Here is a 225,357-nt window from a genome sequence, read left to right as displayed (position 1 = left end):
TCGGGATCCGAATATGCCGGGGTCCCGGGGATGGGGATGTCGACGTGCGGTACTGGGACGTCGATGCCGAACGGCAGGTCGATGTGGTCGGGTGTCGAGATGGTCGGCCGGTGCCGGTCCTCGGCCAGGAGTCCGTCGGTCGCGAGGCGTTCGCTGTGCCCGCTGGCGATGTCGGTCATCGCCCGCAACGACTCACTGCCCATGTCGTAGTACTTCGAGTGATCGTGAATGCTCCAGCCGGTTTCCCCGGCCACCTCGGCCCGGAACCGCGTGGCGCCGAACCCGTCTGCCGATGGATCGGTCCCCAGACCGGCGACCGGCCCCAGCGGATTACCGAGTTGCGCGTTCAGCCATTGCGCCGCGCCCGGACCGCCCATCCCAAGTCGGGCGACGGGATCGGTCGATGCCGCCCCGACATACACCTGGCCACCGTTGACGTGGAAGTCCGCGGCACTATGCGCCAAATCTGTTCCAGGACAACCGATCAACACGACATCATTGACTTTCATACCGCTGCCCGCGCACGCATCGGCAACCGTGGTGGACCCGTACGAGTGACCCATCACCGTGACGTGGGACGCACCCTGATGCGTCGCAGCCAGCCCGTTGACGTCGGCGGCCAGTAAGTCGCCACCCTGCCTGGCCAGGGTCGGGTTCGCGATGCGCGGATCGGTGAAGCTGTCGGGCGCGTCGTAGCCCATCCACATCATCACCGCGGTGGAGCGGTTCGGGTCGGCCAGCCTCGCCTGGTCGTACACGTGAATCGCATCGTCGTGGCCGTCGGCCAGCCAGCCGTCGTGGACGCTGCTGCCGGTGCCGGGCACGATCACCGTCGTATTGTCCGCGGTGTCGGGGTTCCCGAGGCAGATGGCCGCCCGCCCCTGGCCGCCATCCGCCTCCGGTTGATAAGCCCACAGCATGACGGGACGTTCCCGCTTCGAGTCGGTGCCGGACCCGCGCTGGTGCGCGAGACCTTCGCTGGTGCGCCGGGCGTTGTAGAACCGCGTGGCGTCGGTTTGCGTCAGCCCGTACCGGGCGGGGTCCTTGAGGACGTCGTCCTCTGACACGTGATTGCGGCCCGCGACGTCGCGGACCCGGTTCAGGTCGTCGTTCATCACCTGCTGATTGACGGCGTCCCGGGCACTGGCCGGGACACCGTTGAGGTTGCCCAATTCCGGCGGATGCCGGGCGATCAGCTGCTGTTGCTGCTCCGGCGTCAGTGCGTTCCACCACTTGTTGACGTCCTCGGGGTTGGTCCCCGGCGGCGGAATCTGGATGTCCTGCCCGCCGATGTTGACCGGCGCCGAGGGCTTCTGGCCCTGTACTGCCTGGTCGATCGCCGTGGCGGTGAGCGTGTCGGTGGTCTCGAAGGCCTTCAGTTGCTCCTGAATGGATTCGGTGAAGAACTCGGCCGCTTTCTTGAGGGGTCCCAAGTCGCCGACCAGCCACTGCTGTGGGGTGACCACGCCGTCGTCGCGGACCGAGAACCCCAGCATGAGGGCCGTGTCGACGAATTCGAGCAGGGTGCTGCGCAGCGAGGTGAGCTGATTACCGCCGTCGGTGAGCGCCTTGGCCAGCTTGTCCAGCCGGGCCCGGTAAGCCTCCTGCTCATCGATCAGCTGCTGTGCCTTGGCGATTGCGGCGTCGCTCGCCTGCCCCTGCCAGTTCGCTTTCAAATTGGCCAGCTGGCCGCGCTCGACGCCGATCACGATCTCCAGCGCGGCCGACGTGGTCCGTACGTCATCGGCGGCGTCGAGCATCGTCCCAGGCTTCGCCGCGCGCACGCGCGACACCGTCACCGTCACCCCTGCCGCACCCCCTCGGCGATCGCTCCTTCGATCGTCGCACAGCGTGGCGGTACCAACCGACACAAACCTAGACACTCCGCGAATCCCGCCGCTCCGCTCGTCCCGGCGACATAACCTGTCGCCATGGCATCAGCGCAGCGCGTACCGACCGTCGTCGTTCTCGGTGGCGGGTCCTGGGGCACCACGGTGGCCTCGATCTGTGCGCGCCGGGGCCCGACGCTGCAGTGGGTACGGTCCGCGGAAACCGCGGCCGACATCAATGAAAAGCATTGCAACAGCCGCTATCTGGGTGACGGCGTGGCACTGCCCGAATCGCTGCGGGCGACCACCGACTTCTCCGAAGCAGCCAACAGCGCCGACGTCATCGTGATGGGTGTGCCGTCGCACGGCTTCCGCAACGTGCTGGGCGAGCTGGCCAAGGAACTGCGGCCGTGGGTCCCGGTGGTGTCGTTGGTCAAGGGCCTCGAGCAGGGCACCAACATGCGCATGAGCCAGATCGTCGACGAGGTGCTGCCGGGGCACCCGGCAGGAATCCTGGCCGGGCCCAACATCGCCCGCGAGGTCGCCGAGGGATACGCCGCCGCCGCGGTGCTCGCGATGCCGGACCAGCATCTCGCCGCCAATCTCGCAGGCCTGTTCCGCACCAGGCGGTTTCGCACCTACACCACCGACGACGTGATCGGTGTCGAGATGGCCGGGGCGCTCAAGAACGTGTACGCGATCTCCGTCGGCATGGGCTACTCATTGGGCATCGGCGAGAACACCCGCGCGATGGTGATGGCGCGCGCAGTGGCCGAGATGTCCAAGCTCGGCGTGGCGATGGGCGGCAACCGTGACACCTTCGCGGGCCTGGCCGGCATGGGCGACCTGATCGTCACCTGTACCAGCCAGCGCAGCCGCAACCGGCACGTCGGCGAGCAGCTGGGCCAGGGCAAGCCCATCGACGAGATCATCGCCTCGATGAACCAGGTCGCCGAAGGCGTCAAGGCCGCCAGCGTGATCATGGAATTCGCCGAGACGCACGGGCTGAGCATGCCGATCGCGCGTGAGGTGGACCGGGTGATCAACCACGGCTGCACGGTCGAGGACGCCTACGCCGGCCTCATGCTCGAGAAACCCGGGCACGAGGTCCACGGCGCAGGGTTCTGACCTCGGGATCAGTTGAAGTAGGGGTTGCGGTCTTTCGGCCTGTCCAGCAACGGATTCGACTCGTTGACGATGAAGCTGCCGGCCGGGCTGACCACGAAACCGGACTGGTCGAAGCTGTTGACGCACGCCGTCATGGTGCCGTCGGTGCCGCACGTGATGTTGCGGTAGGTGATCCGCGAGCCGGCCGGCAGGGTCTGGACCGCCCCGGGCATCTCGCCGACGTACTTCGGCCCGTTCAGGGTGTTGAACGCCGGCGCGCCCACCTGCTGACCGACGACGACGTTGGTGCCTTCGGGAGCGCCCGGCATCGGGCCGCTACAGCCGTACTCGCCTTCGTTGCGGCGCATGATGCACGTCAGACCGCCGGGGGCCTGGAACATGTAGAACGTCCCGTCCTTGCTGGCGTAGGTCGACGGGGTGACGGGCTTGAATCCGTTGAGGTTCGGCGCGGCGGGTCCCGGCGGCGGGGGCACCGGCTCCGGTGGCGGAGCCGCCGCGGCAACACCCGGCACCAACGAGATCGCCCCAGCGGCCACCGCCGCACCGATCAGGATTCTGCTGAACACCTGCTCAGAGTAGAACCCAATGACCACGCCTCGCAGCGTCAGCCGCAAATCACTTGCAGCCGAGGTCGACGTAGACCGTGGTGCTCTGCCCGCGCAGCTTGCCCTCCTGGCTCGACAGCTCACGCCCGTGCCGGACGGCGGTGACGGTGCAATCCTCGATGGATCCGCTGCCGACCCGCGACTCGATCACCCGGAAGCCCTCGGTCTGCAGCCGATGGATCGTCTGCGTCGCGGATTCCCCGGGCGCCGGCGGCACCACGGGCCGCGCCGTGGCCGGTGCGGCCGCCGCGACCAGCAGGGCCAGGACGATTCCGGTCCCGGCCGAGATCTTGGTGGAACTCTTCATGGTTTTCCCTTTCCGCATCCAGCGCCGACAGCGCTGGATCAATAACTTCGACGGTAGTCGCGGAAATGGGCGAGAAACGCATTCTCAGGCCGAACCCATACGGATATCCGCATGAATCATGCCGAATTCAGGCGAAATTCAAACAGTCGACTCGGATACGTGCGGATTGTGCGACTCGCTCACCGTCACGTACTCCCCGACTTCCCGGTCCATCGGCAGCCGCACCCGGAAAATCGTTCCCGCAGTGTTCGATTCGACCTTCACGCGGCCGCCGTGCGCTCTGACGATCGTCGACACGATCGCCAGGCCGAGCCCCGTGCTGCCGAGCACGCGAGAACGCGATTTGTCGGCGACCACAAATCTGTCGAACAAATTCGGCAACAATTCTTCCGGAATTCCCGGGCCGTCATCGGCGACGGTCAATTCCACATATCCGGGACCCGGTGTCAGGCTGGTCGTGACCGATACTCCGGCGGGCGTGTGGACGCGTGCGTTGGCCAGCAGATTGCCGATCACCTGATGCAACCGGGCCGGGTCGCCGCGGACCCACACCGGCACGTCGGGCAGGCGCGAGCGCCAGCGGTGCGCGGGCGACGACACCGCGGCGTCGTTGACGGCATTGATCACCAGGTCGCACAGCTCGACGTCGTCGGTCTCGAGATCCTGATGCTCCTCGAGCCGCGAGATCAGCAGCAGGTCCTCCACCAGACCGGACATCCGCTGCGCCTCTGCCTCGATGCGGGCCAGCGCGTATTCGGTGGTCTCGGGCAGTGCGGCGCTGTCCTGACGGGTCAGTTCGGCGTACCCGCGGATGGCGGCCAGCGGTGTCCGCAACTCGTGGCTGGCGTCGGTGAGGAATTGCCGCGTCCGGCGGTGCGACGCGGCGAGTTCGGCGAGCGCACTGTCGACGTTGTCCAGCAGTTTGTTGAGCGTGTCCCCCACGATGCCGACCTCGGTGCGCGGGTCGGTGTCCTCCGGCCGGACCCGTTCGGTGATGCGGTGGTCCTCGCTGCCGAACTGCCGGGTCGCCACCTTCGCCGCCGTCGAGGCCACGCGGCTCAGCGGCCGCAGCGCATAGTTCACCACCGCGATGGTGCCGACCGCGGTCAGCGCGATGGCCAGCAGTGTCATGACCGCGACCGCGACGGTCTTGCGCGCCACCACACTGTTGGCGTCCTCCATGGACACGCCCGAGACCAGCACGTCACCGCCGCCGGCGTCCTGTCCGGCCATGCGGTACCAGCCGAGTCGCGGCAGCTTCACCGTCCGCGGCCCGAGGTTGGTCCACTGCTGCCCGCTGACGGCCTTGACGACGTCGGGCTGGACGGGCTTCGGTTCGCCGTCGGGGAACACCGCCGACTGCACGACGACGCCCTTGTGCAGCACCGCGATGAGGTTTCCGGGCGCCTGGCCACCGAAGGCCGTCAGGCCGTCTTCGCCGGCGTCGATCGGGTGGGCCGGGTCGCCGCGTTTGATCTCCAAGCGGTCGTAGGAATGACCGAGGGCGTCGAGCGAGCGCTCGAGTTCGGCGTCGCTCATCGCCGAGACGTAGCTGTGCAGGCTGTACACCGACAGCACCCCGACCGCCAGCAGCACCACGGTGACCAGCGACGTGACGCCGAAGACGAGGCGTCGGCGCAGGGTGCGCGGACGCCACCAGGGCGCCCGAACCGGCGTACGGGCGAGTACTCGAGTCGGCACCCGGGTCACACGCGTCACCTCGGGCAGGTTAGTCCTCCGTGCCGGCAGGGCGCAGCATGTAGCCCACGCCGCGCACTGTGTGGATCATCGGTTCACGATCGGTGTCGATCTTCTTGCGCAGATACGAGATGTAGAGGTCGACGATGCTCGACTTGCCACCGAATCCGTAGTTCCACACCCGGTCGAGGATCTCCGCACGGGCGATGGCCCGGCGCGGGTTCCGCATCAGGTACCGGAGCAGTTCGAACTCGGTGACGGTCAACGCGATCGGCTCGCCGGCCCGGGTCACCTCCCGGCTGGCGCCGTTGAGGACCATGTCGCCGACCTTGAGCACCTCGTCGGACTCCGGCGCGAGCTGACTGGACCGGCGCAGCAGTCCACGCAGCCGGGCCACCAGCTCTTCGAGGCTGAACGGCTTGGTCATGTAGTCGTCGGCGCCGGCGGTCAGCCCCGTGACGCGGTCCATCACGGAGTCGCGCGCGGTGAGGAAGAGCGTCGGGGTGTAGCCCTCGGCCGCACGGACCCGCTGCAGCAACTGCAGGCCGTCGGTGTCGGGCAGCATGATGTCCAGCACGACGAGATCCGGTTCCATCTCGCCGAACTTGGTCACCGCGTCGCGGCCGTTGTGCGCAACCTCGACGACCCAGCCCTCGTAGTGCAGCGCCATCTTGACCAGGTTGGTCAGCGCCGGCTCGTCGTCGACCAGCAACACCCGGATGGGGGATCCGTCGGCACGTTCCATGCGCGGCAGCTGGCCGAGCACGGCGGCCCGGGGGTGACCCTCTCGTGGTGGTACCGACATCGTTGTCATTCTTCCATTGTGTTGAGAACACAGAAAATTGTCACTGCGTTCATACCGAGTTCAAATATTAGTCCCTGGATATGACTCACGTCACTTACCTGAGCCGATGTGATGCGCGAGAATCGTTGCAATACAGTGATCTTGACTGGTCGGACCCCCAATCACGAGCATACCGACCGGATCGATTCAAGCCGGTATCCCAGGTCGCCCAATCGATCAACCCTCTGGCCCACGGAGAAGATTTGCGTTCTCTATGGGAACTCTTCCTCGCCTTGCGACCCTGTCTGGCGATAAATACTCTCACACTTAGCAATTGACGTCGCTTATCGTCGGCGACCGTCGAACAGTTCTGAAACATGTTGTCTCGCAACATGTTTAATCGACAATGGTGTCGGCGGGTGTGCGGACCGAAACTCGCGCAGCGCATCTGCACATGTGTCCGTCGGACAACAATCGGAGAACGGAAACCTAGGCATGCTAGAAACCGCCCCGCCGGCAAAGGGTCTACGCGCCATACTGCGCTACGACCTGCCTGCGTCACTTGTCGTATTCCTGGTGGCACTCCCACTGTCGCTCGGCATCGCCGTCGCGTCCAACGCGCCCATCCTGGCCGGCATCATCGCCGCCATCGTCGGCGGCATCGTCGCCGGCGCGCTCGGCGGCTCGCCGCTGCAGGTGAGCGGACCGGCCGCCGGCCTGACCGTCGTCGTCGCCGGATTGATCGCCCAATTCGGCTGGGGCGTGACGTGCGCCATCACCGTCGGCGCCGGCATCCTCCAGATTCTGTTCGGCCTCAGCCGCGTGGCCCGGGCCGCGCTGGCCATCTCGCCGGTCGTCGTCCACGCCATGCTCGCGGGCATCGGCATCACCATCGCGCTGCAGCAGCTGCACGTGCTGCTGGGCGGCAAGTCCAACAGCAGCGCGTGGGAGAACATCCACGAGCTGCCGGCGCAGCTGATGAACGTCCACGGCCCCGGCTTCGTGCTCGGCATGCTGGTCATCGTCACGCTCGTGGCGTGGCGCTGGGTGCCGGCACCCGTCAACCGGATCCCCGGTCCGCTGGTCGCCATCGTCGGTGTGACGGCGCTGTCCGTTCTGCTGCCGTTCGACGTCAAGCGCATTCAGATCAACGGCTCGCTGCTGGACTCGCTGTCTTTGCCGACCCTGCCCGACGGACAGTGGGCCGCCGTCTTCGCGGGCGTCCTGACCGTCGCCCTCATCGCCAGCGTCGAGAGCCTGCTGTCGGCCGTCTCGGTCGACCGCATGCACAACGGCCCGCGCACCAACTTCGACCGTGAGCTGATCGGCCAGGGCGCGGCCAACACCATCTCCGGCGCCATCGGCGGCCTGCCCGTCACCGGCGTCATCGTGCGCAGCTCGACCAACGTCGCCGCGGGCGCCAAGACCCGGGCTTCGGCCATCCTGCACGGGTTCTGGATCCTGCTGTTCGCGGTGCCGTTCGCCGGCCTGGCCCAGCTGATCCCGACGTCGGCGCTCGCCGGCCTGCTGATCGTCATCGGCTGCCAGTTGGTCAAGAAGGTGCACATCGAAACCGCCCGGCGCACAGGCGATATCGCGGTTTACGCCATCACGGTGCTCGGCGTCGTCTTCCTCAACCTGCTCGAGGGTGTGCTGATCGGCCTCGCCCTGGCGGTCGCCCTGACGGTGTGGCGCGTCATCCGGGCCAAGATCGTCACAGAGCACGTCGCCGGCAACGACTGGCGCATCGTGATCGAGGGCTCGGTCAGCTTCCTGTCGCTGCCGCGCCTGACCTCGGCTCTGGCTTCGGTGCCGACCGGTTCCGACGTCACCGTCGAGCTGTCGGTGGACTTCATCGACCACGCCGCCCACGAGACCATCGACGAGTGGAAGCGCCAGCACATCGCCGGCGGTGGCTCCGTCGAGATTCACGAGCACGGCACCGCCGAGCTGCACAGCGCGGCGGCCGGTCCGCCGACCCGCACGTTCACGCCGTTCGACAAGCGCTCGGGTGTCGTCCCGTGGAAGTCGCAGCCGCAGACCTCTTCTGTGATGGAGGGCCTGGAGACCTACCACCGCCGCACCGCACCCGTGCTGCGCCCGCACATGGAAGACCTGGCCCACACCGAGAAGCCGGAGACGCTGTTCATCACCTGCGTCGACTCGCGGGTCGTGCCCAACGTCATCACCAGCAGTGGCCCCGGTGACCTGCTGACGGTCCGCAACGTCGGCAACCTGATCCCGGAGGGACGCGCCGACGCCTCGGTCGAGGCGGCCATCGCCTTCGCCGTCGAGGTCCTGGAGGTCTCGTCGATCGTGGTGTGCGGCCACTCCAGCTGCGGCGCCATGACCGCGCTGCTGGGCGGCGATCAGGGTCACGACGAGCACCTGCACACCTGGCTGGAGCACGGCGATGCGACGTTGCGCGCCTTCGACGAGGGCCGGCACCCCGTGGCCGTCGCCGCGGCCGAGGAAGGGTTCGGCGTCGTCGACCAGCTGTCGATGGTCAACGTCGCACTTCAGGCGCAGACCCTCGCCGCCCACCCGCTGGTCCGGGCCCGGCACCGCGCCGGCGACCTCGAGGTGATCGGGTTGTTCTATGACATCGGCACCGCGGCCGCCCTCCGGGTGACGCCGGTCAGCGTGGACCGTCTGGTCGAGGTTGCCGAGTAGTACCTGATTGATCCTGTGCCCAGGGCCGTACCCCGCGAGAGCGGCAGGCCCTGGGCGCAGTGTCATTTCCGGGTCCTCGTCAGCTCAGCCGCAGCAGCATCCGCCGGCCGCCTCCGCGGCGGACGGCAACTCGACGTTCGGCAGTTCGCCGTCGGGCCGCCAGTCGAACGGGAAGTGCTTGCTGGAGACGCCGAGGTACTCGTGGGAGAAGTCGAAGCCGACGGCGTCGGCCTTCTTGACCACGCCCCACGTCGCCACCTGGCCCGGGCCGACTTCCGCGCCCGGAGCGTTGACGGTCGTCACGCGACGGTTCGGATCGGCCGTCGGCCCCGTCAGCGCGTCGACGCGGACGTCGACCTTGCCCGGAATCTCCGCCCGCCAGTAGGCGAGGTCGTCGGCCGCGGCGAAGTTGATCGGCGCGTACTCGATGCCCCGCAGCTCGCTGATCAGACTGCCAAACTCCCCCGGCCAGCCGCCCTCGTCGCCGCGGAAGATCCGCTCCAGAGCCGCGCGCTGATCGGCGTCGGCCTTCTCGTCGATGTAGAACATCAGCTTCATGGTGGCGTCCGGGTCGCCGATCCACATGTTGCCGGCGAACTCACCCAGGGCCACCACCCCGAGACCGCTGAGATCGGTTGTGCCGTAATGCCCTTCGTGCACCTGCCAGACGAGAGTGAACAGGCAGTCGCCGTGCGTGGGCTCCTGCGCGAAGCTGCACGGGCAGGGCAGTTTGCAGCTGCACACATCGAACCACTCGCCGCGTAGATGCCAATCGGTCTTCGGAGTTGCCGCCACCGTCATCGCTGAATCCCTTCTCGTTTGCATACCCCCTGGGGGTACCTGACGTGGACGACGTTACGCAGCGCGGCGAGCGTGCGTCAAGTACCCCCAGGGGGTATGTTTCTATGAGTTTGGCGAGCCTGACCGGGCAGTGCTGCATCCACCCTGAAGCCAGGGCGAAAAAGTGCGAGAGACGACGACCCTCAACGCAGGGTCAATAGGGAATCAGCCGCGGGTGCCGTTGACCCTGCAACCAGGGCCCAAAAGTCCGAGTAACCAAGACCCTCAACGCAGGGTCAACGCAGAAGCGCGGGCAACTCCGCGGAACTACCGCCCCGCCATACGCTCCAGGCGCGCGATGCGGTCCTCGATGGGTGGGTGCGTCGAGAACAGCTTGCCGATCTTCTCGCCGGCCCGGAACGGGTTGGCGATCATCAGGTGGGCCTGGTCGGCCAGCTGCGGCTCGGGCGGCAGCGGGGCCTGTTGCACGCCGGCGCTGATCTTGCGCAGCGCGCTCGCCAGCGCCAGCGGGTCACCCGTCAGCTCGGCGCCCGACTGGTCGGCCTGGTACTCGCGTGAGCGCGACACCGCCAGCCGGATGATGGTCGCGGCCAGCGGGCCGACGATCGAAAGCACGAGCAGGACAAAGGGATTGGGCCGGTCGTCGCGGTCGCCGCCGCCGAACATGCCGATGAAGTAAGCGACGTTGACCAGTGCGGTCACCACCGACGCCATGGCGCCCGCGACGCACGAGATCAGGATGTCGCGGTTGTAGACGTGCGACAGCTCATGCCCCAGCACGGCGCGTAGCTCGCGCTCGGTGAGGATGTTCAGGATGCCCGTCGTGCAGCAGACCGCGGCATTGCGGGGATTGCGCCCCGTGGCGAACGCGTTGGGGGCGTCGGTGTCGCTGATGTACAGCTGCGGCATCGGCTGGCGCGCGGTGGTGGCGAGCTCGCGGACGATGCGGTACATCGCGGGCGCCTGCATCTCGCTGACCGGCTGTGCGTGCATGGCCCGCAGCGCCATCTTGGCGCTGTTGAAGTAGACGTAGGCGTTCATGCCGATGGCGAACAGCACCGCCAGGTACATGATGTTCTTGCCGAACAGCGACCCGATCAGCACGATGAGCGTCGAGAAGCCCGCCAGCAGCGCGAACGTCTTCGCGGTGTTCGCGTGCGGATTCCACGTCATCGGCTACCTCCTCCAGCGCAGTCAAACTCACTGAATTGAACGCTCGGCAACTGGTGCCTGGTTCCAGGGTGTCCCGGTGGGAGGTCAGCCGTGGCGGTCAGCGGTGTACTCGACCAGGTTGAGCAGCGCCAACCGGCCGGGCAGATCCGGCAGGTTGTCCAACTCGGCGCGAGCGTCCGCGGCGAAGCGCTGAACGGTGCGCTTGGCCTCGACCATGCCCTGCGACGCGCGCAGCAGCGCCAGCGCCTCGGCGAGGTCGGCGTCGTTGTCGATGGGCTTGGCCAGCAACACCCGCAGCCGGTCGGCGTCGGGTCCGGTCTCCTGCAGCGCGTACAGCACCGGCAGGGTGTGTACGCCTTCGCGCAGATCGGTTCCCGGCACCTTGCCCGATTCGTCGGGATCGCTGTCGATGTCGATGATGTCGTCGGAGATCTGGAAGATGGTGCCGACGATGCCGCCGAGCCGGCTCAGCCGCTCGATCTGCTCCTCATCGGAGCCGGAGAACGTCGCACCGAACCGGCCGGACGCCTCGATCAGGCATGACGTCTTCTCGTACACGACCTTCAGGTAGTGCTCGACGGGGTCGGCGCCTTCGAGGGCGCCACGGGTCTCGCGCATCTGGCCGGTCACCAGCTGGGCGAAGGTGTCGGCGATGACGCGCACCGCGTCGGGCCCCAGCCGGGACACCAGCCGCGAGGCGGTGGCGAACAGGTAGTCGCCGGCCAGGATCGCGATGTTGTTGCCCCAGCGGGCGTTGGCGCTGTCCGCGCCGCGCCGCACCTGCGCCTCGTCCATGACGTCGTCGTGGTAGAGCGTCGCCAGGTGCACCAGCTCGATGACGGCGCCGGCGATCGCGACGTCGTTGTTGTCGGGGTCCGGCCCCAGCGACGCCGACAACACGGTGAACAGCGGACGGAACCGCTTGCCACCGGCCTGGAACAGGTGCTGGACCGCTTCGGCCATCAGCTCGTCGGCTTTGCCCAGCTCGGTCGACATCAGGTCTTCGATGCGCGCGACCGCGTCACGAACCTGCGCGGCGAAGGCGGCGTCACCAAAGTCCACGCCCGCGACCACTGTCGCTGGTGTCTTCATGGGTCCAACATACTGGGCGGCATGGTCGTGCACGCAGATGTGGTCGTGGTCGGAGCCGGGCCGGCAGGTTCCGCCGCTGCCGCCTGGGCAGCGCGCCGGGGCCGCGACGTCCTGGTGATCGACTCGGCGCAGTTTCCCCGGGACAAGGCCTGCGGCGACGGGCTGACGCCGCGGGCCATTGCCGAACTGCGTGAGCTGGGACTCGGCGATTGGCTCGACGGCCACGTCAGCCACCACGGGCTGCGGCTGGCCGGCTTCGGCGCGCAGCGCGAGGTGCGCTGGCCGGGGCCGTCGTTCCCGGCCACCAGCAGCGCGGTTCCCCGCGCCGAGCTCGACGACCGGATTCGTCAGGTCGCCGCCGACTCCGGGGCGAAGATGCTGCTGGGCGTCAAGGCCGTCGCCGTCTCCCACGATGCGGCCGGCCGGGTGACCACGTTGCAGCTCGACGACGGACAAGAGGTGAGCTGCACCGAACTCGTCGTGGCCGACGGCGCCCGCTCGACGCTGGGCCGTGTCCTGGGCCGGCAATGGCACCAGGAGACGGTGTACGGCGTCGCGATCCGCGCCTACATCGCGACGCCGCGGCACGCCGAGCCGTGGATCACGTCGCACCTGGAGCTGCGCTCCCCCGCGGGGGAGGTGCTGCCGGGCTACGGCTGGATCTTCCCGCTGGGCAACGGCGACGTGAACATCGGCGTGGGTGCGCTGGCCACCGAGAAACGTCCGGCCGACGCCGCGCTGCGCCCGCTACTGGCCCACTACACCAACCTGCGCCGCGACGAGTGGGGCTTCGAAGGTCAGCCGCGGCTGGCCAAGTCGGCGCTGCTGCCGATGGGCGGCGCCGTGTCCGGGGTCGCGGGACCGAACTGGATGCTGGTCGGTGATGCGGCGGCATGCGTCAACCCGCTCAACGGCGAGGGCATCGACTACGGCCTGGAGACCGGCCGGCTCGCTGCCGACCTACTCGGCTCGGGTGACCTGAGCGCGGCCTGGCCCGCACTGCTGCAGCAGCACTACGCCGCCGGGTTCTCGGTGGCCCGCCGCTTGGCCATCCTGTTGACGATCCCGAAGTTCCTGCCGCTGACGGGGCCCGTCGCGATGCGGTCGCAGTACCTGATGACGGTCGCGGTGCGGGCCATGGGCAACCTGGTGACCGAGGAGGACACCGACATGGTCGCCCGCCTCTGGCGCCGCGCCGGACGCGGTTCGCGCCGGTTGGATCAGCGCAAGCCGTTCAGCTGACCGACCGCGCGAACCCGACGATGTCGCGCACCGTTGCGGCGAAGACGTCGGGCATGGCACCGGCGAGCAGGATGTCCCCGGCATGGCAGGTGCCCGCGACGATCCGGCCGACGGCGCTGACGCCGGCCGCGGCCAGCCTGCGGTAGTAGATCAGGCCCTCGTCGCGCAGCGGGTCGAGCTCGTTGACCGAAATGACGTGCGGCGGAAGGCCTTCCAGCTCCAGATCGGTGGCCTCGGCGGCCCAGCAGGTGCCATCCTGCGCGTGCTGCTGGTCCGGGTCATAGATCGAGCCCAGCAGGGCGAGCTGCAGGCGGCTGATGAAGTACTGGTCGTTCTCCCGCAGTGACGGCAGCTCGTCGCAGTCCTCCAGCCACCGGTTCGAGATGTACGGGCACTGGGCGTAGACGCCGGCGATCTCACCGATCCAGCCTTCCCGCTTGGCTTTCAGCGCGACCGTCAGCGTCAGGTTGCCGCCGCCGGACTCCCCCGACACGATGACGTGACTGATCCCCAGCTCGGCTTTGTTCGCCGCCGCCCACCGAACGCCCGCGGCGCAGTCGTCGAGGCCGGCCGGGAACGGGTGCGGACCGAGCGCGCCGCCGGAGTTGCGGAACTCGACGCCGACGACGACAAGGCCTGCGGCGGCGAGGTTTTCGCGCAGCCGGACGTACTGGATGTCCGCGGCGCTGCAGATCGCCATGCCGCCGCCGTGCAGGTGCACCAGGCCCGGCAGCGGGCCGTCGGCGTCGGTGGGCCGGCTGATGAACAGCGTGATCTCGTTGCCGTCGGCGCCGGTGATGGTGGTCGTCGTAGTCGTGACACCCTCGGCGGGCGGGGCCTGCTCCCCGAACATCTTGAGAACCGCCCCGGTCCCCTGCTCGGCGAAGTTGGAGAACTCGATGCGCTGCGCCAGCGGAGCGTCGACGGTCAGGGGCGCTTCCGGCAGTCGGCCGTCCATGCCGAACGCGGCGAGCGCCTTGACCATGCGCGGGTCGGCACGGGGATCGGTGCCGATGGTGCGGTCAGGGTCAGCGAGGCGTCCGTAAGGCATGGCCCCATCTTGGTGCCGAATGCGAACTTGGTCGCGACTTTCCGAAAAGTCGCGACCAAGTTCACCGTGGGCGGAAAGCTACCGGTATTCGCAGAGGTACGCGGTCTCGACCTCGACCCGGACGCCGAACTTGCTGTCGGCCGGCACGGTGAATTGCGTTCCGGCGGCGAAGGTTTCCCACTCCTCGCTGCCGGGCAATTTGACGGTCAGGGCGCCGGACACCACGTGCATGATCTCGAGGCTCGAGGTGCCGAATTCGTATTCGCCGACGGCCATGACGCCGACGGTCGCGGGGCCCTCGGCGGGCGCGAACGCGATCGATGCGACCTTGCCATCGAAGTACTCATTGACCTTGAACAACACATCTCCTCGAACTCAGGTGAGGGGCCAGAATATCCGGCGCCTGTGCCGGCGTTGACTGCGAACCTACGCACATAGGCACTCGACCTTTTGCGACGTCAGTTCGCAGTCAACGCTGAAGGCGCCGATCCCGGGCTACTGCACCACGTACTTGTGGACTCCGAGGATGGCGTTCTCGTCGGCCGGTTCGGTGGTGCACTCGTGCAGCGCCGCCCGCACGGCGTCGGTGTCCATGCCGGTACCGATGCACACCAGTTGGGTGCCGCTGCCGCGGCGCTTCTGCAGCCGCAGGGAGCCGCCCACCAGCTGCAGCAGGTACCGGTGTCCCGCACCGAAGTCGACGAAACCCTTTGCCCGGTACAGGCCTTCGGGCCGGTCACGCAGCAGCGCCAGCAACCGGCGGGGATTCAGCACGTCGCCGGTGGTGTATTCGACGGACTGGTAGACGGGATGGTCGTGGTCGTGCTCGTCGTACAGCAGCTCGTCGAACGACAGCTGTGCCTGCGGGGCGCGCTCGGGGATGTCGATGAGCAGCGTCGGGTCGATCCGCGCGAAATCGGTGGGCTGCACCGGAACCCGCGGATTCTGCGCGCGAATCCGGGCCAGCACGTCATCGATGTCGGTGGCCTCGGAGGCCCGGTTCAGCACCACGAGGTCGGCGACCGGAAGGCCGTGCCCGAACTCCGGCTCGGTCGCGCTGACCACCAGGATCAGGCCGGCGTAATGGAAGTCGTCGGAGTCGGCCGTCATGATGGTCCGCGCCACCGCGGGCGGCTCGGCGACGCCGCTGGCCTCCACCACGATCAGGTCCAGGGCCGGGCGGACGGCGGCCAGCTTGCCCAGCATCTCGGCGACCTCACCGTCCTCGGCGACGCAGCAGATGCACCCGTTGGACAGTGACGCCATGGCGTCGACCTGACCGGCGACCAGCATCGCGTCGATGTTGACGGACCCGAAGTCGTTGACCAGCACGCCGATTCGCGCGCCGCGGCCGTTACGCAGCAGGTGGTTCAGCAGTGTGGTCTTGCCCGCGCCGAGGAAACCGGCGACCGCGAGGACGGGAATACTCACGGCTTGACGGCGGCGTGCAGCGCGACGATCCCTCCGGTCAGGTTGCGCCAGCGCACCTGCGACCAGCCGGCCGCCTCGATCTTGCGGGCCAGGTCGTCCTGGTCGGGCCAGGCCCGGATGGACTCGGCAAGGTAGACGTACGCCTCGGGGTTGGACGACACCGCGGTGGCCATCGTCGGGAGCGCCTTCATCAGGTACTCCTTGTAGGCCGTCGCGAAGAGCCGGTTGGTCGGCGTGGAGAACTCGCACACCACCAGGCGGCCGCCGGGCCGGGTCACCCGGGCCATCTCGCGCAGGCCGGCGCTGAAGTCGACGACGTTGCGCAGCCCGAAGCTGATGGTGACCGCGTCGAAGACGCCGTCGTCGAACGGCAGTCTGGTGGCGTCACCGGCCACCTTCGGGACCTTCCGGTCCGCCCCCGCCGCGAGCATGCCGACCGAGAAATCACAGGCCACACACCAGGCGCCCGACGTCGCGAGCTCGACGGTCGACACCGCGGTGCCGGCAGCCAAATCCAGGACCTTGTCACCTGGGCCGATACGCAGCGCCGCCCGCGTCTGCCGCCGCCAGAACCGGTCCTGCCCCAGGGACAGCACGGTGTTGGTGATGTCATAGCGACGGGCGACGCCGTCGAACATCGACGCAACCTCGTGCGGATCCTTCTCCAATGACGCGCGACTCACGGATATGACGCTACCGGCTGCTCCAGCGCCCCGCGTCTGCGGCGGGGCGGGAATGGAACGGGCACTTCGGGAGCTGTAAGCCGCATGGGGACAAAAGTCTGGTTCATCACGGGTACCTCGCGCGGTTTCGGGCGCGAGTGGACGGCTGCGGCGCTCGAGCGCGGTGACAAGGTGGCCGCAACGGCACGGGACGTGTCGACGCTCGACGACCTGGTGGCCAAGTACGGCGAGGCGCTGCTGCCCATCACGCTCGACGTCACCGACCGCGACGCCGACTTCGCCGCGGTGAAGACAGCGCACGAGCACTTCGGCCGGTTGGACGTCGTCGTCAACAACGCGGGTTACGGCCAGTTCGGCTTCATCGAGGAGCTGTCGGAGGCCGAGGCGCGGGATCAGATCGAAACCAACGTCTTCGGCGCGCTGTGGATCACACAGGCCGCACTGCCGTACCTGCGTGCGCAGGGCAGCGGGCACATCATCCAGGTGTCCTCGATCGGCGGCATCAGCGCGTTCGCCGGCCTCGGCGCCTACCACGCGTCGAAGTGGGCGCTCGAGGGCTTCTCGCAGTCGCTGGCGGCCGAGGTGGAACGGTTCGGGATTCACGTCACGCTCATCGAGCCCGGGGGATTCTCGACGGATTGGAGCGGCGCGTCGGCCAAGCGGACCACCGAGCTCGAGGCGTACGACGGGCTGCGGGCGGACGTCGCCCGCTGGCGCAGCGAGCGCAACGCGGTGCCGGGCAACCCGGAGGCGTCAGCAGCCGCGGTGCTCAAGATCGTCGATGCCGAGAAGCCGCCGCTGCGAGTCTTTTTCGGTAGTGCTCCGCTGCAGATCGCCAAGACCGACTACGAAAACCGGTTGCGCACTTGGGAAGAGTGGCAGCCGGTGGCCGAGCTGGCGCAGGGCTGACCGAAGGAACTTCATGGCGGGACTGAAATTCGTCCGACGGGACGACGGATTGACCTATGAGTTCGCCGAAGACGGCGAGGCGCACGGGTTTCCGTCGTACAAGCGGGTCGACCTGGACATCTGGTGCCGGCGACTGCCGCACTTCGGGTGGGTGGTGTGCACGGAGCTGGGCGCGGTGTCGAGCCGCCCGTTCGACCACGCGGGGTTCGGCTACCTGCCACCCGAGGGTACGTGGGTGAGCCGCAAGGACGACCGGTCCTACGTGTACGACCTCGTCCACGTGAGCTGAACTCCCGCCGAGCGTGCATGTCTGCGCACGGCACGCCGGTCGACACGTGCAGATTCGTCACTCTCGGTGGCCACGAGCGCGACATTCATACACACCGAATACGGCGTGTCGCAAGCAAACACGCACGCTCGCGGGGAATCAGGCAGCGTCAGGCAGCGAGGGCGCGACGCTCGCCGAGGACGGCGGCGTAGTGGCCGAGCAGTTCGTCGCACACGGCGGGCCAGGTGCGGCCGAGCACGCTGCGGCGGGCGGCGAGCGAGTAGCGGGACCGCTCGGCCAGCAGGTGGTCGACCGCGGCCGGCAGCGACCCCTCGAAATCCGCCACCGGCAAGAGCAATCCGGTGTGCATGGGTGTCACCAGATCACGCGGGCCACCCGCATCCGGCGCGATGACCGGCAGACCTGACGCCATGGCCTCCTGCACCGCCTGACAGAACGTCTCGTGCTCCCCCGGGTGCACGAACACGTCCATGCTGGCGTATGCCGTGGCCAGTTCCCGCCCGTACAGCGCGCCGGTGAAAACCGCTGTCGGCAGCAGCTTTTCGAGCTTGGGTTGATCGATACCCTCGCCGACGACCACGAGCTGCAGATCGTCGCGGCCGGCCAGCGCGGCCAGCCGTTCGACGTGCTTCTCCGGCGCCAGCCGGCCGACGAAACCCACCACCGGCTTGCCCTCGGGCGACCACTGCGCCCGCAGCGCGGCACTGCGCGCCGACGGTGCGAAACCGGTGACGTCGACGCCGCGGCCCCACTTGTACACGCGCGGAATCCGATGGGTGACAAGGTCTTCCATCGTCGCGCTGGACGGCGCGAGGGTCCGGTCGGCGCGCGAGTGCAGGTGCCGGTTCCAGGCCCACGCGGTCTTCGTCATCATGCCGACGCCGTAGCTCTGCGCGAAACCGGCGATATCGGTCTGGAACACCGCGACGGTCGGGATGTCGAGGAAGCGCGCGGCGTGCAGGCCGCCGTAGCCCAGCAGCGCCGGCGACGCCAGGTGCACGACGTCGGGCCGAAAGTCGCGCAGTACCCGCACCATTCGCGGCCGCGGCACACCCAGCGGCAACGACGTCACCTTCGGGAACATGCGGGACGGGATGCGATGCACGGGCACATCGCCGTGAAAAGTGTCTGCGGGCTTTTCGCCCCGCGGTGTGTCCGGCGCGATCACCAGCGCCTCGTGGCCGTTCCGGTGGAGGTGCTCCAGCACCCGGAGCACCGAATTGGTGACGCCGTTGACATTCGGGAGAAAGGACTCCGCCACGATCGCAACTCGCACACCTGCAGGCTGGCAGCGCAGCCTGACCGTCAGGTGACCGTCAGGGGTACGCGACGCGAAGACACGCACAACTCGGGTACCACCGGTATCGTCTGTCGCACCGGGGTGAGAAAGGGGCCGGCATGCGTCTACCTCGGCTGATCCTCGCTTCGGCCACCGCGCTGGTCCTCCTCGCCGGGTCAACCGGCTGCGGCCGTACCGTCACCGGATCGGCACTCCGGGACCCGGATCTGCCGGGCGTCGCGCTCACCGCGGACGGCTTCGGCATCATCGCCGGCCGCCCCGACGCCCCGGCGCAGATCGAGGTGTACACCGAGCCGCAGTGCACCCACTGCGCCCACCTGCAGGACACCGACGGTCCGGAGCTGAAGAGCCTGATCGCCCTCGGCCTGCTGACCGTCACCTACCGCCCGGTGACGTTCCTGGACACCGAGTACGGCTATTCGGCCAAGGTGGCCAACGCGATGTTCCTGGCCGCCGCGCACGGCACGTCGGCGCCCGCGCTGCAGGCGTACGTCGCGACGCTGTGGGGCCACCAGAATCCGGGAGGGTCGGCGCCATCGGACGGTCAGCTCGCGGGCTGGGCCGCCGATGCCGGCGTCAGCGCCGAGGCCGTGGCCACCATCCAGTTCGGTGAACACGCCGTCGACACCGACGAAATGACGATCACCAACGAGACCCGGCTGCAGGAAATCCGCGACGGCGACGCCGGCACCCCGACGGTGTACGACCTCACCGGCAACACCGTGGTGGACATCCAGGAAGACGGGTGGCTGGCCAAGCTGACCGCCGGCCGGCAGACCTAACCCAGCCGGCGCTGCACGAGCGTCACGATCCAGAGCAGCGCACCGGCGACCAACCAGCCCACCACGGCGATCGACCCGGCCGGGATGACGGCCAGCGACGCGTTGCGGTTCTGCACCCGGACCAGGTCCGGGTTGCTGCGGTCGTACTCGACGTAGATGCGCATCCCGGTCTCCAGCTCGGACGGGTACAGCACCCCCAGCTCGGGCCGGTAGGTGACGCGGTCGGGCGTCACGAACTCGATGGTGGAGCGTCGCGGACCCGCCGAGAGCACCTCCGCGGCCGCCGTGCCCATGTTGTGCTCGATCTGCTGGTCGTTGCGCCACGCGCCGAGCACCAGCAGCACCGACTGCAGGGTCACCAGGCAGCCCATGATCACGATCCCGATCCGGATCCGGCGGATGACGCGCTGCGACCGGGTCTCCTTGCCGTCACCGAAGACCCGCAGAATCAGGTTGTCCCACAACGTGTTCAACCTGCAGCGCAGGGGTTCGGGGATCACGGCGCGGCCTTGATCGCCGCCCGTATCGATGCGTGCAGCGCCCGCAGGGTGGACCGGTCGGCCTTGACCTCCAGCACGCGCATCCCCTCGAACGGTTCGCGCAGCGCGGTGGCCAGCCCGTCGGCCTCCACCTGCCGGCACTCGACGTGGTACGCCCGGCACAGGGCCGCGACGTCGACGTCGTGCGGGGTGCCGAAGATGCGCGACGACACGTCGGAGAAGCGGGGATCGCCCTGCTCCAGCAGCTCGAAGATGCCGCCGCCGTTGTCGTTGGAGACCACGATGGTCAGCGCCTTGGGCATCGGCTCGGTGGGGCCGATCAGCAGGCCCGAGCTGTCGTGGACGAAGGTCAGGTCACCGATGAGCGCGACGGTCCGGCCCGACGTGTGGGCGAGCGCGGCGCCGATCGCCGTCGACACCGTGCCGTCGATGCCGGCGACGCCGCGGTTGGACCGCACCGAGATGCCGTGCGAATTCAGCCCGACGAGCGCGGCGTCACGCACCGGGTTGGAGGCGCCGAGCACCAGCTGGTCGCCGGACTGCAGCCCGTCGGCGACGGCGGCCGCGACGTGCAGGCCCGTGGTCAGTTCGTAGGCCGCCAGCTGGTCCCGCACCGCGTGCTCGGCGCGGGTGTTGGCCTCGGCACACTTCGCGAGCCAGGCCGGATCGGGAGTGCCCGACGTGATGGCCCGCGTGCCGGTGGCCTGCGAATTGCCGGACACGTCGGGCCAGCGCGGGCCGGTGGTCAGGGCATAGACGGGCACCGACGGGTCGGCCAGCAGCGCCGACACCGGCCGGTGCAGTGTGGGCCGGCCCAGCATGATCACCTGCTGCGGCCGGACCAGTGACAACGCCAGCGGATGCAGTGGGTTGTCGGCCGGCGGCGCGGTCGGTTCGGCGACGGTCGGCAGGTGCGCGAGGTTCTCGTGCCGGCCCGCGCCGTGGCCGGCGATGACGACGGTGTCGGGCGTCAGGTCGATCTCGAGGGGCTGGTCGAACGTGACGGGCGGGGTGTAGGTCCACGGCTTGCCGTCAGGGCGGCCTTCCGGCGCGTAGGGGCCATCTTCGGCGGTGTCCGGGACCAGCGGCTCCCGCAGCGGGATGTCGAACTGCACGGGTCCGGCATTGGCGGTGCGAGAACCCTTGGCCGCCACCAGGACCCGGCATGTGGCCGACCGCCACTGGGCATTGGAGGCGGCGACGTCGGCCGTCGGCTCGGCCAGGCCCAGGCTGATGGTGGCCCGCACCTGGTTGCCGAAATAGCCGAGCTGCTCCATGGTCTGGTTGGCGCCGGTGCCCAGCAGTTCGTACGGCCGGTTGGCACTCAGCACGATCAGCGGCACGCGGGCGTAGTTGGCCTCGATCACCGCCGGACCGAGGTTGGCCACCGCGGTGCCCGACGTCATCGCGATGCAGACCGGCGAGCCGGCCGAGACCGCCAGGCCGACGGCCAGGTAGCCGGCGGTGCGCTCGTCGATGCGGACATGCAGCCGCAAGCGGCCGGCCCGGTCGGCGTCGGCCAGCGCGAACGCCAGCGGGGCGTTACGTGAGCCGGGGCACAGCACCACGTCACGGACGCCGCCGCGGATCAGTTCATCGACGACGACCCGCGCCTGAATCGTCGACGGGTTCATTGCTACAGCGTGTCACACCGGATTGGCAGCGAAGAATTCCAGCATCGCGGCGTTCACCGCGTCGGGGCGCTCGATGAAGCCGAGGTGCCCGGCGTCGGGGATTTCCAGGTAGCGGCCCAGCGGGATCGCGTCGGCCACTTCCTTGGACAGGTGCGGCGGCAGCACGACGTCGTCGGCGAACCCGATCACCTGCACCGGCACCGCGATCTGGCGGTAGGCCGGTAGCCGGTTGGTCTCCGGCGCGACGGCCAGCTGGGCCCGCAGCCCCGGGGTGGGCTTGGTCGGCCACATGGTGAACATTTCGATCCAGTCCTGGACGGCACGGTCGTCGTTCAAGGTCTTGGGTGAAAAGTTCTCCAGCAGACGGTTTTTCGCGTCGACCTCGGGCGGCAACTCGATACCGGCGGCCAGCAGCGCCCGCTCGGCCTCGCGGAAGAACGTGCGGGCCCGGTCCTCCCGGCCGCGCGTGGCCATGAGCACCGCCGAGGACACCAGCTCGGGCCGGGCGACCATGAGTTCCTGGGCGATGAACGACCCCATCGACACGCCGACGACGCGCACCGGGCCGCCGACGACCTTGTTGATCAGCGATGCGGTGTCCGCGACCGCCTGGTCGGTGGAGAAGCCGATGGCGTTCTCGGTGGCGCCGATGCCGCGGTTGTCGAACGTGATGCAGCGGAAGCCGGCCCGCTGGAACGCCGGTACCTGATGCAGGTGCCAGGTGCGGCCTGCGCCGCCCCGTCCCGCGATGAACAGCACCGGCTCGCCGGATCCGCCACGGTCGTCGTATGCCAGATTCACCCGGCCGAGGTTACTGGACCCGGGATTTGTGCACGATTTTCCGCGGTGGGCGCGGAAAATCGTGCACAAATCCCTGAGGTCAACGGCGGGAACGGACCTTCTTTACGGCCTGGTCCCACAGCAGTGCCGTGGTGTGCTTGAGTGCCGTCGGCTTGAGGAGCTCACGGGACATCAGGGCCGTCGCACTGGCCTTGGTGGCCGCCGAGGCCTTCGACATGTGCCCGGAGTCGAACGGGGGCTGCGGGTCGTATTCCATGGACAGCTGAATGGCCTTGGCCTTGTCCTCGCCGCCGATCTGCGCGGCCAGCCACAGGCCGAGGTCGATGCCGGCCGAGACACCCGCGCAGGTGACGATGCGGTCGGCCGACTGCACGATGCGCTCGTCGGTGACGGGTTCGACGCCGAACGTGCGCAGCAGCTGCACGGCCGCCCAGTGCGACGTCGCGCGCTTGCCCTTCAACAGTCCGGACGCGCCCAGGATCACCGAACCCGAGCACACCGACGCCGTCCACGTGGTGGTCTCGTGGGCCCGCCGCAGCCAGTCCAGCAGCTTCTCGTCGCGGGCGTGCTCCAGGGTGCTGAAGCCGCCCGGGATCAGGATGATGTCGGGCGTCGGCGTCTCGTCGAACGAGTGGGTGGCGCCCACCAACAGCACGCCGGAGTCGGCGACGATCGGGCCCGGCTCGTGCCAGACGAACCGGACCTCGGTGTCCGGCAGCCAGCGCAACGACTCATAGGGCCCGATGAAGTCGAGGGCAGTGAAACCCGGGTACAGGACGATGGCAACTTGCATGATCTCTCCCTACGCGAACGTCTTGCGGTATTGGTCTGGTGAAACCCCAACGCGCCGAACGAAACTGCGGCGCAGCGTCTCGGCGCTGCCGAAGCCGCAGCGGGCGGCGATGGCGGTGACGGTGTCGTCGGTCTCGGTGAGTTGCCGGCGAGCCGCATCGGTGCGGACCCGCTCGACGTAGGCCGCCGGCGGCTCCCCCACCTCGGCCGTGAAGGTGCGGGTGAAGTGCCGCGGGCTCATCGCGGCGGCGCGCGCCAGCTCCGGAACACTGTGTGCCCCGCCGGGTTCGGCCTCGATGAGCTCCTGTACGTCGCGAATCGGTTCGCGCTTGGCGCGCGGCATCCAGACCGGCGGCGCGAACTGCGTCTGCCCGCCGGGCCGGCGCAGGTACAAGACCAGCCAGCGGGCGACGTTCTGGGCGACGTCGGTGCCGTAGTCGTCTTCGACGAGCGCCAGGGCCAGATCGATGCCCGCGGTGACGCCCGCCGCCGTCCACACCTGCTCCGAGCTGCGGATGAAAATCGGATCGGCATCGACTGCGATGCAAGGGAATTCACTGGCAAGCTTGTCGGCCGAGGCCCAGTGCGTGGTGGCCGGGCAACCGTCGAGCAGGCCGGCCTCCGCGGCCAGGAACGCGCCGTTGCAGACGCTGACGATGCGGCGCGCGTGCGGTGCGGCGGCGCGAATCCAGTCGATGACGGCGGGGTCGGCCCGGGCCTCGTCGACACCCATACCGCCGGGCAGCACGATGGTGTCGATCGGTTCGTTCGGGTCGGGTGGCGGCTTGGTGACGAACTCGAGCCCGGTCAAGGTGGTGACGGGACCGCCGTCGGCCGCGGCCAGGACCGGCGCGTAGCCCTCGTCGCTCCGTCCCATCGCGGCCAGTTGCAGCGTCGCGCCCGTGAACACCTCGAACGGGCCGACGACGTCGAGGGCCTGCACCCCGCGAAAGCCGAGCAGCACCACAGATCGCGTCACGCCTCTATCGTGCGACGCCCAGCCCCATGGCGTCTACGCCATGGGGCCCACAAATTAGGACATGTCGGTCAGTGCCCGCGGCCGAGCAGGCCGCCGACGAACCGCTGCAGTGGGCCGCGCGCCGCGCTGTCCACCACGGGCGCCTCGGCGCGCGGCGCGGCGCCGTAGCCCACTGCCGCCACGGCCTCGCACAGTTCGGCCGGGTTGACGTCACCGTCGGTCTCGACGGTGGCGGTCTTGGCGGCGAAACTGACCGACGCGTGCACCCCGTCGATCTTGTTGAGCGCCTTCTGCACACGGCGGGCACACATCACGCACGACATTCCGGTGATGTCGAGATAGCTCACGCCCACGCTCGGTGCCTCGTGCCGGGGTTCGGTCACATCCGTCAATGTCATTTCCTCACAATCTGATCAGCGCCGAAGACACCGCGAAGCGGCTCAGGCGCACTGGTGCATTCCGCGACAGCCGTGAAATCGACGCCGACAGTGGGATATTCGGCCAGATAGTCGGCATACGTGCGGCCCCGCAAGCTGGCGCCCAACCCGAGCCACCCATCGAGTACCGCCCACCGCTGCGGATTCCGGGCGGCCCACACGCTGCGATCCAACCGGCCCCTCCACTCCGCGAGCTCGATGGCCTCGAATCCGAGGCTGCTGAGAAACGCCGTGTAGGGCACCTTTTCGCCGCGCAGGACCGCCATGCCACGGCCCAGCGCGATCGCGGGTGACAGCCCGGGAAGCAGGCCGAGAATGCTCTGTGCGGCGGCCACCCCGGTGGTGACCTCTTCGGTGACCGGCACCACCGGGCACACCCCCAACGCGGTGCACGCATCGACCATCGCGACCAGGATGTCCGACGACCGCGCGCGCTGGTGGGCGTCGCCCAGCACCCGGGGCAGCCGCACCACCGAGAAGTCCAGGCCACCCGCGGCGCGGGACACGACGATCTCCGCCAAAGACTTCGACGCGGCGTAGGGGTACGGCGCGTGGCGGGGGTCGGTGACGCGGGGCGCCGCCACGTCGGCGTTCACCACGAAGGTCGACAGCTGCACCAGCCCGGCCCCGCGCCGCGCACACGCATCCGCGACCGACGCCAGCGCCGAAACGTTGGCCGCCCGGAGCCGGCGGTAGGGCACCAACACATTCGTGTTACCGATGCAGTTCACGACGGTGCGGGCGCCGTCGAGAAGGTCGCCCAGCTCCGCGGCGGTGGGGTCGGCAGGTATCCGCACGATGTCCACGCCGTCGGCCGAGTGCAGGCCGGACCACGGGTCATGTTCGGGCAGTGGTGATCTGGCGGCGAACACGACGTCGGGACAGTCGAGGCCGGCATGCTTGCGGTCGAGGATCGCCTGCGCGAAGCCGGTGCCCAGAATGCCCGAGGCACCCAGGATCACGACGGTCTGCGCACTGCGCCCGCGGGTGGCCCGTGCAAAGACCGGTCCCGGCTGCCCCACCGCCGCCAGGTCGGCGGCGATGTGGGCCGCAGTCTCCTCGTCCATCCAGCTGTCGACGTCGGGCCGGCGGTCGACGATGCCGGCGGCGGAGTCCGCACCGATCAGATCGAGAATGGACAGCTGCCACTCGAGGAACCGTCGCGTCTCCGGCAGGATCCGAATCAGGTCCAGTGAACCGATGCCCTCGTCCAACAGCGAGGCGCTGGGCCCGATGGGACGTTCCAGCAGCCGGCTCCACAGTTCGGCAAGCGCGACGGCCCGCGGATCCTGATCGGCGTCGTCGCACGGAGCCTCCATGTCCGCAGCCAGTTTCGCGCGGTCGACTTTTCCGTTGGGCTGTCGTGGGATGCCCGGGACGCCGAAGACGGAGAACGCCGGTGCACCCTGGTCTCTCGCCAGGCGCCGAATCCTGGCGCGGGCAGCCGGATCGTCGTTCCCGGTGCGGGTCTGTGGGGTTTGGAACCAGATACCCAGGCCATCGCCCGCCACTTCCACTGCCGCGTCGGATATCTCGGGTACCGACGACAACCGGCGCAGCAGTTCGGCGATGTCGAACCGCTTGCCGGCGATCTTGACCACGGCGTCCCGTCGTCCGGCCAGCATGGGGTAGCCCGCGGCGTCTGTCGTCACCCGGTCGCCGGTGGCGAAGGCCCGATACCGGGAGCCATCGGGCGCCTGGACCGTGCCGAAGCTCGTGCCGTCCAGCCCGAGGTAACCGGCCGACACCAGCTCCCCGACGACGACCACTTCCCCGAATCCGACGAACACCGAGCCCGGCACCAGCGGGCGGCCCAGCCTGGCCGTGGTCCGCGCCGGTTCACCCGCACCGATCGGCAGCTGCGTGACGACCACCGTCGTCTCGGTCGGGCCGTACGTCGAGACCAGGGAAATGCGCTCGGCGGCAAGCACATCCCACCACTTGTCGACCGCGGCGGGACGGACGGCCTCGCCGCCGATGATCACCTGGCGCAGCGCCGAGCCGCCCAGCGCTGCCAGTGCCGCGTCGTCCTCGCACAACAGATGCCAGACCGCGGTGGGCAGGTCGAGCACGGTGGCGAGGTGCGCCGCGACATCGCGCGTCAGCGCGGGCAGGTCACCGGCGCGCATCGCGACCGACCGGACGACCCGCGCGCCACACGACAGCGCGCCGAACACCTCCTCCACGCTGATGTCCGACGTCAGCGGAGCGCACTGCAGGATGGTGTCGGCCGGCCCCCAGCCGTAGGCATCCCGCACCGCGGCGCAGAAGATAGCCAGCGAACCATGCGTCACCGGAACAAGTTTGGGTTGCCCTGTCGAGCCCGACGTGGGCATCACATACGCGAGCCGGGAGCCCAGGCCCTGGTCGCGCATGACCTGGCCGATGCGGTCGTCCACGAGTTGTCCTGTCGTGCCGTCCACCTCGGCAACCGGTGTGGTGAGGTCGACGGCGTGCGCACGGGTGCCGCAATGCTCGGCAATGACGCTGACCCGCGACTCCACCTCGCCGGGTGTCGCGCAGACGCTGTAACCGCAGCCCGCCAGGTGGCACGCGATCAGCAGCTCCACCGCGCGCTGGGAATCGTCGTCGACGAAGACCAGCACATCGCCGGGATCGACACCGCGGCGGATGATCTCGGCGATCCACTGGTCGACGCCCGGGCTGCGGCACTGGCCGGGATCGGCGTCCAGGAACCAGGCGCGCGCACCGGCGAGTGGCGGCGCGGGTACGCCGGAGCCCGCTTCGAGACGGCCATCGGCGTCGAGCGCCGACCAGTCACCGACGGTCAACGCCATCGGCCGGTCCCAGTGCGCGTCCATCGATCGCAGTGCCGCGACGATGCGGCCGGCGACGGCGACAGGTTCAGGGTGATCGTGCCGGGTCCAGATGGCGAAGTCGATGGTGCGCCGCGCCTCGTCGTGGACGCAGGAGACCGTGATCCCTTCCACCGGGCCGATATCGGTGACCACCGGGGGTTCGGACAGGTACGGGCCGAGCTCCGGGGCGGACCGGCCGCGCATGTAGTTGATCGTCAGCGCGTCGACGGGTGCGCCGCTGGTGATCGCGAGATGCATGCGGCGGTACCGCTCTTCCCGAAACCACCGGCGCCGCAGCGCTTTGACATAGCCGCGGTCGATCGCGGTGACGACGTCCCGGACCGCGGCGAAGGGTGCGAACCGAACCGGGTGGGCGACCGAATTCACCAGACAGGTGGCGACATTCAGCTCCGGCGCACCGAAGCGGTTGTCCACCGGGTGCACCAGGAGGGCCTCGGTGCTCTGGCGCAGGCTCGCGCGTACCGCCGCCGCGGCGGCCGCGACCAGGATGTTCAGCGGCACCTGCCGGGCCTCGGCGAGCGCCACGATCTCGTCATAGGCCCGGTCGGCGACTCGGCACGATTCCCGCAGCACGCCGCGGCCTGCGGTACCGAGGCCCGCTTCGACAGTGCCCGGCGCGGAACCGCCGCGCAGTGCGTCTTCGGTCAGTTCGCGGCGCACCGCGGCAACGTGGCGTTCGGTCGCTTCCGCCACTTTCGCGCGTTCGCTGCGGTGTGCTGCGGCGAGTGCCGCCAAACCTGCTGTGGTGCTGGGCTTCTGGCCGGCGTCACCGAGATGCCGGGCCAGGTCGGCTTCGATGATTGCGGTCGCAGCGCCGTCGAGCAGGATGTGGTGGGTCTGCGCGTCCATGCCCACCACCTGGCCGTCGACGTCGGTGTGCACGACGTAACGCACCAGCGGGGTTTCGAGAATGCCGTCCGCCCATGCCTTTTCCAACGTCTCGCCGACGGGGTCGGTCTGCGCTCGCACACTGACGACGTCCGCAACCTGGAGGCGGGCAACAAGAGCCGGGTAGCCGTCGCCGGCTGCCGGCGGCTCCAGGACACACAGCTGAATGGGGTTGTCCCGCACCGTCGCTTCCAGCGCGGACAGGAACCTCGCCGGCGCCAGCGGCCGGAATCGGTAGCGCTTGCCGATCAGATACAGCGCGGGATCGGGGTCCTGCAGCACCCCGTGGTAGATGTTCTGCTGAGAGATGCTCAGCGGAATCCGTCCGTGGTCAGACGCCGCCACGGATGCCCGCCAATTCCCGGACCCAGCCTTCGATCGTCAGCTCCTGCGCCAGCCGCTTCAGCAGGTCCGATTCCCGGTCCACCCCAAGGCGTTTCATGAGCAGGACGAACCGCACCGAGTCCAGCCCGAGTTCGCGCAGATCGGTGGCGTCGCCGTCGAACAGGTCGGATTCGTCGATGTAGAGCACGTCGGCGACGGCGGCCAGGACGCGTTCGCGGAGCCCGTCAGCCATGGACCGCCGCTGCCAGTGCGGCGCGAATGACCTTGCCGGACTGCGTCCTGGGTATCTCGGTCACCAGCGTGATGGTCGACGGCCTGGCCATCGATTCCGACTCCGCCCGATAGCGCACCGCGATGGCCCGCTTGAGCTTGCGGGCCTGACCTTCGTCGAGTTCGCCCGACGGGATCACCGCCAGACCGATCAGGGCACCGAATTCGGTATCGGGGATCTCGAAGCAGGCCGCCGCACCGACGCCGGGGACGCTCTCGGCGATGCGGTCCACCTCGTCGGGTGCGACGTTGACGCCGCCGGAGATGATCATCTCCGATGACCGGCCCTTGATGTAGAAGTACCCGTCCACACCGCGCTCGAAGATGTCGCCGGTGTTCACCCAGCCGTCGACCAGGATGTCAGCGGTGCGCTCGGGATTGTTCCAGTACCCCAGCATGTTTGCCGGTGATTTGATCCACAGGGTGCCCGACTCGGCGCCGTCGCCGTCTAGCCGGACCTCGACTCCCGGGTACGGCCGCCCCACGGCGCCCGCCTCGATCCGGGCGATCGATCCCTCCGATGTCGGCAGACACAGGGCGGTACAACCGGTTTCGCTCAGGCCGAAGACCTGGGCCGTGTGAACGCCTGCCGCTTCGACGAACTGCACATCGGCCGCGATGGCACGCGATCCGCCGTAGCCGATCATGCGCAGTGGCGGCAGCGCCGCCCCGGCCCTGACCTCCGACACCAGTCGCGTCAGCAGGGTGGGCACCAGACAGGTCGAGGCGATCTGGTTGACGTTGAGAATCTCGGCCAGCGAGGCGGAATTCTCACCGCCGGTGACACATTCACTGCCGTGCATCAGGCAGTTCAGGATCCACCACAGTCCGCCGATGTGGCTGGCGGGCAGCGGCGAGTAGGTGGCTTCGCCGGCAACCCAGCTGATCCAGGTCAGGTTCTCGCGCGCCAGGATGTCGGCGACGGCGAAGAACGTTCGGTTGGCCAGCAGCACGGCTTTCGGTTCACCAGTGGTCCCGCTGGTGAAGATCATCGCCAGCGGATCATCGGCGCCCAGTTCCGGCGGTGCGACGGCGGGCGCGGCGTCGCCGTGCCCGGCGACCTCGTTGGCGTCGACGGCGATCACCGGGATGGCGCTCAGCGTGTTTGGCAGCGCCGCCGGGTCGGCTCCCGGGGTCAGCAGCACCGCACCGGGGCCGGTGATCTCACCGAAGCGTGCGACCGTCGCGGCCGGGACAGCACGGTCCACCAGCACGGCGACGGCACCGAGCTGCGCGCAGGCCAGCACCGCGACATAGGTCTCGGGACCGTTGTCGGACATCACGAATACCCGGTGGCCGCGAGAAACCCCGCGCTCCCGCAGCTCGCCCGCCAGCCGGTTCACCACGGCGGGGAGTTGGCCGTAGGTGACGGCGCTCGTCCCGTCGCAGCGCCGCAACGCGATGGCCTGCGGGTGCTGCCGCGCCTGCGCGAGCACCCGTCCCAGTACGGTGCTCACGGGATGTTGAGGACCGCGAGTTCGAACTCGCCGAATGCCGATCCGCCGTGGTCATCGTGGAACTCGATGGCGCACGGGACTTTCAGATACCGCCAGGTCCGCTCGACGACCTCGATGCCTTCGCACGTCAGCCGCGCGGAGAACTTGCGCGCATCGATCTGCCGCTTGTAGCGCGACGCCGTCGACCGGATCAGCATGCTGGACAACTGGTTCTCGAAATAGTCGTCGAGCGACCACCCCCGGAACCCGTCGATCTCGCCGTGGCGGACGGCCGGCGCGAACGCGGAGTAGGCGAGCTGGTTGAAGCACAGCACCAGTTCGACGGCGTTGAAATGCCCGGTGCTCCGGATGTAGACCGACTCCGGGATGCTGAAGTTCCCCGTCGCGAACATCGAGTCGCCGGTGGCCCGGTACGTCGCGTCGGTGAGATACCGGCAGCCCTTGTAGGAATAGGGCTCCAGGACTCTGGCCAGCAGCTCCTCCGGAATCTGCTCGGTATCAACCCATTCGGCGACGGGCGCGGTCAACTCGGTGGCGCTCATGCCGCGAACCCCGGCGTCGCCAGGCCGTCGAGCATCGTCAGCCGATACGTCGTCAGCGTCCCTGTCGCGGTGCCGTGCTTCGCCCGGTGGATCAGGGCCCTGTTGTCCCACAGGATGATGTCGCCGACCTCGTAGTGCTGCGTATGGATGAACGGGGACGCGAAGTCGGCGTCGAGCTGGCCGGTGGCGGCGAGCAGTTCCTGCAGCACCGAGGGGTCCAGTACCTCGCCGTCGGCGTCTTCGATCTTGCTGGTGCCGGTGGAGCAGATGTAGAGGATTTCCTGGCCGGTGTGCGGGTGCCGGATCACCGTGGGCCACTTGATCGGTGGCGTGGCGCGGTTGATCTCGTCCCACACCTCACCGATCGGCTTGTAGACGTCGCTGGGCCGAATCTTGATGTGGCGCCGCGGATCATGCGTGCTGAACGTCCCGCGTACCGGCTCTTGCTGCGCCGGCGGCAGGGAATCCCACACCTTGTTGAGATCGATGAAGTACGTGCCGCGGTCGGCGCCCGGCACCGTCAGCGGCATCACCATGGAGAACGCGAACGGCTCCGGCATGAACATGTAATCGATGTGCCAGAACGCACCCGTGCGCGGCACGCCCTGCCCCTCCTCCGTGGAAGAGACGAAGATCTCCGGGTGCTCGTTGTGGTGGTACACGGGCTCGTAGTACGTGACGATCTCACCGAGAATGCGGCCGAGCTCGATGAACTGCGCGGGCGAAGGTTTGACGCCCTTGAGGACGACAAGCTTGTTCTCGTAGACGATTTCGCGGAGCTCGTCGGTGGAGATGTTGCTCAGATTGTCCGGATCGATTCCGACGACCTGGGCTCCGAGCCCGTGTCCCTGCACATTGAGCGTCATCGACGCTGCCTCCCCAAGTTTGCTGCACCGCATCGCGGGGATGTCGAAATCCGTTGCTCCGCAATGCAGAAAGTCGTTCAGTTGTTGTCTTCAATTGATGTAGTCGTCGGAGCATCGAGAAAAGTTCCGCGCCGCTTCACAATTCGCGTCAGCGCTGCGGAGACCCGTCCGCCGCGCCGGAAGCCCAGGTGCCCGGAAGCAGGGGCGCCGGCGGGTTCGCATCGGCCGGCATCCGCTCCACCATCCCGCTGGGTGCGGTGCTCGCTGTGGTCACCACACCGGTGAACCCGACCGGCCCGGCACCGTGCGCATTGGCGGAGATGACGGCCGCACTCGGCGAATTGCCGCCGGCACCAGGCAGATCGGCTTTCAGCTCGGGAAGCTCATCGCGATAGCCACGTGCCCCGCGCCGGCTTCGACGCACTCGTTTGGCCCGGTCACGGGCGCCGGCCACGGCCCGGGCGGCCGCTGCCGCGCCGACGGTGTCGGTGGTGATATCGGGCGATTCGCTGCCGGGCTCCGGTCCCGGGCCCGACCCGGCGCGCGCCAGCCCGGGCACGGCGTAGACCAGGTTGGACACCGGGGCGGCACCGCCGGCCCCGGCGGTCGTCGACGCCGGCGTGGACGGCCCGGAAGCCTGCGGCACACCGACCTGGATGCCGGGGACAACCGGGACGGCCTCAGCGCGTGGTGCAGCGGCCGCAGGCTGCCCGACAGCAGCCTCGGCAGGCACCGGTGTCATGTCCATCGCCGGTGGCAGTGGCGATTTCACCAGCGCCAGCGCCGCGAGCGCACTGAGTGCCGGCGCGAAGAACGGGGTCAGCAGCAGTCCATAGGAGGCGTAGTACGGGTACCAGAGCATGTCGTAGAGCGTCAACGCCACCAGAGCCAACACCGCGGACGTGGCGGGGTTGAAGCCCAGCTGCTCGAAGAAGCGTGTGAAGTTCTCGAGCATCTGGTCGATCTGACCGGGCGTACCCAGTTGCGAGAGGAATTGCCAGAGGTCGCGCAGCGGCTGGCTCGGCGCGGCGGACAGGTTCGACATCGGCTGCCGGGCTTCACCACCGGGCGCGACGATGGACGGCGCCGGCTGTGTGGGCGGGACCGCGGCCGTGGCCGATTCACTCACCGCCTGGTAGACGATCATGGTGTCGGCCGCCTGCACCCACATGCGCGCGTAGTCGGCTTCGTTGAGCGCGATGGGAATCGTGTTGATACCGAAGAAGTTCGTCGCCACCAGGGCGGCATTGGTCACATGGTTGGCAGCCAGTTCGACCAGTGTCGGCATGGTCGCGACAGCGGTGCCGTAGGCAGCGGCCACGGTCTCGTGCTGCGCCGCCGCGGCGGCCGAGGCCAGTGCGGACTCCTCCAACCAGGCCAGGTAGGGCACGTGCGCTGCGACGTACTGGACGGCGCTCGGCCCCTCCCAACTACTCCCCTGCACGTCGGTCAAGATGGCCGACAGCTCGGCGGCCGCCTGCCCGTACGCCACGCTCAGCTGTTGCCACTGCGCGGCGGCAGCCAGCAGCGAGCCTGGCCCCGGCCCGGCTGCCAGGAGCGCCGAATGCACTTCCGGCGGTAGCGCCAGCCAAATCGGTGCGGTCACTGTCAGCTAGTCGGGCGGAGCGTCGAGAAAGTTCCCGGCCACCGAAAACTCCTATGCCGCAGCCGGATATCGCCACACGACGGAAATGCCGTTCCTGGGGCCGGTGCCACCGACGTGATCGGCAGACGTACGGTGGGCCCATGTCAGTCCTCGACGCCCGCCATCTCGACGGGGTATCCGAAACCGCGCTCCTCACCTTGCACCAGCGCGCCACCGAGGCCGCCCGGCCCGACGGCATCATCGACGACCCGATGGCGATCACGCTGCGGGACAGCCTCGATTACGACTACCAGGATTTCGGCCGTACCCATCAGGCCACCGCCCTGCGGGCCCTGGTGTTCGACGCGGCCACCCGCGATTATCTGACCGTCCACCCGCGCGCGACCGTCGTGGCGCTGGCAGAGGGTCTGCAGACCAGCTTCTGGCGCGTGGACAACAGCGAGATGACCTGGCTGTCAGTGGATTTGGCACCGATCATCGCGCTCCGGCAGCAGCTGCTCCCGACGTCCGGCCGGCTGGGGTATCGCGCGCAGTCCGCGCTCGACCACTCGTGGATGGACGCCGTCGACGCTGCCGACGGCGTGCTGATCACCGCCGAAGGCCTCTTCCAGTATCTGACCGAGGACGTCGTCTTCGCTCTCATCGCCGCCTGCGCCGACCGTTTTCCCCACGGGCAGTTGGTCTTTGACAGCGTGCCGCGGTTCCTGAGCGCCTATTCGCAGCGCCGCGGCTTCCGGCTCAGCGCGGACTACACCGTGCCCCCGATGCCGTTCTGGTTCACCGCCGACCAGTACCCGCGGTTGCAGGCCATCCCCGGCGTCCGTGCGGTGCGTGAACTGCGCTATCCGGCCGGCCGCGGCAAGCTCGTGCCGTGGGTCACCCGGCAGTCCTACCGCCGGCCGGCGTTGGCGCGCTTCCGCGCACCGGTGACGCTCGTCGAATTCAGTTGACGGACAACGTCCCCAGCAGCGGATAGCACGCGCGGACACGCTCGATCCACCAGTCCCGGCGCGCCGGGTCGGCCGCCAGGGCCGTCAGCCGGGCCGGGTCCGGCGCCACCGGGCCGACGGGCAGGAACCCGTCGGCCGGCGGTGCCACGTCCGCGACATCGTGCACGAACAAACCGCCGGTGCCCAGGCCGCAGGCGTGGTGCAGCGTCGGCAGGCAGCCGGCCGCGAGGAGCCCGCGCGTCATCCCGACCGCGGAATCCAGCGCACTCGACACCACGATCGGGATGTCGATCTGTGCGGCCACGTCCAACAACCGAGCCACCCCGCCCAGCGGCGCGACCTTGACCACCGCGACGTCGGCCGCGCGCTCGCGGACGACACGCAGCGGGTCCGACGCCTTGCGGATGGACTCGTCGGCCGCCACCGGCACGTCGACCAGCCGCCGCAGTTCGGCCAGTTCCGGCACCGTCGCGCACGGCTGCTCCAGGTATTCGAGCGGACCAGAGGCGGTCAGGGCCCGCGCCGCGGCCGTCGCTTCCGCGACGGTCCAGCCCCCGTTGGCATCGACCCGAACCACCGGCACCAGGGCCCGGACGGCCTCGACGCGGGCCACGTCGTCGGCCAGCGTCTGGCCCGGCTCGGCCACCTTGACCTTGGCGGTGCGGGCCCCCGGGAACCGGGCCAGGACCTCGGGCACCCGCGCCGCCTCGACGGCGGGCACCGTGGCGTTGACGGGGATGCGGTCGCGCACCGGCGCGGGCGACGGCCGGTACGCCGCCTCGATGCCGGACGCCAGCCAGTGCGCGGCTTCAGGCGGCTGATACTCGACGAACGCGCCGAATTCACCCCAGCCGCACGGTCCTTCGATCAGTGCGACTTCACGAACGTCGATGCCGCGGAACCGGACCCGCATTGGCAGCGAGACGACGTACAGGCGCTCGAGCAGTTCGTCGAGCGCAGGCAGAGCGGGTGGCACTCCTCTATCGTGCCTCACACGGTGGCGCGGTCCCGACCCTCCCAGTACGGCTTGCGAAGCTCCTTCTTGAGGATCTTGCCCGTGGGGTTGCGCGGCATGTCGTCGACGAAGTCGACGGTCTTCGGGCACTTGTAGGCGGCGAGGCGCTCGCGGGCGAACGCGATGAGGTCGGCGTCGGAGACCTCCCCCTCAAGCGTCACAACGGCTTTCACCGATTCGCCCCACTTCTCGTCGGGCACGCCGATGATCGCGACCTCGGACACCGCCGGGTGTTCGGCGAGCACCCGCTCCACCTCGATGGAGTAGATGTTCTCGCCGCCGGAGATGATCATGTCCTTGAGCCGGTCCTCGACGAAGATGTAACCGTCGGCGTCGACGCGGCCGATGTCCCCGGTGCGGAACCAACCGTCGGGCGTGATGGCCTCGGCCGTGGCGTCGGGCCGGTTCAGGTATTCCTTCATCAACGTCGGTGTGCGGAACCACAATTCACCCTGCTCGCCGGCCGGTGCGTCTTCGAGGGTTTCCGGGTTGACCACCCGCACCTCGGCCTCGGGAATCAGCACGCCGGCGCTGACCAGCCGCTCCTCGTTGTCGGCGCGGTGGTCCTCGGGCATCAGCCGGCTGACGACGCCGCAGACCTCCGTCAGGCCGTACACCTGGATGAACTCGGTGTCGGGCCACGCCGCCAGAGCCTGGCGCAGCAGCGGCAGCGGCATCGGGGACGCCCCGTAGGCGTAGGTCTTCAACGCGCTGAACAGCTTCACCGCATCCGGGCCGGACTCGAGCACCTTGGCCAGCACGGCCGGCACCAGGAAGGTGCGGTTCGCCCCGTTCAGGATGCCGCCGGCGAGCGACGCCCCATCGGCGTCGCGCGTCATGTAGCTCGGGACCCCGTTGTGCAGCCCGTACTGCATGTACGACGAGCCGCCGACGTGGAACAGCGGCATCGCCACGAGGTTCTTGTCGTCCGGCGTGCTCTCCCAGCTCTCGAAGGCGTTGATGGTGTGGGCGATCATGTTGGCCTGCGTGAGCGCGACGCCCTTCGGCCGGCCCGTCGTGCCCGAGGAATACATGATGATGGCCACGTCGTCGGGCTGGACGTCGGGCGCGCGGTCCACCGGCGTAGCGCCGGCCAGCAGCGCCTCGTACTCGTCGCCGTCTCCGCCCTCGGGCGTCACGCTGACGATGTGCTCGACGGCCGTCAGCTTGTCGGCGATGGCGTCAACCGCCGGCCGCAGCTCGGCGCCGACGATGAGAACCTTTGCGCCACAGTCGTTCAGCACGAAATCCAGCTCGTCGGCGGCCAGCCGGAAGTTGATGATCGCGTTGGCGGCCCCCAGCGACGCCGCGGCCAGCGTCAGCTCGACGCATGCGGGGTGGTTCTTGTCCAGGAACGCCACGACGTCGCCGCGTTTGACGCCCCAGGCCGCCAGCGCACCGGCCAGCCGGCGGACCCGGTCGTTCCACTGCGACCACGTCCAGGTCCGGCCCAGATAGGTGATCGCTTCTTCGTCTGGCTTGGTCGCGGCCCAATGGGCAACACGTTCGTCGAGGAATCGGGGTGCCGACAGTTCAGTCATGTCCTGAGCCTGCCACGTCTGCCGCGCGCTCAGTCGGCTTTGGCGTGAACCTGTTGTCCTGCCAGGTAAGTCGCGAGCACCTCCAGGTCGGCGACGTCTTCCGGCGGCACCGTCCGCGGATCGGCGGACAGCACCACCAGATCTGCGTACTTGCCGACTTCCAGCGAACCGATGACATCGTCGGAGAACAGCTGCCAGGCCGCGTCGATGGTCTGCGCCCGGATCGCCTGGTCGACGGTGAGCCGTTCCTGCGGCGCCAGCACGCGTCCGCTGGGGGCGACCCGGGTGGCCGCGACGCTGATGTTGCGCAGCGGCTCCTCGGGCGTCACGGGCGGGTCGTTGTGCAGCGAGATCCGCATGCCGGTCGCGACCGCCGACCCGGCCGGCATCCACACGTCGCCCTTTTCCGGGCCGAACAGCCCGTCGACGATGACGTCGCCCCAGTAATGGATCTGGTCGACGAACACGCTGCACGTGACGCCGAGATCGTGCGCCCGCTGCAGCTGCGCCGGCGTGATGGCGCCGACGTGCTCGAGCCGCAGCCGGTGGTCGTCGCGCGGCCAGCGCTGCAGCGCTTCCTCATAGACGTCCAGGATGGTGTCGACGCCGTGGTCGCCGTGCACGTGACAGGCCATCTGCCAGCCCTGCGGGAAGAAGGTGTGGACGATCTCGGCGAGTTGCTCGCGGGTGTAGTTGGCGTGGCCGCACGACCCCGGCACCACACCGATGGTGCGGGTGGCCTCGGTGTCCAGATACGGGAAGGTGAGGTCGATGTTGCCGACCCACGGGGACCCGTCGACCCAGATCTTGATGCCGGCCTGCCGGACCATGTCGTCGCCGTTGTCGGGCGACGCATCGGTGTGCAGCGCCGCGGTGGACATCTCGTAGGTGCGCAGCCGCACCGTGAGCTTGTCGCGCATCTGGTCCAGGACCGGCCGGAACATCGGGTCGAACGCCATCTCCGAACACGTCGTCAAACCGGCCTGGTTCAGCCGCGCGCATTCGGCGAGCAGCAGCGCCGGATAGTCGCTGGGCGTCAGCACTCCGGTCACCAGCGGGAACACCGCGCCCGTCTCGATGGCGGTGCCGTCGAGCTCGCCGTCGGCGTCGCGGCCGTACTTGGCGCCGTGCGGGTCCGGGGTGTCGCGGGTCAGGCCGGCGGCCCGCGCTGCGGCCGAGTTGAAGTACGCCTTGTGTCCCGAGTTGTGCACGATCACCAGCGGGGTGTCGGGCGCCGCTTCGTTCAGCCAGGCCTGCGTCAGCTCGGGCAGCCCCTTTTGCAGCAGCGGGTCCCAGCCGTTCAGGTAGGCACCGTCGGCGCCGCGGGCGGCGACCTCGGCGTGGATCGCGGCGACGACGTCCGCGGCATCGGGCATCGTGACGGGCCGGATGTCGACCATGCGGCCGCCCAGGACCACGGCCTCCATCAGGGGGTGGCCGTGCGCCTCGACGAAACCGGGCAGCACGCAGCCGTCGACTTCACGTACCTGGGTGTCGGCGCCGATCCACGGCTGCACGTCGGCACGCGTTCCGACGGCGACGATCCGGCCGTCGGTTACGGCGAGCGCCTCGGCGGTGGGCCTGTCGGGGTCGACGGTCAGGATGTTTCCGACGATGACGAGGTCCGCAGCGCTGGCCATGAGGTGGATGCTAGACCGCAGGGCTTGACCTACGGACTAGAACACGTTCTAGTCTTAGGTCATGAGTGACGAGCTGCTGCGCCATCCCCTGCATTCCGGGCACTTGACCGTTGGCGCCCTCAAGCGCAACAAAGACAAGCCGGTCCTGTTTCTCGGCGATACCACGCTGACCGGCGGCCAGCTCGCCGACCGCATCAGCCAGTACATTCAGGCCTTCGAGGCGCTCGGTGCCGGCTCCGGCGCCAGCAGCGGCCTGCTGTCGCTGAACCGGCCCGAGGTGCTGATGATCATCGGCGCCAGCCAGACGCAGGGTTACCGTCGCACGGCACTACACCCTCTCGGCTCGCTCGACGATCACGCGTACGTCCTGACCGATGCCGGCGTCACGACGCTGATCATCGACCCCACCGAGGCTTTCGTGGAGCGGGCCATCGGCCTGCTGGAGAAGGTGCCCTCGCTCAAGCAGATCCTGACGATCGGCCCGGTGCCGGACGCGCTGATCGGTTCGGCGATCGACCTGGCCGCCGAAGCCGCGAAGTACGAGCCGCAGCCGCTGCAGGCCGCCGACCTGGCGCCCGATCACGTCGGCGGGCTCACCTACACCGGTGGCACCACCGGCAAGCCCAAGGGCGTCATCGGCACGACGCAGTCCATCAGCACCATGACGACCATTCAGCTGGCCGAATGGGAATGGCCCGAGCACCCGCGGTTCCTGATGTGCACGCCGCTGTCGCACGCCGGCGCCGCGTTCTTCACGCCGACCATCGTCAAGGGCGGCGAGCTGATCGTGCTCAAGAAGTTCGACCCCGCCGAGGTGCTGCGGGTCATCGAGGAGCAGAAGATCACCGCGACCATGCTGGTGCCGTCGATGATCTACGCCCTGATGGACCACCCCGACTCGCATACGCGCGATCTGTCGTCGCTCGAGACCGTCTACTACGGCGCCTCGGCCATGAACCCGGTGCGCCTGGCCGAGGCGATCCGCCGGTTCGGCCCGATCTTCGCGCAGTACTACGGCCAGTCCGAGGCGCCGATGGTCATCACCTACCTGGCCAAGGGCGAGCACGACGAGAAGCGGCTGACGTCCTGCGGGCGGCCGACGCTGTTCGCGCGCACCGCGCTGCTCGGCGACGACGGCCGGCCCGTCAAGCAGGGCGAGGTCGGCGAGATCTGCGTGTCCGGCCCGCTGCTGTCGGGCGGCTACTGGAACTTGCCCGAGGCCACCGCCGACACGTTCAAGGACGGCTGGATGCACACCGGCGACCTGGCCCGCGAGGACGAGGACGGCTTCTGGTTCATCGTCGACCGCACCAAGGACATGATCGTCACCGGCGGCTTCAACGTGTTCCCCCGCGAGGTGGAAGACGTTGTCGCCGAACATCCTTCGATCGCGCAGGTGTGTGTGGTCGGCACCCCCGACGAGAAGTGGGGCGAGGCCGTCACGGCCGTCGTGGTGCTGCGCCCGGACGCCGACCGCTCCGAGGAGGCCATCGCGAAGATGACGGCCGAGATTCAGGCGGCGGTCAAGGAACGCAAGGGCTCGGTGCAGTCGCCGAAGCAGGTCGTCATCGCCGACGCCGTGCCGGTGACAGCACTCGGCAAGCCCGACAAGAAGGCCGTCCGGGCGCAGTTCTGGGCCGGCTCGGAGCGCTCCGTGGGCTGAGGCCTTTCCGCGAGCAGACGCAAAACTGTCGTTTTCGGCCTGAAAACGACAGTTTTACGTCTGCTCGCGAGTGGATCGCAACCCGGCGAGCAGGCGGTCGAAGAGCACGGCTGCCGCGGCGGCCGCGCCGTCCGGGTCGGCTGCCACGATGCGGTCGAGCAACCGGTGATGGTCTTCGAACTCGGTCTCGACGGGCGTCTCGTTCATGACCGACACGCTCGCGGTGATGACCTCGATGAGACCGAGGTAGAGGTCGATCAACATCGCGTTGCCCGATGCCCGCACGACGGCGCAGTGGAATTCGGTGTCGGCGTGGACGAATTCGTCGTGATGCCCGGCGCGCTGTTCGTCGTCGCGGCCGTCCAGGAGCCGGCGCAGGGTGACGATGTCGTCGTCGGTCCGGTTGGTCGCGGCCAGGCGGGCGCCTTCCACTTCCAGCCCGCGGCGTACCTGCAGCACGTCGCGCAGCTCGTCACTGCACAGCCGGCGCAGCGCACCGGACACCTCGCTGGTGGCACGGACGTACGTGCCGTCGCCCTGCCGCACCTCGAACAGCCCGGCGTGCGCCAGTGCCCGCACGGCCTCGCGCACGGTGTTGCGACCGACCCCGAGGGCTTCGACGAGATCGGTCTCGTTGGGGATGCGGTGCCCGACGGGCCATTCCCCGTCTGTGACCGAGTCCCGGAGCTGTTCGATGACCTGCTCGACCAAGCCGGCCCGGCGGGCTGTGTTCAGCGCCACGCAATCATCCTTTCAACCAATCATAGGATGTATGGCATCCTAGCAGGATGAGTGCTGCCGTGAGCGGAACCCCACACGCCCGTTACGAAGATGAATTGGCACTCGAGCTCGACGGCGCCATCGAGATCACCGACATCCCGGCGAGCCCGAACACGCGCCTCGCCAGCGGCATCCTGCTGGCCCTCGCCGTCGTCGTCACCGCGCTGAACCTGCGGCCGTCGGTCACCAGCGTCGCTCCCCTGCTCGGCGAGATGCGCACCGCTCTCGGGGTGTCATCGGTCTGGGCCGGCATCCTGACCACCCTGCCCGTGCTGTGCTTCTCGGCCGCCGGCGCCACCGCGCCATTGCTGTCCAAACGACTCGGCCTGGGCCGGACCGTCACGCTCGCACTGCTGGCGCTGGCCGTCGGGCTGATCGTGCGGCCGTACGGCGACGGCGGCCTCATGCTCGGCGCCACCCTGCTCGCCTCGTCGGGCATCGCGCTGGCGAACGTGCTGATCCCGGTGGTCATCAAGAGCTCGTTCCCCGCCCGCGTCGGCCTGATGACAGGCATCTACACCAGCGCGCTGCAGGCCGGCGGCGCGTTCGGTGCCGCGGTCACCCCGGCCGTCGAACAGAGCGTCGGCGGCTGGCGTCCGTCACTGGCCATCTGGGCCGCCCTCGCGCTGGCCGCGCTGCTCCTCTGGGTCCCCGCGGCCCGGCGCCACCGCACCGACTGGGCCGCCACCGCGGCCCAGGCCACCAAGCGCCGCTCGCTGTTGCGCAACCCGCTCGCGTGGACCGTGACGGTCTACATGGGCAGCCAGTCGTTCCTGGCCTACGTCATGATGGGTTGGCTCCCACAGATTTTCATCGACAACGGCATGGACAAGACCAGTGCCGGCGTGATGTCCGGGGTGATGTCCCTGATCGGCGTCCCGATCGCGCTGCTGATCTCGCCGCTGGCCGCCCGCACGACACACCAGAGCCTGTGGAACGTCGGCCTCGGTGTGCTGGGCGTGTCCGGCACCATCGGCCTGCTGATCGCGCCGATGGCGGCGCCGGTGCTGTGGAGCACGATGATCGGCATCGGGTTGAGCGCGTTCTCGCTGGCGCTGACCATCATCGCGCTGCGCGCCCGCAACGCCGAGGACACCGCACAGCTCTCGGGCATGGCGCAGGGCTTCGGCTACCTGTTCGCCAGCACCGGCCCGTTCCTGTTCGGGCTGCTGCACGACGTGTCCGGCGACTGGCACGTGCCGTTCGTGTTGTTCTTCACCGTCTACGCGGTGCAGTTGACGGCCGGCTGGTTCGCCGGACGCAACCGCTACGTCTAGTACTGCGGCGGATAACCCGGGTAGCCGACAGGAGCGGCGGGCGCCGCCTGCCCGCTCTTCCACCGGCACCACTGCTGCGTCGAATTCAGCGCGGCCAGCACGCCGGTGGCGAGCGCGAACACGATCGGCACCGCGGCGGACATCACCGACAGGCCTGCCATGCTCTGCATGCCCTCGTAGCTGCCGCCGAGCGTGCTGTCGAGCCGCTTGAGGATGGTGAGCGAGGCGAACAGCCCGATCACGTTCGCCAGCACCACGGCGGTGCAGCCGCCGATGACGACCCAGCGGCCCACCCCGCGCCCGAGCACCAGCAACACGCCACCGACGAGAAGGGCGATCGCCACGACCGTCTGCACGACGGCCATGCCGCTGCTCAGACCCATCAGGCTGGATTTGGTGTCACTCGCGTACGAACTGGTCAGCGCGCCGATCGTGGCGACCGCGTACCAGCTGGAGAACGCCTGGAATGCCGTCGACAGGGCGCCGAGAATGCTGAGCACCGCGGCGATGATCGCCGTCACGCCCGACGGTCCCGCCGGCCCGGGCGGTGTGGGCACGCCGTAACCCGGGGGCTGGGGGTACTGCGGCTGGGGGTACTGCGGATAGGGCACGTTCGGCGGCATACCGGGTGCGCCGTACGGGTTGGGCCCATACGGTTGACCCGGTGGTTGACCGGGTCCGAACTGCCCAGGCCCGAATTGCCCGGGGGGCCACTGATTCGACATCGAAACCCCACTTTCAGCTGGGCGAACATAGCACGCCAGCGCGGTTTCGGCGCCTCGTCTAGCCTCGGGTCATGGCCTCGGACAGCGACGCGAATCTCAAGCCACCCTGGTGGCTCAAGCCCATGAACAAGGTGATGATGGCGGTCATGCGCGTGGTCCCGATCAAGGGCCCCGTGGTGCTGACCGTGCCCGGCCGCAAGTCCGGTGAACCGCGGTCGACGCCCATCACCCCGTTCGAGGTCGACGGCCACCGCTACGTGGTGGGCGGGTTCCCGAATGCCGACTGGGTGCGCAACGCGCGCGCCGCGGCCACTGCCACCGTCACGCAGGGGCGTCATCGCGAAGAGGTCCGGCTGTTCGAGGTACCCGCCGACGAGGCCCGGCCGCTGTTGCGGCAGTTCCCGATCCTGGTGCCGACGGGCGTCGGCTTCATGAAGAACGCGGGCCTGGTGACCGGGCCCAACCCCGACGAATTCGAAGCACTCGCAGGCCGCTGCGCGGTGTTCCGGTTCGACCCCGTCTAGACACCGACGAGCGTGGGGGCTGACGAGAAATCCGGTCCGGATTTCCGCGTCAACCCCCACGCTCGGTAGTCGGCTAGATGTGCGGCGCGTTCTTGATCGGGGCGTCCTGCTGACCGACGGTCTGACACCACGCCAGTGCCGACGCGCGCGTCCCCGACACCTCGAGGGACGACGGATCGGCGCCCTTGCGGTCCTTGATCATCTTGTTGACCGCTTCGTTCTGCGTCTTCTCGTCGGCGCCGACGAAGTCCTTGCACTTGGTATCGCCGCCCTGCACGGCCGGCGAGCATCCGACCAGCATCAGTCCGGCAATGACACTCGACACCACCACGCCTGCTGACCGCTTCATCAAGGTCCTCCTGTATTCGGGCCGCGAACGGCCGCTGATTGTGTCCGATCTAGTACCCCTGGGTGGCGCGGACCAAACACCGTCGGCTCTAAGGTCGAGGCGTGAACGCAGACAATCCGTTTGACCCGCAGCTCTGGCAGCCGGTGACCGAACTCGGTGAACTCACCGACATCACCTACCACCGGCACGTGCTGGACGGTAAGCCGCAGCCGACGGTCCGGATCGCCTTCGACCGGCCCGACGTGCGCAATGCCTTCCGGCCGCACACCGTCGACGAGCTCTACCGCGCCCTCGACCATGCCCGGATGAGCCCCGACGTCGGCGTCATCCTGCTCACCGGCAACGGACCGTCGTCCAAGGACGGCGGCTGGGCCTTCTGCTCCGGCGGCGATCAGCGCATCCGCGGCCGCAGCGGCTACCAGTACGCGTCCGGCGAGACCGCCGAGTCCGTCGACCCGGCCCGCGCCGGGCGGCTGCACATCCTCGAGGTGCAGCGGCTCATCCGGTTCATGCCCAAGCCCGTGATCTGCCTCGTCAACGGCTGGGCGGCCGGCGGCGGCCACAGCCTGCACGTCGTCTGCGACCTGACCCTGGCCAGCCGCGAACACGCGCGGTTCAAGCAGACCGACGCCGACGTCGGCAGCTTCGACGGCGGCTATGGCTCCGCGTACCTGGCGCGGCAGACCGGGCAGAAGTTCGCCCGCGAAATCTTCTTCCTGGGCCGCGCCTACGACGCCGAGACCATGCACAAGATGGGCGCCGTCAACGAGGTCGTGGACCACAAGGACCTGGAAACCGTTGCGCTGCAATGGGCGGCCGAGATCAACGGCAAGTCACCACAGGCCATCCGGATGCTGAAGTTCGCATTCAACCTGCTCGACGACGGCCTGGTGGGTCAGCAGATCTTCGCCGGCGAGGCCACCCGTCTGGCCTACATGACCGACGAAGCCGTCGAGGGCCGGGACGCGTTCCTGCAGAAGCGCGACCCGGACTGGAGCGAGTTCCCCCGCTACTTCTGAGGTTCGGCGGGGCCCTGGTCCGTCATCTGGACGACAGCCCGCTGTGTGCTTTCCCATGAGTGCGCTGTGTATCCGCTTAGGCGCGCGCCGATGGTGGAGACCTCGCGTCACACTTGGCACGTGGACGTCGGGACGCGAGCGCGAATCGGCCAGTGGGCGCTGGGGGCCGAGGGTTTCGCGCTGGGCGTCTTCGGCGGCACCGGCCTGGCGTGGTCCATGGCGAACCCGCATTTCGGCGCCGCCGGGGCGCCCCTGATGTGGCTGCGGGTCACGCCGCTGCACTGCGCGCTGCTGCTCGTGGTCGGCGTGGTGACCGTCTTCGCCGCGTTCGGCCGCGGCGCGGCGCGGTTCAACCGCGTCGCCGCCGTCGGCTGGTTCATCGTGACGGCGGTGTGCGTGGCGGCAACGTCGAGTCACAGCCCGGGACCTCTGGGTTTCGACTCGCGTGACACCGTCCTGTACGCGATCCTCACCGGCTACAACGTGACCCTTGCGGCGTGGTTCGCCTTCCCCCACCGGACCACGCCCGCAGGGCAGCCACCCCGCCGTTTCCACCGGCGTCACTCAGACGCGATCGGATCCCGCTGATCCCTGTTAGCCTCCCTCCGGTGAGCGAGCCGAGTTACTCCGACGCCGAACGCGCAGCCGTCTACCGCGTCATGTCCGAGCGTCGGGACATGCGGCACTTCACGCCGAATTCCACGGTGCCCGAAGAGGTTCTGCGCCGCATCCTGGAGGCCGCGCACATGGCGCCGAGTGTCGGGCTGATGCAGCCCTGGCGCTTCCTGCGCATCACCGACCCGGCCGTCCGGACGGCGATCAAGAAGCTCGTCGACGCCGAGCGCATCCAGACGGGCGAGGCCCTCGGGCCGCGCGAGGCGGAGTTCCTGGCGCTGAAGGTCGAAGGCATCGGCGACTGCGCCGAGCTGTTCGTCGTGGCCCTCGGCGACGATCGCGAGCGTCACATCTTCGGCCGCCGGACCATGCCCCACATGGACCTGGCGTCGGTGTCGTGCGCCATCCAGAACATGTGGCTGGCCGCCCGCGCGGAAGGCCTTGGGCTGGGCTGGGTTTCGCTGTTCGACCCGGCCGAGCTGGCCGCCCTCCTCGGCATGCCCGAGGGCGCCGAACCGATCGCGGTGCTGTGTGTCGGCCCGGTACCGGAGTTCCCGGACCGCCCCGAACTCGAGATCGTCGGCTGGACGACGGCGCGCCCGCTCGACGAACTCGTGTACACCAACGTCTGGCCTGTCACCGGAGCGAGCTGACGCCGCGGCCCTAAGCTCAGGGGGTGAGCAAGAGTCCCCTACGGCGCGTCTCCGAGAGCCTGCTGCTCGCCGGCATGCGACCGCCCCTGATCGAACGGTTGTCGGGCCACGGCGAGGTCGACCTGGCCGGAAAACGCATCGTGCTGACGGGAGCGTCGTCGGGCATCGGCGAGGCGGCCGCCGCCAAGTTCGCGCACCTCGGAGCGACGGTCGTCATCGTCGCCCGCCGGGCCGAACTGCTGGACAAGGTGGCCGCCCGGATCACCCACAGCGGCGGTGACGCCATCGCGCGGCCGTGCGACCTGTCCGACATGGACGCCATCGACAAGCTGGTGGCGGACGTGGAAGCCGAGCTGGGCGGCGTCGACATCCTGATCAACAACGCCGGCCGGTCCATCCGCCGGCCGCTGGCCGAGTCCCTGGACCGCTGGCACGACCTCGAACGCACCATGACGCTGAACTACTACTCGCCGCTGCGCCTGGTGCGCGGCTTCGCCCCCGGGATGCTCGAGCGCGGCGACGGGCACATCATCAACGTGTCGACGTGGGGTGTGATGAACGAGTCGTCGCCGCTGTTCTCCGTGTACAACGCCTCCAAGTCGGCACTGACCGCGGTGAGCCGGGTCATCGAAACCGAGTGGGGCGCAAGCGGAGTGCACTCCTCGACACTGTTCTATCCGCTGGTGAAGACGCCGATGATCGCGCCGACCCGCGCCTTCGACGGCATGCCCGGCCTGTCGGCCGACGAAGCCGCCGACTGGATGGTCACCGCGGCCGAGACCCGCCCGGTGCGCATCGCGCCCCGGATCGCGGTGACGTCGCACGCGCTCAACAGTTTTGTGCCCGGCCTGGTCGACCAGCTGATGAAACGCCGACGCGCGCAGTCGATCGGGTGACGCGATGGAGATCCTCGCCAGCCGCATCCTGATCCGGCCCGTCGACTACGCGAAGTCGGTGGCGTTCTACCGCGACGCCATCGGCCTGGCCATCGCCCGCGAATACGGGGCCGGCACAGTGTTTTACGCCGGGCAGTCGCTCATCGAACTCGCCGGCCACGGCCGTGACGACGACGGCCCGACGGTTCCGTTCCCGGGCGCGCTGTGGCTACAGGTGCGCGACGTCTACCAGACCCAGGCCGAGCTCGAGGCCCGTGGGGTGGCGATTTCCCGTGCCGCGCGGCAGGAACCGTGGGGCCTGCACGAACTGCACGTCACCGATCCTGATCAGGTCACCTTGATCTTCGTCCAGGTGCCCGACACCCACCCACTACGACGCGACACCCGGAGTTAGCACTCCGGGTGTCGCGGGTGGTGAGTTCTGCGGCGCGTCAGCGAGCCGGCGTCGCCAGCGGCCAGCCGACCGAGGCCAGTCGCGCCGACACCTGGTGGATGTCGTCGGGGCTGGGCTCCTGGTTGGTGACGGCAGCGATGGCGGCGTGAATCTCGGCCTCGGTGACGGGGCTCTCGCCGTCGTTGGTGCGCAGGATGGACCGCGCCGCCTCGACGACCTCGTCCTCCGTGAGCGAACGCTTCAGCAGCGCCAGCACCGGGTAGTAGTCCTTCGGCGGCACACCGTCGGGGTATCCCGCCCGCAGCCACTTCAGGACATTTTCGAACAATCCATTGGATTCAGTCATTGTCCGTCAGCTCACTTCTTCAGAAAGGGGAACAGGTCGACGCCGGTGTGGTGGATGATCGTGGACCGGGTGATCCACAGGATCGCGAGCAGGACGACGGCTCCGACCAGCACGAACAGCGCCAGACCCAGGTACTTGAGGATCGGGTTGGGGGCCGTGACCGTCCCATCGGAGTGCTCGCCGCCGGCCCCGTTGGAGTAGGCGACGAGGCCACCCGCGAACACCGCGGGGAGTCCGGCACCGAGGATCAAACCCACGACGAGGACCTTGAGGATGGCTTCCACGTAATGCATCAGTGATTCCTTCTGGTTCGGTTCGCGGGGAATCAGACGCCGGCGGATTCGGGCGACTTGGCGGCAGCCTCACGGACGTCGGCGGGCACCACGGAGTTGGTGGACGCGTCCCATTCAGCGTTGACGTTGTTGTGGTCGACCTTCTGCTGCTGCGCACGCCAGTACATGAAGCCCGACAGCGCGACCAGGATGACGAAGATCGTGCCGTCGCCGACCAGCGCGGAACCGGTGGCGGACTTCAGGCCGTAGGACAGCCAGTACGACAGGGCACCGACCAGCGCCGCGGCCGGCAGCGTGATCAGCCAGGCCATGGCCATGCGTCCGGCGACGGCCCAGCGGACCGAAGCGCCGGGCTTGCCGACGCCACTGCCCAGGATCGAGCCCGTGGCGACGTGAGTGGTCGAGAGCGCCATGCCGGCGGCGCTGGAGCTCAGGATGATCGCGGCCGAGGACGCCTCGGCGGCCAGGCCCTGCGGGGACTCGATCTCGACGAGGCCCTTGCCCAGGGTGCGGATGACGCGCCAGCCGCCGATGTAGGTGCCCAGGCCGATGGCCAGGGCGCACGAGGCGATGATCCAGAACGGCAGGCCGTCCTTCTTCACGTCGCCGGTCAGGTGGCCGGTGGTGATGAGGGCCAGGGCGATGACGCCCATGGTCTTCTGCGCGTCGTTGGTGCCGTGGGACAGCGCGACCAGCGATGCGGTGGCGATCTGGCCCCAGCGGAAGCCTTCCTCACGGCGCTTCTTGATGACGTTGCGCGTGATCCGGTACACCAGCCAGGTGCCCACGGCGGCCACGAGGCCCGCGATGAACGGGGCCGCGACGGCCGGGATCAGCACCTTCTGGATGACACCGCTCCAGTTGATGCCCGCGGTGCCGAGCGCGGCCAGGCCGGCACCGATCAGTCCGCCGAAGAGCGCGTGCGACGAGCTGGAAGGGATGCCGAACAGCCAGGTGAGGAGGTTCCACAGGATGCCGCCGATGAGGCCGGCGAAGATGATGGTGAGTCCGGTCGACGCGTCGATGGACTTCAGTAGGTGCCCGGACTTACTGTCCTGAATCTTCAGCACCGAAGTGGTGACGGTGACGGCGACCTCGACTGACAGGAACGCGCCGACCAAGTTCAGGACGCCGGCCAGCAGCACGGCGGTCTTGGGCTTCAGCGCGCCTGTGGCGATCGAGGTCGCCATGGCATTACCGGTATCGTGAAATCCATTCGTGAAGTCAAATGCCAGTGCTGTTGCGATCAACAGCACCAGGATGACCAACTCTGCGCTCATGGCGCTCATTCTGGTGTAACGGCGCCGTTTTTGACCAGTTACAGAAGTCCTCAATCCGGACCGCGACCTGGGTGTTTGCCCGACCCGAAGAGGTGTTCATGGAGTGTTCACCTGTTAGCTTCGTCTAATTAGTCTGGCAAAGTGCTGTCGGCGATGCCGAGGGTTACGGTGGCGATATGCCCACGTCACAGGCTGGGCATAGGATTCGGTGCGCAATTTCGGGGCACACAGCGCACAGCTGGGCCGCCCCTCCCCGAGATCAGGAGGTGACGCCATGAACTCGTTTCTCACCAAGATCGTGGCGTGGCTGCAAGCCGGGTATCCCGACGGCATCCCCGCCACCGACCGGGTGCCGCTGTTGGCGCTGCTGTCCCGGCGCCTGACCAACGACGAGGTCAAGTCCGTCGCCCGCGGGCTGATGAATCGTGGTGAATTCGATGACATCGACATCGGCGTACTCATCACGCGGATCACCGACGAACTCCCCCGCGCCGAGGATGTGGAGCGGGTGCGGGCGCGGCTGGCCGCCAAGGGCTGGCCGCTCGACGATCCCCGCGACCCGATCGACGGCGAGCCCGGCGACGGAGGCGTGGCATAGCTGTTCTGCATCCGGTCGCCGTCGGATCCGGCGGCGCGGCCCTCGCCCTGATCCCGACGTTGGCGCAGGCCCTGGACGGCCGCGGCGCACTCCTGCCGGTGCCGGCCGACGATGACCGCCAGGCCGCGCTGCTGACGGAGACGCTGCGCGCCGGCGAAGCCGTCGACGACGACGTGGCCCTGGTGGTCTCGACGTCGGGTTCCACCGGAATCCCCAAGGGCGCCTTGCTTTCCGCCGCGGCATTGCACGCCAGCGCCGACGCCACGCATGACCGGCTCGGCGGGCCCGGCCGGTGGCTGCTGGCACTGCCCGCCTACCACGTCGCCGGAGTGCAGGTTCTGGTGCGGAGCCTGCGGGCCGGCACCACGCCCGTCGCGCTGGACCCGGGTTTCGACGTCAGTGAACTGCCTTCTGCGGTAAGGGCTTTGGGTTCGGGACGGCGCTACACGTCACTGGTCTCGGTGCAGCTGGCCAAGATCCTGGCCGATCCCGCCGCGACCGCGGCGCTCGCCGAACTGGACGCCGTCCTGATCGGCGGCGGCCCCATGCCGCCGGGACTCGGCGAAAAGGCCGCGGCCGCAGGCATTTCCGTGGTCCGCACCTACGGGATGAGCGAGACCTGCGGCGGCTGCGTCTACGACGGACGACCGCTGAGCGGCGTCCGGCTGCGCATCGACGACACCGGCCGAATTTCGTTGGGCGGCCCCACGCTGGCGTCGGGTTACCGAAATCCCGTCGACCCGTCGCCGTTCGTGGCGGGCTGGTTCGTCACCGATGACATTGGCGCCGTGGATGATTCGGGCGTGCTGCGGGTACTGGGCCGCATCGACGACGCCATCGCCACCGGCGGTCTCAAGGTGCTGCCCGCGCTCGTCGAGTCGGCCCTGGCGGGCCATCCGGCCATCGCCGAATGCGCCGTGTTCGGCGTGCCCGACGAACGGCTGGGCCAACGGGTGGCCGTGGCCGTCGTGCTTCACCCGGGCGCGGCCACACCCACCGTGGCTGACCTGCGGGAATACGTCAGCGCCACACTGGCCGCCACCGCCGCCCCACGTGAGGTGCACGTGGTCGCCGAACTCCCCCGCCGCGGGATCGGCAAGCTCGACCGGCGGGCCCTGACGCTGCAGTACCAGAAAAACGCCTGATCGGCCCGTGATGCCGGTCACAGCACCGGCGCTTGATTCGGTGACGGGCCCGGCTCTCTGGGACCCTGGAACGCGGACCGGAAGAGTTGGAGTTTCCATGCCTGCCCACAGACAGCCTGACAACCATCCTGCGGTGACCGCCCTGACCTGGTCGGGAGGCATGCTGGCCTGGGCCGTGGCCGCCGCCGTCGCCACCCCGTCCACCGGTCTGCCACTGGCCGTCGTGCTGCCCGTGACCCTGATTTTCGGTGCGCTGGTGGTCGTGGCCATCCGCAGCACCGTCGCCAGCGCCCGCGGCACCGCCGGCCGGGCGGCCCTGGCCGTCGCGATCGGCCTGCTGGTCGGTGAACTGGCCGCGATGACGCTGTTCAGCAATGCCATCACCCAGCGTCTGGACGCCGAGGCCGCGGCCCGCGCCGCGACCACGCCGGCCGTGGCCACCGCGCAGGGCCAGTTGGATGCGCTGCGCGCGAGCCGCGGTGCGCTCGACGCCGCCGTCGACTCCGCCCGGCAGCGTCGTGACGATGCTCAGGTCGTGGCCCGCTGCGAATACCACCCGACGCCGTCGTGCGCCCAGCAGCCCGTCACCGGTGTGCCCGGTGACGGCCAGATCACCCAGAACACGCAGGACATCCTCGAGCACGATCAGCGCGAGCTCGATGCCGCACTGGCGGCCCGGGGCGAGCAGGCCCCGACCCTCGACGCGCGGATCGCCGGTGCCGAGCACGCGGTCACGGCCGCGCGCGACGCGGCCGGCGCCGGCGCGGACCGTGGTTTCGGCGCGCGCTGGGTCGCGATGAACGGCTACACCATCGACACGCCCGCCGCGCTGGTGGCGCGCATCGCCGTGGTCGGCGTCTGCGTCCTGCTGTACCTGCTGCCGATGCTGCTGCACGCCCGGCAGGACCGCACCCTGCGCGAGCGCCACGACGAGTCCCGGCTCCGGGCCGAGCTGCGTGCCGAGACCGCCATCGCGGTCAAGCAGGCCGAGGTGCGGGCCGAAGCCGAGATTCTGAAGGCCGAACACCAGCTGGCCGCCATGAAGCTCGCGCTCGAGACCGACGCCGAGATCAACCGCGAATATCACCGCCAGCGCGTCGCCGAAGCCCTCACCGGCGAGCCGGCGCAGCCCGCGCTCGCGGCCCCCACCGCCGAGGTGCTGCGGCCCGATTCGCCGCCGCAGCCCATGTACTCCGACTGGGACGAACTCATGGCGTTCCCGGACCCGCAGCGGCGTTCGTTGAGCGCCGCACCAGCGCCGGAGCCCGAACCGGCCGACGCACCGGCCGAACCGACCGCCACGGCCGAACTCGTCCCGATCGGCGACCAGCCGGCCGAGAACCTGCCGGTGCAGGCGACCAGCCAGCCCGCGGGCGGCCTGACACTGCCGCAATTGCCCGACCTCACCAAAGTTGCGGCTCGCCTGCTGCGTCCGCTGGTGGCGCCCGTCGCGCCCGTGGTGGACCGCGTCATCGACACGTCGGTGCAGCAGCTGCGCTCGGCGCAGAAGGTCATCGAGGAGTTCGAGGAGATCACGTTCACGCTGCGCCGGACGTCGCGGACGACGGTGACCGAGAACGAGCACGAGCAGTCGTCGGGCCCGCGCGCCGCGGACCACGGCCAGGCGCTCGGCGCGGGCCAGGGCATCCACCCGCGCGTCGAACCCCAGTGGGCCGCACCGCAGATGAACGCGACGTTCGCACCGACGACGCCGCTGCGGGGCGCCGACCCGTACACCGCACTCGACGGCACCGACACCACGATCATCGACGCCGCCGACGAACGCCGTCAGCTCAAGGAAGGCCGCCGCGCCATCGAGCCGTAACCCGGGGATTTGTGCACGATTTTCGGCGCGAGGCGCGGAAAATCGTGCACAAATCCCTAGGGCAGCGAGCGGTTCAGGCGCTCGGTGGCGGCCAGGTAGTCCTCGATGAACTCGCGGACGACCTCGCGGGCGGGCTTGACCTTGTTCATCAGGCCGACGCCCTGGCCGACGAAGTAGGTCGCCAACTGCTGGGCGCCCTGATGTCCCTGGGCGGCCAGGCGGTCGATGCGCCGGATCACCGGCTCGCTCAGCATGTTCTGCAGCGGCAGCGGAAGTGGCTTGCGGCCACCGTCGTTCGGCGCCCAGGCATCCGTCCAGTCCGAAACCAGTTGGCGTGCGGGCTTTCCGGTGCGCCCCGCCGACCGCACGGTGTCGCGTGACGTGGCGGCCAGCATCTTCTGCTTGGTGGCCGGCGCGGTCTCGGCCTCCTCGGTGGTCAGCCACACCGAACCGGTCCAGGCCCCGGCGGCGCCCAGCGCGACCGCCGCGGCCATCTGCCGGCCGGTGACGATGCCGCCCGCCGCCAGCACGGGGACCGAATCATCAATCGCCTCAATCACTTCCGGCACCACGACGAGTGTGGACACCTCGCCACAGTGTCCGCCGGCCTCGGTGCCCTGCGCGACGATGATGTCGACGCCAGCCGCGACCTGCTTGACGGCGTGCTCCTTGGCGCCGACCAGCGCGGCCACCGGAATCCCCCGCTCGCGGCCCGCCTCGATCATGTAATCCGGCGGCACCCCAAGCGCATTGGCGATCAGCTTGATGGGGTGGCTCAACGCCACGTCGAGCAAGTCGTGCCCGGTGTTGCCGGACAACACCGACCCGCCGGTACGGACTCGTTCCTCCGGCTCGATGCCATGGTCGATGAGCAGCTGGCTGACGAATTCCCGGTATTCCGAAGGGATTCGGTCTGCCAACTGGCCGTCGGAGAGGTTCTCGCCCTTGCCCTCGAATTTCGCCGGCACGATGATGTCCGCGCCGTAGGGCCGGCCGCCGACGTGATCATCGATCCAGGCGAGTTCCCGGTCGAGCTGCTCGGGGGTGTACGCCGTCGCGCCCAGCACGCCGAAGCCGCCAGCGTTGGTGACGGCGGCGACCACGTCACGGCAATGGCTGAAGGCGAAGAGCGGGAAGTCGATGCCGAGCTGTTCGCAGATGCGGGAAGTCACTCCGTCAGTTTTGCCACCCCGACTTGACGGGTGTCAAGAGCCGCCCCGGTCAGGGCAGTTCAAACGGCAGCTTCACCCCGGTGTGGGCCAGGCAGTGGGTACACGTTCGTTCGGCCGGGACGGTCGCCAGGGCCTGCTGCACCAGCGCCTTGAACATCGGGGTGTTGCGCTCGAACTCCGCGAAGACGTCGACGGTGGTGACACCGGCGCCGGCCTCGATGCCCGCGTCCAGGTCGGTCACCAAAGCGATTGCCGCATAACACATCTCGAGTTCACGGGCCAGCACGGCCTCGGGGTAGCCGGTCATGTTCACCAACGTGAACCCCTGGGCCGCGAACCACTGGCTCTCGGCGCGGGTGGAAAACCGGGGCCCCTGGATGACCACCATGGTGCCGCCGTCGATGACGCCCGGCTGCTCGGCGGCCACGGCGCGCAGCGTCGGACAGTACGGATCGGCGAAGCCGACGTGGATGCCGCCGGCGTCGAAGTACGTGTCCTCGCGGCTGCGGGTGCGGTCCACCAGCTGGTCGGGCACGACCACGGCGCCGGGGCCGAGGTCCGCGGTCAGGCTGCCGACGGCGCACGGGGCGAAAATCCGCCGCACCCCGAGCTTGCGCAGCGCCCACATGTTGGCGCGGTACGGCACCGTGTGCGGCGAGTACTCATGCTTGAGCCCGTGCCGTGGCAGGAACGCCACCTCGTGCCCGCCGACGGCCCCGATGGTGACCGGCGCGCTCGGCGTGCCGTAGGGCGTGTCGACGGTGACGGTGCGCGCGTCGTCCCCGAAGAACGTGTAGAAACCGCTACCGCCGATGACTCCCAGCATCCGTTATTCGGCGTCGGTCTTGGGGGTATCCACGGTCTCCGGCGTCACGGCCGTGACGGGCGTCGGCGCGGGCGCCGCCACGTCGTCGTCCTCGATATCCTCGGCCTCGTCCTGTTCCAGCTGCGCGCGGGCCCGCCGGGCGCCGTCGCGGATCTCGAATGCGTCGGTGGCCAGGGCGCCGATGGAGCTCGCCACGTCCTTGACGGCGGTGACGACGATGTTCATGACCTCGCCGACGGTGCCTGCGACGGCTTCGACGGATTCCTGCACGACATCTTTGCGAATCTCGTTCTTGCTGAGCCGATCCTTCATGCCGATAAGTGTAGGGGCGTGGGACGATTGCGCGCGTGGCCAGTCTTTCGCAGTGGATAGAGGGCGCCCGACCGCGGACCCTCCCGAATGCCGTCGCTCCCGTGCTGGCAGGTACCGGTGCCGCCGCCTGGGTCGGCGGTGAGGTGTGGTGGAAAGCGGCTCTGGCCCTTGTGGTTTCGATTTCGCTGATCATCGGGGTCAACTACGCCAACGACTACTCCGACGGCATCCGCGGCACCGATGACGACCGGTCCGGGCCGGTCCGCCTGGTCGGGGCCAGGTTGGCCTCCCCGCAGGCGGTGCTGGCGGCGGCCGTGATCAGCCTCTCCATCGGCGCCGGGGCCGGCCTGGCGCTGGCCCTGGTCAGTCAGCCGTGGCTGATCGCCGTCGGCGCGGCGTGCATCGCCGGCGCCTGGCTGTACACCGGCGGCACCAACCCGTACGGCTATCGCGGGCTCGGCGAGGTCGCGGTGTTCGTGTTCTTCGGGCTGGTCGCCGTGCTCGGCACGCAGTACACGCAGGCGCTGCGGGTCGACTGGGTGGGACTCGTGCTCGCCATCGCGGTCGGGTCCTTGTCGTCGGCGGTGTTGGTGGCCAACAACCTTCGCGACATTCCCACCGATCAGGTGTCGGGCAAGATCACGCTCGCGGTGCGGCTCGGCGACGCCCGCACCCGCCAGCTGTTCCAGGTGCTGACGCTGCTGCCGTTCGTGCTGACCGCGGTCCTGACGCTCGCGACCCCGTGGTGCCTGGTCGGCTTCGCGGCGGCACCGCTGGCGGTCCGCGCGGCCAAGCCGGTGCGCTCAGGTCTCGGCGGTCGCGAGCTGATCCCCGTGCTCAAGGACACCGGGCTGACGATGCTGGTGTGGGCCGCCCTGATCACCGCGGTGCTGGTGGCGGTCAAGCCCTAGCCCGAGCGGCGTCAGTCGCCGGCGGAATCCTCGCCGTGCAACCGGGCCTGCAGCTGCTCGCGCTCGGCGCGGCGACGCTCGTCGACGGCGGCGATCCCGGCGGTGGCCCGGCGGCGCAGCGGAGCGAACAGCCAGATGCCCAGCGGCATGCCGAGAACCAGCGCGAACAGCAGCGCCACCATGGCCGGGAAATCACGGATACCCAGCAACGCGACGACGCCGAAGATGGCACCGGCAATCACCGCTACCAGCAGCAGACGGGCGAGCGCGTAGAGAAAGACGTCGAGCAGCAAACGTGGCATGGACGGGGTGGCGGGCGCATCAGACACCGCACGAGTTTACCGACGGACGCGTATATTCGAATAAAGGAGGTTTTACGTGCAGTTCCTGCTCCTGATCACGCTGCTGGCGCTGTTGGCCTACGTGGGCTGGCGCGCCACTCGCGCCACGGCCGCGCGGCCGACCACGCGCGTCATCGGCCCGGATGACGATCCGGAATTCCTGCGCCGGCTCGGTTCGTAGCGACTCTCTACAGCGACAGCGGAAATCCGTCGGCGACGGCCACGGCCAATTCCAGCAACGCATCCCTGGTGTCCGGCCGAAGCCGGTCCAGACTGACCTCGGCACCCTCCTCCAGGTGCGGGTCGAACGGCACCACCTGCACCGCCCGGCACCGGCGGCCGAAGTGGTCGACCACCTTGCGCAGATCGACCTTGCCGGACCGCGGACGCACGGCGTTTACCACCGCGACGGCGTTGCGCACCAGTTCCTGATGACCGTGGGCGTCGAGCCAGTCGAGCGTCGCCGCGGCACTGCGGGCGCCGTCGACCGAGCCTGAGCTGATCACGACGAGCACGTCGGCGTGCGCGAGCACCGCACCCATGGCCGAATGCAGCATGCCGGTGCCACAGTCCGTCAGCACCAGCCGGTAGTACGGCTCCAGTACCGCCAGCGTGCGGGCGTAATCCTCGGAGCTGAACGCCTCCGACACCGCCGGGTCGCTCTCCGAGGCCAGCACCTCGAGCTGGCTCTCACCGCGCGAGGTGTAGTTGCGGACATCGCTGTAGCTGGAGATGCCCTCGGCATCGCGCAGAAGATGACGGACCGTCGCCGGCGTCTCCAGCGGCACCTTCTGACTGAGGGTGCCGCGGTCCGGGTTGGCATCCACCGCGATGACGCGGTCGCCGCGGATCGACGCGAACGTCGCCCCCAGCGTCGCGGTGATGGTCGTCTTCCCGACGCCGCCCTTGAGGGACAGCACCGCGATCCGGTAGCAGTCCCGCAGCGGTCGGTTGATCTGTGCGGTCAACCGGTTGCGGTGCAGGGTCTTGGGGCTGTCGCCGGGATTGAGCAGGGTTCCGGTCGCGTAGTACAGCGCCTTGCGCCAGCCGGTCGACGGTGCGCGGCTCGGGCGGCTCAGCAGCGCGACCGTGGCGGGGTCCAGGCTCCGCGGCTTCGCGGGTGTCGGCGCCAGGACAGGTGTCACCGCATGTGCGATGACGATGCGGGCCTCCGGCGCCGCGGTGGGCGTGGCGGCAGCGACGGGATCGGCCGGGTCCTTGAACCGGCCCTGGGCGCGGAATGAAGGCACGATCAGCCCCGACATCTGATGGCTCAGCCGACGCCGGCGTACGAATGCAGGCCGACGGTCACCAGGTTGATGAAGAACAGGTTGAACACCATCGCGACGAAGCCGACGACGTTGATCCACGCGGCCTTCTTGTCGCGCCAGCCCGCGGTGGATCGGGCGTGCAGGTAGGCGGCGTAGACGACCCAGGCGACGAACGACACCGTCTCCTTGGGGTCCCAGCCCCAGTAGCGGCCCCAGGCCTCCTCGGCCCAGATGGCCCCGAAGATGACGCCGAACCCGAAGATCGGGAACGCGAAGATGGTGGTGCGGTAGGCGATGCGGTCCAGGGTCTGGGCATCCGGCAGGCGCTGGATCATCCGGCCGAACCCGTTGTCCTGATGCGCCAGCGGCGACATCTTGAGCAGGAACAGGATGCTGGCGACGCCCGCGACCAAGAAGACGCCGGAGCCGAGGCTGACGACCGAGACGTGGATGGGCAACCAGTACGACTGCAGCGCGGGCATCACCGGCGCGGCGTTGGTGTACAGGTACTTGACCGACACCGCCAGCAGGATCAGCTCGGGCACCAGGACGAAGACCCACAGCGCCCGGTACTGCGGCTTGCGCAGCACGATCGACGCTGCGACCAGCCCACAGAAGCTGGTCAGGTTGATGAACTCGTACATGTTGCCCCACGGCACGCGCATGGTGGCCAGACCGCGCAACACGATGCAGACGAACAACATGGCAATGCCGACGTACACCAGCGCGAGCCCGACACGGCCGATGCGCTCGTCAACCGAGCGGGTGGGTGCGTCGACGATGACGCCTGGGGTGGTGCTGTTCGCGCCCACGCCCGCACCGACCAGCTCTCGGGTCTCTACCTTCCGGCCACGGCTCGACGCCAGCTCGACGGCCAGCAAGACGAAAGCCAGGCACAGCACCGTCCAGGAACTGAAGAATGCCCAGTCCGAGTACCGGGCCAGGTCGATGTCGATGTGCTCTGTGTTCATCGCTTGTCCTCAATCAACCGCTCTGTGAGCTTTTCGAACTCGTCGCCCCACCCCGAGTTGTCCGTGCGGGCCAGGCCGCCGAGCTCGACGTTGACGGTACCCGGCCCGGCCGACACGATCCGAATCCAAACCCGGCGGCGGCGCACCATCAACGACACCAGCAGCCCGGCCATCATGGTCAGCGCGAACACGAGCACCCACACCTGCGCCGGGTCGTGCGACACCTGCACGTTGATGAACGGCACCGCGCCGTCGAACTTGATGACAGTGCCGTCGTCCAGCTTGGTCTGCTCGCCGGCCTTGAGGTTGACGCGCGCCTGCTTGGTGAGCCGCTTCTGGTCGATCAGCCGGGGGTCGAGCGAGAACAGCGACTGCGGGCGGCCGCTGTCGAGCCCGGTGTCGCCGCGGTAGATGTCGATGGCCACCGCGGGCGCGTTCATCGCCGGGAAGCTCGAGGACAGCAGCTTGCCGTCGAGTTCGGCGGTCGGGGCGAACAGGCCCTGGATGGCGATCTGGTGCTTGCGCCGCTCGCGGTCGTCGGGATAACTGCCGCCCGGCGGGTCGATGCGCGCGACGCCCGACGACAGCAGCGTCAGCGCGTTCTCGGGCTTCCACTGCACCGTCGACGTGCGGGTCTGCCCGTTGGGGAACGTCACGGTGAACGTCGGCGCGTAGCCGTGGCCCTGCAGGTAGATGCGCTCGCCACCGATCCGCAGCGGGTGGTTGACCTCTAGCCGGTACGGCCGCCAGGTGCCGCTGACCAGGTCGGCGCCGTCCTGGTAGTCGATGTTCGCCGCGAATGCCGTGGCCTGCCCGCTCGGCAGGTACCGGGCGTCGAAGTCGTGGACCCGCAGGCAGCTGGGGTGCAGTGAGGTGCCGTCGACGACGTTGCCGGCGCGGAACGAGTCGAACGCGGCCGGGGAGGCCGAGCAGAAGCCGGGCCCGCCGTCGGCGATGACGATGACGTTGCCCTCGTAGCCGAACATCTTGCCGAACGCGATGGCCACCAGGAGGCCCAGCAGCGAGAAGTGGAAGACGATGTTGCCGAACTCGCGCAGGTAGCCCTTCTCGGCCGAGATTTCGCGAGTGCCGTCATCGAGGGTGCGGGTGGTCTGGCGCCAGCCCTTGAGCCGCCCCGCCATCCGGTCGGCGACGGCGTCCGGCTCACCCGGGACGGAGGCCTGCGCGTGCTTGGGCAGCCGCGCCAGGTTCCGCGGCGCCGGCACCGGGACGGCGCGCAGGCTGCGGATGTGCTCGATCATGCGGGGCGTCAGGCAGCCCACGAGCGAGACGAACAGCAGCACGTAGATCGAGGTGAACCAGAAGCTCGAGAACACCGAGAAGGCCTGCACCTTGTCGAGCCACGGCCCGATCGTCGGATGCTGCGCCAGGTATTCGTCGACCTTGCCGGCGTTGAGCGAACGCTGCGGCAGCAGCGCACCCGGGATGGCGCCGAGCGCCAGCAGGAACAACAGCACCAGGGCAGTGCCCATCGACGTCAGCGTCCGCCAGGTGTTGCGGAACAGTGCGACCACCCGGGAGAGCGGGCCGGGGCGGCGGGTCTCGCCGCCCGACACGGCGTCGGGCGCGGAAACGTCGGTCATATCGGGAGCCTCACGTTGCTGACGAAGGCGTCGCGCACCCACGACGTGAAGTCGTTCCACACGCCGGTGACCAGTGCGGTGCCGACGACGATCAGCAGCAGACCGCCGAAGATCTGGATGGCGCGGGTGTGCCGGCGCAGCCAGCCCAGGCCCTGCACCGCGCGGGCCGACCCGAATGCCAACAGCACGAACGGAATTCCGAGGCCCAGGCAGTACGCGATCACCAGCGCGACACCGCGGGCGACGCTGGCGCCGTCACTGGCCGAGGCCACCGCGATGACGCCCGTGAGCGTCGGGCCCAGGCACGGCGTCCAGCCCAGCCCGAACACCGCACCCAGCAAGGGCGCGCCGACGACCGTCGACACCTGGCGCGGCGTGAACCGCACCTGGCGCTGCAGGGCCGGGACCAGCCCGATGAACACCAAGCCCATCAGAACCGTGACGACACCGCCGATGCGTTGCAGCAGAAGCTGATTGGCGATCAGGGTCGTGGTCAGGCCGAGTACGGCGACCGCGCCCATGAGGAACACCGCCGTGAAGCCCGCGACGAACAGCGCCGCCGCACCGGCCACGCGCCAGCGCGCGGTGCGCACCTTGGTTGCTCCCCCTTGGTCATCGACACCGACCACGGCAGCGAGATAGGACAGATAGCCGGGCACCAGCGGCACCACGCACGGCGAGGCGAACGACACCAGCCCGGCCAGCACACTCACGCCGAGGGCCACCAACAGCGGTCCCGCCGCGGCGGTTTGGGCGAAGCCGGTCATGCCTTGCCCTCTTTGGCCAGCCGCTCGACGACGGGCTTGAGATCCTCGGCCAGCAGTTCCCGCAGGAACACCGCGGCCACCCGGTGCTGGCGGTCCAGCACCAGCGTCGACGGGATGACGGTCGTCGGGTACTTGCCGCCGAACGCGATCATGGTGCGCATCGCCGGGTCGTAGATGGACGGGAAGGTCACCTTGTGGTCGACGACGAAGTCGACGGCGGCCTGCCGGTTGTTGTCCCGGACGTCGATGCCGAGGAACCCGACGCCCTGCGCCTTGGTCTGCTCGTACACCTTCTCCAGCTCGGCGATCTCCGAGCGGCACGGGCCACACCACTGCCCCCACACGTTGATCACCACGACCTGGTCGGAAAAGTCGTCCAGGGACAGGGTTTTCGACGGATCCGTGAGCGACGGTCCCCGCACCGCGCCCGGCTTGCCGCGGCTCGACGGCGGGTCGTAGAAGATGTCGGTCTTGCCGCCCGGCGCCACGAACTCGAAGGTGCCGCCCTGTGCGACGGCGTCGTCACCGGTGGAGCAGCCGACGAGCAACACGGCCGTCGTCAGGACGGCCGCCATCACTGCCCCGGCACGGGCCACCAGCGAAGTCACTGTCCGGCCAGCTCCGCATATCCCCAGCCGACCATCTGGTCGCCGTGGAAGTAGAACGACGTCACCGACGCCAGATTGCACATCCGCTTGGTCGGGAAGTGGTGCAGGTTCTTGCCGAGCATCGCGCGGCGCAGCGTCTCCACCGGCAGCTGATGGCTGACGCACACCGCCTCGTGCCCCATGCCCTTGACCCGCGCCCGGTCCACGGCGGCCGTCATGCGCGCCGCGATGTGCTTGTACGGCTCACCCCATGACGGGGTCTTCGGGTCGCGCAGGTGCCACCAGTTGCGCGGGTCGCGCAGGGCACCGTCACCCGGCGAGACGCGCTGTCCCTCAAACACATTCGTCGACTCGATGAGCTCGGGATCGGTGTCGATCGGCAGGCCGTGCCGGGCGGCGATGGGCGTCGCGGTCTCCTGCGCGCGCTCCAGCGGCGAGGCCACGACGTAGACGATGTCGCGCTCGGCCAGCCACCCGGCGACCGCCTCGGCCTGCGCCTGCCCACGCTCGGAGAGATGAAAATTGGGCTTGCGGCCGTACAGGATCTTGTCCGGGTTGTGCACCTCGCCGTGCCGCATCACGTGCACGATCGTCTTGTCGGTCATGCGGGCTCCTGAGCTTGGGCGGCGGCCTGCGCGGCGGCGGGCAGCGCGTCGGCGATCCGGTCGAACGCAGCGTCGTCGAGCGCGGCCGAGACGAACCAGGTTTCGAAGGCGCTGCACGGCGGGTAGACCCCGGCGTCCAGCAGGGCGTGGAAGAACGCCGGGTAGCGCCAGGTCTCGGTGGCCTTCGCGGTTTTGAAGTCGACGACGTCCCCGTCGCCGAAGAACACCGTCAGGAAGTTCCCGGCGCGCGAAATCCGGTGCGCGACAGAGGCTTCGGTGAGCGCGTCGGTCAGCAGTCCGGACAACCGGTCGGCGTTGACGTCGAGGGCGCGGTAGACGGCTTCGTCGGCGGCGCGCAGCGTGGCCAGGCCCGCGGCCATCGCGACCGGGTTCCCGGACAGCGTCCCGGCCTGGTACACCGGGCCGAGCGGCGCCAGCCGTTCCATCACCTCGGCGCGGCCACCGAACGCCGCGGCGGGCAGGCCGCCGCTCATCACCTTGCCGAAGGTGAACAGGTCGGCCGCGACCGGGTCGAGGCCGTACCAGCCGCCACGGCTGACGCGGAAGCCCGTCATCACCTCGTCGATGATGAGCAGCGCGCCGTGCTCGGCGGTGATCTGCCGCAGCGCGGCGTTGTAGCCCGCGGCCGGCGGGACGGTGCCCATGTTGCCGGGGCTGGCCTCGGTGATGACGCAGGCGATCTGGTCGCCCGCCGCGGCGAACGCCTCCCGCACCGCGTCGAGGTCGTTGTACGGCAGCACGATGGTGTCGGCGGCGGCCGCCCCGGTGACCCCCGGCGACGACGGCAGCCCCAGCGTCGCGACGCCGGAGCCGGCGTCGGCCAGCAGCGCGTCGCTGTGGCCGTGGTAGCAGCCGGAGAACTTGATGATCTTGGGCCGGCCGGTGAAGCCGCGGGCCAGCCGGATGGCGCTCATGGTCGCTTCGGTGCCCGAGTTGACGAAGCGGATGCGTTCGACCGGGGCGACGCGATCGATGATCTCGCGCGCCAGCTCCGTCTCGGCGGGCGTCGGGGCGCCGAACGACAATCCGTTGACGGCGGTGGTCTGCACGGCCTCGACCACGGCGGGGTGGGCGTGGCCAAGGATCATCGGGCCCCATGAGCACACCAGGTCGACGTAGCGGTTGCCGTCGGCGTCGGTCAGCCAGTAGCCGTTGGCCGAGGTGATGAAACGAGGGGTACCGCCGACCGAGCTGAAGGCACGCACTGGCGAGTTGACCCCGCCGGGGATCACGGTCGACGCGTCGGCGAACAGTTTCGCGGAGACGTCGGTAGAGCGCATGGCCACCAGTGTCCCAGCCCGGCGCGAATGGACCAACTACAGGGTGTAGGAGCTGGCTCACGTTGGTGCGAGTCCGCGGCCAGTGACCGCCGAGATGGACGAAATGGTCGTGCGACAGGGCGTCCGAGCAGCCATTTGGTCAATCTCGACAGGGGCGATCCCGAGGGCCGCCCCACGGGCCACATCCGTAACGCCGGTGCGGCCCTCCCTGCCCTAGTTCTGCGGCGTCAGCTTGAAGACCGGGTGGTCGGCGTCATCGGGCAGCTCGCGCCAGTACTGGTCGACGACCTTGCCGGCCAGCGGCCGGTACGCCGCGATGATCGGCGCCCGGTCCGCGACCGGAATCTCGCTGGCCAGGTAGTTCGCCTTGCCGAGCGCCACCACCGGGTTCTCCCGGACGTTCTTCACCCACGCCGACTCGCCGCGCGTGGACACCAGGTACTTCACCCCGTCCACCTCCGGCACCACGACCGGGATGCGCTGCGGCACGTGATTGGAGCTACGGGTGACCGTCAGGGTCTGGCTGCCACCGATACCGGTCAGCCGCGCGATGGGGTTGAAGACATGGACGACGAACCACGGCGGCTTGAGGTAGGCCATGGCCAGAGCCTATGGCTACACCGCGCTCAGCGCATCGTCCAGAATGTCCAGCCCGCGCTTGGCGTCGTCGATGCTGATGTTGCACGGCGGCACCAGGTGGAAGCGGTTGTAGTTCATGAACAGCAGCAGGCCGTTCTGCTTGGCCCGTGCGTTGATGGCGCCCATCTCGGGCGACGACCCGCCGTACGGCGCCAGCGGCTCCTTGGTGGCGCGGTCCTTCACCAGCTCGACGGCCCAGAACACACCGAGACCACGGACGTCGCCGATGATGTCGTGCTTCTCGGCGAGCGCCGCCAGGCCCGGTCCGAAGACGTCGGTGCCGATCAGTTCGGCGTTCTCGACGATCTTCTCGTCGTGCATCGCGGTGATGGTCGCGACCGATGCCGCGCACGCCAGCGGGTGGCCCGAGTAGGTGAGCCCGCCGCCGTACGGCTGGTCCAGGAAGCGCTCGAGGATCTTGTCGCTCACGATGACGCCGCCGAGCGGGACGTAACCGGAGTTGACGCCCTTGGCGAAGGTGATGAGGTCGGGGGTGACGCCGTAGTTGTCCAGCGCGAACCACTTACCGGTGCGGCCGAAGCCGGCCATGACCTCGTCGAGGATCATCACGATGCCGTACTGGTCGCACAGCTCGCGCACGCCCTGCAGGTAGCCGGGCGGCGGCGGCATGATGCCGACGGTGCCGGGCACCGACTCGAGGATGATCGCGGCGAACGCGGACGGGCCCTCGAACTCGATGACCGACCGCAGGTGCGCCAGGGCGCGCTCGGACTCTTCCTCCTGCGTCAGCGAATTGAACTGGCTGCGGTACAGGAAGGGCCCGAAGAAGTGCGTGGTGCCCTCGGTGCCGTAGTCGTTGCCCCAGCGGCGGACGTCGCCGGTGAGGTTGACCGTCAGCGCGGTGCCGCCGTGGTAACTGCGGTAGGTCGACAGCGTCTTGTAGCGGCCGGTGAACACGCGCGCCATGCGGATGGCGTGCTCGACGGCGTCGGCGCCGCCGTTGGTGAAGAACACCCGGTTGAAGCCCTCGGGGGCGACCTGGCAGATCAGGTCGGCGGCCGTGGCGCGGGCCTCGTTGGCATGCTGCGGCGCGATGGTGCACAGCTTGGCGGCCTGCTCGGCGATGGCGGCGACGACCTTGGGGTGCTGGTGGCCGATGTTGGTGTAGACGAGCTGGCTCGAGAAATCGAGGAGACGGTTGCCGTCACCGTCGATGAGGTAGCTGCCCTCGGCGCCGGTGAAGACCATCGGATCGAGCTTCCCCTGGGCCGACCACGAGTGGAATACGCGGCTGCGCTCCAGGTCATAGATCCGGCGGGCGTCAGCGTTGGCGGGCGCAGGCATGCATTCCTCCTCGAAGATGAATCAGCGGGTTACGGACTGGTGTGCGACACCGCGTCGTCGCCGCTACCGGTCGGTAACTTTACTCGCTCCCCTGGCCGCCCCAACCACGATGGCGCACGATGGGGACATGCAGATTCCGCAGTCGGTCGCACGCTTCAACCGTCGGGTCACCAACCCCATCCAGCGGCTGTGGGCGGGCCGCGCGCCGACGTTCGGCATCCTCGAGCACGTCGGGCGTAAGTCCGGCAAGACGTTCCGCACCCCGCTGACGGTGTTCACCACCGCCGACGGTTTCGCCATCCTGCTGACCTACGGCCCCGACCGTGACTGGCTCAAGAACATCACCAAGGCCGGCGGCGGCAAACTGACCCGGCGCGGCCAGACGTACGACGTCGTCGACCCGCGCGTGGTGAGCAAGGAGGACGCCGCCCCGCTCATCACCGGATCGCTGCGTAAGGTGTTCCCGCGCTTGCCTTTTGAGCAGGCCGTGCTGTTGCGCCGGGCCTAGTCGCCGCGCGTCTCGTCGAGCACCTGCTGCACCACGCGCATCGCGCTCAGCGCCGCGGGCGCGCCACAATAGCCGGTGGCGTGGATGATCGCCTCGACGATCTCGTCACGGGTGAGGCCGTTGTTGAGCCCGCCCCGGACGTGGCCGGCGAGTTCTTCATGGGCCCGCAGCGCCGTCAGCATGCCGAGGTTGAGCAAGCTGCGGTCGCGGCGGCTCAGTCCCGGCCGGTTCCACACCGCGTCCCACACGTGCTCGGTGACGAAGCGCTGGATCGGTTCCGATTCGGTGCCGCTGGTGCGGGCCAGTGCGCGGTCGACGAACTCGTCGCCCATCACCTGACGGCGGGTGGCGATTCCGGCGTCGAACGCCGAAGCTGGCTCGCTGGTCATCTCTGGGCCTTTCTCTCGGGTGGCTGCGGCAGACCGTAGCGCAGCGCGACCGGAACCGAATTCGGTGAACAGAACGCGATACCGGTCGCGAGTGACCCAGCTCTCAATTAGGTTCATGCCCGATCCACCCTCACAGCCAACTGTCAGGAGCCCTCGGTGCCCGAAACCGACCGTCCCGAGAGGGTTGCCCCCACCGGGGAGCAGTTCCTCGCCATGCAGGCCAGCCCCGAGTTCCAGGAGTTGCGAACCAGGCTGCGCCGCTTCGTGTTTCCGATGACCGCGTTCTTCCTGCTGTGGTACGGCCTCTACGTCGCGCTCGGCGCCTTCGCCCATGACTTCATGGCCATCCGGGTGTTCGGCAACATCAATGTCGGGCTGCTGATCGGGCTGGGTCAGTTCCTGACGACGTTCGTGATCACCGGGCTGTACGTGCGCTTCGCCAACCGCGAGCTCGACCCGCGGGCTGCCGCCATCCGTGAAGAACTCGAGGGCGCCTGATGACCACCACCGTGCTGGCCGCCGCCACCGTCGGCAACCCCGTCGCCAACATCGGCATCTTCAGCGTGTTCGTCGTCGTCACGATGGTCGTGGTCATCAAGGCCAGCAAGCGCAATGCCACCGCCGACGAGTTCTTCACCGGCGGCCGCGGTTTCTCCGGCCCGCAGAACGGCATCGCCATCGCGGGCGACTACCTGTCGGCCGCGAGCTTCCTCGGCATCGCCGGCGCCATCGCCGTCTACGGCTATGACGGCTTCCTGTACTCCATCGGCTTCCTCGTCGCCTGGCTCGTGGCGCTACTGCTCGTCGCCGAATTACTGCGCAACACAGGCAGATTCACCATGGCCGACGTGCTGAGCTTCCGGCTCAGGCAGCGCCCGGTCCGGCTGGCCGCGGCCACGTCGACGCTGACGGTGTCGCTGTTCTACCTGCTGGCCCAGATGGCCGGGGCGGGCGGCCTGGTCGCGCTGCTGCTCGACGTGAAGAGCCGGGGCGGCCAATCGATCGTGATCGCGGTCGTCGGCGTCCTGATGATCGTCTACGTGCTGGTCGGCGGCATGAAGGGCACGACGTGGGTGCAGATCATCAAGGCCGTGCTGCTGATCACCGGTGCCGCCCTGATGACGGTCATGGTGCTCGGCAAGTTCGGGTTCAACTTCTCCGACATCCTCGGTTCGGCCCAGTCGGCCATCTCGCACGCCACCACCAAGGGCGTCTCCAGCCGCGACGTCCTGGCGCCCGGCGCGCAGTACGGCGGTTCCCTCACCTCGAAGATCAACTTCGTCTCGCTGGCACTGGCGCTGGTGCTGGGCACCGCGGGCCTGCCACACGTGCTGATGCGCTTCTACACCGTGCCGACCGCGAAAGAGGCACGGCGGTCGGTGGTTTGGGCCATCGCGCTGATCGGTGCCTTCTACCTGTTCACGCTGGTGCTCGGCTATGGCGCCGCCGCCCTGGTGGGACCGGACCGCATCCTCAAGGCCGCCGGCGGCGTGAACTCCGCGGCCCCGCTGCTGGCGTTCGAACTCGGCGGCGTGATCCTGCTCGGCGTCATCTCGGCGGTGGCATTCGCGACGATCCTCGCGGTCGTGGCAGGCCTGACCATCACCGCGTCGGCGTCCTTCGCACATGACATCTACGCCTCGGTTCTCAAGTCCCACAAGGTGACCGAGGACGAGCAGGTGCGGGTGTCCCGGATCACGGCGGTCGTGCTGGGCGTGTTCGCGATCGGGCTCGGCATCCTCGCCAACGGTCAGAACGTGGCATTCCTGGTGGCCCTGGCATTCGCTGTGGCGGCCGCGGCCAACCTGCCGACGATCCTGTACTCGCTGTACTGGAAGCGGTTCAACACCCGCGGCGCGCTGTGGAGCATGTACGGCGGCCTGATCTCGACCATCGTGCCGATCGTCTTCTCCCCCGCGGTATCGGGCAGCAAGACGGCGATGATCCCGGGTGCGGACTTCGCGTACTTCCCGCTGGCCAACCCGGGCATCGTGTCCATCCCACTGGCGTTCGTGCTCGGCATCATCGGCACGCTGACGTCGTCGGACACCGGGGATCCCGAACTGGCCGCCGAGATGGAGGTGCGGTCACTGACCGGGGTGGGCGCCGAGAAGCCCGTCGCGCACTAGCCCCGCACGGGCGAGTTCGTCCGCAACGCCGCGGGCAGGCTCGGCACGAAATGCCGTGCGGCGAAAGCCCGGATCTCCTCGGCACTGTCGAGCGCCTCGACACTGGGCAGCAGCAGCACCATCGCCGCGTAGCGCAGGATGGTGTCGGCGAGGTCGTTGACGGCCTGTTCGCCGATGCGGTCGGCGAAACCCTCGGGGAAGATGACGCGCAGCGCCGCCGCCATCCGGCCGACGGCGGCCCCGTAGTGCCGCTGCATGAGCTCGATGACGAGCGCGGGCTCGTCGATCATCATCCGGTTGAGCACGCGGTGCCGCCGGAAGCGCAGGATCGACAGCGTGAATGCCTCGACGTACAGATCCGATTGGGGCCCGGCGTTTTTCAGCTCGCGGGCGATGTCGTCGAACAGCACGACGTTCTCCCGTTCGACGACGGCGGCCACCAGCTCGTCACGGTTGGCGAACCGCCGGTAGATGGTGGTGCGGCTGACACCGGCGCGGCGCGCCACGTCATCGAGGGCGACGCGGCGGAAGCCGTGCTGCTCGAACTCGACGAGCGCGGCGTCGAGGATCGCGGCCGTCGCGTCAGCGGGCACGCGCATAGCCCTTCTGCGCAAAGCTGTTGTACCGCACCGACATCGGCAACCGGTCCCACACCCAGTTCACCGGCTTGCTGCGCCAGGCCGCGGCGAACAACTGGTAGGCGCGTTCCTGCCGGTCGGACCAGGGCAGCTCCAGCAGGTCCCGCGCCCGCGGGGGGAGGCCGCCGGTGGTGAGGAACGCCGCGACAGGGTTGAACACCACCGCGATGACGCGCCACACCGCCGGGTTGACGGCCTTGGGCGCCGGAAAGCCCTTGGTCACATAGCCGACGCCGTACCGGGCCGTCTTGTGCGGCACCGCGACCTCGTTGATCATCCGGTCCCAGTACTCCTCGAACTCGGCGTAGGTGGCCGGCATGGGCCGGTCGCTGACGCCGTAGCGGCGGTACCAGGTCTTCGACTCGAGGTAGATCTGTTCCTTCTCGGCGTCGGTCAGCCGCTTGACGAAGGTGTCCGCGAAATACAGCACCTGCTCGACGAATGTCGCGTGCGCCCAGTAGTACGTCTCCGGGTCGAGGGCGTGGTAGCGGCTGCCGTCGGGCATGTCGCCCTTGATCTCGCGGTGGAAGTCGCGGACCTGCGTGCCGGTGTTGTCGTCGTCGGTGCCGTAGACGGTGCGGAAGATCGGCGGCAGCGACCGCTTGATGCGCGCCGAGGTGTCCGCGAAGAACACCGAATGGTCCAGCACGCCCTGGCCCAGCTGGGCGAGCATGTTCTGCAGGACCGCCGGCCGCGGGCCGATCAGGTACATCCGGTTGTCGCCGAAGTACTTCCACACCAGCGAGTCCGGCCCCAGGGGCAGGGCGTCGACTTTCCCCGTCGCTCCGCTCGCCCCGGCGACGAGCTCAGACTGCTCCGCAAGTTCGGTCATGCGGAACAGTGTTACAAATTTTGCACTCTGTAACAACCCCTGCTCCCGCCATTTCCCGCGAGCGTCCGTGTCTGCGGACGACACGCCGTCACCTGCGTACAAAAACGTCCCGCTCAGACGTGCCGAGCGGGACATTCGTGTACATCAGATGCGCCGTGCCACAGCCGGCACCGTCGCGGACGTTATTTGAGCGGCAACCCCGTGATCGCGCGCGACATCACGAGCCGCTGAATCTCGCTGGTGCCCTCGAAGATCGTGAAGATCTTGGCGTCGCGGTGCCACCGCTCCACCGGGTAGTCGCGCGTGTAGCCGTTGCCGCCCAGAATCTGGATGGCCTCGTCGGTCACGTAGACCGCGGTCTCGCTGGCGACGAGCTTGGCCATCGAGCCCTCGGCGTTCTCGAACGGCATGTTGTTGCGCGCCATCCAGCCGGCGCGCCACACCAGCAGCCGCGCCGCGTCGATCCGGGACTTCATGTCGGCCAGCTTGAACGCGACGGCCTGGAAGTCCCCGATCTTGCGGCCGAACTGCTCGCGCTCCTGCGCGTATCCCAGCGCGTACTCGTACGCCGCGCGGGACACCCCGAGCGCCATGGCCCCGACGGTCGGCCGGGTCCGCTCGAACGTCTTCATCGCCACCTGACCGGCCGAGCTCTTGCCCTCGCGAGTGCGGGCCACCCGCTCCTCGAACTTCTCCCGGCCACCGACGATCAGGCGGCCCGGCAGCCGGACGTCGTCGAGCACGACCTCGGCGGTGTGCGACGCCCGGATGCCGTGCTTCTTGAACTTCTGACCCTGACTGAAACCCTTGGTGCCCGGCGGGATGATGAAGCTGGCCTGGCCGCGCGAGCCCAATTCCGGGTACACCGAGGCAACGACGATGTGCACGTTGGCGATGCCGCCGTTGGAGGCCCACGTCTTGGTGCCGTTGAGCACCCATTCATCGGTCGCCTCGTCGTACCGCGCCCGGGTGATGATCGACGAAACATCCGATCCCGCACCGGGTTCCGACGAACAGAACGCGGCCAGCTTGGGCTCGTTGATGTCGCCGTACATCTGGGGCAGCCACTCGCCCAGCTGTTCCATGGTGCCGTTGGCCGCCAGCGACGCGGCGGCCAGGCCGGTTCCCATGATCGACATCGAAATTCCGGCGTCACCCCAGAACAATTCTTCGACCGCGACGGGCATACCGAGCCCGGTCTCCTCGGCCGTCTGGGCAGCAAAGAACTCCATGGAGTACAGGCCAACCTTGGCCGCCTCCTGCAGGATCGGCCACGGCGTCTCTTCGCGCTCGTCCCACTCCTGTGCGGCCGGACGGATCACGTCAGCAGCGAACTCGTGAACCCAGTCCCGGACCTGGCAGACGTCGGCAGACAGTTCTAGCGAAAAAGACATGCGCGACACACTACTTGGCGCGCCGCCACCTCGCCGTACCCACCACGGCGAGCACCCCGGCCAGGGTCGCCAGCAACAACGACAACGAGATGAACGACGGGTCGTAGAGCACCGATGTCTTCACCGGCTCCCCGGGGATCACCGGCGCGACGTCGGCGATCGACGACGCGGCCAGCCAACTCACCACCGAGCCGACGGCCGCGAGCACCGCCGCCACCAGTGCGCCGGCCGCCACGATCTTGTCGCGGCTCATTCGTCGTCGTCCTCACCGAGTTCGCGCACACCCAACGCCTCCAGCTGGGCCCGCAGCCCGCGATGACGCCGTGCCCACGCCTGCCCGCTGCGCTCACCGGTCAGCTTGACGCCGATCCCCGTGCGGCCGCGCGGAACGCCCGTCAGCTCCCCGAACGCCCGGTACGACTGCCAGCGGGGCACGTCGGCACCTCGCGCCTCCGGGAACATCCCGACCATGTCCGCGACGCGGACGGACTCGGTGCCCTGCCGCAGGTACTCGGGCGTCAGCTCCACCGACGTGTGCAGCCGCGCCGCTTTCACCTGCAACCCGAGGAAACCGGTGACGAGGACGAGGAACACCACCGGCACGAGCGGATCCACCCGGTGCGCCGACCACAACTGCATCGCCGCGATGGAGGCGCCGGAGAACGGGCCCAGCGCCAACCACCACCAGCTGGCACCGACCTCGTGGAAGAGAACCTGCTCGGCGTCGGCGTCAGTCGGCGCGTCCGTCATGCGTTGGCCTTTCCGTCGAACCAGGTCTGCGCCTGCGGCCGGGTGATCGTGACCGCCCCGGCGATCAACGGCAGCAGCGCCACCAACGACAGCAGCTGCGCCACCCCCAGCAGCGCGAGGAGGCCGACGACGATGACGATCGCCATGGACAACGCGACCGCGGCCCGACGAAACCGGTTGTCCCCCGCGCGGGCACGGCCGGCGGAAAAGGCCATGGCGGCGCCGGCGAGGGCGGTGATGGCGCCGAAGCCCACCACCAGAGTCCGGTATGCGGAGGGCACCTCCGCGGCGGCGGTCAACATGCCGCCGACCATCAGGAGCACGGCGGCCACCAGCCAGCACCAGAAAGCGACGGTCACGGCCTGTGGTCGGACCGGCGAAGAGGGCGTGGGCTCAGTCATATCCGGGCCAGCCTAGCGGGCCACATGTGCGTTCACGTCGACCTGGGCGCCCGCGAGCGGCCCGGAAATGCACGCATTGCGCGGCGTGTCGCCGTGCAGACACGGCCGCTCGCGGAGGTTGGGGGCGGGAAAAGTCAGCGGACGAAGAAGGCGTTCGAGTCGGGGCGGTGCAGGAGGTAGACGCCGCCGCCGATCAGGACGGCGCCGCCGATGCCGCATACCGCGTAACCCAGCGCCGCGGCCGCGCCGTGGTAGTTGGCGAACAGATTGGTGGTCAGGTACAGGATCGTGGCCGCAGACCCGCCGGTCAGGATGCTGCGCGCCCACCGGTAGCCCTGCCGCAGCAGCACCAGGAACGTGGCCACCAGGACCACGATGATGAACAGCATCAGCCCGGACACCGCGTACGCGTAGCCCGACACTTCCCGCTCGGGCGTCGTCAGCAGGTTGATGACGTAGCCGATCACCGACAGCGGCAGCGCGGCCGTCCACAGCCAGAAACCGGTGACGACGTCCTGCGGCATCTCCTGCGGCTCGGGTGCGGGCCCGTCCGGCCCCGGACCCGGATGCGGCGGGTACTGCGGGTGGTAGGGGTTCTGCGGGTCGTGCGGGTTGAGTGGGTTCACCGCAGCCAGCCCGCGACGTCCGTCGCCCAGTACGTGAGGACGATGTCGGCACCGGCGCGCCGAATGCTGACCAGCGACTCCAGAACCGAGGACCGCAGGTCGATCCAGCCGTTGGCCGCCGCCGCACTGATCATCGCGTACTCACCCGAAATCTGGTATGCCGCAACGGGTACCGGCGAAATCTCGGCAGCGGCACGCACCACGTCCAGGTAGCTCATCGCGGGCTTCACCATCACCATGTCGGCACCTTCGGCGAGGTCCAGCTCGATCTCGCGCACCGCCTCGCGGGCGTTGCCCGGATCCTGTTGGTAGGTACGGCGATCGCCCTGCAGGCTCGAGCCCACGGCCTCGCGGAACGGGCCGTAGAACGCCGACGCGAACTTGGCGGCGTAGGCCAGGATCGCGACGTCGCTGTGCCCGGCGTGGTCCAGCCCGTCGCGGATGGCCGCGACCTGGCCGTCCATCATGCCACTGGGACTGACCACATGCGCGCCGGAATGCGCTTGCGCCACAGCAAGTTTGATGTACTGCTCGTTGGTGGCGTCGTTGTCGACCCGGCCGTGCACGTCGAGGACACCGCAATGCCCGTGGTCGGTGAACTCGTCCAGACAGGTGTCGGCCATCAGCACGGTGGCGTCACCCAGGTCCGAATTCAGGTCGCGCAGCGCCACATTCAGGATGCCGTCAGGGTTGACGCCCTCGGAGCCGGTGGCGTCCTTGTCACCGTCGCACGGGACACCGAACAGCATCAGCCCGCCGACACCGGCCTCGACGGCTTCCGCCGCGGCGCGACGCAGCGACTCCCGGGTGTGCTGCACGACACCGGGCATCGAGTTGATCGGGCGCGGCTCGGAGAGCCCGTCGGCGACGAACATCGGCAGCACCAGATGCCGTGGCTCCAGCGAGGTTTCGGACACCAGCCGCCGGAGCGCCGGGGTGGTACGGAGTCGCCGCGGCCGATGCCTGGGAAATGCCATGTGTCCGAGTTTAGCGGCGCCGGCTCTTCTTCCGCGGCGGCGGCAGCGCACCCTCGGCGCGCAGGCGAGCGGCGTGCTCGGCCAGCGCCTCGACCAGCGGGCCGACAGCGGCGGTCTCCGGCTGCACGTCCACGCGCAGACCGAATTCGGCTGCGGTTTCAGCGGTTTTCGGGCCGATGCAGGCGACGATGGTCCGGGCGTGCGGCTTGCCGGCGATACCGACCAGGTTGCGCACCGTGGAGCTCGAGGTGAAGCAGACGGCGTCGAAACCACCGGTCTTGATCATCTCGCGGGTGTGCGCCGGCGGCGGTGCCGCCCGGACGGTGCGGTAGGCCGTGACGTCCTCGATCTCCCAGCCGCGCTCTCGCAGGCCCTCGGCCAGCGTCTCGGTGGCGATGTCGGCACGCGGCAGCAGCACACGGTTCACCGGGTCGAAAATGTCGTCGTAGTCCGGGAATTCGTCCAGCAGGCCCAGCGACGACTGCTCACCGGCAGGCACCAGCTCGGGGTTGATACCGAACGCGCGCACCTTGTCCGCGGTGGCCTGACCGACACAGGCGATCTTCACCCCGGAGAACGCGCGGGCGTCCAGACCGAACTCGTTGAACTTCTCCCACACCGCACGCACCGCGTTGGTGGAGGTGAACACCACCCACTGGAAGCGGCCGTCGACCAGACCCTTGACCGCACGCTCCATCTGGGCGGGGCTGCGCGGCGGCTCGACCGCGATGGTCGGCACCTCGATCGGCAGGGCGCCGTGGCCCACGAGCCGATCGCTCATCTCGCCGGCCTGGTCCTTGGTGCGCGGCACCAGCACGGTCCAGCCGTACAACGAGCGGCTCTCCCACCAGTTCAGCTTGGCCCGGTGCGCCACGGTCTTGCCGATGGTCACGACCAGCGGGCCCGCCAGCGGACCGACCGGCTCGGGGCCGACCGGCTTCTCCAGCACGGCCTTGTCCAGCAGCCCGGCCAGCGTGGTCTCGATGGACCGCTGCTGGCAGGTGGTGCCGTTGGCCGTCACGACGCACGGGGTGTTGTCGGTGAGGCCGTATTCGATCAGGGTGCGGGCGGCGTCCGGCAGGTGCGACACCGTCGCGTGCAGGATCAGCGGCCCGGGGGCGGCGGCCAGCGCGGCCCAGTCGACGTCACCGCGGACATCGGCCACGGTGTGCGACGAACCGACGGGCAGGCCCGCGTAGGTCGGCACCGCCGTCGACGACGGCAGGCCCGGCACCAGCTCGAAGTGCGCGGCGGTCTTGGCCAGGGCGTTCACCTCGGTGATCACCGAGTCGACCGACAGCGGGTCGCCGGCGACCAGACGCACCACGTCGACGCCGGTCTTCGCCTCGGCGATGAGCAGCTTGGCCACCTCGGTGGGGTCGCCCAGCGCGGGGCGGACGTCGACACCGTGCGGGAACGTCATGGCCGGCGCGGCGGGCTTGTCCGCCGGCGCCTCATCGGTCTTGGTCTCGGCCGGCTCGGCGTCGGCCGGGTGCGGCCCGGACGTCGGCGGCAGATCGGTTCCGATCAGCGCCAGCACCGCCTCGGGCACATCAGGGTCGGTGAAGACCAATGCCGCGTGCGCCAAGACGTTCCGCGCACGCGTCGTCAACAGGCCCGGGTCACCGGGGCCGGAACCGACAAAGGTGATGCGGCCGGGCTTGTGCTTACGCACTCGGGTCGTCATCTCTCACTCCCGCTCTACAGTCCGCTGATCCAACACGTCGCGCGCACCCAGGTCGAACAACTCCGCGGCCAACGAGAGCCCCAGCTCCCGTGCCCGTTCGGGGGTCCCGATCCCGGACGCCCGGATCACGTCGGATCCGTCCAGAGCCGCCACGCAACCGCGCAACGACAGCTCTTCGAAGACTCGGCCGTCCTCGTCGATGGACTCGACCACTTCCGCGATCGCACCCACCGGCGCGGAACAACCCGCCTCCAGTTCGGCCAACAGGACTCGTTCGGCAGTGATCGCGGCACGCGTGTCGGGATCGTCCAGCTTTCCCAGCAGCGTCGCCAGTTCGGTGTCACCCACTCGGCACTCGACCGCGAGGGCGCCCTGCGCCGGCGCTGGCAACATCTGCACCGGCTCGAGGCTCTCGGTGACGGCGTCGAGCCGTCCGATACGGGCCAGACCCGCTCGGGCGACGACAACAGCGTCGAGATCACCACTACTTACCCTGTTCAACCTGGTATCTAGGTTGCCTCGTAGGGGGCGGATTTCCAAACCGAGACCCAGTGCTCTAAGCTGTGCCGCCCGTCGCGGGCTCGACGTGCCGATCACGGAGCCGGCCGGCAACTCGCCGAGGACCAATCCGTCGCGCGCCACGAGAGCGTCCCGCGGGTCTTCGCGCGGCGGCACGGCGGCGATGACGAAACGCTCGTCGGGCGCCGTCGGCAAATCCTTGTACGAGTGCACCGCCACGTCGATGCGGCCGTCGGCCATGGCGTGCCGCAGCTCGGCGGTGAACACACCGATGCCGATGTCCGCGACGGGCGCCTGCGACCGGTCGCCTTCGGTGCTGATGATGACCAGCTCCGCGGGCTGCCCCAGAGCTACCAGAGCGTCACGGACGGTGCCGGCCTGTGTGGTGGCCAGAAGGCTGCCCCTGGTGCCGATCCGGACAACGTTTTCGAGGGTGGATACCAACCGGGTTACTCAGCCTTGTCGTGGTGGGGATGCGGCTCGCCGGCCGCCAAATCTGGTGCCACCAAAGGCAGTTCGCCGGCGGACACCGCGTCGATGGCCTGCGGGTCGAGCTCGAACAGCTCCCGCAGCGCCTCGGCGTAGCTGTCACCGCCGGGTGCGCTGGCCAGCTGCTTGACCCGCACCGTCGGCGCGTGCAGCAACTTGTCCACCACCCGGCGAACGGTCTTCGCGACCTCGTCGCGATGCGCGGCCTCGAGGCCAGGAACGCGGTTGTCGAGCCGCAACAACTCCGCCTCGACGACGTCCGCGGCCCGCTGGCGCAGGGCGGTGACGGTCGGGGTGACCTCGGCCATCCGCTGGCCGGCCAGGTAGCTGGCGACCTCCGCGGCGACGATCGAGCGGGCCGCCTCGGCGTCCGAAGCGGCGGCCCGCGCCGACGGCTCCCGCTGGATGCGGTCCATGTCGATCATGTGCACGCCGGGCAGGCCGGCAATCGCGCCGTCGACGTCGCGGGGCATGCCCAGGTCGCAGATCACCAGCTGGCGGTGCTCCGGCCGGTTCATCAGCCCGCGGTGCGCGTCGGCCAACGACACCACCGGACGCACCGCGCCGGTACACGCGACGACGACGTCGGCATTACCCAGCGCGACGGCGATGTCGTCCAGGGTGTGCGCGGCCGCCTCGACGCCCTGGGCCTTCAAGTTCTCGACCATGCGCTCGGCCCGCGGCAGGGAGCGGTTCACCACCTCGACGCGGGCGATCCCGGCGCGCGTCAGATGCGCGGCGGCCAGGGCACCCATGGAGCCGGCGCCGATCACGGCGGCCGTCAGCCCGGTCAGCGACGTCAGCTTGGCCTTGGCCATGTCGAGCGCCACCGACACCACCGAGGCGCCGGCAGCGTCGATCCCGGTCTCGGAATGCACCCGCTTACCGACCGACAGCGCGCGCTGCGACAGCTCGTGCAGGGTCCGGCCGACGGTCTGGTGGGCCTCGGCCGAGGTGTAGGCGCGGCGCACCTGCCCCAGCACCTGCGCCTCGCCGATGACGGCCGAGTCCAGGCCACTGGCGACGGCGAACAGATGCTCGACGGCCGCCTCGGCGTACCGCACGTAGGCGTATTTGGTGAGGTCCTGCAGGGACATGCCGGACCGCTCGGAGAGCACCGAGCCGATCACCGAGAGCCCGCCGTGGAAGGCGTCGACCACCGCGTACACCTCGACCCGGTTACAGGTGGAGAGCACCATGGCCTCGGTGACCAGAGAGGACTGCAGCAGCAGCTCGATGATCTTGGCCTGTTCGGCCTCGTCGGTGCTGAGCTGCTCGATCACGGAAACCGGCGCGCTGCGGTGTGAAACCCCGAACAGCAGGACGCTCACGGCCTCATCACCTCGTAGCACCTCCGTTGGGCAAGAAGGTTGCCCGGGCCTCTTCTGGCCGCAGGAACGCCTTCAAAGCTAGCCGCTCACCAGCCCGCCGACCAAATTTGCTATACGCACGCCGGGCCCCGGGGCACCCGCGCTGACCGGCCCGCTTCGCCCGGTCAACCTGCCAGGTCGGCCCGCAACTGCTCCTCGTCGACCTCCCAGTAGCTGTGCTCAACGCCATCGAGGAGCACCACGGGCAGGCGATCGCCGAATTCCGCGCGCAGGGCCGTGTCGCCCGCCGCCGCCAGGACATCGACGTCCGTGCTCGTCAGGACGAATCCGAGCTCGTCGCACAGCTCTGCCAGCTGAGCCGCCGCGCGCTCGCACATGCTGCAGCCGGCCCGGGTGAGCAACGTCACGCGGTGGCTGTTCCCTGATCGATCCACGCGCAACAGTATGGCGTGACCTAGTGTTGAACCGTGTCCGAATCCAGCCCCGTGACTGCCGACGAGCCCACGGGCACGCCCGTGCCCTCCGGAGCTGATGACGCCGCTGAACTCGATGCCGCCGAGCGTGATTCCGGAGCCGACGAACCGGCCGCCCCGGTGCTCCCACCGCCGCCCGATCTCACCGCGGCGGCGTTCTTCGACGTCGACAACACCCTGGTGCACGGCTCGTCGCTGGTGCACTTCGCCCGCGGCCTGGCCGCCCGCGACTACTTCAAATACTCGGACCTGGCCCGTTTCGCCTACGCGCAGGCCAAGTTTCAGGTCACCGGCAAGGAGAACAGCGACGACGTCGCCGCCGGCCGGCGCAAAGCGCTGTCCTTCATCGAGGGCCGGCAGACGGCGGAACTGGAAGCGCTCGGCGACGAGATCTACGACGAGATCATCGCCGACAAGATCTGGCAGGGCACCCGGGCGCTGGCGCAGATGCACCTCGACGCCGGCCAGCAGGTCTGGCTGGTCACCGCGACGCCCATGGAGCTGGCGCAGACCATCGCCCGCAAGCTGGGGCTGACCGGGGCGCTGGGCACCGTCGCCGAGTCGGTCGACGGCGTCTTCACCGGCCGGCTGGTCGGCGAGATCCTGCATGGGGTCGGCAAGGCGCACGCGGTCCGTCAGCTGGCCATCAGGGAGGGCCTGAACCTGCGCCGCTGCACCGCCTACTCGGACAGCTTCAACGACGTGCCGATGCTCTCGCTGGTCGGCACGGCCGTCGCGATCAACCCCGATGCCGCGCTGCGCGACGTCGCGCGCGAACGGGGCTGGGAAATCCGGGATTTCCGGACCGCCCGCAAGGCCGCCCGCATCGGCGTGCCCTCGGCGCTGGCCCTGGGCGCCGTCGGCGGGGCGCTGGCGGCCATGGCGTCGCGCAAGGGCAACTAGGGACGCGCGGCCGCCGCACCACGGGCGCAGCGCGCAGGTCAGCCACTCGAACGCTGATAGGCTCACGCGCCATGGGCATTGCGGACGACATCATCGGAACCCACTTCCGGTACCCGGATTACTTCGAGGTCGGCCGCGAGAAGGTCAAGGAATTCGCGCAGGCGGTCCAGGACGATCACCCGGCCCATTTCTCCGAGGAAGCGGCCGCCGAGTGCGGCTCGGACACCCTGATCGCGTCGCTGACGTTCATCGCCGTCGCGGGCCGGCGGGTCCAGCTCGAGCTGTTCAACCAGTTCGACGTGCCGATCAACCTGGAGCGCGTGCTGCACCGCGACCAGAAGCTGATCTTCCACCGCCCGATCAAGGTCGGCGACCGGCTGTGGTTCGACTCGTACCTGGACTCGGTGATCGAGTCGCACGGCACGGTGATCGCCGAGATTCGCGCCGAGGTCACCGACGACTCCGGTGAGCCGATCATGACGAGCATCGTCACGATGCTGGGTGAGGCCCAGAACGACGACGAAGCCGGCGAGGTCAGCGCGCAGATCGCCGCGGCCCGCGACGCCGCCATCGCGAAAATGGTTGCCGCGCAAAAGGGTTGAGCCCCTTACAGCGAGCGGCCGTGTTTGTACGGCGACACGCGGTGAACGCCGGGCAGTAGCGTGTCCCTCGCGCGCGACGAGCGGCCGCAAAATGCACGCGCAATGCGGCGTGTCTGCGTACAAACACGGCCGCTCGCGGTGAACTACAGGAACGTGCCGCGGCGGTTGGCCAGCAGCTGGTACAGCGTCTGCTGGATGGTGGCGCGCACCTGGTCGGTCAGCTCGAAGGTGATCATCGGGTCGTCGGCGGCGGACTCGTCGTAGTCGGCCGTCGAGATGGGCTCACCGAACTGGATGTACCACTTCGACGGCAGCGGCAGCAGGCCGATGGGCCCGGCGAGCGGGAACAGCGGCGTCAGCGGGAAGTACGGCAGCCCGAGCAGGCGGGCGAGCAGCTTCACGTCGCCGATCTTGGGGTAGATCTCCTCGGAGCCGACGATCGAGCACGGCACGATGGGCGCACCCGAGCGCAGCGCCGCCGAGACGAAGCCGCCGCGGCCGAACCGCTGCAGCTTGTACCGGTCCTTGAACGGCTTGCCGAGCCCCTTGTACCCCTCGGGGAACACGGCGGTCAGCTCGCCGGCCTCGAGCAGCCGGTGCGCGTCGGCGGTGCAGGCCATGGTGTGGCCGGCCTTGCGCGCCGCCTGTCCCACCACGGGCAGGTCGAAGACGAGGTCGGCGGCCAGCAGCCGCAGGTCCCGATGCTTCGGGTGTTTGTCGTGCACGGCGACCGACGTCATCAGTCCGTCGAACGGCAATACGCCCGCATGGTTTGCCACCACCAAAGCGGCGCCGTCATCGGGCAAATTCTCGATGCCGGATACCTCGACGCGGAACCACGAATTGAAAAGTGTTCGCAGCAACGGAAGAAAGACCGCATTGTTGAGATGCTGGTCGAAACCGAATTCGTCGACGCGGTAGTCGCCGGTCAGTCGCTTGCGGATGAAATCCGAAGCGGCACTTATACGTTGGGCCAGTTCGTTGGGCCCCTCGTCGGCGGCAGGGCCGGCCGCGGCAAACCGGTGCTGGTCGATCTCACGGACCACGGCAGCAATCTGCTCGGCCGATGCGCGGGTCCCGGGGTCGGTCAACAGCGAAGGATGTCGCAGCGTTGCATCCCGTTTCGACGCCCGACGTTGCGCAGCAGCGCGTGTCGAATTCGAATGGAGCGGAATGACTTTGGCTTTAGATTCGCCCGCCACGTCAATATCTCCCACCATCAAAAACTTGCGAAATCAGCGTCCCCACCGCTGCGCTGCGGCCACTGCACGACGCTCCACTGAGCCTACCCACCCCGGGTCGATAATGGGCGTCAGCGCGCGGCCTGAAACGTAATCGTCAAAAGCCTCCATGGTCGTCCACTTTGGGGTATAGCCGAGTTCCCTCGTCATCCGTGTGGTGTCCATGACCCGGCCGTAGCGCATGTAGTCGGACTGCTCGCGGTCCAGTTCGACGCCCGCGGTCGCCCGTCGCCACGCGTCGAGCACCCACATGGTGGGGCCGGCGAGCGGCAAACCGATGCGGCCGGACCGGCGAATGGCCTGGCTCATCAGGATGATGCCCGGCGCCCCGATGTTGAAGGTGCCGGCCCGTCCCACCAGCGTGGCGCGTTCCAGCGCCCCGAGGGCGTCCTGCTCGTGCAGCAATTGCAGCCGGGCGTCGTGCCCGAACGCGGTCGGCACCAAGGGACCTGCCAGGTACCGCGACAGCGCGGTGTCCATGGCCGGACCGATCATGTTGGCCAGGCGCAGGATCGTCACCGCGATGTCGGGCCGGCGCCGCGCGAGACCGCGGGCGTAGCCCTCGATGTCGATGCTGTCCCGGGCGAAGCCCTCCCCCGGTGGGCGGCGGGCGCTGCTGTCCTCGGTGAACATCACCGGATCACGCGAGCTGGACCCGTAGATCTCCGATGTCGACTTGAGGATCACCCGACGGACCGAAGGTGCCTTCTGACAGGCCGCGAACAACTGCATCGCGCCCATGACGTTGAGCTCTTTGAGCGCAGCGCGACCGGATTGCGGCACGTAGGACGCCGCCGCCGCGTGGACGACGGTGTCGACGTTGCCGTTCCGGATCACCTTGGCGATGAAGGGGTTGCGGATGTCCGCGCGGACGAACTCCGCGCGGCCCATACGCCGCAACATGTCCTTGCTCGGCGTGATCGCGTCGACCGCGATCACATGCTCGATGAGCTGGTTCTGAGCGAGTCTGGCTGTCAGATATCCGCCCAGGAACCGGCACGCCCCGGTGACCAGCACCACCTTGGGGTGGTGCAGGGTCTCGGGGATGTCCGGGCCGGAATCGCTTCCGCCCGGCGCTGTGGGCCGGCTTCCGGGGCGTCCGTCGGCATCCATTTGGTCAGCCTAGTGGGCGACGCAAACGAGCGCTGAGAACTACTTACCGAGTTTTCTGCGCTGAACCCGAGTGCGACGAAGCAGCTTGCGGTGCTTCTTCTTCGACATGCGCTTACGCCGCTTCTTGATGACTGAACCCATAGACTTTGAAGTCTCCGCTACTAGACGTCGATCCGTGAAGATCGGTGTGAAACCAACCCCGCCACTTTACCCGGCCGGGTTTCCCGCCACGAAAACGCCTGCTGGATACGCCCACTCATCAGTGATTTGAGCGCGCCCCGGCCGTGCTGACCCGGACGGCTCACGCCGAAGTCGCGGAGTCGGTGCTGCGCACCTGAGGTGCGCAGCACTCAGCCGAGCCCGCGGAGACTAACCCGCGTCGTGGTACGACGACTCGAGCAGGTCGTGCACGGCCTTGGCGTGCACCCGAAATGAGCGGCCGACACGCACCGCGGGCAACTCCCCGTTGTGCACCAGCCGGTATACCGTCATCTTGCTGACCCGCATAAGGCTCGCAACCTCGGCAACAGTCAGGAACTGCGTTCGTGGCTGATCGCCACCGTCACGCGCCGATGGCCCGTTCATAGACGTCATCGCAACCCAATCAATCAGGCACGGCCAGCTCCAGCGGCTTCCCCTCCGCTGGCACCAACGCGTGCTTACGAGAAGGAGAATAGCGTGGCCAATGTGGTTATTGCGACGGGTGTGGGGTAATCAATCTGAAATCTTAGAACTACTCAGATGTAATTCTTAGCTGCTCAGACCGTGTTTTTGCGGCTTCGACCGCGCTTGCGACGGCAGACCGCAGCCCACCACGTTCGAGTTCCCGCAGACCAGCGGCGGTAGTGCCCCCCGGAGAGGTCACCGAAGCCCGCAATGCCGCGGCGCTGGTGTCCAGCGGACCGACCGTGGAACCAGGCCCGGATTGGGTCATGCGATCGAGCAACATGGCCGCCGCACCGGCCATCGTCTGGGCCGCCAGCTCGGTTGCCACGGGCCGTGGGAGGCCTGCCGCGACACCCGCGTCGACGACCGCCTCGACCATCAGGAAGAAGTACGCAGGGCCCGAACCGGACACCGCGGTGACCGCGTCCATCTGCTTCTCGGGCACCGTCAGCACCGCGCCGACGGCCGAGAAGATCTCCGACACCTCGGCCAGTTGCGCGTCGGTCGCGTACCGGCCCCGTGACAGCGCGGTGATGCCCGCACCGACCAGCATGGGCGTATTCGGCATGACCCGCACCACCGGCGAGCCGGCCGGCAGCTTGGCCTCGTAGAAGGCCGTGGGGACACCCGCGGCCACCGACACCACGACCTGCTCGACGCTGCTGCTGTCGGCGTCGGCGGCAGCGTCGGCCAGCGTCTCGACGACGCCCTCGACGGCGTCGGGCTTGACCGCCACGATCACGTAGGCCGCGTTCTCGACAGCGTCCGCGACATCGGTGACCCGGACGGAGTACGTCTCGGCGAGCTGCGCGGCGCGCGCCGGATTGGCCTCGGCGACCACCAGATCCTTGACCTGTCGCCCGGACTGCAACAGCCCCGCCAGCAGGGCTTCGCCGATATTTCCGCCACCGATGATCGCAATTCTCGCCACGGGAGACAGCATGCCAGGACGGTGCGGGGTCAGCGCAGCAGGTGCCGCCGCGCGAATTCGAGCGACTCGACGAGCAGCGCCTCACGCTCGGCGTTGTTGCGTGCCGCCGATGTGGTGACCTCCAGGATCACGTGTCCGGCGAACTCCCCGGCGGCCAGCATCTGGCAGATCTGCACCGTCGGCTGGCTGCCGCGCCCGGGCACGAGATGTTCGTCGGTGGACGCGCCGTTGCCGTCACACAGATGCAGGTGCACCAGCCCCTTGCCCATGCGCCGCGCCATGTCGACGGCATCGGTGCCGGCCGTCGCCGAATGCGACAGGTCCAGCGTGTAGTGGGCGTGATTGCCGTCCAGCGGGTCGTAGGACGGCGCGAACGCCGAGATCCCCGGTCCCGGGTTCCCGCCACGCTTACGCATCCGCTCGATCGACGGCTGGCCGGTGCCGAAGAACCGGTCGGTGCGGAACGGGAACATGTTCTCGACGGCAACCAGCACGTCGCTCGATGCCTCGAGCTCGGCGACCTGATCGGAGAAGCCTTCGGCATAGCGGCGCTGCCACCGGAACGGCGGATGCACGACGACCGTCTGCGCACCCAGCTGCTCGGCGGCCCGCACGCTGCGTTCCAGCTTCGGGATCGGATTGGAGCCCCACACGCGCTGCGAGATCAGCAGGCATGGCGCGTGGACACTGAGCACGGGGACGCCCCACCGTTGCGACATCCGCTCGATCGCGTCGATGTCCTGGCTCACCGGCTCGGCCCACACCATCAGCTCGACACCGTCGTAGCCGAGGCGGGCGGCGTACTCGAAGGCAGCCTCGGTCCGCAAGGGATAGACCGACGCGGTGGACAGACCTACCTTGATGGCGGGACGCACAGGCCTCCGGTTCAGGCTGAGTAGAGCAGTGCCAGGGGTCCGAACGTGACAAGACCGCCGACCAGAATCGCGATCAGCGTACTGGCCAGATCATGATCCTTCCGGATCACCCGAATGCCGGCGACCAGGCCGAGGATCACCAGCATCGACAGCATCAGCGCCACGATCTGGTTCCAGCGCCACAGCTGGTCGAACGCGAAGAACATGCCGGCGCCGAACGCCACGGCCAGCAAGCTCTGCCCGACGACCCACGCGCCGCGCTTCAGGCCGGAACCGGACTCTTCGTCGTCCTCGTGGTCGGCTTCGTCGTGGTCGACGTCCTCGTCGCGCACGTCGGGGTCGGCGACCAGCTCTTCCCGCCGGGTGTCCTCGTCGGCCGCGAAGCCGCCGAACAGGGCGTCGTAGCGCTCGGCGCGGCCATTGCGCGACGGCTCACGCGGCGCCTCCGGAGCGGCTTCCGGCGCCACGGTGTCCTCGGCGTCCTCGGCGTCCTCCACGACGCGGACGGCGCCGGTGTCGAGCTTGGCGACGGGCTCGGCGTCCGTGAGCGAGAGCAGGTCGTCGTCGATGTCCGCGTCGGCCGGCGGCAGGTCCTCGTCGACCGGGTCGGGGCTCATCTCCTCGGCGCCGCGGACCGGCTTGAACGACCACCGGAAGGCGGGCTTGCGCGACGGCGCCACGAACTCCACCGGGTCGGCCTCGGCGTCGCGGCGGCGCAGGTGGTCCTCGTAGTCGTCGACCGCCGCGGTGTCCGGTGCGGGGGCGACAAGGTCGGTGTGCAGCATCTCGTCGACGACGTAGTGGGCCCCGGTGTCGTCGGGCTCCATCTCGTCGGCTGCCGACGGCGTCTCGTCCTCGACGGCGACGGCCGGCTCGTCGACGGCGGCCTCCGCTTCCGGCTCGGCGACGGGCTCGGGTTCGGGTTCGGCGACAGGCTCGGGAGCCGCTTCCTCCGTAGCCGGGGCCTCAGGGGCCTCAGCCGGCTCTGCGTGCGGCGTCTCCGGCCGGATGATCGGGATTTCGCCGGTCAGTTCGGCGACGGTCACCGCGTCGCTGTTCCCCCGCCGCCGGCGCCGGCGGCCACCGACCGGCGGCGCACCGATGGTGCCGTTCTTGGCCAGCAGCTCGGCGACCGAGATCGGTCGCGTCGCCGAGAAGTCGTCTGAATCTGTCATCGTGTCTCGCCTTTGGCGGGAGCCAATCCCGCGAACGTTTCGACCAAGTCGGTTCCATCGGCTTCACTGTCGAGTTTCCGCAGGATCACACCCTCCCGCAATGCCCACGGGCAGATGTCCACGGAGTCCAGCGACAGCGCTCGCATGGTCGCCTCGGCCACCAACGCACCGGCCACGATCTGTGGCGCGCGGTCGGCACTCACCCCCTCCAGTTCGGCTCTATCGGCGGTGGTCATCCTAGAGATGAAAGATATGAGCTGTCTGAGGCCGGCGGCGGTCAACGTGCGCTTCACGCGCGGTCCCGCGCCCGACGGCGCCGCACCGGTGAGCCGCGCCAGCGACCGGAACGTCTTCGACGTCGCGACCGCGAGCTCCGGCGTACCGGCCGCCAGCACCTTGGCCGCCGAGGCGGAAATCTCGTTGTCGAGCCAGTCACGCAGCACCGCCACGCGCCGCCGCCCGGGCGGATCCTCCTGCAGCCATTCGCGCGTCAAACGGCCCGCACCCAGCGGCATCGACAGTGCGACGTCGGGTTCTTCGTCGATGCCGCCCGAGAGCTCGAGCGATCCGCCACCGATGTCGAGGTTGATGATGCGGCCCGCGCTCCAGCCGTACCAGCGGCGCACGGCCAGGAAGGTGAGCCGCGATTCGTCGACCCCGGACAGGACCTGCAGCTGGACGCCGGTCTCGGCCCGCACCCGCGCCAGGACCGCCTCGGAGTTGGTCGCGTCCCGGACCGCAGATGTGGCGAACGCCATAAACTCCGCGCACCCCGAGCTGGTGGCGATCTTGGCGAACTCGTCGACGGTCGCGACGAGGCTGTCGGCACCCTTGCGGGTCAATTTGCCGGTGTCGTCGATCGCCTCGGCAAGGCGCAGCGAGGCCTTGGTCGAACTCATCGGTGTCGGGTGCCCGCCGCGGCGCGCGTCGACCACCAACAGATGAACGGTGTTACTGCCCACGTCGAGGACGCCCAATCGCACGGAAACCACGGTAACGGGTCTACGGTTGCGTGCTGTGACCGCATCGCAGAAGAGTGCCGGCGAGCCTTCGAAGCCCGGTTCCCACGAGGTGGGGCTGGACTTTGCCCGCGAGTGGGTGGAGTTCTTCGACCCCGACAATCCGGAGCATCTGATCGCCGCGGACATGACGTGGCTGCTGTCGAAATGGACCTGCGTCTTCGGGACGCCCGCGTGCCAGGGCACCGTCGAGGGCCGGCCCGACGACGGCTGCTGCAGCCACGGCGCCTTCATGGCCGATGACGACGACGTCGCGCAGCTCGAGGAGTCGGTCAAGCTGCTGACCGACGAGGACTGGCAATTCCGGGAGAAGGGCCTGGGCCGCAAGGGCTACCTCGAGATGGACGAATACGACGACAAGCCCAACCTGCGGACCCGCAAATACAAGGGCGCGTGCATCTTCCTGAACCGGCCGGGTTTCGCCGGCGGCATCGGCTGCGCACTGCACAGCAAGGCCCTCAAGCTCGGCGTCGAGCCGCTGACCATGAAACCCGAGGTCTGCTGGCAGCTGCCGATCCGTCGCACGCAGGACTGGGTGACGCGGCCGGACGGCACCGAGATCCTGCGGACCGTCGTCACCGAATACGACCGGCGCGGCTGGGGCGAGGGCGGCCACGACCTGGTCTGGTACTGCACGGGCGACCCGGCCGCGCACGTCGGCGCCCGGCCCGTGTGGGAGTCCTACGGGCCCGAACTGACCGAACTGCTCGGCGCGAAGGTGTACGCCGAGCTGGCGGCCCTGTGCAAGCGGCGGGCCGGGCTGGGGCTCATCGCCGTGCACCCGGCCACTGCGGCGGCAGAGAAGTAACCGCGAGGACTGGCGCGGGGAGCTAGCCCTCCAGCTTGTAACCCAACCCGCGGACGGTGACGAGGTGCACCGGGTTGGCCGGGTCGGCCTCGATCTTGGACCGCAGCCGCTTCACGTGGACGTCGAGGGTCTTGGTGTCGCCGACGTAGTCGGCGCCCCAGACCCGGTCGATCAACTGGCCGCGCGTCAGCACCCGCCCGCTGTTGCGCATCAGGTACTCGAGCAGGTCGAACTCCTTGAGCGGCAGCGTGATGGCGTCGCCGTTGACGGACACGATGTGCCGCTCGACGTCCATGCGGACCGGCCCGGCCTCCAGCACGCCGTCGGCGCCGACGGTGTCGTCGGACTCACCACCGCGGCGCAGCACGGCGCGGATGCGGGCGATGAGCTCGCGGGCCGAGTACGGCTTGGTGACGTAGTCGTCGGCGCCGAGTTCCAGGCCGACGACCTTGTCGATCTCACTGTCCCGCGCGGTCACCATGATGACCGGCACGCCGGACCGCGAGCGCAGCTGCTTACAGACGTCGGTGCCGCTCATACCGGGCAGCATCAGGTCCAGGAGCACGATGTCGGCCCCGGCCCGGTCGAACTCGGCCAACGCCGACGGACCATCGGTCACGACGGTGGCCTCGAAACCTTCCTTGCGCAACAGGAACGCCAAGGGATCGGCCAGGGACTCCTCGTCCTCCACGATCAGCACACTGGTCATTGGTTCGGTCGCCCTCCTTGTGATGGCAATGAGTGGTCGTCTCCCTCGTCGACATCCACGTCGTCCGAGTCGAGATAGGCCGGAATCGACAACGTGAACGTCGACCCGGTTCCCGGCTGACTCCACAGCCGGATGGTTCCGTTGTGGTTGGCCGCAACGTGTTTGACGATGGCCAACCCCAGCCCGGTGCCGCCGGTGGCCCGGGACCGCGCCTTGTCGACGCGGAAGAATCGTTCGAAAACCCGTTCCTGGTCAGCCTTTTCGATACCGATGCCACGGTCGGTCACCGCGATCTCGACATTGTCGCCGTAGCGGCGCCGGCTGATCGATACCTGGGAACCCTTGGGCGAGTACGAGATTGCGTTGGACACCAGATTCGCGAGCGCCGTCGCCAGCAGCGTCTCACTACCCAGCACCTGGTAACCGCGGGGCGCGTCGGTGGTGATCGCGATATCGGCGTTGTCGGCGGCCACCTTGTGCCGGGAAACCACCTCGGCGACAACGGAATCCACGTCGACCGCGTCGAGGTGCGGCAGCGGCTCGGCGCCCTGCAAGCGGGACAGCTCGATCAGTTCACCGACCATGTTGGCCAGCCGGTTGGACTCGGTGACGATCTTCTCGGCGAACCGGTTGACCATGTCCTGGTCCTCCGACGACGCCAGCAGCGCCTCGGCCAGCAGGCCCATGGCACCGACCGGCGTCTTGAGCTCATGACTGACATTGGCGACGAAGTCGCGGCGACTGGCCTCCATGCGGGCCTGTTCGGACTGATCGTTGACGTAGACCACCGCGAAGCGGCCGTCCTCTTCCGTCAGCTGCCGCGCCAGACCCCGCACTGCCAGCCGGGACCGGCCGGGGTTGGCCCGTTTGGCCGGCGACAGGTCGAACTCGACGTCCTCGCCGGTGGCGAGGGTCCGCTGCGCGGCCTCCCACGCCCGGTCGTCCAGCAGCCGGTCCCGCACCAGACCGAGGTCCTTGGCCAGGCCGTTGGTGTAGACGACGTCGCGGTAGGTGTCGACGACCGCCATGCCCAGTGGGGACATGGACACGATGTGCGCGAACATCTCGGACACCGTGAGGCCGGACTGCTCGGCGGCGCGGCGCTCGCGGCGCTCGTTCAGCCGCGGCACCCACCGCATGCCGATCGCGATGCCCAGGGCCAACGCGAGCAGCGCCGTGGCGGCCACCAGAGGCAGCGCGTACGACAAGCTCACGGGCAAATCGTACGCATCAGATGAACGCCATCCCAGCAGCGAGCGGCCGGATCGGTACAAGTCACACGTACAAATCCAGGTGTTTCACTGGTGTTAACCGCTGTTCACCAGCTGTTCGCGGCGTCAGTGCTGTTTGGCGCCCTGCGCGGCGACCGCGGCGGCTCCCGCGGCGGCTGCCTCGGGGTCCAGGTATTCGCCACCGGGCACCGTCGGCTTCAGATTTTCGTCCAGTTCGTACCGCAGCGGGATGCCCGTCGGGATGTTCAGGCCGGTGATCTCGTCGTCGGACATGCCGTCCAGGTACTTCACCAGCGCGCGCAGCGAGTTGCCGTGTGCCGCGATCAGCACGGTCTTGCCGGCCTTGAGGTCGGCCGCGATGGTCTGCTCGAAGTAGGGCACGAACCGCTTGACGACGTCGGCGAGGCATTCGGTCAGCGGCGCGTCGATGCCGGCGTACCGCGGGTCGCCGTCCTGGCTGTAGGTGCTGCCCTTCTCGATCGGGGGCGGCGGGGTGTCGTAGCTGCGGCGCCACGACATGAACTGGTCCTGGCCGTACTTGGCCAGCGTCTCGGCCTTGTCGAGGCCCTGCAGCGCGCCGTAGTGCCGCTCGTTGAGGCGCCAGTCGCGGTGCACGGGAATCCAGTGCCGGTCGGCGGCGTCCAAAGCCAGGTTGGCGGTGGTGATCGCGCGGCGCAGCAGCGACGTGTACAGCACGTCCGGCAGCACACCCTGCTCGACCAGCAGCTTTCCGCCTCGGACGGCCTCGGCCCGGCCCTTGTCGGTGAGGTCGACGTCGACCCAACCGGTGAACAGGTTCTTCTCGTTCCACTGGCTCTCGCCGTGACGCAGCAGGATCAAGGTCGGCATGGCCTGCATCTTCTCACGTGCGGTTTTTTGGGGGGCGCTCTGGCTAGCCCACCGCCGAGAGTGGGCGATGTGACCGACAAATCGGCGGTACTGCGGCCATTTCGCCCACCTTCGGTGGCACGGACAGCTCAGATCGCGCAACCCGCCGCCCGGAGCCGAGTTCTGACACGGGCGACTACGGCGTCCGGCCGCCGCAACATCACGGCACTGACCCTGATCACCGTCCAGCCCAGTGACTCCAGAATCGCGATGCGCTCGATATCCCAGGCCCGCTGGCGCGCATCGGCCCAGTGCTGAACACCGTCGTACTCGACAATCACCTTCCACTGCCGCCAGCCCATGTCCACGCGGATGTGCGCGGCGCCGTACTCATCGAAGAACTCGATCTGCGTTTCGGGCGCCGGTAAGCCACCCGCGATCAGCGCTAACCGCAGCCGGGTTTCCTGAGGCGACTCAGCTCCGCCGTCAGTCAGATTCAGCGCCTTCGTCAGCTGACGGATGCCGCGCATACCCGTTCGGTTGAGCGCGAGCCTCTCTACCTCGATGATGTCCAGCTTGGTCGCGTTCAGCAGCGCATCCAGAATCGGCACAGAGCGGGCCTCGGGCAACAGCCTGCCGATGTCGAACGCCGTCCGAGCCGGCGTGGTGACGCGCATGCCGCGCCTGATGCAGATGTCGTCCGAGGCCAACTGGTACGAGTGAATCGTCAGCCCGGGCGGGCCGTGTTTCTCCTGACGCACAATGACGGCCGGCGCATCGACATCCAGCCATTTGGTGCCGTGGACCGCCGCTGCCGACACCCCTGCCAACACCGCGTCGGGCCCAGCGAACAGCCAGGCCGCGCGAGCCTTGAGCTCCGCGGTCACCGCGACGTCATTGGGCACGTAGACGTTACGGAAGATCGCACGGTTCCGAGTGAGCAGTTGATGCTTGGTGAGCTCACCCGCCCGGACCGCCGCACGGCCTAAAAATGGTTCGGTCATGATTCGAGCGTTGGCGCGACCACCGACAAGCCAGGCCACGAAACCGAGGGTTATCCACAGGCCAGTGCTACCCAAATCGCACCGAAAGTGGGCAAAATGACTGCTAAATCGCCGATCGTGCGGTCATTTCGCCCGCTTTCGGCGCTGAACCCCTACTCCGGCCGCAGGTGCTCGAACGCCTTGAGGTTCTTCAGCGACTCCCCGCGGGACAGCCGCCACTTCCACTCTTTCTCGATCGACGAGCGGAACCCCAGCTCGAGCAGGGTGTTGAAGTCGAAGTCGACGGCCTCGATGACCTGGCCCATCAGCCGGTCGATCTCGTCTGGGGTCACCGCATGCAGCGCCATCCGGCCCACCAAATAGATGTCGCCGATGTTGTCCAGCGTGTAGGCCATGCCGTACAGCCGCCGATTGCGGCGCAGCAGGTACTTGTAGACGCCCTCGAAGTTCTCGTCGGGCTTGCGGCAGACGAATGCCTCCAGGCGCACGCCGTGCTCGCCCACGCTGAGCAGCGTGTTGGTGGTCAGCCGGCGCTCACCGGGCAGCGCCACGACGATGCCGGGCCGGCCGTGCACTCCCCCGTCGTGGTGGGAGAAGTCGAGTTCGTGTGCGCGCAGGGTCTCTTCGATCAACTGGGTGACGGTGGCGGCAGTCGTCATGCGCGCACGCCCCGACGAATCAGGAACCGGCGGCTGCGGTAGTCGGCGATGGCCCGCGTGTAACCGGCCAGCAGCGCGTCCACGGTGTGGGCCCACGAGAACGTCGCAGCGTGCTGTAAAGCGCCGTCGCGCAGGGATTCCGGACCCATTTCCAGCGTCCGCCCGATGGCGTTGGCCCAGTCGACCGGATCGTGGCCTTGCACCAGCACGCCGCTCACGCCGTCGCGCACCGCGACAGGTAGCCCGCCGACAGCGGCGGCCACCACTGGCGTCCCGCAGGCCTGCGCCTCGACCGCGACGAGGCCGAACGACTCCGAATAGCTCGGCACCGCAACGAGATCCGCGGCACGGTAGACATTGACCAGCTGGTCACGGGACTGCGGCGGCAGGAATGTCACACGGTCGGTGATACCCAGCTCGTCGGCGAGGGAAACCAGGCCGTCGGGTACGGCCAGGCCACTGCCCGACGGACCGCCGGCGACCACGACGCGCACGTCGGGCAGCTTGGCCGCCGCGCGCAACAGCACGTCGGGCGCCTTCAGCGGCTGGATGCGGCCGACGAAGGCGACCACCTGTTCGTGGGGCGAAAGCCCCAGTGCCGCACGGGCTTCGGCCTTGTCGCCGGGCGTGAAGGTCGTCAGGTCGACACCCGGATAGGCCACGTCGATGCGGGCCGGGTCCGCGTGGTGCAGCGAAACCAGTTGCTGCGCTTCGTCTTCGGTGTTGACGATGAGCCGGTCGGCGGCGTCGACCACCTGCTGCTCACCGACCGCGCGCAGCGCCGGCTCCGGGGTATCGCCTTCCGCCAGCGACAGGTTCTTCACCGCGGCCCACGTGTGCGCGGTGTGCACCAAGGGCACGGCCCAGCGGTCCGAGGCCAGCCAGCCCACCTGCCCCGACAGCCAGTAGTGCGAATGCACGATGTCGTAGTAGCCCGGCTCATGGTTGGCCTCGACGCGCAGCACACCCGCCGTGAAAGCGCACAGCTGCGTCGGCAGGTCGTACTTGTCCAGGCCTTCGAACGGGCCGGCGACGATGTTGCGCACCAGGACGCCGGGGGCCACCCGGACGACCGGGGCGTCGGTCGACGACGTGGCGCGGGTGAAGATTTCCACCTCGACGCCGCGGCGCGCCAACTCGAGGGCGCTTTGCAGGACGTAGACGTTCATGCCGCCGGCATCGCCGGTGCCCGGTTGGGCCAGCGGCGAGGTATGGACCGACAGGACGGCGACACGCACGCCCTCCATCCTTACACCGTCGCTTCGGGCGCCCGCCGTCCGGTGGTCCGAGCTGGGCATTTTGGGGACGCTCGACGCCCGCGAGCGGCCGTGGAATGCACGCCTGACACGGAGTGTCGGCGTGCAGACACGGCCGCTCGCGGGAAGTACCCCAGGCCGGGACGGTGGGCACCTAGAGCATGTTGGTGGCGGTGCGGCGGGCGACGGCCATGACGGTGATCATGGGGTTCACGCCGGAACAGGTCGGCATGGCGCTGGCGTCGGCGATCCACACGCCGGGGGTGTCGTGCAGCTCGCCGGACGGCTTGGCGACCGAGGTCTGCGGGTCGGCACCCATCCGCGCGCTGCTCATCTGGTGGGCGCTGAACACCGGGGTGCCGCCGGGGCCGATCGGCAGCTCGTTGACCTTCGCGATGAACGCCTCCAGGTCCTCGCCGCGCTGCCACGGCGCGAACGGCTGGCCCGCCGCGTAAATCTGCTGCGCGCCCGCGGCCGCGTGCATCCGGATGGACGTCTCGATGCCCTCCCGGAAATGGCGGCGGTCGAGCTCGTCGGTGAACGGGTACCAGTGCACCGCCTCCCCGTCGGCGTCGATGGTGACGCTGCCGTTGCCGCGGTCCTTGACCAGGACGACCCAGTCGGCGCGGTTCTGGTACTGCCGGGCGAGTTCCTTGTGCTGTGCGCCCGACAGCCACGGGACGGTGGCGGTGAACAGCCCGGGCAGGTGCTGCACGCACTCGATGAGGTAGCCGTGCCCGTCGTGGACTTCGGCGAATTCGTTCATCACGCCGGCCATGGCGGGGCCCGACCACGGCTCCTGGCGGTCGTCGTAGATGCCGCTGACCAGGGTTGCCGGGTGCAACCGCAGGCCGGTGCCGACCGCGGGGCCGCCGATGCCCGAACGCAACAGCAGCGCCGGGGTCTCCAGGCTGCCCGCGGCCGCGACGACCTGCGGGGCGTTGATCAGCACGCGGTGCGCGGTGCCGGTGACCGGGTCGGTGTACGTCGCCTCGACACCCGCGGCCACTCCGTCGCGCGTGACGATCCGGTGGGCCCGGGTGTCGGGCAGCAACTGGGCGCCGGCGTCGGAGGCGTCCTGCAGGAACGTCTTCATGGTGCCCTGCTTGGCGCCTGTCTGGTCACCCATGCCGCTGTAGCCGACCAGCGCCGGGTCGAAGCGTTCCGGGTCGATGTTGAGCTGCGCGACGCCGTACGAATAGTCCAGCGCCGCAGCGCCTTCCGACAGGCGTTGGTGCGGTTCGTTCTGGACGGCGACCTTGTCGCAGCAGCCGATACGCTCGAACACCGCGGCCAGGTGCTCGTCGAACGACGGGCCGGTGACATCCGTCAGCCCGTACTCCTCGGCCCACGTCTTGCGGACCGTGGCCGGCGTCAGCAGCGAGTTGGACCAGTTGACGGTGCTGCCGCCACCGACCGTCGACCCGGCGGCGATCGAGACCATGCCGTCGGCGCTCGGGAAGAAGCCGCCGCGCAGGAACAGGTTGTGATAGGCGACGGGCTCGAGCTGCACGAAGTCCGATTCGTTGCGGTAGCCGCCGGCTTCCAGGACGATGACGCGCTTGCCCGCTGCGGCCAACACCGCAGCGGCAACGCCGCCACCCGACCCGGATCCGACGATGACGACGTCCGCGTCGAGCGTCGTATCCGCCGACGGGGTGATGACCGACAGCGTCTTCGGCGTCTGCGGCGGCTGTTGCGCGGGGCCGGGGTACCCCATGCCCGCCCACAACGGGTTTCCGTTCTCGCCGCCGGGCAGGCTGTAGGAGAACAGCACCGACAGCGTGTACAGGGCCGTCATGGCCGCGGTGGTCTCGGGCGAGATGCGCGACAGGTTGCCGACGATGACCTCGCGCACATTCAGCGGCTGGTTGTTGAGGCCGACCAGCTCGGCGGTGTCCAGCAGCTGCTGCAGGCCGGCGAACTTCTCGGCGGGCAGCTTGGCGATCAGGTACTGCTCGAGCACGGCGTCGGTGCCCAGGTCACTGCCTTTGGTGGCGAAGAATCCGGTGGGGTCGTCGTCGCGCCGCACCGCGGCGACGTAGGTGTCGACGATGGACTTCAGGGTCGCGCGCTGTTTGGTGGTGAATGCGTTGGCCATGGGAGTTGCTTTCGAAAGTTGTTGGGGAGAGGGAAGTTTCAGGGCAGCTGCAGGGACTTGGTCTCGAGGAATTCCTCCAGGCCCCACTTGCCGAATTCGCGCCCGTTGCCGGACTGGCCGTAGCCGCCGAACGGGGCGTGGATGTTGAAGGCACCGTCGTTGATCTGCACCTGGCCGGACCGCAGCCGGCGGGCCACGGCGATCGCGCGCTCCCGGTCCGCCGAGTACACGCCGGCGTTGAGCCCGTAGATGCTGTCGTTGGCGAGGCGGACGGCTTCCTCCTCGTCGTCGTAGGCCTGGATGACGAGCACGGGCCCGAAGATCTCCTCGCGCACGATGGCCATGTCGGGTGTGCAGTCCGAGAACACCGTCGGCCGGACGTAGAAACCGCGGTCGAGGCCGTCGGGCGGGGTCGGGCCGCCGGCCACCAGCCGCGCACCTTCGGCGATGCCCTGCTCGATGTAGCCGATGACGCGGTCGCGCTGTACCGCGGACACCAGCGGGCCCAGTTCGGTGGCCGGGTCGAAGGGATCGCCGACGCGCAGCGCCTCGGTGCCGGCGCGCGCAATCGCTTCCACCTCAGCGACTTTCGCGCGCGGGACGATCATGCGGGTCAGCGCGATGCACGTCTGACCGGAGTTGAGGAAGCACCGGGTCAACCCTTCCCGCACGGCCTCGAGGAGGTCGGCGTCGTCGAGCACCACCAGCGCGGACTTGCCGCCGAGTTCCAGGCCGACGCGCTTGACGGTCTGTGCGGCCACCGCGCCGATGCGGCGGCCCGCGGCCGTCGACCCCGTCAGCGACACCATGTCCACCTGCTCGTGCGCGACGAGCGTCTCGCCGACGCCCGGGCCGGTGCCGGTGACCAGGTTGAAGACGCCCGGCGGCAGGCCGATCGCATCGAACACCTCGGCCAGTACGTAGGCGTTGAGCGGTGCGACCTCGCTGGGTTTGAGCACGACGGTGCAGCCCGCGGCGAGCGCCGGCGCCACCTTGGCGGCGATCTGGTGCAGCGGGTAGTTCCACGGCGTGATCGCGACGACGACGCCGATCGGCTCACGGACCACCAGCGAGTTGTAGACCTGCTCCTCGAACGGAAAGCTCAGTGCCACATCGGCGATCGACACGAACGACTGCACCGGCAGCCCCGCCTGGACCACGTTGCTGTACGCGAACGGCATGCCGACTTCTTGGCTGATCAGCGTGGCGATCTCGGTCTGGCGGCGCTGCAGTTCCTCGGCGGCCAGCTTGAGGTAGCCGGCGCGCTCGGCGACCGACGTCGCCGCCCACCCGGGAAACGCGGCGCGCGCCGCGGCCACCGCCGCGTCGGCATCGTCGGCGTCGCCCAGCGGGATGGTCGCGATGACGTCCTCGGTGGCAGCGTTGACGACCTCGAATCGCTCGGTGCCGATCGACGGCTGCCACCGGCCGTCGATGTAGTGCGAGTCGTGTTCGATCATCGGGTTGCTCCTGTCGGGAATCGTCAAAGATTTGTCACTGCGACCTATGCCATTCCCAGGGTGCGATGTGATGCCCACCATATTCTTGGTCTGGCGGGACAACGAATCGCGCGACGTTGTTCGCGCGGACAAATGAGGAGCGAATGGATGCGGACCGATCCGGCCGTGACGGACTGGCTGGCGCAGTTCGCCGAGGCGTCGGAGCACCGGGAGACCCTCGACCACCTGGTCACCGTCGTCGATGACGAGATCACCGAGGCGTTGCCGATGTTCACGGACCCGACGCTGCGCCGCGATCTCGATGCGAGCACCCGCTCGAACTGGAAGGGTTTCCTCGCCGTCGTGACGCGCGACATCGTCGACGTGCGACCGGCACCCGAGATTTACGATCTGGCGCGGACCCTCGCCCGCCGCGGCTACGAACTGCCCGTGCTGCTGGCGGTCTACCGCATCGGGCAGCGGTCCGCGTGGCAGTTCATCACCGAGACGCGGGTCGCCGCCATCGGTGACCCAGAGCTGCGCGCCGCGGTGCTGATGCAGCTCTGGCCGCGGCTGGCGGGCTGGCTGGACACCATGGTCGAGGCGCTCATCGTCACCTTTTCCGACGAGCGCGACCAGTGGCAGCGGGGCGCGCGGGCCCGGCGCGCCGAAACCGTCCGGACCATCCTCGCGGGCCAGGCCGTCGACATCGACGACGCCACCACCGCGCTGTCGTACCCACTTCGCCAGCGGCACACCGCATTTGCGGTGTGGGTCGACGAGCCGGTGGCCGACGCCGACGTGCAACGGCTACTCGACGCCACCCCGGTCACCGTCAGCGCGGCCCTCGGTGCCGACCGGCCGCTGACGATAACCAGCGGAGCCCGTACCGTGTGGTGCTGGTCGGCCACGGCGGGACCGTCGAAACCCCTGCCCGACAACGCTATTGCCGCACTGCCCGAGTTCGTCCACGTCGCGCTCGGCACGTGCCATCCCGGTGTCGACGGATTCCGCCGCAGCCATGCCGAAGCGCTGGCCGCCCAGGCGGTGGCGCACCGCCGCGGCGCCGGCGCAGTTCGTTATGACGACGTCGAATTGGCTTGTCTGGCAGCGGGTATCGCGGGCGAAGACGGCATGGCCACATTGGTGCGACGGGAACTGGGCGCGCTCGCGGCGGCCGACGACGGGGCGGCACGCCTGCGAGACACGCTCCGGCTGTATCTGGAACACGCGGGTGACGCCCGGGCCGTCGGCGAAATCCTGAACCTGCACCCGAACACCGTCCGCTACCGCGTCCGGCAGGCCGAAGGGCTGCTCGGGCACTCCGTCGACCACCGCCGCGTCTACCTCGAACTGGCGCTGCACATCGTCAGCGCCTTCGGCGCTGTTTAGGCCACGCGACGATCAAGCGGCGGGGAACGAGCCGCTTGAGGAGTGCGGCAAATCGGATCAGGCGGCGCGCAGGGCGCGGCGCATGGCGCCGATCGGGTCGGCGTACAGCCCGCCGAGCGACACCACACCAGCGCCGGCCTCCTGCACGCGGTTGCCGAACGTGGTGACGCGAATGTCCCTGACACCCAACACCGTTCGCTCCGCGAACGCCTGCTCGACGAGCGGCAGACCCTCGGGGTACTCGGAGAAGGCCTGGCCGCCGACGACCAGATCATCGGGGTTCAGCAGGTCGCGCAGCAGCGCCACCGCACCACCGAGCACGCGGGCCCGTTCGGCCAGCAGTTCGACGGCCGCGGCGTTGCCGGACCGCGCGGCGCGCAGCACCGCGGCGATGGTCGACGACGGTCCGTCCGCCGGCACGATCCGCTGCTTGCGGGCGGCGGCCAGCACGGCCTCGTCGCTCACGGTGGACTCGAGCCGGCCGCTGCCGCCGAGCAGTTCCGACTGCGCCGGCAGGCCCGAGATGGTGCCGGGGCCGCTGGCCGGCGAGTGCACCTTGCCGCCGATCGACAGCGCGTAGCCGACGGTCTCGCGGGCGTACACGTACAGGCTGGTCATGGATTCAGACGAGGCATCGGCGCCGATCTTGCCGCGGCGCGCGCCCAGCAGCAGTTCGGCGCCGGCCATCGCATCGACGTGCGACGCCAGCGACACCGGCAGACCCAGGGTCTGGGCCAGCACCGGGCCGACGGGCGCGTCGACCCAGCCGAGGCGCGGATGGTCGACGTGACCGGTGGCGCTGTCCACCACACCACCGGCGGCGACGCCGACCCACAGCGGGCGGCGCCGGTGCCAGCGGCTCAGGTAACGCTGCGCGCTGCCGGCCAGCGATGCCAGCGCGGCGTTCTGGTCGCCGCGCGGCGTGGGCGTCTCGACCACGTCGAGGGTGCGGCCGAACAGGTCGGTCGCGACGATCGCGGTGGTGCGGGCGCCGACGTGCAGGCCCAGGGTGAGGAACGGTTCGTGGTTGACCTCGACCGGGATGCGCGGGCGGCCGATGGCGCCGGCGACGGCCAGGTCGGCCCGCTCACGCAGCATCCCGGCGTCCAGCAGGGCCGTGACCTGGCGGTTCACCGTGGCGATGCTCAGGCCGGTGGCCTGCGCGATCACGTCCCGGGCGATGGGGCCGCGCAGCCGGGCCGCGCTGAAGACCGAGCCGGCGGCGGCGTCGGCGACGCGGAGCGACGGGGCGACGATGTGGTGCCGGGCCAGGAGGGTGCGCTTGGCGTGTGCGGCAGAGCGGACGCCGGAGGGGGCAGAAACGGTGGAGACGGAAGCAGGCATTTGGGTGTCCTAGGGAAGAAGTCGGGCTGGTGGGTCCTGGGGCCACACCTGCCGACAGCTAGGACGAAGATATCCGTGTCGTGAGTCAGGCGCAGCGCGAAGCGCGACAACAACAACACGAACGCCGCACAGCGACGCCGGATGCCTGACTGATGATCACGGAAGGAACTTAGCACGCCCACTAAGGTCGGTCATATGCCAGCTGACGAACGCTCCGTACGCGTCGCGGTGGTCACCGGCGCCAGTTCCGGAATCGGCGCCGCCACCGCGAAAACCCTTGCCGCCCTTGGTTTTCATGTCGTCTGTGCGGCCCGCCGCGCGGACCGGATCACCGCCCTCGCAGCCGAGATCGGCGGCACCGCGGTTGTGACGGACGTCACCGACCAGGAGTCGGTGGACGCGCTTGCGGCCCAGGTCAGAGGCCTGGGACCGGTACACGTCCTGGTCAACAACGCCGGCGGCGCCAAGGGTCTGGCGCCGGTCGCGGAGGCCGATCTGGAGCACTGGGACTGGATGTGGCGGACCAACGTGCTGGGCACCCTTCGGGTGACGCGCGCGCTGCTGCCCGCGCTGATCGATTCGGGTGACGGACTGGTCGTCACCGTCACGTCCATCGCGGCACTGGAGACGTACGACAACGGCGCCGGGTACATCGCCGCCAAGCACGGCCAGGGCGCGCTGCACCGCACGCTGCGCGGCGAATTGTTGGGAAAACCGGTGCGGCTCACCGAGATTGCGCCCGGCGCCGTCGAGACGGAGTTCTCGCTGGTGCGGTTCGACGGCGACGCCGAACGCGCGGACGCGGTGTATCAGGGCATCACGCCACTGGTCGCCGAGGACGTCGCGGAGGTCATCGGTTTCGTGGCGTCACGACCGCCGCACGTCGATCTGGACCAGATCGTCATGCGGCCGCGCGACCAGGCGCCCTACAGCCGCTTCAGCCGCCGGCCGCAGTAGTCGTCGGGGTCGGCAGGCTCGAAGTCGAGGTCGACGTCGCTGTCGAGGTCGTCGTCGAGGTGGACGACGACGTCGACGGGGCGGTCGACGACGTGGTGGCCGGGCCCGTCGGCGGCGGTGTCGTCGTGGTCGTCGGCGTACCCGAATACGTCGGTGCGTCGGTCGGGGTGGCCGGCGCACTCTGCGGGATGGACGTCTCCGGCGGTGCGGCATTGGCCGGCGGCAATGCGGACATCGACACCCAGGTGGCCCAGTCGACGGCCCAGTCCCAGATGTCGCCGTCGGCGTAGGACAGCTGGATCGACGTGCCCGTCACCTCGACCGGGTCGCCGTAGATGGCGGTCTGGAAGTACTGCTGCGCGTTGTCGGTCGACAGGTTGATACAGCCGTTGGTGACGTTGGTGTTGCCCTGTGCGCCCGAGCTGGCCGGGTTGGCGTGGATGAACTCACCGTTGTTGGAGATCCGCACGGCCCAGCGTTCGTGGACATTCGAGTAGCCGGCGGCCGGGTTGGACATCCAGAAGTCCGCGTACTTCTCGGTGACGACGTGGATGCCGCTGCGCGTCACGTTGCGCGGCTTGTCGGCCTCGCCGTAGCTACACGGGAAGTCGAACAGCACGCCGCCGTCGGTGATCACCTGGATGCGGTGGCTGGTCGCGTCGGCCTTGACCACCTGGCGCCGGCCGATGTTGATCTCCAGCGTGCTGTCCTGCGCGCCGTAGGCGTCGTCGCCGAACGGGACGCCGTACAACTTCGCCGAGACGTTGACCTTGGTGCCGGGCGGGTAGTACTCGCGCGGCCGCCAGTGCATGCGCGCGCCCTCCCGCTCGTCGGGCAGCCAGGCCCAACTGCCCTCGACCGGCGGGTCGGTGACGACCTTGACGTTGCGCTCGACCGAGGCCTTGTCGCTGATCGAGGAGTCGAACTGCAGGATGATCGGCGCTGCCACGCCGACGGTCTGCCCGTCGGCGAGCTGGAACTGGCCGTTGACCTGCTTGGTCGGGTTGACGGTCGTGAACGTCGCGGACACCGGCACGGACTTGCCGTCCCGGCCGACGACGGAACCGGTGAACGTGTACGTCGCGCCGAAGCCGAGCGGCTCGGCGGCGTTGAACGACGTGCGGTCCTTGTTGAACACCGCGGCGACGACCTTGCCGTCGCCGTTGGTCAGCGTCAGCTTCTGGAACCAGCCGTCGGTGACATCGACACCGACGCTGCTGGTCGGCACCACATCGGTGGCGCCGTTGGCGGGCCGGTAGGTGATGACGGGCGCCGCGGTCTCTTTGGCAGGGGCCGAAGAGCCAGATCCGTTCGATTTGTCGGAGCACGCGGCGAGCACGCCGGAAGTGCCGACGGCAATCGCGGTCAGCATCTGTCGCCGGTTCACACTCACAGGTTCGAATTTACCTACAGCGAACAGCCGATTAAGCACGGTTCCGGTGTGAGATCTATCCCGAAAGCGGCCTTGACGCCGTCCCGAACCGTCCTGGCCAGCGCTAATACGTCGGCGCTGCCAGCAAAGCCCCGGTTGGTCAGGGCCAGCGCGTGCTTGGTCGAGAGCCGGGCCGGGGCGCCGTCACCCGGGTATCCCTTGCCGAAACCGGCCTGTTCCACGAGCCAGCCGGCTGCCAGCTTGACCCCGTTCGGCGCGGGGTAATTGGGCACGGGACCGTCGGTGGCGGCCTGGATGCGTTCGAAAACGTCCTGTGCGACGACCGGGTTGGTGAAGAACGAGCCGGCGCTCCAGGTGTCGTGGTCGGCGGCATCGGACACCATGCCCTTGCCGCGCCGCAACGCCAGCACCGCCTCGCGGACCTTGACCGCATCGACCCGGGTACCCGGCTCGGCGCCCAGGCTGGTCGCCAGTTCGCCGTACCGCAGCGGGGCGCTGAGACCGTCCGGGTTCAGGGTGAACTCCACCTCCAGCACGACGGCGTGGTCGGAGTTCTTCAGCACGCTGTGCCGGTAGCCGAAATCCAGCGTCTCGGGGCTCACCCAGCTGTCGGTCCCCGTTTCGCGGTCGAACAACCGGACCCGGGTGATGACGTCGGCGACCTCGGCCCCGTAGGCGCCGACGTTCTGCACCGGTGTCGCCCCGGCCGAGCCCGGGATGCCGGACAGGCATTCCAGCCCGCCGAGCCCGTGTGCCAGCGAGGCCACGACGACGTCGTCCCACAGCGCGCCGGCCTCGGCGCGCACCACGTTGCCGTCGACGGTGATCTCGGTGTTCGCCAGCAGCACCACCGTCAAATCACTCAGATCGTCGGCCACCAGCACATTCGACCCGCCCGCCAGCACCAGCACCGGGCCCGGGTGATCCCGCAGCGCGGTGAGCGCCCCGACCACCTTGGCGGTGGTATCGCAGGTGATCAGGCGGGCTGCCACCGGTCCGACGCGGAACGAGGTCAGGGGTGCCAGCGGCACGTCGTAGTCGACCGCCGCGCCCCCGATATCCGAACTGACCACGGCCGCTAACGGTAGCGTGGCCGATTATGGCCCGCTCTTTCGACATGGTTGCCGAATACCTCGGCACCGTGGCGCAGGTGCACACCGCCTTCTGCAACAAGGACTACTGGCTGGACCGGCTGGCGGAGGGCAGCGCCGACGTCTCGGCGCTCGACTCGTTCGCCGAGGACGGCCGGGGCGGCACCGACATCACCACGACGCAGACCATGCGCGCGGCCGGCCTGCCCAGCATCGTCACGCAGTTCCACTTCGGTGACCTCAGCCTGGTGCGCGAGGAGCACTGGGGCCCGCTGACCGACGGCCGGGCCATCGGGACGGTGCGCAGCCGCGTCCCCGGCGCGCCGGCGACCATCACCGGCACGGGTGTCCTGACGGCCGCCGGAGACGGTGCGCGACTGGATTTCTCGGCGAACGTCGAGGTCCGCATCCCGCTCGTCGGCGGCAAGCTCGAGTCGATGCTGGGCCAGCAGCTGCGGTATCTGATCGAGCTGGAGCAGAAATTCACCGACGACTGGATCGCCGCCCGCTGGTGAGCCGCCCATAAACTCGGGCCATGAATTCGCCCGTGGGCCAGCCACGGAGTACACCTGTCGGCCAGCCACGGAGTACACCTGTCGGCCAGCCGACGCGCGGCACAACGGGTTACAACCGGCTGCGCCGCAGCGACCGCTGGCTGGTCCACTCGCCACGGGTGCGGGCGCTGCTGCGCGCCGCGCCGGACCCCGTCGTCGTCGACCTCGGGTACGGCGCGCTTCCGGTGACGACCGTGGAACTGGCGTCGCGGCTGCGGACGGTCCGGTCCGACGTGCGGGTCGTCGGTCTGGAGATCCACCCGGAGCGGGTACGGCTGGCCCGTGAGTTGGCCGGCGACATCGTCGAATTCGGCCTCGGCGGCTTCGAATTGGCCGGGCACACACCGGTTTTGGTGCGCGCGTTCAACGTGCTGCGGCAGTACGACGTCGCCGACGTACCCGCCGCATGGGCGGAGATGACGGGGCGGCTGGCACCGGGCGGGCTGCTGGTCGACGGCACCTGCGACGAATTGGGACGACGCTGCTGCTGGGTCCTGCTCGACGCCGACGGACCGGTGAGCCTGACGTTGTCGTGCGACCCGTTCGCCATCGAACGGCCCTCCGATCTGGCCGAGCGCCTACCGAAAGTGCTTATCCACCACAATGTTCCGGGCCAGCCGATCCACGGCCTGCTGCAGGCCGCCGACCGCGCCTGGGCCACCTCGGCCGGGCACGGGGTGTTCGGTCCGCGCGTCCGGTGGCGCGCGATGCTCGACCTGCTGGTGGCCGAGGGCCTGCCGCTCGAGCCGCCGCGACGCCGGCTGCGTGACGGCGTGCTGACGGTGCCGTGGTCGGCCGTCGCGCCCACATCGTGACGACGAGCGCATAGGGTTCGCCGTATGCCGTCACCCCGCAGCCGACTGCAGTCGCCGGTCGTCCTGGCCTCGGCCGCGGCGGTGATCGTCGTCGCGCTGATCATCGCGGCCGTCATGAGCAAGCCGCGGCCCGCCCCCACACCGACCGAATCTCCTGCGACGTCGTCCCCGGCCGCGGCGGCGCCACCCCCGTGCCGGCTGGACACCGTCGTGACCGCGCTGACGCCGCGCCAGAAGCTGGCCCAGCTGCTGATGGTCGGGGTCAAGAACCTGGCCGACGCCCAGGCCGTCGTCCGGGAGCAGGAGGTCGGCGGCATCTTCATCACCAGCTGGACCGACTACTCGATGCTCGGCGCGCCCCTCGCCGCGCTGGCGCAGGAACCGCGGCCGCTGCCGCTGGCGGTCAGCGTCGACGAGGAGGGCGGCCGGGTGCAGCGGCTGAAAGGGCTCATCGGCAGCCAGCCGTCAGCGCGTGAGCTGGTTGCCACCGGCAAGACCCCGGAGCAGGTTCGGGACATCGCCCGACTGCGCGGCCAGGCGATGAAGGAACTCGGCATCACCATCGACTTCGCGCCCGTCGTCGACATCACGAACGCGGCCGACGGCACCGTCATCGGCGACCGGTCGTGGGGCAACACCGCCGACGGCGTCACCGCCTACGCCGGCGCGTACGCCGACGGCCTGCGCGACGCCGGCGTGCTGCCGGTGCTCAAGCACTTCCCCGGCCACGGCCATGCCTCCGGCGATTCACATCAGGGCGGCGTCGTCACGCCGCCGCTGGAGCAGCTCCAGACGCTGGACCTGGTCCCCTACCAAACCTTGACGACGCAGCTGCCCGTCGGCGTGATGGTCGGCCACATGCAGGTGCCGGGCCTCACCGACACCGACCCGGCCAGCCTGTCCAAGGCCGCGTACGACCTGCTGCGGACCGGCGATTACGGCGGACGCCCGTTCCAGGGCGCCGTCTTCACCGACGACCTGTCCAGCATGGGCGCCATCACGCAGCGCTACAGCGTGCCGGAGGCGGTGCTCAAGGCCCTGCAGGCCGGCGCCGACACCGCGTTGTGGATCACCACCAAAGAGGTGCCGGCCGTCCTCGACCGGCTGCAGCAGGCCGTCGACGCCGGTGAACTGCCGCGCGAGCGCGTCGACGACGCCGTGCGGCACATGGCGGTGACCAAGGATCCGTCGCTGGCCTGCACCCGCTGATTACGCTGGAGCGCATGCGCATCGCACTGGCCCAGCTCGGCGCGGGCACCGACCCCGAGGCCAACCTGGCACTGGTCGCCGATCACACGGCGCGCGCCGCCGACGCCGGAGCCGAACTGGTGCTGTTCCCCGAGGCGACGATGTGCCGGTTCGGTGTCCCGCTCGCGCCCGTGGCACAACCACTCGACGGCCCGTGGGCCGACGCGGTCCGGGACCTCGCCGAACGTGCCGGCGTCACCGTGGTGGCGGGCATGTTCTGCCCGACCGCCGACGGCCGCGTCACCAACACGCTGCTCGCCACCGGCCCGGGCGTTGACGCGCACTACCACAAAATCCACCTCTACGACGCCTTCGGCTTCGACGAATCACGCACTGTCGCAAGAGGTTTCGAGCCCATCGTGATCGACGTGCCGACCGCCGACGGCGCCGTGCCCGTCGGCCTCACGACGTGCTACGACGTCCGCTTCCCGGAGCTGCACCTGGAACTCGCCGAACGCGGAGCCAAGCTGCTGACCGTCCACGCCTCGTGGGGGTCGGGCCCGGGCAAGCTCGAGCAGTGGACGCTGCTGGCCCGCGCCCGGGCGCTCGACACCGGCTGTTTCGTCGCCGCCGTCGACCAGCCGTACCCCGGTGACGAACTCGCGAAGAAGGGCCCGACCGGCAGCGGCGGCAGTCTGGTGGCCTCCCCCACAGCGGACATCGTGGTGCAGGCCGGGCTCGAGCCGGAACTGCTGGTCACCGACGTCGACCTGGCCGCGGTCGAGCGCGCCCGCGAGACCATCGCCGTGCTGCGCAACCGCACCACGATTCCGCGTAAGGCACAATCGCAAGGGTGACTGACCCCTGGGCCCGCCCCACCAATGAGGACGCTGCACCATCCGCCGAGCCTGCGCAGCAGGCCCCGGAGGCCCCGGGTGCCCAGCCCACCGAGGTGCTGACGGCCGCCGCACAACCGGCACCGGCCGCCGATGTCCCGCCCGCCTACGGCGCCGATACTCCGGCCCCGCCCGCCTACGGCGGCGACGTCCCGCCGACCTCCTACCCGGCGCCCCAGCAGGTGCCCGCCACCGACCCGCCCAAGAAGCGCCGCGGTGTCATGGACCTGCTGCGCGACCCGATGTCGCTGATCCTGATCATCGTCATCGCGCTCGCGCTGTCGGCGGCCGGTGTGGTCGGCGGCGAGTTCTACGCCCGCAGCCGCGGCAACAGCGTCGTCTCGCAGTCCGTCCAGTGCGTCGTCCAGGACAAGGTCGACGTGCAGTTCGGCGCGACCCCGTTCCTGTGGCAGGTCGCCAACCAGCACTACGACCACATCACGGTGACCACGGCCGGCAACCAGCTGCGGTTCGCCAAGGGCATGAAGGCCCAGATCCAGATCGACGACGTCAAGCTCGAGAAGACCGCGAAGTCGGCCGGCACCATCGGTGCGCTCGACGCGACCGTCACCTGGTCGGCCGACGGCATCAAGCAGACCATCGCCGACACCGTTCCGGTGCTCGGTGGCCTGGTCTCCGACGTCACCACCGACCCGTCGTCGGGCACCATCGTGCTGGACGCGCCGATGACCCAGATCGTGGCCAAGCCGACGCTGTCGGACGGCACCATCTCGCTCAAGGTGGAGCAGCTGACGGGGCTCGGCTTCCTGCTGCCGCGCGAGTCGATTCAGCCGGCGCTGGACTTGTTCGCCTCGCAGCTGACCAAGGATTACCCGATGGGCATCAAGCCGGAAGCCCTGCAGGTGACCGGTACCGGTGTGACCGCGAAGTTCGGCACGAAGAACGCGACGATCCCGCTGGGCCAGCAGGACAGCTGCTTCTCCGGCCTCTGATCCCCCCGCTGACCCCAGGGATTTGTGCACGATTTTCCGCGGTGACCGCGGAAAATCGTGCACAAATCCCTAGTTGAGGCCGTCGAGGACGGCGCGGGTACCGGACAGGCCGAGCCGGGTGGCGCCGGCGTCCAGCAGGGCCACGGCGTCGGCGGCTTGCCGGATGCCGCCGCTGGCCTTGATACCCAGCACCGGGACCGTCTGCGCCATGATCTCCACGGCCTGCACCGACGCACCGCCCGCCGGGTGGAATCCGGTGGAGGTCTTCACGAAATCGGCGCCGGCATCGGCGGCCGCGCGGCAGACCTCGGCCAGCGTCGGTGCGCCGGCCATGGTCAGCAGCGCCGCGGACTCGACGATCACCTTCAGCACCGCCGTCGGGGCGGCCCCGCGGACCGCGGCGATGTCGGCGAACACCGCCGAGATGTCGCCCGCGATGGCGGCACCCACGTCGATCACCATGTCGACCTCGTCGGCACCGCGCCGGCCGTCGGATCCGACGACCGACAACGCCGCCTCGCGGGCCTTGATCTGCGAGTCATGCTTGCCCGACGGGAATCCCACGACGGTCGCGATCTTGACGCGCTCGGGTACCTCGACCGCGCCGAGCATCGACGGCGACACACAGACCGCGCACACCCCCAGATCGGCGGCCTCCCAGCACAGGCTCGCCACGTCGGCGGCGGTCGCCTCGGGCTTGAGCAGCGTGTGGTCGACCAGTGCGGCGACCTGCTGGCGGGTCCAACTCATCAGAACGGCTCCTCTGTGCCACCGGGATTGCAACGTGCTCTCACCATCTGGTTGTCGTCGACCACCGGGCGCCACGGCTCGAGATTCCAGCTGGTCTTGCCGGGCGCGCCCGCCTCGGCGAAATACCAGTGGCACATGAACTGGGCGCGCATTCCCGGGGTGTCGGCGTCAGGTGCCAGGGTCAGGACCTCGGCCCAGGCCTCGTCCCCCGACTGCGTGGCGCCCAGGCCGGAGGCGCGCCGGCCGGCCGACGTCGGGTACACCCGCAGGCTCGTCGCACCGTCCCACTGCGTCCACCGGGTGTGGTCGACGTAGGGCGGCGACGGAACGGGTTGTGGAACGGGTTCGGTGGGATCAGCGGCGGACGGCGGAGCCAGCGTCAACGCCGTGGCGGCCAGCACGCCGCACAGGATCGAACGCACCGATTACCGGGATTTCCCTTGGACCTCAAGGAGTTTGGGCTTCACATCGACGAGGTAGACACCAGTGGCGCAGGCGGCGATCGCCGCGCCCACCGGCGGGCCGATGATCCAGCCCAGGACGGCACCACCGCCCAGGATCGCCAGCCACACCGGCTTGGTCAGTTTGTCGACCGCCGTGTAGGCGTCCGGCCGCTGCATGGCGGCATGCACGAACGCATAGACGGTCGTGGCCAGCACCGCGATCTGCAATGCGAAAAGGACGTAACCCACCAGGCTTCCGAGGTACACGCCCTCAGCCTATGTGGGTTACGTCCCTGACGTCTAACTCTCCCGTCGCTTCGCTCGCCCCGGGAAAACGTGATTACTTCTGGGTGACCTTCTTGGCCGGAGCGGCCTTCTTGGCCGGAGCCTTGGCGGCAGCCTTGGCCGGGGCGGCCTTGGTCGCAGCAGCCTTGGCCGGGGCCTTCTTGGCGGCCGGCGCCTTCTTGGCCGGGGCAGCCTTCTTGGCCGGGGCCTCTTCCTTCTCGGGCAGCTCGACGCCGACCAGCTTGGCGGCGCGCTCACCGACGGCGCGGGTCTGGCTGGCGACGTTGCCCAGGGCGTCCTGGGTCAGCTCGGTGACCTGCTCGGTGTAGTTCTCGACGCGGCCACGGACGTCCTCGACGCGCTCGCGGACGCTCTCGATCGACGACTGGGTGCGCAGGCGCTCCAGCGCGGCCTCGCCACGCTCGACCAGCTTGTTGTAGGTGGCCTGCGCGTTCTCGGCGTAGGTCTCGGCGGCCTTGCGCAGCTCTTCGGTGCTGAACTTCTCGCGCAGCTCTTCAACCTGGCCCGGCAGTTCTTCCTGCAGCTTGGTCAGGCGGGCGCGGCCCTCTTCGACACGCGCGTTGGCATCGGTGCGGGCCTCTTCGGCACGCTCACGCAGGCTCGCGACGATCTCGTTGACGGTGGCCAGGGCGAGGTCCGCGGCGCCGACGGCGGCGAACAGGGGGGCCTTCAAGTCTTCGATGGTGGGCTGGCTGGTCTCTTTGTTCTCTGCCATGTTCGTTGTTTCCTTTCTCGGGTACTGCGTTGGTCAGTTCGCTACTTGGTGAGTGTCAGTCGTCGTTGTCTGCTCCTCACTCGCGGCTTCCAATTCAGGCTGATCAGGAAGCGATTTGGACTCGGCATCGTTCTGCTGCCGGAAGGACGTGTAGATGTCGAGCAGCACCTGCTTCTGCCGCTCGGTGATCGAGAGGTCCGCGATGATGGCGTCGCGCACCTCGCCGGCAGCGCTGGGCTCCAGAATTCCGGCCCGCACGTAGAGCACCTCGGCCGAAACCCTGAGCGCCTTGGCGATCTGGTTCAGCACATCGGCCGACGGCTTGCGCAGGCCACGCTCGATCTGGCTCAGGTAGGGGTTGCTGACGCCCGCCTTCTCGGCGAGTTGGCGGACCGAGACCTGCGCAGCCTCCCGCTGGGTGCGGATGAAGCTGCCGATGTCCTGGGCTGCATTCGACATGACGGCGGCGATATCTGCATCCTGCGCCATGTCGTACCCCTGTCTTCGTCGACCGCTTTTGGTTGGCGGTCCGTACCAAAACAACGGTACGAGGGGGTGCTAACTATTGCAAGCGCTAGCAAGCGCCAGCTAGCACTGTCAGACGAAAAGCTCGGCGATCGTGTAGATGACCAGGCCCGCCAGCGATCCGACGACGGTGCCGTTGATACGGATGAACTGCAGGTCACGGCCCACATGGAGCTCGATTCGCCGGCTCGCCTCGTCGGCGTCCCAACGCTCGATGGTCTCCGTGATGATGGCTGTGATCTCCGTCCCATATTGCGCCACAAGGTGTTTTGCGCCCCTGACGAGCCAGTTGTCGACCTTGTCGCGGAGCTCCGCGTCGTCCCGCAGGGACTCCCCGATGCGCACCACCGAGTCTGCAATCCGGGTGCGCAAAACTGACGACGGGTCGTCCACCGATTCGAGGATGATGCGCTTGGCCGTGCTCCACGCCGTCTCCGCCGCGCGGGCCACCTCGTCGCGCGCCAGGATCTGCTCCTTGATCCGCTCCGCCCGCGCGATGGTGTCCTCGTCGTTCTGCAGATCGTCGGCGAAATCGAAGAGAAACTTGGTCGCCGACATCCGCAGCTCGTGCTCGGGGTTGCGGCGCACCTTGTCGGTGAAGTCCATCAGCTCGCGATGGATCCGGTCGCCCACGAGGTGGTCGACCCAGCGCGGCGACCACGTCGGCGAATCCCGCTCGATGACCCGCTCGATGATCTCGCCGGCGTTGAGCGACCACTGGAACGCCCGGTCGGCCAGCAGTTGCAGCAGGGCCTCCTGCCGCCGCTCCGCCAGCAGGCTCTCCAGCACCCGGCCGACCGGCGGACCCCACTGCGGTTCGGCGATCCGCTTGACGATCATCCGGTCCAGCACGTGCTGGACGTCTTCGTCGCGCAGCAGTTCCACCAGTACGCGCAGCACCGTCGACGCCTCGGCGGCCACCCGCGCCGCGTGCACCGGTTCCGACAGCCACTTGCCCAGCCGGCTGGCCACCTGGGCGTCACGCAGCTTGGTCTCCACCACTTCCTGCGACATGAAGTTCTCGCGGACGAAGGTGCCGAGCCCCTCGCCGAGCTGGTCCTTCTTGCGCGGAATGATCGCGGTGTGCGGGATCGGGATGCCCAGCGGATGCCGGAACAGCGCCGTGACGGCGAACCAGTCGGCCAGCGCGCCGACCATGCCGGCCTCCGCGGCGGCCCGCACATAGCCCACCCACGGCCCGGTCCAGCTGTACGCGCCGCCGCGGGACTGTAACCACGTGCACACCGCAAACAGCACCGTCGCACCGAGCAGGAAGCTCAGCGCGACCGCTTTCATCCGGCGCAGGTTGCGGCGTCGCTCTTCGTCGGCCGTCCGGTCCGCGCCGGCAAACGACTCCGCGAGGCTGACGTGCGGTTCGAGGGATGCCTGGTGCTTCGGATGAGCTCCAGTTCCCGGCCTGGGTCGGTGTGCCACGCTTCCATCATCCTGTATGCCAGGCATGGTCGCCCCGTATTATTAAGCGGACCTAGCGGAATGGACGTACTGCGACCGTGGCACAGCAAAACGCACCCTCGTCGGCAAAAGCCGACGGGCGTAAACGACGCTGGCACCAACACAAGGTCGATCGCCGCAACGAACTGGTCGACGGCACCCTCGAAGCCGTCCGGCGCCGTGGCAGCAACGTCAGCATGGACGAGATCGCGGCCGAGATCGGCGTGTCGAAGACCGTGCTCTACCGCTACTTCGTCGACAAGAACGATCTGACGACCGCCGTGATGATGCGGTTCGCGCAAACCACGCTGATCCCCAACATGGCGTCCGCGCTGTCGTCCGACCTCGACGGCTTCGAACTCACCCGCGAGATCATCCGGGTGTACGTCGACACCGTCGCCGCCGAGCCGGAGATCTACCCGTTCGTCTTCGCCAACAGCTCGGCGAGCAAGAGCAAGGCCATCGCCGACTCCGAACAGATCATCGCGCGGATGCTCGCCGTCGTGCTGCGCCGGCGCATGGCGCATGCCGGCATGAACACCGGCGGCGTCGAGGCCTGGGCGTTCCACACCGTCGGCGGCGTCCAGCTGGCCACCCACTCGTGGATGTCGAATCCCCGGATGACGGCCAAGGAGCTCATCGACTACCTGACCATGCTGTCGTGGAGCGCGCTGCGCGGCATCGTCGAGGTCGGCGGATCACTCGAGGTGTTCAACTCGCAGCCCCATCCATCCCCGACACTGCCGAGCCATCTGCTTCACTGATCGCGTGACCTCCGATCTGCCGTCGTTGTGGACCCACGAACCGCACAAGCACCTGGAGTTCAAACCCGGTCTGCGCGTGAGCGACATCGATCCGGACGCGACTCCCGGCTTCCGCGGCAAGAAGGCCGACGCCCCCGACCTGCAGACCGAACGCAACGCGCGATTCGCCGAACTGCAGGAGATGCTGTACGCCAACAGCCGCTCCGGGGACACCCGCTCGATCCTGCTGGTGTTGCAGGGCATGGACACCGCCGGCAAGGGCGGCATCGTCAAACATGTTGTGGGAGCCGGTAATCCGCAGGGGATTCGCTACTCCAGCTTCGGCAAGCCCACCGCGGAAGAGCTGTCGCACCACTACCTGTGGCGAATCCGCAACGCGCTGCCCACCGCCGGGCACATCGGGGTCTTCGACCGGTCGCACTACGAGGACGTGCTGATCGTGCGGGTGCACAACCTGGTACCGCCGCCGGTGTGGGAAGCCCGGTACGACGAGATCAACGCCTTCGAGCGCGAGCTCGTCGACGCCGGGACGACGATCATCAAGGTGGCGATGTTCGTCTCGCTCGACGAGCAGAAGAAGCGGCTGGCCGAGCGGCTCGACCGGCCCGACAAGTACTGGAAGTTCAACCCGGGCGACATCGACGAGCGGCTGCTGTGGCCCAAGTACCAGGAGGCGTACCAGGCGGTGCTGGACCGCACGTCCACCGACTACGCGCCGTGGCACGTCGTGCCCTGCAACCGCAAGTGGTACTCGCGGCTCGCCATCACCGAGCTGTTGATCGAGGCGCTCGAACAACTCGAGCTGTCTTGGCCACCAGCGGATTTCGATGTCGAGGCGGAGAAGAAGCGGCTGGCGGAGGCCTAGGGCCCGGCGCGGCCAGGAGTGAGCGGCAAACGAAAGCCGCCCCCGACGGCGTCGGGGGCGGCTTTTCGGAAAAGCTACTTGACCAGCGTGAACTGACCGATGTTGGTGATGCCGCGACGGAAGAAGTCGGCGCAACCGGTCAGGTACTTCATGTAGCGGTCGTAGACCTCCTGGCCCTGCAGGGCGATGGCCTCGTCCTTGGCCGCCTCCAGGTTGGCCGCCCACATGTCCAGCGTGCGCGCGTAGTGCGGGCGCAGCAGGTGGGTGCGCTCCAGCGTGAAGCCCGAGCCCGCGGCGAGCTGCTCGATGTCCTCGACGGCCGGCAGCTGCCCGCCGGGGAAGATCTCGTCGCCGATGAACTTCATGAACTTCAGGTCGCTGATGGTCAGCTTGATGCCGTTCTCGCGGAAGAACTGCTGTGTGTGCGCAAGGATCGTGTGCAGCAGCATCCGGCCGCCGTTCTCCGGCAGGATGTTGTACGCCCGCTCGAAGAAGATCGGGTAGCGCTCCTGCTTGAAGGCCTCGAAAGCGCCGATCGAGACGATGCGGTCGACGGGCTCGTCGAACTCTTCCCAACCCTGCATGCGGATTTCGATGCTGCGGTTGGTGTCGATCTTGGCGAGCCGCTCGCGGGCGTACTCGGACTGCGCCTTGCTGAGCGTGATGCCGATGACGTTCACGTCGAACTGGGTGATGGCCCGCTCCAGCGCGCCGCCCCAGCCACAGCCGATGTCGAGCAGGGTCATGCCCGGCTTCAGGTCGAGCTTGCCGAGCGCCAAGTCGAACTTGGCGTTCTGCGACTCCTCGAGAGTCATGTCCTCGCGCTCGTAGTAACCGCACGTGTAACCCATGGTCGGGCCGAGCCAGAGGGCGAAGAACTCATTCGAGATGTCGTAGATCGACTGCGACTCCTCGTAATGGGGGGTCAAATCGATGTCGGCTTGTGACATGTCGGTATCTATCCTTTGCGTTTACGTTCGCCGGGACGGGCGGCGCGACCGCATGCTGCGGCCAGCTGACATACCCGTACGTGCGCGCCCTGACGGGCCCAGCGAAAAACAACCCGCACGCAAGGTTAACGAAAATTACTGTCAGGCTCCAACCCGGCGTCTGTCAGTAGGTGTAGAAGCCCTTGCCGGACTTCTTGCCCAGCTGGCCGGCCTCGACCATGCGCAGCAGCAACGGCGGGGCCGCGTACAGCGGCTCCTTGTACTCGTCGTACATGGAATCGGCGATCAGCTTCATGGTGTCCAGGCCCACCAGGTCAGCGAGCTTCAGCGGGCCCATCGGGTGCGACAGCCCGGCGACGACGGCGGTGTCGATGTCCTCGACGGTGGCGAAGCCGGACTCGGCCATCCGGATGGCGGCCAGCAGGTAGGGAACCAGCAGGAAGTTGACAACGAAGCCCGAGCGATCCGACGCCCGCACGACCTTCTTGCCCAGCACCTCGCCGGCGAAAGTCTCGACGCGCGCAGCGGCTTCGGGGGCGGTCGTCACCGAGGAGATGAGCTCGACCAGGGGCAGCACCGGCACCGGGTTGAAGAAGTGCAGACCGAGCACCCGGCTCGGGTTCTTGGTCGCGGCGGCGATGCGCATGATCGGGATGGACGACGTGTTCGACGCCAGCACCGCGTCGGGGTCGGTGATGATCTCGTCAAGCTGAGAAAAAACCTTCGTCTTGACGTTGACGTCTTCGACGATGGCCTCGATGACGAGCTGACGGTCGGCCATGTCGGCCAGGTCGTTGGTGAAGCTCAGTCGACCCAGCGCGGCGTCGCGGTCGGCCTCGGACAGCTTGCCCTTCTTGACCGCGTTGTCCAGCGACTTGGTGATCCGCTCCCGGCCGGCGGTGGTCAGCGCCTCGGTCGGCTCGAACGCCAGGACCTGTGCGCCTGCCTTGATACAGACCTCGGCGATGCCGCCGCCCATCTGCCCGGCCCCGATGACCCCGACTCGTTCGATTGCGTTGCTCACCGCTGTCCTCTCCTCGTGATTACTTCTGAAGATATGCGACAGGCCCCGCCCAGTTTCTGAGCGGGGCCTGCCGTAAAAGCCAGAGGACTCAGTGACTCAAGCCCTCGGTTCCACTTCGCAAGCTCAGTGGAACTGTCCCTCTTCGGTCGAGCCCTTCAGAGCCGCGGTCGAGGTGTTCGGGTCCACGGTGGTGGCGATCTTGTCGAAGTAACCGGCGCCGACCTCACGCTGGTGCTTGGTGGCGGTGTAGCCACGGGCCTCAGACGCGAACTCGCGCTCCTGCAGGTCGACGTAGGCGGTCATGCCCTCGCGGGCGTAGCCGTAGGCCAGGTCGAACATCGAGTAGTTGAGGGCGTGGAAGCCGGCCAGGGTGATGAACTGGAACTTGAAGCCCATGGCGCCGAGCTCACGCTGGAACTTGGCGATGGTGGCGTCGTCCAGGTGCTGCTTCCAGTTGAAGGACGGGCTGCAGTTGTAGGACAGCAGCTGGTCCGGGAAGTCGGCCTTGACGGCCTCGGCGAACTTGCGGGCGACCTCGAGGTCCGGCACACCGGTCTCCATCCAGATCATGTCGGCGTACGGGGCGTAGGCCTTGGCACGCGCGATGCAGGGCTCGATGCCCTTCTGGACGTTGTAGAAGCCCTCGGCGGTGCGCTCACCGGTGACGAACGGCTTGTCGCGGTCGTCCACGTCCGAGGTGATCAGGGTGGCGGCCTCGGCGTCGGTACGCGCGATGACGACGGTGGGGGTGTTGGCGACGTCGGCGGCCAGGCGAGCCGAGGTCAGGGTGCGGATGTGCTGCTGGGTCGGGATCAGCACCTTGCCACCGAGGTGGCCACACTTCTTCTCCGAGGCCAGCTGGTCCTCCCAGTGGGTACCGGCGGCACCCGCGGCGATCATGGCCTTCTGCAGCTCGTAGACGTTCAGGGCGCCACCGAAGCCGGCCTCACCGTCGGCGACGATCGGGACGAGCCAGTTGTCGACGCTCTTGTCGCCCTCGACGCGGGCGATCTCGTCGGCGCGCAGCAGCGCGTTGTTGATGCGACGGACGACGGCCGGCACCGAGTTGGCCGGGTAGAGGCTCTGGTCCGGGTAGGTGTGGCCCGAGAGGTTCGCGTCACCGGCGACCTGCCAACCCGAGAGGTAGATGGCCTTCAGGCCGGCGCGCACCTGCTGCACGGCCATGTTGCCGGTCAGTGCACCCAGCGCGTTGATGTAGGAGTCGTCGTCCTTGGTGACGCCTTCCCACAGGATCTCGGCGCCACGGCGGGCGAGGGTGTGCTCCTCGACGACGCTGCCCTGCAGCTCCTCAACCTGGGCTGCGGTGTAGTCGCGGGTGATGCCCTTCCAGCGGGGGTTGGTGTCCCAGTCCTGCTGAATCTCAGCGGCGGTACGTGGCTTTCCGACGTTGGACATTGTGCTCCTTCGTATTGGGCAGGTAAGCCGCGTCGCCGTGGGCGCCAGGATTCAAGCTGATTGTTAACGCTTCGGCGACTTCGCTTGTGTGCTGTTAACGACGATGACACAGCACATACCCGCAGGTCCAGCGGTTACAAGTGCCAATTTTCGCCAACACTTGTAGCGAACTTGCGAAGATTGCGAAGTTGCTGAGGTGCTTGACCGGTTCAGAAGCTACCGGACGGTAACCGATATGCGCTGGTCAGTACGCTCGTACTGTTAAATCGGCGCACTCAGAGCGCGAACAGGCAGGCGACCGCTTTGACCTCGTCACCGACCGCATATGTGAGCGTTGTAACACTGCGGTCACACAGCTCGGGACCGAATTTCTCGGTCGATCCGGCCGGGTACTCGTGCGTGATGATCTCCAGCCGGTCCCCGAGTGCCACCGCGGCGTCGTGCTCGATGGTCACCCGCAGCGGCGCCTGGAGCAGCTCGGGACGGTAGGTCTGCAGGTAGTCCTCGACCACCGACCAGTAGACGGAGTTGTTCATGTGGTCGAACAGGTCGATGTCGGTGACCCGGACCGGGAAGTCCGCGATTCGGAGTGCGTCGTCGCGAGCGCCGGCCTTGAGGTAGCCCTTCCAGCGCAGCCGGTCCGTGGTCGCGGTCCGCTTCAAACCCGCCAGGAAGTCGTCCGAGATGCGGGCCGGTCCCTGGGTCTCGAGGTTCATGTTGATCCAGAAGGCCTCGGACTCCATGAGTCCGCCCTTGCGGCCGTCGATCCGCACGCGCATCTCACACCACCGGTTCGACGTGCCCGAACACCAGCGCCGCAGCCGCAGGATGTCGCCGCGCTCGATGGGACGGATCAGATCCACCATGGTGCGCCGGACAACCCAGGCGGGATGGACATCCTCGTAGCCCATCTGGCGCAGCTGGTCCTGGCCGATGTCCTGGATGTGGCGGCAGGCGCCGTCGAACCGGAGCCGGCCGTCGCGATCGACGTCGGCCATCCGCAGCGGCCAGCTGGTGTCGAAGACGTCGGGATGCCCCTCCGGGACCGGCGCGAGCGCCTTGGCCAGGCCCGTTACGGCCTTCGCGTCGGTCTTTTCGGCGATTTCGACAGTGCTCATGGCGTCCCTTCGACGCGGGTCCCCTCGGCTGGATCACCCATTTCACCCGCGGCCCGATCCTGCCACAGGGCATTTTTGCCAATTATGCGAAGACGGTATTCACACCATTGCTAGCCTGGTTTCATGGCGAAGACTTTCGTTGGCTCACGGGTGCGTCAGCTCCGCGGCGAACGCGGCTTCAGCCAGGCCGCGCTGGCGCAGATGCTCGACATCTCCCCCAGTTATCTCAACCAGATCGAGCACGACGTCCGGCCGCTGAGCGTCGCCGTGCTGCTGCGCATCACCGAGGTGTTCGGGGTCGACGCGACGTTCTTCGCCTCGCAGGACGACACCCGTCTGGTCGCCGAGTTGCGCGAAGCGCTGATGGATCGCGACCTGGGCGTCGACGTCGACATCCCGGAGATCGCCGACCTGGTGAGCACGCACCCGACGATGGCCCGCGCAATGGTCGACCTGCACCGCCGCTACCGGTTGTCCACCGCGCAGCTGGCCGCCGCCACGGAAGACCGGTTCTCCGACGGCAGCGGCAGCGGGGCCATCACCATGCCGCACGAAGAGGTGCGCGACTACTTCTACACGCGCCAGAACTACCTCCACGAACTCGACACCGCGGCCGAGGAATTCATCCTCCGCATGCACATGCGCCGATCCGAACTGTCCCGCGAGCTGGCCGAGCGGCTGAGCCGCGTCCATCACGTACGCATCGTGCAGCGGCTCGAACTCGGCGACAACGTGCTGCACCGGTACGACCCCGAAACCAGGACGCTGGAGATCGGTGGCCACCTGTCGTCGGGACAGTACGTGTTCAAACTGGCCGCCGAGCTCGCCTACCTGGAATTCGGCGACCTGCTGGAAAGCCTGGTGGCCGAGGGCAATTTCACCAGCGAGGAGTCGGTGAAGCTGGCCCGCATGGGGCTGGCCAACTACTTCGCCGCGGCCGCGGTGCTGCCCTATGGCCAATTCCATGCTGTCGCCGAGGAATTCCGCTACGACGTCGAACGGCTGTCGGCCTATCACTCGGTGAGTTACGAGACCATCGCGCACCGGCTGTCGACGCTGCAGCGGCCGTCGATGCGCGGCGTACCGCTGTCGTTCGTCCGCGTCGACCGCGCCGGCAACATGTCGAAACGCCAGTCCGCCACCGGTTTTCATTTCTCGTCGTCGGGCGGCACCTGTCCCCTGTGGAACGTCTACGAGACGTTCGCCAACCCCGGCAAGATGCTGGTGCAGATCGCCCAGATGCCCGACGGCCGCAACTACATGTGGGTGGCGCGCACCGTGGAACGACGCGCCGCGCGGTACGGCCAACCGGGCAAGACGTTCGCCATCGGGCTGGGTTGCGAACTGCGCCATGCCAATCGGCTGGTCTACTCCGAGGGGCTGGACCTGTCCGGCGGCGCCGCGACGCCCATCGGCTCGGGCTGCCGGGTGTGCGAACGGGACAACTGTCCGCAGCGGGCATTCCCCGCACTCGGCCGCGAACTGGACCTCGACGAACACCGCAGCACCGTGACGCCGTACGTGGTGAAGCGGGCGAATCAGTGACGGGACTTGCCGTTACGGACCTGCAGCCGTCACGCCGCCGGACTTTCTGACTCTTCGCCCGTCAATCGCTCGATCGCCGGCGCAGGTGCACCCGGACGCGCGAAGAACGTGCCGTAGAAGCCGTAGGCCAGCGTCGCAAGGGCCCCGATGATCAGCAGCCCGAACATGATCGGATACTGCGCCATCCACCCGGACAGGTAGCGAACGCACAGCATCACGCCGACGATGACGGCGGTACCACCGGCAATCAGCCGTAGCCGGGCATGAGGCGTGGGCCGAATCGGCTCCCGCAGAGCCGATTCCACCGTCAGGCACAATGCCGCACCGACCACCAGGTCGACGCCGTAGTGGAAGCCGAAGCCGAGCGTCGCGGCCAAAGTGCCCACCAGCCAACAAGTGCCACCGACGCGCAACCACCGCGGGCCGGATCGCGAATGGATGAACACGGCCAGCGCCCACGCCGTGTGCAGCGACGGCATGCAGTTGCGCGGGGTCGACGTGTCGAACGCGAGGGGCACCGCCGGCCCGTCGACGGGCGGCAGCAGGGCCGGCCAGAAGTCGCCGACCTGAAAGCCGCCACCGGCCGCGCCGAACGCATAGGTGGGCCCCACCAGCGGGAACATCAGATAGATCAGCGGGCCGACCAGGCCCAGCACCAGGAAGGTGCGCACGACGAAGTGCCGCGGCCACCGTCCACCCGTGGTCACGCTGCGCAGCTGGTAGATCGCGACGACGGTCGCGGCGGCAGACAGTTCGAGATAGACCCAATGCAGCAGGAAGTAGAGCACCGAGTGGTGCTGCACCAGCTGGCCCAGCACCCATGACGGTTGGCCGAGCGCGACGTCGGCCCGTGCCGCGAACTCGTCGAGAACGGTGGGACGCGTCAGGGACGTGATGGTCAGCCAGGCGTCACCGGCCTTGGTGGCGAGCACGAGCAGCAGGCCGGTGGCGACGCCCTTCAGCGCGGTGTCGCGCTGCGGACCGGTCCACCGCGTCAGCGCAAACACACCCAGGCCGGTCAGCACGACCAGCGCGCCGCTACCCATCGCTGACGGAAGACCGAGAAAATCCCGCCCGGCGACAAAGGCGACGTCGAGCCCCAACGCCGTGGTCACGGCCGGCAGCCGGTACTGCCGCGGCACCGCGACCAAGGCCACCACCAACGCCGCCCACGGCACCGTGAACCCCGCCGGAGTTCCGACGTAATCGCTGATCAGGCGCTCGAGCGGACCCCGGAATCCACACAGCATGGCCGTCACCTGCAGCGCGCACATGAACGTCGCGACCAGCGCAATGCCGATCGCGACCTTCGTCCGGGGCGGTACACCCTCCTTAAGGAAGGGTGAATGTTCGGTGAACACGCATAGACGATAGGCCGTCGGCCGTCGCTACCAGCAATTTGCGATCAATTTGGGACTTGGCGAAACGTCAGTTCGCCCGCAATATCCGGTAGATGACGTAGGCCAGCTCCTTGCGCTGATCATCGATCGCACGCTGGCGCGCTCGATGTTGGTCCTCGCCCTCGGCGCGTTGCACCACCAAGGGCGCCGCGCGCAACAAGACTCCGCGCACCCGGACCATCTGGGCCACCACAGAATCCGGCTGGCAGTACTTCGTGGTCTTCACATAGCTCTCCCCGAGCACGACCCCCTGGTAACCAGTGACCACCTCGCCCTCGATCCGTACCGGCGGTGTGGTTTCGAGGTGTGCTTCCTTCGCCTTGTCAGAGCAGACCTCGGGCACGAACGGCTGTGCGCTGCAACGCTTGACCCAGTTGTTCACCGCCGTGATGCCGTCGAACCCGTCGCGCTCCCGGAAGACTGCCGCGACGCCAAGCGCGTCGACCAATTCATCGGCACCCGGTCGGGGCGACGACAGTGGGTCGGCGGAGCAATCCGCAGGCGCGTCGCCCCGCGGCTGCGCTGACAATTGCACCACTCGGCTGCCGCTCTTGACCGGTGGAGTCATGACCAGTGCCGACAGCTGCGCCGCGGGCCGCGACGCGATGCTGGACGTCTGGACTGTGTCAGGGGCTTGCTCGGCAGCACGCTGGACGAAGCCGTCGACCAATTGGGCTACGTCGTGGACCGTCACTCCCAGAGGACCCCGGGAAATGAACCTCACCCGCAGCACGACTCCGTCTCGGGCCACGACGACGGTTCGGCCGTCCGGGCCGTCGTTTGATGGCCTCCAATACTTGTCACCCGTGGTCTGGGTGGTGTCGAATTGGATTGCATCAGTGGGCATTCCGGGGATGTTGCGGAATGTCTGGACAGCCCAGGTGCCGTAGAAGTCTCGGTAGGTCGCGCAGCGGGTCCCCCAGTTCGCCATCTCGTCGACGACGTTCTCACCGGGGCGGGTTCGCCACAGGTCAACGTGGATCAAGCGGCCGTCGCGATCAAGCCTGTCGCCGTAGCGCGCGGTGAGTTGCGGCCCGTCTGGGTCTCCCGGTTCTGGATACCGCGCGCACTCGATTCGCCGCTGTGCGGAAAATTCGTCATTGCGTGGCACCTCGTAGCCGACCTCGACCATTCCCGGCACGTCGGCCAACGTCGGCAGGTACCGCAGCAACGGATGGTCAGCGGCCCGCGATATCGCCACATCTGTAGCCCGGTCACTACAACTGACCACCATCAACGCAACCGTGAAAATCACGGTCCCCACCCGTTTCCACCCCATAGCTCGACCCTACGACCGCCCTGCCTGTGCCAGACTCGGGAATTGTGAACAGCATCGAGCCGGCCCGCATCGAACCCGGCGGAATCCGTGAACTGGGCCCGCTCAACTGGCTCATCGCCAAGATCGGCGCCAAGACCATCCGGGCCCCGAGGTTTGCGCTCTTCAACGTCCTCGGCCAGCATCACCTGCTGTTCCTGACGTTCCTGCCCTACTCCGGCATGCTGCTGGGCCGCAGCAAGCTGGGGCTCAAGGACGCCGAGCTGGTGATCCTGCGCGTCGCCCATCTGCGCGGCAGCGAGTACGAGCTGCAGCAGCACCGCCGCCTGGCCCGCAGCCGCGGCGTCGACGCCGAGACGCAGGCCCGCATTTTCGAGGGGCCGGACGCCGAGGGTCTCACCGACCGGCAGCGCGTGCTGATCACCGCGACGGACGAGTTCGTCATCACCCGGTCGGTGTCCGACCAGACGTGGAAGTCGCTGGCGTCCTACCTGGATCGCAAGCAGCTCATCGACTTCTGCCTGCTGGCAGCGCAATACGACGGCCTGGCGGCGACCATCGCCACCCTTCGCGTGCCGCTGGACTTCCCGGACTAAAGCGCTCGAACCTGAGCTTGTGTTCGAAATTTCAAGAGAATTTGGCACACAAGCTCAGGCTCGACCGCCTAGAGGTAGGTGACCCCGAGTACCGCCAGCGTCATCAACACCGGCGCGACGGGTAGGCACCAGAGGAACGCGGACTTCGCAAAAGCCTTGCGCTCCTGGAACTTTCGAGCGAAGAACACCGCGACGCCGGCCACCACGAAGACCACGGCGGACATCACCAGCACCCAGAAACTGATGCTGGTGGTGTCCATCGCGAGCGAGATGGCCAGCAGCCACAGCATGTGACCGACGACCAAACCGCCTATCGCGGCAACGACATTCGCGCGCAAGACCGACTCAGAAGTTGATCATGTGGCCGGTCAGGCCGTGGAAGCATTCCTGCAGCGCCTCCGACAGCGTCGGGTGGGTGTGCACGTTGCGGGCCAGTTCGTTGGCGGTCAGGTCCCACTTCTGGGCCAGGGTCAGCTCGGGCAGCAGCTCGGAGACATCCGGACCGATGAGGTGACCACCGAGCAGCTCGAGGTGCTTCTTGTCGGCGATCAGCTTCACGAAGCCCGTCGGGTCCGCGAGGCCGTGCGCCTTGCCGTTGGCGGTGAACGGGAACTTGGCGACGACGACGTCGTAGCCCTCGGCCTTGGCCTGCTCCTCGGTGAGCCCGAAGCTGGCGACCTGCGGCTGGCAGAAGGTGGCGCGCGGCATCATCCGGTAGTCGCCGAGCGTCAGGGTCTCGGCACCGGCGATGGTCTCGGCCGCGACGACGCCCTGCGCCTCGGCGACGTGCGCGAGCTGCAGCTTGGCGGTGACGTCACCGATGGCGTAGATGTGCGGCACGTTGGTGCGCATGTTGTCGTCGATCGCGATGGCACCGCGCTCGGTGAGCGCGACACCGGCGGTCTCCAGGCCGTAGCCGTCGACGTTGGGGCCGAAACCGATGGCCTGCAACACCTTGTCGGCCTTGAGCTCCTGTGTGGCGCCGTCCTTGCTGACGACGACGGTCACCTCGCTGCCGGAATCCTCGATCGACTCGACCTTGGTACCGGTGAGGATCTTGACGCCCAGCTTCTTGTACTGCTTCTCGATCTCCTTGGAGACCTCGGCGTCCTCGTTGGGCAGCGCGCGCGGCAGGAACTCGACGATGGTGACGTCGACGCCGTAGTTCTTCAGCACGTACGCGAACTCCATGCCGATGGCACCCGCGCCGGCGATGATGATCGAGCCCGGCAGGTCCCGCGTCATGATCTGGGTCTCGTAGGTGACGACGTTCTCGCTCAGCGAGGTGCCGGGCACCAGCCGCACCGACGAGCCGGTGGCGATGATCGCGTTGTCGAAGGTGACGTCCTCGGTTCCGCCGGCGTTCAGCGCGACGCGCATCGAGTTGGGTCCGGTGAAGGTGCCGTAGCCCTCCAGCTCGGTGATCTTGTTCTTCTTCATCAGGAAGTGCACGCCGGCGACGCGGCCTTCGGCGACCTTGCGGCTGCGGTCGAACGCCGCGCCGAAGTCGAAGCTGGCCTCGCCGCTGATGCCGAAGGTCTTGGCTTCCTTGTGGAAGATGTGCGCCAGCTCCGCGTTGCGCAGCAGGGCCTTGGATGGGATGCATCCCACGTTGAGACAGACGCCGCCCCAGTACTTCGGTTCGACGATGGCGGTGGTCAGCCCCAGCTGGGCTGCGCGAATTGCGGCGACATATCCGCCGGGACCGGCTCCGAGAACGACGACGTCATAGTGAGTCACATGCACACCTTATAGGCGCGGCGACGTCGACAGTCGGGAGACCGATTCAACTGCGGGAAACCGGGTATTCGGCGGGGACCTTCGTCAGAAAGGGTCGATGCCCCATGTCCAATTCCCTCATGCCGCACTTCACCGATGTGCAGGCGCATTACGACCTGTCCGACGAGTTCTTCCGGCTGTTCCTCGATCCGACACAGACCTACAGCTGCGCGTATTTCGTCCGCGACGACATGACGCTGCAGGAAGCGCAGCTGGCGAAGATCGACCTGGCGCTGAGCAAGCTCGGTCTCCTGCCGGGCATGAAGTTGCTGGACATCGGCTGCGGCTGGGGGTCGACGATGCTGCGTGCCGTCGAACGGTACGACGTCGACGTGATCGGGTTGACGCTGTCGAGGAATCAGGCGGCCCATGTCCAGCGCACCTTCGACCGGATGGACACCGCCCGCAGCCGCGAGGTCCGGCTGCAGGGCTGGGAGCAGTTCGACGAGCCCGTCGACCGGATCGTGTCGATCGGCGCCTTCGAGCACTTCGGCCCCGACCGCTACCCGGAGTTCTTCCGGCGGACGTATGCGGCCATGCCGCCTGACGGCGTCATGCTGCTGCACACCATCTGCGGTTTCGACTTCCGGGACGCCAAGGAGCTCGGCATCCCGCTGACCTTCGAATTCGCCCGGTTCGTGAAGTTCCTGATGACGGACATCTTCCCGGGCGGCCGGCTGCCGATCATCCCCGTCGTGGAGGAACTCGCGACCGCGGCCGGATACCACGTCACCCGGAAACACTCATTGCAGCCGCACTACGCCACGACCCTCGACATCTGGGCCCGGAACCTGGCGGCACACCGGGACGAGGCCATCAAGATCCAGTCGCAAGAGGTCTATGACCGCTACATCAAGTACCTGACCGGATGTGCGGAGTTGTTCCGCAACAAGCAGGCCGACGTCGTGCAGTTCACGTTGCAGAAGTAGTCACCACGAACGAAACCGCCTGCACCGCAATCTGGTGACCTACGCCAAGCCCGGACGCGCACCGGGCACCGGGCACGCCTCCTCGGCGTGCTCGACGATCAACGTGCCGTCCCGCGCCGGCCGGACGCCCTGCGCATACTGGGCGCCGGTCACGGGCGGTTGTGCATTGAGCTCGGCGTTCTCCGCCTCGGTGAACACCCGACCGCGCGACAGGAAGCGCTTGCCTTCGGGCGCCTCCAGGCTGAACCCGCTGCCCCGGCCCGCGACCACGTCGATGATGAGCTGGGTGTGCTGCCAGGCCTCGAACTGCGGCCCGGAGATCCACACCGGGACGCCGTCGGGCCCGACGTCGAGTACCGCCAGCAGCACGTCGCGGTCGCCGACGATGAAGTCGCCGTCGGGGTAACACATCGGCGACGAGCCGTCGCAGCATCCACCCGACTGGTGAAACATCAAGGGGCCGTGCTGGTTCTGCAGCGCGCGCAGCAGGTCCGCGGCCTCGGCGGTGATCAGTGCCCGAGATGGCATACGGCCACCCTACGCCGGGGAGTAAGAATGACCAGGTGAGTTCTGAATCGGTCGCCCCGGAAGATCCCGCCGCTCCGCTCGCCACAGGAGAAGATCCCTACCTCTGGCTCGAGGACGTCACCGGTGACGACGCCCTCGCCTGGGTGCGCCCGCACAACGAGCCGACGATCGCCGAGTTCGGCGGCGAGCGCTTCGAGCAGATGCGCGCCGACGCCCTCGAGGTGATGGACACCGACGCCCGCATCCCGTACGTCCGGCGGCGCGGCGAGTTCCTCTACAACTACTGGCGCGATGCGGAGAACCCGCGCGGGCTGTGGCGGCGCACCACGCTGGACAGCTACCGCACCGACGCCCCCGAGTGGGACGTGCTGATCGACCTCGACAAGCTGGCGGCCGACGAGGACGAGAACTGGGTCTGGGCCGGCGCCGACGTCATCGAACCGGGCCTGCACCTCGCGCTGATCGCGTTGTCGCGCGGCGGGGCCGACGCCACTGTCGTACGCGAATTCGACATGGAGACAAGGCAGTTCGTCGAGGACGGGTTCAACCTGCCGGAAGCCAAGTCCAGCGTCTCCTGGGAGACCCCCGACACGGTGTTGGTGGGCACCGATTTCGGGCCCGGCGCCATGACCGAGTCGGGGTACCCCCGGATCGTCAAACGGTGGCACCGCGGGCAGCCGCTGGCCGACGCCGTCACGATCTTCGAAGGCGCGGCCACCGATGTCAGCGTCGGCGCCGGCTACGACAGCACACCGGGTTTCGAGCGGCTGCTGGTGTCGCAGTCCACCGACTTCTTCAACCGCGAACGCTTCGAGGTCCGCGGCGACGAGCTGGTCCGCATCGACGTCCCCACCGATGCCGCGATCTCGATTCACCGGGAATGGCTCCTGATCCGGCCGCGTGCCGACTGGACCGTCGGCGAGACGACATACGCGCCGGGAACGCTGCTGGCCGCGCGCTATGACGACTACCTCGCCGGAAACCGCGACCTGACCGTGGTTTTCGAGCCCGACGACCACAGCAGCATGCAGAACTTCGCGTGGACGCGCGACCGGCTGCTGCTGCAGACGCTGGTCGACGTCATCGGCCACATCGAGCTCGTCACCCCCGGCACGTGGGAACGCGAGGACATCCCGGGCGTACCGAAGCACGCCACCACGGTCATCGTCGACGTCGACGAGTACGGCGACGAAATCTTCCTGGACTCAAGCGGATTCGACAGCCCGTCGCGCCTGCTCTGGGGCCACGCCGGTGGCGCGGTCACCGAGATCAAGCGCGCACCGGCGTTCTTCGACGCGTCCGAGGTCGAGGTGTCGCAGCATTTCGCGACGTCCGCCGACGGCACCCGCATCCCGTATTTCGTTGTGGGACAACGCGGTGTCACCGAGCCACGCAAGACGCTGCTGAGCGGATACGGCGGCTTCGAGTCGTCGCTGCTGCCCGGCTACGCCGGGGTGCTCGGCCGGTTGTGGCTGACGCAGGGCGGTACCTACGTCGAGGCCAACATCCGCGGCGGCGGCGAGTACGGGCCGCGCTGGCACACGCAGGCCATGCGCGAGGGCCGTCACCTGGTGTACGAGGACTTCGCCGCCGTCGCAGCCGATCTGGTGCGCCGCGGCATCACCACCGTCGAACAACTCGCCGCCGAGGGCGGCAGCAACGGCGGACTGCTCATGGGCGTCATGCTCACGCGGTACCCGGAGTTGTTCGGGGCCCTGGTGTGCAGCGTGCCGCTGCTCGACATGAAGCGGTACCACCTGCTGCTCGCCGGTGCGTCATGGGTGGCCGAGTACGGCGACCCCGACAACCCCGACGACTGGGCATTCATTTCGAAGTACTCGCCGTACCAGAACATCTCGGCCGACCGGAAGTACCCGGCGCTCCTGATGACCACGTCGACGCGCGACGACCGGGTGCACCCCGGCCATGCGCGGAAGATGACGGCGGCCCTCGAGGCCGCCGGCCACCGCGTCCACTACTACGAGAACATCGAGGGCGGACACGGTGGGGCGGCGGACAACTCGCAGGCCGCGTTCAAGGCCGCGCTGGTCTATTCATTCCTGGAGCGCACCGTCGGCTCGTGATTTGTGCACGATTTTCCGCGCCGGCCGCGGATTTTCGTGCACAAATCCCTAGTCAGGCGGCGGCGGGGGCGGGCTTGGACTTGCGGACCACGCGACGGCCGAGGTTGCCCAGCAGCGTGACGAGCACGCCCAGCACCACCAGACCGCCGCCGATCGCGAGGGTGATGTTGAGCCACTGGTGGGCGTTGGCGATGGCCGTGTCGACCATGACGTCGGCCACCTGGCGGACGTTGCCGGTGGTGCGGTTCAGCCCGTCGTTGATGTAGCGCCGACCCGCCTCGATGCCGGCCCAGCCCGCGGCGCCGACGATCATGGTCGAGATACCCAGAGCGGCAATGGTTTTCCCGCGTGACCGGCTCATCGCCAGAGTGAGCAGAGCGAATATGCCCGTCAGCACGCAGATGCCGATCCGTGCCCACGGTCCCCACGTCGTCGCCGCGCGGAACTGGCCCGGCCGCAACGATTGCGCCGAGTCGGTGATCGGTACTTCGATCTTCGACGGGACCCGGATTCCGAACGCCGCCAAGGTCGCCTTGAACGACCGGTCCGACAGCATCGGCGACAGGTCGATGGTCCAGCGACCGGACGCGTCCGAGTGGGCCATGGTGTCGGTGAACAGCCAATCGTGCGCATAGCCGTTCGCGGCGCCGAACTGTCCCGGGAACGCCGAGCTGGAAGTGTAGATGCCGGCGGCGTTCGACACGGTGCTCGTGCTCAGGTCATATCCCGCACCGGTGGCCAGCCTGTTGACCTGGATTCCCAGCTCGCTGGCCGTGGCCTTCTGCAGCTCGTGGTTCTTGGCTGCCGTGGTGGCCAGCGCGACATAGCCGCCCCGGTCGACAAGTGTGTGCTGCGCCCAGCAGACCGGTACGGCCACCGCCACAGCGACGGTGGTGACCAGCCACAACAGCAATGTCGCGACGAATCGCAAGCGCCCTCCTACGTTGGTGGGCGCCGCTCAGTCGGACAGCGCCCGTCCCACGATCAGCGGATCGGCGTGTCCGACCACCTCATGGTCCTTGTTGTCGTAGTCGAATTTACCGAGAACATGCCGCATGGCGTTGATCCGGGCGCGCTTCTTGTCGTTGCTCTTCACCACGGTCCACGGCGCGACCTCGGTATCCGTCCAGGCGAACATCTCTTCCTTGGCCGCGGTGTAGGCGTCCCACTTGTCCAGCGAGGCCAGGTCCGTCGGCGAGAGTTTCCACTGCCGCACCGGGTCGACCTGACGAATGGTGAAGCGGGTGCGCTGCTCGGCCTGGGTCACCGAGAACCACAGCTTGGTGAGGCTGATGCCGTCGTTGGTCAGCATCTGCTCGAAAAGCGGTGCCTGACGGACGAATTCAGCGTGTTGCTTGGGCGTGCAGTACCCCATCACGCGCTCGACGCCGGCCCGGTTGTACCAGGAGCGGTCGAACAGCACGATCTCGCCGGCGGCCGGCAGATGCGTGACGTAGCGCTGGAAGTACCACTGGGTGCGTTCCTTCTCGGTCGGCTTCTCCAGCGCGACGACGCGGGCCCCACGCGGGTTGAGGTGCTCCATGAACCGCTTGATGGTGCCGCCCTTACCGGCGGCGTCGCGGCCCTCGAAGACGATGACGTGCCGCAGCCCGTTGGCCTGGCTCCATTTCTGCAGCTTCAGCAGCTCGATCTGCAGCAGGCGCTTCTGCTCTTCGTAGTCGTGCCGGTTCATCCGCTCGTCGTACGGATAGCCCTCGCGCCAGGTGTCGACCACTTCCCCGCTGGGCAGCAGCACCAGTTCGGGGTCGTCGTCGTCATCATCGCGGACGGTGTAGGTGTCGGCGGCAGATGCGTCCAGGGTCACCGGCTGAACGTAACCGCCGGGCCGAACCTGGCGGTGACGTGACGGTGAACAACTGGTGGTGCTACTTGGCGGTGCGCTTGGGCCGGATCAACGACACCTTGGTCAGGACGTTGTTCATCCGGGCCAGGGCCTTCATCGAATTGTGGTAGTAGTTGCCGCCCGTGCCCTTGCTCGTGCGCGGCTCGACGACCGTCTCCTGGCGACAGAACTTGCGGATGCCGTCGGCCCCGCCGAACCGTGCGCCGATGCCCGACGTCTTCCAGCCACCCATCGGGGCGGTGGTGCACATCAGGTTGGCCAGCACGTCGTTGATGTTGACGGCGCCGCAGTCGAGCTGCAGCGCCACGTCCTTGGCCCGCTGCACATCGCCCGAGAACACGGTGGCGCTCAGGCCGTACGGGCTGTCGTTGGCCAGGCGGACCGCCTCACCGACGGTGGCGACCTTCATGATCGGCAGGGTCGGGCCGAACGTCTCCTCGGTCATGCAGGCCATCGAGTGGTCGACGTCGACGAGCACCGTCGGCGGGTAGAAGCTGCCCGGGCCGTCGGGGCGCTTGCCGCCGGTCAGCGCGCGAGCGCCGGCCGCCACCGCCTCGTTGACGTGCCGCTCGGTGATGTCCACCTGGCTGGCGTCGATCTGCGCGCCGAGGTGGTAGCCCTCGCCTGCGCCCACCTTGAGGTTCTGCACCGCCTTGACGACGGCGTCGACGAACGCGTCGTAGGCCGGTTCCAGCACGTAGACGCGCTCGACAGACACGCACGTCTGCCCGGCGTTGAACATCGCGCCCCAGACCGCGGCGTTGGCGGCCAGCTCGACGTCGGCGTCCTCGAGGACGATCATCGGGTCCTTGCCGCCGAGTTCGAGGCTGACCGGCGTGAGGCGGCGCGCCGCGCGCTCCATGACCTTGCGGCCGGTGGCCGTCGAGCCGGTGAACTGGATGAAATCGGAGTTGTCGATGACGGCCTCGGACACCTCGCGGGCACCCTGCGCGAGGGCCAGCACCTCAGGGGCGCCGGAGTCGGTCCAGCCGCGCAGCAGCAGCTCGGCGGTCAGTGGGGTGCGCTCGGACGGCTTGAGCAGCACGGCGCAGCCGGCCGCGAGTGCCCCGATGGCGTCCATCAACGCGTTGGCCACTGGGTAGTTCCACGGCGCGATGATGCCGACCACCGCGCGTGGGCGGTAGTGCACGGTGATCTTCTTGACCGACAGCATGGGCAGCGGGGCCGGCCGGGTGTCGGGCGCCAGCGCCTTCTCCATGGTCTTGACCACGTACGAGATGATCAGGATCGCCAGCGGAATTTCGGCCTTGGCGTCGACCATCGACTTGCCGGTCTCGCGGATCAGCAGGGCCTCGACCTCGTCGCGGTGGTCATTGAGCCACACCGCGAAACGGGCCAGCACCTTCGCGCGGCCCTGCGGCCCGCGGGCTTCCCATTCGCGCTGCGCGGCGCGCAGGCCGGCGGCGATGCGAGGAACGTCGGCCGGGTCCGTCCAGCTCACGGTTCCTGCGATGGCACCCGTGGCGGGGTCGTAAATGGTGCCGGAGCCGGGCGAACGGACGTCAGACGTAGCGGTCATACCGCCATCGTAACGACCAGGTGTGACGCGGGTCGCATCCGGCTTGACGCGTGTCAAAACCGAGGCGTACCGCACCGGGCGCTAGAGGATCACGCCAGGGCTTTCCGCGGGGTGCTCGGTGACCAGGCGGGCCGCCAGGCACACCAGACTGGACCCGAACAGCAAGGCGCCGACGGTGTCGGTGAAGTAGTGGTACGTGAAGGCCTGTCCGAGCATGCCCAACGGAACGAAGATGCCGGCCAGCACGCGTGACCACAGCACGGCCCCGGCCGCCAGGACGATGACGCCCAGCACCGTCACCATCAGCACGGTGTGTCCGCTGGGATACGCGAGCGCCCCACCTTTGTGACGACCGAACAGCTCCTTCAGGCCGCGCTCGATGAACACCGCCAGCTGGGGCGTCAACGCGATGACCGCGGCCAGACGCCAGCGCTTGTGCCACAACGCGATTCCCACCGCGATCACCAGCATCGCCATGAGCACACGCGGGTCGGTGAAGAACAGCAGCCAGCCGGTATACGGCTGGCCGTCCCGGCCGGCGTCCTGAAAGACGTCATCGACCGGCGTCGAGGCCTTGCCCACGCCCCAGCCCAACAGGGCCATCAGCCCCAGCCCGACTGGCGGCCACCAGCGGACGAACTTCTCGGTTGTCATCTGTGGGCGGCGATGCCCCGTACATACGCGGCCTGCCCGAGGTGCTGCGCGCAGTCGTCGACGATGCTCACCAGCCGCGCACTCGCGGTCACCGGAGGATTCCAGCGTCGGTCGACGATCCGCTCGAGATCCTCAGCCGTCACGCCCGCGACATATTCGAGCGTCACCTTGTGCACCGCGCGGTAGTACCCGACCAGCAGCTCGACCGGCGGCCGCACCTTGCCGACGTCCTCGGCGGTATGGCCGTATCCGATGTCATAACCGGGCGCGTCGCTCTTCGGCAGGTCGAGCGCGAACCGCTGCTCCCAGCCGGCACTCGTCCACACCTGGTGGATGCCCGCGACCTCGCACAGCTGCATGTCCTGACACCGCGCACTGTGCCACAGCAGCCAGGCGATGCTGTTGGCCTCCGGCGTCGGCCGCCACAGCGACACCTCTTCGGTCAGGCCGTCGGTGACCTCGTCGACGTGCTCGATGAGCCGAGTGAACGAGTCGCGCAACAGTTCCCGCGCCGCAGCGGTATCAGACATATCGCCGACGCTACCGGAGCGCACCACTACCCGGCTGCGCCATGGAAGACCGCCTCGACGTTGTTGCCGTCGGGGTCGCGGACGAAGGCCCCGAAGTAGCCGGGGTGGTACTCGGGCCACAGCCGGGGTGCGTGCAACGACTCGGCGCCGAGTTGGACGGCCGCGTCGTGGAACGCGGTGACCGCGTCGGTGTCCGCGGCCTGGAAAGCGACGTGCACCTCGCGGTTCGGACCCGAGGCCTCCCCCGCGCCGGCATCGGCGATCCAGAAGTCGGGCTTGCCGTCGCGGCCGTAACCGATGGCGACGCCGAAATCCAGCTGCCGGCTGAAGCCGAGCACGCCGAGCACCGCGTCGTAGAACTGCTGGGACTTGGCCCAGTCACTGCAGTTGATACCGAAATGGTCGATCATGCCCAGATCGTGCCACGGGGCACCGACAACGCCGGAGCGACGAACCCGCATGGGTCCGCCGCTCCGGGCGTCGGTCGTGTCAGTTGTCGGCCAGGGTGCGGTAGAGCGCCTTCTTGGCCTCGGCGACCGCGGCGGACAGCGTGCTGACCGCCGTCTTCAGATCGGCCTTCTGCGCGTCGTTTCCGGTGAACTTGATCGTGCGCGCCAGCCCGGCGAGCTCGAACAAATCCTTGCGCAGCTTGATGACATCGCCGAACTTGCCCGCCTGACCGAGGAACGCCTGCACCGTCTCGCTGCTGACACCGCGCCAGGCGAGCAGCTGCTCACCGAACTCGGTCAGCGTCGCGACGCCGTCCTCGACCGTGGCCACGCCACGAGCCGCGAGCAGCGAGATGACGAACTCGACCTTGTCCACCGGAGGGGTGAATGCGCCGTCGGTGATCTCCGAAACCCGCTGCGAGAGCTGCTCGGCCGTGGCCGGGCCTTCCTGTAGTAGCGCGGCCGCGGCAATCGCGGCACGCTTGAGACGACCCTTGAAGAAGTGGTGTCCGGCACCCGGCCCGAAGCCGCCGCCGAAACCGCCACCGAAGCCGGGCCCGCAGGCACCGGGACCACCCGCGCCCGGACCGAAGCCCCCGAATCCGGGGCCGAAGCCCCCACCGAAACCGGGGCCGAAACCAGCTGAGAACATCGCATTTCCTTTCGTTGTTGTCGATGCATCTTGTACCTATCACGATACATCGGTTTTGCAATGCCTAGCCGTTCTAACTTCAACTCAAAGCCAACTCACAGATCTGATGACGGCCTGAGTCGTACGTTGTTCACATGAACGCAGCGGGCGTCGCCTACGACATCGTCATTCGCAACGGACTCATCGCCGACGGGTTGGGCGGCGCACCCTTCCAGGGCGATGTCGCAGTTCAGGACGGGTTGATCGCAGCCGTGGGCACGGTCGACGGCACCGGTGCCCGGGAGATCGATGCCACCGGCCTGCTCGTCACCCCCGGCTTCGTGGACCTGCACACGCACTACGACGGACAGGCCATCTGGTCCGACCGGATGACCCCGTCTTCCGCTCACGGCGTAACAACCGCCGTCATGGGTAACTGCGGCGTCGGCTTCGCGCCCTGCCGCCCCGACGACCACGACGTGCTCGTCGACGTGATGGCCGGCGTCGAGGACATCCCCGGCGTCGTCATGGTCGACGGCCTGCCCTGGACCTGGGAGACCTTCCCCGAATTCCTGGACGCCGTCGAGGCGCGACAACGGGATATCGACGTGGCCGCGTTCCTCCCGCACTCGCCGCTGCGCGTGTACGTCATGGGCCGGCGCGGCGTCGACCGCGAGCCCGCCACGCCCGAAGACCTGGCGCTGATGCGCAAGCTCGCGGCCGAGGCCGTGGAGTGCGGCGCGCTGGGCTTCGCGTCGTCGCGGCTGACGCTGCACAAAACCTCTGGCGGACAGCCCATTCCGAGCCACGACGCGGCACAGGTCGAGATCGAAGCCATCGCCCGCGGCGTCGCGGACGGCGGCGGCGGACTGATCCAGTTCGTGCCCGACCTGCTGGCCGGTGACTACGAGGTCGCGCTGAAAACCGTCTTCGACGTCGCGGCCGACGTCGGCCTGCCGGTGACGTTCACCCTCGCCGTCGGCAATGCCGGGCCGGCCACATTCGAGGACGCGCTGCGGATGGTCGAGAAGGCCAACACCGACGGCGGGTCGATCTCGGCGCAGATTTTCCCGCGCCCCATCGGCCTCGTCATCGGCCTGGAGTTGTCCGGCAATCCGTTCGTGCTGTACCCGTCGTACCGCGAAATCGCCGACCTACCGCTGGCCGAGCGCGTCGCCGAGATGCGCAAACCCGAAGTACGCCAACGCATCCTGAACGACACGGCGGCCGCCGACGGGCACCCGCTGATGTTCGCCGTGCAGGCGTGGGACTACATGTTCCCGCTGGGCACTCCCCCGAATTACGAACCGGCACCGTCGGATTCGATCGCCGCGCGCGCCGCCGCCCGCGGCGTCAGCCCGCTCGAGGAGGCCTACGACCGCGTCCTCGACGACGACGGCCACGCCATGCTGCTCGTCACCCTCGCCAACTTCCGTGACGGTTCCCTCGACACCGTGGCCGAACTGATCCAGCGCGACGACGTCATCCTGGGCCTCGGCGACGGTGGCGCACACTACGGAATGATCTGCGACGCATCGTTTCCCACCTATCTGCTGACGCACTGGGTCCGCGACCGCGCCGCCGGCCGGCTGGACCTGGCGCACGCCGTGAAGGAACTGACGTCGGTACCGGCGCGCGTCGCGGGCCTGAACGACCGCGGCCGAATCGCGGTGGGCTACAAGGCCGATCTCAACGTGATCGACCAGGACACGCTGACGCTGCACAAGCCCACCATCGAACACGACCTGCCCGCCGGCGGGCGCCGCCTGGACCAGACCGCCGACGGCTACGTCGCGACCATCGTGTCCGGCGAGATCATCGCGGAGAACGGGGTACCCACGGCGGCCCGGCCAGGTCGGTTGGTGCGCGGCCGGCAACCCGCGCCGGCGTGAGCGGCGACCTATCCTGGCCTCATGAGTGTGAAGGTGGATCTGGAAAAACTCGGCGACACCTTGGCCGACTTCCCGTTCGGCTTTCTGATCACCGTCGGTGACGATTTCCGCCCGCACACGGTGGCCGTCGTCCCGACATTCGACGGCGGCGCGCTGACGATCGAGCCCATCGGAAACACCACGCGGCGCAACACCGGCGCTCACCCGGCCGTGACGGTGCTGTGGCCGCCGCGCGAACCCACCGGATACTCGCTGATCGTCGACGGGACCGCCGAAGCCACCGACACGGGCCTGCACGTCGTGCCCACCCGCGCGGTGCTGCACCGCAGCCCCGAAGGCGTCCACGACTGCGTCTCGCTCAAGGAGACCTGAGTTATCCACAGGCTGACGATCGGGTACTACCGTCGCCCATCGTTGTCGGCTGCTATTGAGCGATGGGGGAAATAGAACAACTGGCGGCTGCGAACGGCGGGGTGGTGTCCGCGGCGCAACTGCGCGCCGCGGGAATGCCGCGCCCAGCTGGCTGGCTGCCGGTGCGGCGCGGCTGGTATGCCGGCCCCTCCGCAAACCCGCAGGTCGTCCGCGCGGTCTCCGCCGGTGGCATTTTGAGCTGTGTCTCTGTGCTACGCCACTACGGCGTCTGGGTGCCCGATTCTGGTTTGCATGTCCGGTATTCGAGGCGGGCCCGCCAATCCCGCCCAAGAGTTCGGTCCTGCCAGCCGTACCGCCTCGATCCACCCATCGTCGGAGCCATCGACCCGATCGACATTGCCGTCGCGTCGGCGGCGCACTGCCTGGACACTGAGGGGCTGATCGTCGTCCTGGACTCAATGCTGAACAAACAAATGATCGAGATGGCCGACGCGCGGGACATTGTGTCGGCATCGCGCTTTGCGCATCTGAACCTGGCCGAGCGATTGGACCCGAAGAGCGAATCGGGCACGGAGACGATGATCCGATTACGCTTGCGCGCCTTGGGGATCCACCTACAAACCCAAGTGGACATTCCGGGAGTGGGCCGCGTCGACCTTTTGGTGGGCGACCGACTGATCATCGAAGCCGACAGCCGTGAGCACCATCTGTCCAAGTATCAGCCCGACCGGACGAGGGACAGGGTGGCCGTCGGCTTGGGGTTCCTGGCCATGCGACTGACCCATGAGGACGTTGTCTACCGCTGGGATCTGATTCTGGAGGACATTCTGTCGGTGGTCCGCAGGGGTGCACATCACGGCACGATCGCAATGTGACGCTGACAGCGTCACCATCGCAAATACGACCATGGCGGCGCTGTCAGCGTCACACAAGAAAAGGCCCGGCCTCCGAAGAGACCGGGCCTTCCCGTAAGAGCTGGACTTAGAAGTCCATACCGCCCATGCCACCGGTCGGGTCGCCGGCGGGAGCCGCGGCCTTCTCCGGCTTGTCGGCGACGACGGCCTCGGTGGTGAGGAACAGCGCCGCGATGGACGCCGCGTTCTGCAGCGCCGAGCGGGTGACCTTGACCGGGTCGGCAACGCCGGCGGCCAGCAGGTCCTCGTACACGTTGGTCGCGGCGTTCAGGCCGTGACCCGAGGGCAGGTTCGACACCTTCTCGGCGACGACGCCCGGCTCCAGACCACCGTTGAAGGCGATCTGCTTCAGCGGAGCCGACAGGGCGACACGCACGATGTTGGCACCGGTGGCCTCGTCACCCTCGAGCTTCAGCTCGTCGAGAGCCGGAGCCGACTGCAGCAGGGCCACGCCACCACCGGCGACGATGCCCTCTTCGACGGCGGCCTTCGCGTTGCGAACGGCGTCCTCGATGCGGTGCTTGCGCTCCTTGAGCTCCACCTCGGTGGCAGCGCCGGCCTTGATGACGGCAACGCCACCGGCCAGCTTGGCCAGGCGCTCCTGCAGCTTCTCGCGGTCGTAGTCGGAGTCGCTGTTCTCGATCTCGCTGCGGATCTGGGCCACGCGGCCGGCGATGGCCTCGGCGTCGCCGGCACCCTCGACGATGGTGGTCTCGTCCTTGGTCACGACGACCTTGCGGGCCTTGCCCAGCAGGGTGATGTCGGCGGTCTCGAGGGACAGGCCGACCTCTTCGCTGATGACCTGGCCACCGGTGAGGATCGCCATGTCCTGCAGCATCGCCTTGCGACGGTCACCGAAGCCCGGGGCCTTGACGGCGATGGACTTGAAGGTGCCGCGGATCTTGTTGACGACCAGGGTCGACAGGGCTTCGCCCTCGACGTCCTCGGCGATGATCAGCAGCGGCTTGCCCGACTGGATGACCTTCTCCAGCAGCGGCAGCAGGTCCTTGACGGTCGAGATCTTCGAGCTGACCAGCAGGATGAACGGGTCCTCGAGGACCGCTTCCTGACGCTCGGCGTCGGTCACGAAGTAACCCGAGATGTAGCCCTTGTCGAAGCGCATACCCTCGGTGAGCTCCAGCTGCAGGCCGAAGGTGTTGCTCTCCTCGACGGTGATGACACCCTCGTTGCCGACCTTGTCCATGGCCTCGGCGATCAGGTCACCGATGGACTGGTCACCGGCCGAGATACCGGCGGTGGCAGCGATCTGCTCCTTGGTCTCGACCTCCTTGGCGGAAGCCAGCAGACCCTTGGTGACAGCCTCGACGGCCTTCTCGATGCCGCGCTTCAGGCCGAGCGGGTTGGCGCCGGCAGCGACGTTGCGCAGGCCTTCGCGAACCAGGGCCTGGGCCAGCACGGTGGCGGTGGTGGTGCCGTCGCCAGCGACGTCGTCCGTCTTCTTGGCAACTTCCTTGACCAGCTCAGCGCCGATCTTCTCGTACGGGTCCTCGAGCTCGATCTCCTTGGCGATGGACACACCATCGTTGGTGATCGTGGGGGCGCCCCACTTCTTCTCCAGGACGACGTTGCGACCCTTGGGGCCCAGCGTCACCTTTACGGCGTCGGCGAGGCTGTTCAGGCCCCGCTCGAGGCCACGGCGGGCCTCTTCGTCATACGCAATTGTCTTGGCCATTGCGAAGTAATTCCTCCGGTTGGGAATTGCACGTCTTTGGTCAGGCGCAGCGCCCGCGACGGACGGCCTGGGCTGTGCTCGCAGATGCGGCCCCGGCCTCACTGTCCCGACCTAGCACTCACCTATCGAGAGTGCCAACGTCTTTTTAGCACTCAGGCAGGGCGAGTGCAAGGTTGTTCGCCATCCGCGCAGGCGCCGCTTCGCGGCCGGAAATCAGGACGCCGACCGGTACTGCGCCACCTGCGCCGCGTAATCGTCGAGCAGGCGCAGCGATTCGTCCTTGCCGACCGACGGCAGGAACAACCCGAGCTGGCCGAAGCCGAGGTCTTCAGCGGTACGCCAGTAGTCCGGTTTCAGGGGTGCACCGAACATCGCGCGTGGCACGTCGTAGTCCGCGCCCGAGCGCAACTGCGCCGTTCGTTCCGCCAGCACGTCCCTGGGGAAAGGATTCGATATCCAGCCCGCCCGGTGACGCAGCACCCGCTTGACGGTGGCATCGGAGTTGCCGCCGACATAGATGGGGGGATGCGGTTTCCGGACCGGCTTGGGCCGGCAGTACGACGCGTCGAAGTTGACGAATTTGCCGTGATATTCGGCGGGCTCGGTGGTCCACAGCGCCGTGATGGCTTCGATGCTCTCGTCCAGCCGGGCGCCACGGGTTTTCGGATCGGTGCCGTGGTCCCGCATCTCCTCCAGATTCCAGCCGGCACCGACGCCGAAGATGAACCGGCCACCGGAGATGAGATCGATGCTGGCGGCCTCTTTGGCCGTGTGGATCGGATCCCGCTGGATGAGCAGGGCGATGCCGGTGAACAGCTCGATGGTCGACGTCACCGCCGCCGCGGCGGCAAGCGTCACGAACGGGTCGAGCGTGTTGTAGTACCAGGGCGGCAGCTCCCCACCGTTCGGATACGGCGACTCACGGCTCGCGGGAATATGACTGTGCTCGGCGACGATGAGCGACGCGAAGCCGCGCTCTTCGATCGCGCGGGCCAGCGAAACCGGATCAATACTGTCGTCATCGACGAAGGTCGAGATCCCGAACTTCATACGGCCGACGCTACTGACGGGGCCGGAGTCCGTCCATCATCAATTCGACGACGCGGTCGGCGGCGTCGGCGCTGTACCGCTGCGCGGCGTTCGCCGCCACGAGCAGCGTCTTCACATCCGAGGCCGTGACGTCCGCCCGAACGGCGCCGGCGCCCTGGGCGGCGGCCAGCAGTTCACCCAGCAGCGCCAGGAATTCCTCTTCGACATCGGGCACCAGGGCGTGGACGTCGATCCCGAGGCCGGCGAGTGCGTCGACCAGGCCCTGATCGGTTTCGCCCCACCGAACCATCGACCGCAGAAAGTCGAACAGCGCGTCGCCCGGCGCGTCCGACGCCAGGCACGCCCGGCCGGCGCCCATGACCGTCTCCAGTCGATCCTCGATCACGGCGCGGTAGAGATCGTCCTTGGTCGGGAAGTGTCGGTAGACGGTGCCGGCGCCGACGCCGGCCCGCCGGGCGATCTCGTCGATGGGCACGGAAAGCCCCTCATCGGCGAAGGTTTGATAGGCGACTTCCAGCACGCGAGCGCGGTTCCGGGCCGCGTCGGCCCGCAGTGGCCTCTTCGGTTTGCAGATCATCATGCTCCCGGGAACAAATTAAACGGGGCGACCGTTCCGGATAGGTGAAGCATCCGGGGCGCTCGCCCCGGATAAGGCCCAGGCTACCGAGGAACCGTCATGACCAAGTGGACCACCACCAACATCCCCGACCAGACCGGACGCACCGCCGTCATCACCGGCGCCAACACCGGCCTCGGCTACGAGACCGCAGCAGCGCTCGCCGCCAAGAACGCACACGTCGTGCTCGCCGTCCGCAATCTCGACAAGGGCAAGGACGCCGTCGACCGCATCCGGCAGGCCACGCCCGATGCCGACGTCGCCCTTCAGGAACTCGACCTCAGCTCGTTGCAGTCGGTTCGCGAAACCGCCGAACAGCTGAAGTCCGAATACCCGGCGATCGACCTGCTGATCAACAACGCCGGCGTGATGTGGACGCCGAAGCAGACCACCGCCGACGGGTTCGAGATGCAGTTCGGCACCAACCATCTGGGACACTTCGCATTGACCGGACTCCTGCTCGACCAGCTGCTGACGGTGCCCGGCTCACGCGTCGTGACGGTCAGCAGCCTGGGCCACCGGATTCGCGCCGCCATCCACTTCGACGACCTGCAATGGGAACGCCGCTACAACCGGGTGGAGGCCTACGGGCAGTCCAAGCTCGCCAACCTGCTGTTCACGTATGAACTGCAGCGCCGGCTGACGGGCGCCGAGACCGTCGCCCTCGCGGCACACCCGGGCGGGTCGAACACCGAACTGGCGCGGCACGTGCCGGTGCCGCCCGCCGTCCTGGCACCCGTCGTCGACCGGCTGTTCCAAAGTGCCGCGATGGGCGCCCTGCCCACCCTGCGCGCCGCCACCGACCCCGCCGCGTTCGGCGGCCAGTACTACGGACCCGACGGACGGTTCCAGCAGACCGGGCACCCGAAGGTCGTCGGCTCGAGCGACCAGTCCCATGACACCGAGCTGCAGCAACGGCTGTGGGCGGTGTCCGAGGAACTGACCGGCGTCACGTTCCCGGTGTGAGCAAAAAGAAGTCCTGTGGGTTGTGCGACAGGAGGTTTCGCACAACCCACAGGACTGTCTCGGCTTCGAAGCGCCTCAGTAGCCGATGTTCAGCAGCCCGTTGCGCCCGTCGCCGACGGTGACGACGCCGCCGCTCCCGTTACCGATGTTGACGATGCCGGTGTTCAGGTTGCCCATGTTGGCGACGCCGGTGTTGCCATTGCCGAGGTTCAGGATGCCCTTGTTTCCGAAACCGAAGTTGAGGACGCCGGTGTTATTGGAGCCGCCGTTGAGCACACCGTCGTTGCTGCCGGGTCCGAGGTTGATGCCGGAGTCGGCGGACGCCGCGCCGGCGCCGAGCAGCGCGATGGCACCGGCACTGGCCACTGCCGCTCCCACGAGGACGGTTGAACGGATCATCGACATGACTTCTCCTTCGCTAGCCCGAATATGGATAGATAGAGAGTAGACAGCAGCCGGGCGAATGCGAAGCAATTTGGCAAATATCGCTACTCGATTACGCGTATGCGAGAGCGCGACCTGTCACAGTTTCACAAGATATGTCGCAATGCAGCGGCCGAGCGTCGAAAATGTGCCAAAGTGATTAATTACCAGCGATATTCACACACGTCACAGGTCACCTATATTTACCGGGTGAATTGATTTTCAACAGAATCATCGTCGGTTCCAGCCCCACGATCGCCGCAAATACAACGAGTATGGCAAATTACCGCCCGAGCAACGTATTTACGTCATTGAGAAATTGCGTAACGTCGCCGTCGCGCATCTTCATTTGCTGACAGTGTCACGGACGGGCCTTCATCCACACCGATCCGATGGACCCTTCACCAATCCTGAAACACGCCACCGCGACAGCCCGGATACACCCGGCCGGCACCGCCACTCAGGGCCCGCACCTGCCCGAAGATGCCAAATCGGTTGTGCACTACAGAAATGAACGTGTTCTAACATATTTAAGACGCTTACGCCGCCCGGCGACCCGGCCGTCGGAGCGCAGACCCGTAACCCCAGGGCCCGAATATTTTCAAAATATGCACGGTAGCCGACTTTCCGCAGGTGAGAACGCCTTTTTCAAGATCGTCCCGGTACCGGCGGTCCGCGATATGAACGGCCGCTCACTTTCCTCAAGATGTTCCCAGCTTGCGATTACGGGTGTTAGTCTCCCCACGTTTATTGACGGGGGTGGTGTTTCTCACACCCGACGCACGAGGAGGATCGTGGGCAAGCACAGGGCAGTGGGGACGAACAGCTGGTGGAGCGCCGCCGGGCCGCTCGCGGCCGCGGGGTTGACGAGCGCGGCATTCGCCAGCGCCGGCGTCATGCTGCTGCTGGGACCCGATTCTCCGACGATGCAGTCGGTGACCGCGGACATCCGGCTCGTCAACACCGAGAGCTCCACCGGCGACAGCGGCTCCAAGTCGAGCAACTCCGGCGCCACCAAGACCACGGACAGCAAGACCAAGAACCCGAGCAAGCCCAAGCCGACGAAGCCGTCCACGAAGCCGACGCCGTCGACCGAGCCCGGTGACACCTCTTCGCCCGGTTCCACGAGCGGCACCCCGCGCAACCCGCGTCAACAGGCGCAGGACCGGATGCGCCAGTACGCCGACGAAGCCAGAAAGGCGCTCAACGATCTGGCGAAGGGCCCCAAGGTAAAGCCCACCCCGGGCAACAAGCCCAAGCACGCCAGCACCCCTGACGGCACCTCGAGCGCCTCGACCGGTAGCTCCAACGCCGGCACCCCCGGTACTCGCCCCGCACGGGGCCCGCAGTCAACTGCCGGGGTGTCCACCGACGGCACTGCCGGCGGACGCAAGGCCACCGCACCCGGCACCAAGCCGACGGCACCGAACCCCACGACCAGCCCGGCCGGCGCCACGACCCCGACGGTTCCGAGTGGCCCGTCCATCTCGTCGGGCGCGGCTACCCCGGGAACCGGGGCGGTCATGACGGCCCCCACGAGCAGGCCGTTCAACCCGATCACCGGCCTGCTGTCCGCCGTCGGCCTGGGCACCATGCTGGCTCCCGACGCGCCGACCCATCCCGACCAGATGCCCGGCGTCTGGGCCGTGATGGCCTGGGTGCGTCGCCAGGTGGAGTACGGCGTCGTCGCCAACAAGCGCCTGCACCCGGCAGCCGCGGCTGCCGTGTCCGCCACGGCCCCGCCGACCGCGGCCAAGCCGCTGAGCGCCGTCAACCCACTCGCGGCAACCGACCCGAAGGCCGCGCCCGCTCCCCTGGGCGCGGTCAACCCGCTCGCCGCCATCAACCCGCTGGCCGCGGTCAACCCGCTGGCCGCGATCGGGCCGCTGGCCCTGCCGACGTTCGTCGACCCGACGGTGATCGTCGCCAACTGGATTTACCAGAACGTGCACTTCGGCGTGCAGGCCTGGATCAACAGCCCCATCGGCTTCGTCGTCGACACCGGAATCAACCTGTTGGCCGGCCAGTACCTGATCGGCAACGGCGCCAACGGAAACCTGATCAACCCCAACGGCGGCAACGGCGGCCTGTGGTTCGGCGACGGCGGTAAGGGCTACTCGAGCGGCCTGCCCGGAGTAACCGGCGGTAACGGCGGCAATGCCCGCGGCTTCGGTAACGGCGGCTCGGGCGGCGCCGGCTACTCGGGCTTCGGCATCTTCACGCCGACGGCCGGCGGCAACGGCGGCAACGCCGGAGGCATCGGGCACGGCGGCACCGGCGGCAAGGGCGGCGACGGTGCCAATGGCGCCGACGGCCTTGCGGCGCTGGGCCAGAACGGCGGCAACGGCCAGACCGGCGCCAACGGCGGCGACGGCGGAAATGGCGGCCACATCTTCGGCATCGGCGGGCGCGGTGGCGCCGGCGGCAAGGCCGGCAACGGCGGTCACGGCGGCTCGGGCGTCCTCGGTGGCGGAGCTCTCGGCGGCGGCGGAAACGGTGGCGACGGCGGAAACGGCGGTGTCGGCGGCAAGGGCGGCAAGAAGGTCGGGTTCATCGGCTCGGTCGGCGCCGGCGGCACCGGCGGCGCGGCCGGATTCGCCGGCAATGGCGGCAACGGTTCCGACGGCAGCTCGTCGCTGATCCCCGACGGCGGCAAGGGCGGTGACGGCGGCAACGCCGGCACCGCGGGTGCCGGCGGCTTCAACGGCAGCGGCACGAAGCGGGCCGCGACCGGCAACGCCAGTGCCACCGGCGGCAACGGCGGTAAGGGCGGCAACGGATTCGACACCATCACCGCGATCGGTGTCGCGGGCAACGGCGGCGCCGGCGGTAACGGCGGCTCCGGCGGGACCGCGGGCAATGGCGGTAGCGGCGGCGCGGGCGGCACCGGTGGCAACGGCGCCAATGGCCTTGCCGCACTTGGGGAGAACGGTCCCAACGGCGGCCACGGCGGCGCCGGCGGCAACGGTGGCGCGGGCGGTACCCAGTCCGGCAACGGCGGCAAGGGTGGCGCCGGTGGCGACGCCGGCAACGGCGGCAGCGGCGGTTCGGGTGTCCTCGGTGGCGGAGCCCTCGGCGGCGGCGGAAACGGCGGCATCGGCGGTAACGGCGGCGGTGGCGGCAAGGGCGGCGCCGCGGCCCACGGCACCGTGGGGGCCGGCGGCCAGGGTGGCGCGGCCGGTAATGGCGGCAACGGTGGCAATGGCTCTGACGGCAGCTCGTCGCTGATCCCCGACGGTGGCAAGGGCGGTAACGGTGGCAATGCCGGCACCTCGGGCGTCGGCGGCTTCAACGGCGCGGGCGTCAGCCAGGCCGCGAATGGCACGGGTGGCAACGGCGGCAACGGCGGCAAGGGCGGCAACGGGTTCAACACCATCACCGCGATCGGCGTGGCGGGTAACGGTGGCGCCGGCGGCAACGGTGGTTCCGGCGGATCCAACGGCAACGGTGGTAGCGGCGGCGGGGGCGGCATCGGCGGTAGCGGTGCCGATGGCCTTGCCGCACTTGGGGAGAACGGCCCCAACGGCGGCCACGGCGGTGCCGGCGGCAGCGGCGGCGCCGGTGGCACGAACGCCGGCAACGGCGGCACCGGTGGTGTCGGCGGCGCGGGTGGTGACGGCGGCAGTGGCGGCTCGGGCGTGCTCGGCGGCGGAGCCCTCGGCGGCGGCGGCAAGGGCGGCAACGGCGGTAACGGCGGCGTCGGTGGTAAGGGCGGCGCGGCCGCGCACGGCACCGTCGGTAGTGGCGGCAAGGGCGGCGCAGCCGGTAACGGCAGCAACGGTGGCGACGGCTCCGACGGCAGTTCGTCGCTGATCCCCGACGGCGGCAAGGGTGGTGACGGCGGCAGCGCCGGCACCTCGGGTGCCGGTGGCTTCAACGGCGCGGGCGTCAGCCAGGCCGCAAGTGGTGCCGGTGGCAACGGCGGCAACGGCGGTAAGGGCGGCAACGGGTTCAACACCATCACCGCAGTCGGCGTCGCGGGTAACGGCGGTGCCGGCGGCAACGGTGGTTCCGGCGGCTCCAACGGCAACGGTGGCAATGGCGGCGCCGGTGGAATCGGCGGTAACGGCGCCAATGGCCTTGCCGCACTTGGAGAGAACGGCCCCAACGGCGGCCACGGCGGCGCCGGCGGCAGCGGCGGCGCCGGTGGCACGAACGCCGGCAACGGCGGCACCGGTGGTATCGGCGGCAAGGGCGGTAACGGCGGTAGCGGCGGCTCGGGTGTCCTCGGCGGCAACACCGGTGGCTCCGGTGGTGCGGGCGGTAACGGCGGCGCCGGCGGCAAGGGCGGCGCGGCCGCCCACGGCACCGTCGGCAATGGCGGCAAGGGTGGCAACGCCGGAAACGGCGGCACCGGTGGTGCCGGGTCCGACGGCATTTCGTCGATCCAGCGCAACGGCGGCACGGGCGGTACCGGTGGCGCCGCGGGCAACGCGGGCGCCGGTGGGTTCAACGGCGCCGGCGCCAGCCAGGCCGCCAACGGCGTAGGCGGTAACGGAGGTGACGGCGGCAAGGGCGGCAACGGCTTCGACGCCCTCACCATCCTGGGCACCGCCGGCCGCGGTGGCGACGGCGGCGCCGGCGGTGCGGGTGGCCTGACCGGCAACGGTGGCGCGGGTGGCGCCGGCGGTACCGGTGGCAACGGCGCCGACGGGACCATCGGAGCGTCGCTGGGCGCCACGGGTCTGTCCGGCACCGCCGGTGGTGCCGGAGGTAACGGTGGCATCGGCGGGGCCGGCGGCACCGTCTCGGGTGTCGGCGGTGGCGGCGGTGCCGGTGGCACGGGCGGCACCGGCGGGTCGGGCGGCGTCGGCGGGCTCCCGGCCTTCGGGTCAAACAACGCGGCCGGTATCAGCGGCGGCGGTGGCTTCGGTGGCACGGGCGGCGCGGGCGGTGCCGGCGGCAACGGCGGCGCCGGCGGATTCTCCGCTAACGGCCTCGACGGCGCCGGTGGTACCGGTGGCGTCGGCGGCAACGGCGGTATCGGCGGCGACGGTCAGACCGGCGCAAACGGCATTCCGTTCATCAACGGCAATGCCGGTGCCACCGGCGGTGTGGGTGGCCACGGCGGCGCCGCGGGCGCCGGCGGCAGCGGCGGCTCCTCCGGCGACAACGTCGGTGGTGCCGGCGGCGACGGCGGCGTCGGTGGTGTCGGCGGAACCGGTGGCGACGGCGGCAACGGCTACAACGACAACATCACCCAGTGGGGCAACGGTGGCAACGGCGGGGCCGGCGGCACCGGTGGCACCAGTGGCAATGGCGGTAACGGCGGCACCGGTGCGACAACTGGCGCCGGTGGCGACGGTCCCGCCGGCGGGGCCGGAGGCGCGGGCGGTTCGGGCGGCGCCAACGGCGGTCACGGCACCCACGACGGCACCGACGGCGCCACCGGCAGCGCCGGCGGCAGTGGTTCGGGGGGCACCGGCAACCCGGCCGGCGGCTCCGGCGTCCTGATCTAGCCACAACAGCGAATGCGGTGTGGTGCCAATCGGCGCCACACCGCATTCGGCTGTTCAGGACGGCCGGATGCCGTCACCTCCGTAGATCCAACAACTCCTCCTGGAACCCGCCGAACTGCCGGCCCGGGTCGACGAGGTGCACCTCGAGAATCCAATGGCATTGCCGCCCTTGGGAATCCAGGCGCCGCATCGGCCGGTCCGAGCCGGGCGCCACATAGGAGTCGATCTCGTGGCCGCGGATCTTCTCGTGCGGGAACTCCCCCACGAGGTGTCCGGCGATGGCGCCGCCGAATTCCCAGCCGGCAGCTCGACTCAACCCGACGACGTGCTCGAACAGCTGCGCGCCGGTGATATCCGGAGTCGACTCGAAGTGGGCCCGCGCCGCTTCCCACACCTTCGGTAAGTCGTTGCGCAAGGCCAACTTTCGTGGGTCGTCACCGATCACGAAGGTGCGGCCGAAGTCGGCTTCCCACTCCTCGAACAGCGGGCCGAGGTCGACGAACACGATGTCGTCGTCGGCGATCACCCGGTCGGGCGGGTTGTCCCGCGCGGTCGCCAGCGTGTTCTCGCCGCCATGCACGATCCGCTTGTGCCAGTGCCGCGTGACGCCGAGGATTTCGGCCGCCAGATCACGGATCTCGTCGGTCACCTGACGCTCGCCGACGCCGGGCCGGATCAACCCACGCTCGTCGATGGCGACGAACAGTTCCGCCGCCTTGTCCTGGGCATCCAGAAGCCGCGCGGCCCGCATGCCCTCGTCAAACTTCTCCACCGCATTGATGCTAGGCGGGTCGCACGAACTCCCATCCGGCCGCCCGCATGTCGGCGATGGCACCGGCGTAGCCGGCGGCGGTACCCGAACCCGGGCGGTTCATGTGGGAGATGACGATGGAACCAGGCTGCGCACCAACGACATTCGCGCGTACCCGGGCGGCGGGCAAGGTGGCGCCGCAGTCGCCGTTGACGCTGAAGCCGAGCGGCTGCAACCCGAGGTCGCGCACGATCTGCACGGCCACGTCGTCGTAGTGGGCGGTGCCCGGCCGGAACCAGGTGGGCGCCCGGCCGGTCAACGCGGTGAGTTTGATCTGGTTGCCCCACACCTCGTCGACCACCTCGGCGGCCGACCGCGTGCCGGCGATGCCGTAGGCGACGCGGCCGGTGACCGACAACGGCACGTGCCGGGTGCCGTGGTTGCCGATCTCGAACAGTGGGTTCGCGGCCAGCTGCGCGGCACGGTCTGGGTGCTGGTCGATCCAACGGGAGTTGAAGAACAGCACCGCGGGCACGTTGTTGCGCCGCAACGTGTCGAGCAGCGCGTCGTCGACACCGCCGCGGCAGGCGTCGAACGTCAGGGCCAGTTGGCGCCCGCGCGCTGGGATCGACGTGACGATCCCAGGTAGCGCCATGCCCCACTGGGTCGGCACCCGGCGCGCGTACTGCCCGGCGACGGCGCTCGGATCCTGCGCGGCCACGCTCGGTGCGGCCAGCGCCAGCGAACCGGCGGCCGCGGCCCCAGCAGCCAGGAAGGCGCGTCTGGTTATCACCGCTGGGACGGTAGGCCGGGACTCTGAACAACGCGTGTCCGGAGCCTGTGAATTCGCCGCGAACTGCGGCAGGTGCGACCGACCTATGGTGGAAATCGAGAAGCCGTCTCCGATCTCGATGGCCACCGGGAGCCGACATGTCGCTGGTAGTACCGCCCTATCCGCCGGCCCGCTATACCGCCGACCGGCCGGAGGTCAGCGCGACGCTGCGGCGTGGTGACGAGCCACCCGATTACGACTCACAAGGCCTGATCCAGTACCACTACCTGGCGAACCAGCAGAAGACCGCGGGCGACTACGGCCTGTACCGCGTCGACATCGCGCCGCACGGCGGTGGCCCGGGTCCACATTTCCACCGCGCCATGTCCGAGGCCTTCTTCGTGTTGTCCGGCACCATGACGCTCTACGACGGCACCGACTGGGTCCAGGCCGGCCCCAACGACTTCCTCTATGTCCCGCCGGGCGGCATCCACGGTTTCCGAAACGAGGCCGACGAGCCCGCATCGGTGCTGATGCTCTTCGCCCCGGGTGCGCCCCGGGAGGCCTATTTCGAAGGGTTCGGCCAACTCGCCGACATGACCGACGACGAACGTCGCGAGTGGTTCATCAAGCACGACAACTTCTTCGTGGAGTGAGGACGGCGGTCGGTCCGGACCGCCTCCCCGCGCCGGCCGTGCACACATTGAGTCATTTGTCTCTACCGGCGAGTAACACAAACATCCCATGATGTGCGTTGCCGTCAATATTTGTTCGATCCGTGATCGAACCGACGGAAAAGTCAGGTAGGCGCTGCCGCCATCATCCGGCCGCAGCGAATGAGAGGAACCCATCTTGCACGCCGCCGTTCGATCGTCCGTCCTTTCCGGAGCCACACTGCTGACGGCGGGAGCCATCGCAGTCACTCCGATCCAACCGCTGGCCCACGTGCCGTCGCTTCCGTCGATCAGTCACGCGGTGTCGACTGCCGCCGTCAACCTGACCAGCAGTCCGTTCGATCTGTATGGCCAGGTGCTGAAGACCGCCGCCGGAAACCTGCAGGCCGACGTCAAGTCCTACCTGGACATGGGGCTGTTCCCGATCCTGCGCCAGATTCTGACCAACCAGGTCGGCACCATGGGCGGTCTGGTCAACGCCCTCGGCGAGAGCGGCAAGGCTGTGGTGACGGCGCTGACCACAGAGGTGCCCGGCTACCTCGGGGCCGCCTTCAGCGACCTCGGCAAGGCCAACGTCGAGGGCGCGCTCAACAACCTCCAGCTGGCGATCGTGCTGCCCATCTTCGCCGCGATCAACCCGATCGGCCCCCTGCCGAAGGCCCTGGGCAATCTGATTTCGCAGCCGCTGCAGAGCGTCATCAACATCGCCAACGATCTGCCCAACATCCTGCTCGAGCTCGGCGTCGGCCTCATCGGACCGGTCGCCAGCACCCTGGGCGCGATGGGCACCGCGACCCAGAACGTCATCAACGCGGTGAAGGCAGGCGACCTCGGCAAGCTGGCGACCGCCGTCATCCAGGCGCCGGCCACCGTCATCGACGGCCTGCTCAATGGCGGCTACGGACCCAACCTCGGTGCGCTGCTGGGACTCAACATCCCCGGCTTCAACATCTATGGCGGCGGCCTGTTCGGCGGTGGCGCAACCCTCCCCGGCGGCACCACGATCGCCGGCACGGTGCAGGCCATCGTCGCCGTCGTGAAGTCGATCCTCAACGACATCACCCCCGCCAAGCCGGCTGCGGCTGCCGCAACGACCACCACCACCAAGGCCGTCTCCGATATCGCCGCCGTGCCCTCCACCACCGCCACGACGGTGACACTGAGCACCGCCTCAGCGACGAAGGCCGGCGCGACCGACACCGCGAGCACCGACAAGGTCAAGGCGACCGGCTCGACGAGCGAGTCGACCGGTTCGGCAACCGAGGGCACGACCAAGGCCGGCGAGACCAAGACCGGCGAGACCACCGGTTCGACGAGCGACGGCACGTCCACCGGCACCGACGGCAAGGCCACGGACTCGGCGTCGGCCGGTGGCACCAAGACCGGTGACAGCAAGACCGGTGACACCAAGACGGGTTCCAGCTCCAGCTCCAGCAGCTCGGGCTCGTCCTCGTCCTCCTCGTCGTCGTCCTCGGGCAGCGATGGCACCAAGACGACCACCCCCGGCCGCAAGGGCCATCAGGGCAAGGCGGGCTCCGACTCCGGTTCGAGCGCCGGCGCCGGCACGGGTTCGTCGTCGAGCTCTTCGGGTTCGGCGTCGGGATCGGACTCGGGCGCCAAGGGCGGCAGCACCAAGGGTGGCAGTGACAAGGGCTCGCACACCGGCTCGAAAAGCAAGTCGAAGTCGCACAGCGCGGCCTGACGCGTGAGACCGGTCGGCGGCGGCGGATTTTCCGTCGCCGCCGACTTTCCGTTTGCGGACCTCAGGGACGGTCGCTCGTCCAGCCGGCTGGGCGCGCCACATCATGAATCTGATGGCGGCTGGTGACACCGAGCTTGGGGAACGACCGATACAGGTGGTTGGACACCGTTCGCACCGACAGGTTCAAGATGCTCGCGATCTGCGGGTTGGTGTACCCCTCGCTGACGAGGTAGACGACGTTGTGTTCCTGCGAGCTCAATGTGCCGGTCTGCACCGACGACGAATGCGGTCGCACCCCGGCCGCCCGCAACTCACGGGTGCACAGGTCGACCCACGGCGCCGCGCCGAGGTCCTGCATGACGGTCAGGGCCGCGGCCAATTGATGCTGGCAGTCCCGGCGCCGTCGGTGCCGGCGCAGCCATCCAGCGTAACTGATGCGCAGCCGCGCCCGCTCGAACGGCCACCGGTTGCCTGCCGGATCGGCGAGCGCCTCGACATAGCGCGCCCCGGCGGTCTCTGGATTGAGGACGGCGTCCGCATGCGCGACCAGCTGGGTCAACCGCGGTGACACGGATCTGGGTAGATGACTCACAATCCGGGTCAGTTGTTCGCGGGCCCGGTCGATGCGGCCCGTCAGCACCGCGGCCTCGGCGTAATCCGCCAACGCCAGATACGACGCATATGCGTGCAGCGGCAATCCGGACTCGTCGAACAGCTCCGCCAGTTCGGCGTGGGCGGTCGTGTCCTGGTTCTCGGCCAGGGCGATCGAACCCGCGATGTGGTGCATCCACGCCGCCAGCGCGGGCCGGTCCCGGAAATCTGCCAACGCCGCGGCCGACTTGAGGCGCGCACGGCCGGTGGCGATCTGCCCGCGCCGGGCCGCCACGGTGGCGATCACCAGATCCGCGATCCGCGCGACGACCGGAACGCCGGCGACGGCCGCCGAGGAACTCATGGTGGTTGCCGCGTCGACGGCCTCGTCCCAGCGGCCCGATTCGACGAAGGCCCAGGACAGGGCGGTCGAGGCCAAGCCACCGAAGCGCGGCGCCAGCGCTCCGGTGTGCGCGCCGCGCAGGCAGCGCACCGCCAGGTCAGGTTCGCCGGCGAGCCAGGCCGCCGCCCCGACCGCGGTGAGCCCGACGGCGTCGCCGACCCGGCCGGACAGCGCGACGATCTCCGGCGACATCAGATGGGCCCGGTGCGGATCGGTGGCGGTACGGATCCAGAGCCGGTCGGCGAGGGCGGGCACGTTCCGGGGTGCCGCGGTGTCCTCCAACTGCCGCAGCAGGCGGGTGACACCACATCGCCCCGCGGCGTCGTCGGCGATGAAGGTGACCGTCGCGGCCACCCGCAGCGACTCCCAGGCGACCGCCGGAGCGACGTCGATCGCCAGGCCGGCCGACTCCAGCAGCAGGTCCAGCACCCGCTGGTTGTCGGCATCCCAGCAGCGCGCCGATCCCAACTCGGTGTGGGCGCGCACCCGGGAGATGACGTCATCGACGCCGTCGAGCGCACACCGGCTCAGCGCCGCGGCCCAGTGCGGGTCGCCGGCGTTGCGGGCCAGGGGCGCGGCGCGCACCAGATGCCGGGCATGTTCGCCGATATCGGTGGTCAGCATCGCCGCGCGCTGCATGGTCACGGCGGCGGCCAGGTAGCCATCCCGGCGCAGCACCTCGTCGCAGGTGTCGGCCAGCTGCGCGGCCAGCGCATCGTCGGGCTTGAGCGCCGCTTGCGCGCGATGCCAGACCTGCCGGTGCGGTAGCGCGGCCAGGGCATCGGCGAGCCTGAGATGTGCCGCCGAGCGGGCTGCCGCCGGGGCCCGGTGATACGCCGCGGACCGCAGCAGCGGATCGAGGAACCGCACGCCGCCGGGCTCGACCCGGACGATCCCGGCGATCTCGGCCGGGGCGAGGACCTCGGGGTCCGCCAGTGCCGCGGGCATCAGATGCCGCAGATCGTGGTCGGAGGCCGCCGCGAGCACGAGCAGCGCGGCCCGCGTCGTTCCGGGCAGCAGTGCAAGGCGGCGGCTGTAGAAACCGAGGCTCGCGGCGGGCAGCGCCAGGGGCTCGGCGGCGGGGCCCACCGTGAGGTCAGCGGCCGCGGCGGTCTCGGCGAAGGCGATGACGGCCGCGGGGTTGCCCGCGGCGGCCGTCAGCACCTGCTCGCGGCGCAAGCCCCGCGGTACCGATGGCTGCCGGTCGAGCAGCACGGCAGCGTCACCGCGCTCGAGCGGCGAAAGTTCGATCTCGACGGCGCGGCCGTCCCCGCTGAGGATCTTCCCGGCCGTGGCCGGGATCGCCAGCACGACGGTCAACGACCGCCCTGCGCTGCGACGGGCCGCGAATATCATCGCCGTGCGCGACGGTGCGTCGAGCCACTGCCCGTCGTCGATACAGACCAGGACCGACTGCCGCTTCTCCACCGCGTCCAGGAGGCCGAGCAGCGCCATGGCGACCCGGACGGTCTCGAGTTGCTCCCCGCTGGGCGATCGCAGCGCCTCGTCGATGACGCGCTGGTACTGCCGCGCCTCGTCGCCCCAGCAGCCCAGGGCGTGCACGAGCTGGTGGACGCCGGCGAACGGGGTATCGGCTTCACCCGGCGTTCCGGCGATCGACAGCACCCGGAACCCGAGCTCACAGGCGTGCCGGCAGGCGACGTCGAGCAGTGCGGTCTTGCCGGACCCGGCGGCACCGGACACCACCACGGTGCGCCCGCGCGGGGTGTCGCTGATCGCGGCCATCAACCGCGAAAGTTGTTCGCCGCGACCGACGAGTTCCGGGGGCGGCGCGGCCAACCGTTCCGGACAGGGCTCAGCGACCACACCACCTCCTGTGATCCACGTCCCACCCGATGCCGAACGTTAGGCAGGCCTCACCTCACTGTCAACTAATTAGTTAGTTAGCAAACGCCGACCCGGCAGCTAAAATCTCCGGAATGGGCCACCCGCGAGATTCCGACGCCACGCGCGCGCGGCTTCTCTGCGCGGCGACCACCGAATTCGCCCAGTACGGCATCGCCGGAGCCCGGGTTGATCGCATCGCCGCCAACGCCGGCGCCAACAAGGCGCAGATCTATCACTACTTCGGCAGCAAAGATCAGCTGTTCGACGCCGTCTGGGCCGCGATGACGCAGAAGTTCTTCGCCGACAGCCCGGTGGTCGCCGACGACCTGCCCGCGTACGCCGCCCATCTGATCGACGTCTATGCCGGCCAGCCCGAAGTCGGCCGGCTCATCTCCTGGCACCGGCTGGAGCGAGCCGACGACACCGCCGCGGGGTTTCCCGGCGAGACGATGCACGAACAGATCGCGTCGATCGCCGCCGCCCAGGCCGACGGCAAGCTCACGGGTGAGCTGCCCGCGCCGGTGCTGTTCACCCTGGTGCTCACCATCGCGTCGATGTGGCACAACCTCAGCCCCACGCTGCTCGCCGTGATCGGCATCGACGACCATGCCCAGCGCAAGGCCATCGTCTGCGACGCGGTGACGCGCCTGATCAGCACCTCGGCCGGCGACACCGACGAGCCGAGCGCCAGGACACGCCGGGCAAATGTGCATCCGCCAAACCCGTTGCCCTAGACTGCCCTTCGACCAAGGAGGAGTCTTCGGGTGCGGGCTTATGCAGCGCCCAGCACCCAGGCTTTGCGGGGCTGGCAGCGTCGGGCTTTGGTGCGGTATCTGACCGCCAAGCCACGTGATTTTCTTGCGGTCGCGACCCCGGGCGCAGGCAAAACGACCTTCGCGCTGCGGATCGCCGGCGAGCTGCTGACGGAGCGCACCGTCGACCAGGTTGTGGTCGTCGTCCCGACCGAGCACCTCAAGACCCAGTGGGCGGAAGCCGCGGCGCGCGTCGGCATGGCGCTCGATCCCAAGTTCAGCAACTCGACGGGCCAGACGTCGTCGGACTACCACGGCATCGTCGTCACCTACGCCCAGGTGGCCAGCCACCCGACGAAGCACCGGGTGCGCACCGAGAACCACAAGACACTGGTGATCTTCGACGAGGTCCACCACGGCGGCGACTCGAAGAGCTGGGGCGAGGCCATCCGCGAGGCCTACGACGACGCGACGCGGCGCCTCTGCCTGACCGGGACCCCGTTCCGGTCCGACGACAGCCCCATCCCCTTCGTGCAGTACGAGCCCGACGGCAGCGGCCATCAGCAGTCGGTGGCCGACCACACCTACGGCTACTCCGACGCCCTCGCCGACGGCGTGGTCCGCCCGGTGGTGTTCATGGCGTACTCGGGCGAGGCCCGCTGGCGCGACAGCGCCGGCGAGGAGCACGCGGCTCGCCTCGGCGAACCGCTCACCGCCGAGCAGACGGCCCGGGCCTGGCGCACCGCGCTGAACCCCGAGGGTGAATGGATGCCCGCGGTGATCGCGGCGGCCAACAAGCGACTGGGCCAGTTGCGGCAGAGCATCCCGGACGCCGGCGGCATGATCATCGCCACCGACCAGACCACGGCGCGTGCCTACGCCAAGCTTTTGCACACCATCACGGGCGAGGAGGCGACGGTCATCCTGTCGGATGACCCGACGGCGTCGGCCCGCATCTCGCAGTTCTCCGAGGGCACCAGCCGCTGGCTGGTCGCGGTCCGCATGGTGTCCGAGGGCGTCGACGTGCCGCGCCTCGCGGTCGGGGTGTACGCCACGAGTGCGTCGACCCCGCTGTTCTTCGCGCAGGCCATCGGCCGGTTCGTGCGCCTGCGCCGCAAGGGCGAGACGGCCAGCATCTTCCTGCCGTCGGTGCCGAACCTGCTGGAGCTGGCCAGCGAGCTGGAGCGCGAGCGCAACCACGTGCTCGGCAAGCCGCACCGCGTGTCCGACGGACTCGACGACGACCTGCTCGAGCAGGCGCAGAAGAAGGAAGACGAGAAGTCGGAGCTGGAGAACGGCTTCGAGATGCTCGGGTCGGACGCCGAGCTGGATCAGGTGATCTTCGACGGCTCGTCGTTCGGTACCGCGACGGAGACCGGTAGCGACGAGGAAGCCGACTACCTGGGCATCCCGGGCCTGCTCGACCCCAGTCAGATGCGTGACCTGCTCAGTAAGCGCCAGGACGAGCAGCTGCAGAAGCGCAGCGCCAAGGCCGCTGCCACGGGCGCACCGCCCCGACCCATGACGACGCACGGCCAGCTGCGCGAGCTGCGCAAGGAGCTGAACCTGCTGGTGTCGGCGTTCCACCACCGCACCGGCAAGCCGCACGGCTGGATCCACAACGAGTTGCGGCGCCGGCACCCCGGTCCCCCGGTGGCCGCCGCGACCCGCGAACAGCTGCAGGACCGCATCGCCGCGATCCGCAACATGCAGCGGGAGCTGACGGCCTAGAGCCGTCAGAGCCCGAGCAGCTCCGGCAGATCGGCGACGGAGTCGACCACATAGTTCGGCTGCATCGCGAATTCGTCTGCGGCCCAACGGTCCAGCGTGTCCTGGCGGAACTTGCCGGTGCGCACCAGCACGCCGGTCATCCCGACGACCTGGGCCGCGAGGACGTCGTTGTTGAGGTCGTCGCCGACCATGTACATCTCTTCGGGTTCGACGCCGAGCCGGGCGGCCGCGGCCAGGAACCCGGCGGGTGCGGGCTTGCCGACGGCGGTGCCCTGATAGCCGGTGGTCTGCTCCAGCCCGGCCAGATAGAGCCCGGTGTCCACCCGCAGGCCGTCGGCGGTGTTCCACGCGTTGCTGCGATGCATGGCGACCACGGGCACGCCGCGGGCCATCCAGTCGTAGACCCAGCTGAGGGTCAGATGCGTGTATTCGGGCCCCGCGCCACCGAGCAGCACGACGTCGGGCGTGTCGGGCTGCTGTGGGCCGGCGAAGTCGGAGGCGTACACCAGATCGACACCGGGCATGTCGGCACCGATCTGGCCGCTGTTCACCAGGAAACATCGGGCGCCGGGGTAGCGGTCGCGCACGTAGTCGGCGGTCAGCACCGCGGCGGTGACGACCTCGTCGGCGGCGACGTCAATGCCTGCCGCACACAGCAATTCGGCGATCTGCTGCCGGGTGCGGGTGGTGGTGTTGGTGAGGAACGAGCGGGCGATCTGGTGCTCCTCCAGCGCCCGCAGGGTCTCGGCCGCACCGTCGATCGGACGCCACGAGGTCACCAGGACACCATCGATGTCGAAGAGCACCCCGCCGATTGCCATGGTGCCGACAGTAAACGCCCGCCGCTCCCGCGCAACTCAGGCGGTCCGCTCGGTAGTGTCTTCGGCCATGACCACCAAATGGACCGCCAATGATGTGCCGGACCAGACAGGGCGCGTGGCGATCGTCACCGGCTCCAACACCGGGCTGGGTTACGAGACGGCGCGGGTGTTGGCGGGCAAGGGCGCTCGCGTGGTGCTGGCGGTGCGCGACACCGCCAAGGGGGACGACGCCGCCGCACGGCTGCGGGCGAGCACCCCGAACGCCGACGTCGTCGTGCAGAAGCTGGACCTGGGATCGCTGACCGCGGTCCGCGCGGCGGCCGACGACCTGCGCGCGGCCTATCCGCGGATCGACCTGCTGATCAACAACGCCGGCGTGATGTACCCGCCCAAGCAGACGACCGCCGACGGCTTCGAATTGCAGTTCGGCACCAACCATCTCGGTGCCTTCGCGCTCACCGGCCTGCTCACCGAGAACCTGCTGTCCGTCCCCGGCTCGCGGGTGGTGACGCTCGGCAGCATCGCGCACCGCATCCTCGGCAAGATCGACTTCACCGACCTGCAGTGGGAGAAGCGTGGGTACAACCGGGTGGCCGCCTACGGCCAGTCGAAGCTGGCCAACCTGATGTTCGCCTATGAGCTGCAGCGCCGGCTCGTGGCCACCAATGCCGAGACCATCTCGGTCGCGGCGCATCCGGGCATCTCCAACACCGAGCTGATGCGCCACATCCCCGGTTCGAACCTGCCTGGGTTCAACGCCCTGAGCGGGCTGGTCGCCAACAGCCCCGAGGTCGGCGCGCTGGCCACGTTGCGCGCCGCCGTCGACCCGGACGCGCGGGGCGGCGAGTACTACGGCCCGTCCGGTATCCGGCAGCTGGTCGGCCACCCGGTGCTGGTGCAGTCGAGCGCCCAGTCGCACGACGCCGGCATCCAGCGGCGGCTGTGGGCGGTGTCCGAAGAGCTCACCGGCGTCACCTTCGCGATCTAGCGTCATGCGGACCGTCGAGGAACATCAGCAGGTCGTCGCCGGCTTGATCAGCGCCCGGCCGGCCGTCGCCGTACCGCTGGCCGAGGCCCTCGGGCTCGCCCTGGCCGAGGACGTGGTGGCGCCGCTGTCGCTGCCCGGTTTCGACAACTCGGCAATGGACGGCTATGCCGTCCTGGCCGCCGACGTGGCCACCGCCACTGCCGACAATCCCGTGAAACTGCCTGTCGCCGAAGACATTCCGGCTGGCCGCACCGACCTGCTGACCTTGGCGCCCGGCACCGCGCACCGGATCATGACGGGCGCCATGCTGCCGGCCGGGGCCACCGCGGTGGTCCAGGTGGAGGCCACGGACGGGGCGACCGATGTCGTGTCCATCTACTCGGCGGTCCCCGAAGGCCGCAGTATCCGGCGCGCGGGCGAGGACGTCGCCGCCGGGATGACGGTGCTGTCCGCCGGTGAGGTGCTGTCCCCCGCGGCGCTGGGCCTGGCCGCGGCCCTCGGCCTGGCCGAGCTGAAAGTGATTCCGCGGCAACGGGTCCTGGTGTTGTCCACTGGAACGGAGCTCGTCACGCCGGGCACCCCGCTGCAGCCGGGCCAGATCTACGAGTCCAACGCCGTCATGCTGGCCGCCGCGCTGCGGGAGGCCGGCGCCGACGTCACGACCGCACCGGCGACGTCCGATGATGTCGCGCTGTTCCGGGAGACCCTGGCCGGTCATGCTGCCGGCGTCGACCTGATCGTCACCACGGGCGGCGTCAGCGCGGGCGCCTACGAGGTGGTGAAGGACGCGCTTTCGGGCGATGTCGAGTTCGTGAAGGTCGCCATGCAGCCCGGCATGCCGCAGGGCGCCGGACGCTTGAAGGACACACCCAACGGCACCTCGATTATCACGCTGCCGGGCAACCCGGTGTCGGCGCTGGTGTCGTTCGAGGTGTTCATCCGGCCACCGCTGCGCGCCGCGATGGGGCTGCCATCCGAAAGGCCGCGCCGCTCGGCGACCCTCACCGAGAAGCTGACCTCCCCTGCCGGGAAACGCCAGTTCCGCCGCGGCGTGCTCGGCACCGATGAACAGGTCAGCAGCTACGGCCCGCCGGCATCGCACCACCTGCGGTGGCTGGCGACGGCAAACTGCCTGCTGGACATCGGCGAGGACGTGGTCGAATTACCGGCTGGATCGCCCGTGCCCGTCTGGGATCTCAGTTAGAGCCCCGCAAACCGTAGAATCGAGTCCCCATGGCCAGACCTGCGCGCCCCCCAGCTGACACCCCAGAGTCCGAACTGTCCCGTTTCGTCGACCTGGTCCGTTCCACCGTTCCCCCGATGCACCCGGCCGGGCTGCCGTTCGTCGGTGGCGCCCTCGGCGTCGCCGCGATCGGCCACCGCAAGCGCTGGGTCCGGGCGGCCGGTCTGGCCGCGGCCGCCGCGTGCGCCGGGTTCTTCCGGCATCCGCCGCGGACACCACCGAGCCGGCCCGGCGTCGTCGTCGCACCGGCCGACGGCCTGGTGACGCTCATCGACGAGGCCGTCCCGCCCGCCGAGCTGAACCTGTCGGACGAGCCGCTGCCGCGGGTCAGCATCTTCCTGTCGCTGTTCGACGCGCATGTGCAGCGCGCGCCGGTGGCCGGTGAGGTCATCACCGTCAAGCACAAGCCGGGCCAGTTCCTGTCTGCCGACAAGGCCGAGGCCAGCGAGGACAACGAGCGCAACAGCATCTGGCTGCGCACCGCCGACGGCCATGACGTCGTCGCGGTGCAGCTGGCCGGTCTGCTGGCCCGCCGCATCGTGTGCGACACCCACCCTGGTGCGCACCTGGCGCTCGGCGAGACGTACGGCCTGATCCGGTTCGGCTCCCGCCTGGACACCTACCTGCCCAAGGGCTCGGTGATCGAGGTCGAGATCGGGCAGCGCGCCATCGGCGGCGAGACCGTGCTGGCAGAGCTCCCGACCACCGGATCGCCGGCATGAAACCCCGGATCAAGACTCCGCAGGTGAGCCTGCGGAAGCTGGTCCCCAGCGCCCTGACGGTCGCGGCGATCTGCCTGGGTCTGTCGGCGGTGAAGTACGCCCTCGACCACCGGCCCACCGAGGCCATGGCACTGCTGGCCGGTGCCGCGATCCTCGACGCGCTCGACGGCCGCGCCGCCCGCATGCTGAACGCGACGTCCAAGATGGGCGCCGAGATCGACTCGCTGGCCGACGCCGTGAACTTCGGTGTGGCGCCGGCGTTCATCGTGTACGCGACGCTGCTGGAGCACAACACCTCGCCGCTGGCGTGGATCGTGGTGCTGCTGTACGCGGTGTGCATCGTGCTGCGCCTGGCCCGCTTCAACGCCATGCTCGACGTGGAGGGCCCGGCGTTCGAGAAGGAGTTCTTCACCGGCATGCCGGCCCCGGCCGGCGCGATCGGCGCCATCGGCCCGCTGGCGGCCAAGATGCAGTTCCCGGGCCCGTGGTGGGATTCGCACTGGGGTCAGGTGTTCATCTGCGTCTGGCTGATCGGTGTCTCGCTGCTGGTGGTCAGCACCGTGCCGATGCGCAAGGTGCACACCTTCGCCATTCCGCCGAACATGGCGTTGCCGCTGCTGGCGCTGCTGGCCATCCTGGTGGCCGCCTCGGTGATGTACGGCTACATCGTGATCCTGGTGATCATCGTCGCCTATGTGCTGCACATCCCGTTCGCCATCCGCACCAAGGCCTGGCTGCGTGCGCACCCCGAAGTCTGGGACGACAAACCGCGCGAACAGCGGCAGGCCCGCCGCGCCATCCGCCGCGCGCAGCCGCGGCGGACCGACCGCGGCCAGCGCCGGTCCACGGCCCGACTGCGGTTGCGTAGGCCGGGTCCGCGTCGATGACGCAGGGCGTGCGGGACGCGGCGTCACCTGAACCCCCACCGGGCCAATTGCGGCTCACCGCACGGCTCAACACCTCGGCACTCGACGCCCGTCGCGGCGTGGTGATGCTGCACCCGGAAGCGATTGCCGCCCTGGGTATCCGCGAGTGGGACGCGGTGTCGCTGACCGGCACGCGCACCACCTGCGCGGTGGTCGGTGTCGCCGCCGCAGGCACTCCCCCGGGCACCGCACTGCTCGACGACGTGACGCTGTCCAATGCCGGCATCCGGGCCGACGCGCCGGTGCTGGTGTCACCCGCGACGGTGTACGGCGCCCGTTCGGTGACCGTCAGCGGTTCGCGGCTGGCCAGCAGTTCGATATCGCCGGCGACGTTGCGAATGGCGTTGCTGGGCAAGGTGATGACGGTCGGCGACACGGTGTCGCTGCTGCCGCGGGACCTGGGCCCGGGCACCTCGACGTCGGCGGCCACCGCGGCGCTGGCCACCCAGGTCGGCATCACCTGGACCTCCGAGCTGCTCACCGTGACGGGCGTCGACCCCGCCGGCCCGGTCAGCGTGCAGCCGAATTCGGTGGTCACCTGGAGCGACGCGACCGTCGTCACGGCCACCGCGGCCGCGCAGCCGGTGATCTCGCCGGCTGAAACCGGTGCCGCCCAAACTCTTTCGATCGATGATCTCAAGGGCATGACCGCCCAGGTGACTCGGCTGACCGAGTGGCTCAAGCTGGCGCTGGATGAGCCCCAGCTGCTCGAAACATTGGGCGCCACCGCCAATCTGGGAGTCCTGGTCTCCGGGCCCGCGGGCGTCGGGAAGGCCGCCATGGTGCGGACGGTGTGTGCGTCGCGTCGCATGGTCGAGCTCGACGGGCCGGAGGTCGGGGCGCTGCGCGCGGAGGACCGGCTCGCCGGTGTCGCCGCTGCCGTGAGTTCGGTGCGCGACGGCGGTGGCGTCCTGCTCATCACCGACGTCGACGCGCTGTTGCCCGCCGTCGCCGAGCCCGTGGCCACGTTGATCCTGACCGAGCTCCGCAAGGCCGTCGCCAGCCGCGGTGTGGCATTCATCGCGACGTCCGCCGTGCCCGACGGCGTGGACGCCCGCCTTCGCGCTCCCGATCTCTGCGACCGTGAGCTGGGACTGACCCTGCCCGACGCGGCCACTCGCAAGGCGTTGCTGGAGGTGCTGCTGCGGTCGGTGCCCGCCAAGGATCTGAACCTGGACGAGATCGCCGAACGCACACCGGGATTCGTCGTCGCCGATCTGGCGGCCCTGGTGCGGGAGGCCGCGCTGCGGGCGGCCGCCCGCGCCAGCGCCGACGGTGCCGAACCCGCCCTGACGCAGGATGACCTGACCGGCGCGCTCTCGGTCATCCGGCCGCTGTCGCGGTCGGCGACCGAGGAGGTCGCGGTCGGGTCGGTGACCCTCGACGACGTCGGCGACATGGTGGCGACCAAACAGGCGCTGACCGAAGCGGTGCTGTGGCCGCTGCAGCATCCGGACACCTTCGAGCGGCTGGGCGTGGAACCGCCTCGCGGGGTGCTGCTGTACGGGCCGCCCGGCTGTGGCAAGACATTCCTGGTGCGGGCGCTGGCCAGCTCCGGCCGGTTGTCGGTGCATGCCGTCAAGGGCGCCGAGTTGATGGACAAATGGGTCGGTTCGTCGGAGCGCGCGGTGCGCGAATTGTTCCAGCGCGCACGTGATTCCGCGCCGTCGCTGGTGTTCCTCGACGAGATGGATGCGCTGGCGCCGCGCCGTGGGCAGAGCTTCGATTCCGGCGTCACCGACCGAGTGGTGGCCGCGTTGCTCACCGAGCTGGACGGCATCAACCCGCTGCGCGACGTCGTGGTGGTGGGCGCCACCAACCGGCCGGATCTGATCGACCCCGCGCTGTTGCGTCCGGGCCGGCTGGAGAAGCTGGTCTTCGTCGAGCCGCCCGACGCCGAGGCCCGCCGTGAAATCCTGCGTACCGCAAGCAAATCCATCCCTCTGGCGCCCGACGTCGACCTCGGCGAGCTGGCCGGAGACCTCGACGGTTACAGCGCTGCGGACTGCGTCGCCCTGCTGCGCGAGGCCGCGCTGACCGCGATGCGCCGGTCGATCGACGCCGCCGATGTCACCGCGGCCGATGTGGCCAAGGCCCGCGAGACGGTGCGGCCGTCGCTGGATCCGGTTCAGGTGCAATCACTTCGGGAGTTCGCCGAGGGCCGCTAGGACCCGGCCAGACCCACGACGGCGCGCATCGCGGCCCGGACGCGGCGTTCCAGCTCACCGGGGTCGGTGCTGTCGAACTTGCCGTCCAGGAACAGGAATGCCAGGCCGTGCACGAGCGCCCAGACGGCGTCGCTCAACGCGTCGGCGTCCGCGTCCGGAAACACGCGGGCGATGTTCGCGCGGAGGTAGGTCGAGATCGCCGCGACGGCGTCGGCCCGCTCGGGGCTGCCGGCATCGCCCTGCTCGCTGAACATCGCCCGGAAGAGCGCGGGACGACGCAGCGCGAATCGGACGTAGGCGATGGCGACGTCGGCGATCTCGTCGGCAGTCGAGGGGGTCTGGCTGACGGCCACGAGGTCCTGCGCCAGTTCGCGATAGCCGACGGCCGCGACGGCCGACATCAGCGCGTCGCGGTCCTGGTAGTGCCGGTACGGGGCGGCCGCGGTGACTCCGGCGTGCCGGGCGACGGCGCGCATCGACAGCGCCGCGGCGCCTTCCTCTTCCAGCAGCGCGAGCGCCGACTGCACCAGGGCGGTCCGCAGATCGCCGTGGTGGTACGTCACTTTCGCCGTCATCCTGCGTCCCGCCTCACAAATGTTGACACTGTTTACATTGCCCCATATAAATGTGAGCAGCGTTCACATCGTACGACCCGAAGGCAACCGACCACCGATGAACCAGCCCGTCCCCCACCACCACGTCGCGATCGTGGTCACCGGCCCAGGCGCGCTCGCGGCGGCGGTCCGGCTGCACCAGGCGGCGGTCGACGACGTCGTGCTGGTCGACCACGACACCGACGAGGTGCTGGCAGTGCACTGGCGGGCGGACCGGCAGCACTGGCGCATCACGACCGCGAGCGGCGAGCAGACGGCAACCCACGTCGTCGTCGACACCGACGCTCTGGCCGACCGGCTGGTCGGCACCGCGGGCGTCTCCATGGCCGAGACCTGGGACGGCGAGCCCGTCGCCTATCTGGGGACATCCGTCCACGGCTTCCCGAACTGCTACCTGGTGCACGGCCCGGACATCGGCCTGCGCCACAACTCGGTCGAACGGATGCGGGAGTCGCAGGCGGAGTACCTCGCCGCGGCAGTGACCTACGCCCGCGACTTCGGCTTCGCCGCGGTCGAACCGACACCGGCGGCCCAACAGAACTACGGCGACTTCCGTCCGCGGCGCACTGCCGATTTCCGCCGGCGCACCAACCGCTTCACCCCGAGGGATCATCTGGTCCAGCGACCGGTGCGCGAGCCGGTCGCCGTCAGCGCGGCGGGTCGCCCCGCCACCGAAAGCTGTTGACGTACTTGCCCATATCCGCGGCCAGCTCCAGGCTGACCCCGGTCGGCGGCCCCGAGCCCGGACCGAATTCGCTGAACGGTCCGGCCGCGGCGGCGATCAACGCGAGGTCGTCCTTGACGGCCACCATGACCAGGATGCGGGTGCGTGAGGCCACGACGTTCTGTCCGTCCGGCCAGTCGTCGGCAGCGACGCCGTAACCCGGGTGATACCCCACCAACGTGTTGGGTATCTCGTAGGCCACCCGCGAGTCGGGGAACTTGTCCAACAGCAACGTCATGGTGATGTCCCTGGCGTCGCGGCCCCGCGCCGGTTCGCCCCACAGCCGCATGATCCCGCCCGTGCCGCCGGTGTATTGGGCCGTCACACCGGTGTCGTCCATGGTCACCGAATAGGCGGTACCCGGCGCCGGATAGGAGACGCTGAAGGCACCGTCGGGGGCGGTGAAGCGCGGGTTGATCACCACGGGCTTCCCCATCGGCGGGTGACCGCAATTGGGTGGGCACTGATACCGCGCCACGGGTTGGGTCGTCGCGGCGGCGACGCCGACCAGCCCGAGCGCCAGCACCACCACCACCGCGGTCCAGACCGCGACCAGCCGCGGCGCGGACAGTGCGCGGGCGGCGTGGGGTGCATCGCCGCCAGATTCTTCGTGCCGCAACGTCAGCCGCAGGACCAGACGGAGCAGCAGCACCCCCAGCACGGCGAACGCGATGTGCCAGGCCAGCTTCGCCCACTGTGAGATGTCGGCCGAATCCTCGTCGCCGAGCCACATGTGCGCCAGCACCGGCACGACCGCGATCAGCAGTACCCGCCACCAGATCCGGCTGCCACGGGGCCGGAACCACAGTGCGGCACCGAGCATGCCGGCGGCGGCCGCCGCGGTGATGGGCATGGTGATGCCACGGATCACGGCGTCGATGAGAAAATCCGCCAACGGCTGGTCGTGGTCGACGAGTCCCGAATCCAGCTGGGCGAACATCCGGACCGCCGTGGTCGCGGCGGTCAGGCCCAGGGCGCCGCTCGCGCCGATGACATAGCCGTACAACGCTTTTCGGTCACCGGGACTGAAGAGCCGGAGAAGCAGTGCGGGCGCGATGACCAACAGCGCCTCCACCGCCGAGAGGCCGGCCTCGACGGTCCGCAGATGCACTGCGGCAACGCCACTTTCGAGCGGAACACCGTAGGCACGCGCGACGACGGCGCCGGACCCGAGGGCGAAGGCCACGCCGAACGCGATGCCGAGGCCCGCACTCACGAGCAGCCGGGCCTGCGCCGCACCCCGGTAGTCCAACTGCCGGATGTACAGCGCGAACAGCAGCGGAATCCCCACGGCCACAAGCGAGATGAACAAACCGGGAAGCCGCAGTGACGCGGCACCGGCGAGCCACGCGACGAAGACGGCCACACCGATCTGGAACGCCCGGTGGGTACGTGCCGGGAGCTGCGGGAACAGCGTGCTCACCAGTCCGATGCCGCTCATCCGGTCGTCCCCTGCGCCACCAGCAGGCTGCGCGCCAGCTTGTCGACATCCGGCGTGCCCAGGCCGGTGACGGAGTCGAAGCCGGGCCCGGCCATCGCGACCGCGTTACCGCCCACGGTGACATCGTGGAACGCCGGGAGGCGGCCGGCCCGCTCCAGGCGGTACAGCAACGGGTTCAGGTCGCCGAGCAGTCGTCCGCCATGATCGAGCAGGTACTGGTCGATCACCGCGGCCATCCCGGCCCAGATCGGTGCGGACATGGACGTGCCACCGGCCAGCACCGTTTCGCCGCCGAAGACCATGCGGGCTCCGGTGAAGAAGTCCGCGACCGCCGAGATGTCCGGGACCAGCCGCTTGTTGCGGCCGCGGTCCGACGGCACACCCCGTTGCCATGCCGGGCGGTCGAACAGGGCCGACGCCCCGCCGCCACTGCCGTGCGTCAGCGGCACGTCGAACCAGGCCAACTCACCCAGCCACTGGCCGTGCTCGTCGGTGGACAGCGTGGTGCCGCCGACGGCCGTCATCTCGGGCACCGACGCCACCGAGTCCAGGCCGATGTCGTCGATGCTCGGCGGTGCCGACCAGTCCTGCCCGCCTTTGCATTCCAGGCCCGCCAGGTCACCACTGGCGTCGAATGCGGTGGTGCCGCTCCGGTGCGCCCGCGCCAGGGCCGAGCGCACCGGCGCCAGATCGGCAGCGGTGAGCATCTTGTCGCAGCCCCAGCCGATCGACAGGCTCCACTCGGCGCCGGGGAAGCGCCGGTCGGCGTCGGCCATCATCTCGCCGATCTTGCGGTAGGCACCGTCGCCGGACACCGTCGGCCGGGCATTGACGTAGACGGTTCGGGCATCGGGCGCGATGGCGTGCGCCATCTGGAGATCCATCGTGGTTTCGCCGGTGCGCTCGGATGGCATGTCCCCCACCACGATGGGGGTGAAGCGCGGCAGCTGGTTCAGGTCGGCGAACATGTCGAGATCGGATTGATCGAAGCCGTCGAAACCGAAGATGACGATGGTCCGTCCCTTGCCCGTGTAGCCCTGATCGGACAGCGGAAAGACGTTGTAGGCGCGGCGCAGATCCTGGGCCGTGAGACCACCGGCGGGCACGTCACGCGGCATGATCAGCGGCCGCGACTCCCGGAACGGCGTGTAGCCGAGGAGCCTGCCGAATCCGCTCAGTTCGGGCACCAGCGACTGCGGCGGCTCAGGCTGACTGGTCGCGGCGTAGAAGGTCTGCCCGCGGCGCCCGCGGTAGTCGCGGACCTCGACGCGCAACGCCCGCGCCATGGCACGGGCGTCGCCTTCGACGGTGGCCCAGTCGTCGCCGGGCCGCCAGTGCACCGAAAGCCCTGCGGCTCTTGCCCATTGGATCAGCCCGTCGGGCCGCGTGGCACGGGTCAGCGCAGCGGTGAGTTCGACGTGCGCTGCTGCCGAGGGGCCGAGATCGACCGACGCCGAGAGCAGGTGGGCCAGTGGACCGGACAGGGACAGCCGTCCGCCCCGCTCAGCAGGCGGGCCGGCGGACGCCAGCGCCGTCAGCCCGACTGCTACCAGTACTGCGCCGATGCGCCGTACGGCGCATCGGCGACCTACTGGGATGGAGCTCCCGTCTTAGTGCGGAGCGGTGACGACGTTGCCCGGCAGCGCCGTCTGCGGTCCCGGAGCCTTCACCGTCGGGGAGAACGAGTTGCCACCCTTGGTGGGCCCGCCCTTCTCGCTCGGCGTCACCGGCGACGAGGAGGCGGGTGCCGACGTCGTGGTGGTCGTGCTCGTGGTGGTGGTCGGCTCTTCCTTGGCCTTCTCGCCGCAGGAAGACAGCAGGCCCATGGCGAGTCCGGCGGTCACGGCGAGGCCGGCCACCATCTTCTTGCGGGTCGAGTGCCGAACGGTGGTCATACCGATTCTCCTTAGTCCATTCCGTTCGCCCCGACGGCCGAAGCCACGAAGAAACGGGCATCGCGATCGTAATCTGATTCGCTTCTCACAGCATACCGACAAGCGATTTCCATTGCTGGGATATCTAGCCCGATATCGGGACATCACACCGTGCCAGCAAACAATGAGGCAGGCATGAGAATTCGGGCCGAGAGCGCAACTACTGGGGCCGATGAGGCGGCAGTGGCTGTCAACCCTAAACGTTTCCTCAAAGTAGTACTTGGCGTACCAGTGACCAATACGGTCGGAATGGTTCGGACTTCAATGGCGAAGTCGTTTCACTGTCGAATACATAGGGGAAGTTTCACGTGAAAAACGAATTGCTGTTCCGCCGCACCGCCGCCGCCATCGGCATCGCCGCGGTCACCGGCGCCGCCGTCGTGGCCTGCTCGCAGACCAAGGACATCGGCTCCACCGCGTCGTCGGCCGCCAGCTCCGGCGCGAGTGCGGCATCATCCGCCGCCAGCTCGGGAGCCAGCGCGGCATCGTCCGCGGCCAGCTCCGCGTCGAGCGCCGCGTCATCGGCGATGGCCGGTCCACCCTCGTCCATCAACGCACCCGGCGTCGGCGAGGTACAACTCGACGGCCCCATCGCCGACGCGTACCACAAGGCCGGCGGCGAGGCCGCTCTCGGCCTACCGACCGCTCAGCCCCAGAAGGTCGGCGACGGCACGGTGCAGGCCTTCGCCAAAGGCACCATCTTCAGCTCGCCCGCGACCGGAGCCCATCTGGTGCAGGGCGAAATTCTGCGCGAGTACACCGAAAAGGGTGGTGCCGGAGGCGAATTGGGCTTCCCCACCACTGACGAAGCCCAGACCGCCGGCGGCCCGGACGTACCCAAGGGCGGCTGGATCAGCGAGTTCCAGAAGGGCACCATCACCTGGCTGAACCAGGGTGACGGCACCTTCAAGGCCACCATCACCCCCAAGCAGTAGTCACTGCTCTTCGGCGAGCGCGGCGAGCCGGGCCAGTGAGGCCTGCAGCCAGTCTGCGGAGGTCTGCCTGGCCCGGTTCAGCCGCTTCTCGTCGGTCAGTGCGGTCCAGTCGTAGGTATGGGTGACGCGGGTGTGCCCGTCGTCGATGGGCTCGAGTTCCCAGCGCCACAGGTGCCCCGGCTGCGGCAGTCCGGGTTCGGACGGCTTCCACGCGATGCGCCGTCCCTCGTCGAATTCGACGACGTGGTTCTCCCGGACGGCGCCGACGGTCAGGCCCATGACGAACACGTCACCCACGGCGCGGACGCGTTGGCCGGCGGCCGCCTCCGCCAGGTTGTCGTTGCCGTCCCACCGCGGCTGCTGTGCGGGGTCGGCGATCAGCTCGAAGATCCGCGCCGCGGGGGCGGCGATGTCACGGCTGGCGCTGACGACCCGAGTTTCGTTGTCCACGAGTCATATTCAACCCTATGTCGGCAGTCGCCGGTTGATCACCAGCGCGGAGATCACCGCACACGTCAGGGCAAACACGCCGAGGCGCAGCCATGCCGTCCCACCGGGGCCGCGGATGATCTCGTAGCCGATCTGCTGCTGAATGGCGTCGTAGCTCTTGTTCAGGTCCTCGATCTTGGCCGCCGTGTACATCTGCCCGCCGGACAGCTCGGCGACCCGCTTCATCGTGGCGTCGTTGACCGGGACGTTGACACTCTGATTGTCGACCTTGATCTTGCCGCCCTTGGTCCCGAACGCGATGGTGGAGATCGGGGTATCCGACTCTTTGGACGTCCGCGCGGCGGTGTACGCGCCGTGCGGGCTGTCCGGGTTGCCCGGCCGGTTCTCGGCACCGTCGGACAGCAACACGATGCGTTTCGGCGGCTTGTCGGTGTTGCCACTGCCACCCAGCACGTCCGACAGGGTCGAGATCGCGCGCAGGGCCGCGAAGATGCCGTCGCCGGTCGCGGTGCCGTCGTCGACGGTGAGGTGGTCCAGCGCGGTGATGGTCGCGTTGTGGTCGGGGGTCGGCGACACCAGCAGGTTGGTGTTCCCGGAGAACGTGACCAGACCGAGGTTCACCCCGGGGGTCAGCTTCTTCGCGAACTGTTTGGCGGCGTCTTTCGCGGCGGCCAGCCGGCTCGGTGAGACGTCATCGGCCTCCATGGACCGGGAGACGTCCATCACCAGCATGATCACCGCGCGGTTGCGTGGGGTCTTGATCTCGTGGGTGGGCGCGGCCAGCGCGACGGTCAGGGACAGCAGCGCGGCCACCGAGAACACCATCGGCAGGTGCCGCCAGCGCGTCGGCTGCAGGGGCACGACGTCGGTGCGCGGCTGGTCGCCGGCATAGCTGCGAAGCCGGGCACTGCGGTTGCGCTGTGCCGCGAGATAGGCGGCGACCAACGCGATGGGTAACAGTGCGGTCAGGAACAACCAGGGGTGGGCGAAGCCCGACAATGACACCGATCCGATTCCCGGAAGACTCATCGGCGCCCCGTCGCGTTCGTCACCATAAGTGAAAAGTGTAGGAGTCGGTGCATCGTGCACCCGGTAGCGGGGCTGTGGCCTGCGACAACCGTCAGACCACGGCAGTCACAGGCGCCCCGTAAGCTGGCCGCGGACCGTCCCCGACGCCTGCCGGAGGCCCATGCTCACCGTTCTGTACGTTCACGCGATCGCCACTGTGCTCGCTCCACTGTTGGTACGACGCTGGGGACGGCGGGCTTTCTATCCGCTCGCGCTGGCGCCCGCCGGCTCCCTGGTCTGGCTGGCTTCGAACTGGCCCGGCACCGGCGAGCAGACGGTGCACATCGACTGGGTGCCGCAGCTGTCCATGGACATCACGCTGCGGCTGGATTCGCTGTCGGCGATCGTGTCGGTGCTGGTGCTGGGGGTCGGCACGCTCGTGCTCCTGTACTGCGCCGAGTACTTCCACCACGCGGACGGGCACACCGAGAACCGGCTGCCCAGCTTCGCCGCCGAACTCGTGGCGTTCTCGGGCGCCATGTTCGGACTGGTCTGCAGCGACAACACGCTGCTGCTGTATCTGTTCTGGGAGCTGACGACCATCCTGTCGTTCCTGCTCGTCGGCCACTACGCCGAACGCGTCGCCAGCCGGCGCGCGGCCACCCAGGCACTGCTGGTCACTACGTTCGGCGGCCTGGCGATGCTGACGGGCATCATCATGCTGGGCACGCTCGCCGGCACCTACCGGCTGTCGGACCTCGTCGCCAACGCGCCGACGGGCACCACGTCGTCGGTGGCCGTCGTGCTGGTGCTGATCGGTGCGCTGTCCAAGTCGGCCATCGTCCCGATGCATTTCTGGCTGCCGGGCGCCATGGCAGCGCCGACGCCCGTGAGCGCCTATCTGCACGCGGCGGCCATGGTGAAAGCGGGCGTGTACCTCATCGCCCGCATGACGCCCGGTTTCGCCGACCACCAGCCGTGGCGGCCGACGGTCGTGACGCTGGGTCTGGTCACGCTGCTGCTGGCGGGTTGGCGCGCCGTCCGCGAGTACGACCTCAAGCTGATCCTGGCCTTCGGCACGGTGAGCCAGCTCGGGTTGATCACGGTGATGGTCGGCGCCGGCGGTGGTGATCTGATGCTCGCCGGCCTCGCCATGCTGTGCGCGCATGCCATGTTCAAGGCCGCACTGTTCATGGTCGTCGGGATCATCGACCACGCCACCGGCACCCGCGACATCCGGAAGCTGGCCTGGCTCGGCCAACGCAGCCCCGTGCTGCTGGGCATCGCCGTCGCGGCGGCCGCCAGCATGGCCGGGCTGCCGCCCTTCCTCGGCTTCGTCGCGAAGGAAGCCGATTTCGAAACCCTGTGGCACAGCCCGACGTTGGGGGCCTCCGCCCCGTTGGTGCTGGCGACGGTGGCGTTCGGGTCGGTGTTCACCATGATCTACAGCCTGCGGTTCCTGTACGGGGCGTTCGCGCGTAAAGGCAAGGACGAGCCCACGATTCGCGTCGCCGAGATGCACCGGCCCACCGTCGGTTTCCTGGTGCCACCGGGCTTCCTGGCCGTCGCCGGCCTCGGCTTCGGGTTGCTGCCGAACGCCCTCGATCACGCCATCGCCGACTACACCGCGACCATGCCGGGCAGTACCGGGTACCACCTGGCGCTGTGGCACGGCGTCAACATGCCGCTGCTGCTGTCGGCCGTGATCGTCGCTGCCGGCGCGGCGGCGTTCGTCCTGCGGCATCGCCTCGAGCGAATCCGGGTGCCCTATCTGCCGCTGGGCAACGCCGACCGGATGTACGACGCGGCCATCCGCGGCGCGGACCGCTTCGCCGTGCGGTTGACGGCGTTCACCCAGCGCGGTTCGATCCCGACGACGCAGGCGATGATCCTGTCCACCCTGACCGTGCTGCCCATCGCGGTGCTGTTGCTGGGCCCGCGGGACCAGCCCGACCTGAAATTGTGGAATTCGCCGCTGCAGGTGGTTGTCGGCCTCATCGTGCTGGCGGCGGCAGTCAGTGCGACGGTGATGCGCAACCGTCTGGCGGCCGTGCTGGTCGTCGGCGTCACCGGTTACGGCTGCGGCACGCTCTACATCTTCTACGGGGCACCGGACCTGGCGTTGACCCAATTCCTGGTCGAGACACTGACTTTGGTGGTCTTCCTGCTGGTGCTGCGCACCCTGCCCGCCGAATCCGACGCCGCCCACATGAAGCGGCACCGGCTCCCCCGCGCGCTGCTGGCCACCGCTGTCGGCGCGTCGGTGACGGCGCTGGCGGTCTACGCCATGGCCGCCCGCCACACCCGGCCGCTGGCCGAACTGCTGCCCGACGCCGCGTACTACCGCGGGCACGGCGCCAACACCGTCAACGTGCTACTCGTGGACATCCGGGCCTGGGACACCCTCGGCGAAATCTCGGTGCTGCTGGTCGCCGCGACGGGCGTGGCTTCAATGGTGTTCCGGCACAGGCGTTTCGGTTCGGCGCCCCGGGTACCGAAGGATTACCGGCCGACACCCGACATCACCTGGCTGCGCGGCAGCGACCTGCGCGATCCGCGGCACCGGTCCCTGGTGCTCGAAGTCGCGACCCGCATGATCTTCCCGCTCATCATGGTGCTGTCGGTGTACTTCTTCTTCGCCGGGCACAACACGCCCGGCGGCGGTTTCGCCGGCGGCCTGACGGCCGGTCTGGCGCTGGTGCTTCGGTACCTCGCCGGCGGCCGTTACGAATTGGGCGAGACGCTGCCGCTGGACGCCGGGAAGATTCTGGGCGCCGGCCTGGCCCTGTCCGCCGGGACGGCGACAGCCTCGCTGCTGCTCGGTGCGCCGGTGCTGTCCAGCGCGGTCGTGAAATTCACGCTGCCCCTGCTGGGTTCGGTGAAGGTGGTGACGGCGCTGTTCTTCGACCTCGGCGTGTACCTCATCGTCGTGGGCCTGGTGCTGGACATCCTGCGGAGCCTCGGCGCCAAGGTCGACGAAGAGTTGTACGCACCACGTGAGGCGGCCACCCGATGACGACCTATCTCGTCCCGCTCGTGCTCATCGGCGGTCTCACCGGCACCGGTGTGTACCTGCTGCTGGAGCGCAACCTGACCCGAATGCTGTTGGGCCTGTTGCTGATCGGCAACGCGGTGAACCTGCTGATCCTGGTGATGGGGGGTGACTCCGGTAATCCGCCGGTGCGCGGCCGCACCAGCCACGGTCAGACGGGAACCGCCGACCCACTGGCGCAGGGCATGGTCCTCACCTCGATCGTCATCACCATGGGTGTCGCCGCGTTCGTGCTGGCGCTGATCTACCGGGCCTACCGCCTCACCACGGTCGAAGAGGTGGGCAACGACCCCGAGGACAGCCGGGTGGCGCAGCTGTCGACCACGGACACCCCGGCGGTCGAGGAAGACCGCGGCGAACCGTCCGTCGTCACCGACGCCGACGCGCCCGCGGAACTCGACGCGCTGCCCGCCGACCCGGTGGAGCAGGCGTGACGACGGGTGCGGTGCTGGCACCGCTGCCCGTTCTGATCCCGATCCTCGGGGCCGCCGCGACGATGTTCGCGGGCCGCCGGCCCCGGCTGCAGCAGGTCGTCGCGCTGGTGGCGCTCGCCGCGATGACAGCGGTCTGCGCGGCGCTGGTCTACGTCGTCGACCACAGCGGGACCGTCGCCGTCCACGTCGGCGGCTGGGGCCAGACCGAACCCGGCATGGGACCGCTCGGCATTGTGCTTGTCGTCGACCGGCTTTCGGCCCTGATGCTGGTGGTGTCCTCGATCGTGCTGCTGGCGGTGGTCTGGTACGCCATCGGGCAGGGCATCCGCGACGGCGGTGACGAGCAGCCGGTGTCGATCTTCCTGCCGACCTACCTGGTGCTGTCGGCCGGCGTCTGCATCGCGTTCCTCGCGGGCGATCTGTTCAACCTGTTCGTCGGCTTCGAGGTGCTGCTGGCCGCGAGCTTCGTACTGCTGACCGTCGGCGCCAGTGAGGAGCGGGTCCGCGCCGGCATCGGCTACGTCATGGTGTCCATGGTGTCGTCGGTGATCTTCCTGATCGGCATCGCGCTCACCTACGCGGCCACCGGCACCCTGAACCTCGCCGAGCTGGCGAACCGGCTCGACGGCATCACCCCGGGTACCCGGGCGGCGCTGTTCGCGGTACTGCTCGTGGCGTTCGGCATCAAGGCGGCGGTGTTCCCGCTGTCGGCATGGCTGCCCGACTCCTACCCCACCGCCCCGGCACCGGTCACCGCGGTGTTCGCCGGCCTGCTCACCAAAGTCGGTGTCTACGCGATCATTCGGGCCCATACTCTGCTGTTCCCGGGCGGCTCGCTCGACGGCGTGCTCATGGTCGCGGCGCTGCTCACCATGTTGATCGGCATCTTCGGCGCCATGGCCCAGAGCGACATCAAGCGACTGCTGTCCTTCACCCTGGTCAGCCACATCGGCTACCTGGTGTTCGGTATCGCGGTGTCCAACCGGATCGGCATGGCCGGCGCCATCTACTACGTGGCCCACCACATCGTCGTGCAGACCACGCTCTTCCTGGTGGTGGGGCTGATCGAGCGGCAGGCCGGGGCCTCGACACTGCAGCGCCTCGGTGGACTCGCGGCGGCCAGCCCGCTGCTGGCGTTCGTGTTCATCATCCCGGCGCTGAACCTCGGTGGCATTCCGCCGTTCTCGGGTTTCATCGGCAAGGTGGCGCTGCTGCAGGCCGGCACCGAGAGCGCGTCGGTGCTCGCGTGGGCACTGGTCGCCGGCTCGGTCATCACCAGCTTGCTGACGCTGTACGTCATGGCGCGGGTGTGGACGCTCGCGTTCTGGCGCGCCCGCGCCGACGCGCCGGAGGGCATGCTGTCCACGGCGGCCCCGGCCGGCCTGCTCGAGCCGGTGGCGAACGTGGCCGTCGACGACCGGCCCGACGTCGGCCGGATGCCCGTCAGCATGCTGGCGCCGACCGCGGTGCTCATCGCGGTGGGGCTCGCCCTGACGGTGTTCGCGGGGCCCATCTTCGGGTTCGCGGAGCGGGCCGCCGACCAGGTCGCCGACCGCGGCCAGTACATCTCGGTGGTGTTGACGCCATGAGGCAGTGGTTACCGCGCGTGGGCATCCTGGTCTGGCTGATGGCGGTGTGGATTCTGTTGTGGGGCAACATCTCCGCTGCCAACATCCTCGGCGGCCTCGCCGTCGCCGTGCTGATCACGGTGCTGCTGCCGTTGCCGCAGGTGCCGGTGGCGGGCCGGCTGCATCCACTCTCACTGGCGTGGCTCGTGCTCAAGGTCGCCTACTACCTGGTGCAGTCCTCGTTGCAACTCGCCTGGCTGGCGGTCAGACCCGGACCCCCACCGCTGACCGCGGTGCTCCGGGCCCGGCTCGCCCTCAAATCCGACCTGGTGCTGGCAGTGGCGGTCAACGTCATCAACCTCATCCCCGGCTCGATCGTGCTGGAGGTCGATCAGGCGCGCCGGATGATCTACGTCCACGTGCTCGACGTCGGATCCGAGCGCGCGGTGCAGCAGTTCCACCGCCAGATCGCCGAGGTGGAGCGGTTGATGATCGCCTCGTTCGAACGTGAATCCCATTGGCAGCCTTTGGAAGCGGACCCCGCATGAACACCATCTGGACCATCGCCGCTGTGATGCTGATCGCGGCCGCGGCCATCACGGTGTTCCGGCTGCTGGCCGGCCCCGGCACCCTGGACCGCCTGGTCGCGCTGGACACGTTCGTCGCCGTCACCATGTGCGGCATCGGCACGTGGGCGGCCTACAGCCTCGACACCACGGCGACGTACAGCTTGACGGCGCTGGCCCTGATCACCTTCGTCGGCTCTGTCAGCGTGGCCCGGTTCCGTGTCCGCGACACCGATCAGGAGCCGCCGCGATGAACGTATTCGACATTGTCGCAGGCGTTTTGGTGCTCGCCGGATCGGTGCTGGCACTGACGGCGGCCATCGGCGTCGTGCGTTTCCCGGACACGCTGTCACGGCTACAGGCCGCCAGTAAGCCCCAGGTGCTGGGGCTGCTGCTGGTGCTGACCGGGGCCGGGCTGCGCCTGCGCGGGCACGCCGACGTCGGCATGCTGATCCTGGCCGGCTTGTTCACCCTGATCACCGCCCCGGTGGTGGCCAACCGCGTCGGCCAGCTCGCCTATCGTGAACAGAGTTTCCGCGACGACCTGCTGATCCGCGACGAATTGGACGACTATGGCGCGAACTGACGACGATTCCTGGGACATCACCGAAAGCGTGGGCGCCACCGCGTTGGGGGTGGCGATGGCCCGGGCCGCCGAATCCGCCTCGGACAAGCCGTTGTTCGAGGATCCGTGCGCACAGATCTTCGTGGACGCGGCGGTCGCGCGCGGCTGGTCGTCGCCGTTCGCCGGCGGCGCTGCCGGTTCGGCACAGACGCAACGCATGCGCATGGTGTGGGCATACGCGGCAGCGCGCACCAAGTGGTTCGACGAGTTCTTCGCGTCGACCAGCGCCGACGGCATCCGCCAGGTGGTCATCCTGGCCGCGGGACTGGACGCGCGGGCCTGGCGACTCCCCTGGCCGGACGGCACCGTGGTTTTCGAGATCGACCAGCCGAAAGTGCTGGCGTTCAAGGAGGAAACCCTGGCGACCCATGACATTCAGCCGGTCGCCCGGCACGTCGGCGTACCCATCGACCTCCGTCACGACTGGCCGGAAGCCTTGCGGCGAAGCGGTTTCGACCCCGCTCAGCCGACGGCCTGGCTCGCCGAGGGGCTGCTGCCCTACCTGCCCGCCGAGGCCCAGGATCTGTTGTTCGACCGTATCCACGAACTCAGTGCGCCCGGTAGCCGCGTCGCTGTCGAGGGCTTCGGCGCCAACTATTTCAGCGAGGAGAACCAGCGCATCCGCAAAGCCCGGATGGATGCGATCCGGGAGGAAGCCGCCAAGGCCGGTCAGCAGGTGACCGACGTCTCCGAGCTCTTCTACCCAGAGCCGCGCGAGGACGTCGCCGAGTGGCTGGCCCGCCACGGCTGGCAGACCCGCGTCGAGACCTCCGTGGAGGTCACCGGCCGCTACAAGCCCGACGTCGCCGGCGAGGTGCCGGACATCGGCAGCGAGTTCGTGGACGCCAAGCTCAGTTGAACTTGATCTTCACCTGCTCGCCACTGACGTCGGCGGTGGTGCCGGTGACATATGAGGTCAACGTGCCGCGCTTGGTCCCGCCATTGCGGCCCTGCCCGCTCACGTCGTAGTGCACCTCACCGCTGATCCGGACCTCCATGCGGTACTCGTCCAGATCGCCGACCTTGACCCCACTCATGTCGGGCTGGCTCCACGTCACGGTGCCGTCGACCAGTTCCCGGTCGCTGATCTTCACGGGGCACGGCGCCGGCGGCACCAGTGAGCGCGACGACGAGCAGCTGCCGTATGCCGCGTCCAAGAGCTTGGCGATGGTCTTGGTGCCGGATTCGTTGAGCGCGAACTTGGGTTGCAGGTAGGCGCTCGACGAATACCCTTCGACGGCGTCGAGCAGCAGCGGCTTGGCGGCGGTGACCGACACATACGGGCTGGTGCTGCCGAGCTCGAGGAAGCCCGGGAACACGTAGATCGCCGATTCCTCGGCGATCTCCTTGCCGAACACCGTCATGGACTTGCGGGCGGCGTTCTCGGTGCTGCTCAACGACGACAGATCGAGCTTGACGGCGGCGTGGGCCAGCTGCCACTTGCCGCCTTCCTTCTTGACGTGGATCGTGGCGTCGGAGTTCTTGTCGCCGAACTTGGCCGCCACGTGGACGTCGGCGCGGCCGATCGACTCCATGGTCTTGTCTTCGTTCAGGATGCGGATGTCGCTGATCGGCCATTCGGCGATCTGCTTCTTCAGCACGTCGCTCGAGAGGAATTCCTTCGATGCCGGCTGGTCGTTACTGAAGGACAGCGCCATGTCCGCGTTGCCGTTCGACAGCGCTTCCAGGTAGCCCTTGACGACCTCACTGGCGGAACTCGAGCCGCCGCTGTCGCCCGAGCCGAACGAGTCGTAGACGTAGTAGATGCCGCCACCCAACACGACGAGCACCACCACGATGGCGGCGATGATCAGCGGCACCTTGTTCTTCTTCTGCGGGGTGACGAACGGCTGAGCACCGTAGCCACCCGCGGGCGCTCCGGGCCACCCCTGGCCGGCACCTGGTGCCGCCGGCGGGGTCCCCCACCCCTGCGGCGCCCCGGTGGGTGCGCTCGGCACCTGGCCCCAGCCGCCGGTCTGCGGCGCGGCCGGCTGGCCCCAGGCCGGTGTCTGCGGCGCACCTGCCGGCGGCTGGCTCAACGGCGGCGGCGTCTGCGGGGGCCATCCGGGCGCGGCCGGCGGCGTGGTCTGGTGAATCGCCGTTTCTTCTTCGTCCGACGATCTACCCGCGCCGCCACCTGGGTTGGGACCGTTGTAACCGCTCCCCTGCCAACCCGTCATCGTGAACCCTCCCCGTAGCACAACATGCTGTGTCCAGGATAAGCGGTGCCACACCACCCCGCCTGCACGGAACTGCCCGTACTAGTCCTCGGACAACTGGAATTCCACCATCGCGGTGAGACTCTCGACCGCTTCCTCGAGCGCGCCCAGCCGGGCCGCGGCATTCGGCGCAGCCAGCACCGAATACTTGTCGGCCTGGCCGATCGGCAGTAGCGCGGCCAGCGCGTACAGCCGTTGTCCCACATCGGGTTTGACGGTCCGCGCCAGGATCGAGTCCCGGTCCCGCAGCCGCGCGCCCTGGGCCGACGCGATGCGTTCGAACACGGCGATGATCCGGTCCTCGACCGCCACGATGGACGCCTCGGGAACCACCGGCCCCGGCTCGTCGGGCCACCTCTCGATTTCGGCCCGCGGGTACGGATCGTCGTTGTGCCACTGCACGATTCGGATGCGGTCGGTCACGCTGCAGCTCAACATGTACCGGCCGACGCCCTGCGGCTGGCACCGGTCGATGCGGGCGAGCGCGCCGACCGAGCAGCGGGCGTCGCCGCCGCCGACCTCACGGCCGGCCGAGATCAGCACCACGCCGAAAACCTGCTCCGTGGCCGCCATACAGTCTCGCACCAGTTCGCCGTACCGCGGCTCGAAGATGCGCAGCGGTAGTTCCTCGCCGGGCAGCAGCGCGGATTCCAGCGGGAACATCGGCGTGATCGGCACGGCTACAACTCCAGCTCCGACACCAGCGCGTCGACGACCTCCAGCAGGTCCCCGTCGGTTTCCTCGGCGACCCGGCGCTGCCGTTGATAGGAGCCGCCCAGGGTGTAGATGTCGGCGACCCGAGCCAGTTCATCGGCGCAATGCAGCGATGCCGCAACCGGTTCCAGCCGGTTCAGCAGGTCGTCGAGGTCTTCGGTGACCAGCCGCTCGTTGCTGTCCGCGTCCAGGATGATCTCCGCGTCCAGCCCGTAACGCGCTGCGCGCCACTTGTTTTCCTGCACATGCCAGGGCGGCATGGTCGGCAGCTGCTCACCGGCGTCCAGCCGGCGGTCCAGGTCGACGATCAGGCAGTGCGTCAGTGCAACCAGCGCACCGAGTTCGGCGATGTTGGACACTCCGTCGAAAATCCGGACCTCGATGGTGCCGAGATGCGGCGACGGCCGGATGTCCCAACGGATTTCGTTCATGTGGTCGATGATGCCGGTCTTGCGCTGGTCGTAGACGAAGCGCTCGAAGTGCGACCACTTCTGGAAGTGGAACGGCAGGCCCGCGGTCGGCAACTGCTGGAACATCATGGCCCGGTTGCTGGCGTAGCCGGTGTCCTCACCCTCCCAGTACGGCGACGACGCCGACAGCGCCAGCAGATGCGGGTACTGATTGAGCAGCGACGTGATGATCGGCATCACCTTGTGCGCCGACGAGATCCCGACGTGCACGTGCACGCCCCAGATCAGCATCTGCCGGCCCCACCACTGGGTCCGTTTGATCAGCTCGGCGTAGCGCTGACCTTCGGTGAGCTGCTGGCTCTCCCACTCCGCGAACGGGTGGGTGCCGGCACAGAACAGCTCCATGCCGCGGTCGCGCACGATCCGGCGGACCGGGCCGAGCGTGGACCGCAGGTCGTCCATGGCCTCGCCGACGGTGTCGCACACGCCGGTGACCACCTCGACGGTGTTGCGCAGCAATTCCTTGTGCACATGCGGGGTCTCGCCGATCTCGGCGATGACCGCGGCGGCCTCGTTGCTGAGGTCACGCGTGCGGGCATCGACGAGGGCGAACTCCCATTCGACGCCGAGGGTCGGCCGAGGCGACCCGGCGAAATCGATTCGCGGTGGGGTGTGGCTGTCCGCGCTACCCGGCAGCGATGACACCGCACGCCACGCGCTTACCGGAGTCACCGGTGTTCATCGAAGCCTCGTCCGCACCGGGAGCGGCGCCCTGGATCTGCTGGTACCGGTCAGCCGGGATGTTGCCGAAGTTGTCGGCCTTCTCGTGGATGATCAGCGCGGTCTTGTTACCGGCGAGCAGCTGCTCGGCGGTGAAGGCGTCGGTGGTGGTCACCAGAGAGCCGGTGCCGTCGCCCTTGATCTGCAGCGAGGCGAGGTCACCACTCATCGGGTAGCCGGTGTGGCCGGGAGCCTGGAAGTGTCCGCCGGCGGACAGGAAGTCACCGGGCGCGCCACCGGTCGGGGCAACCGAGTTCGGCTCACACTTGCCGGCCGAGTGGATGTGCAGGCCGTGGAAACCGGGAGTCAGCACGCCGCCTGCGGTGGTCTTGACCGTCAGCGTGGCGAACCCGCCGTTGAACAGGAACTCGGCGGTCGCGACCGTCGTTCCCTCGGGGGTCTTCAGCTCGGTGACCAGCTTCTCGCCGATCGGGGCAGCCTGCGGGGCCGCTTTTTCGCCGGCCTTTTCACCGTGGCCCTGCGGGGCGTGCTCGACGCCGGTCCAGATCGCCGGGGTGGTGCCGGGCACGGACGAGGGGACCTGTCCGGGAGGGGCACACGCAGCGACGACAGGAGCGATGACCGCAGCGGCGGCAAGGAAGCGAATCGGGGCTGAGATCGGCATGCCGGAGAGCCTAACCGGTCACCAGAACGATCACGCCTGGTCCCTTGTCATTGAGGGCCGGGATGCGCGGTTCGACGGGTGCGTCGAGGATTTTGCCGACCGCTTCGGCGGCTTCCTTCTCCCCCGCGGCGTCACCGAAATACACGGTCGTGGCGGGCGGCGGCGCGTCCACGCTGAGGTTGTCGGTCTCGGTGACGTTCCACTGCGCCTCGTGCAGCTTGTCGGCGACGCCCTTTGCGGCGCCGGCAACCTCGGAGATGTTGAAGACCTTGACGTCGGCCTTGGCGGGCGCGGGCGTCGTCGACGTCGTGGTAACCGTGGCCGAGGTGGCGCTGGCAGAACTGCTCGACGAGCTCGAGTCAGAGCTGCTGTCCGAACTCAGCGACTGGAACGCCACCAGCAGGAACACGACACCAAGAAACAACAGCACCATGACCATGGCGCGCAGGGGCAGTCCGGAGGACTCTCGCTGATTCATTGCTCCCCACCTTATCGAGGCGGACCCTCAGGGCAGAAAAGCTAGGTGATTTCGAAACCGAGACGACGCGCGGCCTTGGCCTTCTGGCGGCTGGCCCGCTGCCGGCGCAGTCGCTTGACCAGCATCGGGTCCGCGGCCAGCGCCTCAGGTCGGTCGACCAGGGCGTTGAGCACCTGGTAGTAGCGGGTCGCCGACATCGAGAACAGTTCCTTGATGGCGTCCTCTTTGGAACCCGCGAATTTCCACCACTGACGTTCGAAACCAAGAATGTCGTGTTCGCGGCGGGTCAACCCGTCGGCGAGCTCAGAGTCGTCCCCGGATCGCTCAGTACGCGCCATAGCGCCGTCCATTTCGCCCCTGGACCCTTTCTCTGATCTCGGTATATGCCAGCCTGTTTCGCGCGTCACAACGGATCTGGGACGCAGCAAGTGGTTCGGCGAACATTCAACCATGACCGACGGTATTGAGCCGTGATCGTTACCCGCGAGTCGGGTCACTAAGATTGCTCGTCATGGCTGTCCGTCCAATCTGCATCGTCGGTGACCCTGTTCTGCACACCGCGACCACTCCGGTGGCCGTCGGCGCCGACGGGTCTCTTCCTTCCGATCTCGCCGAGCTCATCGACGACATGTACGAAACGATGGACAAGGCCAACGGCGTGGGTCTGGCGGCAAACCAGATCGGTGTCGGGCTGCGGCTGTTCGTCTACGACTGCGCCGACGACCGCGGCCAGACCGCGCGGCGTCGCGGCGTGGTGATCAACCCGGTGCTGGAGACGTCGGAAATCCCCGAGACCATGCCCGACCCGGACTACGACGACGAGGGCTGCCTGTCGGTTCCCGGTGAGTCGTTCCCGACCGGCCGCGCCACGTGGGCGAAGGTCACCGGTCTGGACGCCGACGGTAAGCCGATCGAGCTGGAAGGCACCGGCCTGTTCGCCCGCATGCTGCAGCACGAGACCGGCCACCTCGACGGCTTCCTGTACCTCGACTGCCTGATCGGCCGCAACGCGCGGGCCGCAAAGCGGATGATCAAGTCGAACAAGTGGGGCGTGCCGGGGCTGAGCTGGATGCCGGGCGAGGTCGACGACCCGTTCGGGCACTGATGCCCGCCAGCGGGCGCGTCGGTAGCCGCGTCTCGCTGCGCTACCGCTTGGCCGAACCTGAGGCCGACCCCGGCGCCGAGGCCTTCACCGACGTCGTCGGCCATCTCGAGGCGCTCGACCCCCTGGTCGTGGTGCGCACCAAATCGGGTGAGCGCGTCGAGATCAGCCCCGCCGCGGTGATGTCGGTACGCGAGCTGTCGCATGCCCCGGTACGCAATTCGGAGATTCGAGCGGTCGAGCATGCTGCCGCGCTCGCCTGGCCCGGCACCGAGCAGCACTGGGTCGACGGCTGGCTGCTGCGGGCCGGTGGCACGGACATGCGAACCAATTCTGCTGTGCCGCTGCTCTTTTCATCGGACTTGACGGCCCTGCCGGCCATCGCCGACTGGTACGCCGCGCGCGGACTGCAGCCGTGGGTCGCGCTCCCGGAGCGGCTGCTGCCGGTCCGTTCCGAGGGCATCGAGCCCAATCGCGTTCTGACCGTTGAATTGCCGGGCGGCGCGGCTGCCGAACTGCCCGCGATCCCGGATGCCCGGTGGCAGCAGATTCACGCGCACGACGTTGCCGTCGAGGTGCTCACCGCCGTCGTCGACGGCGACGTGGCGTTCGCCACCGTGGCCGATGCCGCGGTCGGGCGCGCCGCGGTGACCACCGCACCCGACGGCACGGTGTGGGCGGGACTTTCCGACGTCGCCGTACTGGAGCCGGAACGTCGACGCGGACTGGGCCGCGCCGTCTGCGCGGAGCTGATGTCCTGGGCCGCCGGCCGCGGTGCGACGCACGCATATGTACGGGTTCCCGACGACAACGCGCCGGCGCTCGCGCTGGCCGAGTCGATCGGTTTCCGGTTGCATCACCGGTCTCGGTACGTGCTCCTGTAACGCCGAAGACCACGGTTTCTCGCGCGACATCGTCGGCGCCCGGGAAACCGTGGCCTCGGCAGGTACCGGCTAGGCTGCGTCAGCCCCGCTGTGGGACGAACCACCCTGGCCTGCGGTGGATTTCGCCGGTGCCGGCTTCTTCGCGGGCTTCGGCTTCTCGGCCTTCTCCGCCTTCGGCTTGCCCGGCTTCTTCGAATCGGACTTCTTGGTCTCCGACTTGGTCGTCTCCGACCTGGTGTCGGACTTCGTTGCATCCGGCTTGGTCGAGTCCGGCTTGGTCGAGTCGGGCTTGGTCGACTCGACCTTGTGGTCGTCCGACTTCTGGTTGTCGGGCTTCGCCGGGGTCGCCGGGGTCGCGGGCGTCGCCGGAGTCGCGGGGGTGGCGGGCGTCTCCGAGCCGGCCGGCGTCGCGGGCGTGGCCGGGGTCGCCGGCGCAGCCGGAGTTGCCGGGGCCGCCGCCGTCTCCGACTTGGCGGGGGTGGCGGGCTTCTCGGCCGTCTCCGGGGCCTGTGCCGCGGTGGCCTTGACCTGAGTCACCGCGAGGGCAGGCTGCGGGATCGAGGTGATCGAGTTGTCCGTCGCTGCCTTGGTCACCGACACCTGCGTCGTCGCGGCTGCCGGCTCGACAGCAGCCTTGGGGGCCAGCGGGTTACCGGTGCCGCTCCAGCCGATGGCCTTGGCCAGAATGTGGCCGAGGGAAACCAACGCCCCGATCGGTCCGATGCCACGACCGTCAACGGGGAACTCCGAGGGCCCGAAGATCTCGGTGTAGACGTCCTGGCCGATCGAGTTGAGGATCGAGCCACCGATGCCGCTGTCGTCGAAACCCGTGGCACCGGCGGTGAACAGCCCGCCGAACTGGATGCTGAGTGCCCGGAGCTGGGTGTTGTACTTCAGCAGTCCCGAGTTGTTGACGAGGGGCGTCAGCGCCGTGAGGTCGAGCTTGGCGCCGTTGAGGAAGCCGTTGACCATGTTGGCCGGGATGTTGATGACGGACTGCACAGCCTTGGCCACATCGCCGGCCGACAACGCGGCGCCGACGGCGGTGAGGCTGTTGACCAGTGCCACGACCGGGCTGATCGCCGGGCCCGCCAAACCGATGAGAACACCGCTCAGTGGCGAGGCCAAGAAGGTCAGGACCTGCGAGACGACAGCGTTGGCCTGCGGGTTGTCGTAGGTCGGCAACATCTTCGGGATCATCTGGAGCAGCAGCGTGTGCCAGCCATCGTTCGACTGAGACGCCGCGGCGGTGTCGGCGGGATTAACGCCGATGCCGGTGGCGGCGCCGACCGCGGACTGCAGGTTGTGCCCGACCTCACCGATCACCGTGCCGATGCTGCCCGGGTTCTTCAGGATCGCCTCGACGTGGCGGATCTGGTTGGCCAAGAACTGTTGCAGCAACACTGCCGGGGCGTCGGAGAATGCCTCTCCGATGCGGCCGGCATTCGCCGATGCGGTGTTGAACGCGTTCAGCCACGGCTGCAGCGGGTTGTATGCCGCTGTCAGCTGCACCGCGGCGGTACTGACCGACGGCAGCGCCGGAAGCTTGACCGAGGCAGGTGCCGACGACAGCAGTGGGGCGGCCACGATGGCCGCCGTGGTCGCTGCGCAGATACCCGCCTTGGTATGGCGACGGACCGCTGAATCCATGTGTACGACTCCCTCTTTCCGAGTTGATTGGGGTTGGTTGATGCGGGGAATCGGTGGGCCTCCCCCGAGCCGGGAGGCCCACCGATCGTTGACCTGCTAGCTCGACGCGCCCGAGGCGTGCGAGCCGGCGCCACCGTCGGCGCCGTGAGTCGAACCACCCTGGCCCGCAGTGGATTTCGCCGGAGCATGCTTCTTCACGGGCTTCGGCTTCTCCGACTTCTGCTTGGCCGGCTTCTTCGATTCGGACTTCTTGGTCTCAGACTTCGTCGTCTCCGACTTCGTCGTCTCCGACTTGGTCGAGTCCGTCTTGTGGTCATCCGACTTCTGGTTGTCGGGATTCGCCGGGGTGGCCGGAGTCGCGGGGGTGGCGGGCGTAGCCGGGGTCGCCGGCGTCTCCGCAGTGGCCGGGGTGGCCGGGGTGGCGGGCGTCGCCGGAGTGGCCGGGGTCGCCGACGTCTCCGACTTGGCCGGCGTGGCCGGCTTCTCGGCTGTCTCCGGCGCCTGCGCCGCGGTGGCCTTCACCTGCGTCACCGCCACCGATGCCTGCGGGATGGAGGTGATCGAGTTGTCCGTGGCCGCCTTGGTCACCGAAACCTGGGTTGCCGCAGCCGGTTCGGCGGCGGTCTTGGGGGCCAACGGGTTACCGGTGCCGCTCCAGCCGATGGCCTTGGCCAGCAGGTGGCTGAGGTTGACGAGCGCGCCGATCGGCCCGATGCCCTGGCCGGTGATTTCCAGCGGGAATCCCGGAGCGAGCACCGTTTCGGCCGTCAGACCCAGGGAGTTCAGGATCGAGCCACCGATGCCGGTCATGTCCATGCCCGTCACGCCGGCGGTGAACAGGCCACCGAACTGGATGTTGAGTTTCTGCAGTTCGTTGCCGGCCGGCATGGTCTTGGTGATCAGCGGCGCCAGCACATCCAGGTTGAGATTGGCGCCGTTCAGGAAACCATTCACCATGGCGGCCGGGATGTTGATGGCAGCCTGCGCCGCGGCCATCGCGTTACCGGCGGCGAGCGAGGTGGCGATCTTGGTGATGCTGTTGACCAGCGCCACCACGGGGCTGATGCCGGGACCCACCAAACCCATCAGCACACCACTGAGGGGTGAGGCCAGCACGTTGACCACCTGCGTGACGATCGCGGACGCCTGCGGGTTGCCGGCTGTCGGAAGCATGTTCGGGAGCATCTGCGCGACCAGGCCGTGCCAGACGTCGTTCGAGCCGGCGATGGTCCAGTCATCCGGCTTGGTCCCCAGCAGCGTGGCGGCGGTGATGGCCGACTTCACGTTCTGCCCGACGTCCTGGATCACGGCGCCGATGTTGCCGGGGTTCTGCAGGATGGCCCCCACATGGCTGATCTGGTTCGCCAGGAACTGCTGCAGCAACACCGCCGGCGCCTCGGAGACGACCGCACCGATTCGCTGCGCGTTCTCCGACGCGGTGTTGAACGCGTCGAGCCACGGCTGCAGCGGGTTGTACGCCGCGGTCAGCTGGACCGCGGCGCTGCTGACCGACGGCAGCGACGGCAGATGCGCGGCGGCAGGCACCGACGGCAACAGCGGGCCGGCCACGATGGCCGCCGTGGTCGCTGCGCAGATACCCGCCTTGGTATGGCGACGAACCGCAACATTCATGAAGTGACTCCTCGGGGTCGGCTTGCTTACTGGCGGGTAATTTACCGACGAGTAACCGAGTTAATCCAGAGTTTTTGACGAAGTCGTAACGAATCGGTAGCGACGGCATACGGCTCACAGGTAACACCAAGCCTGTTTGCGTATTAGCCGGTAAACCGCCGTTTATAGGCCCGCTAACCGTCCGGCAAATGGCCAGTCGGCAAACCCATTTACGGCGCCCGGTAAGGCTTCGGCGCGACCCCGTAAACCCGGCCGAACCTGCCAGATATATTCCGATTAGTAATGCTCAGACGCGTTTTTTGCATCGTGACCGAGACCACACCGGGCTGTGATCGTGACCGGAATCTCACACGAGCAGAAGCCGCCCTGTGAACTCGGCGGGGGCGCCCTGTTTCCCACACGCGGCAAATCGGACATGGGTCACAGCGACGCTTTCGCGAGATTGCTGCAGCCGCGTGCCCGGCAGCCGGCCGAGGCTTCGACCGGTGTCCACATGGTGAGACAACATGTGGGACTGACGGTCCCGGGCAATGCGGGCGACGGTCGTCCGGGGCTCCGCAGGGCACGACCGCCGATGCCGGCCGGCACTTCGCCAAGTATCTTGGATCGGCGGTGGAACGCACCGAAGTGTCAGGCTGGTCAGGGGTTGCGGGTGCAAGAGAATGCGGCGCTGTCGGCCGCCGAGTTGCTCGAACTCAACCGTGACGTTCAGGGCTCGCGCGCGGTCCGGCTGCTGGCCACCAACAATCTCGGCGTCTATGCCACTTTGATGGAGCGGCACCTCAGTGACGGCATGGTCGCCGAGACCGATCTGGTCGTCCGGCTGGAACGCGATCTGGCGGCGCTCGGCGACACCGACGACCAGCTCGGGCAGTCCGGCCTCGCCCTGATCAAGTCGTGGGCCAGCCAGGGCTGGGTGCACCGCGTTGCCGAAACCCGCACGGGTGCCGAACGCAATGTCTGTTATCTGACGCAGGACGCGCGTCGTGCCCTCGACTTCGTCCGCGGCATGCGTCGCGGCGACAGCATCGCCACCGGCGGTTCGATCGCCGGTATCGCGTCCCGCATGCGTCAGATCGCCACGCGTGCCGGAAACGACCCCGACCGCATCCGGGCCGGTATCGAAGCCGAGATCGCCGCGCTGCACCGCGAGCTCGACGAGTTGGAAGCGGGCCTGCGCCCCGAGCCCGACGTCACCGACATGTACGACGAGGCCCGCGCCATCGCACTGCAGATGGAACGGCTGATCACCGACATCGGCCTCTACGGCACCATGATCGAGCAGGCCACGCAGGCGCTCGACGATCCGATCGACACCAACATCGAGTACCGCGACCGGCAGCGCCAGATGTATGCCGACTACCAGGCGGCGTGGGATTCGGCGGGCCGCGATTCGCATCGCGCGTTCCTGCGCATGATCAACGACCCCGACCAGCGTGCCGAATTCGAGAACGACATCGCCACCGTGGCGTCGGCGCTGCCCGAGCTGGACCCGGCGCTGCGCAAGGTGATGGCGGGGTTCTTCGAGTTGATCGGCCACCAGATCGACGAGGTCGAACGCATCCAGCAGCGGTGCGCGCAGCGGGTCAAACGGTTCACCGCGTTCGGCACCATGGAGTCCAGCCGCGGCGTGGCCCGCCAGCTCAACGAGGCCATCGGCGCGGCCCGGACACTGCTGAAGTCGTCCCTCACCGACTCCCGCCTGGATATCGAAGTCCCCTTGGCCCGGCACGCGATCAGCTCGATCGGCGCACTGAGTTTCAAGATCGGCGACCTCTCGGCACCCAAGCCCGCCGAAGCGGCACAGGGTGACGTCGACCTGTCGACCTTCGCGGCGCTGACCACCCAGGTCGACGCACCCGCGATGTCCGAGATGATCAATGCCGCGGTCGCGCGCCGCCCGGTGTCACTGGCCGAGGCCGTCTCGATGCTCGATTCGGCGTACCTGGGCCACGTCATCGTGTTGTGGTCGTGGGCCCTCAAACAACCCGCGGGACCGGGTGACCAGAGCGACGACACCATGTCGGTGCGCTTCCGCTCGCTCGACGGTCGCGACCGCGAGATCGAGGTGCCCTACCTGATGTTCACCGAGCCGGTCATGAGTACAGGAGCCATGCATGACTGACAGCCCCATCGATTTCGCCTCGCTGCCCGAGGTCGACAGCACCAGCCGGGCGGCACAGCAGCGTCGCCCGCGGTTCGACGGCGACGTCAGCGCCATGCCGGACCGCGCCTGCTGGGCCCTGCAGCATCTGCTGACCCGCCGCTACATCAGCAGCGAGTCCGACCGCGACATCTACAGCTGGATTCTGGAGTACCGCAACGAATTGTCGGTGCGGCTGTCCGAACTCGACCTGCAGTTGCGCATCTCCGAAGGCGTCGACATCGCGTTCATCGAGCAGGCCCGTTACGAGTCGGCCAAGGGCATCAAGCTGTTGCGCCGCGAGCCCCTGGGCACCTACGACTCGATTCTGGCGCTGCATCTGGCGCAGCTCATGCGCGCCGGCGGCGACCAGAGCTTCCTCATCACCCGTGACGAGATGCATGGCATGTTCAGCGGCGTGCTGAACGAAACCGACCGTGACGCAGTCACGTTCACCGCCCGGATCGACGCGGCCATCGCCCGCCTCACCGGACTCGACATCCTGCGCCGTAGCCGTGATGACGAGGACAGCTACACCGTGAGCCCCGTCATCACGGCTGTGATGACGGCCTCGGTGATCACCGAGCTGCAGCAGCAGTTCGAACAACTCACCGGCGGAGGTACTGAAGCCGATGTCTGAGCAGTTCCACCTGTCCCGGCTCCAGATCATCAACTGGGGCGTGTTCGACGGTTATCACAGCATTCCGTTCAGCGCCGGCGGCTCACTGGTCGCGGGCGGCTCCGGCAGCGGTAAATCGTCACTGCTGGACGCGATTTCACTGGGCTTCTTACCGTTCAACCGGCGCAACTTCAACGCGTCGGGCGACAACACGGCGGCCGGCTCGAGCGCAGGCCGCCGCACCGTCGACAAGTATGTCCGCGGCGCCTGGGGCCAGCGCAGCGAAGCCGGCACCAGCCAGGTGATGTACCTGCGCGGTGAAGGCACCACCTGGTCCGCGGTCGCGGTGACCTACACCAGCAACACCGGCCGCACCATCACCGGCCTGGTACTCAAATGGCTGACCGGAGAATCGCGTTCGGATTCGTCGAGCCGGTTCGTCATCGGCGACGGCGACCTGGACATCGAGGACGTCTGCAACCGGTGGGCCGCGGGCCGGTTCGACGCCGGCGTTTTCAAGGGCGACGGCTGGCGGTTCACCACGAAGGTCGAGTCGCAGTACCTGGCGCAGCTGTACGCCTCGATCGGCATCCGTGCCTCGGACGCCGCACAACAGCTGCTCGGCAAGGCCAAGTCCCTGAAAAGCGTTGGTGGGCTTGAGCAGTTCGTCCGGGAGTTCATGCTGGATGAGCCCGACAGTCTGGCCCGGCTGCCCGAGGCGCTCAAGCAGATCGACCCGCTCGTCGAGGCCCGGGAACTACTCGCGGTGGCTCAGCGCAAGCGCAAGATCCTCGGCGACATCGAGGCCATTCAGGTCCGCTATGCCTCCGAGTCGACCGACCTCGGAATCATCGATCTGGTCGACCTGCCGATGGTGCGGGCCTACACCGATCATGTGCGGCTGCGACACTGCCCCGCCGAGATCGAGACGCTCGACGCGACCATCGATCAGCTTGAGAACGAGAACGCCGACCTGACGCGGCAGCTGAATCTGGCCAAGGCCGAGGGTGATTCGCTCAACGCCCAGATCAATGGCGCGTCGGCGAATGTCGGCCCGCTGCAGGCCCAGGTCAATGCGGCCGAAGCGCAGGCCGACGACGTGGCCCGGCGGCGCGCGGCTTACGAGGAGATGGTCGCGGCCCTCGGCGTCGAAGTGCCCGATACGGCCGACGAATTCTGGAACCTGCGCGAGGAGCTCACCCGGCAGGCCACCGAGATGCTGGGCAAGCTCGAGTGGGGGCGCGATGCGTCCACCGACGCGGAGTACGCACAGAAGTCGGCGCGGATCCTGCGCGACAACGCGGCCAAGGAACTCAAGCGTGTCGAGCACGTGGGTTCGGCGCTGCCCGAGTCCGCCGTGACGATGCGCGACCACATCTGCGCGGGCGTCGGCATCGACCCTGCCGAACTGCCTTATGTCGCCGAACTTTTCGATTTGCAGCCCGAGCACTCCCGCTGGCGGCTCGCGGTCGAGAAGGTGCTGCGCGGGGTCGGCCTGCGGTTGCTGGTGCCCGATCAGCACTATGCCAAGGTGCTTCGGTTCGTCAACGAGACCAACATGCGCGGACGGCTGGCGCTGCACCACGTTCGGGCCGGCGCCTCGGGACGCGAGGCCGAGCCGAACACGTTGGCGGGCAAGCTTTTCCTGGTCAAGCCGAAGCATCCGTGTGCCGCCGAGGCCGCCGATGTGATCGCCGCGGCCGGTGACCACATCTGTGTCGACACCCCCGACGTGTTCGTGCGGTTCCGCCGCGCCGTCACCGACACGGGCCTCTACAAGGACTCCGACCGGCTGGCCATCAAGGACGACCGCCGCCCGATCAAGCCGTCCGAGTACATCTACCAGGGCGACATCGGCGCCAAGCTGGAAGCGCTGCACGCCGAGCTCACCGAAGCCGAGGAAGCGTTCAACACCGCCCGGCGGGCCGCGGATGAGATTGCCGCACAACGGCAGCGCTGGCGCGACCGCGCAGCGGCGTGCAAGGCCGTCTACGAACAGTTCCCACAGTGGAGCCAGATCGACACCGACACCGCCGAGGGCCACGCCGACCGGCTCCGCGAGCAGTACGAGCTGCTGCTGGCCGACCACCCCGACATCGAGGCGCTGTCGGCCCGCGCCGAGGAGTGCTGGGTCGACATCCAGACCCTGATGACCCGGCGCGGCGCCATCCAGACCCGGCGCGACGATCTCGACGCCCGCCGGACCAAGCTGATGGACCTGCAGGACCGGCTCTCCCCCGCTGCGGTGTCGGAGCAGGCCACAGATCTGTTGCGCCGCTACGCAGCTGAAGTGCCGGTGCCGCTGGAACTGCTCAACCCCGAGCCGCACCGCGAGGCGCTGTTCGCCGCCATCCGCCGCGAACGCGACCAGCTCACCGAGAGCCGGCGGCGCTCCTACGAGGAGCTTTCCCGCATCGTCGCGACGTTCGACGCGTCGTTCCCGGATGCGATTCCGAACGACTCGGACGACTTCGATGAGCGCATCTACGACTACGTGGCGGTCTGCCGTCACATCGACGAGCGCGAGTTGCCCGACGCCTATGACCGCATGATGCGGCTGATCACCGAGCAGGCGCCCGACGCGATCCTCACCCTGCACCGCGTCGCCGAGCAGGAGACCCGGCGGATCAGCGAGCAGATCGATCGCGTCAACACCGGTCTGGGCGCGGTGGAGTTCAACCGCGGCACCCGGCTGACGCTGCGCGCCAACCCGCGGGCCATGGCCGCCGTCTCCGAGCTGACCGACATCGTCAAGGCGATCTCCCGGCGCATCGCCGAGGTGGGGCTGGGCGACAAGAAGGCGATCCTCGAGCAGTACGCCGACATCCTGCGGTTGCGAAACCGGTTGGCCGGCAACAATCCCGAGGACCGCGCCTGGACCCGCGATGCGCTCGATGTGCGCAACCGGTTCACGTTCGACTGCGCCGAGTGGGACGTGGCGAGCGATGAACTGATCCGCACGCACAGCAACGCCGGCGACAACTCCGGTGGCGAGCAGGAGAAGCTGATGGCCTTCTGCTTGGCCGGGGCGCTGAGCTTCAACCTGGCCAACCCGGAAAGCGGCGACAACAAGCCGGTTTTCGCGCAGCTGATGCTGGACGAGGCGTTCTCCAAGTCCGACCCACAGTTCGCGTCGCAGGCGCTGCAGGCGTTCCGCAAGTTCGGTTTCCAGCTGGTGATCGTCGCGACGGTGCAGAACGCCACCACCATTCAGCCGTACATCGACGGCGTGGTGATGGTGTCCAAGTCCGAGGCCACGGGCCGCAATGCCCGGCCGGTTGCCAATGTCGCGACCAAGACCATCACCGATTTCACTGCCCTACGTCGGGAACTGAAAGTCCCCGAGCCTGTCTGATCGGAGCGTCATGCGTATCGCCACCTGGAACGTCAACTCCATCCGCACCCGGGTCGACCGGGTCACCGACTGGCTGTCCCGCGCCGACGTCGACGTGCTCGCCATGCAGGAGACCAAGTGCAAGGACGAGCAGTTTCCGACCATGCCGTTCGCGGCGCTCGGTTACGAGGTGGCGCACGTCGGGCACAGCCAGTGGAACGGCGTGGCGATCGCGTCCCGCGTCGGACTCGATGACGTGCAGATCGGTTTCGCGGGCCAGCCGCAGTGGCAGGACGCCGATGAGGCCCGCGCCATCGGCGCCACCTGCGGCGGGGTCCGGCTGTGGAGTCTGTACGTGCCCAACGGCCGGACATTGGAAGACCCGCACCTGCCGTACAAGCTCAAATGGCTTGCCGCCCTGCGTGATACCGCGGCCGGCTGGCTGGCCGACGATCCGTCGCTGCCGCTGGCCCTCATGGGTGACTGGAACATCGCACCGACCGACGAAGACGTCTGGGACATGGCGGTGTTCGCCAACTCGACGCACGTCTCCGAGCCGGAACGTGCGGCGTTCCGCGCCATCAACGACGCCGGCTTTGCGGACGTGGTCCGCCCCTTCACCCCGGGGCCCGGCGTCTACACCTACTGGGACTACACGCAGCTGCGGTTCCCCAAGAAGCAGGGCATGCGCATCGACTTCGTGCTGGGCTCACCGGAGTTCGCGGCCCGCGTCACCCACGGCGAGATCGTCCGCGAGGAGCGAAAAGGCAAGCAGCCCAGCGATCATGCACCGGTGCTGGTGGAGTTGGCGCAGTGAGCACGGTCATTCACGCCGCCGAGCCGGCCAGCCTGCGCGCCCGCATCATCCACTTCTTCGCGTCATTGCTGTTGGCCCGCATCCTGATTCGCGCGCTGACCACGGCGGAGTACGAGGCGACGACACAGCGGATCGTGCGGGTGGGACGCAATGTCAACAAGTTGGCCAGCCTGCAGCGTCGTCGGCCACCGCGCGGCTTCCGTCTGGTCGCCGAGAACTGGAACGGCCTGCCGGTCGAGTGGGTTTCGCCGTCGGACCTCGACGCGCCCATCACCGACGGCGTCATTCTGTACTTCCACGGCGGCGGGTTCGTCCTCGGTGATCTGAACACCCACCTGCGCGCCGTCGCGGCGCTCTCGCGCGTCACGCGATTGCCGTTGGTACACATCGAGTATCGGCAGTACCCGGAGGTCGACCTGGCGACGACCATCCAGGACTGCCTGGGCGCTTACCGTCACTTGCTGAGCCAGGGCGTCGATCCGGCCAAGGTCATCCTCGCCGGCGACTCGGCCGGTGGATTCCTGGCGTTCGCCACCGCGCAACAGGCCCCGAAGCACGGGCTCCCGGCGCCGGCAGGGGTGGTCGGTATCTCGCCGCTGCTGGAATTGGACAACGCGGCACGCACCGCGCATGCGACCGCGGCGACGGACGTCTTCGGGATCGCCGCCGGCTTCCCTGTCATCACCGAGCGCATCTGCCCCGCCGGCAATCTCGACGAATTGGAGCCGGTGTCCGGTCCGATGGACGCGATGCCGCCGTCGCTGATCGTCGCATCCGAGACGGAATCACTGCTGTGTGACGCCGAACGGATGCAGGACAAACTGCTCCAGGCCGGACGCAGGTGCGATGTCGCGGCGTGGCCGAGTCAGGTCCACGCGTTCCCGGCCATCTTCCCCGGGCTGCCCGAGAGCCGCCGGGCCTACGCGCGTATGGCCAGTTTCATCGCCGACTGCCTTTCCGGCACGGCCCCGGCACAGTCCGCCTAATTCAGGTACTGCTCCACCGACTCGACGAGCGCGGCCTCGACGCGGCGCAGCGGCACGTCCGACTTGGTTGCCTGGGCCATGACGATGGCGCCCTCCACCGCGGCGACGGTCAGCGTCGCCTGCCGCGCGGCATTGTCGGCTGACAGTCCGGCGGCTTCCAGGCCGGCAGCGATGCGGCGTTCCCAGTCGAGGAAGACCTCACCAGCGGTGTCGGCCGCGGCCGGTGCCTCCGACCTGCCGAGGGCGGCTGCCATGATCGGGCAGCCGATCTCGAAGTCACTGCTGTTCAGGTTCGAAATCCACATCTCGACGAAGGCCCGCACCGCCCCGACCGGACCGTTTTCGCCGATCAGGCGGTCGATGCCGTCGCCCAGCATGTTGCCTGCCGCGACGGTCGCGTCGGCGACGAGTTCGGCCTTGCCACCAGGGAAGTTCAGGTAGAGGGACCGCCGCGCAGTACCGCTGCGTTCGAGCAGCTGGCTGAGCCCCATGCCGGAAACGCCCTGGCGCCGAATCAGATCGATGGCTGTGACGACGAGCCGATCCCGGGCACTCATGTGACGTAACTCCCTGTCCTTCAGCATTGTTTGTACACCAGTCGGTCTACTAGCGTCTGCCTCCAATAGTAGACCGAACGGTGTAGTTCCGGTCTCGAATCAAGGGGGTCCGGGTGGGACACAACAGTAGGTTTTTCGCCGCCACCAGTCGTTTCTGTGCCAAATGGGCGTGGGCCGTCATCGGCTTCTGGATCGCACTCGCCGGAATCCTCAACGTCGCCATCCCCCAACTCGAGCAGACCGTTGCCGAGCACTCGGCGCCGTTCATGCCCGCGAACATCAAGGCCGCACAGACGCTGCGCGAGATGTCCGACGCCTTCGGCGTCCCGCGGTCCTCGGCCGTCGGGAGCGTGGTGCTGGTCGATGAGAAGGGCATCAACGCGGCCGACGAAGCCCTGTACCGCAACATCGTCGCCACCTTGCAGCGCGACACCACCAACGTCGCCTACGTGCTCGACACCTATGACAATCCGCAACTACGGGACATCGCACTCAGCCCCGACCACAAGGCGATCAACCTCGTCCTTGCCGGCACCGGCGACGTCGGGTCCACCAAGGCACACAAGAACACCATCGCGATCCGCGATCAGCTCCAGGCCCTGCCCAAACCCCCGGGGGTCGGGGTGTACCTCACCGGACCGTCGCCGACATTGGCCGACCTGTTCAGTGCCATGGACTTCTCCCTGCTGATCATCACCGCGGTGTCCGTCCTACTGATCACCCTGGTCCTGCTGATGGTCTATCGGTCGCTGGCCACGGCAATGGTCCCGCTGCTGACCATCGGCATCGCCCTCGGCGTGGCCCGCCCTATCGTGTCGTTGCTCGGCATGGGCGGGACCCTCACCGTCTCGAACTTCACCATCTCGCTGATGACGGCGATGCTGCTCGGCGCCGCCACCGATTACGCGATCTTCATCCTCGCCGGCTATCACGAGGCCCGGCGCAGCCAGGTGCCCGTCGTCGATGCGATAGCGCAAGCCGGACAGCGGGTTTCGGGCATCCTGATCGCCTCGATGCTGACCATCGCGGCGGCCGCTACCGCGATGGGATTCACCGAGCTCGGCATGTTCAAGGCCGCCGGCCCACCGATCGCCATCGCGATCGTCGTCGGACTGGCGGTGTCGATGTCCCTGCCCTACGCCCTACTGTCGATCCTGGGACGCCGCGGCCTGGCCGAACCGCGTCCCCTCAACGACCGACGCTGGCGCCGCATCGGATCCACCATGATCCGCCGGTCCGGAGTCCTGGTGACGGCATCGCTGGTGCTGCTGCTCAGTTCCGCAGCGGTTCTCACCACCTTCCGGGTGAACTTCGACGAAAATTCCATGCAGCTCGACGACACCGAGAGCTCCGTCGGCTACGAGAAGACCTACGCCCACTGGGGTGTCAACGAGGCGGCACCGGAATACCTCATCGTGTCGGCCGACCATGACATGCGGAACACCGACGACCTGGCCGCGCTCGACCGCGTTGCCGGTCGCCTGTCGGGGATGCCCGAGATCGCCTACGTCCGTTCGATGACCCGGCCGGCCGGAAAGCAGTTGCCGCAGACCACCATCGGCTACCAGGCGGGGATCGTGGCCGACCGGCTCGGCGATGCCAAGAACCAGGTCAACAAAGCCGTTCCCGACATCCACCGACTGGACGCCGGCGCGGCCCAACTGCGCGACGGCGCCGCCTCCGCGGTGACGCAGCTTCCCCAATTGGTTTCGGGCATCAGGCAAGTCACCGGACTCGCCCATCAGGTGCTCGACGGATACCAGGCCGCCGGCGCCGGGCTGTCCACCCTCACCGACGGCACCGTGGACGTCCGGTCGGCATTGGCCGATCTCAGCTCCTCCACCGGATTGCTCGACGCCGCGTTGCAGGCCATCGACGGCAACGCACAGGTCGCCGACGCCGGTCGGCTGGTGAGCTCGGCACTGGGCTCCGCCCTGGACCCGCAACCTGGACCGGACTGCCTGATGAACCCGGTGTGCAGCCGGGCCCGCGCCGACATCGCCGAACTCGACGCCATCTCCAACGGCGCGGTCAGCCGGGCGCTGCTACAGGCCCAGCGGCTCTCCGCGGTCCCGCAGGTGACCGTCGAGAAGGTGCGGGCCGCCGAGCCGGCCATCCGAAAAGCGTTGGCCACCTTGCAGAAGATGGTGTCGAACCTGCCCGGCGGCTCGCCGGCGCAGGCACGCACCCAGCTGACCGAACTCGTGCGAGGCGCGGACCAGCTCAGCGCCGGGATGACCCGGCTGGCCGTCGGGCTCGATCAGGTCAAGGGCGGCGTCGACCAGGTGGTCACCATGTCCGGCCGGCTCACCGACGGGCTCGGCCAGGCGACGGACTACCTGACGACATTGAGCACCCACACCGGTGACGGCCCAGCCTCCGGCTTCTACCTTCCGCCGCAAGGTTTTTCCGATCCGGCCTTCCGGGCCGCACAGGACCTGCTGTTCTCCCCCGACGGCAAGACCGCGCGGATGCTCGTCATCTGGAAGATCAACCCGTACAGCGCCCAGGCCCTCGACGCCTCCCGCGCACTGGCGCCGGCGGCGACCGAGGCCGCGTCTGGAACGTCTTTGCAGACAGCACGTTTCGCGAGTACCGGCCTGGCGTCGCTGTCGGCCGACATGCGTGACCAGGTGTGGCACGACTTCGCCGTCTACGGCATCGTCGCGATCCTGGGTGTGCTGCTGGTGCTGATCGCGCTGCTCCGTAGCATCCTCGCGCCCGTATTCATGGTCGCCGTGGTGACGCTGTCGTTCGCCGCCGCCTCTGGATTCAGCGTCCTGGTGTGGCAGCACCTCATCGGTGTCGACATCGACTGGTCGGTCTTCCCGGTGTCCTTCATGGCGCTCATCGCCGTCGGCGCGGACTACAGCATGCTGTTCGCCGCCCGCATCCGCGACGAGTCCGGGGACGGCATGATCCGCGGCATCATGCGCAGCTTCGGCAGCACCGGCAGCGTCATCACCACCGCCGGAATCGTCTTCGCGCTCACCATGTTCGCGCTGATGACCGGCCGAGTGATCAACCTGCTGCAGATCGGGTTCACCATCGGCATCGGCCTGCTGATCGACATCACCCTGGTACGCACCGTGCTGGTGCCGGCGGCGATGGCGATGATCGGCAACCGCATCTGGTGGCCGAGCAAGCCGAACGCCGGGCACTCCGCGACGGCGAACATGGAGCGCGAGCCGGTGACCGTCGACGCTTAGGTGGGCTGGGTAAGTCGCGGGCGGTCCTCCGACCGCTACCGCCGCCTGGAGGCAGCGCCGGCGGATCGTCGACGGTTAGGTCGCCTAGCTGTCCTCTGACGTTCATGCGGCACAGGACCCTCGACGGTTAGGTCGACTCCGCAATCGTTCCGGCCCATCCCAGAGGGCTCCGGCGCCGGCCGGTCGATCCTCGACGGTTAGGGCGACTAATCGGTCCTGTCGTTCCAGCGCGGCGGGTTGTCGGCGGCTCGCCGTTTGGCGTCCCGCGTTCGCGGGGCGAGTTGGCTAGTTGCCCTAACCGTCGACGATCCCCGCCCGGGCGCCAATCCTGCTGGGGCCCTTCTGTTTAGGTGTCCTAATCGTCGATGCCAGGGTGTCGCAACCGCCTGGACTTGTCGGTGGGCAGGTCTACATTCGAACGTATGAGCGAAACAATTAGTGATCCCCTCGCCGCGGCCGCGGCGGTCGACGCGATCACCCTGGCCACCCGGGAAGAGAACGCCGCCGGCGCCCGCCGCCTGGATGCGATCGGTGACCTGTGGGCGCTGCGAGCCCCCGACGACGACATCGAGAAACGCTATTGGGCGATCGACGGCTATGCCGGCCTGGTCGTCGAGGTCGCCGCCGCCCTGGGGGTGTCCCGCAAGCGGGCCCAAGCGCAGGTGGACCGGGCGGTGATGCTGCGCACCCGCCTGCCCAAGGTAGCGGCCATCTACGCCAACGGCCTGATCGACGCGGTGATGGTCGCGATGATCGTCGCCCGCACCGACCTGATCATCGACGACGACGTCGCCGGCCAGGTCGACGCCGACCTGGCCGCCAAGATCGTGGCCTGGGGCCGGTTGTCGAAACCGAAAATGGAACAACGCATCGACGCCATCATCGCCGCGTCCGATCAGGCCGGGGTCCACCCACCCAAGCCCCCGTCGCAGGCCCGCTACCTGGATGTTCGTGCGTCCGGCCCGGGGTGCGCGAGCATCTGCGGCACCGTGGACGCGGCGACCGCGGCCGTGCTGGACGCCGCCATCGACGACCTCGCCAAGGGGGTGTGCCGTAACGATCCGCGCAGCCATGATCAGCGCCGCGCCGCCGCTATCGATGCCCTGGCCCGCGGGCAGCGCCTGGCATGCCGATGCGGACAGGACGACTGCCCAGCGGACACCGGCGAGCTGCCGGCCCAGACCGTCGGGACCCGCGCGGTCATCCACGTCATCGCCACACCGGAGGCAGTGAACGGGCAGGCCCCAGGATTCCTGCCCGGGTACGGACAGATCCCCGCCGAGCAGGTCGCCCACCTCGCCGAGGGCGCGATCATCCGTCAGGTGGAGATCCCGCCCGATGCGGCCGAGTCGCGGTACCGGCCCTCGGCCAAGCTGGCCGAGTTCGTCCGCTGCCGGGATTTGACCTGCCGGTTCCCGGGCTGTGACCGGCCTGCGCAGGCGTGCGACCTCGACCACACCGTGCCGTACCCGGCCGGGCCGACGCACCCGTCAGACCTCAAATGCCTGTGCCGGTTCCACCACCTACTCAAAACATTCCACGGCTGGACCGACCACCAATACCCCGACGGCACCGTCGTCTGGGTCGCCCCCACTGGACACACCTACATCACCAAACCCGAAGGCGCCCACTGGTATCCCCAACTGGCCACACCCACCGGAACACCCACAATCACCGAACAACCACCACGCACCCCCGGGCGCGGCCACTGCATGCCCAAACGCAAACGCACCCGCGCCCAAGAACGCCAACAACTCATCAACGAAGCACGCATGCTCAACGAAGAACGCATCGCCAGCGAAGAATGGCACCGATACCGCGAACTCGAAATGGCCCGCGCCGCAGAGGAATGGGATGAACCCGCACCCTTCTGAGCACGGAAGGCGGCAGCCCACAACGGGTTTCACCGTCATCAGCTACGCCGAGTGCTACGGGCACCCCAGGAACTGGCAGGTCGCGTTGGTGTTCTCGCCCGCGACGGTGCGGTAGTGGGGGTGGCCGCCGTACCAGCCGTCTTCGGCGGTCATGCCGACGACCTGGGGCGGCATTCCGCGGTGTACCAAGTTGTATCGATGGCAGGTCGTCCAGTCCCAGTCGACCTCGGTGAAGCCTCCGGGGACCGGCTGGCCCGGACACCAGGTGCCCGAGGAGGGTTCTGCCTGGGCAGTGCCGGCACTCAACCCGAAAGCGGCCAGACTCATCCCGCCGGACAACAGTGCCGCCGCGGCCAGTCGTGCGATTCGTCGCGTCATGTGAACTCACCTGTCTCTGCTGCTGATTGGTGAAGGAAGCATGCAGCCCGACGCTTGGCAGATTCTTGGCTTGCCCCCACGGGGCAGCCGAGCACGACCCGGCACCGGTCCGGTCCCCGGGTCGGTTCGGCGCCTGCGGCTAAACCAGTTCCGGCACCCGCAGGTGAGCGAAGGCCACGTCGAACTCGGCCTCGTCCAGCTCGGCCGCACCGGTTTCCTTCATGCGCATCTGCTTCATCGTGCGCGCGCCATCCCGGTTGCGCTCCATGGCTTCTCGGCTGTCGAACGTCGTGCAGGCCACGCCGCGTCCGGTGTTCCGATTGACCAGCAGGCTGGTGCTGCAGAAGCCCTCGAGCGCCTCACTGTCGGGGACGATGTTCATCTTGAAATGCTCGATGGCGGCGTCGGCGTGGGCCGGGTCGACATGTCCCCACGTAACCCGCGCGCACGCGCCCTCGGGCATCTGGCGAGCGCGGTGCAATATCGCGATGTCCCACTCGTCAACGGTCGGGGCGCCGCCACTGAACATCTGGGTCGCCTTTTCACGAATCGGCCGAACCTGCTCGGCGACGGCGTTCATCGCGTCCTGGGACTCCCACGCGGTCACCACGATGCACCGGCCGGACTCCCGGTCGGTGAGCAGCGACATGCCGACGAACCCGTCGAGACCTTGGAGTTGGGGCATCACTTCATCGCGGAGGTGAGCCACTCCCGAGTCGATAGCCGAGGGTTGTGCGTTGATAGTGGTAGAGCGTGCGTACACGGCCCACCCCCTCTATATCGGGGCAGCGCCCCAGCGGCGCCGCCGGTCCACCGATATACGTTCCTCCGATGTTCGGCGGGTGGCAATAGCCGATCGACACGGGTCTCGATATTGACGAGTGAGGACGAATTCCGTTCTGCGAGAACAGGAATTGACGACTAGCTTCGTTTTACGCCGGGAAGCCGGTCGACGAGCCAGCCCAGCCGGGCCACCGTGGTATCGAGCGGCTCCACGACTTCGGCGAGCCGCTTCAGGCTCGGCAGGGTCGCCGCGATGGAGTTGGCACCGTGGGCGATCTTCTCGGCAGACGTGTCGATGCCGGCCGCGGCCTCGGTCAACGTGGTGATCTGGCTGGCGATCAGTTCGGCGTGCCTGTCGATGCCCGCTGCGCTCTCGCTCAGGGCGGCGATGTTGTCGGCGATGAACTGCGCGGATTTCCGGAGTTCGGCGACATCGTCCATCAATGCGAACACCGCTTGGACGAGGGTCTTCGGCCCGCGCTTCCGTTTGCCGGAGGAAGCCTCAGCTCCGTCTGCCTGCGCCATGACTCACGCCTTCCGTTCGACAGGAGCCCCCTTGTCCTTGGCCTCCTGCTGGTACTGCCGCAGCTCGGCACGCACCGCTTCATCTAACGCGCGGTCAAGGCTAGCGTGAGCAGAACGGCGAGATACACGGCGCATGGCATCGATGAGGTCGGCGGCCCAGGCAAGTTCGACGTCGTTGCTGGGATACCAGCCGGTCCCGCGCTGCCGAACCACCTCGGTGTGCCCGGCCCGGGTCATGGCGCGGGCCGCTTCGTCGAGCTTCTTGTCGACCGCCGTGGTGGTCTTGAGGATCGCCGCCAACGGCATCCCGCGGGAGATGAGCTTGGCGAAGTCGTCGATCACCCGCCGGTCCGGGACCAGGTAGGAGTCCTTCTCGTCGGTCGGCTCGATGATCCGGCCCGAAACGAGCCGGCGCAACGTCGCGCCGTCGAGCCGGCCCAGCTGCATCTCCAGCTCCTGGCGCGTCATGGTCTGCGCCTCGGGATTCGACCACGGCGCGATCACCAGCTCCTCGAGATCGGCCAGGTCCAGCACCTCGACGAGCCCCTCACCGCGCTGCAGGCCGGTGAGGAACTTCAAGATGTGCTTGACGGTGAAGCCCTCGCTGAGCAGCCGGACGATCGCCTGCAGCTGGCTCAGGTGCCGGTCGGTGTAGATCGCGACCCGGCCCCGGCGCTGAGGCCGGGGCAGCAGGCCGTTCTCCTGGTAGACGCGGACGTTCCGGGTTGTCGTCCCCGCTTCGCGCGCGAGGTCGTCGATCCGGTACTCAGCCACCAGCGGATTCTATGCGGTCAGGACCGAAGCACTGCTGGTCTGTGCAGCAGTGATCTTGAAGTCGTGCAGATTGACCGTCTTCAGCTGGTTGACGTACTGGGTGGCGAACCCGGGGAACATCGTCGCGTTGAAGCCGTCCTCGGTCAGGTACCAGCTCTGGCAGCCCGAGTTCCACGTCGTGGACTGCAGTCGCTGCTGGATGTCCTCGTTGTACCGGGCCTGGACCTCGGGCCGGACGTCGAGCGACTTCCACCCGAACTGCAGCAGCTTGGAGATCGCCTCGACGATGTAGTCGATCTGCGCCTCCATGTACACCAGCGCGGAGCTGTGGCCGGGTCCGGAGTTGGGTCCGAACGTGAAATACAGGTTGGGGTAACCGGATACCGCGACGCTGCGGTAGGCATACGCGCCCCGGCTCCATTCCGCGGCGAGCTCCCGGCCGTCGATACCGATGACGGGGAACGGGGTGCCGGCCTTGGACACATCGAAACCGGTGGCGAAAACGATGGCGTCGAATTGGTGCTCGATGCCTTCGACTGTCCGAATCCCCTTGGGCGACAACCGTGCAATGGGCCACGTGATGAGCTTGCAGTTGTCGGCCTGCAGCGCCGGGTAGTAGTCGGCGGTCATCAGCAGCCGCTTGCAGCCGGCCGAGAAGTCGGGGGTCAGCTGGCGGCGCAGCCACGGATCCTTCACCTGCAGGCGCAGATTCGCCAGGCTCAGTGCCTCGACCACCCGGGTGAACGGGCTGTCCCACACCACACCGAGCGCCACCGACTCGTGTCCCCAGAACCACGCGGACCGCGCGAGCTTCTCGGCGAACGGCACGTCCTTGTAGATGCGCTTCAGCCAGCCGCTGGTCGCGCCGTTGATGCGCGGGATCACCCAGCCGGGCGTGCGCTGGAACACCTTGACCGACTTGGCGACCTTGATCAGTTCCGGGACGATCTGCACGCCACTGGCGCCGGTACCGATGACCGCGACCTTCTTGCCGGTGAAGTCGTAGTCGTGATCCCAACGGGCACTGTGGATCTTCTTGCCTTCGTAGGTCTCGATGCCTTCGATCTTCGGGAAGCTGGCGTTCGCCAACGGTCCCGAGGCGACGATCACGGCGCGCGCCTGCACCGGTTCGCGCCCCTCGAAGTTGACGGTCCACTCCCCCGCCACCTCGTCGTACTCCACACCGGTGACGTTGTGGCCGAAGCGGATGTGCGGCGCGATACCGAACGACTCCACCATGCTGTCGATGTAGCCGAGGATCTCGTCGCTACCGGAGTAGGTGTGCGACCAGTCCGGGTTCGGCGCGAAGCTGTAGGAATACAGGCGCGACGGGATGTCGCACGCCGCACCGGGATACGTGTTGTCGCGCCAGGTGCCACCGACCCGGGTGCCGCGCTCGAAGATCTCGAAATCGGTGATGCCCTGGTCTTTGAGCCGGATGGCGGCTCCGATGCCGGCGAAGCCCGCACCGATGATCGCTACAGAAATGGTCATTCGTGAATTCCCTTACGCAACCGGCTCGTAGGTCAGCTCGTCCGACCAGGTCGGCGTGTACTTCACCAGCGGCATCGGGATGGCGCCGGTGACCACCACCAGCGAATCGGCCAGCCAGTGGTACTTCGAGGTACGGTCGATGACCTTCTTGGCGTGCCACGAGATGAACCGGTACATGGGCACCCGGCGCGCGAAAGCGCTTCGCTCACCGACACTTTGGAACCGCCGCATGGCCTGGTACAGGCGTTCCTCGTTGACGCCCATGGCCACGATGTTGTCGCGCATCTTGTTGAGCAGGGGGAAGTAGCTCAGCGTGCCGACGATCAGTGCCGGGTTCATCCAGCTGCCGACGAAGTCGACGACCAGCTTGCGCATGTCGGCGTGGCCGAGGATGTCCATGACCTCGAAGTCGACGGCGAGGTGTCGCGACTCGTCGGAGTTGATGCGCTTGAAAACCTCCTGCGCCACCGGGTCTTTGACCTCATCGGTGATGAATTTGATGAGTGCGCCGTCCAGTGCCACCTCCAGCATGGGGATGACGGTGCCGAGGATCGACAGCGACATGCCGTCGGAGAACTTGTCGAGCCAGGTGATCACCAGCTGCACATTGACGCTCGGCGGCGGGACCTCGTCGTTCTCGAGCATGCCCCAGCGCCGCATCAGGGCCAGCTCGGCGTTGGCGTGCTTCTGCTCCTCGGCGTGGAAGTGCTCGTAGATGCTCTTGAGCGTCGGGGTCGGGGCCTTGCGGGCCAGTGCGGCGAAGCCACGGGCGCCGACGTTCTCGATCCACATCAGATCGGTCATGAACGGCTTGAGCTTGGCCCACAGTTCCGGCTCGATCAGTTCAGCACCCGGTGCGTCCCAGTCGATGTCGGCCAGGGCCCACTGCTTGTCCTTGATCTTCTGCAGCATGTCGTCGAGATCCATTGCCATGATGGGTTCCTTTCAGTCCTTGGGAAGTACGCGACCGAGCAGTCCGGCACCGCGGACGTACAGGGCCGGGAAGTGTCGCTTGAGGTGCCAGATGACGGTGGCGTCGATCTGCGGCACCACGTAGAGCCGGCCGCCGTCGTGCGCGTCCAGCGTGCGGGCGGCGACGTTGTCGGCCGACAGGCCGGTCCAGCGGGCCAGCTGCTGGCTCAGGCTCATCGAGCCGGGGGTGATGCGGCCGTCGGTGAAGACGTTGGTCTTCACGAAGGTCGGGCACAGGACGGTGACGGCGACGTCGGTGCCGTCGAGTTCGGCGGCGAGGGTTTCCGACAGCGACATCACGCCGGCCTTCGACACGTTGTAGGCCGCCATCGACGGCGCGGCGGCGAATCCGGCGGCCGAGGCCACGTTGATGATGCCACCCCGGCCGGCTTCGCGCAGCAGCGGCGTGAAGACCTCACAGCCGTACACCACACCCCAGAGGTTGATGCCGAGTGCCCAGTCCCAGTCCTCGAAACCGATGTCGCCCACGGGCTTTCCGCCGATGCCGACACCCGCGTTGTTGATCACCAGCGTCGGCGCGCCACCGAAGATCTCCTGCGCCTGCTTGGCCAGCAGCTCGATGGCGGTGCGGTCGGCGACGTCGCACTGCACGGCGTGGCCCTTGCCGGTGGGCAGCTGGTCGATCAGCGCGACGGTCTCTTGCGCGCGCTCCATGCTGATGTCCGCGCAGATGATCTCGCCGCCCCGGCGCGCGAGCTCGAGCGCGAACGACCGCCCGATCCCGCTGCCGGCGCCGGTGACGACCGCCTTCGCCTTGTCCGAACGGCGTTCGCCGCGAAAGACATTCAGAATCGTGTCGAGGCCGATCATCAGCACACCTCTTCGAGTTCGTTGGATCGCTTGTAGGCATCGGCGATGAAGGCCGCGGCGCGGCGCAGCGCCGGGGCGGCCTCGGGTGCCAGATGCGGCAGGGCCTGGAAGACGTGCACCATGCCGGGCCAGACTTCGAGTGTGCTGACACCACCGGCGCGGCGCAGCTCGGCATCGAGGTAGCGGGCGTCGGCGCGCAGCATCTCGAAACCGCCGACCTGAATCAGGATGGGCGGCAACTGGTCGGCCTTGGCGAAGTCGAGGCGCAGCCGCGGATCGGCCAGGTTCTGGCCCTGGGTGTACAGCCCGACCATGCGCGCAGCCGCCGTCGCCGACATCGCCGGGTCGCGGTACGACGCCTTCTCCTGCTCCAGAGCCAGTCCGAGCGTCACGTCGATCAGCGGCGAGAACAGCACCACGCCCGCGGGCCGGAAGTCCGGGTCGCCGGCGTGCGCCAGCAGCATGTCGCAGGTCAGGTGACCGCCGGCGGAGTCGGCGCCCATCACGATGTCCGAGGCCGCATAGCCCTCCGACAGCAGCCAGCGGTACCCGGCTTCGACATCCTCGGCTGCCGTCGGGAAGCGGTGCTCGGGGGCCAGGCGGTAGTCCACGACGAACATCGGCAGTCCGGTCGCCTCCGACAGGCGGGCCACCAGCTTGCGGTGGGTGCGCGCCGAGCAGATGACGTACGCACTGCCGTGCACGTAGTAGCCGGCGCGGCGGCCGAATTCGACACCCGGGCCGAGGACCCATTCGCCCCGCAGGTCCGGTGTGCGCACCGGGATGATCCGAGTGCCGCCGGGCATGGAACCGAAGGTCTCCATGATGGTCGCGATCAGCCCGCGGCCGAACCAGACACCGGGCGTGTTCATCGGGATGACGCTGGTCAGATTGCCCAGGGTCCAGCGGGTCACCGTGGCCGAGAGCGCGGCGCGCAACGTTGCGCGCGTGGGTACTTCGGGCAACGTTGCCCGATCAGTTTCCGTCACGGCAACTAGGTCATCATTAACTGTGCCATTTGTCAATGGCACAGTTGGCGGCGACAATCTGACCTGGTCCCACAACGGAAGGCATTTTCATGACCGCATCGACAGCGTCCAGGTCACACGAGTTGACCGTGGTCGACGTGATCAGCGAGACCCCCGACGCCGTGTCGCTGGTCCTTGCAGCCAAGCACGATGCGCGCCAACACTTCGCCTACGAGGCCGGCCAGTTCCTGACACTGCGCATCCCGGCGCGCGACGGCGCGGTCTCGCGGTGCTATTCACTCTCGAGCAGTCCGTCCGCCGACGAGCATCTCAAGGTGACCGTGAAGCGCACCTCGGGCGGCCTCGCCTCCAACTGGCTGTGCGACCACGCCAAGGCCGGAATGACGCTGGAATCACTCACGCCCGCAGGCGCTTTCACTGTCCGGCCGGCGGACAGCGAGCTGATCTTCGTCGCCGCCGGCAGCGGCATCACCCCGGTCATCTCGATGATCCGCGCCGTGCTCCTGCAGTCCGGCCGCCGGGTGACGCTCGTCTATGCCAACCGCGACCGCGAGTCCGTCATCTTCGACGCCGAGCTGACGGAACTCCTTGCGGCACATGCCGACCGGCTGACCCTCATGCACTGGCTCGAGTCGGAGTCCGGCCTCCCCACCCCGGCCGGACTGCGCGCCCTGCTGCCCGCGATGCCGGGTGCCGATACCGCCGCCTATCTGTGCGGCCCGGCAGCATTCATGGACGTGGCCGCGGCGGCCTTGCACGATGCCGGCGTCGCCCGCGAGCACGTGCACCGCGAGGTCTTCGTATCGCTGACCACAGACGCTTTCGCCGCACCGGAGCCGGTGACCGATGCCGCCCCGGACGGCCAGGCGGCGACCGCGACCGTCGAGATCGACGGCGACACCCACGAGATCAGCTGGCCCAGAACCGAGGTGCTGCTCGACACCCTGCTGAGCAAAGGTATCGACGCGCCCTACGCCTGCCGCGAGGGCAACTGCGGCGCCTGCGCGTACACCCTGCGCCAGGGCGAGGTGAGCATGCGCGTCAACGACACCCTCGACGACTACGAACTCGGCATCGGCGTCCGGCTGGCGTGCCAGTCGATACCCGAATCCGACCATCTGACAGCGGTTTTCGACCGCTGATCGGCGGTCACGCCGCGTTGTCGGCGCCGGGCTCCGTGGCGTAGGTGCCCGGGTTGAACATCGACGCCACCGCACCGAGCAGCATCATCACGGCGGCCGCGCCGAATACCACGACCAGGCCCGAATGGAACGGCTCGGTGATCAACTGCGGGAAGAAGCTCTGACCCGTCAGGGTGGCGGCATTGACACCGGGCTGTTGCAGGGTGTGGAACGGCGCCAGCAATTCGCCCATGGGGTTGTAGCCGAGGAAGGCCGCGAACAGGCTGCCCACCGGCGGCAGCTCGGCCACCTGCTGCGCGACGTCAGCCGAAACCCCTTGCTGCTGCAGGCCACTGGACAACGCGGTCGGCAGCGTGCCGGCCAGCCCGACGACCATGAGCGAGAAGAAGATACCGATCGACAGCGAGCTGCCGGCGTTGAAGAACGTCGACCGCACGCCCGATGCCGCGCCGCGCTGCGCGGCCGGCACGCTGGACATGATGGCCGCGGTGTTCGGCGCGGTGAAGATACCGCCACCGACGCCGTTGAGGAACACCAGCAAGGCGAATTCCCAGTACGCGAAGTTGACCGGAATGAGCAGCAGCGCAACGAAAGTCACGGCCATCAGCAGCATGCCGCCGACCGCCAGCGGCCGCGCGCCGAAGCGGTCGGACAGGCTGCCTGCGACGGGTGCGGCCACCAGGAAGCCGATGGTCGCCGGCAACAGGTAGATGCCCGCCCACAGCGGCGTCGATTCGAAGTCGTAGCCGTGCAGCGGCAGCCAGATGCCCTGCAGCCAGATGATGAGCATGAACTGCAACCCGCCACGGCCCACCGACGACAGCAGCCCCGCCAGGTTGCCCATGCCGAAGGTCGCGGATTTGAACAGCCGCATGTCGACCATCGGCGACTCGACCTTGAGCTCGATGATGCAGAACACGACCAACAGCAGCAGGCCCACGCCGATGGAGCCGAGGACAGCGGGGCTGCCCCAGCCGGTGGGCGAATCACCGTACGGCTGAATGCCATACGTGATGCCGAGCAACAGCACCGTCAGGCCCAGACCGAAGGTCACCGTGCCGGCCCAGTCCAGCTTGCCGGGCGACCGGGTACCCAGCTCACGCAGCGAGCGGTAGCTCCAGATGGCGCCGATCACGCCGATCGGGATGCCGACCCAGAACACGGCCTTCCACTCCCATTCCGAGAGGAAGCCGCCGATCAGTAGGCCGAGGAACGATCCGGCCACGGCGGCCACCATGTTCACGCCGAGTGCCATGCCACGCTGGTTGGCCGGGAAGGCGTCGGTCAAGATCGCCGACGACGACGCCATCAGCATCGCGCCGCCGACACCCTGGATCACCCGCCAGGCGATGAGCCAGACCGCACCGCCGCCGAGATGGAACGGATCGAACGACAGCGCGACGGCCGCCAGCGTGAAGATGACGAAACCCAGGTTGTAGATGCGGACCCGGCCGTACATGTCGCCGAGCCGGCCGAAGGGCACCACGAGCACTGCGGTCACCACGAGGTAGCCCATCAGCATCCACAGCAGGTAGCTGACGTTGCTCGGCGCCAGCGGGTTCAGCCCGATGCCCCGGAAGATGGCCGGCAATGAGATCAGCACGATCGACGCGTTGATCGTGGCCAGCAGCGTGCCCAGTGTCGTGTTGGCCAGGACGACCCACTTGTAGCGCGGGTGGTCGTGGTCCATCTGGACGCGTCGGCGTGCGGTTGCCGCGAGGGCGGTGTCGGGCTGCCCGGTGAGCTCGGTGTCAGTCGTCATCAGTCGGTCTTCGCTCCAATATCAGAAAAACATATGTTAGCTATACAAACGACCTCATGACAATTCGATTCCCAGTCACCGAACAGCCGAAACGGCGGGCATGGGCACGTACCGCCACACCCTTGCCTTCCAGCGAGCATCGACTACGGTGAACTACGTCCGCGCGGGAGCGCACACCTTGGTGCGCTGAGAGGACGGCTGGATGGCGCCGTCGACCGTATGAACCTGACCGGGTAATGCCGGCGTAGGGAGTAAGCAGATGACTGCAATTGCTGTATTCAACGACCTTTCCTGCGGCCCCATCCAGGGCAGCACGAAGGTGTACCGGGAGCTTCCCGACGGTGGCAAGGTCCCGTTCCGCCGGGTCAACCTGACCACCGGCGACCACCTCGACCTGTACGACACCTCGGGTCCGTACACCGACGAGAACGCCACCATCGACCTGGAGAAGGGCCTGCCGGCCCGTCCCGGCGTCGTCAAGGACCGCGGCACGCAGCTGCAGCGCGCCCGCAACGGTGAGATCACCGCCGAGATGGCGTTCATCGCCGAGCGCGAGGGCCTGCCCGCCGAGCTGGTGCGTGACGAGGTCGCCCGCGGCCGCGCCATCATCCCGGCCAACCACAACCACCCCGAGCTCGAGCCGATGATCATCGGCAAGGCCTTCGCCGTGAAGGTGAACGCCAACATCGGCAACTCGGCCGTGACCTCGTCCATCTCCGAAGAGGTCGACAAGATGGTGTGGGCCACCCGCTGGGGCGCCGACACGATCATGGATCTGTCCACCGGCAAGGACATCCACCAGACCCGCGAGTGGATCCTGCGCAACTCCCCCGTCCCCGTCGGGACCGTGCCGATCTACCAGGCGCTCGAGAAGGTCAACGGCGATCCCACCAAGCTGACGTGGGAGCTGTACCGCGACACCGTCATCGAGCAGTGCGAGCAGGGCGTCGACTACATGACCGTCCACGCCGGCGTGCTGCTGCGCTACATCCCGCTGACCGTCAAGCGCGTCACCGGCATCGTGTCGCGCGGCGGCTCGATCATGGCGGCGTGGTGCCTGGCGCACCACCAGGAGTCGTTCCTCTACACGCACTTCGAAGAGCTCTGCGACATCCTGCAGCGCTACGACGTCACCTTCTCCCTCGGTGACGGCCTGCGTCCCGGCTCCATCGCCGACGCCAACGACGAGGCCCAGTTCGCCGAGCTGCGCACCCTGGGCGAGCTCACCAAGATCGCCAAATCCCATGGCGTGCAGGTCATGATCGAAGGCCCGGGCCACGTCCCGATGCACAAGATCGTCGAGAACGTGCGCCTGGAAGAGGAACTCTGCGAGGAGGCCCCGTTCTACACACTGGGCCCGCTGGCGACGGACATCGCGCCCGCGTACGACCACATCACCTCGGCCATCGGCGCGGCGATCATCGCCCAGGCCGGGACCGCGATGCTGTGCTACGTCACCCCCAAGGAGCACCTGGGCCTGCCCAACCGCAAGGACGTCAAGGACGGGGTGATCGCCTACAAGATCGCCGCGCACGCCGCCGACCTGGCCAAGGGTCACCCCGGCGCGCAGGACCGCGACAACGCGCTGTCGCAGGCCCGCTTCGAGTTCCGCTGGCACGACCAGTTCGCGCTGTCGCTCGACCCCGACACCGCTCGCGAGTACCACGACGAGACGCTGCCGGCCGAGCCCGCCAAGACGGCGCACTTCTGCTCGATGTGCGGGCCGAAGTTCTGCTCGATGCGCATCACGCAGGACATCCGCGACGCCTACCCGGACGGGGTCGCCCCCGATTTCGCGGACGAGATCGCCCAGGGCATGGCAGAGAAATCCCAGGAGTTCGCTGACCACGGCAACCGGGTGTATCTACCCTTGGCTCCGTGAACCTCTTGCCCTTGACCCCGCCGGGCAAAACGCCGCTGCGGGTGATGACCATCGCCGGCTCTGATTCCGGCGGCGGCGCCGGCATCCAGGCCGACCTGCGTACCTTCGCGATGCTCGGCGTGCACGGGTGCGTCGCCGTCGCCGCGGTGACGGTGCAGAACTCGGTGGGGGTCAAGGGTTTTCATGAGCTGCCGCTCGACATCATCAGCGGGCAGATCACCGCGGTCGTCGATGACATAGGCATCCAGGCGGCCAAGACCGGCATGCTGGCCTCGGCCGACATCATCGGCGCGGTCGCGGAGACATGGAGTTCGCTCGACGGTGACATCCCACTCGTCGTCGACCCGGTGTGCGCGTCCATGCACGGCGACCCGCTGCTGCACCCGAGCGCGCTGAATTCGGTTCGCACCCAGCTGTTTCCGATCGCCACCCTGGTCACCCCGAACCTCGACGAGGTCCGGCTGATCACGGGCATCGACGTGGTGGACGCGTCGACCCAGAAGGATGCCGCCAAGGCCCTGTACGACCTGGGCCCGAAGTGGGCCCTGGTCAAGGGCGGCCACCTGCGCTCCAGCGATCACAGCCCGGACCTGCTGTACGACGGCAACGAGTTCTACGAATTCACCACCGAGCGCATCGACACCGGCCATGACCACGGCGCGGGCGACACGCTCGCGGCGTCGACGGCTTGTGCGCTGGCGCACGGCTTTTCGGTGCCCGACGCGGTGGCGTTCGGCAAGAGCTGGGTGACCGAATGTCTGCGGGCGGCCTACCCGCTGGGCCACGGCCACGGTCCGGTCAACGCGCTGTTCAGGTTGCAGGCATGAGCCTCGACGACATCGCGGGCATCGCGCACGAACCCGACGGGACGCCGACGGGCGTCGTGCTGCTGACGCACGGCGCGGGCGGTAACCGCGACGCCCCACTGATCATCCGCATCTGCGACGAATGGGCCCGCCACGGCTGGCTCGCGATCCGCTACAACCTGCCCTACCGGCGGCGCCGCCCGAAGGGTCCGCCGTCCAACTCGGCGGCCTCGGACCAGCAGGGCATCGTCGAGGCGATCGAGCTGGCGCACACCCTGACCGACGGCCCGGTGATCGCCGGCGGACATTCCTACGGCGGCCGGATGACGTCGATGGTGGCCGCCCAGGGCGCCGACCTGGCGGCCCTGACGCTGTTCTCCTATCCCCTTCACCCGCCCGGCAAGCCCGAGCGGGCGCGCACCGAGCACCTGGGCCAGATCGAGGTCCCCACAGTGTTCACGCACGGCACGGCCGACCCGTTCGGCAGCATCGATGAGCTCACGGCCGCCGCCCAGCTGATCCCGGCACCCACTGAGCTCATCGAGATCACCGGGGCCCGCCATGACCTGGGATCCAAGACCGTGGACGTCCCTGCGCTGGCGGTCGCCGCGGCCCTTGTGTTCGTGGCCCGAAGCGGTACCTGAGGTACCGTCTGAATATGACGACGCAGCAGTACGACGCGGTCATCGTCGGCGCGGGATTCGCCGGTATCGGTGCGGCCATCCAGCTCAAACGCCTCGGGATCGAGAACTTCACCATCCTGGAGCGCGAGGACGACCTCGGCGGCACCTGGTACGTCAACCACTATCCAGGTCTCGCGGTCGACGTGCCGACGACCACCTACTCCTACTTCTTCGAGCCCAACCCGAACTGGTCGCGCCTGTTCACCCCGGGACCGGAGATCAAGCGGTACGCCGACGATGTCGCGGCCAAGTACGACGTGCGGCGGCACATCCGGTTCAACGTCGTCGTCAACGGCGCCCGCTGGGACGAGGAAGCCGCGCTGTGGCGCATCAACATCGCCGACGGCGAAACCCTCAGCGCCCGCTATCTGATCACCGCCACCGGCTTCCTGTCGCAGCCGAACATCCCGGCGATTCCGGGCATCGAGACCTTCGCCGGCCGCGTCATCCACACCACCGACTGGGATGACGACTACGACCCGGCCGGCAAGCGCATCGCGGTCATCGGCACCGGCGCCACCGCGGTGCAGTTGATCCCCGAGCTGGCCAAGACCGCCGCCGACCTGACGGTGTTCCAGCGCACGCCCATCTGGGTGGTGCCCAAGATCGACCCGCGCTTCGGCGCCCGGGCGAAGAAGATGTTCGCCCGGTTCCCGTTGACGCAGCGCGTGCTTCGCTGGCTCACCGACTCGATCTACGAGGTCATGGTGTCCGTCGGGGTGCGGCACTACGGCACGTTCCGCGGCCGCTTCAACATCTCGGCCTCCGACCTGTCGAAGATGCACCGCTTCTTCGTCATCCGCGACAAGGAGCTACGGCGCCGACTCACCCCGGACTACGACTTCGGTTGCAAGCGGCCGACTTTCAGCAACGGCTACTACCAGGCCTTCAACCGGCCCAACGTGCACCTGCAGGACGCCGGCATCGACCGGATCGAGGCCGACGGCATCGTCGGCAACGACGGCATCAAGGTCGAGATCGACACACTCGTGCTCGCAACGGGTTTCGATCTGTGGGAGGCCAACTTCCCGGCCATCGAGGTGATCGGCCGCGAGGGCCGCGATCTCGGAAAGTGGTGGCGCGAAACGCGTTTCCAGGCCTACCAGGGCGTGTCGATGCCGTACTTCCCGAACTACCTGAGCCTGGCCAGCCCGTACGCGTTCCTGGGATTGAACTTCTTCAACACCATGGAATACCAGATGCGGTTGATGGACCGGCTTTTCACCGAGGTCAAGAAGCGCGGTGCGACGACGTTCGAGGTCACCGAGGAAGCCAACACGGCGTTCCTCGACCGGATGACCGAACTGCTCGGCGACTCGCTGTTCACCCTCGGCAACTGCGCCAGCGCCCACTCGTACTATTTCAATCCCGCGGGTGAGCCCACGCTGCTGCGCCCGTCGTCGACCGAGACGGCGATCCGGGAAGCATCCGAATTTCCGTTGAGCGACTACAAGATTTCGTGATCAGAGAGGACCACAGGTGACCGACGCCGCTGAGAACACCGCTGGAAAGAAGGGCCTGCTGGCCGGGATCGGCCTGGCACTGGCCGGACTGGCGCACTTCGTCAAGCCCGACCTGTTCAAGGGCATCACCGCCACGGCGTTCCCGGACGACATCGACAAGCACCTCAAGGTCAACGGATCGATCGAGACGGCGCTCGGCGTCGGCCTCATCGTGCCGCAGACCCGCAAGCTCGCGACCGTCGGCGTGATCGGGTACGTCCTCTACCTCGCCGCGAACGTCGCCCGCAACCGCTAGGCGCGGGCCGGCAGGTGCTTGGACCAGCCGGCCGCACAGATCACCGTGCACACTGCCGCCAGTAGGCCGACCACGGTGAGCATCGCCGGGTAGCTGACGTAGTGGGCCAGCGCGGCGAGCACCGCCGGCAGCAGGAAGCCGACGTACGCCAGCGAGTAGTACACGCCGGACACCCCGGCCAGCTCGTGCGGTTTGGCGATGCGCTGAATCTCCAGCAGCCCCGACACGATGGCGATGCCGTAGGCGCTGCCCAGCAGCATGGCCACCAGCACCGCGACGGCCGGCGAGCGCGTGACCGCCGTGGCGACCGCGGCGAACACGCCTGCCGACATCAGCACCATCGACACCACCACCGCGCGGGCGCTGGAATGGTCGTCCAGCCGCCGGGCGACGGGCTGCACCAGCACGCCACACGCCAGCGTCAGTACCGTCAGGCCCGCGGTGTACAGCAGCGCCCAGGAGCCGAGCCGGTCGGCGACCAGCGCCGGCACGATGGCATACGCGATGGCCGCCGAACCGAACACCCACGGCGCCATCGGGGCGACCACGCGGACGAAGCGGCGGTGCGTCGCGGCCGGAACCCGCAACTGCGACAACAGGTCTCCGCTGACCCGCGCAGCCCGGGTCTCCACCGTCCGATACCGCACGAGCCACAGCGCGGGCGCGCACAGCGCCGCCTGCACCAGGTACGTCAGTGTCAACGGCAACGGCGCGAACTGCGCCAGCAGGCCCGAGCACAAGGGACCGATCGCCAGGCCCAGCGACAGCCAGATCGAGGCCCGGCGCGCGCCGGCACCGGCGGCGGCCGAGTCATACGGCGACGCGGACAGCTCGGCGATCCAGGTCGAACCGACGGCCATCGCGACACCCACGCTGAGACCGCAGAGCAGCCGGCCCACGAAAAGTGCTGGGAATCCGCCCAATCCGCCGGTCGCGAGAATCAGACTGCCGACCGCCGAACTGATCAGCCCGGCGATCATCAGTGGGCGCCGGCCATAGCGGTTCGACATGGCCGCCGCGACCAGCAGACCGGGGATCAGGCCGAGCACGTACGCGCCCAGCAGGACGTCGACGTCGACCCGGGAGTAGCCGGCGCGGTGCACATACTCGATCAGCATCGGGGTGAATTGGTTTCCGCCCCAACCGATGCAGAAGACGCCGGCGGCGACGGCGAGCCATGGCTTCACACGGGCGCGGCTCATCGCAGCACCACCTCGTACGTCGACTCGAGGTGCGCCAACAGGTGGGCGTCGAACGCCGTCGCGTCGCGGACGTCGATGGCCCGGGCCAGCTCGGCGTGCTCGGCGATGAGCCGTTCGACGAGCGTCTGGTCGGCCTGCACGGCGTCGGCCATCATGCGGCGTTGCCGGTCGCCCAACGAGCCGTAGAACCGCTGCGCGATGCAGTTGCCGGCGGAGTCCACGATGTGCCGGTGGAAGGCATCGTCGAGTTCGGCGAAGCGCGCCAGGTCGGCAGCCGCGCCGCGCTGCTGGTCGATCAGCCGGACCAGTTCGGCAGCCGCCGCCTGCGCGGTGGCCTCGGAACGGCAGAGCCTGCGCACAGCACTGCCCTCCAGCGCCAGGCGCATCTCGAGCAGGTCGGTGGCCTCACGCGGTGGGATCGGTACGACGACCGCGCCCCGCCGGGGTAGCAGGTCGAGAAGGTCCTCGGCCGCCAGACGCAGGAAGGCCTCGTGCACCGGTGTCCGGCTCACGCCGAGCTCCGCCGCGACTTCGACCTCGCTCAGCAGCTGCCCGCCCTTGACCGCGCCGACCAGGATCTTGCTCTTGGTGTCACGGTAGGCACGCTCGCCGGCGGGGGTCTGATCGATGGCCACCTGACGACAGTAGCAACTTGCATGCAAGCTTGCATACAAGCAGTGACCGACCTAACTCAGGCCTGGTCAGTGCTGCTGCGGCCCGAAGCTGTTGAAGCCGCCGCGCTCGCGCGGCTGCGGCTGGTAGACCGTCGATGTCTGCACCGACGTCGACGTTTCCGTCGAGGTCTGCACCGACGTCGAGGTCTCGGTCTGCGTCTGGGTCTCGGTCTGGGTCGCCGTCTCGGTGTTGGTCACGGTCTCCGGAGCGGGTGCCGGCGCCTGCTGCTGACCGCCGCCACCCGCGCTGCCGCCACCACCGCCGTGGTGCTGCTTGGCCGTCGTCGTGGTGGTCGTGGTGCTCGACGGGGTGACCGTCACAGTGGCCGGCGCGTTGTTGCCCTGCGAACCACAGGCGACGGTCAGCCCGCCCATGGCCACGACGGTCACGGTGCCGGCGACGGCCGACCAACGGCGATAGGTGCTCTTCATGGGCACCATTACTAACCCGGCAACCTGGCAACCGGACTCACAGGAACGGCGATTCCGGTTATGCAGTAGCTGTGAAACTTGGCTACTTGCCTGCTTGCCGGTGTCGTTCGTCGTGCAACGGCACGCCGTTGGGGCCGGTGAGCGACTGCGCGTATGTGCCGACCGCAAACGCGACGGCAGGTCCGGTCACGGCCAGCGCGGCGCGGTTCAGCTGCTCGACGCTATCGCCCTTCGGCCCATACCCGGGATCGAAGGCGGCGCCCACCTGTCCGCCCCACAAGCGCGCCTGGATCGGCGATTTGCGCTGCGACGTTCCCGTCGAGATGCCGCCGACCGGAATCCCGGCGGTGAGGAACGGACCGTAGCCACTGCCCAGGTCCATCGTCATGTCCGCGGGCCGCTTCCCTGCGAGATATAGGTATCCGGCCAAGGTGCGCTCGAGGCCCGCCGACCCGGCGGGCACCGCGTCGAGCGGGATCTCAGGGTTCGCCTGACCGGACTGGTCGCCGTCGAACGTGAAGAACCCGGCATTGGGTGAACCCAGGATGTCGAAATCCAGATACAGCGCAATGTCATTCAGCGGTTCGGCGGCCAACCCGCGCACGTACTTGGTGGCGCCTTCCTGACCCACGGCGCCCGAACCCCAGAACGTGAACCGCACCGCGTTCTCGATCTTCGGCGAGCCGCCCAGCGCTGCGGCGGTCTCCAGCAATGCGGACACCCCGGTTGCCGCGTCGTTGATGCCCGCGCTCGTCGGCGCGCTGTCGAGGTGCGCGCCCGCCAATACGACGCTGTGCTGATCGCCGGTCTTGGTCTGAGCCAGGACGTTTCGCGATTTCACACCGGCGTTCTTGGCGTCGAGGGTGAGCTTCACCGGGCTGTTGGTTTTCAGCAGCACGGCATCGGCATCCTTGCCGATGATGCCCACCGGCGTGTTGAGGTGTTCGTAGTAGCCGGGGCTGAACAGCCCGCGCGGGGCTCCGTTCGCGCTGGGCGGGCTGACCACCAGCACCGCGACCGCGCCGCGAGCCACCGCCGCATTCTGCTTGTCGACCACCGAGCACACCGCGTCGTCGACCACCGCGATGGCTCCCCGCAGGTTGAGGGTGCCGTAATCGTCCGGCGCACAACCGGCCGGCTTGACCGGGTGCAACGTCGGCGCGGTCAGGCCGCCGGGCGCCGTGGATGTCAGCAGCGAGGCCTGCACGACCCCCCACCGGCGGCCACCGACGTCGAGGACCGGATTGCCGGGGGCACCGCGTTCCACGCGCACATACTCGGGGGTCTGAACGTCGAACCCTTTGTCCCGCAGCAGGTTCGCGACGTAGTCGACGCTGGCCTGGTAGCCGGGGGTGCCGTCGGCGCGGGTGCCCTTGTTCTCCGCCGCGATGGCCGCGAACTTCCTCAGATGGGTGTAGATGCCGTCGGTGCCCACCCGGCCGGCCAGATCGCGCGCGAGGTCGGGCGCGGGCGGCGGCGGCGGGGCCGGTGGCTGCGGCGGTGGTGCGCACGACGCCAGAACAGCGGTCAGCAGGCCGGCGGCCAGTGCCCGCCTCATGATGCCGAGACCACGTGCCGGGTCCGGTCATCGCGGACCGGAACGCCGTTGCGGCCACTCAAATCCTGGGCGTACCGACCCACCCCGAAAGCCACTCCACGGCCCATGATGTCCATTGCCGTGCGGTTGATGTGCGCCAAGTCGTCCGTCTTCTTGTGGTAGTTGGAGTCGAAAGGTTTTCCGGCGGTACCGCCCCAGAGCCGGGCCTGCTCGTCGTTCATGTTTTCCTCGTCGCCGGTGCCCAACCCGCCGGCCGGGATACCGGCCTTGGTGAAGGCGTCGTAGTCCGACCGTCCGTTGAACGGGTAGTCCTGAGGCGGCTTACCGGCATCGGACAGATACGCCGTGAAGGTGCGATCGATTCCCGCCGAGCCCTCCGGGATACGCGGCACCAGGTCGTCGGCCAGCGGCGGGCCGGACAGGTTGCCGTCGTAACTGAAATAGCCGGCGTTCTCCGAGGCCAGCATGTCGAAATTCAGATACAGCGCAATGTCTTTGAGCGCCTCGACGTCGAGGGATTCGATGTATCGGTCAGAGCCGATCGTGCCCTCCTCCTCGGCGCCCCAGAACGCGAACCGCACCGCGTTCGCGATTTTCGGGGCGCTGCCCAACTGCAAAGCCGTCTCCAGGACCGCGGCCACGCCGGAGCCGTTGTCGTTGATCCCGGGCCCCTCCTTGACGCTGTCCAGATGTGCACCGACCATCACGACGTCATGCTCGGATCCCGTCTTGGTCTGGGCTATCACGTTGCGGGTGTGCTCAACCCGCACACCGGCGTCCAGCTTGAGGGACACCGGCCCCGGGGCGGCCCGAAGCCGAGCCCCGGCCGCCTTCGAGATCAGTACCGCGGGAATCTTCACCGTCGCCTTGGCGCCAAGGGTGCCGCCGCGCCCGGGGATGCCCGCGTCGTCGACATCGTCCTTGTTGTCGGCCACCACCAGCGCGACCGCGCCGTGGACTGCCGCGGTCGCTTCCTTCACCGCGAAGGGGCACGTGCCGCGGTCCACCAGCGCGACCGCGCCCTTGATCGGCAGGCCGTCGTAATCGGCACTGTTGCAGCCTGATCCGGGGCCGCCCTTGACCGGCACCAGCGGCGCCGTGAGCCCCGGCGTGCCGACCGAGTACTCGAGCGCCCGCGTCGGTATCCGCGTGCCGGCGACCGACAGCTCGGGCGTGTTGTTGTAGGCCACCTTGACTTCCAGGTCCGGGGTGGCGACATCGAAGCCCTTGTCGCGCAGTGCATCCGCGACATAGTCCACGCTCGCGTCGTAACCGGGTGTGCCGAACGCGCGGTTCCCACCGTGGGCGTCGGCGATGGCCTGCAACTTGGCCAGGTGGCCCATGGTCGCCTCGACCGTCACACTCTTCGACAGGTCCCCGGCGAAGTCACCAGCCGCGGGCTCTGATCTTCCGCACCCCGAGATCGCGGCCGCCAGCACGAGCGCGAACGCGACAGAGGTGCGGACCATGGGCACCACCGTAGCGTGCAGGCTCACAGAAACCGATGCACCGGGCCAGATGGCGAAGCTGGTGGCCGTTCCCGAACGCCCGCAGTGGATGAGCTGAACCGTTTCGGTGGAAGCGCAGCAAACATCAACCGAAATCGGGTATACGGATTCAGTGGACAATCCACCCGGGCCGACCATCTGCCTCAACATGATCGTGCGCAACGAAGCACACATCGTCACCGAGGTGCTCGATGCGGTCGCGCCCTATATCAGCTACTGGGTCATCGTGGATACCGGCTCCGCCGATGGCACCCAGGAGACGATCCGAAATCACATGGCGCATCTCGGAGTCCCCGGGGAGGTCCACGAACGCAGATGGCGCAATTTCGGCGAAAACCGTTCCGAAGCACTGCAGCTCGCCCATGGCCACAGTGACTACATCTGGGTCATGGACGCCGACGACACCGTCCGCGGCCGGCCCGACTTCACGCACCTCTCCGCCGATGTCTACTCCATGCGGATCAGCGACGGGCTGCTGTACTGGCGACGCCAGCTATTTCGCGATGGACTCCCGTGGCGATACGTCGGCGTGGTCCACGAATACGCCGACTGCACTGAGCCGTTCCACGAGGAGCGCCTCGAAGGCGACTACTTCATCGAGTCCCGCCGACTCGGCGCCCGTAACAACGATCCGCGAAAGTACGAGCGGGATCGCGACCTGTTGCTGGTGGAGGTGCAGCGCGACCCGACGAACGAACGTTCGGCCTTCTACCTCGCCGAAAGCTATTTCAACCTGGGTGATTTCGCCAACGCCCGAATCTGGTCGGGCCGGCGCGCCGAGATGGGCGGCTGGGACGAAGAGACGTTTTACGCCCTATGCCAGGTGGCCCGGTCGATGTGCCGCCTGGGCGAACCGTGGCCGCAGGTCTTGGATGCTTACCTGCGGGCTTGGGCGTTCCGGCCTACCCGCGCTGAGCCGCTACATGCCATCGCCGCCGAGTACCGTGCCCGGGGCGAGTATCAGCTCGGTTATCTCTTCGCACGATGCGCAGCGGAGATACCGCTTCCGGAGGCAGACATCCTGTTCGTCGATTCGTCCGTCTACCAATGGCGTGCCCTCGATGAACAATCCGTCTGCGCATCATGGACCGGCCGGCACGCAGAATCGTTTGCGTTGTGCCGTCAGCTGCTCGCCCGTACTGACATCAACGGCGAGGACCGCAGCCGAATAGCGAGGAACCGCGATCAGTCCGTTCCGGCGCTGCTCGAAGCCGCGTCGGCATACCCTGAAGCATTGGTACACAACATGTCCAGCCACCAGCGGGGTGCCGCGGTGACGATCAGCCTGATCGCGGGACCGGACATCCGAACAACCCAACTGGCGCTCAACACATTCATGAACTGCTGTCTGGACGTAGGCCAGGCACATCGATTCCTGGTGCTTGACACCGGTCTCGCCGGCCGAGACCGGGCACTCTTGTTGGAGCAGTACCCCTTCCTAGAATTCGTCGATCACACCCCTCGACGGAACCACTGGCAGAACTCAGCGCACTGCGCGAGCACATCAATGGCCGCTACTGGTTCCATCTCGACCAGGGGTGGCTGTTCTTCGCCCCCGAGAATTTGGTCGGCAGGATGCGGGCAGTCCTCAACGCCGAGCCGACCGTCGTTCAGGTAGGCGTCAACTTCGCTGACGCACAATCCATCTCCGGCGTGTACGCACGAAACGACATAGTCTTGCGGACCGCTGAAGGCCACCGATACGTCGTCGTCGATGACGCCACCCGCGGTCCGGCGATGATCGACCTATGGCGTCTGGACGCCAAACCCGCAGCTGGGCCACGAACAACCGCCCTTGACGAGGTGTTCTGCATCAAGGGCGGTTGATCGTTCGCGGTTTATCCGCCGGCGCCACCTGCACCGCCGGCACCTCCACCGCCACCGGCACCACCAGCGCCGCCGCTCACACCGAACGTCGCATGGCCCGCGGAGCCGGTGCTGCCCGCGCTGCCGGCAGCACCTGTGTGTCCGGCGCTTCCTGCCGCACCCGCAGTGCCACCGGCGCCAGTGGCGCCCGTACTTCCGGACGCGCCGGTCTTTCCGGGCGTTCCGGCTGCGCCGGTGCTGCCTGTCGCTCCGGTCGCGCCTGTCGCACCCTTCGCTCCGGTGGCACCTGTGCTGCCGGCCGTGCCGCCGGACCCAATTCCCAAGCCGCCCAACAAACCGCCACCACCGCCGGCGCCCGCAGCGCCGCCGGTACCACCCGTGCCGCCCACGCCGCCCTGGCCGCCCTGGCCGCCGTTGCCTCCGGCACCAGGCGCACCGCCGGCCCACCGGTTGCACCGCCGCCACCGGCACCACCAACGCCGGCCGCGCCGCCGGTACCACCCGTACCGCCGGTGCCACCCTTACCACCCGCACCGCCGGTGCCACCCGCACCACCTGCGATCGCGAAGGGCAGCGGGGCAATCGGCGAGATGCCGTCGCCACCGGCGCCACCGGTACCGCCGGTGCCACCGGTACCGCCGGTACCACCCGTGCCACCAGTCCCACCGGAACCGCCCGTGCCGCCTGCGCCACCATTGCCGCCTGCGCCACCATTGCCACCATTGCCACCCGTGCCGCCGGTGCCACCCGAACCGCCGGTGCCACCGGTTCCGCCGGTGCCACCAATACCGCCGTCACCACCTTGGCCGCCGCCACCGAACAACGTGAGCAGGCCGGCACTGCCACCGGCACCACCGGCACCGGCCGCAGTACCCTGCAGACCCGTCCCACCGGCACCACCGCCGCCGCCGGAGCCGCCCGGCGTACCGGCACCACCGCCGCCGCCGGAGCCGCCCGGCGTACCGGCACCACCGGTTCCGCCGGTGCCACCGGTTCCGCCAGTGCCACCGGTACCACCAGTGCCGCCTGAAGCACCCGCGCCACCCGCGGCGCCCGCACCACCGGTGCCACCAGTGCCGCCCTTCAACCCGATCAATACAAAGTCGCTGCCCTTGGAGCCGGTCGCGCCGGCAGTGCCCGCAGTTCCCGCGGTGCCCGCGGTACCTGCCGCGCCGGCTGCGCCTGCGGCTCCGGTAGCGCCGGTCGCACCTGCCGTACCGGTCGCACCGAAGCCACCTGCGCCGCCATTACCGCCCTTGCCGCCGGTCCCGAACAGCCCGAGCAGACCCATGTTTCCGCCCTTGCCGCCGTTACTGCCGGCCAGGACGTCGGTGCCGTCGGCGCCGTTGCCGCCTCGGCCGCCACTACCGAACAGCAGACCTGCTGCGCCGCCGTCACCGCCGTTGACTCCTGCATCGGTGCTGTCCCAGCCTGCGCCGCCGTCACCGAACAAGATGCCACCGGCTTGGCCGTTCGGGTGCGCAGCCGTACCTGCCGCGCCGTTACAGATCAGACCGCACGGACTGTCCAATGGGTCCGGCGTCGTCGGGGCGAACGGCTTGATGAGCGCTTTCGGTCCCGGCGGCGACGCGTTCGCCCCGAACAACCCGGTCAACCACCACAAGGGGTTGTTCGGATCCTGCGCAGGCGCCAGCGGGAAGCTGAAATCGGTGAGTTCAACCGCTCGCGGCGACGCTGTGAGCGCGTCCACCGCGCCTGGCGGAATCGCCATTACGATGCCGGCACTCGCGGCTGCGACGCCCAAGGCACCGGTCGCGAGATAATTGACGGACCTCAAGGTCCTGCCGGACTTTTGTTTGCGATGCTTGGACACGATCGAATCCCCTTTGGATTCAGAGCGTTTTGCCGCCCCGCGCTCGGCCTATTGGAAATTACCATGTTTGCCCACTAGCCAACAGATTCCTCAAAAAATCCGCATAAACGCACGTGGAGTGCTGATATTGCTACTGCATAGTAAATATTTGCAGTTTGCAGGAAGAAGGTTTATTAACTATCGCGATTGAATATTTTTAATCGGTCTCATACGCCTCATGCGCCACTCCATGTTCTCCGCTACACGAAAATGGAAACGCGCGGCAGAGAGTCGACTTTGCAAACAAATCTGGCTCTTCATGATTGACGGTGTAGTTGGGGTCTGAATCCGCCGGTTTCGAGTAGGGATCGGGCGATGTAGTGGGTGA

At 68.4% G+C, this 225,357-nt stretch carries 216 protein-coding genes, 2 pseudogenes and 1 riboswitch (1 of these 219 only partly in view); of the genes and pseudogenes, 79 read left to right on the top strand and 139 right to left on the bottom strand.

The features are described 5' to 3' along the window. Positions 1–1,805, bottom strand: the 5' portion of a protein-coding gene (locus ACJH6H_RS04850) for an alpha/beta hydrolase (RefSeq protein ID WP_406774358.1). The gene continues 49 nt to the left of window position 1, outside the view; 1,805 of the gene's 1,854 nt are visible here — the first part of the coding sequence; its start codon is at positions 1,803–1,805; its stop codon lies off the left edge, out of view. 126 nt (positions 1,806–1,931) lie between these two features. On the opposite strand from ACJH6H_RS04850, the gene ACJH6H_RS04845 reads away from it, so the two are divergent. Then, on the top strand, positions 1,932–2,957 hold the full coding sequence (locus tag ACJH6H_RS04845) for an NAD(P)H-dependent glycerol-3-phosphate dehydrogenase (protein ID WP_212806989.1): 1,026 nt from the start codon (positions 1,932–1,934) through the stop codon (positions 2,955–2,957). Positions 2,958–2,965: 8 nt separating this feature from the next. Here the strand turns inward: ACJH6H_RS04845 and ACJH6H_RS04840 are convergent, their stop codons facing one another. The 4 genes from ACJH6H_RS04840 to ACJH6H_RS04825 all read right to left on the bottom strand — a co-directional run bounded on the left by ACJH6H_RS04840 (position 2,966) and on the right by ACJH6H_RS04825 (position 6,381). Next, on the bottom strand, positions 2,966–3,523 hold the full coding sequence (locus tag ACJH6H_RS04840) for a hypothetical protein (RefSeq protein WP_318985713.1): 558 nt from the start codon (positions 3,521–3,523) through the stop codon (positions 2,966–2,968). A gap of 49 nt (positions 3,524–3,572) precedes the next feature. Continuing rightward, a complete protein-coding gene (locus tag ACJH6H_RS04835; RefSeq protein WP_212806991.1) occupies positions 3,573–3,869 on the bottom strand; it encodes a hypothetical protein in 297 nt (98 codons plus the stop codon). A 138-nt stretch (positions 3,870–4,007) separates the two neighbouring features. Next, entirely contained in the window at positions 4,008–5,579 is a 1,572-nt protein-coding gene (locus ACJH6H_RS04830; protein WP_406774402.1) for a sensor histidine kinase, read from the bottom strand. 19 nt (positions 5,580–5,598) lie between these two features. Next, the gene (locus ACJH6H_RS04825; RefSeq protein ID WP_406774357.1) at positions 5,599–6,381 is read right to left on the bottom strand and encodes a response regulator transcription factor; all 783 of its coding nucleotides are present in this window, start codon (positions 6,379–6,381) and stop codon (positions 5,599–5,601) included. A gap of 465 nt (positions 6,382–6,846) precedes the next feature. Between ACJH6H_RS04825 and ACJH6H_RS04820 the strand changes: the two genes are divergently transcribed. Further along, positions 6,847–9,024 carry a bifunctional SulP family inorganic anion transporter/carbonic anhydrase gene (locus ACJH6H_RS04820; RefSeq protein WP_135357656.1) on the top strand — a complete coding sequence of 726 codons (2,178 nt, stop codon included), beginning with the start codon at positions 6,847–6,849 and terminating at the stop codon, positions 9,022–9,024. 84 nt (positions 9,025–9,108) lie between these two features. On the opposite strand, the gene ACJH6H_RS04815 is transcribed toward ACJH6H_RS04820, so the two are convergent. The 3 genes from ACJH6H_RS04815 to grcC1 form a co-directional block, all read right to left on the bottom strand. Further along, positions 9,109–9,825 (bottom strand): DUF1326 domain-containing protein, encoded by a 717-nt coding sequence (locus ACJH6H_RS04815; protein WP_406774356.1) that lies wholly within the window; start codon positions 9,823–9,825, stop codon positions 9,109–9,111. A 306-nt stretch (positions 9,826–10,131) separates the two neighbouring features. Then, entirely contained in the window at positions 10,132–10,998 is an 867-nt protein-coding gene (gene htpX / locus ACJH6H_RS04810; RefSeq protein WP_133425383.1) for a zinc metalloprotease HtpX, read from the bottom strand. An 84-nt stretch (positions 10,999–11,082) separates the two neighbouring features. Further along, positions 11,083–12,090, bottom strand: coding sequence for a nonaprenyl/(2E,6E)-farnesyl/geranylgeranyl diphosphat synthase (grcC1, locus tag ACJH6H_RS04805; RefSeq protein ID WP_061003352.1), 1,008 nt, complete (start codon positions 12,088–12,090; stop codon positions 11,083–11,085). A gap of 21 nt (positions 12,091–12,111) precedes the next feature. Between grcC1 and menJ the strand changes: the two genes are divergently transcribed. Beyond that, positions 12,112–13,332 (top strand): menaquinone reductase, encoded by a 1,221-nt coding sequence (gene menJ, locus ACJH6H_RS04800; RefSeq protein ID WP_406774355.1) that lies wholly within the window; start codon positions 12,112–12,114, stop codon positions 13,330–13,332. On the opposite strand, the gene ACJH6H_RS04795 is transcribed toward menJ, so the two are convergent. From ACJH6H_RS04795 to ACJH6H_RS04780, 4 genes are all read right to left on the bottom strand, one after another. Beyond that, positions 13,325–14,383, bottom strand: a complete 1,059-nt coding sequence (locus ACJH6H_RS04795) for an alpha/beta hydrolase (protein WP_406774354.1) — start codon at positions 14,381–14,383, stop codon at positions 13,325–13,327. The two genes, menJ and ACJH6H_RS04795, sit on opposite strands and share 8 nt — an antisense overlap. A 78-nt stretch (positions 14,384–14,461) precedes the next feature. Further along, positions 14,462–14,743 carry a pyrimidine/purine nucleoside phosphorylase gene (locus ACJH6H_RS04790; protein ID WP_406774353.1) on the bottom strand — a complete coding sequence of 94 codons (282 nt, stop codon included), beginning with the start codon at positions 14,741–14,743 and terminating at the stop codon, positions 14,462–14,464. Positions 14,744–14,878: 135 nt separating this feature from the next. Beyond that, the gene (locus tag ACJH6H_RS04785) at positions 14,879–15,814 is read right to left on the bottom strand and encodes a CobW family GTP-binding protein (protein WP_406774352.1); all 936 of its coding nucleotides are present in this window, start codon (positions 15,812–15,814) and stop codon (positions 14,879–14,881) included. Further along, complete coding sequence (locus ACJH6H_RS04780) at positions 15,811–16,497, bottom strand: demethylmenaquinone methyltransferase (protein WP_212806999.1); 687 nt, start codon at positions 16,495–16,497, stop codon at positions 15,811–15,813. Before ACJH6H_RS04780 ends, ACJH6H_RS04785 begins: the two co-directional genes overlap by 4 nt. 84 nt (positions 16,498–16,581) lie before the next feature. Here ACJH6H_RS04780 and ACJH6H_RS04775 point away from each other — a divergent pair, with 84 nt between their 5' ends. Beyond that, a complete protein-coding gene (locus tag ACJH6H_RS04775) occupies positions 16,582–17,406 on the top strand; it encodes an SDR family oxidoreductase (protein ID WP_212807000.1) in 825 nt (274 codons plus the stop codon). Between the two features lie 13 nt (positions 17,407–17,419). Further along, positions 17,420–17,695: a hypothetical protein gene (locus tag ACJH6H_RS04770; RefSeq protein WP_212807001.1), complete on the top strand. Its 276-nt coding sequence runs from the start codon at positions 17,420–17,422 to the stop codon at positions 17,693–17,695. A 148-nt stretch (positions 17,696–17,843) separates the two neighbouring features. On the opposite strand, the gene ACJH6H_RS04765 is transcribed toward ACJH6H_RS04770, so the two are convergent. Continuing rightward, positions 17,844–18,971 (bottom strand): glycosyltransferase family 4 protein, encoded by a 1,128-nt coding sequence (locus ACJH6H_RS04765; protein WP_406774351.1) that lies wholly within the window; start codon positions 18,969–18,971, stop codon positions 17,844–17,846. A gap of 122 nt (positions 18,972–19,093) precedes the next feature. Between ACJH6H_RS04765 and ACJH6H_RS04760 the strand changes: the two genes are divergently transcribed. Then, complete coding sequence (locus ACJH6H_RS04760; RefSeq protein WP_406774350.1) at positions 19,094–19,777, top strand: DsbA family protein; 684 nt, start codon at positions 19,094–19,096, stop codon at positions 19,775–19,777. Here ACJH6H_RS04760 and ACJH6H_RS04755 read toward each other — a convergent pair. The 12 genes from ACJH6H_RS04755 to ACJH6H_RS04700 form a co-directional block, all read right to left on the bottom strand. Continuing rightward, positions 19,774–20,277 carry a DUF3592 domain-containing protein gene (locus tag ACJH6H_RS04755; protein WP_212807004.1) on the bottom strand — a complete coding sequence of 168 codons (504 nt, stop codon included), beginning with the start codon at positions 20,275–20,277 and terminating at the stop codon, positions 19,774–19,776. The two genes, ACJH6H_RS04760 and ACJH6H_RS04755, sit on opposite strands and share 4 nt — an antisense overlap. Continuing rightward, positions 20,274–21,911, bottom strand: coding sequence for a 2-succinyl-5-enolpyruvyl-6-hydroxy-3-cyclohexene-1-carboxylic-acid synthase (gene menD, locus ACJH6H_RS04750; RefSeq protein WP_406774349.1), 1,638 nt, complete (start codon positions 21,909–21,911; stop codon positions 20,274–20,276). Before menD ends, ACJH6H_RS04755 begins: the two co-directional genes overlap by 4 nt. A gap of 12 nt (positions 21,912–21,923) precedes the next feature. Continuing rightward, a complete protein-coding gene (locus ACJH6H_RS04745; protein WP_061003332.1) occupies positions 21,924–22,712 on the bottom strand; it encodes an alpha/beta fold hydrolase in 789 nt (262 codons plus the stop codon). Positions 22,713–22,791: 79 nt separating this feature from the next. Beyond that, positions 22,792–23,505: a DJ-1/PfpI family protein gene (locus ACJH6H_RS04740; protein WP_293019715.1), complete on the bottom strand. Its 714-nt coding sequence runs from the start codon at positions 23,503–23,505 to the stop codon at positions 22,792–22,794. A 9-nt stretch (positions 23,506–23,514) separates the two neighbouring features. Beyond that, a complete protein-coding gene (locus ACJH6H_RS04735) occupies positions 23,515–24,483 on the bottom strand; it encodes a GlxA family transcriptional regulator (protein WP_406774348.1) in 969 nt (322 codons plus the stop codon). Between the two features lie 68 nt (positions 24,484–24,551). Continuing rightward, positions 24,552–24,881: a heavy metal-associated domain-containing protein gene (locus ACJH6H_RS04730; protein WP_346417133.1), complete on the bottom strand. Its 330-nt coding sequence runs from the start codon at positions 24,879–24,881 to the stop codon at positions 24,552–24,554. Then, positions 24,878–28,993 (bottom strand): AMP-binding protein, encoded by a 4,116-nt coding sequence (locus ACJH6H_RS04725; protein WP_406774347.1) that lies wholly within the window; start codon positions 28,991–28,993, stop codon positions 24,878–24,880. The genes ACJH6H_RS04730 and ACJH6H_RS04725 overlap by 4 nt, the downstream gene beginning before the upstream one ends. Further along, the gene (locus tag ACJH6H_RS04720; RefSeq protein WP_212807010.1) at positions 28,980–29,225 is read right to left on the bottom strand and encodes an acyl carrier protein; all 246 of its coding nucleotides are present in this window, start codon (positions 29,223–29,225) and stop codon (positions 28,980–28,982) included. Before ACJH6H_RS04720 ends, ACJH6H_RS04725 begins: the two co-directional genes overlap by 14 nt. Continuing rightward, positions 29,218–30,720: a fatty acid--CoA ligase FadD10 gene (gene fadD10, locus ACJH6H_RS04715; protein WP_406774346.1), complete on the bottom strand. Its 1,503-nt coding sequence runs from the start codon at positions 30,718–30,720 to the stop codon at positions 29,218–29,220. The genes ACJH6H_RS04720 and fadD10 overlap by 8 nt, the downstream gene beginning before the upstream one ends. After that, positions 30,717–31,262, bottom strand: coding sequence for an FcoT family thioesterase (locus ACJH6H_RS04710; RefSeq protein WP_212807012.1), 546 nt, complete (start codon positions 31,260–31,262; stop codon positions 30,717–30,719). The genes fadD10 and ACJH6H_RS04710 overlap by 4 nt, the downstream gene beginning before the upstream one ends. Beyond that, positions 31,259–32,128: a TauD/TfdA family dioxygenase gene (locus ACJH6H_RS04705; RefSeq protein ID WP_212807013.1), complete on the bottom strand. Its 870-nt coding sequence runs from the start codon at positions 32,126–32,128 to the stop codon at positions 31,259–31,261. Before ACJH6H_RS04705 ends, ACJH6H_RS04710 begins: the two co-directional genes overlap by 4 nt. 148 nt (positions 32,129–32,276) lie before the next feature. Continuing rightward, positions 32,277–33,734, bottom strand: a complete 1,458-nt coding sequence (locus ACJH6H_RS04700; protein ID WP_212807014.1) for a PPE family protein — start codon at positions 33,732–33,734, stop codon at positions 32,277–32,279. A gap of 140 nt (positions 33,735–33,874) precedes the next feature. Between ACJH6H_RS04700 and ACJH6H_RS04695 the strand changes: the two genes are divergently transcribed. Beyond that, complete coding sequence (locus ACJH6H_RS04695) at positions 33,875–34,684, top strand: class I SAM-dependent methyltransferase (protein WP_212807015.1); 810 nt, start codon at positions 33,875–33,877, stop codon at positions 34,682–34,684. Here the strand turns inward: ACJH6H_RS04695 and ACJH6H_RS04690 are convergent. From ACJH6H_RS04690 to ACJH6H_RS04680, 3 genes are read right to left on the bottom strand one after another with little or no spacing between them, the layout of a single operon-like run. After that, positions 34,677–35,660 carry an o-succinylbenzoate synthase gene (locus ACJH6H_RS04690; protein ID WP_406774345.1) on the bottom strand — a complete coding sequence of 328 codons (984 nt, stop codon included), beginning with the start codon at positions 35,658–35,660 and terminating at the stop codon, positions 34,677–34,679. The genes ACJH6H_RS04695 and ACJH6H_RS04690 overlap by 8 nt on opposite strands. A gap of 14 nt (positions 35,661–35,674) precedes the next feature. Next, on the bottom strand, positions 35,675–37,240 hold the full coding sequence (locus ACJH6H_RS04685) for a long-chain-fatty-acid--CoA ligase (protein ID WP_073695349.1): 1,566 nt from the start codon (positions 37,238–37,240) through the stop codon (positions 35,675–35,677). Between the two features lie 29 nt (positions 37,241–37,269). Further along, the gene (locus tag ACJH6H_RS04680) at positions 37,270–38,880 is read right to left on the bottom strand and encodes an amidohydrolase (protein ID WP_073695350.1); all 1,611 of its coding nucleotides are present in this window, start codon (positions 38,878–38,880) and stop codon (positions 37,270–37,272) included. 61 nt (positions 38,881–38,941) lie between these two features. Here ACJH6H_RS04680 and fadD8 point away from each other — a divergent pair, with 61 nt between their 5' ends. Further along, positions 38,942–40,543 carry a fatty-acid--CoA ligase FadD8 gene (gene fadD8, locus ACJH6H_RS04675; protein WP_064858453.1) on the top strand — a complete coding sequence of 534 codons (1,602 nt, stop codon included), beginning with the start codon at positions 38,942–38,944 and terminating at the stop codon, positions 40,541–40,543. Between the two features lie 54 nt (positions 40,544–40,597). Here fadD8 and ACJH6H_RS04670 read toward each other — a convergent pair whose 3' ends face one another. After that, entirely contained in the window at positions 40,598–41,284 is a 687-nt protein-coding gene (locus ACJH6H_RS04670; RefSeq protein ID WP_406774344.1) for a FadR/GntR family transcriptional regulator, read from the bottom strand. A 47-nt stretch (positions 41,285–41,331) separates the two neighbouring features. On the opposite strand from ACJH6H_RS04670, the gene ACJH6H_RS04665 reads away from it, so the two are divergent. After that, positions 41,332–42,600, top strand: coding sequence for a CynX/NimT family MFS transporter (locus tag ACJH6H_RS04665; protein ID WP_406774343.1), 1,269 nt, complete (start codon positions 41,332–41,334; stop codon positions 42,598–42,600). On the opposite strand, the gene ACJH6H_RS04660 is transcribed toward ACJH6H_RS04665, so the two are convergent. Further along, positions 42,597–43,211, bottom strand: coding sequence for a hypothetical protein (locus tag ACJH6H_RS04660; RefSeq protein WP_406774342.1), 615 nt, complete (start codon positions 43,209–43,211; stop codon positions 42,597–42,599). The genes ACJH6H_RS04665 and ACJH6H_RS04660 overlap by 4 nt on opposite strands. A gap of 185 nt (positions 43,212–43,396) precedes the next feature. On the opposite strand from ACJH6H_RS04660, the gene ACJH6H_RS04655 reads away from it, so the two are divergent. Beyond that, a complete protein-coding gene (locus ACJH6H_RS04655) occupies positions 43,397–43,849 on the top strand; it encodes a nitroreductase family deazaflavin-dependent oxidoreductase (protein WP_212807023.1) in 453 nt (150 codons plus the stop codon). 73 nt (positions 43,850–43,922) lie between these two features. Here the strand turns inward: ACJH6H_RS04655 and ACJH6H_RS04650 are convergent, their stop codons facing one another. Then, entirely contained in the window at positions 43,923–44,198 is a 276-nt protein-coding gene (locus ACJH6H_RS04650; protein ID WP_029105169.1) for a hypothetical protein, read from the bottom strand. A 101-nt stretch (positions 44,199–44,299) separates the two neighbouring features. Between ACJH6H_RS04650 and ACJH6H_RS04645 the strand changes: the two genes are divergently transcribed. The 5 genes from ACJH6H_RS04645 to ACJH6H_RS04625 all read left to right on the top strand — a co-directional run bounded on the left by ACJH6H_RS04645 (position 44,300) and on the right by ACJH6H_RS04625 (position 47,775). Continuing rightward, positions 44,300–45,217 carry a 1,4-dihydroxy-2-naphthoyl-CoA synthase gene (locus ACJH6H_RS04645; protein WP_346417147.1) on the top strand — a complete coding sequence of 306 codons (918 nt, stop codon included), beginning with the start codon at positions 44,300–44,302 and terminating at the stop codon, positions 45,215–45,217. Between the two features lie 120 nt (positions 45,218–45,337). Next, positions 45,338–45,805 (top strand): DUF4383 domain-containing protein, encoded by a 468-nt coding sequence (locus ACJH6H_RS04640; protein ID WP_346417148.1) that lies wholly within the window; start codon positions 45,338–45,340, stop codon positions 45,803–45,805. Positions 45,806–45,825: 20 nt separating this feature from the next. Continuing rightward, a complete protein-coding gene (bluB, locus tag ACJH6H_RS04635) occupies positions 45,826–46,485 on the top strand; it encodes a 5,6-dimethylbenzimidazole synthase (RefSeq protein WP_212807026.1) in 660 nt (219 codons plus the stop codon). A 23-nt stretch (positions 46,486–46,508) separates the two neighbouring features. Further along, on the top strand, positions 46,509–47,381 hold the full coding sequence (locus ACJH6H_RS04630) for an SDR family oxidoreductase (RefSeq protein ID WP_406774341.1): 873 nt from the start codon (positions 46,509–46,511) through the stop codon (positions 47,379–47,381). 4 nt (positions 47,382–47,385) lie between these two features. Beyond that, positions 47,386–47,775 (top strand): VOC family protein, encoded by a 390-nt coding sequence (locus ACJH6H_RS04625; RefSeq protein WP_212807028.1) that lies wholly within the window; start codon positions 47,386–47,388, stop codon positions 47,773–47,775. 37 nt (positions 47,776–47,812) lie between these two features. Here the strand turns inward: ACJH6H_RS04625 and ACJH6H_RS04620 are convergent, their stop codons facing one another. From ACJH6H_RS04620 to ACJH6H_RS04610, 3 genes are read right to left on the bottom strand one after another with little or no spacing between them, the layout of a single operon-like run. Beyond that, the gene (locus ACJH6H_RS04620) at positions 47,813–48,121 is read right to left on the bottom strand and encodes a DUF3349 domain-containing protein (protein ID WP_061004071.1); all 309 of its coding nucleotides are present in this window, start codon (positions 48,119–48,121) and stop codon (positions 47,813–47,815) included. 11 nt (positions 48,122–48,132) lie between these two features. Continuing rightward, positions 48,133–48,414, bottom strand: coding sequence for a hypothetical protein (locus tag ACJH6H_RS04615; RefSeq protein ID WP_406774340.1), 282 nt, complete (start codon positions 48,412–48,414; stop codon positions 48,133–48,135). Positions 48,415–48,446: 32 nt separating this feature from the next. Further along, a complete protein-coding gene (locus ACJH6H_RS04610) occupies positions 48,447–49,694 on the bottom strand; it encodes an inorganic phosphate transporter (RefSeq protein ID WP_212807030.1) in 1,248 nt (415 codons plus the stop codon). 274 nt (positions 49,695–49,968) lie between these two features. Here ACJH6H_RS04610 and ACJH6H_RS04605 point away from each other — a divergent pair, with 274 nt between their 5' ends. The 3 genes from ACJH6H_RS04605 to ACJH6H_RS04595 all read left to right on the top strand — a co-directional run bounded on the left by ACJH6H_RS04605 (position 49,969) and on the right by ACJH6H_RS04595 (position 53,262). After that, positions 49,969–50,292 (top strand): DUF3349 domain-containing protein, encoded by a 324-nt coding sequence (locus tag ACJH6H_RS04605; protein ID WP_212807031.1) that lies wholly within the window; start codon positions 49,969–49,971, stop codon positions 50,290–50,292. A gap of 50 nt (positions 50,293–50,342) precedes the next feature. Next, the gene (menE, locus tag ACJH6H_RS04600) at positions 50,343–51,437 is read left to right on the top strand and encodes an o-succinylbenzoate--CoA ligase (protein WP_371824582.1); all 1,095 of its coding nucleotides are present in this window, start codon (positions 50,343–50,345) and stop codon (positions 51,435–51,437) included. Between the two features lie 133 nt (positions 51,438–51,570). Further along, the gene (locus tag ACJH6H_RS04595; RefSeq protein ID WP_212807032.1) at positions 51,571–53,262 is read left to right on the top strand and encodes a DUF4407 domain-containing protein; all 1,692 of its coding nucleotides are present in this window, start codon (positions 51,571–51,573) and stop codon (positions 53,260–53,262) included. A 56-nt stretch (positions 53,263–53,318) separates the two neighbouring features. Here the strand turns inward: ACJH6H_RS04595 and ACJH6H_RS04590 are convergent, their stop codons facing one another. From ACJH6H_RS04590 to ACJH6H_RS04580, 3 genes are read right to left on the bottom strand one after another with little or no spacing between them, the layout of a single operon-like run. Beyond that, positions 53,319–54,434: an NAD(P)H-dependent flavin oxidoreductase gene (locus ACJH6H_RS04590; RefSeq protein ID WP_406774339.1), complete on the bottom strand. Its 1,116-nt coding sequence runs from the start codon at positions 54,432–54,434 to the stop codon at positions 53,319–53,321. 49 nt (positions 54,435–54,483) lie between these two features. Beyond that, the gene (locus ACJH6H_RS04585; protein ID WP_406774338.1) at positions 54,484–55,260 is read right to left on the bottom strand and encodes an S-methyl-5'-thioadenosine phosphorylase; all 777 of its coding nucleotides are present in this window, start codon (positions 55,258–55,260) and stop codon (positions 54,484–54,486) included. 3 nt (positions 55,261–55,263) lie between these two features. Next, positions 55,264–55,572, bottom strand: a complete 309-nt coding sequence (locus ACJH6H_RS04580) for a hypothetical protein (RefSeq protein WP_212807035.1) — start codon at positions 55,570–55,572, stop codon at positions 55,264–55,266. A 35-nt stretch (positions 55,573–55,607) separates the two neighbouring features. On the opposite strand from ACJH6H_RS04580, the gene ACJH6H_RS04575 reads away from it, so the two are divergent. Next, positions 55,608–56,483, top strand: coding sequence for a 1,4-dihydroxy-2-naphthoate polyprenyltransferase (locus ACJH6H_RS04575; protein ID WP_346417156.1), 876 nt, complete (start codon positions 55,608–55,610; stop codon positions 56,481–56,483). Positions 56,484–56,494: 11 nt separating this feature from the next. Here ACJH6H_RS04575 and ACJH6H_RS04570 read toward each other — a convergent pair whose 3' ends face one another. Next, the gene (locus ACJH6H_RS04570) at positions 56,495–56,785 is read right to left on the bottom strand and encodes a DUF4229 domain-containing protein (protein ID WP_020101231.1); all 291 of its coding nucleotides are present in this window, start codon (positions 56,783–56,785) and stop codon (positions 56,495–56,497) included. Between the two features lie 76 nt (positions 56,786–56,861). Here ACJH6H_RS04570 and ACJH6H_RS04565 point away from each other — a divergent pair, with 76 nt between their 5' ends. Continuing rightward, positions 56,862–57,005 (top strand): hypothetical protein, encoded by a 144-nt coding sequence (locus ACJH6H_RS04565; protein ID WP_020101230.1) that lies wholly within the window; start codon positions 56,862–56,864, stop codon positions 57,003–57,005. A gap of 7 nt (positions 57,006–57,012) precedes the next feature. On the opposite strand, the gene ACJH6H_RS04560 is transcribed toward ACJH6H_RS04565, so the two are convergent. The 9 genes from ACJH6H_RS04560 to ACJH6H_RS04520 all read right to left on the bottom strand — a co-directional run bounded on the left by ACJH6H_RS04560 (position 57,013) and on the right by ACJH6H_RS04520 (position 65,895). Further along, entirely contained in the window at positions 57,013–58,089 is a 1,077-nt protein-coding gene (locus tag ACJH6H_RS04560; protein ID WP_406774337.1) for an AAA family ATPase, read from the bottom strand. A gap of 8 nt (positions 58,090–58,097) precedes the next feature. Beyond that, positions 58,098–59,066, bottom strand: coding sequence for a c-type cytochrome biogenesis protein CcsB (gene ccsB, locus ACJH6H_RS04555; protein WP_406774336.1), 969 nt, complete (start codon positions 59,064–59,066; stop codon positions 58,098–58,100). Further along, entirely contained in the window at positions 59,063–60,559 is a 1,497-nt protein-coding gene (locus ACJH6H_RS04550) for a cytochrome c biogenesis protein ResB (RefSeq protein WP_406774401.1), read from the bottom strand. The genes ccsB and ACJH6H_RS04550 overlap by 4 nt, the downstream gene beginning before the upstream one ends. 107 nt (positions 60,560–60,666) lie before the next feature. Then, the gene (locus ACJH6H_RS04545) at positions 60,667–61,437 is read right to left on the bottom strand and encodes a cytochrome c biogenesis CcdA family protein (RefSeq protein ID WP_406774335.1); all 771 of its coding nucleotides are present in this window, start codon (positions 61,435–61,437) and stop codon (positions 60,667–60,669) included. Next, positions 61,434–62,012, bottom strand: coding sequence for a TlpA disulfide reductase family protein (locus ACJH6H_RS04540; RefSeq protein WP_406774400.1), 579 nt, complete (start codon positions 62,010–62,012; stop codon positions 61,434–61,436). Before ACJH6H_RS04540 ends, ACJH6H_RS04545 begins: the two co-directional genes overlap by 4 nt. A gap of 29 nt (positions 62,013–62,041) precedes the next feature. Further along, on the bottom strand, positions 62,042–62,650 hold the full coding sequence (locus ACJH6H_RS04535; RefSeq protein ID WP_406774334.1) for a histidine phosphatase family protein: 609 nt from the start codon (positions 62,648–62,650) through the stop codon (positions 62,042–62,044). Continuing rightward, a complete protein-coding gene (hemL, locus tag ACJH6H_RS04530) occupies positions 62,647–63,951 on the bottom strand; it encodes a glutamate-1-semialdehyde 2,1-aminomutase (RefSeq protein WP_406774333.1) in 1,305 nt (434 codons plus the stop codon). The genes ACJH6H_RS04535 and hemL overlap by 4 nt, the downstream gene beginning before the upstream one ends. 213 nt (positions 63,952–64,164) lie before the next feature. Continuing rightward, positions 64,165–64,551: a nitroreductase family deazaflavin-dependent oxidoreductase gene (locus tag ACJH6H_RS04525; RefSeq protein ID WP_212807043.1), complete on the bottom strand. Its 387-nt coding sequence runs from the start codon at positions 64,549–64,551 to the stop codon at positions 64,165–64,167. Positions 64,552–64,566: 15 nt separating this feature from the next. Continuing rightward, on the bottom strand, positions 64,567–65,895 hold the full coding sequence (locus tag ACJH6H_RS04520; RefSeq protein ID WP_406774332.1) for an aspartate aminotransferase family protein: 1,329 nt from the start codon (positions 65,893–65,895) through the stop codon (positions 64,567–64,569). A gap of 127 nt (positions 65,896–66,022) precedes the next feature. Here ACJH6H_RS04520 and ACJH6H_RS04515 point away from each other — a divergent pair, with 127 nt between their 5' ends. Next, positions 66,023–66,403 (top strand): nitroreductase family deazaflavin-dependent oxidoreductase, encoded by a 381-nt coding sequence (locus ACJH6H_RS04515; protein ID WP_064979305.1) that lies wholly within the window; start codon positions 66,023–66,025, stop codon positions 66,401–66,403. Here the strand turns inward: ACJH6H_RS04515 and ACJH6H_RS04510 are convergent. After that, complete coding sequence (locus ACJH6H_RS04510) at positions 66,400–66,792, bottom strand: carboxymuconolactone decarboxylase family protein (RefSeq protein WP_212807045.1); 393 nt, start codon at positions 66,790–66,792, stop codon at positions 66,400–66,402. The genes ACJH6H_RS04515 and ACJH6H_RS04510 overlap by 4 nt on opposite strands. Positions 66,793–66,948: 156 nt before the next feature. Here ACJH6H_RS04510 and ACJH6H_RS04505 point away from each other — a divergent pair, with 156 nt between their 5' ends. After that, positions 66,949–67,290 (top strand): DUF485 domain-containing protein, encoded by a 342-nt coding sequence (locus ACJH6H_RS04505; protein ID WP_212807046.1) that lies wholly within the window; start codon positions 66,949–66,951, stop codon positions 67,288–67,290. Next, positions 67,290–68,921 (top strand): cation acetate symporter, encoded by a 1,632-nt coding sequence (locus tag ACJH6H_RS04500; protein ID WP_406774331.1) that lies wholly within the window; start codon positions 67,290–67,292, stop codon positions 68,919–68,921. The genes ACJH6H_RS04505 and ACJH6H_RS04500 overlap by 1 nt, the downstream gene beginning before the upstream one ends. Here the strand turns inward: ACJH6H_RS04500 and ACJH6H_RS04495 are convergent. The 12 genes from ACJH6H_RS04495 to ACJH6H_RS04440 form a co-directional block, all read right to left on the bottom strand. Beyond that, positions 68,918–69,520, bottom strand: a complete 603-nt coding sequence (locus tag ACJH6H_RS04495) for a TetR/AcrR family transcriptional regulator (protein ID WP_406774330.1) — start codon at positions 69,518–69,520, stop codon at positions 68,918–68,920. The genes ACJH6H_RS04500 and ACJH6H_RS04495 overlap by 4 nt on opposite strands. After that, positions 69,504–70,391, bottom strand: coding sequence for an oxygenase MpaB family protein (locus ACJH6H_RS04490; protein WP_346417163.1), 888 nt, complete (start codon positions 70,389–70,391; stop codon positions 69,504–69,506). Before ACJH6H_RS04490 ends, ACJH6H_RS04495 begins: the two co-directional genes overlap by 17 nt. A 182-nt stretch (positions 70,392–70,573) precedes the next feature. Next, positions 70,574–71,785: an acyl-CoA dehydrogenase family protein gene (locus ACJH6H_RS04485; RefSeq protein WP_406774329.1), complete on the bottom strand. Its 1,212-nt coding sequence runs from the start codon at positions 71,783–71,785 to the stop codon at positions 70,574–70,576. A gap of 10 nt (positions 71,786–71,795) precedes the next feature. Continuing rightward, a complete protein-coding gene (locus ACJH6H_RS04480) occupies positions 71,796–72,038 on the bottom strand; it encodes a hypothetical protein (protein ID WP_212807051.1) in 243 nt (80 codons plus the stop codon). Next, positions 72,035–72,535, bottom strand: coding sequence for a DUF3093 domain-containing protein (locus ACJH6H_RS04475; protein ID WP_406774328.1), 501 nt, complete (start codon positions 72,533–72,535; stop codon positions 72,035–72,037). The genes ACJH6H_RS04480 and ACJH6H_RS04475 overlap by 4 nt, the downstream gene beginning before the upstream one ends. Then, complete coding sequence (locus tag ACJH6H_RS04470) at positions 72,532–72,936, bottom strand: hypothetical protein (protein WP_406774327.1); 405 nt, start codon at positions 72,934–72,936, stop codon at positions 72,532–72,534. Before ACJH6H_RS04470 ends, ACJH6H_RS04475 begins: the two co-directional genes overlap by 4 nt. A gap of 134 nt (positions 72,937–73,070) precedes the next feature. Further along, positions 73,071–73,562 (bottom strand): hypothetical protein, encoded by a 492-nt coding sequence (locus tag ACJH6H_RS04465; protein ID WP_406774326.1) that lies wholly within the window; start codon positions 73,560–73,562, stop codon positions 73,071–73,073. Beyond that, on the bottom strand, positions 73,559–74,539 hold the full coding sequence (hemB, locus tag ACJH6H_RS04460) for a porphobilinogen synthase (RefSeq protein ID WP_346417165.1): 981 nt from the start codon (positions 74,537–74,539) through the stop codon (positions 73,559–73,561). Before hemB ends, ACJH6H_RS04465 begins: the two co-directional genes overlap by 4 nt. Before the next feature lie 10 nt (positions 74,540–74,549). Next, positions 74,550–76,226 carry a bifunctional uroporphyrinogen-III C-methyltransferase/uroporphyrinogen-III synthase gene (locus tag ACJH6H_RS04455; RefSeq protein ID WP_318985681.1) on the bottom strand — a complete coding sequence of 559 codons (1,677 nt, stop codon included), beginning with the start codon at positions 76,224–76,226 and terminating at the stop codon, positions 74,550–74,552. A 3-nt stretch (positions 76,227–76,229) separates the two neighbouring features. After that, positions 76,230–77,189, bottom strand: coding sequence for a hydroxymethylbilane synthase (gene hemC / locus ACJH6H_RS04450; RefSeq protein ID WP_212807054.1), 960 nt, complete (start codon positions 77,187–77,189; stop codon positions 76,230–76,232). A gap of 5 nt (positions 77,190–77,194) precedes the next feature. After that, positions 77,195–78,565, bottom strand: a complete 1,371-nt coding sequence (locus tag ACJH6H_RS04445) for a glutamyl-tRNA reductase (RefSeq protein WP_318985680.1) — start codon at positions 78,563–78,565, stop codon at positions 77,195–77,197. Between the two features lie 164 nt (positions 78,566–78,729). Further along, positions 78,730–78,999: a glutaredoxin family protein gene (locus ACJH6H_RS04440; RefSeq protein WP_406774325.1), complete on the bottom strand. Its 270-nt coding sequence runs from the start codon at positions 78,997–78,999 to the stop codon at positions 78,730–78,732. A gap of 33 nt (positions 79,000–79,032) precedes the next feature. Between ACJH6H_RS04440 and ACJH6H_RS04435 the strand changes: the two genes are divergently transcribed. Continuing rightward, a complete protein-coding gene (locus ACJH6H_RS04435; RefSeq protein ID WP_212807057.1) occupies positions 79,033–79,941 on the top strand; it encodes an HAD family phosphatase in 909 nt (302 codons plus the stop codon). 71 nt (positions 79,942–80,012) lie between these two features. Then, the gene (locus ACJH6H_RS04430; protein ID WP_212807058.1) at positions 80,013–80,543 is read left to right on the top strand and encodes a MaoC family dehydratase N-terminal domain-containing protein; all 531 of its coding nucleotides are present in this window, start codon (positions 80,013–80,015) and stop codon (positions 80,541–80,543) included. Between the two features lie 143 nt (positions 80,544–80,686). Here the strand turns inward: ACJH6H_RS04430 and ACJH6H_RS04425 are convergent, their stop codons facing one another. The 8 genes from ACJH6H_RS04425 to ACJH6H_RS04390 all read right to left on the bottom strand — a co-directional run bounded on the left by ACJH6H_RS04425 (position 80,687) and on the right by ACJH6H_RS04390 (position 87,527). Next, the gene (locus ACJH6H_RS04425) at positions 80,687–81,763 is read right to left on the bottom strand and encodes a lysophospholipid acyltransferase family protein (RefSeq protein ID WP_406774324.1); all 1,077 of its coding nucleotides are present in this window, start codon (positions 81,761–81,763) and stop codon (positions 80,687–80,689) included. 15 nt (positions 81,764–81,778) lie between these two features. Then, positions 81,779–82,897 (bottom strand): SDR family oxidoreductase, encoded by a 1,119-nt coding sequence (locus ACJH6H_RS04420; protein WP_212807059.1) that lies wholly within the window; start codon positions 82,895–82,897, stop codon positions 81,779–81,781. A gap of 39 nt (positions 82,898–82,936) precedes the next feature. Next, positions 82,937–83,038: a 30S ribosomal protein bS22 gene (locus ACJH6H_RS04415; RefSeq protein ID WP_003402602.1), complete on the bottom strand. Its 102-nt coding sequence runs from the start codon at positions 83,036–83,038 to the stop codon at positions 82,937–82,939. A gap of 228 nt (positions 83,039–83,266) precedes the next feature. Beyond that, the gene (locus tag ACJH6H_RS04410; RefSeq protein WP_029105159.1) at positions 83,267–83,491 is read right to left on the bottom strand and encodes a cell division/environmental response transcriptional regulator; all 225 of its coding nucleotides are present in this window, start codon (positions 83,489–83,491) and stop codon (positions 83,267–83,269) included. A gap of 139 nt (positions 83,492–83,630) precedes the next feature. Further along, positions 83,631–84,494, bottom strand: a complete 864-nt coding sequence (proC, locus tag ACJH6H_RS04405; protein WP_318986665.1) for a pyrroline-5-carboxylate reductase — start codon at positions 84,492–84,494, stop codon at positions 83,631–83,633. Positions 84,495–84,523: 29 nt separating this feature from the next. Next, positions 84,524–85,369 carry a sugar phosphate isomerase/epimerase gene (locus tag ACJH6H_RS04400; RefSeq protein WP_212807060.1) on the bottom strand — a complete coding sequence of 282 codons (846 nt, stop codon included), beginning with the start codon at positions 85,367–85,369 and terminating at the stop codon, positions 84,524–84,526. A gap of 11 nt (positions 85,370–85,380) precedes the next feature. Beyond that, positions 85,381–86,544 (bottom strand): hypothetical protein, encoded by a 1,164-nt coding sequence (locus tag ACJH6H_RS04395; protein ID WP_212807061.1) that lies wholly within the window; start codon positions 86,542–86,544, stop codon positions 85,381–85,383. Continuing rightward, a complete protein-coding gene (locus tag ACJH6H_RS04390) occupies positions 86,541–87,527 on the bottom strand; it encodes a Ppx/GppA phosphatase family protein (protein WP_029105158.1) in 987 nt (328 codons plus the stop codon). Before ACJH6H_RS04390 ends, ACJH6H_RS04395 begins: the two co-directional genes overlap by 4 nt. 34 nt (positions 87,528–87,561) lie before the next feature. Here ACJH6H_RS04390 and ACJH6H_RS04385 point away from each other — a divergent pair, with 34 nt between their 5' ends. Then, on the top strand, positions 87,562–88,371 hold the full coding sequence (locus tag ACJH6H_RS04385; RefSeq protein WP_318986613.1) for a hypothetical protein: 810 nt from the start codon (positions 87,562–87,564) through the stop codon (positions 88,369–88,371). A 22-nt stretch (positions 88,372–88,393) separates the two neighbouring features. Here the strand turns inward: ACJH6H_RS04385 and regX are convergent, their stop codons facing one another. The 8 genes from regX to ACJH6H_RS04345 all read right to left on the bottom strand — a co-directional run bounded on the left by regX (position 88,394) and on the right by ACJH6H_RS04345 (position 97,620). After that, a complete protein-coding gene (regX, locus tag ACJH6H_RS04380) occupies positions 88,394–89,080 on the bottom strand; it encodes a response regulator transcription factor (RefSeq protein WP_212814598.1) in 687 nt (228 codons plus the stop codon). After that, positions 89,077–90,294: a cell wall metabolism sensor histidine kinase WalK gene (locus ACJH6H_RS04375; RefSeq protein ID WP_212807064.1), complete on the bottom strand. Its 1,218-nt coding sequence runs from the start codon at positions 90,292–90,294 to the stop codon at positions 89,077–89,079. The genes regX and ACJH6H_RS04375 overlap by 4 nt, the downstream gene beginning before the upstream one ends. 123 nt (positions 90,295–90,417) lie before the next feature. Then, the gene (locus ACJH6H_RS04370; protein WP_346415937.1) at positions 90,418–91,170 is read right to left on the bottom strand and encodes a phosphoglyceromutase; all 753 of its coding nucleotides are present in this window, start codon (positions 91,168–91,170) and stop codon (positions 90,418–90,420) included. A gap of 119 nt (positions 91,171–91,289) precedes the next feature. Then, positions 91,290–92,144 carry a DUF559 domain-containing protein gene (locus ACJH6H_RS04365; RefSeq protein ID WP_212807063.1) on the bottom strand — a complete coding sequence of 285 codons (855 nt, stop codon included), beginning with the start codon at positions 92,142–92,144 and terminating at the stop codon, positions 91,290–91,292. A gap of 152 nt (positions 92,145–92,296) precedes the next feature. Continuing rightward, positions 92,297–92,803, bottom strand: a complete 507-nt coding sequence (locus tag ACJH6H_RS04360; RefSeq protein WP_318986614.1) for a YbjN domain-containing protein — start codon at positions 92,801–92,803, stop codon at positions 92,297–92,299. Next, positions 92,800–94,050 carry a D-inositol-3-phosphate glycosyltransferase gene (gene mshA, locus ACJH6H_RS04355; RefSeq protein ID WP_406774323.1) on the bottom strand — a complete coding sequence of 417 codons (1,251 nt, stop codon included), beginning with the start codon at positions 94,048–94,050 and terminating at the stop codon, positions 92,800–92,802. The genes ACJH6H_RS04360 and mshA overlap by 4 nt, the downstream gene beginning before the upstream one ends. A 163-nt stretch (positions 94,051–94,213) precedes the next feature. Continuing rightward, positions 94,214–96,160, bottom strand: a complete 1,947-nt coding sequence (locus ACJH6H_RS04350) for a GMC family oxidoreductase (protein WP_212814600.1) — start codon at positions 96,158–96,160, stop codon at positions 94,214–94,216. A 38-nt stretch (positions 96,161–96,198) separates the two neighbouring features. After that, positions 96,199–97,620 carry an aldehyde dehydrogenase family protein gene (locus ACJH6H_RS04345; protein WP_406774322.1) on the bottom strand — a complete coding sequence of 474 codons (1,422 nt, stop codon included), beginning with the start codon at positions 97,618–97,620 and terminating at the stop codon, positions 96,199–96,201. Positions 97,621–97,767: 147 nt separating this feature from the next. Here ACJH6H_RS04345 and ACJH6H_RS04340 point away from each other — a divergent pair, with 147 nt between their 5' ends. After that, positions 97,768–98,991, top strand: a complete 1,224-nt coding sequence (locus ACJH6H_RS04340; RefSeq protein WP_406774321.1) for a PucR family transcriptional regulator — start codon at positions 97,768–97,770, stop codon at positions 98,989–98,991. 57 nt (positions 98,992–99,048) lie between these two features. Here the strand turns inward: ACJH6H_RS04340 and ACJH6H_RS04335 are convergent, their stop codons facing one another. Continuing rightward, positions 99,049–100,335, bottom strand: coding sequence for an ROK family protein (locus ACJH6H_RS04335; protein WP_406774320.1), 1,287 nt, complete (start codon positions 100,333–100,335; stop codon positions 99,049–99,051). A 195-nt stretch (positions 100,336–100,530) separates the two neighbouring features. Between ACJH6H_RS04335 and ACJH6H_RS04330 the strand changes: the two genes are divergently transcribed. Then, positions 100,531–101,292, top strand: a complete 762-nt coding sequence (locus ACJH6H_RS04330; RefSeq protein ID WP_406774319.1) for an SDR family oxidoreductase — start codon at positions 100,531–100,533, stop codon at positions 101,290–101,292. A gap of 85 nt (positions 101,293–101,377) precedes the next feature. Here ACJH6H_RS04330 and ACJH6H_RS04325 read toward each other — a convergent pair. Together ACJH6H_RS04325 and ACJH6H_RS04320 are read right to left on the bottom strand one after the other, a co-directional pair. After that, positions 101,378–102,664: pseudogene (locus ACJH6H_RS04325) on the bottom strand (Ig-like domain-containing protein); the annotation flags it as partial. 35 nt (positions 102,665–102,699) lie between these two features. Continuing rightward, a complete protein-coding gene (locus ACJH6H_RS04320) occupies positions 102,700–103,758 on the bottom strand; it encodes a UDP-N-acetylmuramate dehydrogenase (RefSeq protein ID WP_406774318.1) in 1,059 nt (352 codons plus the stop codon). 26 nt (positions 103,759–103,784) lie between these two features. Between ACJH6H_RS04320 and ACJH6H_RS04315 the strand changes: the two genes are divergently transcribed. From ACJH6H_RS04315 to ACJH6H_RS04295, 5 genes are read left to right on the top strand one after another with little or no spacing between them, the layout of a single operon-like run. Then, entirely contained in the window at positions 103,785–104,291 is a 507-nt protein-coding gene (locus ACJH6H_RS04315; RefSeq protein WP_212807069.1) for a DUF2505 domain-containing protein, read from the top strand. Positions 104,292–104,311: 20 nt separating this feature from the next. Beyond that, positions 104,312–105,145 carry a class I SAM-dependent methyltransferase gene (locus ACJH6H_RS04310; RefSeq protein WP_406774317.1) on the top strand — a complete coding sequence of 278 codons (834 nt, stop codon included), beginning with the start codon at positions 104,312–104,314 and terminating at the stop codon, positions 105,143–105,145. Between the two features lie 24 nt (positions 105,146–105,169). Then, positions 105,170–106,354: a glycoside hydrolase family 3 N-terminal domain-containing protein gene (locus tag ACJH6H_RS04305; protein ID WP_226519668.1), complete on the top strand. Its 1,185-nt coding sequence runs from the start codon at positions 105,170–105,172 to the stop codon at positions 106,352–106,354. Positions 106,355–106,368: 14 nt separating this feature from the next. Further along, on the top strand, positions 106,369–107,190 hold the full coding sequence (locus tag ACJH6H_RS04300) for a carbon-nitrogen hydrolase family protein (protein WP_226519669.1): 822 nt from the start codon (positions 106,369–106,371) through the stop codon (positions 107,188–107,190). Continuing rightward, positions 107,187–108,182 carry a DUF2993 domain-containing protein gene (locus ACJH6H_RS04295; protein ID WP_226519670.1) on the top strand — a complete coding sequence of 332 codons (996 nt, stop codon included), beginning with the start codon at positions 107,187–107,189 and terminating at the stop codon, positions 108,180–108,182. Before ACJH6H_RS04300 ends, ACJH6H_RS04295 begins: the two co-directional genes overlap by 4 nt. Before the next feature lie 69 nt (positions 108,183–108,251). Here ACJH6H_RS04295 and deoC read toward each other — a convergent pair whose 3' ends face one another. The 6 genes from deoC to ACJH6H_RS04265 form a co-directional block, all read right to left on the bottom strand. Further along, positions 108,252–108,932 carry a deoxyribose-phosphate aldolase gene (gene deoC / locus ACJH6H_RS04290; protein WP_406774316.1) on the bottom strand — a complete coding sequence of 227 codons (681 nt, stop codon included), beginning with the start codon at positions 108,930–108,932 and terminating at the stop codon, positions 108,252–108,254. Continuing rightward, a complete protein-coding gene (locus tag ACJH6H_RS04285) occupies positions 108,932–109,333 on the bottom strand; it encodes a DUF2599 domain-containing protein (RefSeq protein ID WP_406774399.1) in 402 nt (133 codons plus the stop codon). The genes deoC and ACJH6H_RS04285 overlap by 1 nt, the downstream gene beginning before the upstream one ends. 24 nt (positions 109,334–109,357) lie before the next feature. Further along, a complete protein-coding gene (locus ACJH6H_RS04280) occupies positions 109,358–109,642 on the bottom strand; it encodes a DUF2516 family protein (RefSeq protein WP_020101171.1) in 285 nt (94 codons plus the stop codon). Positions 109,643–109,715: 73 nt separating this feature from the next. Further along, positions 109,716–110,396, bottom strand: coding sequence for a heparin-binding hemagglutinin (locus ACJH6H_RS04275; protein WP_212807076.1), 681 nt, complete (start codon positions 110,394–110,396; stop codon positions 109,716–109,718). Positions 110,397–110,429: 33 nt separating this feature from the next. After that, complete coding sequence (locus ACJH6H_RS04270) at positions 110,430–110,885, bottom strand: helix-turn-helix domain-containing protein (protein ID WP_135356103.1); 456 nt, start codon at positions 110,883–110,885, stop codon at positions 110,430–110,432. Positions 110,886–110,993: 108 nt separating this feature from the next. Next, the gene (locus ACJH6H_RS04265; protein WP_212807077.1) at positions 110,994–112,382 is read right to left on the bottom strand and encodes a DUF445 domain-containing protein; all 1,389 of its coding nucleotides are present in this window, start codon (positions 112,380–112,382) and stop codon (positions 110,994–110,996) included. Between the two features lie 50 nt (positions 112,383–112,432). Between ACJH6H_RS04265 and ACJH6H_RS04260 the strand changes: the two genes are divergently transcribed. Further along, positions 112,433–113,137, top strand: a complete 705-nt coding sequence (locus ACJH6H_RS04260) for a TetR/AcrR family transcriptional regulator (RefSeq protein WP_406774315.1) — start codon at positions 112,433–112,435, stop codon at positions 113,135–113,137. A 4-nt stretch (positions 113,138–113,141) separates the two neighbouring features. After that, the gene (locus ACJH6H_RS04255; RefSeq protein WP_406774314.1) at positions 113,142–114,002 is read left to right on the top strand and encodes a polyphosphate kinase 2 family protein; all 861 of its coding nucleotides are present in this window, start codon (positions 113,142–113,144) and stop codon (positions 114,000–114,002) included. Between the two features lie 74 nt (positions 114,003–114,076). On the opposite strand, the gene ACJH6H_RS04250 is transcribed toward ACJH6H_RS04255, so the two are convergent. The 4 genes from ACJH6H_RS04250 to ACJH6H_RS04235 all read right to left on the bottom strand — a co-directional run bounded on the left by ACJH6H_RS04250 (position 114,077) and on the right by ACJH6H_RS04235 (position 118,510). Continuing rightward, positions 114,077–114,952 carry a cyclopropane mycolic acid synthase family methyltransferase gene (locus ACJH6H_RS04250; protein WP_020101165.1) on the bottom strand — a complete coding sequence of 292 codons (876 nt, stop codon included), beginning with the start codon at positions 114,950–114,952 and terminating at the stop codon, positions 114,077–114,079. Positions 114,953–115,115: 163 nt separating this feature from the next. Next, positions 115,116–115,976: a 3-hydroxybutyryl-CoA dehydrogenase gene (locus ACJH6H_RS04245; protein WP_212807079.1), complete on the bottom strand. Its 861-nt coding sequence runs from the start codon at positions 115,974–115,976 to the stop codon at positions 115,116–115,118. Between the two features lie 123 nt (positions 115,977–116,099). After that, positions 116,100–117,392, bottom strand: coding sequence for an isocitrate lyase (gene aceA / locus ACJH6H_RS04240; RefSeq protein ID WP_212807080.1), 1,293 nt, complete (start codon positions 117,390–117,392; stop codon positions 116,100–116,102). A 275-nt stretch (positions 117,393–117,667) separates the two neighbouring features. Next, positions 117,668–118,510, bottom strand: a complete 843-nt coding sequence (locus tag ACJH6H_RS04235; protein ID WP_406774313.1) for an acyl-ACP thioesterase domain-containing protein — start codon at positions 118,508–118,510, stop codon at positions 117,668–117,670. A gap of 123 nt (positions 118,511–118,633) precedes the next feature. Between ACJH6H_RS04235 and ramB the strand changes: the two genes are divergently transcribed. Continuing rightward, positions 118,634–120,055, top strand: coding sequence for an acetate metabolism transcriptional regulator RamB (gene ramB, locus ACJH6H_RS04230; RefSeq protein ID WP_212807082.1), 1,422 nt, complete (start codon positions 118,634–118,636; stop codon positions 120,053–120,055). A 29-nt stretch (positions 120,056–120,084) separates the two neighbouring features. Here ramB and ACJH6H_RS04225 read toward each other — a convergent pair whose 3' ends face one another. Further along, positions 120,085–121,416: a DUF5933 domain-containing protein gene (locus ACJH6H_RS04225; protein WP_406774312.1), complete on the bottom strand. Its 1,332-nt coding sequence runs from the start codon at positions 121,414–121,416 to the stop codon at positions 120,085–120,087. A 67-nt stretch (positions 121,417–121,483) separates the two neighbouring features. Further along, entirely contained in the window at positions 121,484–122,710 is a 1,227-nt protein-coding gene (locus tag ACJH6H_RS04220; protein ID WP_406774311.1) for a hypothetical protein, read from the bottom strand. Between the two features lie 68 nt (positions 122,711–122,778). Here ACJH6H_RS04220 and ACJH6H_RS04215 point away from each other — a divergent pair, with 68 nt between their 5' ends. After that, the gene (locus ACJH6H_RS04215; protein ID WP_406774310.1) at positions 122,779–123,327 is read left to right on the top strand and encodes a carboxymuconolactone decarboxylase family protein; all 549 of its coding nucleotides are present in this window, start codon (positions 122,779–122,781) and stop codon (positions 123,325–123,327) included. A 68-nt stretch (positions 123,328–123,395) separates the two neighbouring features. On the opposite strand, the gene ACJH6H_RS04210 is transcribed toward ACJH6H_RS04215, so the two are convergent. Both ACJH6H_RS04210 and lpdA read right to left on the bottom strand, forming a co-directional pair. Continuing rightward, positions 123,396–123,665, bottom strand: a complete 270-nt coding sequence (locus ACJH6H_RS04210; protein WP_212807085.1) for a hypothetical protein — start codon at positions 123,663–123,665, stop codon at positions 123,396–123,398. 7 nt (positions 123,666–123,672) lie between these two features. After that, positions 123,673–125,067: a dihydrolipoyl dehydrogenase gene (gene lpdA, locus ACJH6H_RS04205; RefSeq protein ID WP_226519678.1), complete on the bottom strand. Its 1,395-nt coding sequence runs from the start codon at positions 125,065–125,067 to the stop codon at positions 123,673–123,675. Between the two features lie 104 nt (positions 125,068–125,171). Between lpdA and ACJH6H_RS04200 the strand changes: the two genes are divergently transcribed. Beyond that, a complete protein-coding gene (locus ACJH6H_RS04200; protein WP_226519679.1) occupies positions 125,172–126,035 on the top strand; it encodes a cyclopropane mycolic acid synthase family methyltransferase in 864 nt (287 codons plus the stop codon). A 39-nt stretch (positions 126,036–126,074) separates the two neighbouring features. Here ACJH6H_RS04200 and ACJH6H_RS04195 read toward each other — a convergent pair whose 3' ends face one another. After that, positions 126,075–126,563 (bottom strand): DUF779 domain-containing protein, encoded by a 489-nt coding sequence (locus ACJH6H_RS04195; protein ID WP_226519680.1) that lies wholly within the window; start codon positions 126,561–126,563, stop codon positions 126,075–126,077. A 35-nt stretch (positions 126,564–126,598) separates the two neighbouring features. Between ACJH6H_RS04195 and ACJH6H_RS04190 the strand changes: the two genes are divergently transcribed. Then, positions 126,599–128,647 (top strand): prolyl oligopeptidase family protein, encoded by a 2,049-nt coding sequence (locus tag ACJH6H_RS04190; RefSeq protein WP_406774309.1) that lies wholly within the window; start codon positions 126,599–126,601, stop codon positions 128,645–128,647. A gap of 52 nt (positions 128,648–128,699) precedes the next feature. Here the strand turns inward: ACJH6H_RS04190 and ACJH6H_RS04185 are convergent, their stop codons facing one another. The 7 genes from ACJH6H_RS04185 to ACJH6H_RS04155 form a co-directional block, all read right to left on the bottom strand. Beyond that, complete coding sequence (locus ACJH6H_RS04185) at positions 128,700–129,578, bottom strand: hypothetical protein (RefSeq protein WP_406774308.1); 879 nt, start codon at positions 129,576–129,578, stop codon at positions 128,700–128,702. Positions 129,579–129,605: 27 nt separating this feature from the next. Beyond that, positions 129,606–130,472, bottom strand: a complete 867-nt coding sequence (gene ppk2, locus ACJH6H_RS04180; protein WP_212807091.1) for a polyphosphate kinase 2 — start codon at positions 130,470–130,472, stop codon at positions 129,606–129,608. A gap of 61 nt (positions 130,473–130,533) precedes the next feature. Further along, positions 130,534–132,051: an aldehyde dehydrogenase family protein gene (locus tag ACJH6H_RS04175; RefSeq protein WP_226519683.1), complete on the bottom strand. Its 1,518-nt coding sequence runs from the start codon at positions 132,049–132,051 to the stop codon at positions 130,534–130,536. 81 nt (positions 132,052–132,132) lie between these two features. Further along, positions 132,133–132,705: a PA-phosphatase gene (locus ACJH6H_RS04170; RefSeq protein ID WP_226519684.1), complete on the bottom strand. Its 573-nt coding sequence runs from the start codon at positions 132,703–132,705 to the stop codon at positions 132,133–132,135. After that, positions 132,702–133,235: a mycothiol transferase gene (locus ACJH6H_RS04165; RefSeq protein WP_226519685.1), complete on the bottom strand. Its 534-nt coding sequence runs from the start codon at positions 133,233–133,235 to the stop codon at positions 132,702–132,704. The genes ACJH6H_RS04170 and ACJH6H_RS04165 overlap by 4 nt, the downstream gene beginning before the upstream one ends. A 26-nt stretch (positions 133,236–133,261) precedes the next feature. Next, complete coding sequence (locus ACJH6H_RS04160) at positions 133,262–133,645, bottom strand: VOC family protein (RefSeq protein WP_406774398.1); 384 nt, start codon at positions 133,643–133,645, stop codon at positions 133,262–133,264. 79 nt (positions 133,646–133,724) lie between these two features. After that, on the bottom strand, positions 133,725–134,336 hold the full coding sequence (locus ACJH6H_RS04155) for a hypothetical protein (protein ID WP_212807095.1): 612 nt from the start codon (positions 134,334–134,336) through the stop codon (positions 133,725–133,727). Between the two features lie 134 nt (positions 134,337–134,470). Here ACJH6H_RS04155 and ACJH6H_RS04150 point away from each other — a divergent pair, with 134 nt between their 5' ends. From ACJH6H_RS04150 to ACJH6H_RS04140, 3 genes are all read left to right on the top strand, one after another. Further along, entirely contained in the window at positions 134,471–136,207 is a 1,737-nt protein-coding gene (locus tag ACJH6H_RS04150; protein ID WP_406774307.1) for an amidohydrolase family protein, read from the top strand. Positions 136,208–136,228: 21 nt separating this feature from the next. Then, the gene (locus ACJH6H_RS04145) at positions 136,229–136,579 is read left to right on the top strand and encodes a pyridoxamine 5'-phosphate oxidase family protein (protein WP_406774306.1); all 351 of its coding nucleotides are present in this window, start codon (positions 136,229–136,231) and stop codon (positions 136,577–136,579) included. A gap of 62 nt (positions 136,580–136,641) precedes the next feature. Then, positions 136,642–137,454, top strand: coding sequence for an endonuclease domain-containing protein (locus ACJH6H_RS04140; protein ID WP_406774305.1), 813 nt, complete (start codon positions 136,642–136,644; stop codon positions 137,452–137,454). 106 nt (positions 137,455–137,560) lie between these two features. Here the strand turns inward: ACJH6H_RS04140 and groL are convergent, their stop codons facing one another. The 3 genes from groL to ACJH6H_RS04125 all read right to left on the bottom strand — a co-directional run bounded on the left by groL (position 137,561) and on the right by ACJH6H_RS04125 (position 140,810). Further along, positions 137,561–139,186: a chaperonin GroEL gene (gene groL, locus ACJH6H_RS04135; RefSeq protein WP_020101134.1), complete on the bottom strand. Its 1,626-nt coding sequence runs from the start codon at positions 139,184–139,186 to the stop codon at positions 137,561–137,563. Between the two features lie 213 nt (positions 139,187–139,399). Next, positions 139,400–140,236, bottom strand: coding sequence for an LLM class F420-dependent oxidoreductase (locus ACJH6H_RS04130; protein ID WP_406774304.1), 837 nt, complete (start codon positions 140,234–140,236; stop codon positions 139,400–139,402). Positions 140,237–140,246: 10 nt separating this feature from the next. Continuing rightward, the gene (locus ACJH6H_RS04125) at positions 140,247–140,810 is read right to left on the bottom strand and encodes a helix-turn-helix domain-containing protein (protein ID WP_318986666.1); all 564 of its coding nucleotides are present in this window, start codon (positions 140,808–140,810) and stop codon (positions 140,247–140,249) included. Positions 140,811–140,912: 102 nt separating this feature from the next. On the opposite strand from ACJH6H_RS04125, the gene ACJH6H_RS04120 reads away from it, so the two are divergent. Next, positions 140,913–141,818, top strand: a complete 906-nt coding sequence (locus ACJH6H_RS04120) for an SDR family NAD(P)-dependent oxidoreductase (RefSeq protein WP_406774303.1) — start codon at positions 140,913–140,915, stop codon at positions 141,816–141,818. 75 nt (positions 141,819–141,893) lie between these two features. Here the strand turns inward: ACJH6H_RS04120 and ACJH6H_RS04115 are convergent, their stop codons facing one another. Beyond that, a complete protein-coding gene (locus ACJH6H_RS04115; protein WP_406774302.1) occupies positions 141,894–142,223 on the bottom strand; it encodes a pentapeptide repeat-containing protein in 330 nt (109 codons plus the stop codon). Positions 142,224–143,035: 812 nt separating this feature from the next. Between ACJH6H_RS04115 and ACJH6H_RS04110 the strand changes: the two genes are divergently transcribed. Further along, a complete protein-coding gene (locus ACJH6H_RS04110) occupies positions 143,036–147,700 on the top strand; it encodes a PGRS repeat-containing protein (protein WP_406774301.1) in 4,665 nt (1,554 codons plus the stop codon). A 73-nt stretch (positions 147,701–147,773) separates the two neighbouring features. Here ACJH6H_RS04110 and ACJH6H_RS04105 read toward each other — a convergent pair whose 3' ends face one another. Both ACJH6H_RS04105 and ACJH6H_RS04100 read right to left on the bottom strand, forming a co-directional pair. Next, positions 147,774–148,451, bottom strand: a complete 678-nt coding sequence (locus ACJH6H_RS04105; protein WP_212814584.1) for a M24 family metallopeptidase — start codon at positions 148,449–148,451, stop codon at positions 147,774–147,776. A 31-nt stretch (positions 148,452–148,482) separates the two neighbouring features. After that, on the bottom strand, positions 148,483–149,244 hold the full coding sequence (locus tag ACJH6H_RS04100) for a polysaccharide deacetylase family protein (protein WP_166427944.1): 762 nt from the start codon (positions 149,242–149,244) through the stop codon (positions 148,483–148,485). A gap of 137 nt (positions 149,245–149,381) precedes the next feature. Between ACJH6H_RS04100 and ACJH6H_RS04095 the strand changes: the two genes are divergently transcribed. Together ACJH6H_RS04095 and ACJH6H_RS04090 are read left to right on the top strand one after the other, a co-directional pair. Beyond that, entirely contained in the window at positions 149,382–149,879 is a 498-nt protein-coding gene (locus tag ACJH6H_RS04095) for a cupin domain-containing protein (RefSeq protein ID WP_133425438.1), read from the top strand. 196 nt (positions 149,880–150,075) lie between these two features. Further along, the gene (locus ACJH6H_RS04090) at positions 150,076–151,599 is read left to right on the top strand and encodes a hypothetical protein (protein WP_406774300.1); all 1,524 of its coding nucleotides are present in this window, start codon (positions 150,076–150,078) and stop codon (positions 151,597–151,599) included. A gap of 61 nt (positions 151,600–151,660) precedes the next feature. Here the strand turns inward: ACJH6H_RS04090 and ACJH6H_RS04085 are convergent, their stop codons facing one another. After that, the gene (locus tag ACJH6H_RS04085; protein ID WP_318986627.1) at positions 151,661–154,420 is read right to left on the bottom strand and encodes a LuxR family transcriptional regulator; all 2,760 of its coding nucleotides are present in this window, start codon (positions 154,418–154,420) and stop codon (positions 151,661–151,663) included. A 113-nt stretch (positions 154,421–154,533) separates the two neighbouring features. Between ACJH6H_RS04085 and ACJH6H_RS04080 the strand changes: the two genes are divergently transcribed. Both ACJH6H_RS04080 and ACJH6H_RS04075 read left to right on the top strand, forming a co-directional pair. Then, complete coding sequence (locus tag ACJH6H_RS04080) at positions 154,534–155,175, top strand: TetR family transcriptional regulator (RefSeq protein ID WP_318986628.1); 642 nt, start codon at positions 154,534–154,536, stop codon at positions 155,173–155,175. A 30-nt stretch (positions 155,176–155,205) separates the two neighbouring features. Continuing rightward, positions 155,206–156,924: a DEAD/DEAH box helicase gene (locus ACJH6H_RS04075; protein ID WP_406774299.1), complete on the top strand. Its 1,719-nt coding sequence runs from the start codon at positions 155,206–155,208 to the stop codon at positions 156,922–156,924. Between the two features lie 5 nt (positions 156,925–156,929). Here ACJH6H_RS04075 and ACJH6H_RS04070 read toward each other — a convergent pair whose 3' ends face one another. After that, positions 156,930–157,745, bottom strand: a complete 816-nt coding sequence (locus tag ACJH6H_RS04070; RefSeq protein ID WP_318986630.1) for an HAD-IIA family hydrolase — start codon at positions 157,743–157,745, stop codon at positions 156,930–156,932. Positions 157,746–157,812: 67 nt separating this feature from the next. Here ACJH6H_RS04070 and ACJH6H_RS04065 point away from each other — a divergent pair, with 67 nt between their 5' ends. The 5 genes from ACJH6H_RS04065 to ACJH6H_RS04045 are packed head-to-tail and all read left to right on the top strand — an operon-like array spanning position 157,813 to position 163,792. Beyond that, a complete protein-coding gene (locus ACJH6H_RS04065; RefSeq protein WP_406774298.1) occupies positions 157,813–158,733 on the top strand; it encodes an SDR family NAD(P)-dependent oxidoreductase in 921 nt (306 codons plus the stop codon). Between the two features lie 4 nt (positions 158,734–158,737). Beyond that, the gene (glp, locus tag ACJH6H_RS04060; protein WP_406774297.1) at positions 158,738–159,937 is read left to right on the top strand and encodes a gephyrin-like molybdotransferase Glp; all 1,200 of its coding nucleotides are present in this window, start codon (positions 158,738–158,740) and stop codon (positions 159,935–159,937) included. Positions 159,938–159,966: 29 nt separating this feature from the next. After that, positions 159,967–160,698 (top strand): phosphatidylserine decarboxylase, encoded by a 732-nt coding sequence (locus tag ACJH6H_RS04055; protein ID WP_318986633.1) that lies wholly within the window; start codon positions 159,967–159,969, stop codon positions 160,696–160,698. Beyond that, positions 160,695–161,585 (top strand): CDP-diacylglycerol--serine O-phosphatidyltransferase, encoded by an 891-nt coding sequence (gene pssA, locus ACJH6H_RS04050; RefSeq protein WP_318986634.1) that lies wholly within the window; start codon positions 160,695–160,697, stop codon positions 161,583–161,585. Before ACJH6H_RS04055 ends, pssA begins: the two co-directional genes overlap by 4 nt. Next, the gene (locus tag ACJH6H_RS04045; protein WP_406774296.1) at positions 161,582–163,792 is read left to right on the top strand and encodes an AAA family ATPase; all 2,211 of its coding nucleotides are present in this window, start codon (positions 161,582–161,584) and stop codon (positions 163,790–163,792) included. The genes pssA and ACJH6H_RS04045 overlap by 4 nt, the downstream gene beginning before the upstream one ends. Here the strand turns inward: ACJH6H_RS04045 and ACJH6H_RS04040 are convergent. Next, positions 163,789–164,367, bottom strand: coding sequence for a TetR/AcrR family transcriptional regulator (locus ACJH6H_RS04040; RefSeq protein ID WP_318986636.1), 579 nt, complete (start codon positions 164,365–164,367; stop codon positions 163,789–163,791). The two genes, ACJH6H_RS04045 and ACJH6H_RS04040, sit on opposite strands and share 4 nt — an antisense overlap. Before the next feature lie 97 nt (positions 164,368–164,464). Here ACJH6H_RS04040 and ACJH6H_RS04035 point away from each other — a divergent pair, with 97 nt between their 5' ends. Further along, on the top strand, positions 164,465–165,091 hold the full coding sequence (locus tag ACJH6H_RS04035; RefSeq protein WP_406774295.1) for a hypothetical protein: 627 nt from the start codon (positions 164,465–164,467) through the stop codon (positions 165,089–165,091). Here ACJH6H_RS04035 and ACJH6H_RS04030 read toward each other — a convergent pair. From ACJH6H_RS04030 to ACJH6H_RS04020, 3 genes are all read right to left on the bottom strand, one after another. Beyond that, the gene (locus tag ACJH6H_RS04030) at positions 165,054–166,571 is read right to left on the bottom strand and encodes a zinc ribbon domain-containing protein (RefSeq protein ID WP_406774294.1); all 1,518 of its coding nucleotides are present in this window, start codon (positions 166,569–166,571) and stop codon (positions 165,054–165,056) included. The two genes, ACJH6H_RS04035 and ACJH6H_RS04030, sit on opposite strands and share 38 nt — an antisense overlap. Next, positions 166,568–167,911, bottom strand: coding sequence for a peptidase S53 (locus ACJH6H_RS04025; protein WP_406774293.1), 1,344 nt, complete (start codon positions 167,909–167,911; stop codon positions 166,568–166,570). The genes ACJH6H_RS04030 and ACJH6H_RS04025 overlap by 4 nt, the downstream gene beginning before the upstream one ends. Before the next feature lie 270 nt (positions 167,912–168,181). Further along, positions 168,182–168,466 (bottom strand): hypothetical protein, encoded by a 285-nt coding sequence (locus tag ACJH6H_RS04020; RefSeq protein ID WP_167526427.1) that lies wholly within the window; start codon positions 168,464–168,466, stop codon positions 168,182–168,184. A 347-nt stretch (positions 168,467–168,813) separates the two neighbouring features. Between ACJH6H_RS04020 and ACJH6H_RS04015 the strand changes: the two genes are divergently transcribed. Then, positions 168,814–169,440 (top strand): LGFP repeat-containing protein, encoded by a 627-nt coding sequence (locus ACJH6H_RS04015; RefSeq protein ID WP_406774292.1) that lies wholly within the window; start codon positions 168,814–168,816, stop codon positions 169,438–169,440. On the opposite strand, the gene ACJH6H_RS04010 is transcribed toward ACJH6H_RS04015, so the two are convergent. Beyond that, entirely contained in the window at positions 169,441–169,890 is a 450-nt protein-coding gene (locus tag ACJH6H_RS04010) for an SRPBCC family protein (RefSeq protein WP_406774291.1), read from the bottom strand. A 15-nt stretch (positions 169,891–169,905) separates the two neighbouring features. Beyond that, a complete protein-coding gene (locus ACJH6H_RS04005; RefSeq protein ID WP_406774290.1) occupies positions 169,906–170,919 on the bottom strand; it encodes a VWA domain-containing protein in 1,014 nt (337 codons plus the stop codon). Positions 170,920–171,079: 160 nt separating this feature from the next. Between ACJH6H_RS04005 and ACJH6H_RS04000 the strand changes: the two genes are divergently transcribed. From ACJH6H_RS04000 to ACJH6H_RS03970, 7 genes are all read left to right on the top strand, one after another. Beyond that, positions 171,080–173,914 carry a Na+/H+ antiporter subunit A gene (locus ACJH6H_RS04000; protein ID WP_406774289.1) on the top strand — a complete coding sequence of 945 codons (2,835 nt, stop codon included), beginning with the start codon at positions 171,080–171,082 and terminating at the stop codon, positions 173,912–173,914. Further along, positions 173,911–174,384 (top strand): Na(+)/H(+) antiporter subunit C, encoded by a 474-nt coding sequence (locus ACJH6H_RS03995; RefSeq protein ID WP_073694740.1) that lies wholly within the window; start codon positions 173,911–173,913, stop codon positions 174,382–174,384. The genes ACJH6H_RS04000 and ACJH6H_RS03995 overlap by 4 nt, the downstream gene beginning before the upstream one ends. 62 nt (positions 174,385–174,446) lie before the next feature. After that, complete coding sequence (locus tag ACJH6H_RS03990; RefSeq protein WP_406774397.1) at positions 174,447–175,973, top strand: Na+/H+ antiporter subunit D; 1,527 nt, start codon at positions 174,447–174,449, stop codon at positions 175,971–175,973. Continuing rightward, a complete protein-coding gene (locus ACJH6H_RS03985) occupies positions 175,970–176,500 on the top strand; it encodes a Na+/H+ antiporter subunit E (RefSeq protein WP_406774288.1) in 531 nt (176 codons plus the stop codon). The genes ACJH6H_RS03990 and ACJH6H_RS03985 overlap by 4 nt, the downstream gene beginning before the upstream one ends. Beyond that, complete coding sequence (locus ACJH6H_RS03980) at positions 176,497–176,772, top strand: monovalent cation/H+ antiporter complex subunit F (RefSeq protein WP_138250687.1); 276 nt, start codon at positions 176,497–176,499, stop codon at positions 176,770–176,772. Before ACJH6H_RS03985 ends, ACJH6H_RS03980 begins: the two co-directional genes overlap by 4 nt. Further along, a complete protein-coding gene (gene mnhG, locus ACJH6H_RS03975; protein WP_406774287.1) occupies positions 176,769–177,104 on the top strand; it encodes a monovalent cation/H(+) antiporter subunit G in 336 nt (111 codons plus the stop codon). The genes ACJH6H_RS03980 and mnhG overlap by 4 nt, the downstream gene beginning before the upstream one ends. After that, on the top strand, positions 177,091–178,002 hold the full coding sequence (locus tag ACJH6H_RS03970) for a class I SAM-dependent methyltransferase (RefSeq protein ID WP_406774286.1): 912 nt from the start codon (positions 177,091–177,093) through the stop codon (positions 178,000–178,002). Before mnhG ends, ACJH6H_RS03970 begins: the two co-directional genes overlap by 14 nt. Here the strand turns inward: ACJH6H_RS03970 and ACJH6H_RS03965 are convergent. The 6 genes from ACJH6H_RS03965 to ACJH6H_RS03940 form a co-directional block, all read right to left on the bottom strand. Further along, positions 177,995–179,323 (bottom strand): hypothetical protein, encoded by a 1,329-nt coding sequence (locus tag ACJH6H_RS03965; RefSeq protein WP_406774285.1) that lies wholly within the window; start codon positions 179,321–179,323, stop codon positions 177,995–177,997. The genes ACJH6H_RS03970 and ACJH6H_RS03965 overlap by 8 nt on opposite strands. Before the next feature lie 81 nt (positions 179,324–179,404). Next, positions 179,405–180,040 (bottom strand): LON peptidase substrate-binding domain-containing protein, encoded by a 636-nt coding sequence (locus tag ACJH6H_RS03960; protein ID WP_406774284.1) that lies wholly within the window; start codon positions 180,038–180,040, stop codon positions 179,405–179,407. Between the two features lie 2 nt (positions 180,041–180,042). Then, on the bottom strand, positions 180,043–181,191 hold the full coding sequence (locus ACJH6H_RS03955; protein ID WP_318986669.1) for a glutamate--cysteine ligase: 1,149 nt from the start codon (positions 181,189–181,191) through the stop codon (positions 180,043–180,045). Beyond that, complete coding sequence (sodC, locus tag ACJH6H_RS03950) at positions 181,172–181,891, bottom strand: superoxide dismutase[Cu-Zn] (RefSeq protein WP_318986652.1); 720 nt, start codon at positions 181,889–181,891, stop codon at positions 181,172–181,174. Before sodC ends, ACJH6H_RS03955 begins: the two co-directional genes overlap by 20 nt. Positions 181,892–181,901: 10 nt before the next feature. Beyond that, positions 181,902–182,369, bottom strand: a complete 468-nt coding sequence (locus tag ACJH6H_RS03945; protein ID WP_318986653.1) for a LytR C-terminal domain-containing protein — start codon at positions 182,367–182,369, stop codon at positions 181,902–181,904. A gap of 41 nt (positions 182,370–182,410) precedes the next feature. Continuing rightward, on the bottom strand, positions 182,411–182,719 hold the full coding sequence (locus ACJH6H_RS03940) for a DUF3263 domain-containing protein (RefSeq protein WP_029105136.1): 309 nt from the start codon (positions 182,717–182,719) through the stop codon (positions 182,411–182,413). Positions 182,720–182,880: 161 nt separating this feature from the next. Between ACJH6H_RS03940 and ACJH6H_RS03935 the strand changes: the two genes are divergently transcribed. Both ACJH6H_RS03935 and ACJH6H_RS03930 read left to right on the top strand, forming a co-directional pair. Next, positions 182,881–183,474 carry a peptide deformylase gene (locus ACJH6H_RS03935; RefSeq protein WP_406774283.1) on the top strand — a complete coding sequence of 198 codons (594 nt, stop codon included), beginning with the start codon at positions 182,881–182,883 and terminating at the stop codon, positions 183,472–183,474. Beyond that, positions 183,474–184,355 (top strand): GNAT family N-acetyltransferase, encoded by an 882-nt coding sequence (locus ACJH6H_RS03930; protein WP_406774282.1) that lies wholly within the window; start codon positions 183,474–183,476, stop codon positions 184,353–184,355. The genes ACJH6H_RS03935 and ACJH6H_RS03930 overlap by 1 nt, the downstream gene beginning before the upstream one ends. 69 nt (positions 184,356–184,424) lie before the next feature. Here ACJH6H_RS03930 and gjpA (ACJH6H_RS03925) read toward each other — a convergent pair whose 3' ends face one another. Both gjpA (ACJH6H_RS03925) and gjpA (ACJH6H_RS03920) read right to left on the bottom strand, forming a co-directional pair. Continuing rightward, positions 184,425–186,005 (bottom strand): outer membrane porin GjpA, encoded by a 1,581-nt coding sequence (gene gjpA, locus ACJH6H_RS03925; protein ID WP_406774281.1) that lies wholly within the window; start codon positions 186,003–186,005, stop codon positions 184,425–184,427. A gap of 96 nt (positions 186,006–186,101) precedes the next feature. Next, positions 186,102–187,637: an outer membrane porin GjpA gene (gene gjpA / locus ACJH6H_RS03920; RefSeq protein ID WP_406774280.1), complete on the bottom strand. Its 1,536-nt coding sequence runs from the start codon at positions 187,635–187,637 to the stop codon at positions 186,102–186,104. A 652-nt stretch (positions 187,638–188,289) separates the two neighbouring features. On the opposite strand from gjpA (ACJH6H_RS03920), the gene ACJH6H_RS03915 reads away from it, so the two are divergent. The 5 genes from ACJH6H_RS03915 to ACJH6H_RS03895 are packed head-to-tail and all read left to right on the top strand — an operon-like array spanning position 188,290 to position 195,536. After that, positions 188,290–189,762: a DUF3375 domain-containing protein gene (locus tag ACJH6H_RS03915; RefSeq protein ID WP_318986657.1), complete on the top strand. Its 1,473-nt coding sequence runs from the start codon at positions 188,290–188,292 to the stop codon at positions 189,760–189,762. Next, the gene (locus ACJH6H_RS03910; RefSeq protein ID WP_406774279.1) at positions 189,755–190,420 is read left to right on the top strand and encodes a DUF4194 domain-containing protein; all 666 of its coding nucleotides are present in this window, start codon (positions 189,755–189,757) and stop codon (positions 190,418–190,420) included. The genes ACJH6H_RS03915 and ACJH6H_RS03910 overlap by 8 nt, the downstream gene beginning before the upstream one ends. Next, the gene (locus tag ACJH6H_RS03905; protein WP_406774278.1) at positions 190,413–193,754 is read left to right on the top strand and encodes an ATP-binding protein; all 3,342 of its coding nucleotides are present in this window, start codon (positions 190,413–190,415) and stop codon (positions 193,752–193,754) included. Before ACJH6H_RS03910 ends, ACJH6H_RS03905 begins: the two co-directional genes overlap by 8 nt. A gap of 10 nt (positions 193,755–193,764) precedes the next feature. Beyond that, positions 193,765–194,550 (top strand): exodeoxyribonuclease III, encoded by a 786-nt coding sequence (locus ACJH6H_RS03900; RefSeq protein ID WP_406774277.1) that lies wholly within the window; start codon positions 193,765–193,767, stop codon positions 194,548–194,550. Beyond that, positions 194,547–195,536 carry an alpha/beta hydrolase gene (locus ACJH6H_RS03895; RefSeq protein WP_406774276.1) on the top strand — a complete coding sequence of 330 codons (990 nt, stop codon included), beginning with the start codon at positions 194,547–194,549 and terminating at the stop codon, positions 195,534–195,536. The genes ACJH6H_RS03900 and ACJH6H_RS03895 overlap by 4 nt, the downstream gene beginning before the upstream one ends. Here the strand turns inward: ACJH6H_RS03895 and ACJH6H_RS03890 are convergent. Next, positions 195,533–196,093: a TetR/AcrR family transcriptional regulator gene (locus ACJH6H_RS03890; RefSeq protein ID WP_406774275.1), complete on the bottom strand. Its 561-nt coding sequence runs from the start codon at positions 196,091–196,093 to the stop codon at positions 195,533–195,535. The two genes, ACJH6H_RS03895 and ACJH6H_RS03890, sit on opposite strands and share 4 nt — an antisense overlap. Positions 196,094–196,206: 113 nt before the next feature. Between ACJH6H_RS03890 and ACJH6H_RS03885 the strand changes: the two genes are divergently transcribed. Then, positions 196,207–199,302 carry an MMPL family transporter gene (locus ACJH6H_RS03885; protein ID WP_406774274.1) on the top strand — a complete coding sequence of 1,032 codons (3,096 nt, stop codon included), beginning with the start codon at positions 196,207–196,209 and terminating at the stop codon, positions 199,300–199,302. Between the two features lie 422 nt (positions 199,303–199,724). Further along, positions 199,725–201,176: a DUF222 domain-containing protein gene (locus ACJH6H_RS03880; RefSeq protein ID WP_406774273.1), complete on the top strand. Its 1,452-nt coding sequence runs from the start codon at positions 199,725–199,727 to the stop codon at positions 201,174–201,176. A gap of 54 nt (positions 201,177–201,230) precedes the next feature. Here the strand turns inward: ACJH6H_RS03880 and ACJH6H_RS03875 are convergent, their stop codons facing one another. The 8 genes from ACJH6H_RS03875 to ACJH6H_RS03840 form a co-directional block, all read right to left on the bottom strand. Continuing rightward, on the bottom strand, positions 201,231–201,554 hold the full coding sequence (locus ACJH6H_RS03875; protein WP_061004478.1) for a hypothetical protein: 324 nt from the start codon (positions 201,552–201,554) through the stop codon (positions 201,231–201,233). A gap of 139 nt (positions 201,555–201,693) precedes the next feature. After that, a complete protein-coding gene (locus ACJH6H_RS03870; RefSeq protein WP_061004476.1) occupies positions 201,694–202,317 on the bottom strand; it encodes a hypothetical protein in 624 nt (207 codons plus the stop codon). A gap of 158 nt (positions 202,318–202,475) precedes the next feature. Continuing rightward, entirely contained in the window at positions 202,476–202,862 is a 387-nt protein-coding gene (locus ACJH6H_RS03865) for a hypothetical protein (RefSeq protein WP_061004475.1), read from the bottom strand. A gap of 3 nt (positions 202,863–202,865) precedes the next feature. Continuing rightward, positions 202,866–203,636, bottom strand: coding sequence for a MerR family transcriptional regulator (locus ACJH6H_RS03860; protein WP_318987000.1), 771 nt, complete (start codon positions 203,634–203,636; stop codon positions 202,866–202,868). A 9-nt stretch (positions 203,637–203,645) separates the two neighbouring features. Continuing rightward, on the bottom strand, positions 203,646–205,130 hold the full coding sequence (locus ACJH6H_RS03855; RefSeq protein ID WP_212807120.1) for an NAD(P)/FAD-dependent oxidoreductase: 1,485 nt from the start codon (positions 205,128–205,130) through the stop codon (positions 203,646–203,648). 12 nt (positions 205,131–205,142) lie between these two features. Beyond that, a complete protein-coding gene (locus ACJH6H_RS03850) occupies positions 205,143–206,063 on the bottom strand; it encodes a ferritin-like domain-containing protein (RefSeq protein ID WP_212807121.1) in 921 nt (306 codons plus the stop codon). A gap of 12 nt (positions 206,064–206,075) precedes the next feature. Beyond that, positions 206,076–206,933, bottom strand: coding sequence for an SDR family NAD(P)-dependent oxidoreductase (locus ACJH6H_RS03845; protein WP_346415970.1), 858 nt, complete (start codon positions 206,931–206,933; stop codon positions 206,076–206,078). Continuing rightward, the gene (locus ACJH6H_RS03840) at positions 206,933–207,922 is read right to left on the bottom strand and encodes an alpha/beta hydrolase (RefSeq protein WP_212807123.1); all 990 of its coding nucleotides are present in this window, start codon (positions 207,920–207,922) and stop codon (positions 206,933–206,935) included. Before ACJH6H_RS03840 ends, ACJH6H_RS03845 begins: the two co-directional genes overlap by 1 nt. 89 nt (positions 207,923–208,011) lie before the next feature. On the opposite strand from ACJH6H_RS03840, the gene ACJH6H_RS03835 reads away from it, so the two are divergent. Next, on the top strand, positions 208,012–209,064 hold the full coding sequence (locus tag ACJH6H_RS03835) for a 2Fe-2S iron-sulfur cluster-binding protein (RefSeq protein WP_406774272.1): 1,053 nt from the start codon (positions 208,012–208,014) through the stop codon (positions 209,062–209,064). Positions 209,065–209,071: 7 nt separating this feature from the next. On the opposite strand, the gene ACJH6H_RS03830 is transcribed toward ACJH6H_RS03835, so the two are convergent. Beyond that, on the bottom strand, positions 209,072–210,826 hold the full coding sequence (locus ACJH6H_RS03830; protein WP_406774271.1) for an MFS transporter: 1,755 nt from the start codon (positions 210,824–210,826) through the stop codon (positions 209,072–209,074). Positions 210,827–210,979: 153 nt separating this feature from the next. Then, a riboswitch (TPP riboswitch) is annotated at positions 210,980–211,095 on the top strand. On the opposite strand from ACJH6H_RS03830, the gene thiC reads away from it, so the two are divergent. From thiC to ACJH6H_RS03805, 5 genes are all read left to right on the top strand, one after another. Further along, positions 211,086–212,708 (top strand): phosphomethylpyrimidine synthase ThiC, encoded by a 1,623-nt coding sequence (gene thiC / locus ACJH6H_RS03825; RefSeq protein ID WP_406774270.1) that lies wholly within the window; start codon positions 211,086–211,088, stop codon positions 212,706–212,708. Its footprint overlaps the riboswitch before it by 10 nt. Beyond that, a complete protein-coding gene (gene thiD, locus ACJH6H_RS03820) occupies positions 212,705–213,535 on the top strand; it encodes a bifunctional hydroxymethylpyrimidine kinase/phosphomethylpyrimidine kinase (protein WP_406774269.1) in 831 nt (276 codons plus the stop codon). Before thiC ends, thiD begins: the two co-directional genes overlap by 4 nt. Continuing rightward, positions 213,532–214,158 carry an alpha/beta family hydrolase gene (locus tag ACJH6H_RS03815; protein ID WP_406774268.1) on the top strand — a complete coding sequence of 209 codons (627 nt, stop codon included), beginning with the start codon at positions 213,532–213,534 and terminating at the stop codon, positions 214,156–214,158. Before thiD ends, ACJH6H_RS03815 begins: the two co-directional genes overlap by 4 nt. Positions 214,159–214,172: 14 nt before the next feature. Beyond that, entirely contained in the window at positions 214,173–215,660 is a 1,488-nt protein-coding gene (locus tag ACJH6H_RS03810) for a flavin-containing monooxygenase (RefSeq protein ID WP_406774267.1), read from the top strand. 16 nt (positions 215,661–215,676) lie between these two features. Beyond that, entirely contained in the window at positions 215,677–215,955 is a 279-nt protein-coding gene (locus tag ACJH6H_RS03805; protein WP_082934923.1) for a hypothetical protein, read from the top strand. Here ACJH6H_RS03805 and ACJH6H_RS03800 read toward each other — a convergent pair. From ACJH6H_RS03800 to ACJH6H_RS03780, 5 genes are all read right to left on the bottom strand, one after another. Then, on the bottom strand, positions 215,952–217,157 hold the full coding sequence (locus ACJH6H_RS03800; protein ID WP_406774266.1) for an MFS transporter: 1,206 nt from the start codon (positions 217,155–217,157) through the stop codon (positions 215,952–215,954). The genes ACJH6H_RS03805 and ACJH6H_RS03800 overlap by 4 nt on opposite strands. Beyond that, the gene (locus tag ACJH6H_RS03795) at positions 217,154–217,792 is read right to left on the bottom strand and encodes a GntR family transcriptional regulator (RefSeq protein ID WP_406774265.1); all 639 of its coding nucleotides are present in this window, start codon (positions 217,790–217,792) and stop codon (positions 217,154–217,156) included. Before ACJH6H_RS03795 ends, ACJH6H_RS03800 begins: the two co-directional genes overlap by 4 nt. Before the next feature lie 66 nt (positions 217,793–217,858). Further along, a complete protein-coding gene (locus ACJH6H_RS03790; RefSeq protein WP_406774264.1) occupies positions 217,859–218,263 on the bottom strand; it encodes a hypothetical protein in 405 nt (134 codons plus the stop codon). A gap of 82 nt (positions 218,264–218,345) precedes the next feature. After that, positions 218,346–219,821 (bottom strand): M28 family peptidase, encoded by a 1,476-nt coding sequence (locus tag ACJH6H_RS03785; RefSeq protein WP_406774263.1) that lies wholly within the window; start codon positions 219,819–219,821, stop codon positions 218,346–218,348. Beyond that, on the bottom strand, positions 219,818–221,290 hold the full coding sequence (locus tag ACJH6H_RS03780) for a M28 family peptidase (RefSeq protein WP_406774262.1): 1,473 nt from the start codon (positions 221,288–221,290) through the stop codon (positions 219,818–219,820). Before ACJH6H_RS03780 ends, ACJH6H_RS03785 begins: the two co-directional genes overlap by 4 nt. A gap of 106 nt (positions 221,291–221,396) precedes the next feature. Between ACJH6H_RS03780 and ACJH6H_RS03775 the strand changes: the two genes are divergently transcribed. Both ACJH6H_RS03775 and ACJH6H_RS03770 read left to right on the top strand, forming a co-directional pair. Continuing rightward, positions 221,397–222,947: a glycosyltransferase gene (locus ACJH6H_RS03775; protein ID WP_406774261.1), complete on the top strand. Its 1,551-nt coding sequence runs from the start codon at positions 221,397–221,399 to the stop codon at positions 222,945–222,947. A gap of 59 nt (positions 222,948–223,006) precedes the next feature. Next, a complete protein-coding gene (locus ACJH6H_RS03770) occupies positions 223,007–223,156 on the top strand; it encodes a hypothetical protein (protein ID WP_234785527.1) in 150 nt (49 codons plus the stop codon). An 11-nt stretch (positions 223,157–223,167) separates the two neighbouring features. Here ACJH6H_RS03770 and ACJH6H_RS03765 read toward each other — a convergent pair. Continuing rightward, positions 223,168–224,888: pseudogene (locus ACJH6H_RS03765) on the bottom strand (PGRS repeat-containing protein). Between the last annotated feature and the right edge of the window lie 469 nt (positions 224,889–225,357).

It is taken from the genome of Mycobacterium sp. SMC-21, assembly GCF_045310825.1.
Lineage (GTDB): Bacteria > Actinomycetota > Actinomycetes > Mycobacteriales > Mycobacteriaceae > Mycobacterium.
This window is presented reverse-complemented; position numbering and strand designations above follow the sequence as displayed.

Excerpts from the sequence above, each read along its gene's own strand:
- ACJH6H_RS04845 (WP_212806989.1), top strand. The coding sequence starts at position 1,932 with ATGGCATCAGCGCAGCGCGTACCGACCGTCGTCGTTCTCGGTGGCGGG.
- ACJH6H_RS04835 (WP_212806991.1), bottom strand. The coding sequence starts at position 3,869 with ATGAAGAGTTCCACCAAGATCTCGGCCGGGACCGGAATCGTCCTGGCC.
- ACJH6H_RS04825 (WP_406774357.1), bottom strand. The coding sequence starts at position 6,381 with ATGACAACGATGTCGGTACCACCACGAGAGGGTCACCCCCGGGCCGCC.
- ACJH6H_RS04820 (WP_135357656.1), top strand. The coding sequence starts at position 6,847 with ATGCTAGAAACCGCCCCGCCGGCAAAGGGTCTACGCGCCATACTGCGC.
- ACJH6H_RS04815 (WP_406774356.1), bottom strand. The coding sequence starts at position 9,825 with ATGACGGTGGCGGCAACTCCGAAGACCGATTGGCATCTACGCGGCGAG.
- htpX (WP_133425383.1), bottom strand. The coding sequence starts at position 10,998 with ATGACGTGGAATCCGCACGCGAACACCGCGAAGACGTTCGCGCTGCTG.
- grcC1 (WP_061003352.1), bottom strand. The coding sequence starts at position 12,090 with ATGAAGACACCAGCGACAGTGGTCGCGGGCGTGGACTTTGGTGACGCC.
- menJ (WP_406774355.1), top strand. The coding sequence starts at position 12,112 with ATGGTCGTGCACGCAGATGTGGTCGTGGTCGGAGCCGGGCCGGCAGGT.
- ACJH6H_RS04795 (WP_406774354.1), bottom strand. The coding sequence starts at position 14,383 with ATGCCTTACGGACGCCTCGCTGACCCTGACCGCACCATCGGCACCGAT.
- ACJH6H_RS04775 (WP_212807000.1), top strand. The coding sequence starts at position 16,582 with ATGGGGACAAAAGTCTGGTTCATCACGGGTACCTCGCGCGGTTTCGGG.
- ACJH6H_RS04770 (WP_212807001.1), top strand. The coding sequence starts at position 17,420 with ATGGCGGGACTGAAATTCGTCCGACGGGACGACGGATTGACCTATGAG.
- ACJH6H_RS04760 (WP_406774350.1), top strand. The coding sequence starts at position 19,094 with ATGCGTCTACCTCGGCTGATCCTCGCTTCGGCCACCGCGCTGGTCCTC.
- menD (WP_406774349.1), bottom strand. The coding sequence starts at position 21,911 with ATGAACCCGTCGACGATTCAGGCGCGGGTCGTCGTCGATGAACTGATC.
- ACJH6H_RS04740 (WP_293019715.1), bottom strand. The coding sequence starts at position 23,505 with ATGCAAGTTGCCATCGTCCTGTACCCGGGTTTCACTGCCCTCGACTTC.
- ACJH6H_RS04730 (WP_346417133.1), bottom strand. The coding sequence starts at position 24,881 with ATGACATTGACGGATGTGACCGAACCCCGGCACGAGGCACCGAGCGTG.
- ACJH6H_RS04720 (WP_212807010.1), bottom strand. The coding sequence starts at position 29,225 with ATGGCTGACGGGCTCCGCGAACGCGTCCTGGCCGCCGTCGCCGACGTG.
- ACJH6H_RS04710 (WP_212807012.1), bottom strand. The coding sequence starts at position 31,262 with ATGAGCGCCACCGAGTTGACCGCGCCCGTCGCCGAATGGGTTGATACC.
- ACJH6H_RS04705 (WP_212807013.1), bottom strand. The coding sequence starts at position 32,128 with ATGACGCTCAATGTGCAGGGACACGGGCTCGGAGCCCAGGTCGTCGGA.
- ACJH6H_RS04695 (WP_212807015.1), top strand. The coding sequence starts at position 33,875 with ATGTCAGTCCTCGACGCCCGCCATCTCGACGGGGTATCCGAAACCGCG.
- ACJH6H_RS04685 (WP_073695349.1), bottom strand. The coding sequence starts at position 37,240 with ATGACTGAACTGTCGGCACCCCGATTCCTCGACGAACGTGTTGCCCAT.
- ACJH6H_RS04680 (WP_073695350.1), bottom strand. The coding sequence starts at position 38,880 with ATGGCCAGCGCTGCGGACCTCGTCATCGTCGGAAACATCCTGACCGTC.
- fadD8 (WP_064858453.1), top strand. The coding sequence starts at position 38,942 with ATGAGTGACGAGCTGCTGCGCCATCCCCTGCATTCCGGGCACTTGACC.
- ACJH6H_RS04665 (WP_406774343.1), top strand. The coding sequence starts at position 41,332 with ATGAGTGCTGCCGTGAGCGGAACCCCACACGCCCGTTACGAAGATGAA.
- ACJH6H_RS04655 (WP_212807023.1), top strand. The coding sequence starts at position 43,397 with ATGGCCTCGGACAGCGACGCGAATCTCAAGCCACCCTGGTGGCTCAAG.
- ACJH6H_RS04650 (WP_029105169.1), bottom strand. The coding sequence starts at position 44,198 with ATGAAGCGGTCAGCAGGCGTGGTGGTGTCGAGTGTCATTGCCGGACTG.
- ACJH6H_RS04625 (WP_212807028.1), top strand. The coding sequence starts at position 47,386 with ATGGAGATCCTCGCCAGCCGCATCCTGATCCGGCCCGTCGACTACGCG.
- ACJH6H_RS04620 (WP_061004071.1), bottom strand. The coding sequence starts at position 48,121 with ATGACTGAATCCAATGGATTGTTCGAAAATGTCCTGAAGTGGCTGCGG.
- ACJH6H_RS04615 (WP_406774340.1), bottom strand. The coding sequence starts at position 48,414 with ATGCATTACGTGGAAGCCATCCTCAAGGTCCTCGTCGTGGGTTTGATC.
- ACJH6H_RS04610 (WP_212807030.1), bottom strand. The coding sequence starts at position 49,694 with ATGAGCGCAGAGTTGGTCATCCTGGTGCTGTTGATCGCAACAGCACTG.
- ACJH6H_RS04605 (WP_212807031.1), top strand. The coding sequence starts at position 49,969 with ATGAACTCGTTTCTCACCAAGATCGTGGCGTGGCTGCAAGCCGGGTAT.
- ACJH6H_RS04585 (WP_406774338.1), bottom strand. The coding sequence starts at position 55,260 with ATGCTGGGAGTCATCGGCGGTAGCGGTTTCTACACGTTCTTCGGGGAC.
- ACJH6H_RS04580 (WP_212807035.1), bottom strand. The coding sequence starts at position 55,572 with ATGAAGGATCGGCTCAGCAAGAACGAGATTCGCAAAGATGTCGTGCAG.
- ACJH6H_RS04570 (WP_020101231.1), bottom strand. The coding sequence starts at position 56,785 with ATGCCACGTTTGCTGCTCGACGTCTTTCTCTACGCGCTCGCCCGTCTG.
- ACJH6H_RS04560 (WP_406774337.1), bottom strand. The coding sequence starts at position 58,089 with ATGTCGGGGCTGATCGTGCCTTCATTCCGCGCCCAGGGCCGGTTCAAG.
- ccsB (WP_406774336.1), bottom strand. The coding sequence starts at position 59,066 with ATGAACACAGAGCACATCGACATCGACCTGGCCCGGTACTCGGACTGG.
- ACJH6H_RS04550 (WP_406774401.1), bottom strand. The coding sequence starts at position 60,559 with ATGGGCACTGCCCTGGTGCTGTTGTTCCTGCTGGCGCTCGGCGCCATC.
- ACJH6H_RS04545 (WP_406774335.1), bottom strand. The coding sequence starts at position 61,437 with ATGACCGGCTTCGCCCAAACCGCCGCGGCGGGACCGCTGTTGGTGGCC.
- ACJH6H_RS04540 (WP_406774400.1), bottom strand. The coding sequence starts at position 62,012 with ATGGCGGCCGTCCTGACGACGGCCGTGTTGCTCGTCGGCTGCTCCACC.
- ACJH6H_RS04535 (WP_406774334.1), bottom strand. The coding sequence starts at position 62,650 with ATGACCGACAAGACGATCGTGCACGTGATGCGGCACGGCGAGGTGCAC.
- hemL (WP_406774333.1), bottom strand. The coding sequence starts at position 63,951 with ATGCGCTCTACCGACGTCTCCGCGAAACTGTTCGCCGACGCGTCGACC.
- ACJH6H_RS04525 (WP_212807043.1), bottom strand. The coding sequence starts at position 64,551 with ATGGCCTACCTCAAGCCGCCGTGGTTCGTCGTCCATGTCTTCAACCCC.
- ACJH6H_RS04520 (WP_406774332.1), bottom strand. The coding sequence starts at position 65,895 with ATGCCTGCGCCCGCCAACGCTGACGCCCGCCGGATCTATGACCTGGAG.
- ACJH6H_RS04515 (WP_064979305.1), top strand. The coding sequence starts at position 66,023 with ATGCAGATTCCGCAGTCGGTCGCACGCTTCAACCGTCGGGTCACCAAC.
- ACJH6H_RS04510 (WP_212807045.1), bottom strand. The coding sequence starts at position 66,792 with ATGACCAGCGAGCCAGCTTCGGCGTTCGACGCCGGAATCGCCACCCGC.
- ACJH6H_RS04500 (WP_406774331.1), top strand. The coding sequence starts at position 67,290 with ATGACCACCACCGTGCTGGCCGCCGCCACCGTCGGCAACCCCGTCGCC.
- ACJH6H_RS04495 (WP_406774330.1), bottom strand. The coding sequence starts at position 69,520 with ATGCGCGTGCCCGCTGACGCGACGGCCGCGATCCTCGACGCCGCGCTC.
- ACJH6H_RS04490 (WP_346417163.1), bottom strand. The coding sequence starts at position 70,391 with ATGACCGAACTTGCGGAGCAGTCTGAGCTCGTCGCCGGGGCGAGCGGA.
- ACJH6H_RS04485 (WP_406774329.1), bottom strand. The coding sequence starts at position 71,785 with ATGTCTTTTTCGCTAGAACTGTCTGCCGACGTCTGCCAGGTCCGGGAC.
- ACJH6H_RS04480 (WP_212807051.1), bottom strand. The coding sequence starts at position 72,038 with ATGAGCCGCGACAAGATCGTGGCGGCCGGCGCACTGGTGGCGGCGGTG.
- ACJH6H_RS04475 (WP_406774328.1), bottom strand. The coding sequence starts at position 72,535 with ATGACGGACGCGCCGACTGACGCCGACGCCGAGCAGGTTCTCTTCCAC.
- ACJH6H_RS04470 (WP_406774327.1), bottom strand. The coding sequence starts at position 72,936 with ATGACTGAGCCCACGCCCTCTTCGCCGGTCCGACCACAGGCCGTGACC.
- hemB (WP_346417165.1), bottom strand. The coding sequence starts at position 74,539 with ATGGCATTTCCCAGGCATCGGCCGCGGCGACTCCGTACCACCCCGGCG.
- ACJH6H_RS04455 (WP_318985681.1), bottom strand. The coding sequence starts at position 76,226 with ATGACGACCCGAGTGCGTAAGCACAAGCCCGGCCGCATCACCTTTGTC.
- ACJH6H_RS04430 (WP_212807058.1), top strand. The coding sequence starts at position 80,013 with ATGGGCATTGCGGACGACATCATCGGAACCCACTTCCGGTACCCGGAT.
- ACJH6H_RS04425 (WP_406774324.1), bottom strand. The coding sequence starts at position 81,763 with ATGGTGGGAGATATTGACGTGGCGGGCGAATCTAAAGCCAAAGTCATT.
- ACJH6H_RS04420 (WP_212807059.1), bottom strand. The coding sequence starts at position 82,897 with ATGGATGCCGACGGACGCCCCGGAAGCCGGCCCACAGCGCCGGGCGGA.
- ACJH6H_RS04415 (WP_003402602.1), bottom strand. The coding sequence starts at position 83,038 with ATGGGTTCAGTCATCAAGAAGCGGCGTAAGCGCATGTCGAAGAAGAAG.
- ACJH6H_RS04410 (WP_029105159.1), bottom strand. The coding sequence starts at position 83,491 with ATGACGTCTATGAACGGGCCATCGGCGCGTGACGGTGGCGATCAGCCA.
- ACJH6H_RS04395 (WP_212807061.1), bottom strand. The coding sequence starts at position 86,544 with ATGACAGATTCAGACGACTTCTCGGCGACGCGACCGATCTCGGTCGCC.
- regX (WP_212814598.1), bottom strand. The coding sequence starts at position 89,080 with ATGACCAGTGTGCTGATCGTGGAGGACGAGGAGTCCCTGGCCGATCCC.
- ACJH6H_RS04370 (WP_346415937.1), bottom strand. The coding sequence starts at position 91,170 with ATGCAGGCCATGCCGACCTTGATCCTGCTGCGTCACGGCGAGAGCCAG.
- ACJH6H_RS04365 (WP_212807063.1), bottom strand. The coding sequence starts at position 92,144 with ATGACCGAACCATTTTTAGGCCGTGCGGCGGTCCGGGCGGGTGAGCTC.
- ACJH6H_RS04360 (WP_318986614.1), bottom strand. The coding sequence starts at position 92,803 with ATGACGACTGCCGCCACCGTCACCCAGTTGATCGAAGAGACCCTGCGC.
- mshA (WP_406774323.1), bottom strand. The coding sequence starts at position 94,050 with ATGGAGGGCGTGCGTGTCGCCGTCCTGTCGGTCCATACCTCGCCGCTG.
- ACJH6H_RS04350 (WP_212814600.1), bottom strand. The coding sequence starts at position 96,160 with ATGGCCAACGCATTCACCACCAAACAGCGCGCGACCCTGAAGTCCATC.
- ACJH6H_RS04345 (WP_406774322.1), bottom strand. The coding sequence starts at position 97,620 with ATGATCGAACACGACTCGCACTACATCGACGGCCGGTGGCAGCCGTCG.
- ACJH6H_RS04340 (WP_406774321.1), top strand. The coding sequence starts at position 97,768 with ATGCGGACCGATCCGGCCGTGACGGACTGGCTGGCGCAGTTCGCCGAG.
- ACJH6H_RS04335 (WP_406774320.1), bottom strand. The coding sequence starts at position 100,335 with ATGCCTGCTTCCGTCTCCACCGTTTCTGCCCCCTCCGGCGTCCGCTCT.
- ACJH6H_RS04330 (WP_406774319.1), top strand. The coding sequence starts at position 100,531 with ATGCCAGCTGACGAACGCTCCGTACGCGTCGCGGTGGTCACCGGCGCC.
- ACJH6H_RS04315 (WP_212807069.1), top strand. The coding sequence starts at position 103,785 with ATGGCCCGCTCTTTCGACATGGTTGCCGAATACCTCGGCACCGTGGCG.
- ACJH6H_RS04310 (WP_406774317.1), top strand. The coding sequence starts at position 104,312 with ATGAATTCGCCCGTGGGCCAGCCACGGAGTACACCTGTCGGCCAGCCA.
- ACJH6H_RS04305 (WP_226519668.1), top strand. The coding sequence starts at position 105,170 with ATGCCGTCACCCCGCAGCCGACTGCAGTCGCCGGTCGTCCTGGCCTCG.
- ACJH6H_RS04300 (WP_226519669.1), top strand. The coding sequence starts at position 106,369 with ATGCGCATCGCACTGGCCCAGCTCGGCGCGGGCACCGACCCCGAGGCC.
- deoC (WP_406774316.1), bottom strand. The coding sequence starts at position 108,932 with ATGAGTTGGACCCGCCAGCAGGTCGCCGCACTGGTCGACCACACGCTG.
- ACJH6H_RS04275 (WP_212807076.1), bottom strand. The coding sequence starts at position 110,396 with ATGGCAGAGAACAAAGAGACCAGCCAGCCCACCATCGAAGACTTGAAG.
- ACJH6H_RS04270 (WP_135356103.1), bottom strand. The coding sequence starts at position 110,885 with ATGGCGCAGGATGCAGATATCGCCGCCGTCATGTCGAATGCAGCCCAG.
- ACJH6H_RS04265 (WP_212807077.1), bottom strand. The coding sequence starts at position 112,382 with ATGCCTGGCATACAGGATGATGGAAGCGTGGCACACCGACCCAGGCCG.
- ACJH6H_RS04250 (WP_020101165.1), bottom strand. The coding sequence starts at position 114,952 with ATGTCACAAGCCGACATCGATTTGACCCCCCATTACGAGGAGTCGCAG.
- aceA (WP_212807080.1), bottom strand. The coding sequence starts at position 117,392 with ATGTCCAACGTCGGAAAGCCACGTACCGCCGCTGAGATTCAGCAGGAC.
- ACJH6H_RS04235 (WP_406774313.1), bottom strand. The coding sequence starts at position 118,510 with ATGAGCACTGTCGAAATCGCCGAAAAGACCGACGCGAAGGCCGTAACG.
- ramB (WP_212807082.1), top strand. The coding sequence starts at position 118,634 with ATGGCGAAGACTTTCGTTGGCTCACGGGTGCGTCAGCTCCGCGGCGAA.
- ACJH6H_RS04200 (WP_226519679.1), top strand. The coding sequence starts at position 125,172 with ATGTCCAATTCCCTCATGCCGCACTTCACCGATGTGCAGGCGCATTAC.
- ACJH6H_RS04195 (WP_226519680.1), bottom strand. The coding sequence starts at position 126,563 with ATGCCATCTCGGGCACTGATCACCGCCGAGGCCGCGGACCTGCTGCGC.
- ACJH6H_RS04175 (WP_226519683.1), bottom strand. The coding sequence starts at position 132,051 with ATGACCGCTACGTCTGACGTCCGTTCGCCCGGCTCCGGCACCATTTAC.
- ACJH6H_RS04170 (WP_226519684.1), bottom strand. The coding sequence starts at position 132,705 with ATGACAACCGAGAAGTTCGTCCGCTGGTGGCCGCCAGTCGGGCTGGGG.
- ACJH6H_RS04165 (WP_226519685.1), bottom strand. The coding sequence starts at position 133,235 with ATGTCTGATACCGCTGCGGCGCGGGAACTGTTGCGCGACTCGTTCACT.
- ACJH6H_RS04160 (WP_406774398.1), bottom strand. The coding sequence starts at position 133,645 with ATGATCGACCATTTCGGTATCAACTGCAGTGACTGGGCCAAGTCCCAG.
- ACJH6H_RS04155 (WP_212807095.1), bottom strand. The coding sequence starts at position 134,336 with ATGTTCTCAGCTGGTTTCGGCCCCGGTTTCGGTGGGGGCTTCGGCCCC.
- ACJH6H_RS04150 (WP_406774307.1), top strand. The coding sequence starts at position 134,471 with ATGAACGCAGCGGGCGTCGCCTACGACATCGTCATTCGCAACGGACTC.
- ACJH6H_RS04145 (WP_406774306.1), top strand. The coding sequence starts at position 136,229 with ATGAGTGTGAAGGTGGATCTGGAAAAACTCGGCGACACCTTGGCCGAC.
- ACJH6H_RS04140 (WP_406774305.1), top strand. The coding sequence starts at position 136,642 with ATGGGGGAAATAGAACAACTGGCGGCTGCGAACGGCGGGGTGGTGTCC.
- groL (WP_020101134.1), bottom strand. The coding sequence starts at position 139,186 with ATGGCCAAGACAATTGCGTATGACGAAGAGGCCCGCCGTGGCCTCGAG.
- ACJH6H_RS04130 (WP_406774304.1), bottom strand. The coding sequence starts at position 140,236 with ATGAAGTTCGGGATCTCGACCTTCGTCGATGACGACAGTATTGATCCG.
- ACJH6H_RS04120 (WP_406774303.1), top strand. The coding sequence starts at position 140,913 with ATGACCAAGTGGACCACCACCAACATCCCCGACCAGACCGGACGCACC.
- ACJH6H_RS04115 (WP_406774302.1), bottom strand. The coding sequence starts at position 142,223 with ATGTCGATGATCCGTTCAACCGTCCTCGTGGGAGCGGCAGTGGCCAGT.
- ACJH6H_RS04105 (WP_212814584.1), bottom strand. The coding sequence starts at position 148,451 with ATGCGGGCCGCGCGGCTTCTGGATGCCCAGGACAAGGCGGCGGAACTG.
- ACJH6H_RS04095 (WP_133425438.1), top strand. The coding sequence starts at position 149,382 with ATGTCGCTGGTAGTACCGCCCTATCCGCCGGCCCGCTATACCGCCGAC.
- ACJH6H_RS04080 (WP_318986628.1), top strand. The coding sequence starts at position 154,534 with ATGGGCCACCCGCGAGATTCCGACGCCACGCGCGCGCGGCTTCTCTGC.
- ACJH6H_RS04070 (WP_318986630.1), bottom strand. The coding sequence starts at position 157,745 with ATGGCAATCGGCGGGGTGCTCTTCGACATCGATGGTGTCCTGGTGACC.
- ACJH6H_RS04065 (WP_406774298.1), top strand. The coding sequence starts at position 157,813 with ATGACCACCAAATGGACCGCCAATGATGTGCCGGACCAGACAGGGCGC.
- glp (WP_406774297.1), top strand. The coding sequence starts at position 158,738 with ATGCGGACCGTCGAGGAACATCAGCAGGTCGTCGCCGGCTTGATCAGC.
- ACJH6H_RS04055 (WP_318986633.1), top strand. The coding sequence starts at position 159,967 with ATGGCCAGACCTGCGCGCCCCCCAGCTGACACCCCAGAGTCCGAACTG.
- pssA (WP_318986634.1), top strand. The coding sequence starts at position 160,695 with ATGAAACCCCGGATCAAGACTCCGCAGGTGAGCCTGCGGAAGCTGGTC.
- ACJH6H_RS04045 (WP_406774296.1), top strand. The coding sequence starts at position 161,582 with ATGACGCAGGGCGTGCGGGACGCGGCGTCACCTGAACCCCCACCGGGC.
- ACJH6H_RS04040 (WP_318986636.1), bottom strand. The coding sequence starts at position 164,367 with ATGACGGCGAAAGTGACGTACCACCACGGCGATCTGCGGACCGCCCTG.
- ACJH6H_RS04035 (WP_406774295.1), top strand. The coding sequence starts at position 164,465 with ATGAACCAGCCCGTCCCCCACCACCACGTCGCGATCGTGGTCACCGGC.
- ACJH6H_RS04030 (WP_406774294.1), bottom strand. The coding sequence starts at position 166,571 with ATGAGCGGCATCGGACTGGTGAGCACGCTGTTCCCGCAGCTCCCGGCA.
- ACJH6H_RS04020 (WP_167526427.1), bottom strand. The coding sequence starts at position 168,466 with ATGACCACCGTTCGGCACTCGACCCGCAAGAAGATGGTGGCCGGCCTC.
- ACJH6H_RS04005 (WP_406774290.1), bottom strand. The coding sequence starts at position 170,919 with ATGAGTCTTCCGGGAATCGGATCGGTGTCATTGTCGGGCTTCGCCCAC.
- ACJH6H_RS04000 (WP_406774289.1), top strand. The coding sequence starts at position 171,080 with ATGCTCACCGTTCTGTACGTTCACGCGATCGCCACTGTGCTCGCTCCA.
- ACJH6H_RS03995 (WP_073694740.1), top strand. The coding sequence starts at position 173,911 with ATGACGACCTATCTCGTCCCGCTCGTGCTCATCGGCGGTCTCACCGGC.
- ACJH6H_RS03990 (WP_406774397.1), top strand. The coding sequence starts at position 174,447 with ATGTTCGCGGGCCGCCGGCCCCGGCTGCAGCAGGTCGTCGCGCTGGTG.
- ACJH6H_RS03985 (WP_406774288.1), top strand. The coding sequence starts at position 175,970 with ATGAGGCAGTGGTTACCGCGCGTGGGCATCCTGGTCTGGCTGATGGCG.
- ACJH6H_RS03980 (WP_138250687.1), top strand. The coding sequence starts at position 176,497 with ATGAACACCATCTGGACCATCGCCGCTGTGATGCTGATCGCGGCCGCG.
- mnhG (WP_406774287.1), top strand. The coding sequence starts at position 176,769 with ATGAACGTATTCGACATTGTCGCAGGCGTTTTGGTGCTCGCCGGATCG.
- ACJH6H_RS03970 (WP_406774286.1), top strand. The coding sequence starts at position 177,091 with ATGGCGCGAACTGACGACGATTCCTGGGACATCACCGAAAGCGTGGGC.
- ACJH6H_RS03965 (WP_406774285.1), bottom strand. The coding sequence starts at position 179,323 with ATGACGGGTTGGCAGGGGAGCGGTTACAACGGTCCCAACCCAGGTGGC.
- sodC (WP_318986652.1), bottom strand. The coding sequence starts at position 181,891 with ATGCCGATCTCAGCCCCGATTCGCTTCCTTGCCGCCGCTGCGGTCATC.
- ACJH6H_RS03945 (WP_318986653.1), bottom strand. The coding sequence starts at position 182,369 with ATGAATCAGCGAGAGTCCTCCGGACTGCCCCTGCGCGCCATGGTCATG.
- ACJH6H_RS03940 (WP_029105136.1), bottom strand. The coding sequence starts at position 182,719 with ATGGACGGCGCTATGGCGCGTACTGAGCGATCCGGGGACGACTCTGAG.
- ACJH6H_RS03935 (WP_406774283.1), top strand. The coding sequence starts at position 182,881 with ATGGCTGTCCGTCCAATCTGCATCGTCGGTGACCCTGTTCTGCACACC.
- ACJH6H_RS03930 (WP_406774282.1), top strand. The coding sequence starts at position 183,474 with ATGCCCGCCAGCGGGCGCGTCGGTAGCCGCGTCTCGCTGCGCTACCGC.
- gjpA (WP_406774281.1), bottom strand. The coding sequence starts at position 186,005 with ATGGATTCAGCGGTCCGTCGCCATACCAAGGCGGGTATCTGCGCAGCG.
- gjpA (WP_406774280.1), bottom strand. The coding sequence starts at position 187,637 with ATGAATGTTGCGGTTCGTCGCCATACCAAGGCGGGTATCTGCGCAGCG.
- ACJH6H_RS03910 (WP_406774279.1), top strand. The coding sequence starts at position 189,755 with ATGACTGACAGCCCCATCGATTTCGCCTCGCTGCCCGAGGTCGACAGC.
- ACJH6H_RS03905 (WP_406774278.1), top strand. The coding sequence starts at position 190,413 with ATGTCTGAGCAGTTCCACCTGTCCCGGCTCCAGATCATCAACTGGGGC.
- ACJH6H_RS03900 (WP_406774277.1), top strand. The coding sequence starts at position 193,765 with ATGCGTATCGCCACCTGGAACGTCAACTCCATCCGCACCCGGGTCGAC.
- ACJH6H_RS03890 (WP_406774275.1), bottom strand. The coding sequence starts at position 196,093 with ATGAGTGCCCGGGATCGGCTCGTCGTCACAGCCATCGATCTGATTCGG.
- ACJH6H_RS03880 (WP_406774273.1), top strand. The coding sequence starts at position 199,725 with ATGAGCGAAACAATTAGTGATCCCCTCGCCGCGGCCGCGGCGGTCGAC.
- ACJH6H_RS03875 (WP_061004478.1), bottom strand. The coding sequence starts at position 201,554 with ATGACGCGACGAATCGCACGACTGGCCGCGGCGGCACTGTTGTCCGGC.
- ACJH6H_RS03865 (WP_061004475.1), bottom strand. The coding sequence starts at position 202,862 with ATGGCGCAGGCAGACGGAGCTGAGGCTTCCTCCGGCAAACGGAAGCGC.
- ACJH6H_RS03855 (WP_212807120.1), bottom strand. The coding sequence starts at position 205,130 with ATGACCATTTCTGTAGCGATCATCGGTGCGGGCTTCGCCGGCATCGGA.
- ACJH6H_RS03850 (WP_212807121.1), bottom strand. The coding sequence starts at position 206,063 with ATGGCAATGGATCTCGACGACATGCTGCAGAAGATCAAGGACAAGCAG.
- ACJH6H_RS03845 (WP_346415970.1), bottom strand. The coding sequence starts at position 206,933 with ATGATCGGCCTCGACACGATTCTGAATGTCTTTCGCGGCGAACGCCGT.
- ACJH6H_RS03835 (WP_406774272.1), top strand. The coding sequence starts at position 208,012 with ATGACCGCATCGACAGCGTCCAGGTCACACGAGTTGACCGTGGTCGAC.
- ACJH6H_RS03830 (WP_406774271.1), bottom strand. The coding sequence starts at position 210,826 with ATGACGACTGACACCGAGCTCACCGGGCAGCCCGACACCGCCCTCGCG.
- thiC (WP_406774270.1), top strand. The coding sequence starts at position 211,086 with ATGACTGCAATTGCTGTATTCAACGACCTTTCCTGCGGCCCCATCCAG.
- ACJH6H_RS03815 (WP_406774268.1), top strand. The coding sequence starts at position 213,532 with ATGAGCCTCGACGACATCGCGGGCATCGCGCACGAACCCGACGGGACG.
- ACJH6H_RS03810 (WP_406774267.1), top strand. The coding sequence starts at position 214,173 with ATGACGACGCAGCAGTACGACGCGGTCATCGTCGGCGCGGGATTCGCC.
- ACJH6H_RS03800 (WP_406774266.1), bottom strand. The coding sequence starts at position 217,157 with ATGAGCCGCGCCCGTGTGAAGCCATGGCTCGCCGTCGCCGCCGGCGTC.
- ACJH6H_RS03790 (WP_406774264.1), bottom strand. The coding sequence starts at position 218,263 with ATGAAGAGCACCTATCGCCGTTGGTCGGCCGTCGCCGGCACCGTGACC.
- ACJH6H_RS03785 (WP_406774263.1), bottom strand. The coding sequence starts at position 219,821 with ATGAGGCGGGCACTGGCCGCCGGCCTGCTGACCGCTGTTCTGGCGTCG.
- ACJH6H_RS03780 (WP_406774262.1), bottom strand. The coding sequence starts at position 221,290 with ATGGTCCGCACCTCTGTCGCGTTCGCGCTCGTGCTGGCGGCCGCGATC.